This window comes from Zhihengliuella halotolerans (assembly GCF_004217565.1).
GTDB lineage: Bacteria > Actinomycetota > Actinomycetes > Actinomycetales > Micrococcaceae > Zhihengliuella > Zhihengliuella halotolerans.
Genome location: NZ_SHLA01000001.1, coordinates 3,412,902 through 3,583,060, shown reverse-complemented (window position 1 = coordinate 3,583,060; position 170,159 = coordinate 3,412,902). Strand labels below are relative to the sequence as shown.

The window sequence follows — 170,159 nt, the reverse complement described above, 5'->3', positions numbered from 1 at the left end:
CCGTGCTCATGCCGTGGCTCGACGACGTCGACGCCGTGCTCATCGCGGGCCTGCCCGGGCAGGAGGGCGGCCATGCGATCGCCGCCGTGCTGACCGGCGAGCTCGAGCCGACGGGCCGTCTCGTGACGACCTACCCCGCGGCCGACGGCGCCGCGCCGGCGTGGAACACCACTCCGGGCGAAGATCTCGGCCTCGAGTACGCCGACGGCGTCGCGATCGGCTACCGCGGCTACGACGCGTCGGCCGAGCTGGAGCCGCTGTTCTGGCTCGGCCACGGCCTCGGCTACGGCTCGTGGGAGTACGACGACGTCGCGCTGGCCGGTGCCGCGGGCTCCCTCGCGGTGGACGTGCGGGTGCGCAACACGTCGGCGCGGGACTCGCGCGAGACCGTACAGGTCTACTACAGGCCCGCCGACGCGACACAGCCGGTGCGCCTGGCCGGCTACCAGGGCGTGCAGGTCGCGGCCGGGGCGGACGCGACCGTGAGAGTTGAGTGCGACGCGCGCCTGTTCCGCCGCTGGGACGCGCAGGCGAACACGTGGGCTGAGCTGAACGGCGGCGAGCTCATCGTCGCGCGCGGCCTCGGTGACGTCCGGGGGCGCGTCGAACTCGGCTAGAGAAGGCCTGACGGCCGGGCATTGGCTAGGGTGGTCGCGGGGGTTCGTTCCCCCGCGACCACCTGCATTTCGAGAGGAACACGCCGTGACCCCGCCCCGCCCGCAACGAAAGAGCGGCCGTCCGCCCGGCGCCGACCCCGCGGCACGACGGGCCGAGATCCTCGATGCCGCCGAGAAGCTCTTCTCGACGGAGGGCTACCGCGGCGTCTCCATGAGCCTCGTCGCCCGCGAGTCCGGCATGAGCCAGACGGGGCTCGTGCACCACTTCCCCACGAAGGACGACCTGCTCAGCGCAGTACTCGACCGCCGTGACGAGCACGATATGGCACAGTTCGACCTCGGCCGGTCGCTGCGGGGATGGGAGGTCATCCGGAGTCTGATCGCGCTCGTCCGCCACAACGAGTCCCAGGAGACCATGGTGCGGCTGTACACGTCGGTCGCGGGCGAGGCCGTGACGGCGGGACACCCGGCCAACGAATGGCTGCAGAAGCACCACGGCGCCTCCCGCTCGATGATGGAACGCTCCGTCGCCGAGGCCGTCGAGCTCGGCCAGCTGCGGCCCGACGCGCCCGCCGAGACGATCTCCCGCCTGCTCATCGCCGCGATGGACGGGCTGCAGCTGCAGTGGCTCACCGATGCGGACTACCCCACGATGGTCGACGATTTCGAGGCCCTCGTCGACACCCTCTACGCGCGCTGGAAAGCCTGAACGCCGCTCCCGACGGCGCCCCGGAACAGGAACTGAATCACGGGTCCGCCCCATCCGGGGTACAGGCTGACCACAGGCGCGCTGCCTAGGCTCGAAAGCGTGCAACACGACGCCCAGCAGAGGATTCACGCCATGTTCCCCGTCCGCTCCGGCAAATGGTTCGGCTCCCGGCGCCTGCCGCGCCCCGAGGAAGACCTCGAGGATCAGGGCCTCGGCTTCGACGTCACCACGCTGTTGGAACGGCGGCGGGTGCTCTCCGTAATCGGGCTCGGCGCGGCCGCCGCCGGCCTCGCTGCGTGCGGGGCGGCCGCGCCGACGGGCGCGACGTCGTCGTCTGCGGCGCTCGAAGAGATCCCCGACGAGACTGCAGGTCCGTTCCCGGGCAACGGATCGAACGGCCCGGATGTGCTGCAGGAGTCGGGCATCCTGCGCAGCGACATCCGCTCGAGCTTCGGCACGGGCAGCGCGACCGCCGAAGGCGTCCCGATGACGCTCGAGCTGACGATTCTGAGCGTCGCGGACGGCACGCCGCTGGCCGGGGCGGCCGTCTATGTCTGGCACTGCGACCGCGACGGAAACTACTCCCTCTACTCCGACGGCGTCGAGAACGAGAACTACCTGCGCGGCGCGCAGGTCGCCGACGACGAGGGCCGGGTCCGCTTCACGAGCATCGTCCCCGCCTGCTATCCCGGCCGGTGGCCGCACGTGCACTTCGAGGTGTACCCGGACCAGGAGTCGATTACGGAGCCGACGAACGCGATCGCGGTCTCCCAGATGGCGCTGCCGCAGGACGTGTGCGAGGCCGCCTACGCGAGCCGGGGCTACGAGCGCTCGGTCAGGAACATGGCCATGCTGAGTCTGGAGACGGACATGGTCTTCGGGGACGACGGCGGCGCCAGTCAGCTCGCCGCCGTCACGGGAGACGCCGCCTCCGGCTACGTCGTCACGCTCACCGCCCCGGTGGATGCGAGGGCCGCCGACTCCGGGACCGGCAGCTGAGTCCGGGGCGACAGGTGGCCGCGACCTATGAGGCCTCGGCCACGACCAGGAGTTCCCGCGTCATGAAGACGCTGTTGGGGTCCAGCTCGTAGGCGCCGAAGGGCTCGCAGGCGGCGAAACCCTCGGATGCGTAGAACGCCCGGGCCGGGGCGAAGTAGTCCTCTGTCCCGGTCTCCAGCGAGAGGCGCCCGATCCCGCGCTCGCTCGCGTCGGCGACGAGGTGGTGCAGCATCCGGCGCGCGAGCCCGCGGCCCCGATACGCCGCGCGGGTGCGCATGCTCTTGAGTTCCTCGTGACCGAGCTCCACCGAGGCGAGGGCGCCCGTGGCGGCGAGGACGCCGTCGTCGTACAGGACCCACATGCGCACGGACGGGCGGTCGAGACCAGCGAGGTCGAGCGCGTGCACGCTCTCGGGCGGCGACGTCGCGAGCATGTCGGCGAGGTGCTCGCCGAGGAACTCCTCGAGGCGGGGGTCGGCGAAGTCGGCGCGGAGGATCTGCTGGTTCACGGATCACATCCTATGCGCGCCGGATGACGGCGGTGTTACGGCCCCGGCACGGCCGCGACCGCTCAGAGATCGCGCCCGGCGAGCCAGTCCTCCGCGATCGTCGCGGCCGGCAGCTGCTCGTCGACGCTGCGGCGATTCAGCTCGAGCAGCTCCTCGCCGGTCAGCGCGGCGCTCACGGCGTCGACGACGGCGGCCGCGTCCTCGCCGACCGCATCGCCGGCCAGCGGCACCACGTGCGAGGCCAGGAAGAGCCCCTCGGTGTCCTCGAGCGCGACCAGCCCGTTCTTGGCGATCGACGGATCCCCCGTGTAGATGATCGCCAGCTGGACGTCGTCATCGGTGAGCGCCTTGACCGTCAGGGGGCCGCCCCCGTCCTCGATGGGAGTGAACCCGACGTCGATGCCGTACGCCTCGGCGAGTCCACCGGGGCCGTTGGGCCGGGATTCGGCTTCCGAGTTCGCGCCGAGTGTCATGTCGACGTCCACCTTGGCGAGATCGCCGATGGTCTCGAGCCCCCACCGTTCGGCGAAGTCCTCCGTGACGACGTACGCGTCCTGGTCGGTGGCCGGGGCCTGTTCGAGCACGCGCAGTCCGTCCGGGGTAGAGGCCGCGAGCTCGGCGTAGACGTCGTCCGCCAGCCGCGCCTCGGTCTCCGGCTCCCAGTACTGCAGCAGCGGACCGGTGTACTCGGGGAAGAGATCGATCGCGCCCGACTCGATCTCGGGAAGGTACGCCTCGCGCTGGCCGATGCGGAACTGACGCTCCACCTCGAGGCCCGAGGACTCGAGCGCCTGCGCGTAGACCTCAGCAATGATCTCTGACGAGTAGTAGTCCTGCGAACCGATCACGAGCGGCGCACCGCCTTGTCCGGCGCCGCCGGTAGCGCCAGAGTCGGGGTCGTCGGCGAGCGGGTCAGCGTTGCCGCACGCGGTCAGGGCGAGCGCGGACGCCGCGACGACGGCGGTCAGGGAGAGCAGGCGTTTCATGACGGTCCTTTCGTTGGAACCATGGGCGTTGAGGGCTGAGAGCGTTCGGCCGCGGGGCGGGCCATGCGCTGGGCGCGGCGCTGGAGCAAGGCCAGCACGATTTCCAGCAGAAGGGCGAGCAGTGTCACCAGCAGGGCTCCAGCGAGCATCTGCGCGTAGTCCCGGGACTTCAGTCCGTTGAACAGGTAGCGCCCCAGGCCGGTGTTCGCCAGGTAAGCCGCGAGCGTCGCCGTGGCGATGACCTGCAGCGTCGCGGCGCGCACACCGCCGAGGATGACCGGGGCCGCAAGCGGCAATTCGACGCGGGTGACGATCTGCCACTCGCTCATGCCGAGGGCCCGGGCGGCCGACGTCGTCGTGTGGTCCACCGATTCGACCCCCGAGTAGGCCCCGGCGAGCAGCGATGGAATGGCCAGGACGATGAGCGCCAGCAGCGGTGCCCCGAGCCCGATCCCCAGCCACAGCCCGAGCAGCGTGAGCAGGCCGAGCGTCGGGATGGCGCGGGCGGCCCCGGCGAACGCGATGACGACGGACCGCCCCCGCCCGGTGTGTCCCACCCACACGCCCGCGGGGAGGGCGACCGCGGCGGCCGCGACGACGACGAGGAGGGTCACCCACAGGTGTTCGAGGATCCGCGTCGGCACCGATCCCGGGCCGGTCCACTGCGCCGGATCGGCCAGCCAGGCGGCGGCGTCGAGAAGAAGGTTCATGCGCCGACTCCCGCCTTCACCCGCCGCCACGGCGTCAGCGCCCGGCCCGCGAGGAGGCACAGCGCATCGAGCACGAGGGCGACGACGACGGTGGCGACGAGGCCGGTGACGACCTCGGCGACGATCCCGCGCTGGAATCCGTCCGTGAAGAGGGTGCCGAGGCTCGGGACACCGATGAGCGCACCGATCGTCACGAGCCCGACCGTGCTGACGGTGACCACGCGCAGGCCCGCCACGAGGACGGGCACCGCGAGCGGCAGGTCCACTTTCCAGAACAGTTCCCGGGGCGAATGCCCGACGGCGAGCGCGGCCTGCCGCACGTGGGGATCGACGGACGCGAACGCGTCGGCGGCCGTCCGGACCATGAGCGCGGCACCGTAGATCGTGAGCGCGATGACGATCGTCGCCGACGAGCGCAGGGGGACGCCGAAGATGGCGGGGACGATGATCAGCAGCGGCAGCGCCGGGATCGCGTAGAGGAGGCTCGCGCCCGAGAGCAGGGGCCCGCCCAGCCGGGGCCGCCGGAAGGCCAGCCTCCCGACCGGCACGGCGATCGCCGCACTGAGCAGGATGGCCGGCAGACTGAGCCACAGGTGCGCCCACGTCAGTTCAAGCACCCATCCCCACGCGTGCGAGAGCCAGGTCATGCCCCGGCCACCGGTTCCTCGCCCAGCAGGACGCCCACCGGCCGGCCCTCGTCGTCGACGAGGACGCGCCTCCCGCCGACGGTGGCGGGCCGGAGGCGGCGCTCGGCACGGTCTGCCCCGATGAAGGAGCGTACGAACTCGTCAGCGGGGTGGGCGAGGATCTGAGCGGGCGTGCCGGACTGCGCGGTGACTCCACGCTCCTTGAGCACGACGACCTCGTCCCCCACACCGAACGCCTCGTCGATGTCGTGGGTCACGAGCAGGATCGTCTTACCGAGTTCGCGCTGCAGCCGCCGCAGCTCGTCCTGGAGTTCGCGTCGGACGATGGGGTCGACGGCACCGAACGGCTCATCCATGAGCAGGATGTCCGGGTCGGCGGCGAGCGCCCGTGCGACCCCCACGCGCTGCTGCTGGCCGCCGGAGAGCTGGGCCGGGTATCGCGTGGCGAGCACCGGGTCGAGCCCGACCCGTTCCATCAGCGACGCGACGGCGGCGCGGGCCTGACGCCTTCCGACGCCGTTGAGCACGGGCACGGTCGCAACGTTGTCGGCGACCGTGCGGTGCGGCAGCAGCCCTCCGGCCTGAAGAACGTAGCCGATCGAGCGCCGGAGCCGAACCTTGTCCATGCTGGCAACGTCACGGCCGTCGACCAGCACGTGGCCCCTCGTGGGCTCGACCATCCGGTTCACGATGCGCAACAGCGTCGTCTTGCCCGACCCCGAGGAGCCGACGAGGACCACGAGGCTATTGGCCGCGACCGTGTAGCTGAAGGTCTCGACGGCCACGGTGCCGTCGTCGTACGTCTTGCCGACCCCGCGGAATTCGATCACGCCGTCCTCCTCATCTCGAGTTCCGTTCCAGCCTATCGATTCCGCCCAGACAGCAGGGCAGATGCCGTCGGATTCAACGATTTCCCGGCCGACACTCAGGATCACAGATTACGCTGAAATCCGGTGACCGGCGCCACATTTCCCCGCGCCGTCCCGCACCAGCTCGACGCAGGGAGACTTTCGATGCAGACGGCACAATTCGCACGATACACGGACGACCGACACGGCCCCGACGACGGCGAGGACCGGTGGTCCCAGCGCGATCGCGCCCAGGGCGCGCTCGTCGCCGCGGCAGCCGGTGACGCCCTCGGGGCCGGCTACGAGTTCGGCCCGCCGATGGGCGCGGGCGGATCAATCGCGATGATCGGCGGCGGCCCCTTCGGATACGCCCCGGGCGAGTGGACGGACGACACCTCCATGGCTGTCGCGATTGCGTGCGAGCTGGCGGCCGGGCACCGGCTTGAGGCCGAGGGGACGCTGGACCGGATCGTCGCCGCCTGGCACGAATGGCATCTGAGGGCCCCCTCGGTCGGCGCGCAGACCCGGCGCGTGCTGGGCGGCCTCAAGGAGGCGACCGCCCGCGAGGCCTGGGAGTCTTCCCACCGGCTGCACATCATCACCGGGCGCTCAGCCGGCAACGGCTCCCTCATGCGCACCGCGCCGCTGGCCCTCGCGTTCCTGGGGACCGGCCAAGAGGAGGCGCTGGCGACCGCGGCGAGGCAACTGTCCCAGATCACGCACTGGAGCGACGACGCCGGGGACGCGTGCGTCCTCTGGTGCCTGGCCATTCGCAAGGCGGTCCTGACCGGGCAGCTGAACCTCCGCGACCAGCTCTACTGGCTCCCCGCCGAGCGGCGCGACGTGTGGGCCAAACGCATCGGCGTGGCCGAGGCGAAGCAGCCGGAGGATTTCCCCCACAACACGTGGGTCGTCGAGGCCTTCCAGGGCGCCTGGTCGGCGATCCACCACGGGTTCTGCCTCGAGGACGTGCTGCAGCGGGCGGTGCGCGGCGGAAACGACACCGACACCGTGGCCGCGATCGCCGGCGCCCTCAGCGGTGCCGCGCACGGCGCGAGTGCTGTTCCCGCGGAGTGGCGGGAGGCCCTGCACGGCTGGCCGTCGCTGCGTGCAGCCGACCTCGCGGAGCTCGCGGTGCGGATCCTCGAAGGCCCTCCCCTGCCCCGGCAGCGGGTCGCCTCGGAGTGACCGCACGGCGGGCGACCATGGAGTTCAGCCGCGCGCGGAGACCGCTGCGTCGATGAACGCGATCGCATCTTCGATCACTTCGTCCCGGTTGGTCTCGTTGAAGATCTCGTGCCGGGCGCCGGGGTAACTCTTCCGCCGGCCCGCCTCGCCGATGAGGCGGGGCACGACGCGGCCGGCCGGTTCGAACGGGACGATCGGGTCGTCCTCCCCGTGCAGCCACAGGGTCGGCAGCCCGGCGAAATCCGGCCCGGCGGCGACGTCGTCGAGCGCGTCCCGGATCGCGAGCAGCGTCTCGCGGCGAAAGGACCCGTGATGAACGAGCGGGTCTTCGAGATACGCGCGCCCGGTGGCCGGGTCACGCGAGAGCCCTTCGGTGTCGATCGGGACGTCGGGAAGGGGATCGTGCTGGAGCAGGTCCACCAGCGGGCTGCCGCCGAGGAGCGGACCGCTGAGCACGAGGGCGCTCAAAGCGCCCGGGCCCGCGCGCTGGATGTATCGAGTGGAGATGGCGCCTCCCATCGAATGCCCGATCAGGACGACGGGCAGCCCCGGGTGCTGCTCGCGGGCGCGGTCGACGACGTTCTCCAGGTCGATGGCGTAGTCGTCAAACCGCTCGATCAGAACACGCTCGCCTTCGGAGCTGCCGTGACCGAAGTGATCGGGGGCAAAGACCTCGGCACCGACGGCGAGCAGGCGTTCCGCGACGTGGTCGTAGCGGCGGGCGTGCTCGCCGTACCCGTGCGCGATGACCGTGATGAAGCGTGGGGACTTCGCCGCCCAGCGCCACACGCTGATCCGGCCAAGGGTCCCGTCGACGGGGGTGCAATCTGGAGAAGTGGACAAGGTGTGCCTTTCGGTGCGTCCGCGGGGTTCAGGATTCGTTGGCCGCGAACTGCTGGTCGTGCCGCGCAGCGAGTTCGCGTTTGAGGATTTTGCCGCTCGGGCCCAGCGGGAACTCGGCCACGATCTCCACCCGGCGGGGGTACTTGTAGGCGGCGAGGCGCCCGGCGATCCATTCCTTGACCGCTGCAGCGTCGAGCCCTGCGGCCGCGTCGACCGTGATGGCCGCGGCCACCTCCTGACCGTGCTTCTCGTCCGGGACGCCGTAGACGGCGGCGTTGGTGATACCCGGGTGTTCGAGCAGCGCCTCCTCGACCTCACGCGGATAGACGTTGTATCCGTTACGCAGGATCATGTCCTTGGTGCGGTCGACGATGCGGACATAGTCGTCGTCGTCCTTGGTTCCCAGATCACCGGTCCTGAACCAGCCGTCCACGACCGCCTCCGCGGTGGCTTCCGGCCGGTTCAGATAGCCCGAAAACAGGTTGTGACCGCGGACGACGATCTCGCCGAGCTCTCCGCGGGGCAGCAGGTCGATCCGCCCGGTCTCCAGCGGATCGGCGATCTCGACCTGCACGCCCCAGATCGGGGTGCCGACCGTCCCGGGTCGCGGGTCGCGGCCGACCCGGTTGAAGCACGCCACCGGCGAGGTCTCCGTGAGCCCATAGCCCTCATAGACCTTCGCCCCGAACCGCTCCTCGAACGCCTCGAGCAATGCCACGGGTAGCGAGGCGCCGCCGGAGACGGCGTAGCGCAGCGCATCGGGCCGGCCCTCACCTGCGGCGGCGGCCTCGAGCAGCGCCACATACATCGTCGGCACCCCGAAGAAGACGTTCACCCCGTGCCCCAGCACCAGATCCAGGGCCTCCGGGCCCGTGAATCTGGGCAGCAGCAGGATCTCCGCCCCCGCGCGCAGACCGCAGTTGAGCACTGCGGTCTGACCGAACGTGTGGAAAAGCGGCAGCCCGCCGAAGAGCCGGTCACCGGGGCGCAGATCCAGGGTGTCGAGCAGCATCGCGTTGGTCTGCTCCACGAGCGCCAGGTGGGTGCCGAGGGCGCCTTTCGGTTTGCCGGTCGTGCCCGAGGTGTAGAGGATCGTGGCGATGTCCTCCGGGTGCCGTGGCAGGTAGTCGTCGATCGGGACGGCCGCGGCGGCGCGGTCTTCGAGCCGGTCGGTGCCGGCCTCCTCCGGGGCGAGCACCGAGTACGTCGGCACACCCGCCTGTTCGGCCCCGGCGGCACCCTCACCCAGCAGCGGGGCCGCGCAGATCATCAGGCCGGCGGCGGCATCCTCGAGCACGTAGGCGATCTCGTGGCGCTTGAGGAGCGCGTGGATCGGAACGACGACGGCGCCGAGGCTCAGGACGGCGTAGTAGACCCGCGCGAAGTCGGTGACGTTCGGGATGAGGACCGCCACCCGGTCGTTCTCGCCGATGCCGGCGTCGCGCAGGGCACCGGCGTAGGCCCGGGCCTGCTCCCACAGCTGCGCATAGGTGGTGCCCTGCCCGCCGACCGTGATCGCCGTGCGGTCCGCGTGCCGGGCGGCCGATTCGGCCAGCACGGCGGCTACGGACAGGGTCAGGTGGGAAACGGGTCCGGTCATGGTCGGGCTCCTCGGTCGAGGCGGGGGTTCATGATGTACGTCACACGGTCGACAATAGAGGGTTTGGGATTCAGTCTCAATACTTGACATCCAGTTCCACACAATGCACGCTCAGCCTGCGCGCCCCCGATCCGCCCGGCCGGCCGGCTACGGGCGCTGCCGCCCGCCCATGCCGCCCATCTGCCCGGCGGTGTACTCGCCGCCCGTGAGCACCGCGTACTCGGCGGCGCCGTCGAGCGAGCCCTCCGTCAGGCCCGCCCCGTCGGCCGCGCCTCCCGTGTAGACGGTGTACTCCGCGCCGTCGGTCATGCCCTCGGTCGAGAGCACGATGGACTGCGCCTCCTTGGCGGTGACGAACGTCGTCAGCAGCTCCTCGTCCGCATCCACGACCTGGATCACGGTGCCCGCCGGCAGGGCCGAGTCGGCCGTGAGCTGGATGCTCGACTGCTCCGACGCCGCGGACGGCGTCACCGCCATGCCCGCACTGCCGGCGGCCACGACCGTGCCACCGGAGACGTCCAACTCGCCGTCAACATCGAGGGCGCCGTTCCCGTTGGACTCCGGGCCGTTGATCACGACGGTTCCGCCGGAGATCGACGCGGTCCCGTTCGAGTCCAGGCCGTCGCCCTCGGCGTCGATGGTGACCTCGCCGCCGGAGATCTCCACGGTGTAGTCGCCCGAGCCCTGCCCGCCCATCCCACCTGCCGACGCCTCCGCCGAGGCGCCCGCGGCATTGATCCCGTCGTCGCTCGAAGTCACGTCCACGTCCCCCGACTCGATCAGCACGTGCGCGGCCTCGATCCCCTCGTAGGAGCCCGTCACGGTCACGGCGCCGCCGGCGACGCGCACGGTGTTGACGGCCTTGACGCCGTCGTCCCCCGCGTCGATCTCCAGCGCCCCTCCGCCGACGAGCACCCAGCCGCGGTCCGCATCCTCCTCGTCGTCAGATTTCAAGCCGTCGTCGGCCGCGCTGATCTGCCACGTCCCGCCGGTCACGGCCACGTAGTCCTTGCCGCGGATGCCGTCGTCGACGGCGGCGATGCTGACGTTCCCGCCCGCGAGGACGAGCCCGTCCTTGGTGTTGATGGCGTCGTTCGCGTTGCCGGTCAGCTCAAGGCTTCCGGGTCCGGCGATCGTCAGGTCCGTCGCCGCCGCGATCGTCGCGGTGGGCAAGTCGGTTTCCGCGTAGTCGACCGCGTCGACGAGCCGGTTCCCGCTGCCCTCGGCGAGGTACACGGTGACCTCGTCGGCCGTGGTCGCGGTCAGCGGCGAGCCGATGCCCGAGGCGATGTCAACCCCGTCGAGTATCAGCACGACGTCGTCCTCCTCCCCCGCGGCCACGTTCACCGTGCCGTCGACGAGGGTGCCGCTCAACCGGTAGACGCCGGCCGCGGTGATGGTGACCGCGTCGCCAACGACCTCGACGCCCTCGCCGCCGCTGCTGGCGCCGTCGGCGAGGCTCACGTCGACGACATCTGCCTCGTCCCATTCGAGGTCGGATTCGGAGAAGTGGGTGTCGGCGCCGAGGTCGTCGAGGGAGACGTCGGCCGCGTCCGTCTCGCTGCCGGTGGCGCCAGCGGAGGCGGTGCTGGCTCCGGCAGCGGTCTCAGCGGTGTCGCCGGAAGCGCTGGAACAGGCGGCGAGGGAGCCGGCCAGCACGACGGCGGTCAGGGTGGAGAGGGCGGCGGTGGCGGCGCGGGGGAGTTTCATGAGGTCACTTTCAGGTGGCGGGTTTCTGTTTCCCCTCCAGCCTGACGCCGCAGGCTATGCCCAGGTTGTGAGCACCTCCTGTACAGCTTGTGCGTTCTCGCGGGCCTCCTCCCGCACGGTCTATGCGGTGCGCCGGCGCTGCTGCCGGATCACGAGGTACATCAGGTACGGCGCCCCGATGACCGCCGTGGCGACGCCGGCGGGCAGCGCGACCTCGAACGTCCGCGCGGCCAGCAGATCGGCCAGCAGCAGGAAGAGCGCACCCACCAGAGCGGCCGCTGGCACCGGCGGGATCGTCCCGCGGGTCATCATGCGCGCGATCTGCGGGCTGGCCAGCGCCACGAACGCGACCGGGCCCGCCAGCACGGTCGCAGCCACGGCCAGCAGGGTCGCGAGCGAGAGGATCCACACGCGGGTGACGTTGATCCGCAGGCCGAGCGCGACGGCGGTATCCGGGTTCAGAGCGATCATGTTCAGCCCCCGCCGGGAGGCCAGTGCCGCGCACACACCGACGAGGATGATCGGCCAAAGCGGGGCGATCTGGTTCCAGTCGCGCCCGTTGATGGTCCCCGACATCCACGTCAGCGCCTTGCCTGCGTCCTGGACGCTGCCGAGCGTGAGCATCCACGTCGTCAGGGCGGCGGCGAGTCCACCGACGCCGAGGCCGACGATGATCACGCGATTCGACTCGAGCCCGCCCTTCCATGCGAGCAGGAAGACGAGCGCCGCGGCAGCGAAGCCGGTCACCGCGGCCGCGGCCGGCATCCCAAAGGCCGCCGCCGCCCCGGAGACGCCGCCGGCACTGCCGGCCAGCACGGTGACGCCGACCGCGCCGAACGCCGCGCCGTTGGTGATCCCGAGGACGTCGGGACTGGCCAACGGATTCCGAGCCACGGTCTGAGTCAGCGCCCCCGCCGTGCCCAGCGCGACACCGGCGAGGACGGCTGCGGCCGTGCGGGGCGCGCGAAATTCGAGGACCACGAGTTCGGTGCGCGCATCCGGCGCCATGCCGAGCAGGCTGGCCGCCACGTCGAGCATCGGGATCAGGGAGCCGCCCACGGCGATGTGCCATGCGGCGGCGGCGAACGTCGCGAGCCCCAGCGCCGCGGTGACGACGACGGCGTAACGGCGGCGCGCCGTCGTCGTGCCGTGCGCTCGCGCCGGAGAGGGCGCGGCCGTACCGGCCGCCAGGAGGACGCTGGCGGCGGCGCGGGGTTCGGCGATCCGGTCGTCCGGAAGGAGACGCTGGCTCATGCGGAGACCACCCGTTTCCGACGCGCGATGTAGACGAACACGGGGGCGCCGACGAGGGCGACCACGACGCCCACGGGAAGCTCGCCGGGGCGGGCGATGATCCGGCCGAGGGTATCGGAGAGCAGGACGATCGCGCTGCCGATGAGCGCTGACGCGGGCACGAGCCAGCGGTAGTCGGCGCCGATGGCCCACCGGGCGATGTGAGGCACGAGGAGGCCGACGAAGGCGATGGGGCCCGCGATCGTGACGGCCGCCCCGGCGAGGAGGACGAGGGCGGCGAGCCCGACGCCGCGGGCGCGTGCCGTGGTCACGCCCAGGCTCGTCGCCGCGGCCTCGCCGAGCGCGAGGGCGTTGAGCTGGGTCGCGTTCAGCCAGGCGAGGAGACCGCCGACGAGGAGGACGGGCCAGAGGAGCTCGAGCGCCCCGGACCGCCCGGCGACGGAGCCGACCTGCCAGAAGCGCAGGGTCTCCAGAGCGGCCTCGCTGAGCAGGACGATCGCCGAGACGAGGCCGAGGCACATCGACGTCACGGCGGCGCCGACGAGCACGAGCGTCGTGGGGGAACCGCCGCGGCGGTCCACGCTGCCGATGCCGAAGACGACGAGGGAGGCCACGAGGGCGCCGACGAAGGCCAGACCCGCCTGCGCTGGGAAGGCCAGCGGGCCGACGGCCGCCGTTGTCGCGACGATCGCAAGGGCCGCGCCGTGGTTGACGCCGAGCAGCCCGGGTTCGGCGATCGGGTTGCGGGTGTGCCCCTGGACGAGAGTGCCGGCGACGCCGAGCGCCGCACCGACGGCGAGCGCGGTGACGGTCCGGGGGACGCGGATGCCGCGGATCGTCAGATCCATGACGCTCCCGCTGTAGCTGACGAAGGCGTGCCAGAGATCAGCAGGCGTCGAGCGGGCGGAGCCGACGCCGATGCTCAGGACGACCCCGACGACGACGACCGCCGCGAGGACCGCCAGCGTCCGGGTGCGCGCGGCCGTCGTCCAGCGGGCGGCAGCCGGTTTCGGCGCGGCCGGCAGGGCCGGCGCGAGGGCAGAAATCTTCACATGTTCTCCAAGGTGTTTCCCCGATGGTACCGTTCTGACTCGACAACGAGGTAAGCCTCACCTAATGACCTTTAGTAACGGAAGAATGTCTAAATGACCATGACTCGCACACCGTCCCGTTTCCGGGCATTCGCCGGCGCCGCTTCCGCGACGCTCCTGCTCGCGCTGACCGCCTGCGGCGGCGGCGCAGACACGACCGAGGGACAGTACGGCAACGCCTCCGGCGAGTACCCGATGACCGTCGAACACTTCCGCGGATCCGCCGAGATTCCCGAGCAGCCGCTGCGCATCGCCGCCCTCGACCCGAGTTACATCGACGCCACGATGCTGCTGGGGGCCGAGCTCGTCGCCTACACCGAGTACCGCCCGGGCAAGAACCCGTTCCCCGAGTATCTGGGCGACATCACCGAGCTGACCGACGAAGCAGTCAACGTCGGCACCATCGCCGAACCCGACCTCGAGAAGATCGTCGAGGCCGAGCCGGATCTGATCATCTCGGCCGACGTCCGCCAGGGCGAGATGTACGACCAGCTGAACAAGATCGCCCCGACGATCTTCTCCGAGTCGACGGGACCGACGTGGAAGGAGAACGTCGTCCTCCTGGGCGAGGCGCTCGGAAAGAAAGACGAGGCCGAGGCCAAGGTCGCGGCCTACGAGGCGCGAGCCGCCGCCGTCGGCGCCGAAATCCTCGAAAAGGCCCCGGACACCACCTACTCCTTCCTGCGCTTCGTCGGCGAGGACACGCTCCGGCTGTACTCCTCGAACTCGTTCATCGGCGAGATCATGGCGGACACGGGCATCCCGCGCCCGGAGGGGCAGCCGGACACGGACGAGAGCATCCTCGTCGAGCTCTCGCAGGAGAACCTCCTCGACGGCGACGCCACCTTCATCATGGAATCCATGTGGGCCCCGGAGGGCGAGGAGGGCGACGCCGCCCGCGCCCAGCAGGAGAAGTTCCACAGTAACCCGCTCTGGGACGAGCTGACCGGCGAGATCGTCCAGGTCGACGACTCGATCTTCGCCTCGTCCGTCAGCATTCAGGGTGCCGACGCCGTCGTGACCGAGCTGGCCGAGCACTTCGGCGTGGATCCCCAGCTCGAGGGCTGATCGCCCCGCAACGCCGATGGCGCGCGCCCTCACTCGACGCGCGCCACTGGCGTCTCCGCGGTCGCTCTAGACTGACCTCATGGCGGCACCCCTCAAAGACCAGATCTTCAACCGCAGCAGCATCAAGCGGATCGCTTCCGACGTCGAACGGTCCAGCGCCGCGGCCGGGCACCTCTTCGACGCGGCGGCCTTCACAGACGAGTGTGTGGCCCGCTTCGCGGAACAGGAGCTGAAAGCGCGCATGGCGTGGATCACGGACCGCCTCCGCGCCCACCTGCCGACCCGCGGCGGAGACGACCCGGCCGGCGTCGCCGCGTCGGTCGCCATCCTGATCGACGCGCTCCCGCCTGAGCTGGATCCGACGCTCTCCGACGACGACTTCGGCGACTTCATCCACCAGCCTTTCGCCCAGTTCGTCGCCGAAACCTGCCGCACCTCCGAACTGCTCGGTCTCGGGCTCGATGCCCTGCACGAGATCACCCGCCGCTTCTCCGCCGAATACGCGATCCGCTTCTTCCTCGACGACTTCCCCGGCCCCACTCTCGCCCGGCTCGAGGCCTGGTCCCGCGATTCCAACTACCACGTCCGCCGCCTCTGCTCCGAGGGGACCCGCCCCCTGCTGCCCTGGGCTCCGCGCCTGACACTCGATCCAGAGGCGCCCCTGCCGCTGCTCGACACGCTCGCCGGGGACCCCACACGCTATGTGACCCGGTCGGTGGCCAACCACCTCAACGACATCGCCAAGCGGGACCCCGACCTGGTGGTCACGATCCTCTCGCGTTGGCGCGAGGAAGCCGCTGGCGGCCGGGTGATGCCAGACCTCGCGTTCATCACGCGCCACGCGACCCGCACGCTCGTCAAAACCGGCCATGCCGGCGCCCTCGCGCTCCTCGGGTACGACGCCGACGCGCACGTCACGCTCTCGGAGGTGTCGGTTCCCGATCTGGTCACCCTGGGTGGATCCCTCGACTTCTCTCTGGCGATCGAGACCACCGGCGCCGCTGTCCCCGTCGTCGTCGACTACGCAATTCAACCGGTCGGCACCGCCGTTGTGAAGTCGACGGGCCTGGCCCGCGGGCGCAAGGTCTTCAAGCTGAAGCAGTCCGTGGTCCCGGCCGACGGGCCTCTGCGACTGGCCAAGAGCCACCCCCTGCGCGCAGCCATGACGACGCGACGAGCGACGACGGGCCCGCACATCGTCGAATTCCTCGTGAACGGCCAGCCCCGCGGCCGGGCCGAATTCACGATCTCCCACGGTCGCTCACCCGATCACGATGGGGAGTCCTCCCCATCGCCAACCACGGGCAATGCCCTATAGCGTCGTCTTGCCGGGTGGCCCTCGACCATCACGCATGAAGACGACGAACGGAGAATCGGATGCGCTACCGCTTGGAGCAGCCAGCTTTCAATCAGCTCCTGCGCGACTGTGACGACGTCGTCCTGAATCTCCCGGAACACGTCGTCGGGCTCGAGGACGCGATCGCGGACCTCAAGATCGCCCTCGACGATACGGACTGCGCGGGCACCGTCGAGACGTGCGGCGCCAGCGTCCTCCTGCCGGACGCCCGGGCCACGGTGGTGCGCTGCGAGAACGTGATCGGTGCGGGCTGGGGCATCAGCGAGGCCATCTCGAACGGCGACGAACAGATGGCTGATGACGCGAGGACCAACGCGAAATGAGCATCTTCTCGATCAACACGTCCGGATTGGCGAACCTCCCGAAAAACACCGAGGGAATCCGTGCCGCCGCACGAGCACTCAAAAGCGCCGCCAAGAGCATCGAGGACGAGGTCACCGCGGCGAAGACCACGTGGAACGGCATGCGGCCGCTCTACGAGGGTCCGAGTGAACAGGCCCTCGCGACGTCCCTGGCCCCGGCCGTCCGCGACGCCGGCGAGCTCGAGGAAAGCACCGATTCGATCAAGAAGGCCGCCATCACGCTGGCGGATGCCATCGACGATCTCAACACCCGGGAAGGAACTTTCTGGGACAGCACCGTTCCGGCCCAGGAGACGAACTACAAGGACAACTACACCGGCGCCGCGGCGAGCCGCCAGTACCCGTACGCCAAGGCGACCCTGCAGCGGGAGCTCCAGGGCGACTTCAATGCGATCGTCGACGACTGGGTGGCGGCGCAGGAGGCTTTCAACACCACCGTCGGCGGCATCGAACGCATCAGCACGAATACTCGCGCCCACTTCGATTACGGAACGAATTCGACGCGCGTGAACACCGCGGCGCGCCTGTATCGCATCGCCATGGGCGAGGGCGCGACGGCCGAGGACGTCGAGGCGTACTACGCGTATCTGGGCAAGCTCTCACCTCAAGAGATCGAGGCGCTCGCATCGACGCATCCCGAGGCGCGGACCACGCCGCCGCCGGTATCGGCCGAGCCGCCCGCCGGGGACGGCTACCCCTCCGGCAGGCACGGGGCGGCCTGGTGGGACGGTCTCAGCACCGAGCAGCAGACCGCGCTCACGGCCATGCTCCCGGCTCTGGTGGGCAACACCAACGGCGTCCCGTATTCGGACCGCCACCGGGCGAACGTCACCACCCTGAATCTGGTCCGCAACGATCCCGCGTACACGGACAAGCAGCTCGAGGCGTTCGAATCGATCGCCGACGCCCTGGTGGAAAGCTCCGGAGGCAGCCTCGACGGGAACTCCGGCGAGCGCTTCTTGAATCACTTCATCCCCGTCGATCCGGTCTCCGAGCGCCCCCTCGCTTCCATCTCCATCGGCAATCTGGACACCGCTGACGACGTGACGGTTTCCGTGTCCGGCATGGGAAGCGGCACGCACAACATGGACGGCGAAGTCGGCAAGGCACAGACGCTCTACGACAAGATGCAGGGCAACCACGCCGTCGTCGCCTGGATCGGCTACGACTCGCCCGACCAACCGCTCGAGCTGGCCAAGGACAAGAACCTCCTCCCCCGCCCGTGGGAGGTCGTCGGAAACGAGCACGCAGAGAGGGGCGGCACCCAGCTGGCCATCTTCCTGGACGGGTTGCACGAGACGCGCGACGCGCGCGGGGACGTCCCGACGACGAACGTGACGGCGCACTCGTACGGGACGACGACGGCGGCCGTCGGCCTCACCCAGACAAGGCACGACGTCGACCGGTACGTCATGTACGGTTCGGCCGGTATCGACCCCGCGGTGGCCGATCACGCATCGGACTTCAACGTCAAGGCTGACAAGAACGGCAACCCGGCGGTCTACGCCACGATCGCGTACGACGACCCATGGGCGCCGCGCGGACAGATCCCGTCCGGGCGCATCTCCCCGACCGCGGAAGAATTCGGCGCCTACACGTTCTCGTCCGACGGCGAAGGAAACATCCCGGGTGAAGCGGGTACGGGCCACGGTCAGACCGAAGGGTCGAGCAGCGACACCCAATACGGGTACCTCGAGCGCGGCAGCCAATCGCTGAACTCGATGAGCGAGATCCTCAACGGGAATCCCGACGAAATCGACTACCTCGAGGAGAGCAGGTACGACTCCGATCCGAAGCTTGAGCACCAGGTGATGGAGAAGGGGCGCGACGCCTACGACGATGTCGTCGCCGGGGCCGAAGCAGCGTGGGACTGGGCCGGCGACCGCAAAGACGACGTCGTCGACGGAGCCGAAACAGCCTGGAACTGGGCCGGCGACCGCAAAGACGACGTCGTCGACGGAGCCGAAACAGCCTGGAACTGGGCCGGCGACCGCAAAGACGACGTCGTCGACGGAGCCGAAACAGCCTGGAACTGGGCCGGCGACCGCAAAGACGACGTCGTCGACGGAGCCGAAACAGCCTGGAACTGGGCCGGCGACCGCAAAGACGACGTCGTCGACGGAGCCGAAACAGCCTGGAACTGGGCCGGCGACCGCAAAGACGACGTCGTCGACGGAGCCGAAACAGCCTGGAACTGGGCCGGCGACCGCAAAGACGACGTCGTCGACGGAGCCGAAACAGCCTGGAACTGGGCCGGCGACCGCAAAGACGACGTCGTCGATTTCGCTGGCGACGCCAAGGACGAAGTCGCCGAGCGCGCCAACGACGTAAAAGACGCCGCTGGCGACGCCTGGGGCTGGGCCAAGGACAAGTTGCCCTGATGACCACTCCCGCAGCACGTAGGCTGAATTCATGAAACGCGCACTGCTGGCGGTCGCCGTCGGCCTCGTAGCAGCGACAGCCCTCGCGGGCTGTGCGCCGGCGACGACCCCCGCCACCACATCGACTTCGAAACCAGGAGCATCAGTGACGAAGGACAGCGAGCCCACCCTCGATGAACTACGAGACGACTCCAAAGCCGTGATCGCGGCCATCCACCCGATCATCCCGCAGGCCGGCGAACTCGATCAGCTGCTCTCCGCTGTCGATGCGATCACCCCTGCGCCCTGCCCCGAGGACGGTTTCTGGCGGCTGACGCCATCCTTCCAGGGTGCGGGGGTCGAGGACCCTGAGGCCTTCATCGTCGAGGCCGAAGACGTACTGGCCAGCTTGGGCCTCCCGTCCGATCCCTCGCGCCGGAACGGAGTCGTCGGCGGGACCGCCTATGTCAGCGCAAAGGACGACGGCGGCCGCCTGATCGCCGTTGAAGCCGGCGAAGAACGCACGCTGGTGCAGTACACGACAGCCTGCTCCTCGGACCAGAGCCTGCGCGATTCAGTGGACGAAGCCCGAGACGAAGCGCTGAGCGGCGGAGCCCCCGACACCGCGACGCTGAAGAAGTCCCGTTGGGGGATCCGCGGCTGACTCCCTTTCAGTCCTCCGCGGCGTCGTGGGCCGGGACCCACACCGGAAACGGGTCCGGGAAATTCGCCCACGTTTCGAATCCGGCGCAGAACTCTTCGTCCGTCAGCAGCGCCGATTCGAGAAGCCCCCGCAGCCGCGCCTCGTCGAGGTCGATTCCCGTCAGGACGATGTCCTGCCCCAGGCACAGCAGCTCCTCTTGATCGGCGTCGTCGCGCGTCAGCGGCACCAGATCGAACATCTGCCCCACGTGCTCCCACAGAGCGGTGACTTGCGGTCGCGTCGCCAGACGTGCAAAGCCCGCCGACCGGACCAGCTGCCCTGCACGACCTGAACCGACGTTCTCGAGCACGTCGCGCAGACGCCCCGGGTGGAAAGGCCGCACTGAGGAGAAGCGGACCGACGAGACGCGGGGATCGAGCATGCGGGGCTGCCAGCTCGGATGGTCGTTGAGCCGCTGGACCCACCCGGGGCGCTGGCCGACGCCGGCGATCGGGCTGCCTGCGGCTCTTCCGGTGCCGCGGTCCTCTAGCCACCGCCCGACGTCGAGGTCGAGGTGGGCGGTGGGGTTCAGGTGGCTCAAGAGTGAGAGCGTACTGGAGAGCTGCGGTGCGTCCAGCGCGGACCAGTTGGTCACGAGCACGACGGAAGCGTGCTCGATCTGATGGACCGCCAGCGTCGCCCGCGCGACAAAGCCGGGCAGGTAGTCCCCGTCGGCTAGATCCTTTCCCAGGTGCGTGGCGTCGACGATGCAGACGACGTCGGCGAGCACCGCCGCCTGCTCGCTGCCGACGAGCCCCACGGCGTCGGTGACTGGGACATCGAGCGGAATATCGGCAACAACGTCCTGGCCGGCGGATTGAATGGTGACGGCCATGTCGTCCAGGAAGTCCACCCGCTCGGCTGCGCTTCGCCCGAGCGACCGGGCCGGGTCCGTGCGGATCGCGACCGCGCCCGTCGCCTCGGCGATAACGCGGAGATGTTCGCGACGTTCGGGGACACATGTCCCGCATATCAGCGTGACGTTGGCCTGATTCATGCTCCTCCTCGGGCGTCGGCAGGCCTGTGCCGGGTTGCATTTGCCTGCGGCACCCCATCCAACCATATAATGAGAATCATTCGCAATTAACAGATCAGGAGAAATCATGAAAGTACGCAATTCGCTCAAGGCGCTCAAGAAGATTCCGGGCGCACAGATCGTGCGACGCCGCGGCCGGGTGTTCGTCATCAATAAGAAGAACCCGCGCATGAAGGCCCGGCAAGGCTGAAACGCGAAACGGTAAGGGACTCGCGTCGGGGGCGAGTCGTCGGATGTCGGCTGATGCCTTGACGTCGACCGGAACTCCCCTACCTCATGGCGGAAGTACAGCAACTGCACAGCTGATACACGGCCGATTCTAGGCGACATCGAGTGGCGCCGGGCGTTGAACCGGGTAAGACCACCGAGTCGGCCCCAGGAGGAATCATGCTGCTCACCCACTCTGCCCCCGCCACCGCCGCGCCCGCGGCGCCAGCCACGAAGCGCGACGCGGCCGGTGCCCGGCGTCGGGCCACCGTCGCGATCGTCGGCATCGACGGATCCGGCAAGACGACGGCGGCCTCCTACCTCGCGGCGGGCCTCTTCGACGCGGGAATGCCAGCACAGCTGCTGCGCAACCCGTCCGGCCGCAGCTGGCTGGGGCGCTGGAGCGCGCGCTCGGGCTACGCCGTGCCCGCCGCTCTGGCGGAGACCATCGAGACAGTCCTGCGTGGGGCCAACGTGGTTCGCTCCCACGCCCGCGCCCGGGCGTTCGACGGGCTGTCGGTCATGGACCGCCATCTGGTCTGCCAGGAAGTCACCCGCGAGACCCGCGGCCTCGACCCGAATGGTCTCTTGGCCCGCGGGCTGAGGGGCCTTCGGCGGTCGCTCAAGGAGCCGGACCTGACCGTTCTCCTCGACGTCTCCCCAGTGACGGCGCTGGGCCGCATCGACGAACGCGGCCTCGATACCGAATCACTCGCCTACCTCGAGGCGGCCCGCGACGCCTACCTCACCTGCGCCATCACCGAGGGCTGGGCGGTGATCGACGCCGAGGCCGACGCGTTCGCCGTGGTCACGAGTCTTCGCGACATCGTGAACGAGCACTTCGCCCGACCGGCCGGCGGTTAGTCCGCGTCTGACCTGCCCCCCCCCGAGCGACACGTGCGGGCGGTCCGCGCGAACAACCACGCGATCGCGACTCCCACGGCGGCACCGACCACGGCACCCGCCAGACGGTCGAGCAGAAGGGAAAAGGGCTCAGCCGGGCCGGTCAGATCGGTCATCAGCAAGACCAGAGGCGTGAAGAAGCCGAGTGCGAGTCCGTAGTTCCGGGCCATCAGCGCCTCCGTGGGGAACAGCAGCCACATCACCAGGATCGCCTGTGCCGTCGCCGAGAGCTCGGGGACGAGGACCATGCCGGCGAGGACGATCCCCAGGAGGGTTCCGACGACGCATTCGGCGCCTCTGAACGCCTGGGCGCGCAACGTCGACGCGGCGAGCGGGATCGTCGCGCCAGCCGCGGCCCAGCCGACGTGAGCGATGCCGAGCAGGAGCGCAATGGCCGACGCTGCCGCCACCGCGACCGCATAGCCGAGCGCACGCCGTCGTGCGGCCGCGGCGTCGACGCCCCGGGCGACCCCGGGCGCCGGCAAGATCCGGCGGGCGCCGAGAATGTTCACCCTGCTCAGCTGGCCGACGAGCAGGCACAGAGCGGCCGTCGCACCGTAGATGACGAGCGCGTATCGGACATCGGCCTCGCCCGGAGGCAGCGTCGCGAACGTCCCGAGCGCGAAGATCCCGAAGAAGGGTCCCGAGGGGCTCAACCCCACCCGCTCGGCGGCCCACGAGGCGAAGGCCGCGAACGCCACGGAACACAGGGCGATACCCCAGAGCGGCGCGCCGCCGGCATTGAGGGCGAGGCCGGTGGCGATCGCAAGACCGAGACGGAGGGCCGCCCAGCCCTGCTGCCGCAGTCGGACGGCCGGGGGTTGCCCCCGACCATACATTCCGACGAACGAACCGAAGACCGCGTAGACCAGCAGGTCTGGACGTTCCGCCGCGAGGAGAAGGACGCCCGGAACGGCGAGCCCGATCCCGACCCTGAGCGCCGGCCGGTGGTCCGCTTGGATGAGCGGCCCGAGCAGCTGGCTCCAGCGCTGTCCGGGCCGCCGCTGCGAATCGAGTGCGGGCGGCAGAGTGCGTTGGCCGATGATCGTCCTCCTGAGGTTGGGGCGAGAGTGGGCCTGCGTTCACCAGTGCCCCAAGCACTCTCCAGCCTCTCGAAGTCCGTTCCTTGCGTCCAAGACTTGTTTCCGATCGGTTGATAAGGGCCGTCAATCGATCTTCGCCATATAAGCGGTTCCCCTGTTTGATCCGCGGGGCGGCCGGTGGCGAATCAGTCGGAGGACTCTCGAAACCGGTCAACGGTGCCTGCTGCCTCGAACAGGGCGCGGGCCAGGACGGAAGCCGGTTCCGCGGCATGCGAGATAAGCGCCATGTGCGCGCCGATGGCCGGACCGTCCAGAGGCATCGTGCGCAGGTCCTGGGGCAGGGCGAGTCCCGGAAGCCACTGCTCCGGCACCACACTGGCCCACCGACCGGTCATCACGTGCGCGAGCAATGCGACGATCGAGTCCGCCTCGATCTGCGGCCTGACGGCGACGCCGCGATCGGCGAGCGCATGATCCAAGACCTCGCGTCCGCGCATCCCCCTCGGCAACAGGCACAACGGCAGATTCGCCGCGTCGGCCCATGTGGACGGCTCCCCCGCGTCGAGCAGCAGGCGTTCGGAAGCGATGAGGACCAGGCGCTCCCGGTACAGCGTTTGGACCCGCACCTGGTCCGCCGTGTCCTCATCGAGATAGACGATGCCCGCGTCGAGTTCGAAATCCTGCACGCGGTCGACGATATCGGCCGAGCGCAGGTTGGTCTCCAGCGAGAGCTCCACCCGGGGATGCGTTGTGCAGAACGCCGCAGAGATCACGGCGGCCGCGCTCGTAGCCGCCGGGTTGACGCCCACGCGCAGCGTTCCAGTCAGACCGGCGTGGAGTGCCGCGACCTCGTCGTGCAGGGCATCATGGTCGGCGAGGATTCGGCGCGCCCAGAGCAGGACGCGTTCGCCCTCGGGCGTCAGCCCCTGAAAACTGTGCCCGCGCCTGACCAGCGGGACCCCGAGTTCGCGTTCGAGCTTTCTGATCGCCTCGGAAAGCGCCGGTTGAGAGACGAAGCAGACCTCGGCCGCACGCGCGAAGTGGCGCTCCCGGGCGAGCGCCACGAAGTACTCGAGCTGACGGAACAACATCCTGCTATTGGACCACGGGGCACCACGCCGGCCTCAGCCCGCGCGCCGGCCGCCGGGCGAACGCCCGGCTACAGGTGCGGCGTCCCGTACAGCCCGACGAGAGTGTCGACCGCCTCGTGCACGGTCGAGGGCCCGTCGACGACCTCGACGATGTGCCGGGTCAGCCGGGGTTCGTGCAGGATTTCGAGGATGAAGGCGGCTACGTCGTCGCGCTGGATCTGACCGTACGGCACGGCGAGGCCCGAGCGCACGCGCCCGTTGCCGTCGTCGTCCGTGAGCCGACCCGGCCGGACGATCACCCAGTCCAGCCCGGAGCTCGCCAGTGTCTGGTCGGCTTCCTTCTTCACCGTCAGGTAGTGCTCGAACGACTCGGAGATCTCGCGGCCGCGGCCCGACTCCGGCATCGCGGAGATCAGAATCATCCGCGGAACCATGGCCGAGTCGGCGGCGACAATGGCCGATTCCACGCCCTTGCCGTCGATCAGCGAGGTCTGGTCCGCGCCCGTGCCGTGCGCACCGGCGGCGAAGACGACGGCGTCGTGTCCGCGCAGCGCGCTGGCCAGGACTTCCGGCCCGTCGGCGACGAGGTCGTAGCGCACGGGTTTCGCGCCGGAAGCGACGACGACTTCCTCCTGCTCGATCCGGCGGAAGAACCCGGTGACCTCGTCACCGTGGTCTGTAAGTTTGCGTGCCAGCCGGCGCCCCACTCCTCCAGCCGCTCCGACGATCCCGATTCTCATGACGACCTCCCTGGTTGCCTCCACTTTCAGATCACCACCTACCGGCCCGTAAGGCAAGAGTTATTGCGGGCGGATGGCGGCTCGGCGACGCCCTCGGGTCTCGTTGGTTGAGCCTCGCGGTACCGGCGTATCCTTTCGGAGTGAAAGAGCGCATCGCGGCGTCCCCGCTCCTGCCGATCCTGCTGGTGCTGGTCAGCATCCTCGGCCAGCAACTCGGTGCTTCCCTCGCCGGCACGCTGTTCCACCGGGTCGGCCCCCAGGGCATGGTGCTGATGCGGCTTCTCTTCTCGGCTGTCATCATGATCGCCATTCTGCGCCCTACGCTTTCGCGGCTCGGATGGACCGGCTGGCGGACCATCATCGGGCTCGGGGTCACCATGTCGGCGATGAACCTCATGATTTACGAGGCGTTCGACCGGATCCCGCAGGGGGTCGCCGTGACGTTCGAGGCGCTCGGTCCCCTGGCGCTTTCCGTGATCGCCGGGCGGCGCTGGATCGGCCTGCTCTGGGCGATGCTCGCGTTCGCGGGCATCGTGCTGCTGGGCCGGGACGGATTCGCCGCCGACGGCCTCGACCCGATCGGCGTCGGGTTCGCCTTGGGCGCGGCCGCGTGCTGGGCCGGGTTCATCTTGATGAACCGGGAGGCCGGCCGCCACTTCCCCGGAGTGGCGGGCCTCGCGCTGGCGATGTGCGCGGGAACCGTCGTCGCCGCCCCGTTCGGCATCGCGACCGGCGGCACGGAACTGCTCGACCCCTGGGTCCTCGCGATCGGCGTCGGCATCGCCTTGCTCTCCTCGGCCATCCCCTACGGCATCGAGACCCACGTTCTCCGCTTGCTCCCGGCGTCGACGTTCGGCATGCTCACGTGCCTGTCGCCGGTGATGGCGGCGCTGACCGCGTTCGTGGTGCTCGGCCAGCAGCTGGGACCTGTGGATCTCGCGGCGATCGGTTGTGTCATTCTCGCGTGCGTCGGCGCCGTCCGCACCCGGCCAGCCCTATGATGGTGAGCATGCCGGAGACACCAGGACCCACGCAGCCCCACGGCTTGGTTTGGGGCATCAGGAAGAGTTTCGTCGAGTACGTCGGTTCGCTCGACGACGGGACCATCACGGCGCGCAGCGGCGCCCTGACCACCGACGACGGCGCCTTCTCGTTCGCCGCGGGCGAGGTCGACCTCTCGCCGGACCTGTCGACCGGGAAAATGTCCTTCACCGGCGACGTGATCCTCTCGGGTCATGAGGGCATGATGCACGTGCGACTGCTCGATCCGGCGATCGAGTTGGTCGGCAGCCACACGGTGCTCTCGGTCGCTGCGGACACCGTCGAGGGCACGGCACCCGAGCAGGCGCGCATCGTCATCGCGCGCATGTACTCCGGCGGCTTCGCCGATCAGGGCGACACTCTCCAGTGGCGGGTCAACACGGTACTGCTCACCGACGAAGGCGCCGCCCTCTTCGGCAAGCAGTACCCGAGCGGCCAGATGATGGACGAGATCGTCGCCCACATCCCCAAGCCGGCGGCCTGACGAAACCTGGCGGCGGGAGCTGCAGTTACTCGCTCGCCGCGTCCTCCGGCGCCGACACGTCCCTTCCGACGATGACCGCTGGTCCACGCGCTGGGACCGTCGAGGCGGAACTCTTCGCCAAACACATCGGAGAAATCCCGCGCCCAGAGCCAGGCTATCGCGGCTCGCCGGCCACCCAGGCCGCGGCGACAAGGGCCTGGGCCTCGGCGAGGCTCAGCCCCCGGCCGCGAGCCGACCGCACGAGGTCGGAGGCCAGCGCGAAGGCGTCCGCGCCGTCGTCGTGCCCGGGGTTGACGCGCGTGCCCGCGGCGCGGGCCGCGCGCACCAGGCCCGCCTCCTCCAACTCCTTGTAGGCGCGGGCGACGGTGCCGGCGGCGACGCGCAGGTCGGCGGCCAGCTGGCGAACGCTCGGCAGGCGCTCGTCGGCGGCGAGCGCGCCGGAGCGGATGAGCGCCTCGAGCTGACCTCGGATCTGCTCGGCCGGCCCCAGCGGAGAGGCCGGGTCGACGGAGATCACACCGGCTCCCGCACGCCGAACGCCTGGGTCATGCGCCGGGAGCATGAGGCCAGCAGCATGACGCCGACCACCGTGAGCACGATCGCGATCACGACCATCGTGAGGGAGGCCGTGAGGAACTGGGGATCGAAGGTGATGTCGGCGGCGTCGATGGGCTCTCCGACGACGAACCGCGTGCGCTGGGCCGCCGAGAACTGCGCCGTCGCCGCCATGAGCCCGACGACGGCGCCTTGGAAGGCGAGGAAAGCCGTCGACAGGGTCGCCACCGTGTAGGCGACGGCGGCACGGACGCCGTTGTCGAGGCGGAAGAGCCGGAAGTCGCGCGGGCGGGCCCGGCGCGCGTTGCGTCCCAGGACGATGAGGGAGGCGATCGCTGCGAGGAACGCGACGACGAGGATGACGCCGCCGTAGTACCAGCCCGGATAGGGGCCAGAAGCTCCGACGCCTGAGAGCACCTCGGTGACTAGGCCGGACTCGTCGAGCTCGGCACCGCCCTGGAGCTCGTAGCCGAGCTGACGCAGGCGGCCGGACTCGTCCTCGACGGAGGTCAGGCCCGCCGCCGCGAGCCCGAAGACGAGCAGCGCCAGCAGTGCGCCCGGCAGCAGGAAGGACCACCGGGGCCCGAAGGTCGTCCAGCCCCGGCGGATGAGGTCGGCGTGGGTCGCGGCGCCTTCGACGTGGTCGGCGTCAGGCCGCGGGCCGTCGTCGTGCTCGCGAGGCCACGGCCACGCGGACCACGCGACCATGATCGCCAGCCAGACCATGACCGGGACCAGGACGACGGGCAGGCCGCCGAGCTGCGGCGCCACGAACTGCCAGGCCAGGCAGGAGATGCAGGCGAGAATTCCGATGACGATCATGCCGATGAAGCGACGTCGCAGGTGGCGCAGAATCTCCGGGCGGCTGCCGTGGGCCGCGCGCCAGCTCGGCTCGATGAGGTCGCTCAGGCGCGGCGTTTGGCGCGAGATCAGTCCGCGCAGGATCAACACCAGCAGCCACAGCAGCACGGCGCCGCCAGCGACGATGATAATTGGTGAGAACAACGGGACCCCCTCAGCGCCCATCAGGCCATTTGTGGCAACAGCCTGATACAAGATGTGCTGCCATCCTGCCGCGCACATCGTCTTGTGTCAAGTCGGCGATACAAGCGCGCCACGCTCAACCTACCTCGCGGTGGAACCACTCGATGTGCTCGCGCAGCAGCCCGGCCGCCTCGCCACCGCGGCCGCCGGCGACGGCGTCGAAAATCCCGCGGTGCTGCGCCTTCAGGGTGGCAACGACGTCGCCCCAGGCCGCCTCCGAGGTGATCGCCTCGGAGACGTAGTCGCGGATCGCCAGGCGCAACGACTCCATCATCGCCGTGATCACCGCGTTCCCGGAGAGCGAAGCCAGCACCACATGGAACCGGGCATCCAGGTCGTGGAACTCCTGCCGCCCCGTTTCGGGCCGCTCCATCTGCTCCAACAGGTCGCGCGCCTCGTCGAGCAACTCCTCGGCCCGCGCCTCGTCATCGTGCAGGCTCACCGCGCCGGCCGCCCAGGTCTCGAGGAGCACGCGCGTCTCGACGATCTCGCGCACCGTCAGCTGCGCGGAGGCGACGTGCATGCGCAGGGCGGTCGAGATGCCCGCCGCCGGCCGGGAGATGAGGACAGCGCCCGACGACGGCCCCGAGCCCGTCGAGGTTCGCACGACGCCCATGACGTCGAGGATCCGGATGGCGTCCCGGACCGAGGCCCTGGAGATCCCGTGGCGTTCGGCGAGCGCGCGCTCGCCCGGCAGCTGGTCGCCGAGCTTCAGGCGCCCCGCGCGCAGGTCGACCTCGACGGCATCGAGCACCGCCTCGTACGCTCTGGCTGGCTTGTCTGGATTGTTCACGACTCCACTGTAATGGGCAGCTGATGGACGCCCGGCGGCGGCCCAGCTACTATGGTCAGACCACACCGCTTTCCACTCACCTGGGGTCAGAATGAGAATCGCCCTCTTCGCCACGTGCATCGTCGACGCGATGTACCCGTCGACGGCGCGCGCCACCGTCAGGATCCTCGAGCGCCTCGGTCACGAGGTGGTTTTCCCGGCCGGCCAGGCCTGCTGCGGGCAGATGCACACCAACTCCGGCTACTTCGACGCCGCGCGCAAGGTCGCCGCGAACCACATCACGGCGTTCGAGTCCGTCGAGTACGACGTCGCCGTGGCACCCTCGGGCTCCTGCGTCGCCTCGGTCAAGCACCAGCACCCGATGCTCGCCGAGCGCGCCGGCGACACGGACCTCGCCGAGCGGGCCACCGCAGTCGGCGCGAAGACGTACGAGCTCACCCAGCTGCTGGTCGACGTCCTCGGCGTGACCGACGCCGCCGAGCAGCTCGGCAGCTACTTCCCGCACACCATCACCTACCACCCCTCCTGCCACGGCATGCGCCTGCTGCGCCTGGGCGACCGCCAGCTGGATCTACTGAAGACAGTCGGCGGGATCGACGTCGTCGAACTGCCCGAGGCGGACGCTTGCTGCGGCTTCGGCGGCACGTTCTCCATGAAGAACGCGCAGGTCTCCACCGCGATGCTCGAGGACAAGGCGGAGAACATCCGCTCCACCGGTGCCGGGCTCTGCGCCGGCGGCGACGCGTCCTGCCTACTGCACATCGGCGGCGGCCTCTCGCGCGCCGGCTCGGCCGCCGGAACGCTGCACCTGGCCGAGATCCTCGCCTCCACGCTCGAGGAACCGGCCGAAGTCCCCAGCACGACGACGGGGGCCACCCGATGAGTTCCACCTTTGTCGGCATGCCGACCCTGCCGAGCCAGCGCGGACACGGGAACCTGCACGCCGAGGAGCCGTTCCCGCAGGCCGCGACGCGCGAGCTCGGAAACAGCCAGCTGCGCGCCAACCTGCGCCACGCGACCCACACCATCCGCGACAAGCGGCTCAACGTCGTCGGCGAGCTGCCGGATTGGGAGGACCTGCGCCAGGCCGGGTCGGACACCAAGGACGCCGTCATGGCGGACCTGCCGGCCAAGCTGGACGAGTTCGAGAAGAACTTCACCGCCCGCGGCGGCGTCGTCCACTGGGCGCGCGATGCGGAGGAGGCCAACCGGATCGTCACGGATCTGGTGCGCGCAACGGGCTCGGAGGAGATCGTCAAGGTCAAGTCGATGGCCACCCAGGAGATCGGCCTCAACGAGCACCTCGAGGAGCAGGGCATCGCCGCCTTCGAGACGGATCTGGCGGAGCTGATCGTCCAGCTGGGGCACGACAAGCCGAGCCACATCTTGGTTCCCGCAATCCACAAGAACCGCACCGAGGTGCGCGATATCTTCCTCAACGAGATGCCCGAGGTAGACCCTGACCTGACAGACAACCCCGCCGAGCTGGCGATGGCGGCCCGCGCCCACCTCCGCCAGAAGTTCCTCAGCGCGAAGGTCGCGATCTCCGGGGCGAACTTCGCGCTGGCAGACACCGGAACACTCGGCGTCGTCGAGTCCGAGGGCAATGGGCGCATGTGCCTGACGCTGCCGGAAACCCTCATCACGGTCATGGGCATCGAGAAGGTGCTGCCGAGCGCGCAGGACCTCGAGGTGTTCATGCAGCTACTCCCCCGCTCCTCGACGGGTGAGCGCATGAACCCCTACACCTCCCTCTGGACCGGCGTTACCGAGGGCGACGGCCCGCAGAACGTGCACATCGTCCTGCTCGACAACGGCCGCACCAACGCGCTGGCCGACAAGTACGGCCGCACCGCGCTGAACTGCATCCGCTGCTCCGCCTGTATGAACGTGTGCCCGGTGTACGAGCGGACGGGCGGCCACGCCTACGGCTCGACCTACCCGGGTCCGATCGGCGCGATCCTCTCCCCGCTCATGACGGGCATCGAGGCCGAGGACAACGGCTCGCTGCCCTACGCCTCGAGCCTCTGCGGCGCCTGCTACGACGCCTGCCCGGTGAAGATCAACATCCCGGACATCCTCGTGCACCTGCGCGGCGAGGACGTGAAGGCCCAGCACGCCGCAAGTCGCGTGCCGACCGAGATGGACCTGCTCATGAAGGGCGCCGAAATCGCCCTCTCCTCCGGAAAGGTCCTGAACCTGATGGAGAAGGCCCTGCCGCTCGGGCGCCTCGCGGCCGGACGCGACAAGAAGATCAAGAAACTGCCGGGCAAGCTCGCGGGGGCCTGGACTTCTTCACGCGATATTCCCGCCCCGCCGGCCCAGTCGTTCCGCGACTGGTGGAAGAAGGAGGGACGCTCATGAGCGCCCGCGACGAGATCATGAGCCGCATCCGCACCGCGTTGAGCGACGCACCTGCCGCCCCCGAGGTGCAGCGCACCTACCGTCGGACCTCGGAGCTGACCCGCGAGCAGCTGATCGAGCAGCTCGTCGACCGTCTGGTCGACTACAAGGCGAGAGTCGACGTCGTGCCGGCGGCCGAGGCGGCGGCGGCGATCGCGGCGCGACTGGCCGCGGCGTCGTCGTACGTGGTGCCCGCCGGGCTCGACGAGGCGTGGCTGGCCGCGGTGCCGGCCGGCGCGCGACGCATCGTCGATTCACCCGAGCAGCCGACATCGGTCGCGGACCTCGACGCGATCGACGCCGTGGTCACGGCGTCGGCGGTCTCGGTCTCCGAGTCCGGCACGATCATCCTCGACGGATCCGCGGCGCAGGGGCGGCGGGCGATCTCGCTGGTGCCGGACACCCACGTGTGCGTGGTGGCGGCGTCGAGCATCGTGCAACTGCTGCCGGAGGCCCTGCCGCGCCTGGACATCTCCCGCCCGCAGACGTGGATCTCGGGTCCGAGCGCGACGAGCGACATCGAGCTCGAGCGCGTCGAGGGCGTGCACGGCCCGCGCAATCTGGCGGTGGTGATCCTCGCCGACGCGTAGCTGCGGACGCCGTGTCGCGCCCTACGCGCCCGTGTCCGGTGCGGCCGAAGGTGTGGAGCGGAGCGTGCGCACCGCGACGACGGCGGCCGTCGCCGCGAGCAGCGTCAGGACCGCGAAAACCGCGACCAGACCGCCCGTCAGAGTGCTCGCGACGGCGAGGACCGATCCGAGGAGCGCGAGGCCGAGCGCCGAGCTCAGCCCTTCGCCGAGCTGCAGGGCCGCGCCGAGTCGCCCGTGAGCACCGGCGCCCGCGAGCTGAAGGGTCGCCGAACTGATCCGGGGATAACACGTCCCCAGCCCCAGCCCCGCAATTGCCCACCCGATGACCGCCAGACCCACCGGCGCGTTGGTTGCGACGACGGCGAGGACCACGGCGGGACCGGCCAGCACCAAGCCGACTCCGGCGGCGATGAAAGCCGCGTCATCAGCCCGGCTTCCCACCCGTCGCCCCTGCCACCACGAGCCGGCCGCCCACGTGAGGGCGCTGACCGCCACGGACCACCCGGCCAGGGTCGGGCTCAGGCCGCGCGCCTCCTGCAGGTACAGCGTCAGGTAGACCTCGCACCCGGTCGCCGAGACCCCCACGAGGCCGCGCAGGGCGATCAGGCGCGGCGTTCCTGCGGCGGCCCGCAGGGTGCCGCGCGGCAGCAGGCGAGACGCCGCCACCACCACGACGACGGCTGCGACGGGCACCGTCAGCCGCCAGAGCCCCTGCTGTTGTCCGCCGACGTGCAGCACGGAAGCCGCCAGGGAGGCGGCGATCGCCCAGGCGAGCGTGCGTCGTCGTCCCCCTGCCGCCCCCGGCGTCCCCGCCCGGCCATGGCGCGCCGTGGCCAGCCACAGCAGGGCGGAGGCGGCAGCCGTCCCGACCAGGACGGCCGCGAAGAGCACGCGCCACGACCACAGCTCGGTGACGGCGCCGGCGACGACGGGCCCCAGCATCGCCGGCAGCAGCCAGGCCGCGGAGAGCAGCCCGAAGAAGCGTGGACGCAGCCCCTCCGCGATATGCCGACCGATCAGGGCGTAGATCACCACCGAGACGAGCCCGCCGCCGAAACCCTGCAGGAGGCGTCCGCCGATGAACCAGGCCATGTCGCCGGCCAGCACGCACATCCCCAGGCCGGCCGCGAAGAGGCTCGCGCCGGTGAGAAGGGGCCGGTTCGTGCCCGCGCGGTCCGCCCAGCCGCCGGCCAGTGCCGTCGCCACGAGCCCGGCGGTGAGCGTGCCGGCGAAGGCGAACGAGTACCACTGCTCGCCTCCCAGTTCGCGGGCGACGACGGGCAGCACGGTGGTGACCGCGAAGGACTCGAACGCGATCAGGGCGACGAGCGTCAGGGATGCCGCGATCAGGGGCCACGAGGCCGCCGTCCACAACCGGTCCTCGACTGTCGGGATGCGGGCGCTGTCGGGGGCCTCGCACTCGCGGCAGTCCGCGGTCGGTCCCGTGGGAGAAAGGGTCATAGGCAGCAGCTAAGAACATCAACAATAGTTGAGGTCAAGCCCGGGCAACCGAGGTGGTGAATCCCGGTGTTTGAAACGTCTCAAAACGGCGCTACCATGGTGCGTGACACGGAGGCCGGCGTCACACACCCCAGAGAGCAAGATCTCGGGCGGTACGCCGGTCCTCGAAATTGAATCGATTCATACCTAGTCAAGGAGGTCCTCATGGGTGAGGACACCACCGCAGGCGTCGCCGATCTCGTTCAGTTGGGCGAGGACGTGACGTCCACGCGCGCCGCCTTCCTGCTGCACGTCAAACCCGAGCGCCTCGCCGAGTACGTCGAAGCCCACCAGCGCGTCTGGCCGGAGATGCTCGAAGCCCTCAGCCGTCACGGCTGGCGCAACTACACGCTCTTCCTGCGCGAGGAGGACGGCCTGGTAGTCGGCTACTTCGAGGCTGACGACGTCGACGCAGCGCAGGCAGCCATGGGCGCCGACCCCGTCAACGCCACCTGGCAAGCCGAAATGGCCCAGTACTTCGTCGAGGGCAGCGTCCAGGAGGCGCTCCTGCCCTACTTCCGCCTCGCCTGACCGCTCCGCAGCCGCAGCGACGCGGCCGGAGCACGCACGAAATCTCTCCAAAGGAATCCTGATGTCCACCAAACCCAAGGTCACCGGCTGGAAGGCGACCATCGCCGTCGCCATGTCCAACTACATCGAAGCCGGCTCGATCATCGCCCTGGCCACCTCGCTGGCGTTCTGGCAGGAGTACTTCGGCTTCTCCAACCTGGTGATCGGGCTGGTCGCCGCGATCAGCGCCAACGCGTTCGGCGCCGCGATCGGCGCGCTGCTCGGCGGCTGGGCCGGCGACCGGTTCGGCCGCAAGTTCATCTACACCTACGACCTCGTCGTCTACATGGCGGGCACACTGCTGGTCGTGTTCGCGACGCATCCGGCGATGCTGCTGACCGGCGTCGTGCTGACCGGCATCGCCGTCGGCGCCGGCGTGCCCGTGGCCTGGACTTACATCGCCGAGGAGGCGCCAGCCGCCGATCGCGCCAAGCACGTGGGCTCGGCCCAGCTCGCCTGGTCCCTCGGGCCGGCGCTCGTCTTCCTCTTCGCCACACTCGTGGTGCCGCTGGGCCTGCTGGGCTCGCGCATCATCTTCGCGCATCTCTTCCTTGTCGCTCTGGTGACGTGGTGGGTCCGCCGCGGCCTCGGCGAGTCCGACACCTGGAAGAAGTCGAACGCGGAGCGCCTCGCTTCCGAGGCCTCGACCGGCATCAAGCGCCGGAACTACCGCGAGCTGCTGCTGAACAAGGGCAACGTCAAGGCCCTGCTGTTCCTCACGGGCGTCTACGCGCTGTGGAACCTGGTCGCCGGCCAGATGGGCATCTTCATGCCGCGCGTCTACGAGTCCGCGGGCGTCGAGTCGGCGACGAGCCAGAACCTGCTCCAGGTCCTGCTCTGGACGTGCACGGTGGCCGCCACCTACTTCGGCTTCATGAAGTACGGCGACCGGGTCGACCGCCGCAAGCTCTACCTGCTGGGCGCGATCCTCGGCATCGCCGCCTGGGTCCTGCTGGTCTTCGCGAACATCACGATGCCGATGCTCATCCTCTTCGCCGTCCTGTGGGGCGTCGCCGCCGGCATCGGCGCCCAGGCGTTCTACGCCTTGTGGGCCGCCGAGATGTTCGCGACCAAGTACCGCGCCAGCGCCCAGGGCCTGCTCTTCTTCGTCGCCCGCATCCTAGTCGGCGTGCTCAGCTACTGGTTCCCGACGATGCTGGCCGAACAGGGCGTCGCCTTCGTCGGCGTCATCATGATCGCCCTCCTCGTCGCGGCCATGATCATCGGCTGGATCGGCGCCCCGAACACCAGCGGCCGCACGCTGCAGGACATCGAGACCGAGCGCTACGGGGCCGCCCCGGGCGATCGCCTCGACGGCGAGAGCAACTCCAAGGCCACCGCCGGCATCAAGTAGCACGGCGGCACACAGCCCCGGCCCCGACCAGCATCCCTTTCCCCTCGGGGCTGGTCTGGGCCGGGGCTTCTCGTATCTCGGGGCACGGCGGCGGCGCGGCGGCCGGATCGCTCCGACGGCCGGCCTCAGCCGTGCACCTACTCGGACCTCTGGGAGCAGCCAGCAGTGACTGCGGGCCCGCGATTAGTCCTTGTCATCCTCAGTTTCCGGTCTCCCCTGAACGTTGTAGACGCTGAACCCGAGCAGACCGGCAACCACAGCGGCAATGATGGCCGGGCGGAGCAACGATTCGGAAGCCCCCACGATCCAGTCTCCTTGTGCGAGAACGAGGCCCGCGGCTTGCGCAAGCACCAGGATGAAGGCGAGCCCGAGGAACGCGATCATCGCCACGGCGTACAGGGTGGTGAAAGCTCTATTCAATGACTGACGCACATTTCCTCCTAGTTGATGGGAACAGGCACGATACCGAGGGCGATGAGGACGCCCAGCAGGGTAATCGGAAGGACGTAGTAGATGATGAGCGGAATGAAGGTGCTCTCCGGTTTGGCCTCCGTGATTCCGCACGCGACGAATATCGAGCCGGAGGCCGGAGGCGAGGAACCCTCCGTCGAAGCGAACACCAGCAGTGCGACGACGGCCAGCAGCGGGTCTATTCCAGCGCCGACCAAGGTGACCAGCGAAACCTGGCCGACTGCGGAGAGAGTCGCCGTTGACGACAGTGGACCGGCGACGACCACCACCATGAACCCCACAATGGCCACCAACATCCACGTCGGAATGCTGAGGCCCCCGATGACCTGATCGACGTCTGCCGCCAGTCCGAGCCGGTCCAATACCTGGCTGGCTGCAATGGCGAAGTAGAGCAAGACTCCGATCGTGAAGAAGTGGGGCACACTGTCACGGAAGAATTCCCACCAGCCTGACACCGTTCGTGGAAGCTCCCGCCAGGCGATGACGGCGCTGATGGCGATGATGAGAATCGGAATCCACACGATCAGCGAGATCTCGTCGAGCGATTCACCGTATCTGCCCGTCGCCGTGAGGGCGTCAGCCAGAGGTCCGACCGTGACGAAGATCGGGATCAGCGCACCGAAGAAGATCAGGGTAGAGGGCCACCCGGCGCGCAGTGCCTGTTTCACGGCGCCCGCGTGGTGGCCGGTCTCCGCCGGCACCCCATCCCGACGGACGAACCACAAGGTGAGAACGATGCGCCACAGAACTTGGTACAGACCCGCAACCAGCAGGGCGATATACACCTGACTGGTGGTGACCATGGTTCCGGCGAAACCGATCATGATGATCATCGACGCGCTCGGGGGCAGCGCGGCCCCCAGGCCGGCGTTGCCGGCGATAACCGTAGCCGCACGGGATCGCTTCCATCCAGTGCTGATCATCCAGGGGCCGGTGATGGATCCCGACGCGGCAGCGTTGCCGGTGTTCGAACCACCCGCCAAGGCGCCCATGACTCCGGAGGTCACCGTATCGACCAGTGCAGGGCCTCCCCTGAGCCGTCCCAGCGCGGCGGAGAGGATCTGCACGAGCTTGCCGATGACGCCGACACGTTCAACGAAATACGTCATGAACACGAACGCCGCCGCCGCGTAGAGAACTTCGGACTCGGTGGCTTCGACCATGGAGTCGACGGCGACGGATGGAGCTGCCGCGCCCGCGAAGAACAGTGTGGCGATGAATCCGAGAATCATCGCTTCGCCCATGTTGCGCTTGACGACGACGTTCCACACCACGATCACCGCAACGAATACGGCCAGGGCGATAAGCGCTGTAGGCATCAGGAATCACCCTCCTCGCGCCGGCGGAGGATCTCACTTCGGCGGAGGGCTTCATCGGCCAGTACCGCCCGGCCGCGGGACAACAGAGATTCGGCCGCCACGGACGGGATGACGATCACGCCATCGCCATCGGCCACGATGTAGTCACCGGGCGAGCACACGGCGCCACCAATGGAAACCGGGACGTCGACGCGCCCGGGGCCATCTTTGTAGGGACCAGCCGGCGAAACGCCCCCGGCCCACACGGGAAAGCCGATCTTCGCCAGTTCCTGCGCATCACGCACGGCGCCGTCGGTAATGAAGGCGCGGATTCCCTTGGAGACGGCGCGTTCACCGATCAGCTCTCCCATCAGTGCCCGTTCGACGTGACCACCGGCGGCCACGACCAACACGTCACCCGGACGCGCGATGTCCAGCGCCCGGTGCACAGCCGCATTGTCTCCAGGACGCGTCCAAACTGTCAACGCCCGGCCGGCCACCGCTGGAGCGTCCCACACCGGCTTAATCGACGAGTGCAACAACCCCATCCGGTCGCCGGCGTCGCCCAACGCGGCTGTGGGAATCGTGGCGAGGCTGCTCGACAGGTCCATCTCGGAGTGCGCGGCCCGCAAGTGGTACTCCCGCGCCCCGAACGTCACGGGCCATGATGACTCCGGCCCAGCCAGTCCGGCGAGACTGTCCGAGAGCTCTCGACCCCGCCGGGCCGCATGGAGAAGCGTCCCCGAGCGCAGCCGCTCCACCCCCGGATCACCATCGGCCAGAGCGCCCGCGATCTGTTCGCGCATCCACTCGGGTTCGCCGCCCAGTTCCGCAGCGTCCATCGACTCGCTGATGAGCGCCCCGAGACCTTTCATGAAGACGCTGCGCAGCAACTTGCGCTGGGAAGCGGCGCCGAGCACCTCGCTGATCGCCGTGGGGTTGCCACCCAGGACTGCCAGTCTCCGTGCGGCTTCCTCCGCGGCCGGGCCAGCCAACAGTACTTCAACCCCGATACCCACGCTTCGAACCGACCCGATGACCGCCCCGTCCACGACTTCGATGTCGCGTCCGAGCGTCGCGTCGCGAACCTCCGCCTTGAGCTGCGGCGATCCCGAATTCATGTCGATGTACACGGCCCCGCTCCGCGCAGAGAAGGCGGCCTCGCTCGCGGCCGAAACCGCGTGTGCGGCCGTCGTCAGGCTGAGTACGACGTCGGCGTCGCCCACCGCCTCTGCCACGGAACTTTTGCGTTCGACTGCGCTGTCGACGCTGACATCGGCAGGATCGAACCCTGCCACTGCGTGGCCATGCCGGGCGAACCCTTCCGCGAACACCCGACCGGCCTCCCCCAGACCCAACACTGCAACTCGCATAACGAAACTTCCTATCATTGCTTGAGTATTACTCTCACTCTGTGAGAGTTCGCACTCATCATAGTGGCACAGCCCACAGTGATGTCAACCACGTGAGATTTGAGAGAGTTGTGCGCCAGGTGGAAATTTCTTGCCACAATGGACCCAGACGCACACCAACCGAGAGGCACCTGATGGCAGACGGCAACAACCGCGGTCGCACGGTCGAGCGAGCGCTGGACATCGTCGACTACGTCAGCACGGTCCGCAGCCCTGTGAAGCTGAGCCAGATTTCACGCGAAACCGGCCTGCACCTGGCCACGACCCAGCGACTTGCGACGACTCTCGTTCAGCGCGGGTACCTGCGGGCTACGGACGTCGGCTATACCGTCGGGCCTTCTGTTTTGTCGCTGGCACGCGCGTTCACCCTCCAGGATCGACTCAGCGTCGTATCGTTTCCCGTGCTCCAGGGCCTGACCGATGCCACTGGCCTGACGTCGTCGATCTACGTCCGCACCGGCAACACTCGCGTGCTGACTTGCCGCGTCGAGGCGCCTCACCCCATGCGATATCAGCTGCCGATCGGTCACCGGCTCGAGCTGACCCGAGGCAGCGGCAAAGTATTACTCGCGTTCTTGCCAGCGGCGGACTACGAGGAAGCCCTTGCCGGGTTCAGCACCCAGACGTTGGCGGATGGTCGCGAGCAGACGCCCGCAGACCTCGAGCGTGAAGTCGAGTCCATCCGCAGGCAGGGTTTCTACTTGAGCGTTTCAGAACGCCACCACGGGGCGGTCAGCCTCGCAGCCCCGATCCGGACACCGGAAGGCGATGTGTCGGGCGCTGTCAATATCGTGGCGCACGACGACACGCTGAGCGGCGACGAGATGATGAAGCTTCGACCTCAGCTCATGAGCGCCGCACGCTCCATCAGTGAGCAGATGTAGTCCGTGATTCCTAGGATTCTCGTCGGACGGCGGCGGGGCTGGGGCTTTTCGCGCACACGACGACGGCGGGCGGGTTTCGTCACGGGGCAGGCAGAGTGAGCGCCACGATCGAGACGATCAAACCGATGAGAATCATGACGCCTGCTCCCCTGGCGACGATTCGCCCGCGTTGCTCCGGCCGCTTGTGGGCGAAGACTCCGGCGACGACGAGAACCGCGACAATCGGGACGGCTCCGGCGTAGGCGATTGCCGCCTGCAGCGCGTAGTCCGGAGTGGGGAGTGCCGGGTATACGAGTGGGACCGGGAAGCGATAAGACCCCACGAGGACGAGACCCAGCAGGACGAGCCCGGCGGCGACGGCGAGCGCCAACCAGGCCAGTGACCGCGACATTCGGGATCCTCTCCGTCAGGCGAGCTCCCGCCCGTTCCGTACTTGAACGCGGCCCCGCTCTACGTTCGTGCCGCCTGCCTGAACCCTAGGTATGAACGCCCCGGCCGGCAAGAGGCCGGGGCGTTCGGCAGCCGTGACTCAGCGCCGCGCGGGCTCCGCCGCAGGCGCAGCTTCGCCGGCCGCGGCGCGGCGGTGGTCGAAGATCGTCGCCCCGACCTCCTGCTCGGCCTGGTTGGACACGGACAAGTCGATGCCGCGGCGGTCCCGCAGCAGCGCGACGGCGACGACCGAGAGTCCCGTCATCGCCAGGAGGTAGAAGGAGACCGCGTCGGTGCTCCCCGTCGCGTTGACGAGCGCCTGGGCGATCGTCGGGGCGAACGCTCCGCCGATAATGGCGCCGAGCGCGTAGGAGATCGAGACACCGGAGAACCGGACGCTGGCCGGGAAGATCTCGCTGTACCACGCTGCCTGAGGGCCGTAGGAGAGCCCCAAGCCGATCGTGAACAGGCCGAGTGCAACATACAGCAGCACCAGGTCTCCCGTGTTGATGAGCCAGAACAACGGGAACACCATCAGGGCCTGGGAGGCGAAACCGATGAGGTACGTGCGCTTGCGCCCGATCACGTCGGAGAGGAAACCGGAGAGCAGAGTGAAGCAGAACCACAGGGCGGCGGCGAAGGTCACCGCGAGCAGCACGTCGGTGCGTTCCAGCCCCACCGCCGGGCCGCTTGCGTAGCTCGGGATGAAGCCGCCCGTCGCCATGTAGCCGGCGGCGTTGTTCCCGGCGAAGACCACAGCGGCCAGAATCACCAGAAGCCAGTGTTTACGGAAGAGCTCGACGACGGGGACCCTGGTCTGTTCCTTGCGCTGGGCGATCTCCTCGAAGACGGGGGACTCGTCGACGGCGCGGCGGATGAAGTATCCGACGCCGACAAGGACCACGCTGAGCAGGAACGGGACGCGCCAGCCCCACTCGAGGAAGGCGTCACCGGGCGCGATCCACCCGATCATCAGAGCAGTCACCCCGGCGGCCAGCAGCATGCCGAGCGGAACACCGAGCTGTGGCACGGCTCCGGCCCTGCCGCGACGGCCCGGCGACGCGTGCTCGACGGCCATGAGCACCGCCCCGCCCCACTCGCCACCTGCGGAGACGCCCTGCAGGATGCGCAGCATCAGGAGCATGATCGGCGCGATGACGCCGGCCGTCTCATAGGTCGGCAGGATGCCGATCAGCGTGGTCGCCGCGCCCATGAGCACCAGCGTGATGACCAGCATGGGGCGGCGTCCGATCTTGTCCCCGAAGTGCCCGGCCAGGAACGCGCCCAGCGGACGGAAGAGGAAGCTGATGCCGACCGAGGCGAACGCCAGCAGCAGGCCGATGGACTGTCCGGAAGGCTCGAAGAAGAGCTGCGCGAAGACCAGACCGGCGGCCGTCGCGTAGATGAAGAAGTCGTACCATTCGATCGTGGTTCCGATGAGCGTGGCGGCGGCGACTCGTCGTTGATTCGCCTTCTGCTGCGCAACCGGTGCGGGTGCGGACATGGTGTTCTCCTGCGGTGCTAGTGGGTGGAGGCAGTGCGGTTGGCGGCGTTTCGTGCGAACGCCTTGAGCGAGAATCCCGGGGCCGCGACGTCCTGAAGCGACGGCCCGTCCCCGGAGGAGAGCAGCTTGCGCGCGGCCAGGTGGTCGGCTGGCGAGTTCACGGACTCCACCGCGCTGAGGCGCCCATCGCGATGGCAGATCACGGAGAATCTGCCCGCGGCGGGGTCCCCCACCACGCTGGTGGCGTCCCCCGGCGCGGAGACGCCGGCGATCTGCAGCCGGATCGCGCCCTGGGTAGACCAGAACCACGGGACGTCGTCGTACCGCTCGGTGCCCTCCAGAATGATCCGGGAGGCGTGCCGGCCCTGATCGGTGGCGTTCTGCACCGATTCCAGCCGCAGCCGTGAGCCGCTGCGTGCGCTCGGGAAGTTCGCGCAGTCGCCCACCGCCAGGATCGCCGGGTCAGAGGTCGCGAGCGATTCGTCGACGACGATCCCGTTGTCGATCTCGAGGCCGGCGTCGGCGGCGAGCCCCGTGTTCGGGACGACGCCAATGCCCACCACCACAAGGTCCGCGCGGTAGCGGCGCCCCGTCGTCGACACGACGGCGACGGCCCGGCCGTCGTCTCCGGCCGCGATGGACCCAATCCCCTCGCCGAAGCGGAGGTCGACGCCGTTGCGCCGGTGGGCACCCGCGAACCAGTCGCCGGCGGCCGGAGTCAGGGCGCGGCCCATGGGCCGGTCTCCGAATTCGAGGACGGTGACGCGCACGCCCCGCTGACGAGCGGCGGCCGCGAACTCCAGGCCGATGAATCCGGCGCCGACCACGACGACATCGCCGACCGTCTCGAGCTCTCCGCGCAGAGCCTGCGCATCCTCGAGCGTGCGCAGCCCGCGGACCCCCGGCAGCTCCGCTCCGGGACAGGTCAGTACGCGGTTGCTGGCACCGGTGGCGAGGATCAGGTAGTCGTATTCGAGGTGCTCGCCGTCGGACAGGGCGACGCGGCGCCTCGTCCGGTCGATCGCGGTCGCCGCGACGCCGCGGCGCAGGTCGATGCGTCGATCGACGAAGAATCCGCCGGCCCGCAGCGGCAGCGGCTCCGGTGATGGCCCCTGCCCCAGGTAGTCCTTGGACAGCGGCGGGCGCTGGTACGGGAGCCCGTCCTCGTCCGCGATGACGGTCACCGGCGGCTCGTATCCGGCCGCACGCAGCGAGTCCGCGGCCTGGATTCCGGCCTGTCCCCCGCCGATCACGACGACGCCGGCGCCTGCCGTGGTTTCGTCCATGATCAGACCTGCCCGGATGGGACATCGACGACGATCCCGTCGTGTTCGAGACCGACCGCGATCTGGCAGCCGAGCCGGGAACGCTCCGTGCGTTCCGCGACGGTGCAGTCGAGCATCTCGTCCTCGTCTTCGGTGACCTCACTCAGGCCGTCTGCGTGCTCGGGCCGGACGTAGACGTGGCACGTGGCGCACATGGCCTGGCCGCCGCATTCGCCGACGATACCGTCGACGCCGTTGCTCACCGCCGCGCGCATGAGCGAGGTGCCCTCGGCGGCTTCGAGTTCGACAGCTTCACCGGTCGGCTGGACGAAGGTGATGTTGGGCATGGTTTTCCTCCTGAAAGTTGGTTGGGGCGGGCGAGGCCGCCGCGCGAGTGGTTCGGGTGCGGCCGGGTGTCAGTCCCAGGCGACGGGCATCTCGAGCATGCCGCGGAAGACCCAGCCGCCGGCGACCGCCGGGCTGGACTCGTCGAGCCGCAGGCCCGGAAGATCGTCGAAGATCCGCGGCATCGCGATCTGGGCCACCTGCGCCCGCGCGACCCACGTGCCGGCGCAGAAGTGCACGCCGCCGCCGAAGGCCAGGTGCGGCTTCTTCGGACGCATGATGTCGAAGGATTCCGGATCCTCGAATACCGCCGGGTCACGGTTGGCCGCCCCGATCGCCACGCCGACGCGGTCGCCGCGGCGGAGCCGGATGCCCTCGAGGACGGTGTCCCTGGCGACCTGCCGCGGATACATGCCGATCGGGGCGACCCAGCGCACCGACTCCTCGAACGCCGCGGTGTGCAGGGACGGGTCCGCAACCACCGCCTCCAGCTGCTCCGGCTCGCGCAGTAGGGCCCACACGGTGGTCGCCAGCACGTCGCGTGGCTCGTTGAGGCCGCCGCCGATCGTCATCTTCATGTTGGCGCGAATCGCCTCGAGCGGGATGGGCAGGCTCGCGAGTCCCGAGAGGAGGGAATGGTCGGGATGGTCCTTGAAGTACGGCAGCATCTCGTCGATGGCCGCATCCACCTCCGCGGAGGACCGTTCGCTCTTGGCCCAGATGTCGGGGTCGTCGGCGTAGTTTCCGGTCCCGTCGATCATCGTCTGGCTCCAGCGCTGCATGTCCGCTTCGGTGGCGTTCTGGAAGCCCATGACGAGCCGGAGGTTCTCCGCCGCGTACGGGGCCGCGAAATCCCAGACGAAGTCGGCGCCGGGGCCGGCCTTCTTGAGCCGTCGGAGGCAGTCAACGTAGTTCTGCTCGAAGATGCCGTTCCAGTGCTTCTTGATTGTGGCTGGTCGGAGCGTCTTCCCGTAGGAGTCGCGGTCCCGCTGATGCTCCGGGTTGTCCTTCCGCAGCATCGAGTGCCCCATAGCCCGTTTCATCAGCGATTCGCGCTCGTCGGCGGAGAATGTCGCCTCGTCCTGCTCGATTGCGTGACAAGCCGCGTAGGACGTCACCAGATAACGGTTGAGCGCCGGGATCCAGTGCACGGGTGCCTCCTCGCGGAGCCTTCGGTAGAGCGGGAACGGGTCCCGGTGCAGCGCGTCGAGCGTTACCCAGTCGGCGACGGGGGCTTCACGAGACTCGCCTGGGGCGGTTCCGCCAGAGACGGCGGCGCCTAGGCGCGAGGGTTCGGCGCCCTCATGAACGGGGCATCTCTGGACGGTGGTCTGGTGGAAGGTGGCTGACACGTCGGCTCCTGGTGCTCGAGGATCTTTCCTCCATGGTGAACCACATCACAACCACGATAAAGTGCAATAATTATTGATATATCCACACTTTTAGCGAGGAAACTGATGGCCCACTACACTCTCCGCCAGCTCGAGTGCTTCGTCGCCGTCGCCGACACCGGAAGCCTCAGCGCCGCGGCCAAGGCGCTGCATCTGTCCGATTCCGCTGTCTCGGGGGCGGTGACCGAGCTCGAGCGCAGCCTCGACGCCCGGCTGACCATCCGTCGCAAGGCCCACGGCGTCGTGCTGACTCCGTCGGGGCGCTACGTGCTGGAGCACGCCCGCGGCATCCTGCGCTCCTCCCGGGACCTCTCCCTGCACGCAGCCGACGCCGGCGCGGAGCTGCGGGGGACGCTGATGCTCGGCTCCTACGTCACGCTGGCCCCGACCGTGCTGGCCCGCCTGATCGACGGCTACGCGGCGCGGCACCCCGCCGTCGAATTGGACTTCCTGGATGGGGGCCAGATGCAGATGCACGATTACGCCGCCTCAGGGCGGGTCGACCTGGCCATCACCTACGACTTCGGACTCCCGAGCGGACTCGCGAGCCTGCCCCTCTACGAGGCGACGCCGTGCGCCGTCCTCTCCGCCGACCACCCGCTGGCCGGGCGGGAATCGCTGACCCTCACCGAGCTCGCAGCCGAGCCCATGATCCTCCTGGACGTCCACACCAGCCGGGAGAACACGCTGTCGATGTTCTCCGAAGCCGGCCTCGATCCGGCCATCCGGTTCCGCACGTCCAACTACGAGGTCACGCGGTCCCTGGTGGCGCGGGGCATGGGCTACGCCATCCTGGTGCAGCAGCCCGCCGGTTCCCGGAGCTACGAGGGGCGCGAACTCGTGGTCCTTCCCCTCGACCCGGTACCCCGGCCCGTCGGCGTTTCGCTCGTCTGGCCGCGGGACACGAAGCCCTCGCAGGCCGCGCAGGCCATGATCGATCTGGCCCGGGAGACCTACGGGGAGGGCGGCGCGAACTGACCTCCGGCGTCACCCGGCCGCTCGCCGGCCATGTCCAGCAACTGCCGCCCCAGCCGCTGCAGGTCCACGCCCGCGCCCACAGACTCCAGGATGCGCGCGGGCAAACCGAGCCGCGCGACGTGGAAGGCCACGAAGTCCGACGACGACGCCCCCGCCGTGAGCACGCAGGCGTCGGGACCGTCGGGTTCGATCGTCGCGGCCGCCGCGGGGACGCGCGCCCGCACGGTCTCGGCCGGCGCTTCGATCCGGATTTTCGTCACCGCCGGGTAGGGCCGCTGCGAGATCGCCTTGCCGACGAACTCGACGGGGTCCGGGGCCTCCCGGGCTGGGAACCGCCACCCCGTCCGGCGGACCGGACCCATGCGGTCCAGCCGGAACGTGCGCCAGTCCTCGCGGTCGACGTCGTACGCCATGAGGTACCAGCGCCGCCCTGCCGAGACGAGCCGGTACGGCTCCGCGCGCCGCTCCGCGAGGTCCGATTCTGCCCCGTACGCCTTGGCGTACGCGAACACGATCCGCTCGGGGGTCCGGATCGCCCGCGCGACGTCCACCAGCGTTTCCGCGGAGACCGTCTCCGCGACATCTCGGGAGCCGTCCAGCGACACCGTCGACTGCACCACGGCGTCGACGGAACCGCGAAGCCGCGAGGGAAGGACCTGGTCGAGCTTGGCCATCGCGCGCACTGCGGCCTCGCCCACACCTCCCACGCTGCCTCCCGTAGCCAGACGCAGGCCGACGGCGACCGCGATGGCCTCGTCGTCGTCGAGCAGCAACGGCGGCAGGGCCCGGCCGGCCGCGAGCAGGTAGCCGCCGCCTACGCCCTGCTCGGCACTGACCGGGTAGCCGAGGTCCCGCAGGCGCTGGACGTCGCGGCGAACGGACCGCGTGGTGACCCCCAGCTCCGCCGCGAGCTCGGTCCCGGTCCAGACAGGTCGTGACTGCAGGAGGTTCAGCAATCGCAGCACGCGCCGCAGTGTTTCGGCCATGTCCACAGCATGCCAGAAGTAGCGGACAGAAACGGTCCTATATTGCCGTCAGAGTGGAGGCATGACGACGCAGAGAGCACCTGAAGCAACCTCGCTGGCCGGCTGGAACGCCCGTATTCTCGACCAGCTCGACTTCCACTGGCGCACGGCGCTTCGACCCCGGATGGAGGGCATGACCGACCACGAGTACCGCTGGGAACCCGTTCCGGACTGCTGGAACGTCCGCCCGCGTGGCGAGGCGGGCCCCGCGGTCGAGGGCGCGGTCGCCGCCGGTGGCGGCGACTACACCATCGATTTCGCCTTTCCGGAACCAACGCCGCCACCCGTCACCACCATCGCGTGGCGGCTCGGCCACCTCATCGTCGGCGTTTTCGGAGCGCGCAACGCGAGCCACTTCGGCGGCGCGGAGATCGACTACGAGACCCACGTCTACGCGGGAACCGCCGCCGGCGCTCTGGACCAGCTCGATGCGGTCTACGAACAGTGGATCGCCGGGGTGCGCGGGCTCGGGGAGGACGGACTGGCCCGCCCGTGCGGGCCCGCCGAGGGGCCGTACGGGGAGAGCCCGCTGGCCGACCTGGTCCTGCACATCAACCGCGAAGCCATCCACCACGGCGCCGAAATCGCCCTCCTGCGCGACCTCTACGCCCACCGCACCAACTGAAACCTCCCGAAAGGATCTACCATGCCCGCCATGCCCGGCCCCGTCGCCGACGAGAAATCCTCCCTCCTGGCCTTCCTCGCCCAACAGCGCCAGAACTTCCGCACCATCGCCTTCGGGCTGAGCGACGCCCAAGCGCGTCTCGCCCCGAGCGCCTCGGACCTGACCGTCGGGGCGCTGATCAAGCACGTCACCGCGTGCGAGGCCGGCTGGGTCGAGCGGATCGCCGCTGCCCCCGAGTACCCGGCCTCCGATTCGATCCCGTTCGAAGAGGCAGCCGCCTCCTACGAGGACCAGTACCGGATGTCCGAGACAGACACCCTCGACGCGTTGCTGGAGCGCCTCGACGAACAGGAACGCGTCACCGCGGCCGTCGTCGCGGCGGCCGAGCTGGACGCGCCCGTGCCCGTTCCCCGCAACGCCCCGTGGTTCCCCCGCGACATCGAGGCCTGGTCGGTGCGCTGGGTCCTGGGGCACCTGATCGAGGAGCTGTCGCGGCATGCCGGGCACGCCGACATCATCCGCGAGAGCATCGACGGCGCGACGTGGTTCGAACTCATGGCCGCCGTCGACGGGATGGAGGAGACGCCCTGGCTCAAGCCGTGGCAACCGGCCTGAACGGGTAGCTCTGCGCTGGGCCACCCCCTGCGGCAGAAGCGCCCATCGACGAGTGACCCGTTTTCAACCGTCGTTCCAGCGGCATCGCGCGGTTCTCGCCGTCGCCGCAGTGAGCGAAACGGGTCACTCGTCCTCCACAACGACGTCCCCCAACGCGGCAATCCACATTCAGCGATCTTCAGCTGCGCGTTGCCCACGGTCTGGCCAAACTCAACGCATGGACCCTGCCACGTATTTGGCCTCCCGGGGAGTTCTCTACCGCCGGTCGTTTCTGGCCGCCGGCTTCACGGTCGCGCAGTACCGCCGCCTCGCTGCCGAGCACCTTCTGGTTCGCCGGGGAGTCGTCGTGCACCGCGAGGCGCCACCCGCGCTACGCACGGCGGCATCGCTCGGCGGTGCTTTGACGTGCGCCTCGGCCGCGGAGCCCTTCGGACTTTGGCTGAGAGACCCGCCGCCCGCACTGCATCTGTCTTTCACCGCGGGCCATTCCGGACGGTCGTCGTCGGGCCTCATCAGGCACCGCCGATTCGGTGACCGGCCACTGGCCGCCGATCCAGTGCTTCCACTGCCCGAGGTCTGCGCTCACGCGCTCAGTTGCCTTCCGCCGAACGATTCCGTGGCGCTGGTCGAATCCGCGGTCGTGCTGCACGGCCTGTCGTTGTCCGACGTCCGCCCCCTGCTCGGCCACCGCCACGGCGCTGGCGCACTGTCCGCACTAAATGACGTCCGCGGCGATGCGGGGTCGATCATCGAGGTCCACCTGCGCCGCGTGCTGGACAGCATGGGACTTCGCTACGAGACCCAGGTCCTCATCCCGGGCGTCGGCCGCGTCGACTTCTTGGTCGAAGGATTCCTCATCATCGAGACCGACGGGTGGCAGTGGCACGGCAACCGGGAGCAATGGCGGCGCGACATGGACCGAGACACGGCCAGCTTGGGCGACGGCTACGTCTCGCTGCGGTTCCGGGCCGAGCAGGTCTGGAGCGCTCCCGAGTACGTGAGGTCCAGCATTACCAGCGCCTTTGAGCGCTTCAAGTGGCTGCTGCGGAACAGCTAAGTCACCAACAACCCGTTTTCAGCGTGTTCACTGGGCTCAGGTCCGCATGCTGGTAAGGCCGTGACGCTTGAAAACGGGATGCTCGAACGGCCGTCCCGGTCCGGCTACTGCTGCGGCTCGTAACGGACGGGGTCCACGGCGATCGCAGCGCGCAGCTGGGTGAGACCGCCCTCGATCAGCCCCGCGGCGCGGGCTTGGACCAACAGGTTGCCCTGCGCGGTCGCCTCGACCGGACCTGCAATCACGGGCAGTCCGGTCGCGTTGGCAGTCAGCTGGCACAGCAGCGAATTCTGCGAACCGCCGCCCACGATGTGGACGACCGCTGGCCGTTTCCCCGCCAGCTCGGCGGCCGTCCTCAGCGACGCCGCGTAGCCAGCGGCGAGGCTGTCCATGATGCAGCGCACCGTGGCGGCTTGGTCGGCGTCCACGCCGGAACCCGGCTCGGCGGGCGCCGCGGGCAGGCTCCCGCCCGCGGCCTCCACAGCGGCGCGGATCCGGCCCGCCATGCCACCGGGCGCGATGAACTCGGAGGAGTTCGCATCCACCACCGGTCCCGCGGGCAGTGCGGCGGCCCCAGCGAGCAGGTGGGTCAGTTCGCGGCCCCGGCCCTGCCCGGCCCAGTCGCGCATGGATTCCTGAAGGAGCCACAGCCCGCCAACGTTCTGCAGGTAACGGATGGTTCCGTCGACGCCGCGCTCGTTGGTGAAGTTCGCCGCGCGGCTCGCCTGACTCAGTACGGGACCGTCCAGCTCGAGGCCCACCAGCGACCACGTCCCGGAGGACACGTACGCGAAGTCCTCATCGTCGGCAGGCACCGCGGCCACGGCCGAGGCCGTGTCGTGCGAGCCGACCGCGACCACCTCGACCGCCGGGTCGAGCCCGGTCGCGGCGGCCACCTCGGGCAGCAGCCTCCCGTAAGATTCCCCGGGCGCGATCAGCTCGGCGAAGAGCTGCGGCGCATCGATCGCGTCGAACACCTCCGGCGACCAGGCGACCGCCCGAGCGTCGAACAGGGCGGTGGTGGACGCGTTGGTCTCCTCCGTCCGCTCGACCCCGGTCAGCCAGTAGGCCAACAGATCCGGAATCATCAGCGCGCGCTTGCCCGCCAGGTCCACCTCGGCCGCCAGCTGGTACACGGTGTTGAACGGGAGGAACTGCATGCCGCCGATCGCGTAGAGCCGTTCGGGGCTGACCGTGGCGTGCACGCGCTCGATCACGGCGTCGGTGCGCGCGTCGCGGTACGCGTGCGGGGCCGCGATCAGCTCGCCCTCGGCATCCAGCAGGCCGTAGTCCACGGCCCACGTGTCGATCCCGATGGAGACCACGCGCTCGCCGTTCTCCCGCACGACGGCGCCGGCCGCTTCCAGCCCGGCCTGCACCTGCGCGAAGATCGCCTCGGCGTCCCAGTGCAATGAGCCGTCGATCTCCGTGACACCGTTCGGGAAGCGGTGCACAACCTCCATCTCGAGCGTGCCGGCCGCCTGCCCGCTCGCGGCGGGCAGGCGGCCGATGATGACGCGGCCGGAGGAGGCGCCGATGTCCACGGCGATCATCACGGGCGGTGACGCGGTCCCGGGCACGGGAGTCGGCGTCGTGGTGCTCACGCGCTCCCCCTTAGCGCAGGAACGCGGCAGCGACGCCGGCGTCGACGGGGATGTGCAGGCCGGTGGTGTGCGAGAGGTCCGCGCTGCAGAGCGCGAACACCGCGTTGGCCACGTTCTCCGGGAGCACCTCGCGCTTGAGCAGGGTGCGCTGCGCGTAGAACTTGCCCAGGTCCTCCTCCTCGACGCCGTACACGGCGGCGCGCTTGGCGCCCCAGCCACCGGCGAAGATGCCCGAGCCGCGGACGACGCCGTCCGGGTTAATGCCGTTGACCTTCACACCGTGCTCGCCAAGCTCGGCGGCCAGCAGGCGCACCTGGTGGGCCTGGTCGGCCTTGGTGGCCGAGTAAGCGATGTTGTTCGGGCCCGCGAAGACCGAATTCTTGGACGAGATGTAGACGACGTCGCCGCCCATCTCCTGGTCGATCAGGACGCGGGCTGCGGCGCGCGAGACCAGGAAGGAGCCCTTAGCCATCACGTTGTGCTGCAGGTCCCAGTCCTTGACGGTGGTCTCGAGCAGGGACTTCGAGAGGGACAGGCCGGCGTTGTTGACCACGAGGTCCAGGCCGCCGAAGGCCAAGACCGCCTCGTTAATGGCGGCCTCGACCTCGTCCTCGTTGGTGACATCGGCGCGGACGCCGACGGCCACGTCGGTCGAGCCGATCTCGGCGGCGACGGCCTGGGCCTTCTCTAGGTCCAGGTCGGCGATGACGACGCAGGCGCCCTCGGCGGCGAGGCGCTCGGCGATGGCCTTGCCGATGCCGGAGGCGGCGCCCGTGACCAGCGCGATGCGGGTGGCCAGCGGCTTCGGCTTCGGCATGCGGGCCAGCTTGGCTTCCTCCAGCGCCCAGTACTCGATGCGGAACTTCTCGCGCTCATCGATCGGGGCGTAGGTGGAGATCGCCTCGGCACCGCGCATCACGTTGATGGCGTTGACGTAGAACTCGCCGGCGACGCGGGCGGTCTGCTTGTCCTTACCGAAGCTGAACATGCCGACGCCCGGGACCAGGACGATCGCCGGGTCGGCGCCGCGCATGGCTGGCGATGCACCGTCGGCGTAGCGGTTGTAGTAGGCGGCGTAGTCCTCGCGGTAGGCGGCGTGCAGCTCACCCAGGCGGGCTTTGGCGTCCTCGATCGAGGCGTCGGCCGGCAGGTCCAGGACCATCGGCTTGACCTTGGTGCGCAGGAAGTGGTCCGGGCAGCTGGTTCCGAGGGCGGCGAGCTCGTCGAGGCGTTCGGAGCCCAGGAAGTCGAGGACCTCAGCCGAGTCGGTGAAGTGGCCGACCTGCGGCTTGTCAGCCGAGGCGAGGCCGCGGATGACCGGGGCCAGGGCGGCGGCCTTCGCGCGGCGCTCGCCCTCCCCCAGAGCGCCGAAGCCGGCCTTGGCTGCCCCGAACGGGTTCTCGCGTCCGTTGGCGGCGATGTACTCCTCTGCGGTGCGGATGATGTGCAGGGAGTTGGCTTCGGATTCCTCGGCGGTCTCGCCCCAGGAAGTGATGCCGTGACCGCCGAGGATGCAGCCGATGGCCTGCGGGTTCTGCTTCTTGATCTCGGCGATGTCCAGGCCCAGCTGGAATCCGGGGCGGCGCCACGGGACCCAGACAACCTTGTCGCCGAAGATGTCGGCGGTCAGCTTCTCGCCGTCGGCGGCGGTCGCGATGGCGATGCCCGAGTCGGGGTGCAGGTGGTCGACGTGCGCGGCGTCTACTAGCCCGTGCATGGCGGTGTCGATCGACGGCGCGGCACCGCCCTTGCCGTGCAGGCAGTAGTCGAACGCGGCGACCATCTCGTCCTCGCGGTCGAGACCCGGGTAGACGTCGACGAGGGCGCGCATGCGGTCGAGCCGGAGGACGGCGAGGCCCTTCTCGGCCAGCGTGCCGAGATCTCCGCCGGATCCCTTGACCCAGAGCAGCTCGACGTCCTCGCCGGTGACCGGATCCCGCTCGGTGCCCTTGGCGGAGGTGTTGCCCCCGGCGTAGTTGGTATTGCGCTTGTCGGCGCCCAGGCGGTTGGACCGGGCGATGAGTGATGCAACGGTTTCGTTGGTCATGGCTTCTCTCGTGTTCGTTCGGGTTCTCGTCGCGGGAGGGGCTCAGGCGCCCCAGCTGGCCTGCTGGCCGCCCTGGCGTTCGGCGTTGATCTTCTGCTGGTACCCGGAGGCGGCGTAGGCGGCCATCGGGTCCGCGGGCAGGCCGCGGGACTCGCGCCAGGCAGCAAGGGTCGGGCGGACGTCCGTGTAGAAGGCGTCCATGAAGACCTCGTTGGCCCCGAGGACATCGTTGGCGGTGCGTGCGGCGGCCAGCGCCTCCTGGTCGACGAGCAGCGCGCGGGCCGTCATCTCCTGAACATTGAGCACGGAGCGGATCTGACCCGGGATCTTCTCTTCGACGTTGTGGCACTGGTCCAGCATTAGGGACAAGTCGCTGCCCTCGTCGAGCCCGCCGCCGCGGACGACCTCGGTCATGATGCGGAAGAGCTGGAACGGGTCGGCCGCGCCCACGATCAGGTCGTCGTCTGCGTAGAACCGCGAGTTGAAGTCGAACGAGCCGAGCTTGCCGAGGCGCAGCAGCTGCATCACGATGAACTCGATGTTGGTGCCCGGGGCGTGGTGACCGGTGTCCAGGCAGACCTTGGCCTTGTCGCCGAGGGCCGCCACCTGGGCGTAGGAGGTGCCCCAGTCCGGAACGTCCGTGTGGTAGAAAGCCGGTTCGAAGAACTTGTACTCGAGCACCATGCGCTGGTCGTCCGCAAGCCCGGCGTAGATCTCGGCAAGCGACTCGGCCAGCGCGTCCTGGCGCTGGCGCATGTCCTGCTGGCCCGGGTAGTTGGTGCCGTCGGCGAGCCAGATCTTCAGGTCCTTGGAGCCGGTGGCGGTCATGATCTCGACGCATTCGAGGTGGTGCTCGACGGCGGCACGGCGGACGGCCGGATCGTGGTGCGTCAGGGACCCGAACTTGTAGGTGTCGGCCTGGAAGGTATTGGAGTTGACCGTGCCGATCTCCACCCCGGCGTCGGCGGCGAACCGGCGCAGCGCCGCGTAGTCGTCCACCTTGTCCCACGGGATGTGGAGTGCGACGGCGGGGGCCAGACCGGTGGTCTTGTTGACCTGGGCGGCGTCGGAGATTTTCTCCTCGACGGTGCGGGGCGTGCCCTCAGTGGCGAAGACCTTGAAGCGGGTGCCGGAGTTGCCGTAGGCCCACGACGGGACCTCGATGGCCAGGCGGTCCAGCTGCTTCTCGATGGCTGACAGGTCGGTCATGGCGTGCCTCCTGGTGCGAGCGCTGTCCGCGATGGGCGCCGCAAGATTGAATCGTTTCATTGCTACGATTCAAATGTAGGATGAGGGGCAGGTACTGTCAAGGGGAACCCACTTTAAGGAGTGCTGTGAAGGCAGCGAGCGTCAAGGACGTGGCCGACCGCGCCGGCGTCTCCGTGGGCACGGTCTCCAACGTGCTCAACAATCCGGACCGCGTCGCCGAGCGCACCCGCGAACGCGTCCAGTCGGCGATCGCCGACCTCGGCTTCGTCCGGAACGACGCCGCCCGGCAGTTGCGCGCCGGCCACAGCCGCACGATCGGACTCGTCGTCCTCGACGCGGCGAACCCGTTCTACGCGGCCCTGGCCCGCGGAGCCGAGGCCGAGGCCGCCCGCCACGAGTTCTCGCTGTTGCTGGCCAGCAGCCTTCAGGACGCGGACCGCGAGGCCCGCTACATCGACCTCTTCGAGGAGCAGCGCGCCCAGGGCCTGCTGCTGAGCCCCGTCGGGGAGACGTCGGCGCGAGTCGCCGACCTCGCCGCCCACGGCGTCAGCACGGTTCTCGTCGACCGCGACGCGGAGGCGGAGACGTACGGCTCCGTCTCCGTCGACGACGTGCATGGAGGTCGCGCCGCCGTCGAACACCTGCTGGCGAGCGGTCGGCGAAGGATCGCGTTCATGGCCGCCGAGACCGAGCTGCGGCAGGTCGCCGACCGCTGGCGCGGCGCCCAGGACGCGGTGGCCCGGGCCGCCGCGGCGGGGACGGCGGACGCGAGCATCGAACTCATCGAGGCGGAGTCGCTGACGACGCTCGGCGGACGCGCGGCGGCCCTCTCGCTGTTCGAGCGCGATCCCGGCGACATCCCCGACGCGGTCTTCTGCGCTAACGACCTTCTCGCCACGGGCGCGCTGCAGGCGTTCATCATCGACGGGCGCTACACGGTCCCGGACGACGTCGCGCTGGTCGGCTACGACGACATCGAGTTCGCCTCGAGCGCGATCGTGCCCCTGACGACCGTCCGCCGCCCGGCCGAAGAGCTCGGTCGGACGGCGGTACGGATGCTGCTCGGCGAGACGCCCAGCGCGCACACCGTGTTCCAGCCGGAACTTATCGCCCGCGCCAGCAGCGGCCACTAGGACCGCTCGACGCACTCCAGACCGGACGGCGACTCGTCCGGTTCATCGTTCATGCCGGGCTCCGCAGGTATCGGGCAGGTGGCGTGACTACTTCTTCACGCGCCCCGCCACGAGGTAGGCCAGCGGGCCGATGAAGTTGACGAAGCTGCCGGCGACCCACGCGGACTTCGGGCCGCGCACCTCGGACTCGTGGCGCTCGGAGAGGTCCTTGAGCACGACGAACTGCAACGCCAGCTGCGCGGTGCCGAGCACCAGCACGCGCCACTTGCCTCGACGGTTCAATTCGGACCATTTCTTCTTGCCGGCCATGGGCTCCATCTCCTCGTTCGTCGCGTCTCGGTCCACTCCAGCCTATGCCACTAGCACGACGGCGCCGCGCGGGCGACGCCGCGTGGCCGGGCCCGCGCGGATCGCTCACGCGAGCGACGCCGTCGTGCTGTTCAATTCCGCTCAGACCCGCTCCTTGACCGCAGCCTCCTTGACCGTGGCGGGAATCGGACGTTTGTCGGTCACGAGCGCGCCGATGGCCTGCTCGGCTTCATTGTTGATCGAGAGGTTGATGCCGCTGCGGTCGCGGATCAGGGAGACCGCGACGAGGGAGACGGCCGTGAGCGCCAGCAGGTAGAACGAGACCGACGTGGTGGTACCGGTCTGCTGCACGAGGTAGGCGGCGATCATGGGCGCGAACGCTCCGCCGACGATGGAACCGAGCGCGTAGGAGATCGAGACCCCGGAGAAGCGGATCGACGCCGGGAACATCTCCGAGTAGAGGGCCGCCTGCGCCCCGTAGGTGCCGCCGAGGCCGAGCGCGAAGAACGTCAGACCGACGTAGAACATGCTGATCTCGCCCGTGTTCAGGAGCCAGAAGAGCGGGAAGATCGTCACCGCCAGGACCACGTGCCCGATCTGGTAGACCCGGATGCGTCCGAACCGGTCCGACGCGATGGCGGTCAGATAGGTGGCAGCGGCCCAGATGACGGCTCCGTAGGTGACGGCGTTGAGCACGTCCGTGCGGTCGAGCCCGACGTTCGAGACCGCGTAGCTCTGGATGAAGCCGCCCGTGGCCATGTAGCCGGCGGCGTTGCAGGCGGCGAAGACGAGGGCCGCGATGACGACGAGGCGGGAGTGCTTGCGGAAGAGCTCCACCACCGGAACGGAGGACTGCTGCTTGTGCTCGGCGATCTCCTGGAAGACCGGGGACTCGTCGACGGCGCGGCGGATGATGTAGCCCAGGATGATCAGGACGAACGAGAACAGGAACGGGATGCGCCAGCCCCACTCGACGAACGCGTCACCGGGTGCGATCACGCCCGACATGAGCGCCATCATCGCCGAGGCCATGACGAGGCCCAGCGGGGCGCCCAGCTGCGGGAAAGCGCCAGCGCGGCCGCGGCGGTCCTTCGGGGCGTGCTCGACGGCCATCAGCACCGCGCCGCCCCATTCTCCGCCGGCGGAGAGGCCCTGCAGGATGCGCAGGCAGAGCAGGATGATCGGGGCGATGATGCCGGCGTCGTGATAGGTCGGCAGCAGGCCGACGGCGGTCGTGGCGCCGCCCATGACGACGAGGGTGAGGACCAGCATGGCGCGGCGGCCGATCCGGTCCCCGTAGTGCCCGGCGAGAAAGGCGCCGAGCGGGCGGAAGAGGAAGCTGATGCCGACGGAGGCGAAAGCGATCAGCAGACCGAGCTCCTGGCCGACCGGCTCGAAGAACGCGCTGGAGAAGACGAGGCCCGCAGCCATCGCGTAGATGAAGTAGTCATACCACTCGACGGTGGTACCCACGAGGGTGGCCATCGCCACGCGGCGCTGGTTGGACCTCCCGGAATGGCGGATTGCTTTTTTCACTGCTTGCTCCTCGGTGCCGGCCTCGCGGCCAGCCGTCGTCTTTGACGAATGAAGTGGTCGATGGTGGAAGGGCCCGGCTGCCCGGAACGCCATTCCCCTGCCCGTCGCACCCGAGTGTGGCACGGGTCACCACATCGGGTAAATTGGATAGATCCGGAATAATAATGAAGCTGAGCTGAAGAGGCAGGTGAGTGGTCATGCCCGCGCCCGACGACGACCGAACGGTCGGTAATGTCCGCGTCACGCTGCGCCAGCTCGAGATGTTCAGCGTGCTGCCCTCGCACTCGACGCTTTCCTCGGCGGCCACCGAGCTTCACATCTCGGAATCAGCCCTCTCGCAGGCGATCACACAAGTTGAAAGGGCCGCCGGCGAGCACTTGTGCGTCCGACGCAAGGGCCGCGGCCTCCAGCTGACCCCGGCGGGACGACACTTCGCCGCGCAGGCGTCGAAGATCGTTCGCGCTTCCGAGGAGCTGCTCCTCAACCCGTCCCAGGACCGTGCTCCCCTGCGCGGTCCCGTGCACCTCGGCTGCTTCGCATCGCTCGCGCCGCACCTGCTTCCGGCCATCCTGAGCGAGGTCCGCCAGCGCTTCCCCGACATCGATCTGCAGCTCATGGCCGGCACGCACGACGAGCTGCTGCCGCAGCTGGAGTCGGGATACCTCGACGCGATGCTCGCCTACGACCTGCACCTTCCGGGCGGATTCGCTAAGCGCCGCCTCTATTCGACTCAGCTCGAGGCCGTCCTGCCGCAGGACCACCCGCTGACCGCGCAGACGACGGTCTCGCTTGCCGACCTGGCCGGCGAGGACCTGCTGCTGTACGGGACGAATCCGAGCACCGCGACCGTGTACGCGGCCTTCGAGGCCGCCAGTCTGACGCCGAAAATCATCATGACAGTCCCGCAGATGATCCTCGCCCGCGAACTCGTGGCCCACGGCGTCGGCTACACCGTCCAGATGTCGCGCCCTCGCGAGCATCGGCTCAGCCTCGAGGGCCGCCCGTTCGCTATCCGCCCCATCGAGCCAACGGCCGGCCCGACCTCCGTCGTCGCCATGTGGCCACTGGGAATGGACTTGACTCCACGCGCAAGCGCCGTCCTCGACATCGCGGCCGAGACCTGCACCCCCTGAGTCCTTGCGACACCCCGCGCTCGCGCTCGACGTCGTAACGCTTCGATTCAGTTTTCTGCGATCTACGTCACAAAAACTCTTGACCATTGGTGAAGCGCTTCGATAGGTTTCGATTTCAACAGGTACACACCTGTTGTTCCGCCACTGCCACGTACTGGCGTGCGCCTAGACCAGCTGGCTCCCGGCGGTTCTCAACGCGACACCGAAGGAGTGCCTGTTGCGCCCTCGATTGAAGATCGCCCTGCCCTTGGCCGGCGCCATGACGTTAGTTGCCTGCCTTCCCGCCTCCGCTCTCGCAGCCCCGCCGGAGCGACCGCCCCATGCGAGGCCGGACCAGGCTGAACGAACAACCCCACCGGCTCATGCCGGACCTCCCCCGCACTCGAACGGGCGGGTTGTCCCGCCCGGACACGCGCGCGCCAAAGAACGCGGCCGGCCCCATCAAGGCAAAGACAACCAGAACAGCCAGGATTACACGTGGTCCAACGTAGAGATCGCTGGCGGAGGTTTTGTCCCGGGCATTATCTACAACCAATCCGAGCCGGGCCTCGTCTACGCCCGGACGGACATTGGAGGTGCTTACCGACTCGACCGCACAACAGACCGCTGGATACCGCTGAATGACGATCTGGGCTGGGATGAATGGAACCGGCTCGGCGTCCTCAGCTTGGCCACCGACCCCGTGGAACCCAACCGGGTGTACCTCGCCACCGGCATGTACACCAACGAATGGGACCCCTACAACGGGGCCATTCTGCGGTCCGACGACTACGGCGAAACCTGGGAGAGCACGGCGCTGCCTTTCAAAGTTGGCGGCAACATGCCGGGCCGCGGGATCGGCGAGCGACTGCAGATCGACCCGCAAGACAACAGCGTCCTGTACTACGGCGCTGAGGAAGGTGAAGGCCTGTGGCGCTCGACGGACTACGGCGCCACGTGGTCGCAGGTCCAGTCGTTCCCCAACGTCGGAGACTTCGTCCCCGAGCCCGACTCGGACAACTCCTACTTGCGGTCCAACCTGGGCGTCCTCTGGACCGCCTTCGCTGCAGACAGCAGCGCCAGCGGCCCGACGCAAACACTCTTCACCGCGGTAGCTGACACCGACAACATCCTCTACCGCTCCGATGACGCGGGCTCCACGTGGCAGCCAGTCGACGGCGCCCCCAAGGGGTTCCTCCCCCATCAAGGCCTGATCGACCCCGAGAATAACGATCTCTACCTCGCCACAAGTGACACGGCCGGCCCTTACGACGGCGCAGACGGCGAGGTCTGGCGGTATTCGATCAGCCACGGAACGTGGACGGAGATCACCCCGCAGGACCGTCCCACGGGCACCGACTTCGGCTTCGCCGGCCTCGCATTGGACCGCACCAACCCGGGCACCGTGATGGTCACCTCGCAAATCCACTGGTGGCCGGACAACCTGATCTTCCGCAGCACCGACCGCGGTGGCACGTGGGATCCGCTGTGGGACTTCAGAACCGACCCGCAGACGGGCGAGCAGACCATCAACACCCGGTACACGCAGTCCATCGATGGTGTCCCTTGGCTCACCTTCGGCAGTGAACCCACGGCCCCGGGCCCGGGTGTGCAACCCTCACCCAGGGTGGGCTGGATGATGGAATCGCTGCAGATCAACCCCTTCAACCCCGACGAGGCGATGTACGGCACGGGAGCAACCATCTTCCGCACCGAGAACCTTCTCGATTGGGACGACGGCGAACGTATCCACTTGGAATCGGCAGCTTTCGGCATCGAAGAAACGGCGATCCAGGACCTCGTCGCCCCAGCTGGCGACGTCGAACTGGTTTCAGCGATGCTCGACCTCGGCGGATTCGTGCACGACGACGTCTCTGTCGTCCCCCAGTCCTTCAGCGGGCCGTACTTCGGCGGCGGAACCAGCGTCGACGCAGCCGGGCTCGACCAAACCGTCTTGGTGCGCGCAGGAACAGACGGCAGCGGCCAGCAGCTCGCTGCGGTGTCACGCGACCAAGGCGACACGTGGCACTCCGGGGCCACGATCGCTGGCGCCCACGGCCCGGGGACGGTGACCGTCAACGCGGACGGCGACGTCGTCGTATGGGCTCCCGACGGTGCCACGCCGGTGCGCAGCGAGGACGACGGCGCCACGTGGCAGGCCGTCAACTCTCTGCCAGCGGGGTCTCGGGTGGAAAGCGACCGGATGGATGGTTCACTTCTCTACGCCTACGGTGACGGAGAGTTCTACTACTCCACCGACAGTGGCGAGACGTTCACCGCGGCCAACCGGAACGGCGTTCCGGCCGCGTCGCAACTGCCTTCGTCCGGCAACATCCGTTTCGGCGCGGTGCCGGGGGCAGCCGGCGAGCTCTGGTTCGCCGGTGGTAAAGCCGATGAGGACACCACGTACGGCCTGTGGCACTCGACGGACCACGGTCAAACATGGGCGCCGGCACCAGGCTTCGACGAAGCTGACGCCGTCGGCTACGGCAAAGCGGCGCCGGGCTCGAGCGAGCCGACGATCTTCGTGGTCGGCGAACACGACGGCGTGCGCGGGGTCTTCCGTTCAACCACCGGCGGATCCGCGTGGAACCGCATCAATGACGACCAGAACCAGTGGGGCTGGATCGGCGCTGCGGTTGAAGGCGACCCGGATGTCTTCGGCCGCGTCTACGTCGGCACTAACGGCCGCGGGATCATCATGGGTAATTCCGAATAGAGCCGAGCACACCAGCGGCGGCCGGGCCCTAGGCCCGGCCGCCGCTGTGCGGTGCATCGCCTCCCCTGCGCGTCAGCTCATGCGTCTGTCTCAGTGGGAGCTTCGAGTGCGGAGCGCTGACGGTGTGCTGAGATCGTCTGACGCAACCAGTGACCGCTGTCTTTGACGAGGCGTTCCTGCGTTTCGTAGTCCACCCGGACAATGCCGAAGCGCTTGGCGTAGCCGAAGCCCCACTCGAAATTGTCCAGCAGGGACCAGACCAGATATCCGCGGAGGTCGACTCCGCGCGCGATAGCTGCTTGAGCGGCGGCAAAGTGTCGGACCAAGTAGTCCACCCGCAGCTCGTCGTGCACGCACGGACCGTCCTCCCCCGTCGCGACGACGTCCGGGAAAGCAGCACCGTTCTCGGTGATCATGAGCGGCAGCTCCGGGTAGCGTTCGTGAAGGGAGACCAGCAGATCCTCGAGCCCGTCCGGTGCGATGTTCCAACCCATGTCCGTGAACGGACCCGGCTGGGCCAGGAATTCGACATGCTCGCTGCCGGGCCACGGAGTCCCGCCCATATCCTTGTGGCCGTCATTGCGGACGTGCTCCCCCTCGCCGTCCCACATCCGCACTGTGACGGTGGAATAGTAGTTCACACCCAGCAGGTCGATCGGCTGGTGGATGAGTTCCAGATCCCCCTCCTGCACAAATGACCAGTCCGTCACCTCGCGAGTGTCTTCGAGCAGATCCGCGTCGTATTCGCCGCGCAGCATGGGGCCCGTGAACGCACGGTTGGCCAGCGCATCTATTCGGCGGCACGCCTCCTGATCGTCGCCTCGGACCACATGGAAATTCAGCGTGGCGGAGACCGCGGGACGGTTACTGGAATGCCGCCGGAGTTGCGGGACCGCCAAGCCGTGCGCCAGATTCAAATGGTGCACGGCGCGAAGTGCTGCCGCGCCGTCAGCCAGCCCCGGCGCGTGGGCCCCGGAGCCGTAGCCGAGGTAAGCAGAGCACCACGGCTCGTTCAACGTGGTCCACGTGTGGACCCGATCGCCGAGTGCCTTGGCGATCTCAGCCGCGTACTCCGCAAACCGATACGCCGTCTCACGGTTCAACCATCCGCCAGCATCTTCCAAGTGCTGGGGCAGGTCCCAGTGGTACAACGTGGCGATCGGACGAATGCCGCGGCTGATCAGTCCGTCGACAAGACGCGAGTAGAAGTCGATGCCGGCGGGATTGGTCTGTCCGTCAGCGTCGACAATGCGTGGCCAAGCAATGGAGAACCGGTATGCCTGCAGCCCCAGGTCCGCCATCAAATCGAGATCCTGCTCGAAGCGGTGGTAGTGATCCACCGCAATATCCCCCGTGTCGCCGTTCCAGGTCTTGCCCGGGGTATGGCTGAACGTGTCCCAGATGGAGGGGATGCGCCCGTCCTCCTGCACGGCGCCTTCGATCTGGTACGACGCCGTCGCCGCACCGATGAGGAAACCCGCCGGGAACTCACTCGCCACTTCAGGTGCCTGACGCGGGGTCGCCGTGTGCTGCTTGCTCGACTCAGTCTTCACCGGGAAATCTCCACCTCTCCATGACGTGCAGCCACGGGGTCCGCCCCGGGCAGTTGGACCTTAAAACCGGTGCCGGTTCCCTGCCCGCCTCGAACCGCCACGCGGCCCGCTTCGATCGTCACCTCAAAGGTCTCCCGCTGGCCGTCGGGGCTCACCACGTCAACGGTGCGCCGCGCCGTCGTCGGGCCGGGGAAGATGCGCAAGGTGACGCCCGAAAGCCAGTCAGCATCCGCCCGGTCTGCACCCGGCGACGTGGCGATCACTGCCCCCGAGCGTGCGTAGAGCGGCAGCGAATCGAACTCGTGATGCTCTCGAACCCACGCCCCGCCTTCGCGCGTTTCTCCCGTGAGCAGGCTGGTCCACCGTCCAGCCGGCAGATAGAAATCCACCTCGCCGGACGGGTCCATGACCGGTGCAACCAACAGGTCCGGGCCCAGCATGTACTGCCGCTCGAGATAGGCCGTTGCGGGGTCCTCCGGGAACGCGACCTGCATGGGTCGCATCACCGGCAGTCCGGTCCGGTGCGCTTCTTCTCCGGCTGCAAACAAATACGGCATCAGTTCGAGTTTGAGCTGCGTGAAGCGGCGCAGGACCGACGTTGCGGACAACGGATCTGCTTCGTCGCGTCCTTCAGCGGCATCGAACAGCCAGGGGACGCGATAGTTTTCAGATCCGTGCAGCCGGCTGTGGCTGGAGAGCAGGCCGAACGCGACCCACCGCTTGAACACCCCGGCATCCGGCATGCCTTCGAAGCCGCCGATATCATGGCTCCAGAAGCCGAACCCGCTGAGGCCGAGAGAGAGCCCGCCGCGAAGCGTCTCCGCCATTGATTCGAACGTCGATGTGTTGTCACCTCCCCAGTGCACGGGCAGTCGCTGGCCACCAGTGGTAGCCGAACGCGCGAACAGCACCGCCTCGCCAGCACCACGAGCCTCCTCGAGGACCTCGAACACCGCTTCGTTGTAGCGCTGCGTGTAGAGATTGTGCATGCGTTCCGGGTCTGAGCCGTCGAAGTAGTCGACATCCACGGGGATGCGTTCGCCGAAATCGGTCTTGAACGAATCGACACCTTGGGCGACCAGACGTCGCAAATGATCCTGGTACCACGTGACGGCGGCCGGATTGGTGAAGTCGACCAGGGCCATTCCCGCTTGCCACATGTCCCATTGCCAGACGGAACCGTCAGTCCGGCGGACCAGGTAGCCGTTGGCTTTGGCTTCGTCGAACAGCGGTGATCGCTGGGCGATATACGGATTGATCCACACGCAGACACGCAGCCCCCGCTCGTGCAGACGCGCCAGCATCCCGGCCGGATCCGGAAACACACGGGGGTCCCACTCGAAGTCGCACCAGTTGAACTCGCGCATCCAGAAACAATCGAAATGGAAGACGCTCAGGGGGATCTCACGCTCGGCCATCCCCTCGATGAAACCCGTGACGGTCTCTTCGTCGTAGTCCGTCGTGAAACTGGTGGAGAGCCAGAGACCGTAGGACCAGGCGGGCACACGCGCCGGCCGGCCGGTGAGTTCGGTGTAGCGATCCAAGACACCGGCCGGCTGACCGCCGCCGATGACGAAGTACTCGAGCGATTCTCCCGCTACGGAGAACTGAACGCGTTCTACCGTTTCGGAGCCGACTTCGAACGAGACGTGCCCCGGATGATTGACCAGTACGCCGTAGCCTCGGTTGGTGAGGTAGAACGGGATGTTCTTGTAGGCCTGCTCACTCGAGGTGCCGGCATCCGCGTTCCACACCTCGATGCTCTGGCCGTTCTTGACGAGCGGGCCGAATCGCTCCCCCAGCCCGTAGACGAGTTCGCCAACGCCCAGAGCCAGCTGCTCGTGCAGGTAGGCGCCGCCGACGGAACCGTCGGTGCCGCTGACGAACGCCCCGTCCACGGGCGCGTTCGCCGCCACCTGAAGGTATCCGAGGGACTTGTCACCGCTGGACGTCAGGACTCGCCCCGTCTCGGTGTCCGTAAAGACGAGGGACCACGGCGCGCCACGGCTCACCGTGGCCGTGACATCTCCGCTCACCAGGCGCGCAGCGTCCTGGTCCATGGCGATCTGCACGTGTCCTGCCCCCGAGCTGTCGCGCGTGCCGGGCAGGTCGAACGCCACCTTGCGGTCGCCGCCGGTGTGATGCTCGATCCGCACGCCGACGACGCCGGGCATGGGCGAGTGCAGCACCACGGATAGAGCAGGCCGGTTGAGGGTGTCTCCCCTGGTCTCGACCACTTTGGTGGGCACGATGATATTCAGCGTGTCGCCTTCATGCTGCACATCGTAGGTCTGCCGACCGTAGAGCGCTTGTACACCCGGTCGGAGCTGCCAGAATCCGTCACTGAATTTCACTGCGTTACCTCTTCATCTCTGGAATTCTCTGCGGTTCCGGGCGCGCGGCCCGGAACCAGAACAAGTACGTCGTCGCGCCCCACCGCGATCTCTCCGTCCGCAGCGCTGACTTGCTGTCCGGTCAGGAGGCAATGCGCCACAGGGGGCGAGGTCTCGCCGCCGAGCGCGGCCAGGAGTTCGCCCGGCTCCACGCTCCGCCCGACGTCAGCGTGATTCAGGACGAAGAGCGCACGTCCACGGCGGACCACTTCGATTCCGTCGGGCAGGTCGAATCGACGCAGGTCGGCGTCCGCAGCCGCCCCCGCCAGGACGGCGTCCAGCGTGCGCTGGTCCGTCACCGCCGCGAGGTGCCAGGCCGCGCCATCTCCGACCGCGTTGCGTGTGAGGGCTGCTCCCGCGACTCCGCCGTCGGACGCATCGAACTCGGCGAGCACCTCGGCCCCGTCTGTGCGAAATCGCTCCGCGAAGACGACGGCGCGTGGCTGAGACCCGCGGTCAGCCTCCGCGAGGTGCAGGACCGGGTCGTACTCAGCGCGATACTGCGCACGTGTCCAGCGGATGCCGGCCCCGGACTCGGGCAGTGGAACGTATTCCTCACCGGACGCGCCGAGCAGCGCGGCCAAAGGGGCGGGGAATCGGCCGGCGTGAATCCGAGTCGACGCGTCGCACACGGCGGTGAAGGGCCCCGTCACCAGCACGCCGCCGCTGCCTACCCACGCTTGCAGCCGATCCGCGTCCGCCCCTTCGAGCGCCGTCAGCGCGGGTGCTATCAGGAGGCGGTACCCGGACAGGTCCGCGTCCGGGGCGACGACGTCGGTTGCGATTCCCCGCCGCCAGAGCGAGCGATGCCAACGGCGGGTCTGCTCAAGGGGGTCGAGCTGGTCCGTAGGCTGCGCGGGCAACGTCGCCGTCCACCACGACTGCCAATCCCAGAGGATTCCGGTGTGTGCGGCGCTGTGCTCGCCGGCGGTGCCTGCCAGCGACTTGAGGTCGGCACCCAGTTCACGAACGCCCGCGTGCACTTCCGTGTCCTCGCCGGCGTGCGGGAGCATCGACGAATGGAATCTCTCCGGCCCGGCGAGCGCCTGCCGCCACTGGAAGAAGCAGACCCCGTCCGCTCCTCGGGCCACGGCCTGAAGGGAGTCTCGCCGCATACGTGCCGGGCTCTTGACGAGGTTGTGTCCGCGCCACGACACCGCGCTGGCCGCCTGCTCCATCAGGATCCACGGTCCCGCACGCAAACTTCGCATGAGGTCCTGCGTCAGGGCGGTGCTGCTGGCCGCGTGCGGGTCCGCAGGATCCGGATACTCGTCATCAGCCACCACATCGACATGTGGCGCCCAGTCCCGGTAGTCGGCATGCGCGAAGAACTCCATGAAGTTCGTCGTGATCGGGCGCACCGGATCGATGTCGCGGATGAGATCTCGTTGCTCCCGGTAGCAGTCCAGCAGTTGATCCGAACAGAACCGGCGCCAGTCCAGCGCTTGCGCGGGGTTGCGATGATACGGCGCCGCTCGGGGGACGTTGATGGCTGACCAGGCAGAATACACCTGAGACCACACGGTCGTGTCCCATGCGCAATTCAGCTGGTCGAGGGTGCTGTAGCGGTCCCGAAGCCACTCTCGAAAGAGCTCCGCTTGACGGTCGCAGAAGCACATCTGACCGTACTCGTTGCCGACGTGCCACATCTCTACCGCCGGATGCTCTGCATAGCGTTCAGCCACGGCGGAGGCAATCGAACGGGCCGCAGCACGGTAGGCCGGATCTCCGGGGCAGAAGTGGTTGCGGGAGCCGACAGTGAGGGTTGCCCCTTCTTCGGTGACGGGGAGCGACGACGGGTGCTGCTCCGCCAGCCAGGGTGGCGGCGAGGCCGTGGGGGTCGCCAGATCGACGCCGATTCCGGCGGACCCCAGGCAGTCCAGGACCTCGTCGAGCCACGCGAAGTCGCGGACGCCCGGTGCGGGCTCGATCCGCGCCCATGAAAAAACCCCCACGGTGGCGAGGTTCACGCCCGCTTGGCGCATGAGCCGGGCATCCTGCGGCCACACGTCCGCAGGCCACTGCTCCGGGTTGTAGTCGGCCCCGTAGAGGAGACCCCGGCGTTGAATCAGGTTAGCGAAGCGGTTGATCTCAGTCATACGTCCCTCCTCGGGCACGGCCGTGCGTCCGCTGACTGCACGGCAGCCAGAAGAATCGTTGAAGCGTTTCGATTGAGGGGTATCCTGTCCGCATGGCAACCATCGAAGATGTGGCGAAAGCGGCGAACGTCTCCATGTCCACCGTGAGCTACGTGCTCTCCGGAAAACGGACCATCTCCGCCGACACCCGACTGCGCGTGGAGCAGGCAATCCGCAAGCTCGGCTACCGGCCGCACGCGGGAGCACGTGCGCTGGCCATGTCGAAGACGCACATCATCGGGCTGGTCGCTCCCCTGCGCGCCGGCGTCGATGTCAACGTCATCCTGCAGTTCGTCGCAGGAATCGCCACCCGCGCCCGCGAACGCGATCACGACGTCCTCCTGCTCACACAAGACGACGCCGACAGCATTGCCCGCGCTGCTCAAACCTCCATGGTGGACGCCCTGGTGGTGATGGACGTCGAATCCGATGACCCCCGCCTGGAGACCCTCGAATCCGTTCGCCAGCCCGTGGTATTGATCGGTCTCCCCCACGACCCCCGCGGCCTCTCCTGCATCGACCTGGACTTCGAGAAGGTCGGCCAACGTGCAGCGGAACACCTGATCGAGGGCGGCCACCGCCGTATCGCGCTGATTGGCGCCCCGGAGGAAGTCAGGAAGCGGCACACCTCTTATGCCGACCGGATGTTGCACGGGCTGAGCACGGCATGCCGCGCCGCCGACGCGGAATGGACCTACCAGCCGACGCCGAGTTCGGGTTCCGGTGCGGCAGCCTCGGTGGACGCGGTCCTGAAGCGCATGCCGGAGGTCACCGCGCTGATGGTTCACAATGAAGTCGCTCTCCCGCACGTCATCTCCCACCTGCAGACACTCGGTCTGAGGGTGCCCGAAGATATCTCGCTGATCGCGTTGGCGCCCGGCAGCGTTATCGATGCCTTGGCCAGGCCCGTGACCGGTATCGACCTTCCGGCCGAGCGCATCGGCCGACTCGCTGTAGATACAGTGCTGGGTGACGACGACGCCGAGGTGCGACTGTTGCAGCCTGTCCTGACCGACCGCGGAACCACCCGGCACCTGACGTGATGCTGCGGCCAGCCGACCCGGTGCCGGCTGGCCGCAGCGCGTGGTGAAACTTTCCACGTCAGCCCTTGATCGCGCCGAAGATGACGCCCTTCGTGAAGTGCCGCTGCACAAACGGGTAGACGGCCAGGATCGGCAGGATGGCGAGCACCATGATCGCCATCTTCACGGCCAGGTCGGCCGGCGCGCCACCAGCGACATCCCCGGGCACTGCGCCCCCGCCAGGCAGTTCAACGCCTTGGAGAACGTATGAACGCAATACCAGCTGCAGCGGCCAGAGTGAATTGTCGTTGATGTAGAGCATCGCGTTGAAGAACGCGTTGAAGTAGCCCACCGCGTAGAACATTGCGACGACGGCGATGGCCGCCTTGGACATGGGGACGACCAGGCTGAAGAGAATCCTCCAGTCGCTGGCGCCATCGATGCGCGCCGCCTCCAGAATCGACTGGTCGATCCCCATGAAGAACGCGCGCAGTACCAGCACGTTGAAGGCCGAAACGGCCGTGGGGAGGATGAGCGACCAGAGCGTGTTGATGAGCCCCAACGAGCTGACCAGCAGATATGTGGGGATCATGCCTGCACCGAAGAACATGGTGATCAGGAAGGTGAACAGGATCGGCCGGTGCCACAACGAGGCGGGACGGGAGAGACCGTAGGCGGCGAGAATCGAAACCAGCACCGACAATGACGTGCCGACAACGGTGACGAAAATGCTCACCATGGCGGCCTGTGTGACGACCCCGCCGGCCAGCACGGTCCGGTACGCGGCCAGCGTCAGCTCACCGGGGACCAGGACAAGCCCGCCGGCCTCGGTGATGGCCTCCTGCCCGGAGAAGGACGTCAGGACAACGGTGTAGAGGGGCAGCAGGACGGCCAAGAGGACCAGGACGGTGGCGATGCCTTTGAGGAGCAAGCCGAACGGGCCCTGTCGCTCCTGCCACGGCGGACGCTCGGCGGTGAAGGTACGTTTGAACCACGTCGGTTCAGTGGATTCGTGGACGGTAGTAGTACTCATGCTTTTTTGTAGACTCCCGCTTCTCCGAACAGGTGCGCCAACTTGTTGGCACCGAGGACCAGCAGCAGGGACACCAGCCCCTTGACGAGCCCGGCTGCTGCCGCGAACGCCCAGTCGCCGTTGACCACGCCCTGGTAGTAGACGTACGTGTCGATGACCTCCGCCACCTCGGCGCCGACAGCGCCGCGCTGCAGAATGAGCTGCTCGAATCCCACGGTCAACGAGTCGCCGAGTCGCAGGATGAGCAAGAGGATGATGGTGGGCCGGATCGCCGGCAGCGTGACATGCCACATGCGGCGCCAGCGTCCGGCACCGTCCAATGCGGCGGCCTCGTAGTGCTCGGGATTCACTGTGCTCAGCGCCGCGAGGAAGATGATCATCCCCCAACCGGCGTCTTTCCAGACGGCCTGGGACGTCACCAGGAGCAGGAAGGTATCCGGGTTGGTCATCATGTCGAACCCGCCGAGCCCGAGCTTGCCCAACTCCTGATTCAGCAGCCCGGCCCCGCCCAGAATCTGCTGGAAGATGGTCACCACCAGGACCCAGGAGAAGAAGTGGGGCAGGTAGACCACCGACTGGATGACATTGCGCAACCATGGCGTCATCAGTCCGTTGACAAAGAGGGCCAGCATGATGGGCACCGGAAAGAAGAAGACCAGCTGAAACGCGGTGATCGTCAAGGTGTTGACCACCGCGTCCAGGAACAGCGGATTGGTGAAAACGCGTTCGAAGTTGGCCCAGCCGACGAACTGGCTGTTGGCAATTCCGACGTACGGCGAGTAGTCCTGCCACGCGATGACGTTGCCCAGCATGGGCAAGTAGGCGAAGACCGCCAGCAGCCCCACGGCGGGAACACACATGATCAGCAGCGTGCGGTCCTGCCGCAGCCGGAGCCGCCACCCCTTGCGGCTTCTCGCGGGCGGCTCGTTTCGCGGCGCGGGACGGCTAGGGCGCGTCTCGCCCGGCCGCCCCGCATCGCGGACTTCGTCGATCTCTGTTGTCGAGCTCATCACTCGTCGACTTCCGCCGATTCGTCAGCAATCTCATCAGCCTCGCCGTCAAGAATCTCTTGATAGAGAGTTCTCAGTTCTTCGCCGCCGGATGTCCGCCAGGTCTCGATGGCGGAATCGAGGTCTTCCATGTTCTTCCTGCCGCGCGCGATGTCCTTCTCGAGGTCGGCGAACGGCTGGTCTAGGGACGCAAACTGGTTGGGCTCGGTGACACGCATGCCGTAGAACGGTTCTTCGACCTCGTGCAGAGTGGTCTCGTTCTGCCACTTGACCCGCGCTTCGACATAGTCCGGTTTTTCTGGATCAGCGACGATTTCCGGCGGTGCGACCAGGAACATGAAAGTCGGCTGCACCTCGGTCCGGCCCAGATCCGTCTTCACTGGCGCGTTGTTCTGATCCAGCTCGTAGTGGACACCCTCGACACCGTTGGTGATCGTCATGTTCTCCTCCGTGCCGAAGGGAGCGGCGAGAAAATTGGCAGCGTCGAGCAGCTCTTCGATCTGCGCATCGTCGTCCGTGGCCTTGAGATAGCTGCACATCGAGGCGGCATCCGACTTGTACAGCACCGGATCGCCTCCTGCGGCAGCAAAGTACGGGAGCGCGGCCATGTCCCACTCGGGGTCGGCAGGCCGCATCTTGCTCAGCGCCTCGTGCCACGCTCCGACTCCGTCTGCGGTGATGACGACGTCGCCCGATTCGAAGCGCTGCTTGCCGTCGGCGGCGTTGTCCGCCACGGCATCCGGGTGGACGGCGCCGGTGGCGTACAGATCGGCCATCCACTGGAGCGCGTCGCGGTATTCCTGGGTCTCGACCCGGTGAACCAGCTCGCCGTCAACCACCTTCCACTTGCTCGGCACGCCGAACATCGCAGTAGCGAAGATCCACAGGTCGTTGCTGCCCCAATGCCCGTCGGCATGGTTCTCTTCGACGAACTCCAGCATCTCCTCAGCCGTCGTCGGCAGCTCGGCATCGGGCAGCAGATCAGAACGGTAGAACGCCGCGTTGCGTTGGCCGGCGGCAGCCGGGAACGGGATGCCGTACACCTTCCCGTTCCAGGAACAACTGCGCCAGGCGTCCGTGGGGATGTTCGCAAGGTTGGGATAGGCCGCCACCGCGTCACCGGCCAGGAAGGGAGTGAGGTCCTCGAAGAGCGTGCCCACTGCCTGGCCGAAGCGCGGCGGGAAGTTCCACGTCGGAATCGACACCCAGTCGGGGATGTTCGACTGGTCGGCCAGGACGGCCGCAAGCTTGTCTCCGTAGGTGGTGCCGTCGGTGATCTGGAAGTCGATGGTGGTGCCCATGGCTTCATTCACGGACTCCAGGTACTGGTTGCCGTCGGTCTTCGGCACGGCCCCCCACAGCGGCGTCATGGCCGTGTAGGTACCACCTGAGCCCGGCGCCTCTGGGAACTGGCGTTCAAACTCCGCCGGCAGCTGGGTGTAGCCATCGGGCGCACCGTTGATCCCCGGGACGTCCGGCTCGGCGAACGTCAAGGGGACGTAGTTCGGCAGCGTGCCGTCGCCTTCTTCCGGGCCACCCGTGCCTGCGCCGGCGGATCCGCATCCAGCAAGGAGCGCCACCGCCAAGATCGATGCGGTGGACATAGCCAAGGGCCGCCGACGCGGCCGTTTCTCGGGTCCTCGAGCGTTCGTCGTCCTCATCAGAGTTCCTCCAGGCAATTCATGTGGTGGCAGCGACCCCGTTGTCGAAGCGCTTCACCAAAGGTAAGGTAGATCACATCCAATTGACAAGCATCTCGTTAAAAGAGCCGCCGCGAACGACGACGAACTAGCTCCCCTTCGACTGCCTGACAGACAAGGGATCGTTCATCGAATCGTTTCGACGGATTCGTCGACAGTCAGGAATCCACCACCGTGACATCCGGAACATCCATCAACGACCTGCTGACAGCCATGACGCGGGACGAGAAGCTCGCGATGCTCCACCAGCATTCGCCACCCATCGAGCGCCTGGGTCTCGGGCGGTTTCACACAGGCTGCGAGGCGCTTCACGGCGTAGCCTGGCTGGGCGAAGCAACCGTCTTCCCGCAGCCAGTGGGGCTCGCCGCCACGTGGGACCCGGAACTGCTGCGGCGCATCGGAGAGGCCGCGTCCATTGAGGTCCGGGCCAAGCGAGCCGTCGATCCGAGCGTCAGCCTCAACGTTTGGGCTCCGGTAGTCAACACCCTGCGCCATCCGCTCTGGGGCCGCAACGAAGAAGGCTACTCCGAAGATCCGGATCTCACGGCCGAGCTGGGGGCAGCGTACAGTCGCGGACTGCGGGGTGAGGATCCGCACGTCTGGCGGACCGTCCCCACCCTCAAGCACTTCCTGGCGTACAACAATGAAACGGACCGGTCCGTCACCAGTTCCCACCTGCCGCCGCAGACGCTGCGCGAATTCGAACTGCCCGCGCACTTCCACGCGGTTGCTTCCGGCTGGGTGGGGTCGGTCATGCCGTCGTACAACCTGGTCAACGGGCGCCCGGCCCACCTATGCGCCGAGCTCATGGATGAACTGCGCGACGCCGCCGCCGTCGAACTGGCGATCTGTTCCGACGCCGCCGCCCCGTCCTTCATGGTGGACCTCCAGCGTTTCTACGCCACTCATGCAGAATCACACGCTGCCGCCCTGACCGCTGGCGTTGATTCGTATACCGATCATGATTCCGACGCGAAACCCACCATCCAGGCCTTCACTGAAGCGCTCGATCAGGGGCTCATCTCAGAATTCGACATCGACCGGGCGGTCCGTCGAGTCCTTCTAATCCGCGAACGCAGCGGCGAATTCACCCCGGAAACCGATCCGTATCGGGATATCGGTCCGGCCGACATCGATACCCCCGAACATCGCGATCTGGCGCGCGAGGCAGCAGGCCGCGGCGTCGTCGTGCTGGAGAATCGCGAGTCCGCAGGAGCGCGTGCCCTGCCGCTCGTCTCCCGTGACGCCACAACTCCCGCAAGCATCGCGGTTATCGGCACCTTCGCCGACCACCTGGTCCACGACTGGTACTCGGGCACCCCGCCGTACCACGTCACGCTGGCGGCCGCGTTGCGCGAGCGATTCCCCGAAGCCCAGATCCGCGTGGCTGACGGCGCCGACCGCGTCGCCCTGCGCAGCGTCGATGCTGATCGCTACGTCGAAGCCACGGGTGCGGAGGCCAAACTCGCCGCAACGGCGACTACCGCCACTCCCGCGGCGCAGTTTGACGTCACCGACTGGGGACACGGGACAGTCACCCTCCGTTCAGTCAGCACGGGCAAACTCCTCTCCGGGGGTGACTGGATCGTCAGCGCGTCAGCAGGACGCGTCGGCGGATGGGTGGCTCAGGAAACGTTCCGGCTGGTGACCGGCGCCGACGGCACCAGCACCCTGCAGCACGTCGGCAGCGGCAAATGGGTCCGCATCCTCGACAACGGACTGCTGACCGTCGAAGCGGATCGGGAATCCGCTGCCCGATTCGTGCTGCGCGTCCTCCGTTCCGGAGCGGCCGCAGCTGCGGATGCCTGTGTGGGCGCGGAACGCGTCATCGTGGCCGTCGGGAACGACCCACACATCGACGGCCGGGAAACGCAGGACCGTCCCGATCTCGAGCTTCCCCAGCAGAGCCGCGAGCTCTGGAACACCGCGGTGGAATCCGGCGCTGCCCCCGTCCTCGTGATCGTCTCCAGCTACCCGTACAACATCGCGCCGCTGGTGCCGGACGCCTCAGCCGTCGTCTGGTCCTGCCACGCTGGCCAAGAGCTCGGGCACGGCCTCGTCGACGTACTTGCCGGGGACCGCGAACCGGAGGGCCGCCTGGCCCAGACGTGGTGGGAGAGTCCCGAAGATGCCGGGAACCTGCTCGACTACGACGTCGTCACCTCGAGCGCGACCTACCGCTACAGCAGCGCCGCCCCGATCTATCCGCTGGGGCACGGCCTGACTTATTCCCGCGTCGACTACGAGTCGATCGAACTCGACCGGCCCCGGCTGACCGCACCTGAACCCACAACAACACACGTTCCGGCGCGCCGCGCTCCGGACGACGACGCCGGGTCCCGGACCGTGGACCACGAGGCAACCACCGCTGCGGTCACCGTCCGCAACACCGGCGATCGGCCGGCGCACGAACTCGTCGCCGTCTGGGTGCGCGCTCCGCGGCTCACGGTCCGCGCCCCGGAGATCCGTCTGGCCGGTTACCGACGCGTGCAGCTCGCCCCCGGCGAGCGCCGGACCGTGACCGTTCCCGTCCACGCGGGGCTGCTTGCGGTGTGGGACGTCGCGGCGGACCCGGTGGACTTTCGCACTAGGCAGGCACCCGTGTCCACACGTGGCGCGTTCGTGGTCCAGGCGGGCACCTACCGTGTTGTCTCCGGCCCGGATGCCGGAACGCCGGTGGTCACCAGCAACGTGACCATCGACGGGCCGCAGCCCGGCGTTCGGCGTCCTGACATCCTCGAAGCGGCCGCCGCGCACGCTTTCGATTCGGTCGTGACCGGCGCCCTCTCGCGTGTGGCGGGCGAGTGTCTCGACGTGCAGCCGCACCGCCAGCGCGGGTGGGCTCGTTTCGACCGCGTTCAGCTCCACGGCCGGTCGCGGATCACGGCGGTTCTGGCGCGTTCAGGGCACGGGCGCTCCGCGGCGACGATTCGAGTGCGGCCCAGCGGAACGGATCAGGCCTGGACCGAGATCGCGCACCTGCAGCTTCCCAGCGCCGACCCCGATCCCTACGAGTGGCACGACGCCGGCGCGGACCTGACCCACGGGAACCTGCCGGCCGCGGCGACGCTGGACCTGCAGGTCGAACTGATCGCCGGCACGCGACTCGCCGCGCTCCGATTCGACTAATCTGCCGGCGTCGGACGGCCTCCGGTTGACGGAACGGGAGCCAGATCATTCGCGCTCAACTCCACCGGGCGGCCGGGCGGACACAGTACTCGTGCCCGCCCGGCCGTCGTCGTGCTGGTTCCGTCCGGGCCGGCAGGACCGGTCACGGGGGCGGTCAGTTCGATAAACACGGCACCTGATTCGTCAGCTGCCCCCGGTGCGGAACCGGTGGGCGTCGAGCGCCCTGCTGCCGCCGAACGCATCAATCGTGCGCGGACCAGAGCGCCGCCCTGCCAGTCGATATCCACGAGAATTCCAGGACGCGCGACCAGACCCCGCACCCGGCCGTCCGCCAGCTGTGGCGGCAGCGCCGGCAGGAGATCGATCTGCCGCACCAGGTCGGGTGTGCGGCGATGGCTCTGCAGGAGGGCTTCGGCGATAGCAGCCGGCATCCCCAGATTGCCGTCGATCTGAAACGGCGGATGAGCAGCGAACAGGTTGGGATAGAGCCCGGCGGCCCACTGGCCGGAGAGGCCCCGGGCATCGCGCAGAAACAGCCCTAACAACTCACCCACGTGCCGGCCTTCACGCAGCCGCGCCCAGAGCGCTGTTTTCCAGGCCAGCGACCAGCCTGACGACTCGTGTCCGCGCCGCTCCAGCGTCCTCCGCGCGGCCCGCTGGAAGGAACCGTCAGCCGGGAGATCGGCTTCGTCCCCGGGGAACAGGGGATACAGATGGCTGACGTGACGGTGCTGCGGATCAACCTCCTGGACGGGCCGGTCCCACTCCATCACGCCGTCCGCAGCCGCGCGCGTGCCCACCTCGGGCAAGCGCTGCAGGGCCTCGGCGGATCGCTGCACCAGCGGGTCCGCCTCCGGGCCCCACGCTGCGACCAGTCCGAAGAGCTCCCGGGCCAACGCGATATCCATGGTGCTGGAGACGCCGGTGTGCGCGGCCGACCCGTTGACGAGGTAGGTGTTCTCCGGGGAGGTCGACGGCGCGGTGCCCCACCGACCATCCGCCAGGGGAACCATCCGATCGAGCATCGATTCTGCTGCTGCGCGGGCAACGGGGCGCAGAACCGTGGACTCGAATCCATGCTCAGCAGCACCGAACGCCTGATGCTCAGCGAGGTGCCGGACCAGCCAGGGGGCGGCCATGGGCCAGAAGGCCCAAGACGGGTCGCCGCGCCCGGCGCCCACCGGGTGTGACGCGCCCCAGGCGTCCGTGTTGTGATGCGCAGCCCACCCGTTTGCACCCAACTCGGCGGACGCGGCACGACCCGTGACGGCGAGAACCCGAATCAGACGATGCAGAGGTTCAGCTGTTTCCGCCAGGTTCAGCACGTGGGCTGGCCAGTAGTTCATTTGGGTGTTGATGTTCAGCGTGAAGGCGCTGGACCACGGCGGCTGCATCTCGGCATTCCAGATTCCCTGCAGCGTGGCGGGCAGGCCGCCCGGCCGCGAAGCGGAGATGAGCAGATACCGGCCGTAGTCGAAGAGGACTCCGATGAGTTCTGGATCGTGAGCCACCGCGTCTGCTGACCGTCGCGCCGCGTCCAAGCGCGCTTCCACCGACGCACCCGCCGGGGATGCTTGCGCCTCAGGAGCCGCGCCGAGACGCAGTTCCACGCGGTCGTAGAGCCGGGCATGAGCTGCCGTGTGGTCAGCCAGCAAGCGCTCGTAGCCGGTGGCCAATGCGGCATTAGCGTCGGCGCGCGCTTCCGCCAGCACGACCTCCCACGGGCGGAAGTCAGCCGCCCCGGCTTCGATGGCCTCCAGTCCCGGGTAGGTGGTGCGCACGGCGCACACTACCGTGGCGCCCTGCGCGCCCGTGCCGCCGTCCTGCGACACCCAGCGCACCACAAGAGCGGCCTGGACAGTCCCGGCATCTGCTGGATCGGGCCAGGTCGCGGCTGGCAGACCAGGCTCGTGGCCGGGGGCGACGTCCCGTGGCGCCTCGACCCGCAGTTCGATCCGCGTGGCGGTTCTGTCTTCGCTCAGGACACGCAAAGGGGTCTCGAAGTCGACCGTGATCCGGGGACCGGCTGCATCAGCTTCGGCACCGCCGGTGGTCTGTCCCGGGCTGCTGGGGGCGATGTGGTGAACCAGGACGTCAGCGGTGCGCGAGACGAAAGTCTCGGTGGCCGGTTCGCCGCCGGGTGTCAGCGTGCTGTGCACGGCGCGGGCCAGGTCCAGACGCCGCACACCGTCGGGCCCACCCCCGGAGATCGTCAGCCGGCCCAGGGGTAGGAACGATTGCACGTATCCCGTCTGATTCGCGGCGATCAGCTCACGGACCCGTTCGACGTCGCCATCGAGCGCGGCGTGGCGGGCCGAGTCGTAACGACGTCGGACGGTGGCTTCCGCGTCCGGTCCCGCCCCTGGCCCGGCCCGCCACTGGTCGAACTGGCTGCCCGGGTGCCCGGACCAGATGGTCTCCTCATTCAGGTCGAAGACAGCTGGCTCGCCGCCGTGACACATCGCGCCGAGTCGCCCATTGCCTAGTGGAAGCGCTTCGAGCCAGTCCGCGGCGGGTCGCGGATAATCAAGCTGCGTCATATCAGACGCCCCCATGCGAAGTTGAGGAGACAGCCGGACCGCACAAGACGGAGTTGATCACCATACGGCCCAGTCTTCCTTACGCCGGTCGTTTCGCGGTGTAGTCGGCGCTTCGTCCGGCGTCGCTCTACAGCTCGAAGTCGCCAAACCCACCGCCGTCTCCCCCGAATCCGCCGAACTCTCCGCCGCCGCCGAAGAAGTCTCCCATGAAGCCTCCGGCCTGATCGGTCAGCCCCTCTCCTGCTGCAGAGATCTCTTCTCCAACTCCGGAGACGCCGTCGGTGAGGCCCTCGGCGGCACCTGCAAGTTCTTCTCCGACGCCCGAGAAACCGTCTAGGAGCGGCCCGGCGATCGCCGTGCCGATGAACGCACCTGCCACGCCGCCCAGCAGACCGGCGCCGAGACCGCCGGCCGCCCCGGCTGCCATGCCGCCCATGCCGGACCGGCCGGAACCACTGCGGCCGAGGATCTTCTCCATGAATCCCGGCCGGGATACCTCGGCCCGGGTCGCAGCCCGCGCCAGATCCTGCGGCCGATCCGAAGCGGGCCGCTCCGCAGCGGGGAGCTGCTCCGAAAGCTCCGTCTGCAGCAGCGCACGCTGCTGGGGCGTCAATCGCGAAAACGCCTCGGCATGCGCACGCTCCATGTCCTCTGGAGGCGCCGTCTTGAGCATGTAGTGGTATTTGGCGATCGCCGCCTGATCCTCCGGCGCGACTCCGCCCCGCCCGGCGGACATCGCATCGCGCCTGGGCTGCTGTCCACGACCGTCATCCCGAACTCCATTCCGCCGGCCCTCGTCGCCGCGCTGATTGAGCTGTTCCCGAACATATTCGCCCGCCATTTGCTTGCCCTTGCGGATCAACTTGTCGAACATCGCCACCGTGCGGCCTCCTGGTCCTTCGGGTACGGCACACCATGCACCGTGACTCTCGTCTGCTTAAACTCCCGAGCCCACCCTGACGTTCCCGTGAGCCGCCCATGGCCCCGTCCCCCTGCGGTGCCGGCGGTGCGCTTCTCGCCGCGGTCCTCGTCCTCTCGGCTGGCAGCGTCCTGGACCGCACCGAACGCACGGTGGCAGAGACACCGCTCGAACAGGCTCAGACCCTCACGCTCGGCGAGTAGCCCGGGCGGGAACCCCTCAGTCGGGGTGCGCCTCGAGGAAGCGGTAGACCTCGGTTTCGTCCACGCCCGGGAACGCACCCGAAGGCATCGCGGCGAGCAGGTGCGTGTTGGCGCGCGCGGCCGGCCAGGCCTGCCCCTCCCAGGCGGCAGCCAGGCCCGCCGGCGGGCGGCGGCAGCACGAGTCGTCAGGGCACTTGGACTGGCTGCGCTCCGTCGTGTCGCGACCACGGAACCACTTCACATGCTCGAACGGGACCCCGATGGAGAGCGAGAACAGCCCGGCGGAGTGACGCTCCGTGCGAGCCGTGCACCAAAACGTCCCGGCGACGGTGTCGGTGTACTGCTCGTAGGCGCGGAACTTGTCGGGCACGTCGAAGACCACGCGACTGGTCCAGGAGCGGCAGATCGTCTGGCCCTCGATGGCGCCGAGGTGGTCGGACGGGAAATTCACGCCGTCGTTCTCATAGGCCTTGTGGATGATGCCGGAGGCGTGCACCTTCTGGAAATGGGTCGTGAGCCCCAGGTGCTCAGTCGCCAAGTTAGTGAAGCGGTGCGCGGCCGACTCGTAGGAGACGGCGAACGCGTCGCGCAGGTCCTCGATCGCCAGCTCCTTCGCCGACTTGGCACGCTGGAGAAAGTCGACGGTCTGCCGCTGCGGCATGAGCAGGGCCGCGGCGAAATAGTTCGTGTAGACGCGCTGACGCAGGAACTCGGAGTAGTCCGCGGGGGTCTCATGGCCGAGCACGTAGTGGCCGAGGGCCTGCAGCAGCACCGAGCGCGGGTCGTGGTCGGTCTGGCCGCCGTGCGTGAGGAAGATCCGGCGGTTCTTCAGGTCCGTGAGCGATCGGGTCGAGTGCGGCAGGTTGTTGACGAAGCGCAGGCTGAAGCCCAGGTGGTCAGCCAGGTCCGCGGCCACGTGGTGCGACAGCGGGCCCGAGGTGTGCCCGACGGCGTCGAGCAGCTCCTGCGCCTGCCGCTCGAGCTCCGGGTAGTAGTTGTTGCACTTGCGCATCTCGGCCCGGATCTCCGTGTTGGCGCGGCGGGCCTCCTCAGGCGTCGCGGCCTGCTCCTCGAGCCGGCGTTCGAGCTCGCGCTGCAGGCCCACGAGAGACTCGAGCACATCGAGCGGCAGCCGCGTCGAGACGCGCACCCGGGGCAGACCGAGTGACTCGTAGAGCGGGCCGCGCTGGGCGCGCTCGAGCTCGATCTCGAGGGCCGCTCGCCGGTTCGGCGGCGCCGAGGCGAGCAGTTCGTCGACGGTCGTCCCGACGGCGGCCGCGAGCTGGCGCAGCAGGCTCAGCTTCGGCTCCCGCTTGCCGTTCTCGATGAGGCTCAGCTGGCTCGGTGCGGCCCCCACGAGCTCGCCGAGGCCGTCAAGCGTCAGGCCGCGGTTCTTGCGGGCGTGCCGCAGCCGGCGGCCGAGCGCGATGACGTCGACGGCGTCGTCGTCCGGCTGGCCTCCCGCCGGCGTCGTGCTGCGCGTCCAGTCTGAGGGGGTCATGCCTAGAGGGTACGCCAACGCCGGCGGACGACGCCGGCGTCCGCCCCGGCTGCGGGCGTACGGCCCGTGCCGCGGCGGCCCGTCACGACGGGACCTCGGCGCGATCGCTGGAGATCTGCTTGAGCAGCTCGGCGGCGACGCTGACGGCGATCGTGGCCGGCAGCTTGCCCGGCAGATCGGGCAGACCGATGGGACAGTCGATCCGATCGATCGCGGACTCCTCGTGCCCACTCTCGGCGAGGTTCTTGCGGAAGCGCGTCCACTTGGCACTGGAACCGATGAGCCCGATCGAGGCGAGCCCCGGGTGGCGCAGCGCGGCGTCGCACAAGTGGAAGTCCTCCGCGTGATCGTGCGTCATGATCAGCACGTGGGAGCCGGCGGGCAGCCGGCCGATCACCTCCTCGCCGACGACAGCCGGTTCCGGATGGATCCTGGCGACCGCCGGTTCGAGCACCCCGAGACCGTCGAGGTACTCCGGCCGGAAGTCGCTCAGGTGCAGATCGACGTCGTGCCGCGAGAGGATCCTCGCCAGCTCGAGCCCGACGTTGCCGATCCCGAAGATCGCGATCGTCGTGGGGACCGCCAGGGGTTCGAGCAAGACGGTCACCTCCCCTCCGCAGCACTGCCGCCCGTACTTGGCGGGGGCCTTGTCGTTGAGCCGCAGCGTCATCATCTCGGGCCCGGGAGCGGGCGCGGAGAGCAGCTCCCGCGCCCGAGTCACCGCGGTCATCTCGAGGTTGCCCCCGCCGATCGTCTCGAAGACCTCCTCGGCGGTCACGACCATTTTCGCCCCGGCCTCCCGCGGTGCGTGCCCGCGGACGGCGGCCACGGTCACGAGGACCGCCGGCCGCCGGTCGCGGCGGAGCTCGGAGACGACGTCCATCCAGGTCATGGCATCGACGCCGCGACCCCGCGCGCAGCGCCCTCGGAGGACTCGGCCGTATTCGCGCGTGCGCCGGCCCGCTCGCGCGCGGCCTCGACGGCCCAGAACACGGCCTCCGGAGTCGCTGGCGAGGCGAGGTCGACGGAATGCCCCGGAGCGCCGAAGGCCGCCACGGCCTGCCGGAGCGCCTCGCGGACGGAGAACGCCAGCATCAGCGGAGGCTCGCCGACGGCCTTGGAACCATAGACGGCGCCCTCCTCATGGGCCTTCTGCAGCAGCGCAACGTTGAAGACCTCCGGCATCTCGGAGAGGCTGGGGATCTTGTACGTGCTCGCCGCCTGGGTCGCGAGCCGGCCACGGGTGGGCTTCTCGCTCGTGTCCCAGCGCAGGTCCTCTAGCGTCATCCACCCGGCGCCCTGGACGAAACCGCCTTCGATCTGCCCCAGGTCGATGAGCGGCGAGAGCGAGTCGCCGACGTCGTGCACGATGTCGACCCGGCGCAGCGTGTAGGAGCCGTCGAAGCGGTCGACCTCGACCTCGCTCGCGGCGACGCCGTAGGAGAAGTACTTGAACGGCTCCCCGCGCATGCTGCTCAGGTCCCAGTGCAGCCCCTCCGTCCGGTAGAAACCGGCCGCCGAGAGCTGGATGCGCTGGAAGTACGCCGCCCGCACGAGTTCGTCCCAGTCGAGCGTCTCACTCGCGCTCAGCCCGCGGACGACGCCGCCCTCGAAGCGGATCTCGTGCGCGGGGACCCCGAGTTTGATGGCCGCGACCTGCGCGAGCCGGCCCTGGATCTGCTCGCACGCGTCCTTGACGGCCCCGCCGTTGAGATCGCTGCCGGAGCTGGCCGCGGTCGCCGACGTGTTGGGCACCTTGTCGGTGCGGGTCGGCGCCAGCCGCACGCGCGACAGGGGGACCCCCAGCGTCGTGGCCGCGACCTGCAGCATCTTCGTGTGCAGACCCTGTCCCATCTCGGTGCCGCCGTGGTTGATCAGCACCGAGCCGTCTTTGTAGACGAGGACCAGCGCTCCGGCCTGGTTGAATGCGGTCAGGTTGAAGGAGATGCCGAACTTCACCGGAGTGAGCGCCAGAGCTCGCTTCTTGTGCTCGCTGCGGGCGTTGAACTCGGCGATCTGCTCCTCGCGGTGGGCCACGTCGGCCGATTCGAGCACCTGCGACCAGGCGGCCTCGATCCGGTCGGGGTGGCGCACGGGCTGGTAGTAAGGCGTGTCCTGGCCCTCGACGTAGAAATTACGACGTCGCAGCTCGCGCGCGCTGATCCTGAGCGCCGGTGCCACGCGGCCGAGGATGTCCTCCATGACGAGCATGCCCTGCGGCCCGCCGAACCCGCGGAAAGCGGTCTGCGAGGTCTTGTGGCACTTGGCGACGCGGCCCTTCACCCGGATGTTCGGGACCCAGTAGGCGTTGTCGATGTGGCACATCGCCCGCGTGAGCACCGGCTCCGAGAGGTCCAGGCTCCAGCCGCCGTCGGCGGTGAGCGTCGCGTCGAGCGCGAGGATCCTCCCGTCGTCGTCGAAGGCGATCTTCCACGCCGAGTGGAAGCCGTGCCGCTTGCCCGTCATCGTGATGTCGAGCGTCCGGTTCAGGCGCACGCGCACGGGCCGGCCCGTCAGGGTGGCGCCGAGGGCGGCGAGCGCAGCGTACCCGTGGGGCTGCATCTCCTTGCCGCCGAACCCGCCGCCCATGCGCAGCACCTGCACGGTGACCTGGTGGGCGGGCACGTCGAGCACGTGGGAGACGATGTCCTGGGTCTCCGTGGGGTGCTGGGTGGAGCAGTTGATCATGATCTGCCCGCCCTCGTCCACGTAGGCCAGGGAGTTCTGGGTCTCGAGGTAGAAGTGCTCCTGGCCGGCGAACTCGAACTCGCCCTCGAAGACGTGCGGCGCCTCGGCGAAGGCGCCGTCGGGGTCGCCCTTGTCGATGACTGGGCTGATGCCGTGGTAGCTGCCGGCCTCGATCGCGTCGCGGATCGTCACGAGGGACGCGAGCGGTTCGCAGTCGAGCACGACGACGGCGGCGCCGGCCTTGGCCGCTTCGAGATCTTCGCCGAGCACCCACGCGACCGGCTGCCCGTAGAACATCACCTCGTCGACCGGCAGCATCGGCTCATCGTGCTTGGCGCCCTGGTCGTTCACGCCGGGGATGTCGGCGGCGGTGATGATCCGGACGACGCCGGGGACGGCCTCCGCAGGTGAGGTGTCCAGGTTGAGGATCCTCGCGTGGGCGTGCGTGGACTGCACGGGGTAGGCGTGCAGGAGCCCGACCATTCGGTGGCCGAGGTCGTCGGTGTAGAGGGCGGTGCCGGTGACGTGCTCGATCGCGGACTCGTGCGGGCGGGCCTCGCCGACGACGGCGCCGGCGGGGCGCTGGGACAGGTGGCTCATAGGTTCATTCCCCTCTTCCGTGGCCGGCAAGTGTCAGTTGTTCGGCGTAGAACCGCTCGAGGGAGGACGCGAGCATCGCGGTGCGGTACTTCGCACTGGCGCGGTGGTCGTCCATCGGGGTCCCTTCTCCCGCCATGACCTCCGCCGCCGCGCGGACGGTCTCGAGGCTCCACGGCCGGCCTTCGAGCGCGGCCTCCGTGGCCACGGCCCGCAGGGGCGTGGCGGCGACGCCGCCGAGCCCGATGCGCGCCCGGGTGATGACGCCGTCGTCGACCGCCACGGCGTAGCCGATCGCGACGGAGGAGATGTCGTCGAAGCGCCGCTTGGCGATCTTCTGGAAGGACGTCATCGGCGCGAGCGGCGTCGGGATCAGGATCGAGGTGATGAGCTCGCCGGGTGCGCGCACGGTCTGCCGGTAGCCCGTGAAGTACTCACCCAGCGGAACGGTCCTGCGCCCCTCAAGGGAGGTGAGGACGAGCTCCGCGTCGAGCGCGAGCAGCGCCGGCGGGGTGTCGCCGATGGGCGAGCTCGTGCCGAGGTTGCCGCCGATGGTCGCCCCGTTGCGGATGAGGCGGGACGCGAACTGGGGGAACAGTTTGCCGAGCAGCGGGACTCTGCCCGCGAGCTCGCGTTCGAGCTCGCTCAGCGTGCACGCGGCCCCGAGTTCGATGAAGCCGTCGGCGATCTCGATCCGGCGCAGTTCCGCGAGCCGGTCGATCGCGACGACCGAGCGGGCGCGGGCGCCCTTGATGTTGACCTCGACGCCCCAGTCGGTGCCGCCGGCGACGACGAGCGCTTCCGGCTCCTCGCCCAGGATCCGCAGGGCGTCGGCGAGGGATGCCGGCCGGCGGTAGCGGCCGGTCTCCCCCGTCGGCGTGTCGGCCCCGGCGAGGTCCGTGAACGCGGGCGCGGGGGCCGGCGCGGCGCGGCGGGCGGCGAGACCGTCGTCGGTGTCCGGGGTCCCGAGAGCGAAGGCCGCGTCGCGGATCGGCCGGTAGCCGGTGCACCGGCACAGGTTGCCCGAGAGCGAGTGCACATCGAACCCGTTGGGGCCGCAGTGGTGGTCGCCGTCGTCGTCCGTGTTCGCCGCGTGCGCGGCCTCGGCGCGCTCGGGCCGGTAGTACTCGGCGGCCATGCTGCAGACGAAGCCCGGGGTGCAGTAGCCGCACTGGGAACCCCCGAGACGGGCCATCTGGTCCTGGACAGGGTGCAGGTCGCCCGGTTCGCCCAGCCCCTCGGAGGTGACGATCTCTTGGCCGTCGAGCGCGGCGGCGGGCAGCAGGCACGCGTTGAGCGCCGTCCACCGGGTGCCGTCGCCGTCGGCGCGGGCGACGAGGATCGCGCACGCCCCGCACTCGCCTTCGGCGCACCCCTCCTTGGCGCCGATGAGGCCCTCACCGCGGAGGAAGTCCAGGGCGTTGGTGTGCGTCGGGCCGTCGAATTCGCGGGCGGTCCCGTTGACCGTGATCCGGCATCGGGATTCTTGAGTTGTCTGCGCGGTCATTCCGCTGACCTCCTGCGCCCCATGCCAGGGCGCATCGAGAATGGATGGAGTGGTTGCCGTGGCCCAGGCCACCGATCACGTCGCCGCGCTGGGCGCGTGGCGCGGCCGATACGGGCCAGGGCGCTGTCGGGCGCGCCCATGACCCGCAGGGGTCCGGAGCGCACCAGCATCGTCAATCGCCGTGAGCGATCTGGCCCTTCGACCAGGCAATACATCCACCCATGGTGGCCATCCTCCTCCAGGAGCCGCGTCAGGTCACCGGACGCGGTGGGAATGAAGCCGACGACGGCGTTCGCCGCCGTCGGACGCCACGGCGGCCCGAACGGGCCGCCGGAACAGGTCCGTCATCGATCTCTCGAATCATGGAAAAGTCTTTTCATTGGTCTGAAAAGTAAAGTCCATGCCCCCGCCGGTGTCAAGGGTCACACGCCCCGTGACGGTGCGGGCGGGGCGCCTACTCGAGGAAGACCGTGATGGGTCCGCGCGCGAAGTAGACCAGGAATCCGACGGCCACGACCCACATCAGCGGGTGGATCTTCTTGTAGCGGCCGGCAGCGGTGTTGATGACGACCCACGCGATGAAGCCGACGCCGATGCCGTTGGCGATCGAGTAGGTCAGCGGCATCGTCACCAGCGTCAGGAACGACGGCAGAGCTGTCGAGAACTTCTTGAAATTGATCTCGCGGATCTGCGTGCACATGAGTGTGCCGACCAGCACCAGAGCTGCGGCGGCGACCTCGATGGGGACCACCGAAGTCAGCGGCGTGAAGAACATCGAGACGAGGAACAACGCCCCGGTGACCACGGCGGCGAGCCCGGTGCGGGCGCCCTCGCCGATACCGGCGGCCGAATCCACGTAGACCGTGTTCGAGGACGAGGAGCCCATGCCGCCGGCGACGGCGCCGAGGCCCTCGACGACGAACGCCGCCTTCAGGCGCGGGAACGTGCCGTCCTTGTGGGCCAGCCCGGCGTTCTTCGCGAGGCCGGTCATCGTACCCATGGCGTCGAAGAAGTTGGTGAAGACCAGCGTGAAGACGAGCATCGTCGCGGCCAGCACGCCGATCCGCGAAAACGCGCCGAACAGGTCGAACTCGCCCGCCAGGCTCAGGTCAGGCACCGCGACGATCTGCCCCGAGAGCACCGGGGAGTTCAGGTGCCAGCCGTGGGGGTTGGCGTCGGAGGCCGGACCGATCTTGAACACGGCCTCGACGACCGCGGCGAGCGCGGTGGCGACGACGATGCCAATGAGGATCCCGCCCTGGACGCCGCGAGCCACGAGCGCGCCCATGATGAGCAGCCCGACGACGAAGATAATCGTCGGCACGGAGACGATGGAGCCGCCGTCGCCCAACTGGACGGGTGGACCGCCGGGCGTGCGGGTCACGAAGCCGGAATCGACGAACCCGATGAACGTGATGAACAGGCCGATGCCGACGGTGATGGCGGCCTTGAGGTCCTTGGGGATCGCCCGGAAGATCGCTGTCCGGATGCCCGTCAGCCCGAAAATGACGATCAGCACGCCGTTGATGACGACGAGGCCCATGGCCTCGGGCCAGGTGACGTCCTGGATCACGGAGACGGCCAGGAAGGAGTTGATGCCGAGGCCGGCGGCGAGGCCAAACGGCAGGTTCGCGACGAGGCCGAAGAGGATGGTCATCGCGCCGGCGGTCAGGCCCGTCATGGCCCCGACCTGCGCGGCCGGGAGCCAGCCGCCGGCCGCATCGACCGGGGCCGCGTCGGGGCCGAACCCGCCCAGGATGAGCGGGTTGAGGATCACGATGTAGGCCATCGTGAAGAACGTGACGATGCCGCCGCGGAATTCGCGCGACAGCGTGGATCCGCGCTCGGTGATGCGGAAGAACTTGTCGACAACGGCGCTCGCGGGCCCGCCACCGGGGGGCGGGGAACCGGCGTTGGCCCCGCGGCTCTTGCCGGTGTCCCGCGGCTGCGGCTGCGAGTGATCGGTGATAGCCATGGTTCAGCCCCGCCTCAGTAATCGATCCGGGTCTCGAGGTCACTCCAGGCACGGAAGGGCGCCAGATGCTCCTCCGGACCCGCCCTGCGACGCTCGACGGGCATGAGGCTCTGGTCGCCGTCGGGGTCGAAGTAGCCGTAGAAGACGGCGTCGTCGAAGCCGGCGCTGGCCGCATCGTGGCGGTCGGCGGCGAAGACGACCCTGTCGATCCGCGCCCAGAGCGAGGACGCGAGGCACATGGGGCACGGCTCGCAGCTGGAGTACAGCGTGCTGCCGCTCAGGTCGAAAGTGCCCAGAGCACTCGCGGCGGCGCGGATGGCCACCACTTCGGCGTGGGCGGTCGGGTCGTTGTTCGCGGTGACCCGGTTGACGCCGGAGAACGTGCGCCCGTCGGGGGCGACGACGACGGCGCCGAACGGACCGCCGTCGTTGTGGACGTTGGTCGTGGCGATGTCGATGGCCATCGACAGATAGTCGTGGCCGGTGGGGGTGTTGACGCTCATCGTGCGACTCCTCGAGTTCGCGACGTGCCGGTCAGAGGACCCCGAAGGCACCAGCGGCGACCCGAGCTCCGACACAGCCCGTCGGCTGAAAAGGATTGGTTTAGCGCCCGGTAGATAGCGACCCGAAACCGCGGGTGCCCGCCATAGACAAGTTGAGAGTAGCAGTCTGATGTGGGATACACCACAGTTTTTTGGAAGCAACTTCTTGCATCACGGAATCTTCAAGCCCCGGAAACGACTTCTTAATTTCTGCCGCTTTCCGCAAGAAACGCATTTCTTTACAGGAGAAAGCACTAGTTTTGGGGTTGCATCTGCAGAAAAGTGGCTTCTACGACGAGAACAGCGGAAGACAGCGAGGTCTTCCGAACTCGAAGCAAAGGAGCACACGATGAGTGAGAACACCGCCAGCAACCGCACCGAGCAGCTCAAGCTCGAGTGGGATGCGAATCCCCGCTGGAACTCCACGACCCGCGACTACACGGCCGAGGACGTCGTCAAGCTCCAGGGAACGGTCCGCGAAGAGCACACCCTGGCCCGCCGCGGCGCCGAGAAGCTGTGGAACCAGCTCACCACCGAGGCCCCGACCGGCGGCTACACCAACGCCCTCGGCGCCCTCACCGGCAACCAGGCCGTCCAGCAGGTCAAGGCCGGCCTCCGCGCCATCTACCTCTCCGGCTGGCAGGTCGCCGCCGACGCAAACCTCTCCGGCCACACGTACCCGGACCAGTCGCTCTACCCGGCGAACTCGGTGCCGCAGGTCGTCCGCCGCATCAACAACGCGCTGCTGCGGGCCGACCAGATCGAGCACGCCGAGGGCATCAGCACGGTCGAGGACTGGCTGGTCCCGATCGTCGCCGACGCCGAGGCCGGCTTCGGCGGTCCGCTCAACGCCTACGAGCTCATGAAGTCGATGATCGGCGCGGGCGCCTCCGGTGTTCACTGGGAGGACCAGCTCGCGAGCGAGAAGAAGTGCGGCCACCTCGGCGGCAAGGTGCTCATCCCGACCCAGCAGCACATCCGCACGCTGAATGCGGCCCGCCTCGCGGCCGACGTCGCGGAGACCCCGAGCGTCATCATCGCCCGGACCGACGCGGAGGCTGCCACCCTCATCACCTCCGACGTCGACGAGCGCGACCAGGAGTTCATCACCGGCGAGCGCACGGCCGAGGGCTTCTACAAGGTCCGCAACGGCATCGAACCGTGCATCGCCCGAGCCAAGGCCTACGCCCCCTACTCCGACCTGATCTGGATGGAGACGGGCACACCCGACCTGGACCTGGCGCGGCGCTTCGCCGAGGCCGTCAAGGCCGAGCACCCCGACCAGATGCTCGCCTACAACTGCTCGCCGAGCTTCAACTGGCGCAAGCACCTCGACGACGCGACGATCGCCAAGTTCCAGCGCGAGCTCGGCGCGATGGGCTTCACGTTCCAGTTCATCACCCTGGCCGGCTTCCACGCCCTCAACCACGAGATGTTCGACCTGGCCCACGGCTACGCCCGCGACGGCATGACCGCCTACGTCGACCTCCAGGAGCGCGAGTTCGCTTCCGAGGCCCGCGGCTACACCGCGACCAAGCACCAGCGCGAAGTCGGCACCGGCTACTTCGACGCCATCTCCACGGCGCTCAACCCCGAAGCGTCCACGCTCGCCCTGGTGGGATCCACCGAAGAGGGCCAGTTCCACTGATCTTTCTCTCCGAGCACGACGGCGGCGGCTCGCCCGCCGCCGTCGTCTCCCCCGACGTTTTCTAAGGACTCTCATCATGAACTCCCCCATCACCATCAACGGAATGACCCTGTCCGGCCCACCGGTGTGCGACCAGGAGCGCATCATGACCCCGGAAGCCATCGACTTCCTCCGGGAGCTGCACACCCGGTTCGACGGCCGGCGGCTGGAACTGCTGCGGGCCCGCGAGGAGCGCCGCCGGTCGATCTCCCGCGGTCGAGACCCGAAGTTCCTGCCCGAGACGCAGCACATCCGCGAGGACTCCTCGTGGCAGGTGGCGCCCATCGCGCCGGGCCTCGAGGACCGTCGCGTCGAGATCACCGGGCCGACCGACCGCAAGATGACGATCAACGCCCTGAATTCGGGCGCCAAGGTCTGGCTGGCGGACATGGAGGACTCGCTCACGCCAAACTGGCGCAACGTGATCAAGGGCCAAGTCAACCTGCAGCGCGTGCTCGACCGCCGCATCGACTTCACGACGGAGGAGGGCAAGGAGTACCGGCTCTCCGGTGAGCAACTGACCGACCTGCCGACGATCGTTGTCCGACCGCGCGGCTGGCACCTGCCCGAGAAGCACTTGACGATCGCCGACGCGCCCATGGCGGGCGCCCTCGTCGACTTCGGACTGCACTTCTTCCACAACGCCAAGCGGCTGATCGAGATGGGCCGCGGTCCGTACTTCTACCTGCCAAAGCTGGAGAGTCATCAGGAAGCGCGCCTCTGGAACGACGTGTTCGTGTTCGCCCAGGACTACATCGGCATCGAGCAGGGCACGATCCGGGCCACCGTGCTGATCGAGACGATCACCGCGGCGTTCGAGATGGAGGAGATCCTCTACGAGCTGCGCGAGCACGCGGCCGGCCTGAACGCCGGGCGCTGGGACTACATCTTCTCGGTCATCAAGAACTTCCGGGAGCGCGGCCCGCGGTTCGTGCTGCCGGACCGTTCCATGGTGACGATGACAGCCCCGTTCATGCGCGCCTACACCGAGCAGCTGGTGCGGGCCTGCCACCGCCGCGGCGCGATGGCGATCGGCGGCATGGCGGCGTTCATCCCGAACCGCCGGGACGAGGCGGCGAACGCCGTCGCCTTCGAGAAGGTGACCGCCGACAAGACCCGGGAGGCCAACGACGGCTTCGACGGCTCATGGGTGGCCCACCCGGACCTGGTGCCGGTGGCCCGCGAAGTGTTCGACGGGGTGCTCGGCTCGGCGCCGAACCAGGTGTCCCGCCTGCGCGAGGACGTGACCCCGGACGACGTGGCGCTGCTGGACGTGGCCAGCACACCGGGCCTGATCACGGAGCACGGCGTGCGCAGCAACGTGGAGATCGGCATCCGCTACATCGAGTCCTGGCTGCGCGGCAACGGCGCCGTGGCCCTGCAGAACCTGATGGAGGACGCCGCGACGGCGGAGATCTCGCGCTCCCAGCTGTGGCAGTGGATTCAGCAGGGGGCGGTGACGGACGACGGCGACGTCATCACCCGCGAGTACGTTCAGGAGCGGACCGAGGACGAGTTCGGGCGCATCGAACGGTTCGACGGTGATCGCTTCGACGAGGCCCGGGAGATCTTCGAGGCCTCCGCCCTGGCGGAGGACTTCCCGGACTTCCTGACCCTGCCCGCGTACAACAAGTACCTGTGCCGGTCGCGCAAGGAGCAGTTGCAGAACGCCTGACGCGCCCGCACGACACGAACGTGGCGGCGGATCCCCTCTTCTGGCAGAGCCGGGGGTCCGCCGCCATCAGTGTGTTCGGCGTCGTTCTGTTCAGTAGGTCTTGGCCGGGCCGCCGGTCGGCTCGAACTCAACGTCCACGTCGCCGGCGATGCTCGCGTCAAAGGCCACGGCGATCTGATCCGCGCTCCCGGGCGCGACGCCGACGACGATGCGCTCACCGACGGCGTCAATGGAGATCCGCCCGAGGGCCCCCGGCGCCCCGGGCTGCCCAGCGCTCCACGCCATGACGGAACGAGCGGCGTCCATGAGATCGGCCTCGCTGAAACGGACGAGGTGGGAGGTGGCGCCCGACTCCGTCACGATCGCGGCGGCATCCTCCGTGGTGACGGCCACGTGCAGCGTGCCGTCCTCGATCCAGCTCTGGCCGAAGGCCTCGACTCCGACGGACTCTTTGATCCGGCTGCTCAGCACGGTGAGCTCGCCGCTGCGCTTGTGTGGTTCCACGACAGCCTCCATGGGGATATCGGGCTGCACCTCAGCGCTCCGCCGGGGTTCCTCGCTCTCCATCCCGGCAACGGCAGAGCCGCCGCACCCGGACAGTGCTGCTGCGGTCAGGCCGAGGCCTGCCAGAGCAAGTGCTTTGGTGGTTTTCGAGCGTTTCACGGCTCTCTCCTCCTCGGCTGATATTCCGGGTGCGGCGGCTCGCCGCGCCCCGCCGCCGAAACGGCGGGGCTATTCAGTTAAGGGTACGCCTGTCAGTGACGGCGTGCCGGACGACGCAGCATCAGCAGCAGCGCACCGGCCGCGGCCATCGAACCGCCAAGTGCCGCGGCGACCTTCATGCCGTTCGATGCACCGGTATCGGGCAACCGGCCCCCGCCACCGCCGTCGTCGTCCTGGGTCGGCTTCGGCGCCGGAGCCGAGGTGGTCGGCTTCTCCGAAGGCTTCGCGGAGTCACTCGGGGTCGTGGACTCCGAAGGCTTCTCCGACGGTTCCGCCGATTCGCTCGGGTTCTCGGACGGCTTCGAGGACTCACTCGGCGACTCCGACGGTGGTGCGGACTCCGTCGGCTTCTCGGTAGGGGTCGGCTCGGCCTCGACGACGAGAACGGAGTGGCCAGTCACACCGGACGTGCTGAAACCGTTGCGCGCCTGCACGTTGAACCGGTAGGTGCCCGGTTCATCGGGTGCCGGGATGGCGAACGATCCGTCGCGCTTGACCGGATAGGCCGCCGGGGACTTGCCCGTGGAACGGACGACCACCTGGGTCCCGGACGCAGCGTCGGCGACGACACCGGAGATGGACTCACCGGCTTCGACCTCTTCCCCGTCGGAGACCGAGGTGATCTCCGGCGACTCGAGATGCAGTCGCACCGAGTAGTCGTCGGTGTAGCTGAGCCCGTCGACAAGGCCCGTGCCGAACGTCATCGAATCGCTGCCACCGCTGATCACGCCGATCGCGACGGTGCCGGAAATCATCGATCCGCCCGAGTCGCCCTCGGAGGCCTCCAGATCGTCCGAGCTGAAGCCCTGGACGGCCCGGATGTCGTTCTCGTCGTTCTCGTAGTCGTGGCCGGCGATGAAGAAGACGCCAATGCCTTCGATCGTCCCGCACGTCCAGCCGGTGGTGCGACCGGACTTGCATACTTCGGCTCCGATGACCGGCTCCGCGACGTCGGTCACGCTCGGCCCGGCCTCCGTGATGTCCGGTGCGGTCGACCAGTCGGAGACCGTCGCCTGCGGAACCAGTTCCGGGTTGATGTCGTCGATCACGGCGATGTCGGTGCCCACATTGTCGGGCTCCGGGTAGGTGGATGGGCTGTGGCCTGCGCCGCCGAACTGCGAGAATCCGAAGCTGCCCAAAACCTGTGCGGGACCGTTGAAGTTATCTGGTTCACCCTGCTGGTCCAGCAGATTCAGTGGTCCAACGACGTCGCCGTCGTTGCTGCAGTGACCGGCGGAGATGACGGCGTCGTTGCCAGCGGCATCGAACCCGGTGAAACCGGTCGAGCAGACGTCCCAATTGACGCCGTCCGCAGACTGGCCGAATGGCATGCCCCCGACGAGGTCGTTCTCACCGAACGGCTCGGCCGGGCCCGAGACGGCCTCCACGACGACGTTCGTGTACTGGTCGGCGAACTCTTCGGCGGACGCTCCCGCAGAATCGGAATTTTGATCCGCAACGTCCGCCGGACCGGTTTCCTCGAGGTCGCCCGTCCGGATCACGAAGCGGCCGCCGTCGGTCGTGATCGACTGCAGGTTCGCAAGCCCGAATTCGGCGGTGTATGCCGCGATCAAAGACTCTACGGAGCCGGCCGCGACGGCCCGCTTCTGCGCGGCAGACTTGTCCGAAGTCTGCTGCCCGCTATGAGACGGCACGGCCTCCGGAGCTGTGGTCTCGGCTTCGGCCTGCGCGTCGGCTTCCACGGCGTGTTCGGTGCTGCGGAGCTCGACGTCGACGTCGACGCCCTCCGTGAGGTCCTTCAAGGCAGCCTTGGCGGCGTCCAGCTGATCGGGGTCGGCCAACGCCAGTACGCGGTCTCCCTCGACGACGACCTCGATCGTCAGATCCTGGTCGGCGAGCTCGGCCTTGAGCTCCGCGGCGGCTTTGGCGACCTCCCCTGCGGCGAAGAATTCCTCGAGTGACGTCCCCAGGTCGCGTTCGACGGCCTCCTCGAGGCCCTCCGGATCCGGTAGTTCCGAGCTCTTCTCGCTCTTCGGCGAGATTTCCACCAGTTCGGGGGAGATGCCGGAGTTGTTTCCGGACGGTACCGCGGCAGTCGGGGCCGCGCCCGCCGGGGCGGCGACAAAGGCGGTCCCGAAGACGAGGGCCGTGGCGGCACAGGCAACGCTGGTGCGCTTCCAAAAATTGTGTGAGGCGTGCATCGGCACTGTCTCTTTCTGTGTCGTCTCGCGGCACAGCTGAAGGACCTGTGCGTGCGGGCCTGCGAGTGATGGTCGTCCCTGCGTTTTGAACACTATTGGATATAACGGTCGCGGAGCAACATGTTGAGCAAAGTTTTCGTGCCGTTGAAGATCGAAGCAATGCCTGATGAAGCCGTATTCGACCGCCACCCCCTGGCGAACTCGGTCGTGGCCTCACGTTATGCCGCAAGGGATACCAAGACACTCATTGTCCCGTTCATGTGGAATTCACTTCACCCTCCATTGGGGGTCGCCGAGCATCAGACCGCTGCCGCACCATTCCGACACCCGTGGGCTCGGGAATGTGCAGGGCCGATCCGAGGTTGAACACGGCATGACAGCAGAATCCCCGCGCCTGAAGGTCGACATCTGGAGCGACGTCGCCTGCCCGTGGTGCTACATCGGCAAGCGCCGCTTCGAATCCGCCCTCCGTTCCGTCCCGTTTGAGGATCAGATCGACATCGTGTGGCACAGCTACCAGCTGGACCCGGACCTTCCCGCGCACTATGCCGGGTCTGAGCTCGACTACCTCGCAGAGCGGAAGGGGATGCCCCGCGACCAGGTGGCGCAGATGTTTGAGCATGTCGCCGCACAGGCCGCAGCCGAGGGCCTGCACTACGACTTCTCCGCCCTCAAGGTCGCCAATTCGTTCAGCGCCCACCGCGTCCTGCACCTGGCCGCCGAATACGAGTTGGCCGACGAACTCAAGGAAGCCCTGCTCTCGGCGCACTTCGAGCACGGGCGCGACATCGGCGATCGCGACGAGCTGATCGCTCTGGCGACCGGTACCGGCATCGCCCTCGACGACGTCGTGCGGGTTCTCGACTCCGACGAGTTCACCGACGCGGTGCGCGAGGACGTCGCATCAGCCCGACGGCTGGGCATCACGGGCGTGCCGTTCTTCGTACTGGACGGCAAGTACGGGGTCTCCGGCGCGCAGCCGGCCGAGACCTTCGCTCGCGCCCTGGAGCAGGCCTACGGCGAGCTGACCCCGCTGACGATGGTCGGTGGCGCAACTTCGCCCGCCGATGGCCCGGCGTGTGGCCCGCAGGGCTGCGACTGACCGCTCAGGCTCAGACGACGGTGGCCGCCGTCCGCGTCGATACGCGGGCGGCGGCCACCTTTTTTGGGGCGGTGCGGGGCTACTTGTGCATGTCCTCGAGTTCCTTGCCCTTGGTCTCCTCGACGAAACGCCAGACGAAGAAGAAGGACAGAACGGCGAACGTCGCGTACAGGCCGTAGGCGAGCGTGAGGCCGACCTCCGCCAGAGACGGGAACGTCTGGCTGATCAGGAAGTTCGAGGCCCACTGGGCGGCAGCTGCGACAGACAGCGCCGCGGCGCGCATCTTGTTCGGGAACATCTCGCCGAGCAGGACCCACACGACGGGGCCCCACGAGATACCGAAAGACACGACGTAGAGGTTGGCGCTGATCAACGCGACCACGCCCCATGCTCCGGGCAGGCTGACGACAGCCTCGCCGCCCGGCTCTGCTGCCGGGGTCACGATGGACTGGCTGAAGGAGACGGCCATGAGGATCAGCGTGACGGCCATGCCCGCGGAGCCCATGAGCAGCAGCGGCTTGCGGCCGATCTTGTCGACGAGCAGGATCGCGACGATCGTCACGAGTACGTTGACGATCGAGGTGACCACCGAGATCGTGAAGGACGCGCTCTCGTCGAAGCCCACCGACTTCCACAGGGAGGTCGAGTAGTAGAAGATCACGTTGATGCCGACGAATTGCTGGAACACCGAGAGCAGAATGCCGACCCACACGATCGGCAGGAGCCAGCCGCGCCCGCCGGTCAGCGTGTGCAGGCCCTGCTTGGTCTCGATGTTGATGGTCGCCTTGATGTCGGCGATCTTCTGTTCGACTTCTTCCTTGGTCTGCAGGCCGACGACTTCCACGAGCGCCTTGCCCGCTCGGGCGTAATCACTGATCGCGACCAAGTAGCGGGGAGACTCCGGCAGCCGCAGCGCCAGAATGCCGTAGATGATGGCCGGAATGGTCTCGGCGAGGAACATCAGGCGCCAGGCGTCCATGCCGAACCAGCCCTCGTTCGCCGCTCCGCCGGCGCTGCCCGCGATGAACGCGTTGGAGAGGAAGGCGACGAAGATGCCGACGACGATGGCCATCTGCTGCAGCGAACCCAGTCGGCCGCGGCTGTGCGCCGGGGAGACCTCAGCGATGTAGGCCGGGGCGAGCACGGAGGCCATGCCGACGCCGATGCCGCCGAGGAAGCGCCACAGGATCAGATCCGTCACGCCGAAGGCGAAGCCGGAGCCGATCGCGGAGATCGTGAAGAGGATCGAAGCCAGGACCATCGCCTTGACTCGGCCTTTGCGGTCCGCGATGGGGCCGGCGATCCAAGCGCCGACCATCGCGCCGAGGAGCGCGCAGGAGACGGCGAACCCGATCAGACCCGCGCCGAGGCCGAACGTTCCCTGGACCGCGTCGACCGTGCCGTTGATCACCGCGCTGTCGAAGCCGAAGAGGAAACCGCCGATGGCGGCGGCGACCGCGACGCCGATCACCTTCTTGGGAGTTTTGTGGGGGTGCGATACCGGTGCGTCAGACATGGCCGTCATGTTATCCGGGTTTCGTGACGGTGAGAATGGCGTCACATCACGATTCGGCGTCGCATCCCGCCTCCCGCAAGGCATCGCGGGCGGCGGTCCGGATCAGGCGTGAGGCATGTCATGCCCGCGGATGTCGCGTCGACGACTCAGTCCGCGACGTCTGACGTCTACTCGCAGGCCAGGGGGCCGGGCTCGCGATCGAGGTCGGCCGCCTTCGTCACGCCGTCATACCCCTCCCCGACCAGCACGACGACGTGGCCGTCTCCGAGGCGGCCGTCGAACGCGTACGTGGACCCCGGCAGGTGCCGCTGCACGGTCAGTGCCTCGTCGCGACCGTCTGCGCCGCTGACGACGATCGCCGACACTGCGCCGCGGTTGCTCAGCTGCTGGTTGCCGACGCGGCCGGAGACGAAGCCGCGCTTCACCAGCCGGTCCCGCACATCGCCGGCCAGCCCGGCCTGCACCGACCCGTTGTACACATCGATCGTCACGTCGCCGTGGCTGAGGTACTCGAATTCGCCGGCGGGGCAGTCGTTGTCGTCCTGGGCCGCCACTGTCTCCTCGGGACCCATGGGCAGGAAGGGCAGCTCCACCTTGCGGGCGAGCACGAGGTAGGCCGTGATCCCCACTGCTACCACGAGGAGGAAAATGAACGTGAGGACGATCCCGTGCCACAGCCGGCGGCGGAAGTGTTCCGGGCTGTCGACGAGCTCGGGGTCGTGCGTCTCGGCCTTGATCTCCATCAGGTCGTCTTGCACGACGATGCGCTGGTCCTGCCACCGCCGTGGATCTTCGTTCTTCATTCACTCCCCTAGCGCTCTCATGCCACCGCGTACGACGACGTCGCGCGGCCGGCCGCTGCACCCGCCTACCGCTGAGCGTCAGTTTAGGGCGCACGAGTGGCGGAATCCGCAAACGTGACGTGACGCGCGCCACCGCGACCCCCGACGGGGCGTATGTTCTCGTAACGCACTCTCGTCAAGACCGTCGAAACCAGGCGTAACATCTGTCAATCCGGCGTCATACTCATGCAGGGCCGCGCAACAATCGGTCTTAACCTGACTTTTATGACAACGCCCCGTACCTCTGTCCCGGTGCTCGACCTCTCCTCCGCACGAGCCGCGGACGGCCGCTTCAACCCGGAATTCATCGACGCCCTGCGCGACGCCGCGCACCACGTAGGTTTCTTCCAGATCACCGGTTACGGCGCCCGCAACGGCCAGACTGCCGAGCTCCTCGACACGGTCGCGCGCTTCTTCGCGCTGCCCCTCGCGGACCGGCTCGCGCTCGACAACCGCAATTCCGCGCAGTTCCGCGGCTACACGCGGCTGGGCAAGGAAGTGACCCGGGGCCGGGCCGACTCCCGCGAGCAGATCGATTTCGGGCCGGAACGCCCCATCGTCGATCCGGTGCCGGAGGGGCGTTCTTTCTTCAAGCTCCAGGGCCCGAACCAGTGGCCCGCGTCGTTCCCCGACCTCGAGCGCGCCGCCACGGAGTGGGCCGGACTGATGAGCCGCGTCGGCGCGGAACTGCTCGCCGCGATCGCCGTCGCCCTCGGCCTCAACGAGGACCATTTCGACGAGCCGTTCGCCGACACTCCGGCCTGGATGGCCAAGCTCGTGCACTACGTGGGCGGTCAGGTCCCCGAGGCCGGAAACCAGGGTGTCGGCGCCCACGCGGACTACGGGTTCGTGACCCTGCTGCTGCAGGACACCGTGGGTGGGCTCGAGGTCCAGCCGTACGGTCAGGACGAGTGGATCACCGTCGAACCGATCGAGGGCGCGCTCGTGGTCAATCTCGGCGAAATGCTTGAGGTCGCGACGGACGGCTACCTGATGGCCACCATCCACCGCGTGACCGCCCCGCCGGCCGGCGTCGACCGCTACTCGGTCCCCTTCTTCTGGTCACCGCGCCTGGACGCCGTGATCGAGGAGGTCGAACTCCCGGCCGCGCTGGCGGCCGACGCCCGCGGGGTCTCCGACGACCCGGAGAACCCGATGCTCTCCTCCTACGGCGCCAACGTCCTCAAGGGTTTCCTGCGTGCGCATCCGGAGACCGCCGCCCGCCACTACCCCGAGCTCTCGGCCGGCTGACCGAGCCGGCGGGGCGGCAGACCTCGTCGTGCGGGCGCCCGCACGGTGCTGGACCGGCTCGGACGGGGACCGACGACCGTCGGCGAATTGGCGTCGCCGTTCGAGATGGCGCTGCCGTCCTTCATGAAGCACATCCGCCAGCTCGAGAAGTCCGGCTGGATCAGCACCCGCAAGACGGGCCGGGTGCGCATGTGCACACTCGAGCGGCAGCCGTTCGACGCCGTCGAATCCTGGCTCGACGAGCAGCGGAGGATCTGGGAGGAGCGTACCGACCGGCTCGAGCGCTTCGTGGCCACCCGAGACGACAAGGAGTCACCGGCATGAACAACACCTCAGCAGTCAGCAACGACCTGGACCTGACGGTCTCCCGCATCATCAAGGCCCCGCGCGTGGCCGTCTGGGACGCGTGGGCGAACCCGGCGAACCTCGCCCAGTGGTGAGTGCCCGAGCCCGAGGTCTGCCGCGTGCTCGACCTCGACCTGCACCCCGGTGGCTCCTTCCGCACCGAGCTCCGCCTCCCGGACGGCGGCTTCGGCCCGCACATCACGGGCTGCTTTCTCGCCGTCGACCCGCAGGAGCGGCTGGTCTTCACGGATGCGCTCGGCTTCCACGACGGCTGGGGCATGGTCGTCGCCCAGCTCGCGCGGTTCGTCGAGTCCCGGCGATCGGCCGAAGGCCGCGCTTGACCGCCCGGGCGCTTCGTCAGCGGGCCGCGAGCGAATAGTAGTAGTCGTGCAGCCGCCGCTCCCCGGTCGCCGCGCCGACGCCGTCGTGCTGAAGGCCCTCGGCGAAGAACCGGGCGAGCGACGCCGTGCGCGGCCCTGCCCGGTCCGCCGCCCAGACCCCGGCGCTCAGCACCGCCGGCGGAACCACGATCCACCGCGGTGTGGCCCCGAGCGCGTCGAAGGCCAGCTCGACGACCTCTCGGTAGGTGAACACATCGGGCCCGCCGACGTCCCACGCGCCCGTCTCACCCAGGCGGGCCACGCAGAACTCGGCGAGGTCGGCGCCGTGGATCGGCCGGATGCGGGTGTCCCCGGCGCCGACGCGCACGGCGATCCGGCGGCGGGCGAGATTGAGGATCGCGGTCAGGTCGGAGAAGTACGCGGAGGGGTTGACGATCTGGGGGTCAACGTCGCTCCGGGCCAGCGCCTGCGCGAACGCGGCCTTGGCCCGCATCAGGGCGGACGTGCCGCCCGCGGCGTTCATGACGCCGACGTAAAGGAACGAGGCGGTGCCGGCAGCCTCGGCGAGCTCCAGCAGGCGCAGGTTCGCGGCGTAGTCGATGTCCCACGGATCGGCCTTCTGCCGCGTCACGCCGAGCGCGGAGACCACGCGGTCCGCGCCCGCCATCGCCTCAGGCCCGAGGCGGGCCACGTCGCACTCCACCCACTCGTCCACGAGCCCGGCGAGCGCCGGCGCCCCGAACGCCCCGGGTGCCTCGGCGCGCGCGACGTCCCGGACGACCGCCCGCACGCGGTACCCGCCGGCGTGCAGCGCGGCCGCGAGGTGACGGCCGATGTAGCCGGTCGCGCCGGCAAGGAGGACCCTCTCCACTACGACGCCGGCGCCTCACCCGCGGCGGGTGCCTCGCCGTCGTCGTCCCGCGTGCGGCGGTCGACTTCGAAGAGAACCCAAGTGAGACCCGCGGCGCCGAGCGCCATGACGACGCGCGGGTGCCGTACTCCTCGGTTCGCGAGCGAGCGGTGGATGCCGGCGTCGATCTTCTCGCCGAGGAGCATCCAGCCGTAGGTCAGCACGCCCATGGCACCGCCGATACCGATGGCCGCGCCCGTGCCGGCGAGCTTCGAGTCCTCCGCACCGGAAGCCCCCGAGTCCCGCCCAGGTTCCGACGCGTCCTGATGCTGCACGCGTTCCGCCGACTCCGATGCCTGCGCGGCGTGCTCGGCCATCGCCTGGCGCATGCCGTGGTTCCACACCGCGCCGACCAGCACGCCCGTCGCCGCGGACAGAGCGCCACGCGCCACGCGGCGTGTGTCGGGCCGGAACGCGGACGGGTCGATGAGCGTGAGCGCCCCGGTGACCACCACCTGAATGGCGCCCGAGAGCGGTGAATAGGGGTCGAAGCGGGACGCCGCGGCAGGAGTATGTTTCATGCACTCCACGCTAGGGGACAAAAAACGCCGGGCGCGTCCCCCTGCGGGGTGAAACCGGGAGCCCCGAACCACGCCGGCCTCCTCCGGAGGGCGTACGCGGGACGGCATCTGTTCAGGCGGCGCGGAGTCGGACGTGGCCGTCGGAAACCTCGGCCTCGTACCGCGGCTGCCGGACGCTCGCTGGCCCGGCCAGCACCGCACCCGTGCGTAGATCGAACTCGCTGCCGTGCCACGGGCAGACGACGCAGCCGTCGCGCAGCTCGCCCTCGGCCAGCGGACCGCCGAGGTGGGTGCAGGTGTTGTGCAGCGCCAGGATCTCGTCGCCGTCCCGCAGGACCATGACCGGCTCACCGTCGACCTCCACCACGGTGGGCGCGCCGTCGTCGTAGTCGTCGAGGTGGCCGACGTCGACCCACTGCTCAGCCGGTTCCCGCCAGCCGGCGCGGCTGACACCCACCCCCTGGGCGTAGGACAGGTGCCCACCGAGGAAGCCGGCCGCGCTCACGAGCCCGAACCCGGCGAAGGAGAGGCAGCGACCCAGCCCGCGGTGACCCGCCCGCCGACTCACGAGCGACACGGCGTAGAGGAGCGTGGCCGCCGAGTTGGCGGCGGCGTGCACCAACCCGACGCGGCGCTCGGCGCCCATGGTGAAGGACCAGTCGTGCAGGCCGGCCGCCGCCGTGGGTACAGCGCCGAGAAGACCGGTGGCTACCGCGGCGTCCGCGGCGTCGTCGTACCCGCACACGTCCAGAACGGCGGCGGTGCCCCACGCCCCGATCGGGACGGCGACGAGAGCGGGATGAAGCGGGTGCCCGAGCGCTTTGCCGCTGAGGAGGTTGCGCACGCATTTCGGGGAGACCGCGGCCTCGACCTTCGCGGCCAGCGGGCCGGACAAGCGGTCGAGGTCTTTCCACTGCTCCAGCTTGGACAGGAGAGACTCGATGTGTGCCATGATCGTCATCCTTTCTCGCAGGCGCCTTTAGAAGGGGTGTCTCCTGTGAGTTTCTCGGCTGACGGCGTGGAAGGCAATGGTTCGGCGCGAACATCCGGCATTCACGCAGCAAGCAGGCCGGGCCGGGCCGGGCGTATCTTGTGGCCGCGAACCCTCCTCCCGGATTCGCGACGGAGAGGTTAAACAACAACGTCCCGGCCGCAGCGAACTGCGAACCGGGACGTCGTATCGGCGGAGGATAGGGGATTTGAACCCCTGAGGGCGTTAACCCAACACGCGTTCCAGGCGTGCGCCATAGGCCGCTAGGCGAATCCTCCAGGTTTGCTCAAAAATGAGCAGGTCCAACCATACCTGACAATCGGAGTATCCCCCAATCGCCACCACCTGCTGTGATGACCGCCACTCCCGGGGCGGTGGGGGCGCCTCGATTCTGGACGCTGGCCGGTTCTGGGCTACACTGATTTCTCGGCCCCTCATGTGGTGTCATCTCGCTGAACTCCCCCAGGACCGGAAGGTAGCAAGGGTAGGTGGGCTCTGGCAGGTGCATGAGGGGTCTTCTACTTTCCCGCCCCGTTTTCTTCGCGCAGGAGGGCCACCATGGGAGCAGGACGCTTCGCCCCGAGCCCCTCCGGCGAACTGCATCTGGGCAACCTCCGCACCGCAATCCTGTCCTGGCTCTTCGCCCGCTCAACCGGCCGTGACTTCCAGCTCCGCGTCGAGGATCTCGACCGCACCCGGGCCGGCGCCGAGGAAGTCCAACTGCGCGACCTGCGGGCGATCGGCCTGACGTGGGACGGCGTCGCCGAACGCCAGACGGATCGACTGGCCGGGTTCGACGGGGCCCTCGAGCGGCTGCGGTCCGCTGACCTGCTGTACGAGTGCTTCTGCACCCGCCGCGATGTCGCCGACGCGCCGCGCGCCCCGCATGCCGCCCCCGGGTCCTATCCGGGCACGTGCCGGGACCTCAGCGATACCGAGCGCGCCCGCCGTCGCGCCGAGCGCCCCGCCGCACTCCGCCTGCGGTCCGCGACGGAGACGTTCACCGTCGTCGACGCCCTCGTCGGCGAGTACGCGGGCGTCGTCGACGATTTCGTGGTCCGCCGCAACGACGGTGTGCCCGCCTACAACTTCGCCGTCGTCGTCGACGACCACCTGCAGGGGATCGACCAAGTCGTCCGGGGCGACGACCTGCTGCCGTCGACTCCGCGCCAGGCCTACCTGGCGACGCTGCTGGGCGCGCCCATCCCCGAGTACGCGCACGTCCCGCTCGTGCTGAACACAGACGGCCAGCGCCTCGCCAAGCGCGACGGCGCCGTCACCCTGGGTGACTTGTCCACCCCCTTCGAGGTCGACGGCGCCCGGTACGACGCCGTCGAGCCGGGTGAGGTGCGTGATGTCCTGTTGGCATCGCTCGGACTCCCGGCGGGCCCGCTCGAGCAGGCGCTCGACGCTTTCGACCCCGCGAACCTCCCCCGCGCGCCCTGGATTTTCGACTTTCCGTCCACCTTCGGGGATGCATCCACAGGCACCCCGCCCCGGCATGCATGAGCTTGGTCGCGTTGGGTAGGGTTGTCCCGTGAGTACAGCCCTTTATCGCCGATACCGGCCGGACAGCTTTGCGGACGTCATCGGGCAGGAGCATGTCACCACTCCCCTGATGGCCGCCCTCGAGAAGAACCGCGTCAACCACGCCTATCTCTTCTCCGGCCCGCGCGGCTGCGGCAAGACGACCAGCGCGCGCATCCTGGCCCGCTGCCTGAACTGCGAACAGGGCCCCACCCCGAACCCGTGCGGGACCTGCGCCAGCTGCGTGGACCTGGCGACGGGCGGCCCGGGATCGCTCGACGTGATCGAGATCGACGCGGCCAGCCACGGCGGCGTCGACGACGCGCGCGACCTGCGCGAACGCGCCACGTTCGCCCCCACTCGGGACCGCTACAAGATCTTCATCATCGACGAGGCCCACATGGTCACGTCGGCCGGCTTCAATGCGCTGCTCAAGATCGTCGAGGAGCCACCGGAGCACATCAAGTTCATCTTCGCGACAACGGAGCCGGACAAGGTCATCGGCACCATCCGCTCGCGCACGCACCACTACCCCTTCCGGCTCGTGCCGCCGGAGACGCTCATCGAGTACCTCGAGCGCCTCTGCCAGCAGGAGGGAGTCCCCGTCGCCCCGGGCGTCCTCTCGCTCGTGCTGCGCGCCGGCGGCGGCTCCGTCCGCGACACGCTCTCCGTTCTCGATCAGCTCATGGCGGGCGCCGGTGCGGAGGGGCTCAACTACGAACTCGCGGTTTCGCTGCTCGGATACACGCACGCGACCCTGCTGGACGACGTCGTCGACGCCCTCGCCGCGCAGGACGCCGCGACGGTCTTCGGCGTCGTCGACCGCGTCATCCAGACCGGCCACGATCCCCGCCGGTTCGTCGAAGACCTGCTCGAGCGGCTGCGCGACCTGATCATCGTCAAGGCCATGCCGGACAGCGCCGCGCAGATCATCCGCGGCCTGCCGGCCGACCAGCTCGCCCGGATGCAGCAGCAGGCCGCCCTCCTCGGGCAGGCCGAGCTCAGCCGTTCCGCCGACGTCGCCAACCAGGCTCTGACCGAGATGACGGGCGCCACGAGCCCGCGACTGCACCTCGAGCTGCTGTGCGCCCGCCTCCTGTTGCCAGCCTCCGACACGACGGAGCGCGGCATCGGCGCCCGGGTCGACCGCATCGAACGGCGTCTGACCTACGGCGGCGACGCCCCCCTGGCAGACGGTTCCTCCCCCGCACAGCACGACGCCGCCCCGGGTGGCGACCCCGCAGCCGACACCGGCGTGGGCGGATTCGACGCCAACGGCGCCTCCGGTGCCGCCGCGGTCCGCGAGGCTCTGCGCAAGGCCCGCCAGAGCGAGACCGACGCCCAGCCAGAGCCCGCCGGGCAGCAGGCCCAGCCGGCTGAGACCCAGCCGCAACCGCAGCCGGCCGAACCACAGCCGATCCAGCCGTCGCAGGCCGCTCCCGTCGACGAACCCGCACAGGCACCGGCGCCGCGAAGCGGACCCGGGACAGAGGTGCCTGCTCCCGAGTCAACGCAGGACGAGACTCCAGTGGCCCCCACGCAGGATTCGGCCGCCGAGAACGACGCCGCGGCCGAGCAGCCCGCCGCCAGCGCACCGAAGGACGGCCCCGCCTTCCCGAAGACGGCCGCTGAGCTCGCCGCGCGTCTCCCGGCTGCCGCGCCGAAGCCCGCGACGTCCCGTGAGGACGCGACGGCGGACTGGGGCGGTACGTTCACGGTGCCCGATCCCGACCGCTCCGGCACCGGGCAGCGGGGTGCCCCCGCAACGCCGCCGGCCGCCACTGCACCATCGGATCGCCCCGAGCAGGCGCAGGCACCCTCTGCCGGCCAGCCGACCGGACCCGCGGCTCCGACTCCCGCCCAAGCACCAGCCGCCGGCGAGAATCAGCCTTCGCCGGGCGCCGAGCCGACGACGCCGGCCGCCCCCCGGGATCAGTCGAACCAGGCGCAGCCGGCCGCACCACGGCCGACCGAACCGCAGCAGCAGCCTAGGTCTGCCCAGCCGCAGCCAACAGATCCGCAGCAGCAACCGCAACCCGCCCAAGAACAACCGACAGAACCGCAGCCACCTGCGTCCCAGCCGCAGCCTGCCGGTCCGAGCGCCGCTCCGGAGACTCGCGGCGGCGCCGGCTCGATCGAGATGTTCCGCCGCGCGTGGCCGGAGATCCTCGACGTGGTCAAGGGCGAGCGCAAGGCCGTCTGGATGAACCTCCAGCAGAACGCGACCCTCGCCGGATTCGACGGCAAGTCGCTCGCCGTCTCGTTCTCCAATCCCGGCGCGCGGACAAACTTCCTCAGCCGCCCGGACAACCCGGCATTGCTCCAGTGGGCGATCAACCAGATCCTCGGGATGCAGATCAACGTGGACATCGTCGCGGGAGGTTCCGCCCCGGCGGGTGGTTCCGGCCCAAAAGTTGACCGCCGGCCCGAGCCGGCGTCCGCAGGTCCCGCTCCCGTAGCCCCGCAGCAGGCTCCGGGGCCCTTCAACCCGGCGCCGCAACGACAAGAGCACTACGAGCGTCCCGCCGCGCCCGAGTGGACGGAGTTCCCGCCGGTCGACGCCGCTGGAACCAAGCCGGCCAAGCCGGTGGAGAAGCCCGCAGCGGCCCCGGCCCCGGCTCCTGCCAAGGTGGCGGCGCCCGAAGACGACGCCATGCCGGCAGAGGACTCGGCGCCGCAGGCCGTCTCGCCCGTCGCCGAACCGTCGACCGCGCCGGGATCTATCGCCCCAGCTCCTGCTCGTCCGGTCTTCACAGGTGACCGCGGTTCCGCGGTGTCCCCCGTCGAAGCTGCCGGGCCTCGCGGTCATTCCTCACGCTCCGCCGTCTCCGCCGCCTCGGCGCATTCCGCCCACTCAACTGCTTCTGCGTCTTCGGCTGCTTCTGCCCCGTCGGCCGACTCCGCCGCATCCCCGGCATCCGCGCCCTCGGCTGCCTCGGCCGCAGAAGCGGAGCCCACGGCCCCAGAACCCGCCCCGGCACCAGCCGGGGCCTCCGCACCGCCTCGCGCCTCCGAGTGGGGCGACCAGCACTGGGACGAGCCCGACGACGGCTGGATGCCTCCCGAGGAGGAGCCTCCGCCCTACGACGACCTCGGGCCCGAACCGGACCGCGAACCGGCGGCCAAGAACGGGCCGGCACCGCACAGCGACGCCCCAGCGCCCCGGCCCGCCCCGGCCATCCCGCCGGCGCCGGCCGGCCCGACTCCCCCGCCGCCGTCGTGGGCGGGGACCGGACTACCTGCGACCATGCGCCCGGACCCGGCCGCCGAGCGGCCGGCAGCACCCGCCCCGGAGCGCCGCGACCCGGCCAGGAAACTCAGCCGGTACCAGCAACTACTGGCCCAGGCGCAGGCCGACGGGACCGCGCCCGGGATGCCGCCGGGCGCGTCGGCGCCCACGCCGCACACGAATGCGGGCCCCGGGGCACCGGGGGCGGGAACACCGTCGTCGTACTCGCAGGGCGGTCCCGCGGCGGCGCAGAACCCTATACGCGGTGGGCAGCCCGTAAACTCTTCCTACGGCGCTACCCCGGACGCGGACTTCGTCCCGAGCGACGACGACATCGCGATCGAGGACTCGACCGTGATCGGCCGCGCGGCGATCGAGCGGATTCTGAACGGGCGCCTGATCGACGAACGCAACAACGACGGCACCCCCATCAGCTAGGGGCCGTCGCAACGGTGCCGGACGGCATCCGAATCGAGTGTGAGGTTTCGTGTACGAAGGCGCAGTTCAAGACCTGATCGACGAGTTCGGCCGGCTCCCCGGCATCGGCCCGAAGTCCGCCCAGCGCATCGCCTTCCACGTGCTGGAGGCGGACCGGGAGGACATGAACCGGCTCGCCGACGCCATCCGCGCGGTCAAGGACAAGGTGAAATTCTGCGAGGTGTGCTTCAACGTCACCGAGCAGGAGAAGTGCAACATCTGCCGGGACACCCGCCGCGACGCGACCGTGCTGTGCGTCGTCGAGGAATCCAAGGACGTCATGGCGGTGGAGCGCACGCGCTCCTTCCGCGGCCGCTACCACGTGCTCGGCGGCTCCATCAATCCGATCGGCGGCATCGGGCCCGAGCAATTGCACATCCGGGAGCTGCTCAACCGGCTGCACGATGACACGATCGAAGAAGTCATCATCGCCACGGACCCCAATCTCGAGGGCGAGGCGACCTCAACCTATCTGGCCCGGATGCTCAAGTCGCTCGGGATCAAGGTCACGCGCCTGGCGTCCGGCCTGCCGGTGGGCGGCGACCTCGAGTACGCCGACGAGGTCACCCTCGGCCGCGCCTTCGAGGGCCGCCGCAGCGCCATCGGCTAGGCGAACGCCTCGGCCGCAACCTGCACCCTGGCCCGGTACGCGTCCCACCACGCACGGTCATCGTCGGGCAAGTTGTCGTTGCCGTCGTACAGCCCGGCGAAGCCGTCGATCTGTTCGCGGACGATGTCCGCGTGCCCCGTATGCCGGGCCGTCTCCGCGATCATGTGCACGATCAGCCGCCGGACATCGGTGCGGCGGGTCTTCTCGCCCCACCAGGGAACCACCGCCTCCGCGTCGAGCCCCAATTCGGCGATCACCGCGTTCGTGTTCGCCCACGCCCGCCGGTACAGGTCCACCACCCACTCGCGGCTCTCGTCCACGGTCGCGTACATGTCGTCGTTGGGTTCGGCCGTCTCCGCCAGCCACGGCATGTCGACGGCGTTCGGGCGTCCGCACGCCTCGCCAAAATACCCGATCTCCATGCTGGCCACGTGCTTGACGAGGCCGAGGAGGTTTGTCCCCGTAGCGGTCATCGGCCGGCGCGCGTCGTATTCGCCGACCCCGTCCAGCTTCCAGAGCAGGGCCTCGCGCTGTTCTTGCAGGTACCGGGTGAGCATCTCGGATTCAGACATCATGTGCCTAACTCTAAGTCCGCGGTGGCTCGCGCGGAAGGACCGGAGGTTCGTCGTCCCCGACGCACCTCCGGTCCGTGGTCCCGGCCTCAGGCGATGCGGGTTCCCGCCGCGAGCTTGCCGGCCGGGGTAACCAGCCGCTGCCGCCCGCTGAAGACCAGGACACCGGCGAGCAGGGCCTGGACGCCGAGGCCGAGTGGCCACATCGGCGTCAGCTCGCGTGGGTCCTCCGTTGTTCCGGACTGGCGCACGCCGTCGATGCAGTCCACGTTGTCGAATCCGGCCTGGGCACCGCGAACGCCCATCTGGATGGCGCCGATGGGGCCGTCCGGGGAGTAGTAACTCCCGTCGTCGACTTCGTCAGCGGGATCCAGGGGCACCGTGTCCGCAACAACGGCAAACGGGTTCGCGGCGAGCAGCCAGGCTGTCCGCTCGGAGTGAAGGACCGTTCGCTCGTAGGAGCGCTCGGTGCAGATCTCGTCCTCCTCGCGGTAGACGTAGCCTTGGTTCTCGGACTCCAGCTTTTCGTAGAACTCGGCTTCCTCGACCGGGCTCATCGGCTCGCCGTCCTCGTCCAGCGTCATGCCCGTCTCGGGGTCGTGCTCGACCTGCGACCAGGGATCCTTCGGATTCACTACTTCGTAGTCGACGACCTGCTCTTCCGTGAACCTCAGGCTCAATCCGAACGCGATGAGGGTACCGAGCGTCAACAGGGCCACCACGAGGTAGGTGGAGACGACGGCGAACAGGGGCCGGCTGGCGCGGGCGGAGATGCCGACGCCGATGGCGCACGCGACGCCGAGCTCGACGGCGATCATCAGCAGGATGACCGGCACCGCTGGCAGGTAGACGTCGCCATAGGACATGGCCCACGCGATCATCGGGAGCGTAACTACCAGGAACGCCAGCGCCGCGATCCACGCGGCCAGCCATTTGCCCCAGAGGATCTGTCCGGGCGTGAGCAGCGTGTTCTGCAGGACGGCGAGCGTGCCGCCGGAGCGGTCGCCCGTGATCGAGTTGGCGCTGAGCGCGGGTACAACAAGCAAGCCGAAGAGCAGGACGAACCCGGCGACGAGTTCGAACATCAGCTGGCCGGTGTCCTCGCCGCCCATGCCGCCGTTGACCGAAGGGGACGCCGTGTAGGCAGCGAGGCCGGTGACGAGCGCGATGACGGCGAACCAGACAGCCAGCATGATGTACCAGCTCTTGGAACGCAGGCGCTGCTTCAGCTCGAGTTCGACAACAGTGCCGACACCCGCGAAGTATCCGAGTTTCACTTGCCTGCCTCCTTCGGTGCCGCAGCGGAATTGCCGCTTTCGTGTTCGTAGACGGTGCTCATGTAGGTCTCCTCGAGGGCGCCGACGGTCGGGGCGAACGCCGTGACGGCGACGCCGTGCTCGATGAGTCGGCGCAACACGTCGGCGGCCTGCGCCTCGGTGGCGACCTCGACGAGCGCCTCGGCCCGACGCTGACCGGCCGGCACGCTGTAGAGCACGCCCTGGGCGGTCAGCCCGCCGAGCAACGCCTCCTGATCGAGCGCGCGCACGCTGTATCCGCGCTTCTGCTCGTCGGCTTCCTTCACCGTCTGGTTGCGGACGGTGCGCCCGGCGGCAACGAAAACGGCGGCGTCGGCGACCTCGTCGAGTTCCGACAGGACGTGCGAGCTGACGACGACGGTGCGGCCCTCGCCGGCGAACTTGCGCAGCAGGTTGCGCAGATCGATGCGCGCCCCCGGGTCGAGACCGGAGGCCGGCTCGTCGAGGAGCAGGACCGAGGGGTCGTTCATCAGGGCCCGGGCGAGCGAGAGCCGCTGCTGCTGCCCGCGGGAGAGGACACGCGATGGATGAGCCGCCAGATCGGTCAGCTTGACGAGCTCGAGCAGGTCGTCGGCCCGGGCCTCCGAGGTGGCGCGGTCCATCCCGTAGAGCTTGCCGATCGACACGAGGATCTCGCGGGCCGTGAGCGCCTCCCAGACGCCGAGCGTGTCGGGCATCCAGCCGATCATGGGGCGGACCGCGCGCGGATCCGCAGCGACCTCCAGCCCGCCGATGTGAAGGGTGCCGGCGTCCGGCTTGAGCAGCGAGGCGAGCATGAGCAGCAGCGTGGTCTTGCCCGAACCGTTGGGGCCGATCAGGGCGGTCACCTCCCCCGGGCGGGCGGCGAAATCGATGTGCTTCACGGCCTGCACCGAGCCGAAGGCGCGGGCCAGGCCCGTGGCGACGATGCCGACGTCGTGCTGCACTGACGTCGGCTCGACTGAAGTGGGTGCGTCTGGCACGGCGGTCCTCCTGATGCTTCATGCGTTGCTGCGGGCAACGTCGGCCCCGCACTCTCAACTTTAGGCAACGAGCGTGCGTCCCCAGTACCTCCCACGGTATGAAATCCCACGCGGCGAATGTGACCTTTTGGGGTCATCGAACACGGCGGCGTCGACTCCTGCTCGCTAGACTGTTCGGCAGTGTCACGAGGCACGGCGCCGCAGTCCGGCGCAGGAAGACCAACCCCTGGGAGAGTGCTGCGGCATGAGCCTGATTGTGCAGAAATTCGGCGGATCGTCCGTGTCCGATGCCGAGGGCATCAAACGCGTCGCCCGCCGAATTATCGACACGAAGGCGACCGGGCACGACGTCGTCGCCGTGGTCTCGGCCATGGGCGACACCACGGACGACCTGCTCGACCTCGCCGGGCAGCTGACCACCGAGCCGCCGGCCCGCGAGATGGACATGCTGCTCTCCGCAGGCGAGCGCATCTCGATGGCCCTGCTGGCCATGACGATCGACGGGCTCGGCGCGAAGGCCGTGTCCTTCACCGGCAGCCAGGCCGGCATGATCACCGACGCCGTGCACGGCAAGGCGCGCGTCATCGACGTGTCCCCGCAGCGCGTGCGCCAGGCGGTGGACCGCGGCTACGTCGCGATCGTCGCCGGTTTCCAGGGCATGAGCCCGGACAGCAACGACGTCACCACGATGGGGCGCGGCGGCTCCGACACCACCGCGGTGGCCCTGGCCGCAGCACTGAACGCCGACGTGTGCGAGATCTACACGGACGTCGACGGCGTCTACACGGCGGACCCGCGCATCGTGGCGTCCGCGCAGAAGATCGACAAGATCTCCAGCGAGGAGATGCTCGAGCTGGCTGCCTCCGGCGCGAAGATCCTCCACCTGCGCTGCGTCGAGTACGCGCGCCGCTTCGGAGTTCCGCTGCACGTGCGGTCCTCCTTCAGCACGAACGAGGGCACATGGGTGCTGCCCAGCCCAGACGACAAGATCAAGATTCAAGAGGGAGAACCCTTGGAACAGCCCATCATCTCCGGCGTTGCACACGACCGCTCCGAGGCGAAGGTCACCGTGGTCGGCGTCCCCGACGTCCCCGGCAAGGCCGCTGAGATCTTCGGCGTGATCGCCGGCGCGCACTCCAACATCGACATGATCGTCCAGAACGTCTCCACCTCCGGCAAGGACAAGACGGACATCTCCTTCACCCTGCCGATCGTCGAGGGCAAGGACGCGCTGGACGCCCTGCGCGACGCCCAGGAGCGCGTCGGCTTCGAGGGCATCGAGTACGACGACCAGGTCGGCAAGCTGAGCTTGATCGGCGCCGGCATGCGCTCAAACCCGGGCGTCTCCTACAAGTTCTTCCACGCCCTGCACGAGGCCGGCGTGAACGTCGACATGATCTCCACCTCGGAGATCCGCATCTCCGTGATCACCCACGCGGACAAGCTCGACGACGCCGTCCGCGCCGTACACAACGCGTTCGGCCTGGACACCGACGTGGAGGCCACGGTCTACGGCGGCACCGGCCGCTGATCCCGGTGCCGGGACGGGCCCTCCTTGCGTCGCGCGGCCTACCGCTCGGGTGTCAGGATCCGGGTGAAGACCGTCTCCCCGAGCCCGTTGCGCAGGCTCACCGTAAAGGTGTCCGCCTCGTCGAGCGCGACGTGGCCGAAGAACTGGCTCTTCCCGTCGCGTGGGGACTGATTGGGCCGCTCGCCGGCCTTCGCGAAGACGACGTCCGGGCCGAACGTGCCGTCCATCTTGTTCGGACCGAAGGAGCCGGCGCTGATGGGACCCGCGACGAACTCCCAGAACGGGTCGAAGTCGGTGAAGGCCGCGCGCTCGGGTGAGTAGTGGTGGGCGGCGCAGTAGTGCACGTCGGCCGTCAGCCAGACGATGTTCTTCACGCCCGCCGCCTTGAACGCCTTCAGCAGCCGGGCCAGCTCGAGCTCGCGGCCCAGCGGCGCCCCGTGGTCGGCGTTAGAGATCGATTCCTGAGCGTCACCGTCGGGCACAATGATGCCCAGCGGCAGATCCGCGAGGATCACCTTCCACGTGGCTTTGGACTTCTTGACCCCCTTGATGAGCCATTGCAGCTGCTCCTCGCCGAGGATGCTCGTCGCATGCGATTCGAGCCCTGCAGTGTTCTCGCTCTTGAAGGTGCGCATGTCGAGGCAGAAGAGGTCCAGCTGTGCGCCGCGTTCAATCTTCCGGTAGATGCGCGCCGGCTCGAATCCGGTGCCGCGCGCCATGGCCCGCGGGTTCGCGATCGGCTGGTATTCCTGCCACGCGCGGCGGCCGCGGGCGGCGAGCGTGTCGACGTCGCGCACGGTATAGCGGTCGTCCTCGAGGATCTCGCCGTGCCACCAGTTGTTGGTCGTCTCGTGATCATCCCACTGGGCGATGACAGGGACCTCGGAGTAGAAGGCGCGCACGTTGGCGTCCATGAGGTTGTAGCGGTGGTTGCCGCGGAACTCGTCGAGGGTTTCGGCGACCTTGGAGACCTCCTCGGTCACCAGGTTGCGCCAGACTTGGCCGTCGGGCTCGACGACGGTCTCCTCCAGCGGGCCGTCGGCGTAGACGGTGTCGCCGGAGTGGACGAAGAAGTCCGGCTTCGTCGCCCGCATCGCCGAGTAGGCGAACATGCCGCCGATCTCCTCGTTGATGCCCCACCCCTGGCCGGCCGTGTCGCCCGTCCAGACGAAGCTCTGCCCGCGCGGCACGTCGCCCCCACGCGCCGGGGAGCGGCCCGCGGCGTTGGGTCCGGCCGCCGTCGTGAAGGTGCCGTCGGCGGCCTCGCCGAGCGTGCCGTGCTCGTCCTCGAACGCCATCGTGACGGCGAACCGGCTGCCCGACGGCAGGCGGTTGGCGGCAATCTTCGCCGTGAAGTCGGAGTCCTCGGTGGCCCAGGGGCCGCGCAGCGTGCGCTGGAAGGCGCCCTTGCCGCGGATCACGGCGCCCTGAGCGTCGACGGCGCGCAGCTTCGCGACGAGCCGCCCGGGACCCGAGGAGCGCGACCACAACACCGCGGAGTCGGTGCCGGCATCTCCGAACTGGATGCCGGAGGGCAGGCTCAGCCTCGATCGGACGAGCGAGGGCGCGGCCGGGCGCAGCAACCCGGAGGCTCCGGCCGGGGTTGCGGTGACGGCCGCGGCGAGGCCGGTTGCGCCGGCGGCGAGTGAACCGAGGACGAGGGAGCGACGGGAGATATGTGCCATGGCTCCACCCTGCCCTGCGCGGTCAACGGCCATGTGAACCCGCGGTGATCGTCGGTTGACGATCTTGAGCCGATCATCACTTGATCAGTGCACGCGGCTCCCCGGAGCCAAGCGCTGGATTCTCTCCTGCGCCTGTCGGACCAGGTCTCCAAGCACTGGATCGTGCCAGCCTTCGTCATGCGACCTCGTCAGAATGACGGGGAGAAGTCGTTCCGCCTCCGCCAGCACATTCAGCAAGGTCGATCGGGCGGCCGGAGTCCGCATTCCCCATTCACTTGCCTCCTCGAGAAGGTCGCCTCCGGACACCTCGTCGATCGAGATCTCGGTGCCGATACGCAACGCCAACTCTCGATCGTGCTCAGGCCAGACACTCGTCGGCACCACATCGTAGGCGGGCGACAGAGCTACTTTTCCACCATCGAGAACAACGCTGAGGTTCCTTGCGTGCATGTCACAGTCACCGAGAACAGCACCGAGAACGATGCGTTCGAAGAGGGCTGTGACATCCCTGATCGATGCTGTCCGCCGCAACAGACGACCGGCATCGACAAGCCGAGGCGGCGTCAAGCTGTCCGTCTGGTACTTCTGATTCGTCCCGAGGGCCTGCGCAAGATCTTCTTGGTGCACGCGGCGAAGTTCCTCGCCCGCGCCTTCGCGATCGAAGCGCTTTACGAGGATGGCTCTGCGACCTCCGATGCTGAGGACTCGACTCTCGGCGGCACTGCCTTTGAGGGATCGCTCTCCAGCGGCTCGAATGAGTTGCAGGCAGAAGTTTTCCCCGGCCGCGATGCCCGGCCATAGTTCCGTGCCGTCCTCGTTGATTCGCGCGGGTTTGAGAATATGTGTTGAGGGCTCGCCATCGAGCGGAACGCCGATACGACCGCCATCGACAACAACGGCGAGCTTGCCCTGCATACCACCAAGACTGGAGCGGACTCCAGGGTCGATGCCGATGCCCAGCGGTGCCGCTGGTAGACCCGATACCGCCTGGGCCAGCCCATCGTCACTCAGCCACAAAATACCGCCGGCCCGCGTCTGCGGCCCCTGGGCCGGCTCCGTGACCTGCACGGCTCCGGCACAGTCGAGGCCATAGGCTCTGAGGAGTCCATAGGTGTCCTCTGTCGCTAGTCTCGCCTTGTTCGCAAGAGCCGCCCGGACATGATCCTCGGGCAGGAGGCCGTCCAGAAAGTACTTGGCAGCCACACTGGGATACGCTTCTCGGCGCACGGGCAAGCGTAGCGACAGGAGAAGTGCTCCCTCGCCATGCTTCGCTATGGCCTCGTCCGTGTACCGGAGTGAGAGACCGTACCCGGGACCGGCATCTTCAAGACGGGCAACTGGCATTCCATCCAACCAAGCGACGAGAGTCATTGCCGGCTCCTAGCCACTCGGCGATTGCTTGCCGCCTCGACATCTTCAGCCCGGACCGACGCCGCTCGACGATCTTCGCGCGGGAGGGCGAATAGATCCATCCCGAGAGCATCGGCCACTTCCGCGAGGATTGCGCTCCTGCCAGGGACGCCGCGCTCGATCGCGCTGATCCGACTCCTGTCGATCCCCAGCTGCTCGCAGAATTCCACCTGCGACAATCCGAGCTCGATTCTCCTGGCACGCATCGAAGCGCCGACCCTTCGCAATTGCTCGCTCATCGCCCACCCCTCGTTAATGCAACGCTTTCAACCACTTTAGCACCCTCGACCTTTAATGTATGGTTTTTGACCACATTAAGGCCCGGGACGACTAACGCCGATTATTCCGCTACATTAAGCTGTCATTCGCGGGCCCCGTCGGAGCAGTCCAGCCCTGCGACGATAGGCTGTACTCGCCGATCGAGGAGACCTGTGACCTACCGACCACTCGCGGCCGCGCCCGAAGCCGACGTCGAGGTGCCCGAGCCCGTTGCCGAATACGCCGCCGGCCGCGGCGCCGATGGCGAGCGCCTCGTCCCCGTCTGGCTGAACCAGCTCGGCGGCCTGACGTTCCGGCTGCGCCTGCCGTCCGGCGGGGTCGAGTACGCCAAATGGTCGCCGGCCTCGGCCGGCGTCGATCTGGAGGACGAGGCCGAGCGCCTGGCCTGGGCCGCGCCGTTCACGCCGGTCCCACGCCCGCTCCACTCGGCCCGGCACGACGACGGGGCCCAGCTGCTCGTCACGGCCGCGGTTCCCGGTGAGGCAGCGGTGTCGCCCCGCTGGATCGCCCGTCCGGACCAGGCGGCGCGAGCCATCGGTGCCGGCCTGCGGGCCCTGCACGACGCACTGCCCGTGGAGGACTGCCCGTTCGACTGGTCGCTGGCCTCGCGCCTGACCGACGCGAAGGACCCGGCGCGCGGGCGGGAACTGGCCGGCGCGGCGCCCGGCGTCGACCGACTCGTCGTCTGCCACGGCGACGCGTGCGCGCCGAACACCCTCATCGGCGCGGACGGATACTGGAGCGCCCACGTGGACCTCGGCGCCCTGGGTATCGCCGATTTCTGGGCGGACCTCTCGATAGCGGCCTGGAGCACGGTCTGGAACTACGGCCCCGGCTTCGAGGGCCTCGTCTACGCCGGCTACGGCGTCGAACCCGACGCGGAGCGGATCGCGTTCTACCGTGAGGTCTGGGACGCGACCTGACCCCGGCTCTCCCGGCTCCTAGAATGGTGGGGATGCTCTCCCTCCCCGAATCCGAGTGGCTTCCGCGCGCCGCCGCCTACGAGGCACGCGTGGAGCGCTTCGCCGCGCCCTTTCTCGAGCGCCGGATGCGGCAGCAGAAGCACCCCGTGGAGGACTTCCTCTTCACCTACTACACCCAGAAGCCCGGTCAGTTGCAGCGCTGGCACCCGGGCGCCGGCGTCGTGCTGGAGGGCTCAGCCGCCGCGCAGCGGCTCGGCTGGAAGTTCTACACGGAGAACGACGGCGGCGTGGGCCTCGATCTGGAGGCGTTCGGCGCCGCTCGGGCCGAGGCGATCCGCTTCGCGCGCATCATCCTGGCGGGCACGGCGAGCCGGCCGGGGAACTTCGCGTGCTTCGGGCTGCACGAGTGGGCGATGGCGTACAAGTCGGAGAGCAACGGGATCCGGCACGAGTACCTGCCCCTGCGGCTCGGCGCCGCCGGGACGGACCGGGTGGTTCAGGAGCACCGGATCCGCTGCACGCACTTCGACGCGTTCCGGTTCTACACGCCGGAGGCCGTGCCCCTCAACGAACTCCAGCCGACGCGGGAGACCCAGCGCGACCTGGAACAGCCGGGCTGCCTGCACGCGAACATGGATCTCTACAAGTGGGCGTACAAGCTCACGCCGGCGGTTCCGAGCGAGCTGGTGATGGACTGCTTCGAGCTCGCGTGGGACATCCGCACCATGGACATGCGGGCTTCGCCCTACGACCTGACGGATTGGGGTTACGAGCCGATCCGGATCGAAACGCCGGAGGGCAAGGCCGAGTACGTGCGGCTGCAGAAAGAGTTCGCCGAGCGGTCCGATGCGCTGCGCGGTCGGCTGCTGACAGTCGCGAACGCGCTGCCGTCAGCCGTCTGATACGGCACTGGACGGGGAAGACCTGCCCCGCCCGGGGAGGCCGCGGATGCACTCGCGGTCTGCTCCCCCTCCGGCTGTCACGTGCATCCGGCTAGCGTCCCGGCAGCGAGCACCAATGCACCCGCGACGGCCGCGACCCGCTGCGACGAACGCAACCGTCCCGACTCCATCGTCCCCCTCCGAACTGCCACAAACACTATGTGCCATACCCTAGCGACACCGCGGGATATCCACCAGAGATCCGCGCAAATCCGTTTCGCACATGACATCGGCCGGCTGCCGTCCCCGCGCCCCGGACCGGCGCGTTCGCCGAACGAGGGCAACGAAGCGGCGGCGGGGCGCGGTTGACGACAAGTGGCCATGTCGGAACCGCCTCGGACCGCTCATGCGACCGCGATCTGTCCCGCTATGAGGCGGACACCGCCTGGTGACACGGCCGCATGCGCGGGCCGCGGGGAGCTTCCCGGGGCGGGCGCTGAGGCGCCGACGACGGCCCACCCCCGGTATTCCTCCACCGGCTGAAGCTTGCCACCACACGGCGCGTTCGTCCTGCCACTGACCGGCTAGGAGTCGGCGGGCAGGAAGACGACGGCCTGCTGCCAGTCCTCGCCGGTCTCCTCGAGCGTCAACTGCCACGACATATCGGTGCTCGTCTCGAGGCCCTCCGCGCTCACGCGGACGACCTGCGGGTCCTCGGTGCCAGGGCATTCGATGTCCGTCCGCTGGGAATTCGTCTCCAACACGGCCGCCGCTCCGACGGGCGTGCAGTACACGTGGACCTCGAATTCACTCGAATCAAGCGCGACCTGGTGATCCAATCTCGACTCTCTGACCCCCTCCTGATCGGAATTCGCCGTGCCGGCCAGAACCAGTTCGTCGTCGTACTTCTCGACGATCCACCACAGCGCGGGTTCTTCCCAGTCATCAGGGAACCCGTCGTCCCCTTCCGACGGGGCATCCGACGCGGGCGGTGCGGACGCGCTGCCGCCCGTCGGGCTCGCACTCGCGGTGGGCTCCTCCGCGTCCCCGGCGCAAGCGGCCAGGGCGAGCGCGGCGAGCATCACCATCCCCGCGACTGCAGCCCCCCGTCTCGGCGACTGTTTCCGTACCGGCCCCATGGTCTTCTCCCCGCTGTCGTCGCCGCTGTTGCCACCGCTGTTGCCACCACCTTAACGACACAACGTGACATGCAACAGGGGGACGCCAGCATCCCTCCATCGTCGGCAAGGCATCCCTACTCGAACCCCGCGCCCCTCATGTGAGCCACGGCACGGACGGCGTACGCTGGGAGGCAAGTCATCAGGTCACACCCCGGTCAGGGACCAGCTCCCGCGCCGCGGAGACCGAACCGCACCGCTCACACCGCTCAAAGAGGAGGCGCCGCCGTGAACTCCGTCGTTCTGGCACTGATAGGCATCGCGATGATCGTCGCGGGCTACTTGTTCTATTCCAAGTTCCTGGCCAAGAAGGTCTACGCGCTCGACCCGGATTTCAAGACACCGGCCCACGAGCTCGAAGACGGCATCGACTACGTCCCGACCAACAAGTACGTCCTGTGGGGCCACCACTTCACGTCCGTCGCCGGAGCGGCCCCGATCGTCGGACCGGCGATCGCGGTCATCTGGGGCTGGCTGCCGGCCCTGCTCTGGGTCACTCTCGGAACGATCTTCTTCGCCGGCATGCACGACCTCGGCGCGCTCTGGGCCTCCAACCGGCACAAGGGCCAGTCGATCGGCACGCTCGCCGGCCGCTACATCGGCCGCCACGGGCGCAACCTCTTCCTCGTGGTCATCTTCCTGGTCCTGCTCATGGTCAACGCGGCCTTCGCCGTCGTCATCTCCAACCTGCTGGTCACCACTCCGACGGCGGTCATCCCCGCGTGGGGCGCCGTCGTCGTCGCGGTCCTGATCGGGCAGGCGATCTACAAGCTCAAGTGGTCGCTGCCGGTCGTCTCGATCGTCGGCGTCGTCGCGCTCTACGCGCTCATGCTGCTCGGCGACGCGTTCCCGATCATCCTGCCGGACACGATCATGGGCCTGAGCGCCAACGCGTTCTGGATCGTCGTCCTCTTCCTCTACGCGGGCATCGCCTCGCTGCTGCCGGTCTGGATGCTCCTGCAGCCGCGCGACTACATCAACGGCCTGCAGCTGTTCATCGCGCTCGGCATCCTCTACGCGGCGATCATCATTTCCGGCCCGTCCATGATGGCGCCGGCGTTCAACACCAACGTGCCGGAGGGCACCCCCTCGATCGTGCCGCTGCTGTTCGTCACCATCGCGTGCGGAGCGATCTCCGGCTTCCACGGGATCGTCGCCTCCGGCACGACGGCGAAGCAGCTCAACAAGGAGACCGACGCCCGGTTCGTGGGCTACTTCGGCGCCGTCGGCGAGGGCCTGCTGGCGCTCGGCACGGTCATCGCCGTCTCCGCCGGCTTCCAGACGGTCGCCGCGTGGGAAGAGGTCTACTCGGCCTTCGGCGAAGGCGGCGTCGGCGCGTTCGTCACCGGCGGCGGGGCGATCGTGAACCAGGGCCTCGGCATCCCCGAGTCCCTCTCCGGCACGATCCTCGCGACCATGGCCGTGCTCTTCGCCGCGACCACGATGGACACCGGCATCCGCCTGCAGCGCTTCGTGGTCTCGGAGATGGGCCAGATCGCCGGCTTCCGCCTCAAGCCCCTGCCCGCGACGCTGATTGTCCTCGTCATCACCGTCGGCCTGACGTTCTCCGCCGGTGCCGACGGCTCCGGCGGCATGCTCATCTGGCCGCTCTTCGGCACCACCAACCAGATCCTCGCGGGTCTGACCCTCTCCATCGTCGCGGTCATGCTCATCCGCAAGCGCCGCCCGGTGCTGCCGGCCCTCATCCCGCTGACGTTCGTGCTCGTCATGAGCGTGATCGCGCTGTTCGTGCAGATGGGCCAGTTCTACGCGGCTGGCAACTGGCTGCTTCTCGTCCTCGACGTCATCATCCTGATCGCCGCGATCTGGGTCATCATCGAGGCCGTCACCGCGATGAACCGGGCCCGCCGCGCGGGGCCGCTCAGCGACCTCGACGAGGAACGGGAGAACATCGCCGCCGACGCCGACAAGCGCGGGTAGCCGGGCGCCGTCGTACGCTCGATCCGGCACGGAGAAGACGTCAGGAACAGAAATGGGACGCATGGCGGGGTTCGCCGCCGGGCTGCGCGAGTTCTACTACGCGCCGTACCGGCGGACCCTCGCGCGCGCCAAGCGCGACGAGGAGGACCTGTTCATGATGCTGGTGCTCTCCGAGTCGCTCGGCGTGCCCAACCCGGCCGGGTACTACACGCTCGAGCTGCTGCCCGTGGTCTTCGAGAATTTCCACGACTGGCACCGGCGGATGGGCATGGACCACTCCCCGCTCGACTCGATCTCCTGCTGCTGAAAGGACCGCATGCCCGCTGACCTGACCGCCCTCGCTGCCGGCGCGCGCGTCGTGTTCTTCTCCGGCAAGGGCGGCGTCGGCAAGACCACGCTCGCCGCCGCGACCGCGGTCGCGGAGGCCGACGCCGGGCGGCGCGTCCTGCTCGTCTCGACCGACCCCGCCCACAACCTGGGCCACCTCTTCGGCGCGCGGCTCACCGACGCTCCCACCGCCCTGATCCAGCACGACGACGGCGCCTGCGGCGCGGGCCGGCTCGACGCGCTCGAGCTCGACCCGGCGGCGGCCACAGAGAAGCACCTGCGGGAGGTCGGGGCGACGATCCGCGCGCTCATGCCCGAACACCTGCACCGCGAGGTGGACAAGTACCTGCGCCTCGCGTCCGAGGCGCCGGGCACCCACGAGGCCTCGGTGCTCGAGCGGATCGCGGAACTGACCGAGCAGGTCGCCGGCGAAGCGGACCCGGCCGGCCGCCAATCGACGGCGAGCGCGCAGCCGGAGGTGGGCTACGACGTCGTGATCTTCGATACCGCCCCGTCCGGCCACACCGCGCGGCTCATGGAGCTGCCGGAGATGATGACGGCCTGGACGGACGGGCTGCTCAAGCGCCGCGAAGCGAGCGAGAAGTTCGGGGCGGCGCTCGTCGGACTCGGCGGGAAGTCCGGGGCCGCCGAGACCCGCGATGCGCGGATCAGGTCCGTCCTGACCCGGCGGCGCACCCGATTCGCCAAGCTGCGGGAGCTGCTCTCGGATCCGGCCCGATGCGCTTTCGTGCTCGTCCTGGCGGCCGAGCGGCTGCCCGTGGCGGAAACGATCGAGTTCGCCGGGCAGCTGCGCGCCCAGGGCATCGGGGTGCGCTCGCTCGTGGTCAACAAGCGCTCCCCCGCCGACGCCGGGGAGTTCCTGGCCCGGCGGCGCGCCCAGGAGAAGCCGTTCGTCGCGGATCTGGCGTCCGCGCTACCAGGGGTCCCCGTCCTCAACCTCCGGCTGGCCGCGGAGGAGATCCGCGGTCTCGACGGCCTGCGCTCGGTGCCCGGGCTGGCCGAGGGGCCAGGTGCCGGATGAGGGACGCCGGGCGCGCTGCAATCATGCGCGGGCCCGCACCGCAGCCCCCATGCGAGTGAGGGCCTCCGTCAGGACAGCCCGCGAGGTCGCGTAGTTCAGCCGCACGTGCCCGGCGCCGCCCGTGCCGAAGACGTGGCCCGAGCTGAGGGCAACCCTGGCCTCGGCGAGGAAGAACCTCGCCGGACCCGCGAGCTCCGTGACCACGGCGGGTCCCGTCGAAGCGGCCTCCGCCTCCAGCCCCAGTCCGCGGCAGTCGAGCCAGGCCAGGTACGTCCCCTCCGGCGTGTGGTAGCGCACGCCGGGCAGATGCTCAGCGACGAGCTCGCCCAGCAGCGACCGGTTGGCATCGAGCCCGACGAGCAGGGCGTCGAGCCACGCGTCCCCGTGCTCGAACGCCGTCGTGTGCGACATGACGCCGAGGTACGACGCCCCGTGCCCGACCTCCTCGGGCATCCGGCGCAGATCGTCAGCGGCCTCCGGCCCCGCGATGGACAGGGCCGCCTTGAGACCCGCGAGGTTCCAGCCCTTGGTCGCCGACATCAGCGAGAACGCGTCCTCGCCGCCCGGCACGCTGAGGTAGGGCGTGAAAGAGGCCCCGGGGAGCACCAGTGGAGCGTGGATCTCGTCGGCCACGACGCGCACCCCGTACCGGCGTGCGAGCTCCGCGACCGCCGTCAGTTCGGCCGCCGTGTGCACGGTGCCGGTCGGATTGTGCGGATTGCTCATGAGGAAGGCGGCCTTGCCGCCTCCGGAGCGGGCCCGCCGGAACGCGTCCTCGAGCGTGCCGAGGTCGATCCGTAGGTCGGCCCCGAGGGGCGCCTCGAGAACCTGCCGGTCGTCGTGCGTGACGTAGGCATAGAACGGCGCGTACACGGGTGAGGTGACGACGACGGCGTCGCCCGGGTCCGTGACCAGGCGCAACACCTGGACGGCACCCGTCATGACGTCGGGAACGAGCCGGACCCGGCGCACGTCGATGCCGTCCCACCGCCAGCGCCGCCGCGCGAAGCCCTGCAGGGACTCTGCGAAGGCGTGCCCGGACGGGTAGCCGGTGTCGCCGCGGGCGATGGCCGCGTGCAGCATGTCGGCCACCGCGGGTGCCAGGCGCACGTCCATCTCGGCGATCCAGAGCGGCAGGACGTCGTCGGGGTGGGCCCGCCATTTCAGACTCTTGCGCTGCCTGAGCTGGGCGAGCGAGAGCTCCTCCAAGGGATTCATCGCCTTCACTCGGTCCTCACTTTCACTGCGTCGTCGCTGCTGAGAGGTCGTCCGTTAGTGCGCCGGCACCTCGGGCCGGGACGACTGGCGGAGCGTCACCGTGGCCAGCAAGAGACCGAGCAGGATCAGGGTGACCACCGCTCCGGCCAGGAGGTTGATGAGGAGGGCGTTGAGCGGCAGGACGACCGCCAGCAGGATCAGGGCGACGATGCGCGACTTCGGTGCGCGGCCGGTGTGCGCGGCGACGAAGACGATATTGCCCAGGAGGAAGAGCGCCGGGCCGGCGGACAGGGTGAGCGCGACCGGCCAGCCCTCGTTGTCCAGCGGATGCGCGACGACGAGCTCGATCGCGACGGCGGCCACGATGGCGCCCGCCACCATGAATGCATGCGCATACGCGTATGCCGCGCGAGCCACCTGCGACGCCTGGTCGAGATCCGGCGCCTCGTGGGCGGCGTTGCCGTGTCGCGCCGAGAAGTACAGCCACCACAGGATCACGATCGCGCAGAACCCCATGACAGCGGCCGTGACGACCGCCGCGGTCAGCTCCGCCTCCAGGAGGACGCCGCCGAGGATGAGGATCGACTCGCCGAGGGCGATGATGAAGACCAGCCGGCTGCGCTCGGCCAGGTGCGGCTCGTCAAGTGGCCACGTGCTCATGTCGCTCGTGCCGACGCCTGGCAGCCAGAATCCGACGAGCGGCCCCGCGTAGTCGACGACGACCGCGAGCGCCCAGATCGCCAGCCGGTACTCCTCCGGCGCGGCCGCCCCGGCGATCCAGACGACGCTCGCGATGCCGCTCCAAGACAGCAGTTGCGCGTAGTTCCGCCCCATCTGCTGGCCCCGGAAGGCGAGCACCATGAAGGTGCTGCGCACGATCTGGAACGTCACGTAGGCGCCGACGAACAGCCACGCGCGATCCCCGAACGACTCGGGAATCGCGATCGCCATCCCCAGGGCGCACAGCATGAGGAACGCCAGGAGCACCCGGACCGCCGCGTGCTGCGGGTCCAGCCAGTTCATCGCCCACGCGGTGTAGTTCCAGCCCCACCAGACAGCGGCGAAAAGGACAGCCGCCTCGGCGGCCCCCTGCCACGAGTGATGGTGCAACAGGAAGTGGGACAGCTGGATGATCGTGAAGACGTAGACGAGGTCGAAGAAGAGTTCCATGCCGCCCACGCCGTGCGTTCCGGGACGTTGGTTTCTCAGGACTCCGAGGGCTCCGCGCGATTCGAACATGGCAACATCCTACGGATGCCCGTAGGTTGTCGGTGAACACCACACGTCCAGGAGGCCAGATGAAGACCGCCCAGCCACCGCGCAGCCGACTGCACCGGTTCGTCGGGTCCGCCGCCGACCGGCTCATCGCACGGATCGGGCTGCGCGGTTCCCTCGCACTGATGCTCGCGTTCGCCGTCGTCCTGCAGTTCGGGTACCCGGCGACTCTCCACGGGGAACTCTGGACGGGCCTCTACATGGCGCTCTACGGCGGCATGCTGTTCTTCGCCCTCCTGATCGTGCACGAACAGGGCCGCGGGCTTCTTCCATTCGTCGTGCTCGGCGCCGTCTCGACGACGATCGGCATCGTCTACTCCTTTAATCAGCACAACGCGACGGTCACCGTGATCATGCTGTTCGCCGTAGCCCTCTTCATGGGGGCGATCATCGGCAAGCTCGGCGTCTTCCTGTTCCGCCGCCAGCGCGCCGACGGACTCTCCCTGATCCTGGCGGCGCTGACGATCTACGTGATCCTGGGCGGGTTCTTCGGCGCGGTGTACGCCGGCATCGAGCAGCTGGCGCCCGGCAGCTTCGTCGATCCGCTCACGCCGGACGCCTCCCCCGCGTGGCCACAGCTCGTCTACTTCAGCTACGTGACGATGTCCACCGTCGGCTACGGGGACATCCTCGCGACCACCGCCTGGTCGCGCTCGCTCGTCACGTTCCACGGGGTTGGTGCAACCCTCTACCTGACGATTGTAGTGGCCCGCCTGGTCGGCATCTGGTCCTCGTCCAACCACGACGAGCACACCCCCGCGCCCGGCCCTGCGGCGTCGAGCTGACCGCAAGCGACCCACCGTACGACGACGTCCGTCCGGCCCGTGTCTCCGGCTCGACTGCGACGTGCAATAGATTGAGCCCATGGACTTCCTGATCCTGCTCATCGGTCTCCTCTTCGGCACCGTGCTCGTCGTCGGGCTCGGCGAACGCATCCGGCTGCCCTACCCGGTGCTCATGCTGCTGTTCTCGGCCGGAGTCGCCTTCCTGCCGTTCATCCCGGAGATCCGGATCGACCCGGAGCTGATCCTGCCGCTGTTCCTGCCGCCGCTGCTCTTCGCGGCCGCGCAACGCAGCTCGTGGTCGGTCTTCCGGCTGCGATGGCGCAGCCTGATCCTGCTGGCCGTTCTCCTCATCGTGGCGACGGTCGCCGTCGTCGCCGGGCTCGCCTGGTGGATCGTCCCGGCCATCGGGTTGCCGGCCGCGATCGCCCTGGGTGCGATCGTGGCCCCACCGGACCCCGTAGCCGTCGAGGCCGTCGCCGGCAAAGTGAACATGCCCCGCCGCCTCGTCTCGACGCTGCAGACCGAGGGCCTCTTCAACGACGCGATGGCGATCGTCATCTTCCAGGCCGCCGTCGCCGCGGCCGTCAGCGGAGGCGAGGTCGGCTGGGGCGTGATCCCCGCGTTCCTGCTCGGTGCGGCCGGCGCCGGCATCCTGGGCCTGGGCATGGCCTGGCTCGTCGGTGCGCTGAACCGGTTCGTGCCGAACCTCGTCGCCCGCTCCGCGACGACGCTCGTCGCGCCGTATGCCGTGTACTTGCTGGCGGAGGAGCTGCACTGCTCGGGCGTCGTCGCCGTCGTCGTCACCGCCCTCGAGCTGGGGCGGCGGGCCCGCCCGCAGGACTCCGAGGAGCGGTTGACGCGCGCGTCGTTCTGGGAGGTTGTGGAGTTGCTGACGACCGGCGTCGCGTTCGGCCTGGTCGGGATCGAGATGCGCTACGTCATCGAGGACGAGGGCGCCGACCTGATCGGATTCATCCCCGGCATTCTGGTGGTCTGCGTGGCTGTGCTGCTCGTCCGCTTCGGGTGGATGTACGGGATCCTGCGGCTCGGCGGGACCGAGCGCCGAAACAAGGTGCCCGGCTCGCTCAAGGAGGTCCTGGTGCTCACGTGGTGCGGCATGCGCGGGCTGGCGACACTCGCGCTCGCGCTCGCCCTGCCCACGACGACGACAGCCGGCGAGCCACTAGAGGGCCGGAACTTCGTGATCGCGGCCGCGTGCGCCGTCCTGCTCGTGACCCTGGTGGTGCCGGGTCTGACGCTGCCCGCGCTCATGCGCCGGCTCAAGCTGCCCGACGATCGCGCGGACCTCGAGCGCCAGGAGCACCTGCTGGCCCGGCGGGCCCAGGCGGTCGCGCTCGACGCCGTGAAGAACTCCACGGCCGCGCAGAAGCTGTCGCCTGAACGCCGAGCGGTGCTGGCCAAACGGATGGAGTCGCTGCACACGCTGCTCGAGACGGACGCCGAATCCGACCCGAAGAAGATGCATCTGCTGCGCCAGACCCTCGCGGTCATGGATCAGGTCCAGCGCGAGGCCCTCGACGCAGCCCGACGCGAGGTCCTCGCCGCGCGGAAGGCGCCGGGCACGGACCCGGAGGCCGCCGACGTCGTGCTGCGCCGCCTGGATCTACGCACGGTCACCCTCGAGCGCTGAGCTGACAGCCGGCCACCCCCGGCGGGAGCGAGCACGGAGGCGGCGTGCACGCAGCGCGGTTCAGCGCACGTCGCCATCGATGTAGAGCCAGGGGCCGCCTTCGCGGCGGAACCTGCTGTGTTCGTGCATGCGGTGACGGGCCCCGTCGTCGTCGCGATAGAGGGCGACGAACTCGACGGTGGCGGTGTCATCGAACGGGCCGCCCGTGGTGCCGAGGATCTGCAGGCGAACCCACTCGGGGCCGGGCTCGCGCAACTCGGCAAGTGCGGGGCGGGTCGCGGGGTCCCACGTCTCGTGCAGGTACGCGCCGAAACGGTGCGGGTCGCGCGCCAGGAGCGCGTACGCGCAATATCGCGAGCGCATGAGGGCCTCGGCGGTCGGCGCGGCGGACCCGGCGTGGAAGCGGCCACAGCACTGCCCGTAGGTCTCGCCGGTCCCGCACGGGCAGCGCAGGCCGTTGTCGGTGTTCTGGGACATGCAACCAGCCTACGAGACCAGTTGATCAGCCGGATTCTCAACCAAAAAGACACCCGGGGATCCACCCCTTGTGCTAACGTCGGGACATGAGACCCGTCCACGGAATCGCACTGTCCTTGGCCGTTCCCGCGCTTCTTCTCACGAGTTGCTCTGCGTCCCCGTCGGCGCCCCTATCGAGTTCCCCGAGCGTCAGTGATTCCGAGAAACCGGAACCCACCGACGCGGCATCGTCCATCGAACTCGACGACGCCCTCCTCTCAGTCTCCGACATGCCGGGCGAAGGCTGGACGGAAGAGGGCACGGAGGCTTTGAACTTGGCTGACGGCCGACTCACGGACCCGGGGGACCTGGCCATCTGTGTAGGCGATCTGGCAGGCGTCATCACCGAGCCCGCGCCGGGTTCTTCGCGTATCTTCACGACCTCCGCTGGGGACTCCACCACCGTCGTCACGTCCTCCGTCTTCCGCACGGATCAGGATCGGGACCTCGTGCAGGTCTTCGACGCGAGAATCGATGAGTGCGAGCCCACCGAAGTACCCGAGTCGGGGCGGGAGCCCACGACCGTCACTCTCGAACGCCTTGAGCCCACAGTCGACGACACGGTAGCGACGATCACGCACATGCACGACGCGAACGAAAAGTCGCTCGTGCCCGAGAGGCGCGACTACGCGCGGATCACAGCCCTGGGCGGCTACCTTGTCGTGACCGGGTACACGCTCATGCCGCCCGTGGCAGAAATCTCCGATGCCCAGTTGGAGGAGCATTCCGCACTACACGAGCTCGCCGTCTCGCGGGCCGATGAAACGATCGCTGCCGCCGGGTAGCCACCTCGTGCGTCAGCCCCCAGGCAACGCGTCATTCTGAGGGCGGACGAGCTGAGGGCGGACGAGTTTCAGCCGACGATTCGCGTGCGGCGGCGAAGTCCGCGAGGTCGTGCACGATCGGCCGCGTGGCCGCGTAGAGCCGGGAGTAATTCGCATAGAGCTCGTCGTAGTCGGCACGGTGCCCCGGGTCCGGCGCGATGATCCGGTCGAGGCTGCACCAGTTCTCGTCCGCCCCCGCGAGCCCGACGGCCTGCGCGGCGAGGAGCGCATCGCCGTAGCTGGCGCCGATGACGGTGCGGGGCACGTGCTGTTCTACCCCGCAGACGTCCGAGACTATTTGCGGGCCCAGCCCACCCTGGGTCCCGCCGCCGACGGCCACGATCCGGGTCGGCGCGGCGCCAGCCTCGCCCAGCAGATTCAGAATCTGCCGGACGCCGAACGCGATGGACTCGTACCCCGCGCGGAAGAGGTGCCCCGGGCCGTGGCCGAGCGTCAGCCCCGCGATGACGCCGCGCGCCTTCGGGTCCGAGACCGGGGCCCGCTCGCCGGCGAAGTAGGGCAGCATCAGCAGGCCGTCTGACCCCGGCGGCACCGCGCGAGCCTGTTCGATGAGGTCCTCGTACGACTGCCCGCTGCAGAGGTCGCGGATCCACGACATGAGTGACCCGCTCGTCGACATCCCCGCGGCGAGGGTGTGCGATCCGGGCGTGATTCCCGTCGTCGCCCAGAGCCCCGGGTGGCTCCGGAAGCCCGCGAGTGAGGAGATCGCCAGGACCGTCGACCCGTACATGAGCATCGCGTCCCCGGGCGACGTCGTCCCGACCGAGTACGCCTCAGCCCAGGCGTCGATGGTTCCGGCCAGGACGGGCGTGCCGGCGACGAGCCCGGTCGACGCCGCCGAAGCGGCGCTGATCTCGCCGACGATCTCGCCGGGCCAGCGCAGCTGAGGCAGCTCGCACCCGGGCAGGAAGCGCCCGGCCCAGTCGTCAGCCCACGCACCCGTCCGCATGTCGTAGAACGGGTCGAACTGGCTCGCGGTCTGGTGGTCCAGGTAGTACGCCCCGGTGAGCCGCCACGTGACGAACGTATGAGACGAGAAGAACCGGTCCCCCGGTTCAAGGGCGCCGTGCTGGGCCAACCAGAGGAGCTTGGCGCCCGCGGCCTGCGAGGACAGCGCGGTCCCGCCCCGTTCCAGGATGCGGGCCGGGCCGAGGCCGCGGTTGAGCTGTTCGATCTGCTCGCCGGTTCGCGTGTCGACGCCGTAGAGGATCGCCGGGCCGCGGACGTGACCGGTCGCCGACTCCGCGACGACGGCGGGCCCGAGTCCGGAGACGCAGACGGCTTCGATCGTGCAGTCCAGGTCGGCTCCGGCCGTGGCGAGTTCACGCAGGCAGGCGACGGCGTCGCCCCACCAGTCTCGTTCGGCGTCCATCTCCGCCCACGCGGGGTGCGGCATCGACATCGCGTGGTGACGCACCGCCGTCGTCAGGATCTCGCCACCGGCGTCGGTCAGGACGGCCTTGGTCGACCCCGTGCCGATGTCCAGCCCGATCACGGCCCTTCGCGCCATCACGCCTCCTCGCGTCAATGCCTGACCTCGTGGTTCCGGTCGAGCGGCTCTCCTGATCAGCAGGCTATGGGAATCCGCCCCGGACCGCACGCTTTCACACTGAACACGGAAAGGCTCCGCGCCCGGTAGACTTGGGTCGCAAGCTCGCGGAGCGCCTGAGGCGTGAGACGGCGCCTGGACCCTCCGCGGACGATGACCCCCACCCCTCGCCCACAGGAGTAGCACCGGATGCCCCGGATTGTTGTTGATGTCATGCCCAAGCCCGAGATCCTGGACCCCCAGGGCAAGGCCATCGTGGGCGCGCTGCCCCGCCTCGGATTCGACGCCTTCTCCGGCGTCCGCCAGGGCAAGCGATTCGAGCTCAAGGTCGACGGCGAGGTGACCGAAACCATCTTGCAGCAGGCGCGCGAGGCCGCGGAGACGCTGCTCTCCAACCCGGTGATCGAGGACGTCGTCAACGTCCAGGTGGTCGAGGACTAGTCATGACGGACCTCCCCCTCATCGGCGACTACTCGGCGCCGACCACCGCGCTCTCCGGCGCCCGCATCGGCGTCGTGACCTTCCCCGGCACCCTGGACGACCGCGACGCCGCGCGCGCCGTGCGTCTGGCCGGCGGCGAGGCCGTGTCCCTGTGGCACGCCGACACCGAGCTGCCCGACGTCGACGCGATCGTCATCCCGGGCGGGTTCTCCTACGGCGACTACCTGCGTGCCGGCGCGATCTCCCGGTTCGCGCCGCTCATGGACAAGATCGTCGACGCCGCGAACTCGGACGCCAAGCTGCCCGTGCTGGGCATCTGCAACGGCTTCCAGGTGCTGACCGAGTCGCACCTGCTGCCGGGCTCGATGATCAAGAACGACCACCTGAAGTTCATCTGCCGCGACCAGGTGCTGCGCGTCGAGAACAACCAGACCGCGTGGACCAACCAGTACGAGTCCGGCCAGGAGATCACGATCGTCCTGAAGAACCAGGACGGCCAGTATGTCGCCGACGAGAAGACCCTCGACGAGCTCGAGGGTGAGGGCCGCGTGGCCTTCCGCTACGTCGGCTGGAACCCCAACGGCTCGCGCCGCGACATCGCCGGCATCACCAACGCGGCGGGCAACGTCGTCGGACTGATGCCGCACCCGGAGCACGCCGTGGAGGCGGGCTACGGACCCGACCACACCGGAACCGACGGCCTGGGCTTCTTCACCTCCGTCCTGACCACCCTTGTTGGAGGCGCCAAGTGACCACAGAGGCAACCGAGAAGGAATTCAACATCGACACCGTCGAGAACGCGGCGTCGAGCCCGGACGTCGACCTGCCGTGGGCCGAGCTGGGCCTGAAGCAGAACGAGTTCGACGAGATCGTGAAGATCCTCGGCCGCCGCCCGACGGCCGCCGAGCTCGCGATGTACTCCGTGATGTGGAGCGAGCACTGCTCCTACAAGTCCACCAAGAACCACCTGCGCCAGTTCGGGGCCAAGGTCACGGACGAGATGAAGAAGGACCTCATGGTCGGCATCGGCGAGAACGCCGGCGTCACCGACCTGGGCGACGGCTGGGCCGTGACCTTCAAGATCGAGTCCCACAACTCCCCGTCGTTCGTGGAGCCCTACCAGGGCGCGGCGACTGGCATCGGCGGCATCGTGCGCGACATCATCTCGATGGGCGCCCGCCCGATCGCCGTGATGGACCCGCTGCGCTTCGGCGCGATCGACCACCCGGACTCACAGCGCGTGGTGCACGGCGTCGTCTCCGGCATCGGCGGCTACGGCAACTCGCTCGGCCTGCCGAACATCGGCGGTGAGACCGTGTTCGACCCGATCTACCAGGGCAACCCGCTGGTCAACGCCCTGGCCGTCGGCAAGCTGCGCCACGAGGACTTGCGTCTCGCGAACGCCTCCGGCGTCGGCAACAAGGTCGTCCTCTTCGGGGCCCGCACGGGCGGCGACGGCATCGGCGGCGCCTCGGTGCTGGCCTCGGAGTCCTTCGACGACTCGAAGCCGTCCAAGCGCCCGGCCGTCCAGGTCGGCGATCCGTTCAGCGAGAAGGTGCTCATCGAGTGCTGCCTCGAGCTGTTCAAGGGCTCCCTCGTCGAGGGCATTCAGGACCTCGGCGCCGCGGGCATCTCCTGCGCAACGAGCGAGCTGGCGTCCAACGGCGACGGCGGCATGCGCGTCGAGCTGACCGACGTGCTGCTGCGCGACCCAACCCTGACTCCGGGCGAGATCCTGATGTCGGAGTCGCAGGAGCGCATGATGGCCGTCGTGACCCCGGAGAACGTCGAGGCGTTCGAGGCGACCATGGCCAAGTGGAACGTGGAGTACTCGTGGCTCGGCGAGGTTACCGACGACGACCGCCTGATCATCACGTGGAACGGCGAGGTCATCGTCGACGTCGACCCGAAGACCGTCGCCCACGACGGACCGGTCTACGACCGCCCGTTCGCCCGCCCGGAGTGGCAGGACGAGCTCCAGGCCAACACGTTCCGTGGCTCGGTCAACGCGGCGATCCTGCCGCAGACCGGCGACGAGCTCAAGGCCGCCGTGCTCGAGCTGATCGCCAGCCCGAACATGTGCGACAAGTCGTGGATCACCCGCCAGTACGACCGCTACGTTGGCGGCAACACCGCCCTCGCGATGCCGGACGACGCCGGTGTGGTGCGCGTGGACGAGGAGTCCGGCCTCGGCGTCGCGATCGCCACGGACGCCAACGGCCGCTACACCTACCTCGACCCGTACGTCGGCGCGCAGCTGGCCCTGGCCGAGTCGTACCGAAACGTCGCAACCTCCGGCGCCGTGCCCGCGGCCGTCTCCGACTGCCTCAACTACGGTTCCCCCGAGGATTCGGACGTGATGTGGCAGCTGGCCGAGGGCATTCGCGGCCTCTCGGACGCGTGCATGGAACTCGGCGTCCCGGTCACGGGCGGCAACGTCTCGCTCTACAACCAGACCGGCGACAAGGCGATCCACCCGACGCCGGTCGTCGCGACGCTCGGCAAGTTCGACGACGTCGCCCGCCGCACGCCGTCGGGCTGGCGCGCGGACGCCGACGGCCAGGCGATCTACCTCATGGGCACCACGGCCGACGAGCTGGACGGCTCCGAGTTCGCGAACCTGCGCGGCCATCTGGGCGGCACGCCGCCGAAGGTGGACCTGGCGAAGGAGCGCCTCCTGGGCGAGCTGCTGATCAACGCCTCCCGCGACGGCATGATCGACGCGGCGCACGACCTCTCCGAGGGCGGCCTCGCCGCAGCCCTGGCCGAGATGGTCCTGCGCCACGGTGTGGGCGCCCGCGTGGCGCTCGACGACGTGTGCGAGCGCGACGGGATCGACGCGTTCACCGCGCTCTTCTCCGAGTCGCAGGCCCGCGCTGTTGTCGCGGTGCCGCGGTCGGAAGAGGTCCGCTTCAACGACATGCTCTCGGCCCGCGGCTTCCCGGTCGCGCGACTGGGCGTCGTCGACGCGCAGTCCGGCGCACTCGAGGTGCAGGGCCAGTTCACGGCAAGCATCGACGAGCTCCGCGAGGCCCACGAGGGCACCATGGAGAAGTACTTCGGCTGATCGATGCCGCTCGGGACCTGACGGCCGTTGCACCACCCGGACTTTCCGGGGGCGCAACGGCCGTCGTCTCGTTAACCCCTGATGACGATCCGCGCGGGGATCCGCGTCGAGTCCGGCCCGCCAGGACCTGCCGCCCCATCGCCGGCTGCGACCGGCAGGGAGCGGCGGCCGCGCAACAGTGCGAAGGCCAGGACCGTCGCGCCCGCCAGGCCAAGGGCAGCGCCGGCGGCTGCGGAGGGCGCGTACAGCCCGAGGAGCTGGAGGAGCGCCGGGACCGTGCACGTGCCGAGTCCGCAGAAGATCGCGAACCAGCCGGTCGGACCCCGCAGCCAGGTACAGCCGAGGGCATCGAGGAGGAAGAAGAGGAACCAGAGTGCAGCCCACAGCCACCACATCGCGGCCGCGACCGGGTCCGACTGCAGAACGACGGCGGCCCCGCCGAACACGACGGCCGTGACCGCCACGTAGAGGCTGAACCAGCCGAAGCCCTCGGCGGGCAGGTCGAAGGCGCCGATGGCGCCGACCCAGAGGTAGGTGATGCCGAAGAGATACAGGCCGGAGGCCGCCAGGATCGCCGCCGGATCGCCGTCCGTGCCGGCGAGCAGAATCGTCGGGAAGACCACCTGCATGGCGCCGACGGTGAAGTTGAGGACGGTGGCGCCGCGCGGGCGGACGAGACCGATCTGAATCAGACCGTTGACGCAGAGCACGGCGCCGACGTAGAGAAGCCCGACACTGGACATGAAAACTCCCGGGGAAGCAGTGGAAGGGGCTCCGGCGCCGGGCGCGTTGTACCCCTGTGACGATCATAATCCCGTCACACCTCAGCCTCGGCAACGAGGCACGCATGAGACGGAACGGGGTCTCCGAGAACCGCTCGCGGTGCCGGAAATCCGACCGAGCCCAGCGTTTATCCACAGGCGTCCTCCAGTGCCTGCGAACCGTAGCTAGGGTGGAACGCGTGCCCCGCTGCAGCCGATCCGGGGAACCGAAGAGCATCGACGAAGGACAGCACCCATGACCCGTGACGCCCCCGCCGCCTCGCGCTTCCCCGAGTGGGATCGCGCCTTCGACTCGACCGGTACGCTGCATTTCCGCACTGGACGGCACGTGTCCGTGCTGGCATTGCTCGGCTGCCTCGTGTTCGTCGCCGCAGGCTTCTGGATGTTGGGTGTGGAGAGGCCGCTTGCTGCCATCGCCGGCGTACTGGCTCTTCTCTTCTTCGGCGTCATGGGCGTCCCGACGTGCGTCTACCTCTTCTTCAAGCCGCGGAGCCTGACGTTCACGGCCGATGGCGTCCTGATCACCCGCCGGCCGCTGATCCCGTGGGAGGCGGTGGCCGGCGCCGGGCACGTCACCCAGGGCCCGCAAACCCACGGCGTCCTGCGGCTGACACCGGAGGGAATGGCCGCCTACGAAGGGGCCCTCACCGGCAGGGCGGCTCGCGTTCACGCGTCGCAGAAGTCCTACACCGGCGGCGACGGTGCATTCTTCCCGCCGTACCTGCCCGCCTCGCCGCGCGACATCGCCGCCTGGGTGAACGCCAACCGCCACCGCCTCGCCACCAGCTAGAAGGCTCGGCAGCAGCCTTGGCGTCACGTGGAAACACAAGTGCGAGGATGGCCCGATGGCGTTCGACGGCTGCCATGCCGCTCTCGGGGACTGATCAAGTCGCCTAGCACTGGCGGAAGGAAGAGCCGGATCATGCTAGAGGTATAGTCCAAGTTGTGCTCAAGGTATAGTAAGAGCCCTGCTAGAGGTATAGTCTAGCTACCATGGACTACCGCGCTCGCACCCTTGATGGCCAACTGGACGAGCTCCTCCGCACGGCTCCCGCGATCGCCATCGAGGGCCCGAAAGGCGTGGGAAAGACGGCATCCGCTGCTCGTCGAGCCTCCTCGACGTGGATGCTCGACGACGGCGATCAACGTGCCGTCCTCGAGTCCGACCCGGGCCTGCTGACCAGAGGGGGCGCACCTGCACTCATCGACGAATGGCAGCGCCTCCCGCAGATCTGGGATTCCGTCCGCCGCCAAGTCGACGACGGGGCCGCCCCGGGCAGCTTCCTTCTGACCGGGAGCGCGACGCCGGCATCCGTCGAGGGGACCCACAGCGGCTCCGGTCGAATCCTGTCACTGCGCATGCGCCCCATGGCATTCCACGAGCGCGGTTTCGAACGTCCAACCGTCAGCCTTCTGGATGCCCTGAGCGGAGGGCTGAAAGACGTCTCAGGCACCACGAAAGTCGCCACCAGGGAGTACTTCGAGGCGATCGAGGCCAGTGGTTTCCCGGGCATGACGGAGCTGCCCCGCGAGTTCAGACAGGACATGCTGGACGCCTACCTGCAGCGAATCGTCGACCGCGACCTGCCCGAAACCGGGTTCCGCGCACGGCGCCCGGAGACGCTCCGCCGCTGGCTCGGCGCGTACGCGGCGGCATCGTCTACGACGGCCAAGTACTCGACTCTGCTCGATGCGACGACCCCCGGCGACGGGACCCAGCCGACGAAGGTGACGACCATCGCCTACCGGGAACACTTGGCGAAGCTGTGGCTCCTGGACCCGGTTCCGGGCTGGAGTCCGAGCCTCAGCCCGTTCGCACGCCTCCAGCAGGCGCCGAAGCACCAGTTGGCCGACCCGGCGCTCTCAGCACGCCTGCTCAACCTCACAGCGCGTTCGCTGGCGTCACCGCGAGGTGCGCACATGTCCGGCCCGCTCTTCGAATCCCTGGTCACACTAGGAGTGCGAGTGTCCGCTCAGGCCGCACGCGCCCGCGTCGGGCATCTGCGCTCCGGGAACGGGGATCGCGAAATCGACCTGATCGTCGAGGGACGGGAAGGCCAGGTTGTCGGTATCGAGGTGAAACTCGCCGCTACCGTCGAGGACAAGGACGTCCGCCACCTGCTCTGGCTCCGCGACAAGATGGGGGACGACGTGGCCGACCTCCTGCTGGTCACGACCGGACGCTACGCCTATCGGCGGCCGGACGGAGTCGCCGTCGTTCCCCTCGCACTCCTCGGCCCGTAGGTGCGGCCGCACTCGACCCATACGACGACGGGGCCGCCACCATCCAGCAAAAGGTGACGGCCCCGTCATCGTCGTGAGAAGTCCGGGCTACTCGGCCGGCTTCTCCGACGGGACGTCCGTGGCCTCCGGCTCGGCATCGACCTGAGACGCGACATTCGCGACGGTTTCGGAGCGATCTCTGCCGCTGAGCGCCGACTCGATGAGGGACTTGATGTCCAGGCCCGTGGCGGACTGCACCGATTCCATGGTGCGGGCCATGCCGGCCGAGACGTTCTGCGAGAGCTTGGATTCGCCGTCGGAGGAGACGATCGAGAGCGAGTCGATGTTGCTCATGGGAGCGGCGATCTCTCGGGCGATGCCGGGGAGCGCCTCGAGCACTTGGGAGAGCACGGCGGCCTCGTTGAACTGCTGGTAGGCCTCGGCGTTGGCCTGGATGCTCGCGGCGTCAGCCTCACCCTTGGCGCGGGTGGCGTCGGCTTCGGCCACACCACGCGCCCGGACCGATTCGGCCTCGTTCTGAGCTTCGATGAGCGCAGCCTTGGACTCCTGCTCGCGGGCGTAGCGCTCGGCGTCGGCCTGGCGTCCCGCCGCGTATTCCTGGGCGTCGGCCGGCTTGCGGATCTCGCGGACGAGCTCGCGTTCGCGCAGGTCGTTCTCCTGGTCGGCGATCTTCTGCTGTTCGTCCAGTACCTGCTGGCGCTGGCGGGAGCGGGCGAGCTCCTGGGCGGCCTCGGCCTCGGCGCGCTGCTCCGCCGTCTCCTTGGCGATGGTGGCGTTGCGCAGGTCCAGTTCCTTCTGCGATTCCGCGATCTTCTGGCTGTCGCGGTTCTCCGCTTCAGTCGATGTGCGGCGGGCCTCGGACTCGGCGATGCGCGCCTCCTGCTCCTTCTTCGAGGCCTCTGGGCGCCCGAGGTTGCGCAGGTAGTCGCCGTCGTCGGCCACAGAGATGATCTGGAGGGTGTCGATGACCAGACCCTGGTTGTTCATGGAGTCGACCGCATTCTCCTGGACCTTCAGTGCGAAGGTCGTGCGGTCCTGCAGAACCGCTGTGACGGTCAGGGTTCCGACGACGGCGCGCAGCGCGCCGGAGAGGATCTCCTGGCTGTAGGAGTCGATCTTGTCCTGCTGGTCGAGGAAACGCTGGGCGGCCTTGCGGATCTCCCCGACCTCTTCGCCGATCTTGACCTGCGCGACGGCCTGCAGGCGGAGGAAGATGCCGTCGACCGACTGACTCTCGACCTCGACGTTGATCTGGCGCGAGGACAGCGAGACCGAGTGGGCGCGGTCGAAGAGCGGGCGGACGAAGGCGCGGGACCCAACGACGATGCGCGTGCCGGACTCGAGGTCGATGTCGCCGCCCTTGACGCGTGCCGGTGCGCGGCCCGTGATCACCAGAGCCTCGTTGGGCGCGGCGACGCGGTACGCCCGCCGGAAGGTGATGTAGCCGATCAGCAGGACGATCAGCGCGGCGACGAGGCTGGCCCCGGCGAGGAAGGTGAGTTCCATGGGAACGGGCCTTTCTGTGGACTGTGTGACGAGCGTCCTATCGAGATTATCAAAACATTTGGCTCAAACGTTCTGTTATCCACAGAAATACCAGCCCAGAGATCAGCGACGGGTGGTACGCGGGTTTGAGGCCCGCAAGCTCCGCCTAGAACTCGCCGTCGTCGTGGCGCGTTTGCTAGCTTCTTCAGCGCCCGGCAGTGACCATGAAGAGAATCCTGAAAAGCAGCATGACGGCCACGGGGACCGCGCAAAGAACAATGAACGGCCACCAGTTCCCGAAACCTCTTGCCCGGCGATCAAGAAAGACGATGAGCGAAAAGAGGAAGAACGGCAAGTACATCATTGCGAAAATGAACAGGCTGGAGGCGAGTTCGCCTTCATAACAGCCTGATCCGATCGGTCGCGGGCCGCAGTCCATCCTCGTGTACCACTCGTTGATCCCCCACGACAGCATGAAAGCAGCGGGCACGGAAACGACGGCACCGACAAGACTCACGAACCGCCGCGACGATCTGCAGCAGTGTCCATCGTTGCCGGCTCTGCATCTCCATGCCACCGTTGCTCTGGCTCACGCTTATCCTCGATTCATCCTGTGCGACGCGTGGACCATACTGACCGGACGCACCTCAATGCGGCCCGGGACTCGAGATTCTAGCGAACCATCCGGGCATCCGTGATCTTGGGCGCAGCTGGATCGGCCTGCTCCACACCGTCGAACTCGAACCCGTTGCGCCGATAGAAACCGATGGCCCGGGGGTTCTCCCGGGCGACCCACAACATCGACGGATCGTCACCGAGCACGGCCTCCAACAGCTCCTGACCGGCACCGGAGCCGTGGAGATCGGATGCGAGATAGAGCGCGAACAACTGCAACTCGCGCGGCAACGCCGCTCCTCCGGCGCCGTAGCTCGGCCCGGCGAGGCCGAAGCCGACGATCCGACCGGCGGTCTCCGCGATCCACACGCGCAGCCCCTCCGGCCGCCGGGTGAGAATGTGGTTCCACATCCGCTGGCGGCCCGCCAGGTGCTCCTCATCGAAGAAGTCATCCGGGAGCAGGCGCCCGTAGGTCTCCCGCCACGTCGACACGTGCAATTCGGCGATCTCGGGCGCATCGGTCAGGTCGGGGACGCGAAGAACGTAGGTCACCCGTCGCAAGATACCAGCCGGCCACCCCCGGTTCCCCGCCCGCGCGCATGATTCAGCAGCCGCCCCTCCGGCTACGATCGGTCCATGGCCTCCACCAACGCATCGCCCCTGCCCGCGCCCGCCGTCCCGCTGACGTCGTCCGTCTCGATCCCGCAGCTCGGGTTCGGCCTCTACAAGGTGCCCGAAGACGAGGCCGAGACCATCGTCGGCCAGGCCCTCGCCGCCGGCTACCGGCACCTCGATTCGGCCGCGCTCTACGGCAACGAGGCCGGTGTCGGCCGCGCCCTGCGCACCGCGTTCGACGGCGGCCTGGCCCGCGAGGACCTGTTCGTCACCTCCAAGGTGTGGAACGACGACCAGGGCTACGACTCCACCTTGCGCGCCTTCGAGGCCACCCGCAACGACCTCGGCCTCGACTACCTGGACCTCTACCTCATCCACTGGCCGTGCGCCGCCCGCGGCCTCTACACAGAGACGTACCGCGCCCTCGAGAAACTGCACGACGACGGCCTGGTCCGCGCGATCGGCGTCTCCAACTTCCAGCCCGCGCACCTGCGGCACCTGCTCGAGAGCGCCGACGTCGTGCCGGCCGTGAACCAGGTGGAGCTGCACCCGTGGCTGCAGCAGCGGGAGCTGCGCGAGGTGCACGCCGAACTCGGCATCGCCACCGAGGCGTGGTCGCCGCTCGCGCGCGGCCGCCTGCTCGACGACCCCGAACTCACCGCCATCGCCGCCGCCCACGGCGTATCGGTCGCGCAGGTCGTGCTGCGCTGGCACCTGCAGGAAGGCACCATCGTGTTCCCCAAGGCGAGCACGCCGGAGCGCATGGCGCAGAACGCCGACGTCTTCGGGTTCACTCTGGAGAAGGAGACGATGCGCCACATCGCCGGGCTCGACCGCGGCTTCCGCAGCGGATCCCACCCCGACGACGTCGCCTGACGCGCGCCGGGCGACGCCTCCCGCGGGGAAGGCGGCCGCCCGGCGTCGTACCTCTAAAGCGGGGTGACGTACGCCCCGGCGATGCCGCCGTCGACCAGGAACTGGTTCGCCGTGATGAAGGACGAGTCGTCGGAGGCCAGGAACGCCACGGCCGCCGCCAGCTCGTCCGGCTCGGCGAAACGCCCCAGCGGAACGTGCACGAGCCGGCGCGCCGCCCGCTCCGGATCCTTCGCGAAGAGCTCCTTGAGCAGCGGCGTATTCACCGGCCCGGGGCACAGCGCGTTGACGCGGATCCCCTCGCGCGCGAACTCCACGCCGAGCTCCCGGCTCATCGACAGGACGCCGCCCTTGGAGGCCGAGTAGCTGATCTGGCTGGTCGCCGCGCCCATGACCGCCACGAAGGAGGCCGTGTTGATGATCGAGCCCCTCCCCTGCTCCTTCATGTACGGAATGACGTGCTTGCAGCAGTAGTACACGCTCGTCAGGTTGACCTCCTGCACCTTCCGCCACGCGTCGATGCCCGTGTCCAGGATCGAGGCGTCGTCCGCCGGCGAGATGCCGGCGTTGTTGAACGCGATGTCCACCGACCCGTACTTCTCCTTGGTGCTGGCGAACAGGTTGACGACGTCGTCCTCGCTCGTCACATCGGTGCGCACGAACAGCCCGCCGACCTCGGCTGCGGCCCGCTGACCGGTCTCCTCGTCGCAGATGTCCGCGATGACCACGCTGGCGCCCTCGTGGGCGAGGCGGCGGGCCGTGGCCAGCCCGATGCCGGACGCGCCGCCCGTGATCGTCGCCACGCGTCCGGCCAGCCGGTTCGTGACCAGGCCGCCGTAGGGTGCTTCCGCGGCGCCCGTCGTGTTGTTCTCGCTCATGCGTCTCTCCTTGCTGTCTGTGTCTGCTTGATCTCCGCCGGCGGACCGCTCTGCACGCGGCGCCGGCTCAGGACTGGGTGTCGATGAAAACGTTCTTGACCTCGGTGAACGCGTCCAGCGCGTCAGGGCCGAGCTCCCGGCCGATGCCGGACTTCTTGAAGCCGCCGAACGGCGTCGAGTAGCGGACCGAAGAGTGGGAGTTCACCGACAGGTTGCCGGCCTCCACTCCGCGGGCCACGCGCAGCGCGCGCCCGACGTCGCGGGTCCAGATGGACCCGGAGAGCCCGTACTCGGAGTCGTTCGCGATGCGGATCGCGTCCGCCTCGTCCTCGAAGGGCACGACGGCGACGACCGGTCCGAACACCTCGTCGTAGAGGATCCGGTCTCCCGGGTCCGCCGGCACGACGACGGTGGGCGGGAACCAGAACCCCTCGCCGTCGGGCGCCGTGCCCTGGAAGGCGACGTCCGAGCGCAGGTTGCCGGCGTCGTCGTACACGAACGCGGCGACTGCCTCCCGCTGCCGGGCGGAGACGAGCGGCCCCATGACCGTGTCCTCGAGCGCCGGATCGCCGACCCGCACCGCCTTGACCGCGGGCTCGAGCAGGGCCATGAACTCGTCGAAGACGCTGCGCTGGACGAGGATGCGCGAGCGGGCGCAGCAGTCCTGGCCGGCGTTATCGAAGACGCCGCCGGGGGCGCTGGCCGCGGCCTGGGCGAGGTCGGCGTCGTCGAACACGATGTTCGCGCTCTTGCCGCCGAGCTCCAGCGTGACCCGTTTGAGCTGCTCGGACGCCCCGGCCATGATGCGCTGGCCCACCTCGGTGGAGCCCGTGAAGACGACCTTGCGGACGTCCGGATGCGTCACGAACCGCTCGCCGACGACCGAGCCCTTGCCCGGGATGACTGTGAAGACGCCCTCCGGCAGCCCCGCCTCCAGCGCCAGGTCCGCGAGGCGCATGGCGGTCAGGGGCGTGAGCTCGGCCGGCTTGAGCACCACGGTGTTTCCGGCGGCGAGCGCCGGGCCGAAGCCCCACGCCGCGATCGGCATCGGGAAGTTCCACGGGACGATGATGCCGACGACGCCGAGGGGCTCGCGGAACGTGACGTTCACGCCGCCGTCGACCGGGATCTGCAGCCCGGAGTTCCGCTCCGGCGCGCCGGCGTAGTAGTTCAGCACGTCGCGGACGTTCCCGGCCTCCCAGCGCGCGTTGGAAATCGTGTGGCCGGAGTTTTCGACCTCGAGCCGGGCGAGGGACTCGATGTTCTCGTCCACCAGGTTCGCGAACCGGCGCAGCAGCCGCGCGCGCTCGGCCGGGGCCACCTCGCGCCAGGAGGGATAGGCGGCCGCAGCGCGGGCGATGACCGCGTCGGTCTCTGCGACATCGGCGAGCTGGACGTCGCGGATGCGCTGCCCGGTAGCCGGGTTGATGACGGTGCAGGTGTTCATGCTGGGGCGTCCTCCATGACGTCGGGGGTTCCGGTGCCGCGCGCCGGGGCGCGGCCGCGGCGTTCGGCATACGTTCGGGCGGCGTGTACGAAGCCGGTGAAGAGCCGCAGGTCCTCCGCGTTCTCCTCGGGGTGGAATTGGGTGCCGAGAACCCATCCCGCCGCGGACGGAATCTCGACCATCTCGACGGTGCCGTCCGCCGCGGTGGCGGTCACCGCGAGCGGATCGGCGACCCGGTCGAGGCTCTGGTGGTGATAGCAGGGCGAGCTCGCGGCCGGGCCGAGCAGCTGCGAGGAGAGCGTCCCGTCAGCGACGGCGAAGTCGACGGTGCCGAAGCGCCCCGGGGCCGGCTGGTAGCGCTGCTGCGCGTCCGGCACGATCTCGGGCAGGTGCTGGTGCAGCGATCCGCCGTAGGCGACGTTGAGCACCTGCATCCCGCGGCAGATCGCGAACAGCGGCAGCGCGGCGTCGATCGCGGCGCGCGTCAGCGCGACGTCGTGCAGGTCGCGCTCCGGTTGCGACGCCGTCGTCGGGTGCGGTTCCTGCCCGTATCCGGCCGGGTCCACGTCGACCCCGCCGATGACGATGAGCCCGTCGAGAAGGTCGACGACGGACGGGTCCGTGCCGAGCGGCGGCAGCAGCAGGGGCGTGCCCCCGGCCTCCACGACCCGGTGCACGTAGCTCGCCGGAACAATCGCGGCCGTGCCGTCCCACACGCCCCAGCTGGCGCGCTGGAAGTACGTGGTCAGTCCGATACGCGGGCGGTAGGCGCCGCCCGCCGCCGGTTCAGTGGCGTTCAAATCCCCTCCTGACTTCCCAGTCGGTCACGGCCGCGTTGTACTGCTCGAGCTCGATGTCGGCGTAGTGCGTGTAGTGCTTGACCACTTCCTCGCCGAACACCTCGCGGGCGATCTGCGAGTTCGCGAAGAGGTCGCGGGCCTCGGCCATCGTGTGCGGGACGTGTTCGGCGTCCGAGTCGTACGCGTTGCCCTGCATCATCGCCGGCAGCTCGAGCTCGTGCTCGATCCCGTAGAGGCCGCCGGCGAGCATCGCGGACATCGCCAGGTACGGGTTCGCGTCCGCGCCCGGGAGCCGATTCTCGATCCGCGCGCCGTATCCTTCCCCGACGAGGCGTCCCGCGCAGGTGCGGTTGTCCAGTCCCCAGGCCACCGCCGTCGGCGCGAACGAACCCTTGGCGAAGCGCTTGTAGGAGTTGATGTTTGGCGCGTAGAACAGCGTGAACTCGCGCATCGTCGCGAGGATGCCGGCGATGAAGTGGTTGTACAGCGCGGTGCGCTCCCCCTTCTCGGAGTCCCAGAACGCGAGCGAGCCGTCGAGCCCGCGCAGCGACATGTGGATGTGACAGCTCGAGCCCTCGCGCTGGTTGGGCTTGGCCATGAACGTGATCGACTGCCCGCGCTGGGAGGCCATGTGCTTGGCCGAGAGCTTGTAGAAGGTGTGGTTGTCGCCAGTGGTGACGACGTCGTCGTACTTGAAGGCGATCTCGTGCTGGCCGAGGTTGCACTCGCCCTTGGCCGACTCGACTGTCATGCCCGCCGCGTACATCGCGTTGCGGATGTCCCGCAGCAGCGGCTCCACGCGCATCGACCCAAGGATCGAGTAGTCGACGTTGTAGCGGTTCGCCGGGGTGAGACCCCGGTAGTCGCGCTCCGAGGCGGACTCGTACGAGTCCTCGTACATGACGAACTCGAGCTCCGTCCCGGCGAGGGCCTTGAGCCCGCGCCCGGCCGCTTTGTCTTGCTGCGCGCGCAGCAGGGACCGGGGCGAGACCGGGACAGGCCGGCCGTCGGTGGTCGCCAGATCCACCTGGATGATGGCGGTCTTCTCCAGGTACGGGACGCGGCGGATGGTCTGGTAGTCCAGCAGGAACTCCATGTCGCCGTAGCCGGTGTCCCAGCTGGTGAGCGAGTACCCGTCGACGGTGTTCATGTCGGTGTCGACGGCGAGCAGGTAGTTGCAGGCCTCCGTGCCGTCCCGGAGCACGGAATCGGCGAAGAACCCGCCGTGGATGACCTTGCCCTGCAGGCGGCCCTGCATGTCGGTGAAGGCGAGGATGACGGAGTCGATCTCGCCGTCGGTGATGTCGCGGGTCAGCTGCTCGACGGAGAGCATGCGCTCGTTGCGGGTCGGGCTGTCCGCGGCGGCGGTCTGCGCGGTCGTTGCGGTCGTGACGTGGTTCGGTGTCATGGTTTCCTTCACGGGGTCAGTTCAGGTTGCTTTCTTCACGTTCGATGAGCGCGAACTCCTCTTCCGGTGCCGAGGCGACGAGCCGGTGGCGGCTGTAGAACCAGAAGTAGGCGAGGGCCAGGAGGAAGACGACGGCGGTGATGCCCGCCGCGAAGACGTCGACGACGAAGGTGGCGGCGAGTGCCACGACGGCGAGGACGAGGGCGATGCCGGTCGTCACGACGCCGCCAGGGGTGCGGTAGCCGCGCTCGAGGTTCGGCTCCTTGAACCGCAGGACGATGTGGCTCAGATTCAGGAGCACGTAGGAGACCGCGGCGCCGAAGACGGCGATATTGATGAGCAGCCCGCCGTCGCCCGTCGCCGCCGCGAGGACGAAGCCGATGGTGCCGGGCACGAGGAGGGCCACCCAGGGGGTGCGTCGCTTGGAGGTCAGCGACAGGAAGCGTGGCAGGTAGCCGGCCCGGGAGAGGGCGAAGAGCTGGCGCGAGTACGCGTAGACGATCGAGAAGAAGCTCGCGATCAGCCCGGCGAGCCCTGCGTAGTTGACGAAGTCCGCGAGTGCGGAGTCCGGCCCGAGGGCCGCCCGCAGAGCCTCCGGCAGCGGCGAGTCGGAAGTGCTCATCGCCGCCGCTCCGGCTGCCCCGGGAACGAGCACGAGCATGAAGGCGCCGAAGACGAGCAGGATCATCATCGCCGTGATGATGCCGCGCGGCATGTCCTTCGCGGGGTTCGCCGACTCCTCGGCGGCCAGCGGGACGCCCTCGACAGCGAGGAAGAACCAGATGCCGAACACGAGGGCCGCCAGCACCCCGGAGATGCCGAACGGCAGGAACGCGCTGGAGCCCACAGAGCCGTCGGGCACGATGTCGAAGAGCCGGGTCGCGTCGAACTTCGGCAGCAGGCCGAAGACCGTGGCGGCGAGGGCGACGACGGCGATGGCCGTGATCCCGAACATCACCTTGAGTGCCTCGCCGACGCCGCGGAGGTGGATGCCGATGAAGACCAGATAGGTGATCAGGTAGACCGGCCACGAGTTGGTGATCCCGAAGAGGCCGAGCGCCTCGATGTATCCGCCGATAAACGTGGCGATCGCCGCGGGGGCCACGGCGTATTCGATGAGCACGGCCATGCCGGTGGCGAAGCCGCCGAGCGGCCCGAGCGCTCGGCGCGCGAACCCGTAGCCGGCGCCCGCAGTCGGCAGCGTCGACGAGAGCTCGGCGAGGCCGAGGACCATGCCCGTGTACATGATGCCCATGAGCACGAACGCGATGAGCAGGCCTCCCCAGCCGCCCACGCCCAGGCCCAGGTTCCAGCCGGAGAAGTCGCCGGAGATGACGTAGGCGACGCCGAGCCCGGCCAGCAGGATCCATCCTGCGGCGCCGCGCCTCAGTTGCCGGTGTTCGAGGTAGTGCTGATCGACGTCCTGGTAGTCGATGTGGGTTTTCCGCGCCATGATGCCTCGCTGTCGGTGAGCGAACGATGGTTATTGGACTGTTTTCAGTCCTTTGAACTCACCTATCGTGAACCGCGTCACAGCATGCTGTCAACAGGTTCAGAGGAATGCACATGTTAAAAGTATGTAATCAGGCCTTTGAGGTACCTCCGCACTGTGGAATGCTGAGGACATGACCGAAGAGCTGGAAACGCCGACGACCGCGGGCCCGCTGCGTCACCTCGGGCAGGTCCGGCGCGGCAACGTCTTCGAGGAGACCATGGAGCAGCTCCTGCGCGGGATGCGGCTCGGCGTCCTCGCGCCGGGGCGAAAACTGCCCGCCGAGCGCGAGCTGGCCGAGTCGCTCGGTGTCTCCCGGGCGACGCTGCGGGAGGCACTGGCGGAGCTTCAGGCCGCCGGCTTCATCACCATTCAGCGCGGCCGCTACGGCGGAGCCTTCGTCGCCGCGGAGCCGCCCGCTGAGACAGCTGAACTGCGCTCCGAGGACCAGGGGCGAGTTGAGGACGTGCTGGTCTACCGCGCCGTCGTCGAACCGGCCGCCGCGGAGCTCGCCGCACGGGCGGCACTGACGGCTGCCCAGCGCACGGAACTGAATGCCGCACTGGAGGCGCTGCGCGCAGCAGAGCCGGCGCACTACCGCCCCTTGGACGCCCGCTTCCACGTCACCATCGCCGAGCTCTCCGGGTCGTCGATGCTCGCCGCCTCGGTCGCGGAAGCGCGCGCGGCGACGAGCCAGCTGCTGGACCGCATCCCGTTCCTGGAGACGAACATCGCCCACTCCGACGAACAGCACACGCGGATCACCACGGCCATCCTCACGGGCGACTCGGCGCTGGCCCGCACGCTGATGCTCGAGCATCTCGAGGGCACCGCCGCACTCCTGCGGGGTTTCCTCGCCGACGGCTCAGCCTCCTAGCAACGGCTCATCCGGCGTGCAGGATCGCGCGGGCCGTCACCTCGTCCGTGACGAGGACGTTGAACCAGCCGGACCGCGCCGAAACGCGGATGCTCGGGACCTTGCGCGTGCCGACGGCGACCGCGATGCGCGTCGGGATGCGCGTCAGCGTGCTCCGCGGGATCCGAACCATGCGCTCACTGCCCGGGAACTCCACCTCGCACCCCTCCTCGTCGAAGAAGGCCAGGCACACGTCTCCCACCGAGCGCTCCAGATTCGGGTGCTCGCGCGGAACGGAACGGGAGATCGATTCACGGGAGAGGGCCGGCGCGCCGATGCCGACGATCGCGACCTTGGCGGTCTCCCAGTCCTGGACAATCTGCCGGTATCCCGGGTCGTCCTGCAAGGCCTCCAGCAGTGGCGCCGACGGCATCGACGGGGCGAAGAGGTAGTGCGGGTAGCCGCCGGAGGCCGCCGTGAAGGCCCGGACGACCTCGTTGGTCTGATGCCACGGGTCCGGCTCCGCCTGCCCGCCGACGGCCGGGGCCACGATGATCCCGCCGAAGTCACCCAGGTGCTGCTGAGCCAGCGAGTAGGTCGTCTCACCTGAGGCGACGAGCAGCACATCGCCCGCATTGAGAGCGACGTCGCGCAGGGCCTGCCGGGTCGCCGGCGCCAGCCCGGCACCGAGCCGGCCGGACTGGTCTCCGGGCGCAAGATGCACCTCGTCGAGCCCCAGGGCATCGCGTAGCTGCTCGGCGAGCGCATCCGTGCCCACCGCACTCGGCTTGTGCACGCGGATCTCCACGATCCCCAGACGCCGGGCCTCCCCGAGCATGCGACTGATCGACGGCCGCGAGACCTGCAGCTGCTCGGCGACCTGCGCTTGCGTGGCGCCCTGCTCGTAGTACATCTGCGCAGCCCGGTACAACCGATCGAGTTCGGCGTGGCCGATCTCGTCGGTTACCGCCCCCACTTCCGGTCGTTCTGCATTCTCCGTCACATTCGCCTCCGCCCTCATCGTACTGGAGCACTTCCACCGTATCGCGCCAAATCCTCCCTGTGAACATATGTGCTTGACGTTTGTTCGCGAGTCGCTCACTATGGGTTGTGACGCCACGCACATGGTCTGCGCCACACCTCGACAGGCCCGCCGCAGCGTCGACCTAACCGAGATGACCATGTGTCAAGGAGTGATCAGCGTGACTGAGGCAACCACCATCCCCGCCCCCAGCGGGACGAACCTGCCCGCGACGATGCGGGCCGTCGTCGTACACGGCCCAGAGGACTACCGACTCGAGGAGCGACCTGTGCCGACCCCGGGGCCGGGCGAGCTCCTCCTGCGCACCGACGCCGTCGGCGTCTGCGCCTCGGACCTGAAGTGCTACCAGGGCGCGGAGAAGTTCTGGGGCGGGGCGCACAAGCCGGCCTGGGCCGAGCGCGACCGCATCCCCGGGCACGAATTCGTCGGCACGGTCGTCGCCGCAGGCGACGGCGCGCTGGAGACCCGCGGCGTCGGCCTCGGCGACCGCCTCGCGTGCGAGCAGATCGTGCCGTGCACCGACTGCTTCTATTGCTCCCGCGGCATCTACTGGATGTGCGAGCCGCACGAGATGTTCGGGTTCAAGGGGCACGACGGCGCCATGGCCGAGTACGTGCTGGTCCCCACCCGGGCCCTCACGCACCGGGTCGCCGCCGACCTGCCCGGCCACTTCGCCGCCTTCTCGGAGCCGCTCTCCTGTGCCATGCACGCCGTCGAGCGCGCCTCCATCCAGTTCGAGGACACCGTGGTGGTCGCCGGCGCCGGCCCGATCGGCCTCTCCGCGATCGCCGGGGCGCGGCAGAAGAACCCGCTGCGCATCATCGCCCTCGACATGCTGGATGAGAAGCTCGAGCTCGCCACGGCGTGCGGCGCCGACGTCGTCATCAACATCGCACGGACCGACGCCGTCGCGGCCGTCAAGGAGCTCACGGGCGGCTACGGCGCGGACGTCTACATCGAGGCGACCGGGCACCCCTCCGCCGTCGGGCAGGGCCTGAACCTGCTGCGCAAGCTGGGGCGGTTCGTCGAGTACTCCGTCTTCAAGGACAAGCCGAGCGTCGACTGGTCGATCATCTCCGACGACAAGGAGCTCGACGTCCTCGGCGCGCACCTCGGCCCGCACTGCTGGCCGGCGGCGATCAAGCTCATCGAGAGCGGCACGCTGCCCATGGAGACGATCTGCACGCACCAGTTCCCGCTCGAGCGCTTCCAGGAGGCCCTCGACATGGTCGCCGACTCCGCCGGCGGCTCGGTCAAGGTCTCGATCCTCCCGAACGGGCCCGTCCCGTCCGGTTCGGCCGCGAACCTGCAGGGCGGTGAGACAGCATGAGCACCACCGGAACCGCCGCCCGCCCGCTGCCCGCAGGGCACCCCGACGAGACGCGCCTGGACCGGGCCGGCATGCCGCACATGCTGCGCTTCGGCTTCCTGGGCCTGCTCCTCGTCATGACGGCCGTCGGCCTCGAGTCCAACATCCTGACTCCGCACATGGTGGACGTCCTCGGCTCCCCCGAGGCCACGATCTCCTCCATCATCACCGGGCACTCCGTGGCCGTGCTCATCGCCTCCTACCTCGGCGGATCGCTCTCCGACCTGTTCGGCCCGCGCCGCGTGATGGCGATCGGCGCGGCGATTTTCCTCGTCTTCCAGGTCCTGTTCCTGATCTCCCTGTCCGCGGGCAGCCTCGAGATGGCCGCCGTGACATACTTCCTGCGCGGCTTCGGCTTCCCGATGTTCGCGTTCGCCTTCATCGTCTGGGTCAATATCACCGCCCCGCCGGAGCGCAACTCCACCGCCATCGGCTGGTTCTACGTGATGTACACGGGCGGCCTGCCGACCCTGGGCTCGCTCGTCGCCATCGGCGCGATCCCGACCTTCGGCGGCGGGCGCGCCGGCGAGACGGGGGCCATGTGGCTCGCCGCGGTGCTCGTCGCGGCCGGTTTCCTGATCTCCTGGTTCGGCATCAAGGACGCCCGGGGATCGCAGCGGATCGCCCCCGCCGGCGAGTCCGCGGCGCAGGTGTTGACCGCCGGGCTGCGCCTGACGTTCACGAACCGCAAGGTCGCCATGGGCTTCCTCATCCGCCTCATCAACACCGCCCCGCAGTTCGGCATGTTCATCATGCTCCCCGCCGTCATCTCCACGACGCTCGGCTGGGGCCAGTCCCGCTGGCTCGCCATGACCGTCGCCGTGTACGCGACGAACATCCTCGTCAACGCCGTCTTCGGCGCCATCGGCGACCGCTGGGGCTGGCGCCGCACCGTCAAGTGGTTCGGCATCGCCGGCTCCGCGATCGGCCTGCTGCTCTGGTGGTACGTCCCGCACATGGTGCCGGCGGGCTCGACGTGGGGCTACATCGCCTCCGTCGTGGCCGGCTGCATCTTCGGCTGCCTGCTCGCCGGATTCGTGCCGATGGGCGCGATCATGCCGGCCCTCGCTCCGAACCACCGCGGCGCGGCCATCGCGATGTATACGACGGCGGCCGGCGGCGCCACGTTCCTCGGTTCCGCCGTCGTCGCGATTGTCTTCAACATCGCCGCCGGCCTGGGCTGGGACGACTTCACGCGGAACTCCGTCGTCGTATGGACGTTCGTTGCCCTGTACGCCTGCGCCTTCGCGATGATCCGCCACCTCAAAGTGCCGGAGGACGAGGCCAAGGAGAAATACGGCCGGCTCTTCGGCCGCCGTGCCGCACCCGTGACCACGTCCCCCGCCGACGCCTGATCCACTCGTAAGGACTCCCGACTCATGACTACCCTGTTCAACGATCCCGCCCGCTTCATGGAGGACCAGCTCGCCGGCTTCCTTGACCTGTACTCCGACCGGTTGGTCGGCGTCGACGGCGGCGTCGTGTCCGCCTCCGCACCCGGCTCCGAGCAGGTCTCGGTCGTCGTCGGCGGCGGCTCCGGCCACTACCCGGCGTTCGCCGGGCTCGTCGGCCCGGGCTTCGCCGCCGGTGCCGTCGTCGGGAACATCTTCACCTCCCCGTCGGCGAACTGGGCGGCCAACGTCGCCCGGGCCGCCAGCCAGGGCCGCGGGGTGGTCTTCACCTACGGAAACTACGCCGGCGACAACATGAACTTCGGCCTCGCCCAGCAACGCCTGGCCGCCGAGGGGATCGACGCCCGCCTCGTCGTCGTCACCGATGACATCGCCTCGGCGGACGACCCAGCCAAGCGCCGCGGCATCGCCGGCGATTTCACGGTCTTCAAGGTCCTGGGCGCCGCGGCCGCCCAGGGGCTGGACCTCGACGCCGTCGAGGAGGCCGGCAACCGCGCAAACGACGCGACCCGCACGCTCGGCGTCGCGTTCTCCGGATGCACGATGCCCGGGGAGGCGACCCCGCTGTTTGAGGTCCCGGACGGCCACCTGGGCCTCGGGCTCGGCATCCACGGCGAGCCCGGGATCAAGGACATCCCGCTCATGTCCGCCGACGAGCTCGCGCAGCTTCTCGTCGACCGCGTCCTCGCCGAGGCCCCGGAGGGCGCCGGCCGCCGCGTCGCACCCGTGCTCAACGGGCTGGGCGACACCAAGTACGAGGAGCTGTTCCTGCTCTGGGGGCGGGTGTCGCGCCTTTTGGCCGAGCGCGGGTACGAGGTCGTGCAGCCGGAGGTCGGCGAGCTCGTGACGAGCCTCGACATGGGCGGCTGCTCGCTGACGCTGATGTGGCTCGATCCGGACCTCGAGCGCTGGTGGACGGCCGACGCGTACACCCCGGCGTTCCGGCGGGTCGGCGCGGCCGTCCCGGCGCGTGCCGCCGCCGCGGACCTCGTCCGCACGACGGCGGCCGCCGCGCCGCTCGTCGAGGCGTCCGCCACCGGCGTCGACCTCGCCGCATCGGTCCGCCGCGCGCTCGACTCCGTGCAGTCCCTGCTCGAGGAGAACAGCGCCGAGCTGGGCCGGATCGACGCCGTCGCCGGCGACGGCGACCACGGCCGCGGCATGGTGCGCGGCATCTCGGCCGCCGCCGCGGCGGGCCGGTCGGTGCCGGACCAGGCCGGGCCGCGGGCAGTGCTGCGCGCCGCCGGTCGCGCGTGGGCCGACGACGCCGGCGGCACCTCCGGCATCCTCTGGGGCGCAGCCCTCGAGGCCGCCGGCAACGAACTCGACGACACGGCCGAGCGGTACACCGCGCGCGACGCCGTCGCCGCCGTCCGGGCGTTTCGCGACTCGATAACCGGACTCGGCAAGGCCGAGGTGGGCGACAAGACGCTCATCGACGCGCTCGCGCCCTTCGCCGCGACGCTCGAGTCCGCGGTCGACGACGGCGAAGCGCTGCCCGCGGCCTGGTCCGCGGCCGCCGCCGTGGCCACCGCAGCGGCGGAGGCGACGGCGTCGCTGCGGCCCGCACTCGGGCGCGCCCGCCCCCTCGCTGAGAAGAGCGTCGGCACACCCGACGCCGGCGCCACGTCGCTGTCCCTGATCATCACCGCATTGGCCACCCACGTGCGCTGACAGCGCACCCCGAAGGAGACACCATGAGCACCCAGCAACTGCGCCTCGTCGTCGGCTGCGACGACGCCGGGTTCGACTACAAGGAGGCGATTCGGGCCGACCTCGAGGCCGACGCCCGCGTCGCGTCCGTGATCGACGTCGGGGTCGACGCCGACGGGCACACCCCCTACCCCCGCATCGCCGTCGAAGCGGCACAGCTTGTCGCGGACGGCCGCGCCGACCGTGCCCTCCTGATCTGCGGCACCGGCCTCGGAGTCGCCATCTCGGCCAACAAGGTGCCGGGGATCCGCGCCGTGACGGCCCACGACTCGTTCTCCGTGGAGCGCTCGGTCCTCTCCAACGACGCCCAGGTCCTCTGCCTGGGCCAGCGCGTGATCGGCCGCGAGCTGGCGCGGCGCCTGGCGTCCGAGTGGCTCGGCTACGCGTTCGACCCGGAGAGCCCCTCACAGGAGAAGGTCCGCTCCATCACCGCGTTCGAACAGACGGGGGCCTGCTGATGGGCGGCGGCTTCTTCGACCTGACCGGCCGCACGGCGATCGTCACCGGCGGCGCGTCCGGCCTGGGCAACGCGATCGCCCGCGCGCTCGCGGAACGAGGCGCCGTCGTCGTGCTGGCCGACCGCGACGCCGCCGCCCTGGGCGCCGCGGCGGATGCGCTTGCCGCCGACGGTCTGGAGGCGCGTACCCTCGCCGTCGACGTCACGGACCGCGATGCGCTCACGCGCGCCGTGGACGACCTCGCCAGCGCCCTGGGGCGGATCGACATCCTCGTGAACTCAGCGGGCATCGCCCTGCTGGCCCCGGTCACGGAGGTCCCCGACGAGCATTGGGACCGGGTGATCGGCGTCAACCTCACCGGGACGTTCGCCGCCTGCCGGGCCGTGGCGACGCACATGAAGCGCGCCGGGTACGGCCGCATCGTGAACATCGCCTCGCAGGCGGCGCACGTCGCGCTCGAGGACCACGCGGCCTACGCCGCGTCCAAGTCGGGGCTCTTCGGTCTTACGCGTTCACTCGCCCGGGAACTCGGCCCGCACGGGGTCACGGCCAACACGCTCTCGCCGACGGTCGTGCTCACCGACATGGGCCGCGAGGCCTGGGCGGGTCCGCGCGGCGAGGCGCACAAAGCCCAGATCCCCGCCCGGCGCTTCGCGGAGCCGCGGGAGGTCGCGGCGGCCGCGCTCTACCTCGTCTCGACGGAGGCGGCCATGGTCAACGGGGCGGACCTGCGCATCGACGGCGGCTTCACGATCGCGTGATCCCGGCCCCTACCCATCGTGGATCTCGCCGCGCCATTCGCCCTCGGCCCCTTCGGCCTCGACGAGCTTCTTGAACCGGCGCAGATCCCGCTTCACCTGAGCGTCGTCGAGGCCCAGCTTGTCGCCGAGCTTCTCGAGGAACGTCTCGTCGTCCCACGTGATCTCGACCTCGACGAGCGTGCCCGGTCGGCCCTTCGGCATGGCCGGCTCCTCGGGTTCCGGAGTGACGTGCAGGCCGCGCGTCGCCGCCGTCACCTCGAGCCCGGCCACAAACGGGCCTGAGCCCGCGACGTGCAGGTTGTCCGGGTCCGGTTCCGACTCGGCCACCTCGATCGACGTGAACGTCACGCGCCCGTTGTGGCCCTTGCCATCGATGGTCTCCCAGGCGATGACCTCGTCGGGCACCTGCTCGGTGATACGGGTCCGGAAGGTGCGTTCGACGCCCGCGACGGAGACCGTCCAGCGGTTGGTGGCGTCGTCGACCTGTGTGACGTCCTGGACAGCGTGCATGAACCGCGGGAAGGATTCGAACTGCGTCCACTCGTTGTAGGCGGTACTCACGGGGACGAGGACTTCGATGCGTTCGGAGACCGTTGCCATGATGCACTCCTTCGGGTCGGCGTTCGAGCGTCCGTTCAGGATCAGCTCGTCCGGCCCCGCAGGCGGGGTCCCTTCAACGGGACCGGTCTTTTCAGCGTAGAATCCGGCCCGCGGCCTGTGAACCCCGGCCCGCTAGGAATCTCCTGAAAATCAGTCGACGGCGGCCGGGACCTTGACCTCGTCCGGCGACTGCGCACCCTTCCGGCGCAGCAGCCTCGCTGCGGTGAGGATCGCGACCCCGGCGACAGTCAGCGTGATCGCCGCCGGCCAGGCCAGGCCGGCCATGATCAGCGCCGGCAGCAACGCGACGAAGGCGATGTCGCCGAAGCCGATGGGGATGTAGGCCAGGCCGTAGTAGTCGAGGGTCTTGGATCGCATCTGAGGGTCGACGACGCGCAGGAGGGCGATCCCCATCGCGACCGTTCCCGTGCCCCAGCCCCACGTGAAAACGGACTGCTCGACCTTGTGGTCGGTGAAGAAGCGCTTGGCGACGAAGAAGTAGAACCCCACCATCGCGACGATCCCGAAGACCATCAGCAGCGCGAGCGGTCCGGCGTAGGCGACGACAATGGCCGGGTCGATCGAGGCGATCCCGAACGCGACCAGCAGGTCGGTCGACGAACTCGAGGTGCGTTCGAAGAGCCGGGTGTCGAAGTGGCGCAGGGCGCCGGCCTTGGTCATCACGCCGAACACCAGGTACCCGACGATGAACGCGACGGAGAAGGTCGGGATGTTCAGGCCCTCCACCATGGACCCGGCCCAGTCGGAGATCACGTAGGAGAGACCGGCGATCGCGAAGAGGACTCCGGCGTGGTAGATCATCGGGTCGATCGACATCGAGGAGACGGGGCTTGAGGCGATCGATTCTCGCTTCTCTGGTTCGATCATGCCCGTGCGCAGGCTGCGCGGCAGGTCCTTGAAATGCGAGAGATAGACCGTGTTGCCGCGCATGGACTCGATCTTGATGAGGATGATGCCGCCCACGACGGAGACGATGATGCCCACGGTCGCGGCCGTCATGCCCAGGCTCGCCGCTTCGGGCCAGCGGTCGCCGAAGCTCTCGGCGATGGCGGCGGCCGTGCCGTGCCCACCCATGAATCCCGTGGCGATCATCAGCCCGAAACCGTCCGGAACCGAGGAGAAGAAGATGCTGACGACGCCGAGCGCGAAGAGCAGCCCCACACCCCATTGCAGGACCACCGCCGACTGCGACACCGCCCACATCGTCCCCACGGACCGCATTACGCCCTTGAGCGAGGCCACCTTGGAGGTGAACGGCAAGGCGGCGAAGACCACGGCGATCAAGACACCCGCGTAGCTGGAGATCTCCGAGGAGAAGGGAATGATCCCGAGCATCTTCGGGCCGAGCACGAGGCCCAGGACCCCCGCGATGAGACTCGACGGCAGGAAGATGCTCTGGATGAACGGCACCTTGGCGCGCAGGAAGGCGCCCACGAGCAGCAGGGCGCAGATCCAGCCAAGATCGGTAAACAGGGACCACGCGGTCATGTACACCTCTTTGTCGAACATGAGAAAGCCGAGGGCACTCCCCTCGGCAACTCATCAATGCTAGAGCAGGCACGTCCCACGTCGGCAACAGCGGTGTCTCGACGCGTCGACACCCCAGCCGGGCTGGCGGTCTGGCTCTATGCTTGTGCTCATGAAGGACCGCGGAGAATCCAGCACGTCGAAGCCGCTGCGCGCCGCCCGCTCCGCCGTCCACGACGACCGCTTCGCGGCGCTCGCCCGGTCGGGCTACGTCACCAGCGGCGTGCTGCACATGATTCTCGGCTGGCTGACGGCGATCGTCGCCCTCGGCGGCAGCGCGGACGCCGATCACACCGGCGCGTTGCAGGCCGTCGCCGCGCGGCCGTTCGGTGTCGCGGGCCTCGTGCTCGCCGGCGCCGCCTGCGCCCTGCTCGGGCTGTGGATGCTGGGCCGGGCGCTGTTCGGCCGTGAAAAGGTTACGGGTCGCCTCAAGAATGCCGGCACGACGGCGGTCTACCTCACCATCGCGGTGACGATCCTGCGCTACGCGCTCGGAGCGAGGAGCAGCTCCGCGGAGAGCACGCAGAGCCTCTCCGCCGAACTCATGAAGAACCCGGCCGGCTCGGCGCTGCTCATCGGCGTCGGGGTGGCGATCCTCGTCGTCGCCGGCTATCACATCTACAAGGGCCTCTCCCGCCGCTTCCCCAAGGACCTGCACACGCTGCCCAACAGCCCCATCCGCCTCGTCACCACGATCTTGGGCACGGCGGGGTACATCGCCAAGGGGCTCGTTCTGGCCTCCCTCGGCCTGTTGTTCGTCGTCGCCACCGTCCAGAACGACCCGAACGACTCCCGCGGGCTCGACGGCGCGCTGCAGTCCGTGCGGGACCAGCCGTACGGCCCATGGTGGCTGCTGGCCCTGGCCGCGGGGCTGGTGCTCTACGGCGCGTACCAGGTGCTCCGCGCCCGGTTCGACACCATGCGCTGACTCGGCCCCGGCCCTCGCGCGCACGGTGTTCGCGCACGGTGTTGAGGCGCAGAGCACTTCGACCAGCGCGTGTTCAGCACCGTGGCCTAGAATCGGATGCCCGGGCGCGAGCAGGCCCGGCACCAGGGCGGACGTCCGCCACTTGTTCGTCTCGAGAAAGCACCGCATGCGCCTCCCCCACCCCGCTGTCGCCACCTGGGCCGACCAGCTGGACTTTCGCGAATCCGCGGGGTGGAAGCTCCTCTCGGCCGCGCCCTGGGTCGCCGCCTTCCTGCGCGCCGAATTCACGTCCGCGGCGCCGCGCGTCGCGCTCGAGGCGTTCCACGCGAGCCTCGACACGTTCCTCAAGCAGCTGCGCGCCGACTCCCCCGAGGTCCCGCTCAACGACGCCTGGCGCGCCGCCCAGTACGCCGACTCGTGGGTCAAGGCGGGGTTCCTCGCGCGTCCGCTCGTCGACGGTTTCTTCGTCTACGAGCCGACGGCGCACACGGCCCGCGTCCTGCGCTTCCTCGACTCCGTCGCCGGCTCCGGCACCAACCTGAACTCCTCCCGCCTCTCCGCACTGCTCTCGAGCCTCGAATCCCTCGCCCACGAGACCGACCCGGACCCCGAGGCCCGCATCCGCCAGCTCGAGTCCGAGATCGCCGACCGCCGCGCCCGGCTCGACGCGCTGCGCAGCGGCGAGGCGCCGGCCATGCTCTCCGACGACGGCGCCGTCGCCGCCGCCCGTAGCATCCTCGACCTCGCCGCCAACCTGCCGGCCGACTTCAAGCGCATGCGCGACGGCGTGCAGGAGATGCTGCACGGGATCCGCCAGGAGATCATGGAGTCCTCCGTCTCCAAGGGCGTCGCGGTCGGCCAGGTGCTCGAGGGCGACCGCCAGCTCCGCTCGACGCCCGAGGGCGAGACGTTCCGCGGCTTCACCGACTTCCTCAACGACCCCGCCCAGCAGGCCCGCTTCCGCGAGGCCGTCACCGAGGTCCTCGCGCGCGGCTTCGTCGACGACCTCACCGCCGGCGAGCGCCACACGATCGCGAACATGTTGCGTGAGCTGCGGCGCCAGGCCACCGAGGTGCATGCGACCTACGGAAAGCTCTCCGAGTCCCTGCACGCCTACGTCCAGTCGGACGAGCTGCGCGAGTCCGAGCAGCTCCGCCGTGCCATCCGCGCCGCCGAGCTCGCCACGGCCGCCTCGCCAGCGCTGCGCCCGCGCACGCCCGTCGCGCCGCTGAGCCTCTACGAACCGCACTTCGCGACGCTCGCCGACCTCGGCATCTTCGACCCCGCCGAGCACGTCGCCCCGCCGAAGCTCGCCGACCCGCCGCCCCTCTCCGCCGCCGACATCCACCGCACCCCCATCACCCCCGGCGCCGACACGGGCGTGCTGCGCGCCGCCGTCGTGCACGCCCTGGAATCCCGCACGACGGCGGCGCCCGCCGGCGGCGGGCGTTCGGTGACGCTCGGGGAGGTCTTCGAGACGCTCGAGCCGCAGCACCGCCACCTGAACTCGGTCCGGTACCTGATCGAGCTCGCCCGGATCACCGACGCGGCCGCCCTGGACACGACCGACTTCCAAGCCGTCGACATCCGGCAGGTCGACGGCTCCGAGCGCACGGCCTACCTGCCGCGCGTGACGTACGCACCCGAATTCGCTGCCGCGCACGGCACCGCGGCCACGAGAACCGAGGAGACAGCATGAACGATCCCATCCCCGACGGGGCCCTGTTCGAGGGCGACGCCGGCCGGTTCGAGCTGCCCCTGCGCCAGGCGCTCGTGCGGCTGCTGCGCGGGCCGTACGTCGACGGGACCGGAGACGCGAAGCTGTGGCAGCGGATCCTGGACCGGCGCGAAGACATCTCCGCGTTCGTCTCCGAGCTGTTCCTGCACCTGGTCATCGACGAGGACCGCAAGATCGCGCTGCTGGCGCCGGTCGAGATGGACGAGCCGCACACGACGCCGATCGCCCCGCGCCGCCCCCTGCGCCGTGAGGAGACACTGCTCGCCCTGCGGCTGCGGCTGCTGCTCGAGCGGCACGCCGGCACCGGCACGGATCCGGTCATCTCGCGGGCGGGCGCCCGCGACATCCTCGAGGAGCACCGGCAGCCGGGCGCCGTCGACGACAAGCGGCTCGAGGAACTCACCGACTCCTCGCTGGCGCGCCTGCTGGCCCTGAAGCTCGTGGTGCCGACCGAGCTCGAGCACGAGTACCGGGTCTCCGCGGCGCTGGCGCTCGCGCTGCCGTTCACGACGATCGACGAGATCCCCGCCTACCTCGCGGCGATCGAACGCACCGACGCCGGATCGGTGCCGCTCGACGAGGCGCCGAGCGCCGCATCCGCCGTCGACGACGACCTGTTCGAGGCGACCGAGACGAAGGAGAACGCGTAGATGGGCATCGAGTACACCCTCCCGCTCGGCGAGTCCGTCAACCCGGGCCAGCACCGGCTGCGCGAGATCCAGGTCATCAACTGGGGCACGTTCCACGGCCGGCACAGCCTCTACGTCGACCGGCACGGCACGCTGCTCACGGGCCACCCCGGCGTCGGCAAGTCCACGCTGTTCGACGGCATCGGGCACATCTTCCATGCTCTCCCGCGTCTGAACGAGTCCGCCCACGAGGCCTCGACCCGACGCGACCGCCGCACCACCTACTCGTACATGCGCGGGCGGCAGTTCAAGACGGCCGACGGCGTCGTCGCGCAGCGCCCCGGCTCGACGTGGAGCGCCGTCGGACTCGTCTACGAGAACGGGCTTGGTTCCCAGACGTGCATCGCCGCGCTCTTCGACGTGCCCTCCGGCGGGCTCGAGGGCCAGGTCGGCAAGCACTACGTCATCGGCGACGGCCCCCTCGACACGGCCGCTCTCGAGGAGCAGCTCGCCCAGCCCGGTTCCCGCCGCTTCTCCGCGTCCACCCTGTCGAAGGCGCTGACCGGGTTCGAGGTCTACGACACCCACAAGACGTTCGCCGAGCGCTTCCGCCGCCGCCTCGGCATCGACCACGACAAGGCGTTCAGCCTGCTGCGCACCCTGCAGAACGGCAAGGGCCTGGACCGCGGCGTGAACCTCTTCTTCCGCCAGGAGGTGCTCGAGGCCCCGGCCACGCTCGCGGCCGCCGACGGGGCCGTCGAGGACTTCGCCCACCTGCGCGGGATCCACCGCCAACTCGAGACCGCCCGCGCCCAGCGCGATGCCCTCGAGCTGGTGCCCGAGCGCTACGGCCGCTATCTCGAGCTGCTCGCCGAGCGCTCCGCCGCCAAGCGCTGGTACGACGACGTGCTGCCGCACGTGCGGGCCGCACGCACCGCCGAGGTGCACGGCGCCGAGGCGGCCCGCTTGGAGGCCGAGCTGGGTGAGCACCGGGCGCAGATCGCTGCGGCCGCGCGGCAGAAGAGCGGGCTGGACGCCCGGGTCACGTCCCTGCAGGAGCAGCACGACGCCCACGGCGGGCAGGCGCTGCGCACCCTAGAACGCGAGCTCGAGACCGCGCGCTCCGCTCTCGCCGAACGCGAGAAAACGGCCGCGAAGCTGGTCGCGGAAGCCGGGCGCGCCGGCGTCGAACTGGATTTCACCGCCGAAGGCCTGGCCGCGATGCGGACCGAGGCGGCCGCGACCGCGCGGCGGCTCTCCTCGATCGAGCAGGACACCCGCACGCTCGAGTACGAAGCGATGGCCCAGGTCATGGCCACCCGCGAGAAGCTGCGGCAGTTGCGGGCCGACATCGACTCGTACCGGCGCCGCGGGTCCAACATCGATGACCGCTCGGCGACCGCGCGGCGCGCGATCTGCTCGGTGACCGGGATCGATCCGGAGTCGCTGCCGTTCGGCGGCGAGCTCGTGGACCTGGCCCCGGACGCGGGCGCGTGGCGTCCCGCCGCGGAGAAGGCGCTCCGCCGCCTGGCGACGACGCTGCTCGTGCCCGGCGAGCACCTGGAGGCGGTGACGCGCGCGATCGACTCCGGCGTCGCGGACGGGGTCGGCTCGCGGCTGCGCTGGGTCGATCTCGCGCAGGCGCCCCGGCCGGCGACCCCCGGGGCGACCGACCTGGTGACCAGGCTCGAGTTCAAGGACAACGCGGCGGGTGCGTGGCTCCGCGCGAAGATCACCGCCGACTACCCGCTGGCCTGCGTCGAGACGGACGCCGGGCTGCACGAGCACGAGCGGGCGATCTCGCTGGCCGGAACCCTGAAGACCGGGCGCGGATCGTTCGAGCGGGACACCCGGCCCATCGCGGCCTCGGACTACCTCCTGGGCTTCACGAACGAGGCCAAGATCGCCGAACTCGAGGAGTCGGCCGCAGCGCTCGCGGCCGAGCGCGACGCAGCCGAGGCGGCCGCCGACGAGCGCAGCGCCTCGACCCGGGACCTCGCCGGACGGATGCGCGCGCTGGCCGCTCTGGCCGATGACGCCCGCGAGTTCGCGCGCCTCGACACGACTCCTGCCGCCGCGGCCGTCGCCGACCTCGAGTCGCGGCTGCAGGCCGTCATGAACGACGACGCCTCGCTTGCGGAGGTGCGCTCCGCCCTGGAGGAAGCGCAGGCCGAGCGGGAGGGGACCGTGGGCCGGCTCGCGGTGCTGCGCAGCGAGGCCGCGCGGCTCGAGTCCGCTCTGAGCGCGGCCGAGCGGCGGCTCGCCGCGGCGCCCCTCCCCGCGGCCGCATCCGGTGCGGGAACCGGGTCCGCCCCGGACGACGCCGCGGCCACCGACCCCGCGACCGAGGACGAGTGCGCCGAACTGCTCACCCGCTTCCCCGACCTCGCGGGTGCGGCGAGCGGCGCGGAGGTGGAGGCCGCGGCGTCGTCCGCGGCGTTGAAGCTGCAGGGAGCGGAGGCGCAGGCGCGGCAGGCCATCTTCGCCGCCGAGGCCGACCTGACGGAGACGTTCCGCGAGTTCGCGCGAACCTTCGGGCCCGGGGCCTCGGCATCGTACGGCACGGGTGTCGACGCGGCACCGGACTACGTGCGGCTGTACGAATCAATCGTCGCCGAGGGGCTGCCCCAGCGCGAAGAGGAGTTCCGCGAGTACTTCTCCAACCGCTCCTACGAGCGGTTCTCCGACCTGCTGCAGCTGCTCGAGGAGGAACGGCGGGCGATCGGCGAACGCATCGAGCCACTCAACCAGATCCTCTCCGACGTGCCGTTCGAGAAGGGGCCCGACGGGACGAGCTCGCGGCTGCGGCTCGAGCTGACAACGGCCGTTCCGGAGGAGGCGCGGGCCTTCAAGGCGGAGCTGAAAGAGGCGCTCGGGCACGCGTACGGCGCGGCCGCGGACGATCTGTCAGCGCAGTACGAGCGGCTCGAGCGGCTCGTCGACGCCCTCGACGACACCGGGCGCGCCGCGTGGCGGGACACCGTGCTGGACGTCCGCCGCCACGTGGTGATCAGCTGCAACGAACACAAGGGCAACGGCGAGATCGAGGCCGGGCTCGAGCCGGGCACGCTTTCCGGCGGCGAGGGCCAGCGCTTCACGTCGTTCATCATGGGCGCCGCGCTCGCGTACCAGCTCGGCCTAGCGACGCAGGGCTTCACGACCTACGGGACCGTGATGATCGACGAGGCATTCATCCAGGCCAACGCGGAGTACGCGGGCGCCGGCATCAACGCGCTGCAGGAGTTTGGGTTCCAGCTGCTGCTGGCCGCTCCCGAGGACAAGGTGGACCTGGCGAAGCACCTGGGCTCGATCACGGACATCGTCAAGCACCCGGGATCCAACGTCTCCGGCTTCGTGGCGACTGGCCTCTCGCCGGCGGTCGCGACGGACATCGTGCTCCGCTGAGCGCGATCGGTGAACCCGGGCGGCTTCAGGTCGCGACCGGAACTTTGCGCGACCGGTGCGCCCAGATCAGCACCGGGATGAGCAGCAGAGCCAGGAAGCCGCCGGCCGTCGACAGGAAGGCGTAGCTGGTGGCGGCCATGACCATGCCCGACATCATCCCGCCGCCGGCTCCGGCGAGCGCGATGCCGACGTCGATAGTGCCCTGCGTGCGGGCGCGGTTGGCCGGGACCGTCGCGTCGACCACGAGGGCGGTCCCGGAAATGAGCCCGAAGTTCCAGCCCAACCCGAGAAGCACGAGGGCGAGGATGAGCAGCCCGAGCGAATCCCCGGGCGCGAACGCCGCAACGCCGCCCGCGGCGAGTAGCGTGACCCCCGCGGCGACCGCCACGGGGATGCGGCCCAGCCGGTCGACGAGCAGGCCCGTGACCAGCGACGGCAGGAACATGGCCGCGACGTGCAGCCCGATGACGAGGCCCACGGCGCCGAGCCCGTGGTGGTGGGCGCGCATGTGCACGGGCGTCATCGTCATGATCGCGACCATGGCGATCTGCGTGAGCACCATGACCGCCGCTCCGACGTACGCGCCCGTGCCCGGGCGCGGCGCCGGGCCGTCGGTCTCCGGGCTCGCCGCCCGTTCCGCGGCCTCGATGCTCCGCGCCAGCAGGAACGGATCCGGCCGGAGCATCGCCAGCAGCGCCGCGCCGGCCGCCAGATAGGCGGCCCCGGCCAGCAGGAACGGCCCGGCGAGCGCGGGAATCCCCAGGCCCGTCGCGAGGTGCCCGAGCGGCTCCACGAGGTTCGGCCCGGCGACGGCGCCCAGCGTGGTCGAGACCAACGCGATGCTCACGGCGGTGCCGCGCTTCTCGGGCGCGGCCAAATCCGTGCCGGCGTAGCGCGCCTGCAGGTTGGTCGCGGTGCCCGCCCCGTAGACGAACAGGGAGGCGAAGAGCAGCACGACGTCGCCGGTCACCGCCGCTGCGACGACGCCGAACGCGCCGAGTCCTCCGGCACCGAATCCGAGGCCGAGGCCGATCCGGCGGCCCCAGCGTTGGGTGAGGCGCCCGACGAGGAACGCGGCGAGCGCGGAGCCGAGGGTGAACAGGGCCGTGGGGACGCCGGCGAGTCCCTCCGAGCCGAGCATGTCCTGCGCGAGCAGTGCGCCCACGGTGATCCCGGCAGCCAGTCCGGCACCACCGAGGACCTGACTGGTCACGACCACGCCGAGGGTGCGTCGCTGGACGCGCGCAATCTCGGCGGCGTCCGGCGCTGCGGACGCGGCCGGCTCCACCTCACGCGACGGCAAGACGCACCTCCCGGGAGGCGCGCCATTCGACGACGCCGCCGACCATCGCCGCCGCGTCGACGCCGCGCTCGCGCAGCCAGGCGGCGGCCTCGCGGGCCATGCGGCACAGCTCGCCGCGGCAATAGACGACGACACGCACCCCGTCGGGGATCTCTCCGTAGCGATCCTCGAGCTCGGCGAGCGGGATCGAGACCGCCGAGACGAAGTGGCCCGCGTCGTACTCCTCGCGCGGGCGCACGTCGAGCACGAACATCTCTGCGGTCACGGCGGCCGGGTCCACGGCGGCCGGCTGCGCTGGCCCTAGGTAGGACTCGAGCGCCTCGCGGAGTCGCGGCGAGCGCGCCAACGCGACGCGCTTGGCCGCGGTGTAGAGCTCAGCGACATCGTCACCCGCGAGCCGGTAGCGGATGCTGTTGCCCTCCCGGCGCGTGGCGACGAGCCCGGCGCGTTTGAGCGTCTGCAAGTGCGCCGACGTCGTCGTGACCGCGGCACCCGTGGCCCGGGCGAGCTCCTCCACGGCGTGCTCGCCCTGGGCCATGAGCTCGAGAAGCTCCAGCCGGCGGCCGTTCGCGACGGCCTTGACGATCTCGGCGAAGGAGTCGAAGACGTCCGTCTTTTCCGCCGTTCCACTATTCCAAGCATTCATGGAATAGGACTCTAGCACCGGGTCCGTGTCGCCGGAACTCCGCGGGCGCGATCCTGCCCCGGACGACTCATGCCCCGGCGACCGGCCCGTCGATGAGGTCCCCCTCGAAGCCGTTCGCCCTCCGGATGACGTTGGCGGCGAGCGGGATCTGGTGGGACGCACTCTCGATGATGTGCATGAGGTAGCCGCCCGTATTGGGGAACGCGACCACGTCGTCGCGCCGCACGCCGGCCGGGAAGCTCAGGCGCCGGCGCAGGATGAGTTCGTCCTCGATGCAGTACGCGCCGACGAGGTACGCCTCGACGGGGTCGGCGCCGGCCGCGTCGGGCGGACGCACCAGGAGCGGATCCATGAGCACGTCGAGCGAAGTCGAGCGCATCTGCGTGCGATTCATGTGCAGGCCGACGAGCGGGACGCCGTCGGCGCGCTTCTTGCGGAAGGCGACCGACGCCAGCGTCAGCCCGCAGCCGTCGAGGAGCGCGCGGCCGGGCTCGCAGCGCAGTTGCAGCCCCCGCTCGCGCAGGGCCGTCGCGACGCTCGTACCGCCGACGCGGCCGGTCAGCACCTCCTCGAGCCACGGGCCGCGGGTGGCCTCCTGCCAGAACGGATAGACGCCGCCGGACCCGTCGAGCCCCAGCGGGTCGTCGTTCCAGGTCAGCTCTCCGGTCAGCGCTCCACCGGCGGCCAGGTCCGCACGCCGCGCGCGCATCGCGGCCCAGAACTCATCCCACTGGGTCCGGTCGTCGAGGTACGTCATCGGGATGCCGCCGCCGATGTCGACGAACCGCACGTCGTGCCCGTGCCCGCGCAGCCGGTCGACGAACGCGAGCGCCTCGCCCAGCACCGCGATCCGGTCCGCGGCCGCGTACCCGTGCAGGTGGAAATGCACGCCGGCCACCCGCACCCGGTCGCCCGCGACGCCGAGCGCCTCGATCCATTCCGCCGGCGCCAGTCCGAATCGCGTGGGCCGGACGCCGGCGGTCTGCGCGGCGATGCGCAGCGCGACGTCGGCCCCGCCGGCCCCGGCCTCGGCGAGCAGGTCGTCGAGCTCGTCGCGGTTGTCGAGGCTCACGACGACGCCTGCGTCCAGGGCGCGGCGCAGGGTCGCCGGCGGTTTCACGGCGGAGGTGAGGATGATCTTCTCCGGCTCGACCCCTCGGTCCAGCACCTGGGCGAGCTCGTCGTCGCTCGCCACGTCGACGCCGGCCCCGGCCGCGCGCGCCGCGTCGACGACCGCCAGCGCCTTGTTCGCCTTGCGGGCCACGTACACCTCGAAGTCGACGCCGTGCGCCGCGGCGGCCGCCCGCAGCTCGCCGATGTTCCGCGCCAGCGGAGCGGTGTCGATGACGTTCACGGGCGAACCGTGCTCTGCGATCAGCGCACGGCAGACCTCGTGGTCGGCCAGCAGGTCGCGCATCCACGGCTCGAGCCGCGCCGTCAGCGGCTGCGGCCCGGCGCAGAGGCTCCTGTCCACGGGGGCCCTTGTCGGTGTGGTGTTCATGCGCGTGCGTGTTCCTTCCGTGGGTTGCGGCGCGGGTCCTGCGGGCGGGCGAGTCGTTCGACGACGGCGGCCGCCCACCGCCGGCCGTCGGCGTGCAGGGTGCGGTCAAGCGTGTCGTGGCCGAGCACGGGATCCTCCGTGGGCCGGCCCAGGCACGCGAGCCACTCCGTCCGCCGGCCGTCAGGTCTCAGGCAGGCGGCGTCGGTGTCCGTCAGGAGCCCTCGCTCGCCGGGCCGCACGCTGATGAGGCCGCGGGCGTGCAAGTCCGCGTAGAGCGGGTCGTGGAAGTCGGTCACGGAGACCTGCAGTGCGGGGGCGGGCGTTCGGGCGGGCTCGGGCGCCGTCGGCACCGGCTGGCGCAGCACGCCGGGGCCGGTCGTCACCGCATCCACGAACTCCCCCGCCGGCATCCCGGCTCGGATCTCCACGATCCCGGCGCCGACCAGGGCAAGCAGCTTGCGCACGGTCTCCGCCGGCGGGCCGAAGGCGGTGCGTTCCTGGCAGGCCGCCGCGGCGCGAAAGCGCCTCTGGTCGCGCGCGGTGCGCGGCACGCGGTCCAGTGCGCGCACCATCTCGCGGTAGAGGCCCTGCCAGAGCCGACCGAGGATCCACGCCTCGTCGGGGCGGCGCAGCCCGGCGTCGATCTCGAGCCGCTGACGCAGGAACTCGGCCTGCCGGCGCCCGGCCCACACCTCGGCGTCACGTTCGGGGCGCCCGGTGAGCAGCGTCCGCCAGAGCCGCAGGCCGGTGGTCTCGACGCCGAAGACGGCGGCTGCTTCGGCGGCCGCGCCGAGGAGCACTCGCCACAGCGGATCCAGCGACACCGGTGACGCCGGCCGCACCGCACCGGCCGGCGTCCCGCGCATGGCTGTCGCCCAGGCCCTGATCCGCTCGGTGGCCGCGTCGATGACCGGCCCCAGCTCCGGGTGCCTGCGCTCGGGTTTGGGCGACAGGACGGCCCCCGTGCGCGAAACGAGGCGGATGCGCGCGGGCTCGGCGCCGGAGGGTTCGTACGCGAGCAAGCCGAGTCGGTCGCCGGGGATCCGGCTCCAGCGCCCGCCGCGTCCTTCGGTCAACAGCAGCACCGCATCGAGCCCGGTCAGCGCTGCCCCGCGCACGTCCACACACCCGCCCGCTTCCGCCGCCGCGACGGCCTCCGGGAGCCGCGCACCGGGCCCCGCGTGCCCGGTGCACAGCAGCACCTCGTCGAACCCGTCGGCGTCGAGCAGCCCCGGCCCGGTACCGAGCCCGTGGATCCGGCGCCGATGGTGGCGCAGGTCGAGCCGCGGGCTCCGCGCCAGCCGGTCGAAGGCCAGGCCCAGGTACTCGCCCACGATCCGGCGCGGCGGGAACGACTCCCCTGCGTGCGCCGGGTGCGTGCGCGCGATCCACTCGCTCAGGGTCTCGCCGAAGCCGGAGAAGCGCGCGTCGACCATCGCCGCCGGCGCGTTCAGGCGCAGCACTGCCGGCAACTCCGGATCCCAGACGGCACCGCCGGGTGGCGCCGGATCGAAAACGTCGACACTCGCCCGGGCGTCGGAGGGCAGTCGCTCGTGCAGTTCCTGCAGCGCGAACAGCGCCTTCGGCCCGGCGCCGACGACGGCGACGCGCACTTCAGGTGCGTTCACGGCGCCGCGTTTTCTGCGTACGACGGCGGCAGCGGCCCGTCCAGCGCGCCCGCGCCGAGCAGCCCCTCGGCGACGTGCGGGTACGCGGAGGCGACCCAGTCGTCGTCGTACACGGTGTCCAGATACGGCACGCCGGAATCGTGCACGAGGACCCCGACGCGCGCGCCGAGCGCGCCCTCGTCCGCGGCGAGGCTCCGCGCCAGGGCGGCGACGATCGCTCCGGTGGAGGCGCCCGCGAGCAGGCCCTCGGTGCGGGCGAGGCGGCGGCAGCCCCAGATCATGTCGGGTTCCGGGACGCGGACGATGGCGTCCGGGGCGGCGTGATCGTGCAGCGCTGGCAGGACACCGGCGCCGAGGCCGGGCAAGCGGCGCGGCGCGGGATCGCCGCCGAAGAGGACGGAACCGGCGGCGTCGACGGCGACGAGGCGCGTGCCCAGCCCGTGCTCGCGCACGTAGCGGTGGCAGCCGACGAGCGTGCCGGTGGTGCTGGTGGCGACGAAGAGGGTGTCCAAGGTGCCGGCCGCGGCGAGGAACTCCGGCATGGTGGACGTCTCGTGGGCGCGCGGGTTGTGGCGCGAACCGTACTGATCTGTGGTGACGGCGCCCTCGATCTCGGCCAACAGCTCGCGCACGCGGAGCCGGCGAGCGGCGAGCAGGTTGCCGTCCTCCGGGTCGACGCGGTCCACGCGTGCGCCGAACGCCTCCATCATGCGCACGGCGGCAGAGTTGGCGTTTTCATCGACGACGGCGACGAAGCGGTAGCCGCGCAGGGCGCAGTGCCGGGCGAGGGCGATGCCGAGGTTGCCCGAACTCGATTCGACGACGGTGCCGCCGGGGAGCAGGAGCCCGTCGGCCTCAGCGCCGTCCAACAGTGAGGCCGCGGTGCGCTCCTTGGTGCTGCCGGCGACCTGCAACTGGTCGAGCTTCGCGAAGATCCTCGCCTGCGCGTCCGGGAACAGCCGGTCCAGTTCGACGACCGGTGTCTGCAGCCAGTTTCCACCATCCGGGGTAATCATGGAGCCCTCCTCGTCACGAGTCTGCAACGGCCGGCACGAGATGCGCAGCCTGCTCACATCATGACCCACTGTGCCATCGCGGCGGCGCCTGCGGCGCGCCGTGCCGCGGATTCACGGCCAGTATTCAGGTTCCCCGCCGGCGTCGGGCGACAAGCAGGGAATGTGACCCTTGACACGTGTTAGTGAAGCGCGTTACCTTTGATCCATGCGCTGGTAACGCGAGTTACTAGCAACCGAAACACCTACACGAGGAGCATCGATGGAGACCACACCGGGACGGGCCGTCACCATGGCCGACGTCGCGCGCACGGCCGGCGTCAGCCGGACCACGGTCTCCTTCGTGCTCAACGACCGCTCGGGGGCCAACATCCCGGCCTCCACCCGGGCGCGCATCGCCGAGGCCGCGGAACGGCTCGGCTACCGACGCAACGCCGCAGCCCGGGCGCTGGCCAGCCAGCGGTCCGGGCTCTTCGGGCTGGTCACCGAAATCGTGACGAGCCCCTTCGCCGCCGATGTCATCAAGGGCGCGCAATGGCAGTCGTGGGAGGACAACCGCTTCCTCCTCATCGCCCCCAGCGAGAACGAGCAGGACATGGAGTCGGCGGCGATCGAGAAGCTGCTCGAGCAGCGCATCGAAGGCCTGATCATCGCGGCCTCGTGGCACCAGGCCGTCCGGGTTCCGGAGAACGCCCACCAAATCCCGACCGTGTTGGTGCACTGCTTTGACGAGTCGGGTCGGCTGCCGAGCATCGTGCCGGACGAAGAGGCCGGGGGCAGGGCTGCCGCGCGGGAGCTGTTGGCGTCCGGCCACCGCGAGATCGCCCACATCACCCTGCCCCCGGGCATCCCCGCGCAGGTGGGACGCCTCCGAGGCTTCGGGGGTGAGCTCTCCGCCGCGGGCGTCGCGCTCCCGGACAAGCGGGTCGTCGCCGGCGACGGCACCGCGGAGAGCGGCTACCGGGGTGCGGCGGAACTTCTCGACGGACCGAACCCGCCGACGGCGCTCTTCTGCGGAAACGACCGCATGGCCATGGGCGCCTACGACGCCGTCAAGGAACGGGGTCTGCGGATCCCCCACGAAATCTCGATCATCGGCTTCGATGATCAGCAGGCACTGGCCGACAGTCTTCGGCCGGGCCTGACGACCGTCGCCCTCCCCTTCGAGGAGATGGGCGCCGCCGGGGTCAGGAAACTGGCCGAACTGACAACGGGCAGCCGGGAGACGAGTTCGCACCTCGCCCTCGACTGCCCGCTGCGACAGCGTTCTTCAGTTGGAATCGCACTCCGCTGAAGAACTCACCCTCCCGCACCACCATTTGATCCGGAAGAGGTCACTTCATGATATCCACATCCATCCGGCGCGCCCTGTTCAGGGCCGGCGCCGTCACCGCGATAGGGGCCCTGGCCCTGACCGGCTGCACGGCGACGCCCGACGACGGCGCCGCCGAGTCCGGCCCCATGCTCACCGTCCCCCGTGAAGACATGGGCACGTTCTCCCAAAACTTCAACCCGTTCTCCCCCAACGCCGCACCCATGACCACGCAGTCGGTCTACGAATCGCTGCTGATCTACAACCCCGCCGGCGGCGACACCGTCCCGTGGCTCGCCGAGTCGTGGGAGGCCGCCGACGACGGCCTGTCGCAGACCTTCCACCTGCGCGAAGGCGTCAAGTGGTCCGACGGGGCGGACTTCGTCGCCGCCGACATCGTCACGACCTTCGAGCTGCAGCGCGAGCTGCTCGGCGGCTTCGACTACCTCGACACCGTCAAGGCCATCGACGAGAAGACCGTGCAGTTCACGTTCAACCGGAAGTTCTCCCCGGCGCTCTTCGAGGTCGGACAGCAGGTCATCGTGCCCGATCACATCTGGTCCGAGTTCGAGGACCCGGGCAACGAGGAGAATCCGACGCCGGTCGGCACGGGCCCCTACACCGAGGTCTCGAACTTCCAGACCCAGTCCTTCGACCTGCTGCCCAATCCGAACTACTGGCAGCCGGAGAAGCAGAAGATCCCGGGCGTGCGGATGCTCGCGTTCGCCGGCAACGACGGCGCCAACCTCGCCGCGGTCAACGGCGACGTCGACTGGGCGCCGCAGTACATGCCCGACATCCAGTCCACGTTCGTGGACAAGGACCCGGAAAACCGGGCCTACTGGTTCCCGCCGACCGGCGCCGAGATCAACTGGCAGCTGAACACGACGCTCGACATGTTCGCCGACCCCGACGTCCGCAAGGCGCTGAGCATGGCGATCGATCGCGAACAGATCGTGAAGGTCGGGATGTCCGACTACACGATTCCCGCGGACTGCACGGGCCTCTCGGGCAACTACGACGAGTGGCGCGACGCTGACGTCGTCGCCGACTGCGACTGGACCGGGTACGACGCCGACGCGGCCGCCGAGTTGCTCGACGACGCCGGCTTCACCGCCGGTGCCGACGGGCAGCGCACGACGCCGGACGGCGAGCCGTTCGCGTTCGACATCTCCGTCGGCTCGACCTCCTCCGACTGGCTCTCGGTCGCGAACATCATCGCGCAGAACCTCCAGGACATCGGCGTGAAGGCCACGGTCGATTCACCCGACTGGGCCGCCGTCGTCGCCGGTTACGAGACCGGCGAGTTCGAGACGGGGATCGTCTGGAGCGCCAACGCGCCCACCCCGTACCAGTACTACCGGAACATCATGTCCACCGAGTCGGTCAAGGACGTCGGAGAGCAGACGTTCGACAACTACCACCGGCTCGGCGACGAGCGCGCCGACGAGTTGCTCGCCGACTTCGCCGCGACCTCCGACGAGGCCGAGCAGGCCGACATCATGAGCGAGCTGCAGCGGATCTACTCCGAGCTCGCGCCCGTCGTGCCGCTCTTCCCCGGCCCGGAGTGGGGCGCCTACACGACCGACAACTTCGTCGGCTGGCCCACCGAGGAGGACCCGTACGCCACGCTGGCTACCCGGGCCCCGACGACGGTCCTCGTGCTGACCTCGCTCGAGCCGGCCGAGTAGGCCCCGGCGCCACCCGGCGCATCCACATCCGCCCGGATCCAACGGGCGCAGCACCCGCGCACCCGGCGCGGCGGCGAGACCGCCGCGCCGGCTCCGCCACCCCCTTCGGAAGGACAGTCATGGGCTTCATCCTGCGCAGGCTCGGTTTCTACCTCGTCGCGTTCTGGGCCTCCATCACCCTTAATTTCATGCTCCCCCGGCTCATGCCGGGCGACCCCGTCACCCGCATGCTCTCCCGCTCACAGCAGCGACTCGACCCGCAGCAGGTCGAATCCCTGCAGCGACTCCTCGGCGTCGAGGGCGGCCCCTGGTGGCAGGAGTACTTCGCCTAC

The 170,159-nt window shown here is 69.1% G+C and carries 147 protein-coding genes, 1 tRNA gene and 1 other RNA gene (1 of these 149 only partly in view); 68 read left to right on the top strand and 81 right to left on the bottom strand.

Annotation, left to right across the window (positions count from 1 at the left end; genetic code table 11):
• From EV380_RS16505 to EV380_RS16495, 3 genes are all read left to right on the top strand, one after another.
• The coding region (locus EV380_RS16505) for a glycoside hydrolase family 3 C-terminal domain-containing protein (RefSeq protein WP_207219463.1) at positions 1-617 on the top strand (617 nt) is incomplete at its 5' end.
• A gap of 85 nt (positions 618-702) precedes the next feature.
• On the top strand, positions 703-1,326 hold the full coding sequence (locus EV380_RS16500; RefSeq protein ID WP_165391993.1) for a TetR/AcrR family transcriptional regulator: 624 nt from the start codon (positions 703-705) through the stop codon (positions 1,324-1,326).
• Between the two features lie 99 nt (positions 1,327-1,425).
• Positions 1,426-2,325, top strand: coding sequence for an intradiol ring-cleavage dioxygenase (locus EV380_RS16495; RefSeq protein WP_341272781.1), 900 nt, complete (start codon positions 1,426-1,428; stop codon positions 2,323-2,325).
• A gap of 25 nt (positions 2,326-2,350) precedes the next feature.
• Here EV380_RS16495 and EV380_RS16490 read toward each other — a convergent pair whose 3' ends face one another.
• The 5 genes from EV380_RS16490 to EV380_RS16470 form a co-directional block, all read right to left on the bottom strand.
• The gene (locus tag EV380_RS16490) at positions 2,351-2,833 is read right to left on the bottom strand and encodes a GNAT family N-acetyltransferase (RefSeq protein ID WP_242607676.1); all 483 of its coding nucleotides are present in this window, start codon (positions 2,831-2,833) and stop codon (positions 2,351-2,353) included.
• A 62-nt stretch (positions 2,834-2,895) separates the two neighbouring features.
• Entirely contained in the window at positions 2,896-3,819 is a 924-nt protein-coding gene (locus EV380_RS16485) for an ABC transporter substrate-binding protein (RefSeq protein WP_130452028.1), read from the bottom strand.
• Positions 3,816-4,529: an ABC transporter permease gene (locus EV380_RS16480; RefSeq protein ID WP_130452027.1), complete on the bottom strand. Its 714-nt coding sequence runs from the start codon at positions 4,527-4,529 to the stop codon at positions 3,816-3,818. The genes EV380_RS16485 and EV380_RS16480 overlap by 4 nt, the downstream gene beginning before the upstream one ends.
• A complete protein-coding gene (locus EV380_RS16475) occupies positions 4,526-5,176 on the bottom strand; it encodes an ABC transporter permease (RefSeq protein WP_130452026.1) in 651 nt (216 codons plus the stop codon). The genes EV380_RS16480 and EV380_RS16475 overlap by 4 nt, the downstream gene beginning before the upstream one ends.
• Positions 5,173-6,006, bottom strand: coding sequence for an ABC transporter ATP-binding protein (locus EV380_RS16470; protein WP_130452025.1), 834 nt, complete (start codon positions 6,004-6,006; stop codon positions 5,173-5,175). The genes EV380_RS16475 and EV380_RS16470 overlap by 4 nt, the downstream gene beginning before the upstream one ends.
• A gap of 183 nt (positions 6,007-6,189) precedes the next feature.
• On the opposite strand from EV380_RS16470, the gene EV380_RS16465 reads away from it, so the two are divergent.
• On the top strand, positions 6,190-7,212 hold the full coding sequence (locus EV380_RS16465; protein WP_130452024.1) for an ADP-ribosylglycohydrolase family protein: 1,023 nt from the start codon (positions 6,190-6,192) through the stop codon (positions 7,210-7,212).
• Positions 7,213-7,236: 24 nt separating this feature from the next.
• Here the strand turns inward: EV380_RS16465 and EV380_RS16460 are convergent, their stop codons facing one another.
• From EV380_RS16460 to EV380_RS16440, 5 genes are all read right to left on the bottom strand, one after another.
• Positions 7,237-8,055: an alpha/beta hydrolase gene (locus tag EV380_RS16460; RefSeq protein ID WP_130452023.1), complete on the bottom strand. Its 819-nt coding sequence runs from the start codon at positions 8,053-8,055 to the stop codon at positions 7,237-7,239.
• Between the two features lie 28 nt (positions 8,056-8,083).
• A complete protein-coding gene (locus EV380_RS16455) occupies positions 8,084-9,655 on the bottom strand; it encodes a long-chain-fatty-acid--CoA ligase (protein ID WP_130452022.1) in 1,572 nt (523 codons plus the stop codon).
• Between the two features lie 147 nt (positions 9,656-9,802).
• On the bottom strand, positions 9,803-11,365 hold the full coding sequence (locus EV380_RS16450; RefSeq protein ID WP_130452021.1) for a carbohydrate-binding domain-containing protein: 1,563 nt from the start codon (positions 11,363-11,365) through the stop codon (positions 9,803-9,805).
• Positions 11,366-11,485: 120 nt separating this feature from the next.
• Entirely contained in the window at positions 11,486-12,619 is a 1,134-nt protein-coding gene (locus EV380_RS16445) for a FecCD family ABC transporter permease (protein ID WP_130452020.1), read from the bottom strand.
• A complete protein-coding gene (locus tag EV380_RS16440) occupies positions 12,616-13,671 on the bottom strand; it encodes a FecCD family ABC transporter permease (RefSeq protein WP_242607675.1) in 1,056 nt (351 codons plus the stop codon). The genes EV380_RS16445 and EV380_RS16440 overlap by 4 nt, the downstream gene beginning before the upstream one ends.
• A 93-nt stretch (positions 13,672-13,764) precedes the next feature.
• On the opposite strand from EV380_RS16440, the gene EV380_RS16435 reads away from it, so the two are divergent.
• From EV380_RS16435 to EV380_RS16415, 5 genes are all read left to right on the top strand, one after another.
• A complete protein-coding gene (locus EV380_RS16435; RefSeq protein WP_242607674.1) occupies positions 13,765-14,778 on the top strand; it encodes an ABC transporter substrate-binding protein in 1,014 nt (337 codons plus the stop codon).
• Between the two features lie 79 nt (positions 14,779-14,857).
• Positions 14,858-16,096 carry a DNA alkylation repair protein gene (locus EV380_RS16430; RefSeq protein WP_130452019.1) on the top strand — a complete coding sequence of 413 codons (1,239 nt, stop codon included), beginning with the start codon at positions 14,858-14,860 and terminating at the stop codon, positions 16,094-16,096.
• Positions 16,097-16,155: 59 nt separating this feature from the next.
• Positions 16,156-16,458: a hypothetical protein gene (locus tag EV380_RS16425; RefSeq protein WP_130452018.1), complete on the top strand. Its 303-nt coding sequence runs from the start codon at positions 16,156-16,158 to the stop codon at positions 16,456-16,458.
• Positions 16,455-18,878, top strand: coding sequence for an alpha/beta hydrolase (locus EV380_RS16420; protein WP_130452017.1), 2,424 nt, complete (start codon positions 16,455-16,457; stop codon positions 18,876-18,878). The genes EV380_RS16425 and EV380_RS16420 overlap by 4 nt, the downstream gene beginning before the upstream one ends.
• A gap of 31 nt (positions 18,879-18,909) precedes the next feature.
• Complete coding sequence (locus EV380_RS16415) at positions 18,910-19,521, top strand: hypothetical protein (RefSeq protein WP_130452016.1); 612 nt, start codon at positions 18,910-18,912, stop codon at positions 19,519-19,521.
• A 7-nt stretch (positions 19,522-19,528) separates the two neighbouring features.
• Here the strand turns inward: EV380_RS16415 and EV380_RS16410 are convergent, their stop codons facing one another.
• A complete protein-coding gene (locus tag EV380_RS16410) occupies positions 19,529-20,557 on the bottom strand; it encodes a GTP-binding protein (RefSeq protein WP_165391992.1) in 1,029 nt (342 codons plus the stop codon).
• Between the two features lie 106 nt (positions 20,558-20,663).
• Between EV380_RS16410 and ykgO the strand changes: the two genes are divergently transcribed.
• Complete coding sequence (ykgO, locus tag EV380_RS16405) at positions 20,664-20,786, top strand: type B 50S ribosomal protein L36 (RefSeq protein ID WP_102158427.1); 123 nt, start codon at positions 20,664-20,666, stop codon at positions 20,784-20,786.
• Between the two features lie 197 nt (positions 20,787-20,983).
• Positions 20,984-21,667 carry a dTMP kinase gene (locus EV380_RS16400; RefSeq protein WP_130452014.1) on the top strand — a complete coding sequence of 228 codons (684 nt, stop codon included), beginning with the start codon at positions 20,984-20,986 and terminating at the stop codon, positions 21,665-21,667.
• Here EV380_RS16400 and EV380_RS16395 read toward each other — a convergent pair.
• From EV380_RS16395 to EV380_RS16385, 3 genes are all read right to left on the bottom strand, one after another.
• Positions 21,664-22,545 carry an FUSC family protein gene (locus EV380_RS16395; RefSeq protein ID WP_130452013.1) on the bottom strand — a complete coding sequence of 294 codons (882 nt, stop codon included), beginning with the start codon at positions 22,543-22,545 and terminating at the stop codon, positions 21,664-21,666. The two genes, EV380_RS16400 and EV380_RS16395, sit on opposite strands and share 4 nt — an antisense overlap.
• Positions 22,546-22,934: 389 nt before the next feature.
• On the bottom strand, positions 22,935-23,840 hold the full coding sequence (locus tag EV380_RS16390; RefSeq protein ID WP_130452012.1) for a LysR family transcriptional regulator: 906 nt from the start codon (positions 23,838-23,840) through the stop codon (positions 22,935-22,937).
• Between the two features lie 68 nt (positions 23,841-23,908).
• On the bottom strand, positions 23,909-24,580 hold the full coding sequence (locus EV380_RS16385) for an NAD(P)H-binding protein (protein ID WP_130452011.1): 672 nt from the start codon (positions 24,578-24,580) through the stop codon (positions 23,909-23,911).
• A gap of 140 nt (positions 24,581-24,720) precedes the next feature.
• Between EV380_RS16385 and EV380_RS16380 the strand changes: the two genes are divergently transcribed.
• Together EV380_RS16380 and EV380_RS16375 are read left to right on the top strand one after the other, a co-directional pair.
• Complete coding sequence (locus EV380_RS16380; RefSeq protein WP_242607673.1) at positions 24,721-25,581, top strand: EamA family transporter; 861 nt, start codon at positions 24,721-24,723, stop codon at positions 25,579-25,581.
• 8 nt (positions 25,582-25,589) lie between these two features.
• Positions 25,590-26,105, top strand: a complete 516-nt coding sequence (locus EV380_RS16375) for an HtaA domain-containing protein (RefSeq protein ID WP_165391991.1) — start codon at positions 25,590-25,592, stop codon at positions 26,103-26,105.
• Between the two features lie 154 nt (positions 26,106-26,259).
• Here EV380_RS16375 and EV380_RS16370 read toward each other — a convergent pair whose 3' ends face one another.
• The 3 genes from EV380_RS16370 to EV380_RS16360 form a co-directional block, all read right to left on the bottom strand.
• Positions 26,260-26,622, bottom strand: a complete 363-nt coding sequence (locus tag EV380_RS16370; RefSeq protein ID WP_180967297.1) for a GntR family transcriptional regulator — start codon at positions 26,620-26,622, stop codon at positions 26,260-26,262.
• Positions 26,619-27,665, bottom strand: coding sequence for a hypothetical protein (locus EV380_RS16365; protein ID WP_130452008.1), 1,047 nt, complete (start codon positions 27,663-27,665; stop codon positions 26,619-26,621). Before EV380_RS16365 ends, EV380_RS16370 begins: the two co-directional genes overlap by 4 nt.
• A gap of 115 nt (positions 27,666-27,780) precedes the next feature.
• Complete coding sequence (locus EV380_RS16360; protein ID WP_242607672.1) at positions 27,781-28,497, bottom strand: FadR/GntR family transcriptional regulator; 717 nt, start codon at positions 28,495-28,497, stop codon at positions 27,781-27,783.
• 91 nt (positions 28,498-28,588) lie between these two features.
• On the opposite strand from EV380_RS16360, the gene EV380_RS16355 reads away from it, so the two are divergent.
• The 3 genes from EV380_RS16355 to EV380_RS16345 are packed head-to-tail and all read left to right on the top strand — an operon-like array spanning position 28,589 to position 31,490.
• Positions 28,589-29,380, top strand: a complete 792-nt coding sequence (locus tag EV380_RS16355) for a (Fe-S)-binding protein (protein WP_102158440.1) — start codon at positions 28,589-28,591, stop codon at positions 29,378-29,380.
• Positions 29,377-30,861: a LutB/LldF family L-lactate oxidation iron-sulfur protein gene (locus tag EV380_RS16350; RefSeq protein WP_130452007.1), complete on the top strand. Its 1,485-nt coding sequence runs from the start codon at positions 29,377-29,379 to the stop codon at positions 30,859-30,861. Before EV380_RS16355 ends, EV380_RS16350 begins: the two co-directional genes overlap by 4 nt.
• A complete protein-coding gene (locus tag EV380_RS16345) occupies positions 30,858-31,490 on the top strand; it encodes a LutC/YkgG family protein (RefSeq protein ID WP_130452006.1) in 633 nt (210 codons plus the stop codon). Before EV380_RS16350 ends, EV380_RS16345 begins: the two co-directional genes overlap by 4 nt.
• 21 nt (positions 31,491-31,511) lie before the next feature.
• Here the strand turns inward: EV380_RS16345 and EV380_RS16340 are convergent, their stop codons facing one another.
• Positions 31,512-32,951 (bottom strand): MFS transporter, encoded by a 1,440-nt coding sequence (locus tag EV380_RS16340; protein WP_130452005.1) that lies wholly within the window; start codon positions 32,949-32,951, stop codon positions 31,512-31,514.
• A 204-nt stretch (positions 32,952-33,155) separates the two neighbouring features.
• Here EV380_RS16340 and EV380_RS16335 point away from each other — a divergent pair, with 204 nt between their 5' ends.
• Positions 33,156-33,521, top strand: coding sequence for an L-rhamnose mutarotase (locus EV380_RS16335; RefSeq protein WP_130452004.1), 366 nt, complete (start codon positions 33,156-33,158; stop codon positions 33,519-33,521).
• A 61-nt stretch (positions 33,522-33,582) separates the two neighbouring features.
• Positions 33,583-34,914, top strand: a complete 1,332-nt coding sequence (locus EV380_RS16330) for an MFS transporter (RefSeq protein WP_130452003.1) — start codon at positions 33,583-33,585, stop codon at positions 34,912-34,914.
• A gap of 183 nt (positions 34,915-35,097) precedes the next feature.
• Here EV380_RS16330 and EV380_RS16325 read toward each other — a convergent pair whose 3' ends face one another.
• From EV380_RS16325 to EV380_RS16315, 3 genes are read right to left on the bottom strand one after another with little or no spacing between them, the layout of a single operon-like run.
• Positions 35,098-35,346: a hypothetical protein gene (locus EV380_RS16325; protein WP_130452002.1), complete on the bottom strand. Its 249-nt coding sequence runs from the start codon at positions 35,344-35,346 to the stop codon at positions 35,098-35,100.
• An 8-nt stretch (positions 35,347-35,354) separates the two neighbouring features.
• Complete coding sequence (locus tag EV380_RS16320) at positions 35,355-36,704, bottom strand: TRAP transporter large permease subunit (protein ID WP_130452001.1); 1,350 nt, start codon at positions 36,702-36,704, stop codon at positions 35,355-35,357.
• Positions 36,704-38,056: an RraA family protein gene (locus tag EV380_RS16315; RefSeq protein ID WP_130452000.1), complete on the bottom strand. Its 1,353-nt coding sequence runs from the start codon at positions 38,054-38,056 to the stop codon at positions 36,704-36,706. Before EV380_RS16315 ends, EV380_RS16320 begins: the two co-directional genes overlap by 1 nt.
• Before the next feature lie 173 nt (positions 38,057-38,229).
• On the opposite strand from EV380_RS16315, the gene EV380_RS16310 reads away from it, so the two are divergent.
• Positions 38,230-38,979, top strand: a complete 750-nt coding sequence (locus tag EV380_RS16310; RefSeq protein WP_130451999.1) for an IclR family transcriptional regulator — start codon at positions 38,230-38,232, stop codon at positions 38,977-38,979.
• Positions 38,980-39,058: 79 nt separating this feature from the next.
• Here EV380_RS16310 and EV380_RS16305 read toward each other — a convergent pair whose 3' ends face one another.
• The 5 genes from EV380_RS16305 to EV380_RS16285 form a co-directional block, all read right to left on the bottom strand.
• Positions 39,059-39,370 carry a hypothetical protein gene (locus tag EV380_RS16305; protein ID WP_130451998.1) on the bottom strand — a complete coding sequence of 104 codons (312 nt, stop codon included), beginning with the start codon at positions 39,368-39,370 and terminating at the stop codon, positions 39,059-39,061.
• A gap of 138 nt (positions 39,371-39,508) precedes the next feature.
• The gene (locus EV380_RS16300) at positions 39,509-40,912 is read right to left on the bottom strand and encodes an MFS transporter (protein WP_130451997.1); all 1,404 of its coding nucleotides are present in this window, start codon (positions 40,910-40,912) and stop codon (positions 39,509-39,511) included.
• A gap of 17 nt (positions 40,913-40,929) precedes the next feature.
• Positions 40,930-42,198: an NAD(P)/FAD-dependent oxidoreductase gene (locus EV380_RS16295; protein ID WP_130451996.1), complete on the bottom strand. Its 1,269-nt coding sequence runs from the start codon at positions 42,196-42,198 to the stop codon at positions 40,930-40,932.
• A gap of 2 nt (positions 42,199-42,200) precedes the next feature.
• Complete coding sequence (locus EV380_RS16290) at positions 42,201-42,524, bottom strand: 2Fe-2S iron-sulfur cluster-binding protein (protein WP_130451995.1); 324 nt, start codon at positions 42,522-42,524, stop codon at positions 42,201-42,203.
• 69 nt (positions 42,525-42,593) lie between these two features.
• Positions 42,594-43,874, bottom strand: coding sequence for a cytochrome P450 (locus EV380_RS16285; RefSeq protein WP_130451994.1), 1,281 nt, complete (start codon positions 43,872-43,874; stop codon positions 42,594-42,596).
• 105 nt (positions 43,875-43,979) lie between these two features.
• Between EV380_RS16285 and EV380_RS16280 the strand changes: the two genes are divergently transcribed.
• Positions 43,980-44,891 (top strand): LysR substrate-binding domain-containing protein, encoded by a 912-nt coding sequence (locus EV380_RS16280; protein WP_130451993.1) that lies wholly within the window; start codon positions 43,980-43,982, stop codon positions 44,889-44,891.
• Here the strand turns inward: EV380_RS16280 and EV380_RS16275 are convergent.
• Complete coding sequence (locus EV380_RS16275) at positions 44,867-45,877, bottom strand: helix-turn-helix transcriptional regulator (protein ID WP_130451992.1); 1,011 nt, start codon at positions 45,875-45,877, stop codon at positions 44,867-44,869. The genes EV380_RS16280 and EV380_RS16275 overlap by 25 nt on opposite strands.
• A gap of 61 nt (positions 45,878-45,938) precedes the next feature.
• Between EV380_RS16275 and EV380_RS16270 the strand changes: the two genes are divergently transcribed.
• The 3 genes from EV380_RS16270 to EV380_RS16260 all read left to right on the top strand — a co-directional run bounded on the left by EV380_RS16270 (position 45,939) and on the right by EV380_RS16260 (position 48,213).
• Positions 45,939-46,541, top strand: a complete 603-nt coding sequence (locus EV380_RS16270) for a DinB family protein (RefSeq protein WP_130451991.1) — start codon at positions 45,939-45,941, stop codon at positions 46,539-46,541.
• Between the two features lie 21 nt (positions 46,542-46,562).
• Entirely contained in the window at positions 46,563-47,156 is a 594-nt protein-coding gene (locus EV380_RS16265) for a DinB family protein (protein WP_130451990.1), read from the top strand.
• 217 nt (positions 47,157-47,373) lie between these two features.
• Positions 47,374-48,213, top strand: coding sequence for an endonuclease domain-containing protein (locus EV380_RS16260; protein ID WP_165391990.1), 840 nt, complete (start codon positions 47,374-47,376; stop codon positions 48,211-48,213).
• 104 nt (positions 48,214-48,317) lie between these two features.
• Here EV380_RS16260 and EV380_RS16255 read toward each other — a convergent pair whose 3' ends face one another.
• The 3 genes from EV380_RS16255 to rhaI form a co-directional block, all read right to left on the bottom strand.
• The gene (locus tag EV380_RS16255) at positions 48,318-49,766 is read right to left on the bottom strand and encodes a rhamnulokinase (RefSeq protein ID WP_130452285.1); all 1,449 of its coding nucleotides are present in this window, start codon (positions 49,764-49,766) and stop codon (positions 48,318-48,320) included.
• A gap of 61 nt (positions 49,767-49,827) precedes the next feature.
• The gene (locus EV380_RS16250) at positions 49,828-51,864 is read right to left on the bottom strand and encodes a bifunctional aldolase/short-chain dehydrogenase (protein WP_130451988.1); all 2,037 of its coding nucleotides are present in this window, start codon (positions 51,862-51,864) and stop codon (positions 49,828-49,830) included.
• A 42-nt stretch (positions 51,865-51,906) separates the two neighbouring features.
• Entirely contained in the window at positions 51,907-53,073 is a 1,167-nt protein-coding gene (gene rhaI / locus EV380_RS16245; RefSeq protein ID WP_130451987.1) for an L-rhamnose isomerase, read from the bottom strand.
• A gap of 125 nt (positions 53,074-53,198) precedes the next feature.
• On the opposite strand from rhaI, the gene EV380_RS16240 reads away from it, so the two are divergent.
• Positions 53,199-54,206, top strand: a complete 1,008-nt coding sequence (locus EV380_RS16240) for a LacI family DNA-binding transcriptional regulator (RefSeq protein ID WP_207219461.1) — start codon at positions 53,199-53,201, stop codon at positions 54,204-54,206.
• 87 nt (positions 54,207-54,293) lie between these two features.
• On the opposite strand, the gene EV380_RS16235 is transcribed toward EV380_RS16240, so the two are convergent.
• Both EV380_RS16235 and EV380_RS16230 read right to left on the bottom strand, forming a co-directional pair.
• Positions 54,294-54,515 carry a PLDc N-terminal domain-containing protein gene (locus EV380_RS16235; protein ID WP_102158458.1) on the bottom strand — a complete coding sequence of 74 codons (222 nt, stop codon included), beginning with the start codon at positions 54,513-54,515 and terminating at the stop codon, positions 54,294-54,296.
• A gap of 141 nt (positions 54,516-54,656) precedes the next feature.
• Positions 54,657-56,000: an MFS transporter gene (locus EV380_RS16230; protein ID WP_242607748.1), complete on the bottom strand. Its 1,344-nt coding sequence runs from the start codon at positions 55,998-56,000 to the stop codon at positions 54,657-54,659.
• Between the two features lie 248 nt (positions 56,001-56,248).
• On the opposite strand from EV380_RS16230, the gene EV380_RS16225 reads away from it, so the two are divergent.
• The gene (locus tag EV380_RS16225; protein ID WP_130451984.1) at positions 56,249-57,184 is read left to right on the top strand and encodes a LysR family transcriptional regulator; all 936 of its coding nucleotides are present in this window, start codon (positions 56,249-56,251) and stop codon (positions 57,182-57,184) included.
• Between the two features lie 667 nt (positions 57,185-57,851).
• Positions 57,852-59,882, top strand: a complete 2,031-nt coding sequence (locus tag EV380_RS16220; RefSeq protein ID WP_165391989.1) for a DUF6242 domain-containing protein — start codon at positions 57,852-57,854, stop codon at positions 59,880-59,882.
• A gap of 77 nt (positions 59,883-59,959) precedes the next feature.
• Here EV380_RS16220 and EV380_RS16215 read toward each other — a convergent pair whose 3' ends face one another.
• The 3 genes from EV380_RS16215 to EV380_RS16205 are packed head-to-tail and all read right to left on the bottom strand — an operon-like array spanning position 59,960 to position 65,927.
• Positions 59,960-61,381, bottom strand: coding sequence for a GH1 family beta-glucosidase (locus EV380_RS16215; protein ID WP_130452284.1), 1,422 nt, complete (start codon positions 61,379-61,381; stop codon positions 59,960-59,962).
• A gap of 50 nt (positions 61,382-61,431) precedes the next feature.
• A complete protein-coding gene (yicI, locus tag EV380_RS16210; RefSeq protein ID WP_130451982.1) occupies positions 61,432-63,789 on the bottom strand; it encodes an alpha-xylosidase in 2,358 nt (785 codons plus the stop codon).
• Positions 63,786-65,927, bottom strand: coding sequence for a beta-galactosidase (locus EV380_RS16205; protein ID WP_130451981.1), 2,142 nt, complete (start codon positions 65,925-65,927; stop codon positions 63,786-63,788). Before EV380_RS16205 ends, yicI begins: the two co-directional genes overlap by 4 nt.
• A gap of 92 nt (positions 65,928-66,019) precedes the next feature.
• On the opposite strand from EV380_RS16205, the gene EV380_RS16200 reads away from it, so the two are divergent.
• On the top strand, positions 66,020-67,009 hold the full coding sequence (locus tag EV380_RS16200) for a LacI family DNA-binding transcriptional regulator (protein WP_130451980.1): 990 nt from the start codon (positions 66,020-66,022) through the stop codon (positions 67,007-67,009).
• A 58-nt stretch (positions 67,010-67,067) separates the two neighbouring features.
• Here the strand turns inward: EV380_RS16200 and EV380_RS16195 are convergent, their stop codons facing one another.
• Genes EV380_RS16195 through EV380_RS16185 form a run of 3 tightly spaced genes read right to left on the bottom strand, consistent with a single transcriptional unit; the run spans position 67,068 to position 70,635 of the window.
• Entirely contained in the window at positions 67,068-68,021 is a 954-nt protein-coding gene (locus EV380_RS16195; RefSeq protein WP_130451979.1) for a carbohydrate ABC transporter permease, read from the bottom strand.
• On the bottom strand, positions 68,018-69,031 hold the full coding sequence (locus EV380_RS16190; RefSeq protein WP_130451978.1) for an ABC transporter permease: 1,014 nt from the start codon (positions 69,029-69,031) through the stop codon (positions 68,018-68,020). Before EV380_RS16190 ends, EV380_RS16195 begins: the two co-directional genes overlap by 4 nt.
• Positions 69,031-70,635, bottom strand: coding sequence for a type 2 periplasmic-binding domain-containing protein (locus EV380_RS16185; RefSeq protein WP_242607670.1), 1,605 nt, complete (start codon positions 70,633-70,635; stop codon positions 69,031-69,033). Before EV380_RS16185 ends, EV380_RS16190 begins: the two co-directional genes overlap by 1 nt.
• A gap of 270 nt (positions 70,636-70,905) precedes the next feature.
• Here EV380_RS16185 and EV380_RS16180 point away from each other — a divergent pair, with 270 nt between their 5' ends.
• Positions 70,906-73,860, top strand: coding sequence for a glycoside hydrolase family 3 N-terminal domain-containing protein (locus tag EV380_RS16180; protein ID WP_242607669.1), 2,955 nt, complete (start codon positions 70,906-70,908; stop codon positions 73,858-73,860).
• Here EV380_RS16180 and EV380_RS16175 read toward each other — a convergent pair.
• Both EV380_RS16175 and EV380_RS16170 read right to left on the bottom strand, forming a co-directional pair.
• The gene (locus tag EV380_RS16175; RefSeq protein ID WP_165391988.1) at positions 73,857-76,400 is read right to left on the bottom strand and encodes a glycosyl hydrolase family 95 catalytic domain-containing protein; all 2,544 of its coding nucleotides are present in this window, start codon (positions 76,398-76,400) and stop codon (positions 73,857-73,859) included. The two genes, EV380_RS16180 and EV380_RS16175, sit on opposite strands and share 4 nt — an antisense overlap.
• A 127-nt stretch (positions 76,401-76,527) precedes the next feature.
• Positions 76,528-77,274, bottom strand: a complete 747-nt coding sequence (locus tag EV380_RS16170) for a hypothetical protein (protein ID WP_130452282.1) — start codon at positions 77,272-77,274, stop codon at positions 76,528-76,530.
• A 104-nt stretch (positions 77,275-77,378) separates the two neighbouring features.
• Here EV380_RS16170 and EV380_RS16695 point away from each other — a divergent pair, with 104 nt between their 5' ends.
• Complete coding sequence (locus EV380_RS16695; protein ID WP_165391987.1) at positions 77,379-77,522, top strand: hypothetical protein; 144 nt, start codon at positions 77,379-77,381, stop codon at positions 77,520-77,522.
• 16 nt (positions 77,523-77,538) lie between these two features.
• On the opposite strand, the gene EV380_RS16165 is transcribed toward EV380_RS16695, so the two are convergent.
• From EV380_RS16165 to EV380_RS16140, 6 genes are all read right to left on the bottom strand, one after another.
• Positions 77,539-79,023: a helix-turn-helix transcriptional regulator gene (locus EV380_RS16165; protein WP_130451975.1), complete on the bottom strand. Its 1,485-nt coding sequence runs from the start codon at positions 79,021-79,023 to the stop codon at positions 77,539-77,541.
• An 82-nt stretch (positions 79,024-79,105) separates the two neighbouring features.
• Positions 79,106-79,915: a xanthine dehydrogenase accessory protein XdhC gene (xdhC, locus tag EV380_RS16160; RefSeq protein WP_130451974.1), complete on the bottom strand. Its 810-nt coding sequence runs from the start codon at positions 79,913-79,915 to the stop codon at positions 79,106-79,108.
• Complete coding sequence (gene xdhB / locus EV380_RS16155) at positions 79,912-82,311, bottom strand: xanthine dehydrogenase molybdopterin binding subunit (protein ID WP_130451973.1); 2,400 nt, start codon at positions 82,309-82,311, stop codon at positions 79,912-79,914. The genes xdhC and xdhB overlap by 4 nt, the downstream gene beginning before the upstream one ends.
• A gap of 4 nt (positions 82,312-82,315) precedes the next feature.
• Positions 82,316-83,815 carry a xanthine dehydrogenase small subunit gene (locus EV380_RS16150; RefSeq protein ID WP_130451972.1) on the bottom strand — a complete coding sequence of 500 codons (1,500 nt, stop codon included), beginning with the start codon at positions 83,813-83,815 and terminating at the stop codon, positions 82,316-82,318.
• Between the two features lie 454 nt (positions 83,816-84,269).
• Positions 84,270-85,790, bottom strand: coding sequence for an NCS2 family permease (locus EV380_RS16145; protein ID WP_130451971.1), 1,521 nt, complete (start codon positions 85,788-85,790; stop codon positions 84,270-84,272).
• A gap of 14 nt (positions 85,791-85,804) precedes the next feature.
• Positions 85,805-86,293 (bottom strand): nucleoside deaminase, encoded by a 489-nt coding sequence (locus EV380_RS16140; RefSeq protein ID WP_130451970.1) that lies wholly within the window; start codon positions 86,291-86,293, stop codon positions 85,805-85,807.
• A 388-nt stretch (positions 86,294-86,681) separates the two neighbouring features.
• Here EV380_RS16140 and aceA point away from each other — a divergent pair, with 388 nt between their 5' ends.
• Both aceA and aceB read left to right on the top strand, forming a co-directional pair.
• Positions 86,682-87,980, top strand: coding sequence for an isocitrate lyase (gene aceA / locus EV380_RS16135; RefSeq protein WP_102158466.1), 1,299 nt, complete (start codon positions 86,682-86,684; stop codon positions 87,978-87,980).
• Between the two features lie 76 nt (positions 87,981-88,056).
• Positions 88,057-89,694, top strand: coding sequence for a malate synthase A (aceB, locus tag EV380_RS16130; RefSeq protein WP_130451969.1), 1,638 nt, complete (start codon positions 88,057-88,059; stop codon positions 89,692-89,694).
• 90 nt (positions 89,695-89,784) lie between these two features.
• Here the strand turns inward: aceB and EV380_RS16125 are convergent, their stop codons facing one another.
• Positions 89,785-90,357 carry a hypothetical protein gene (locus tag EV380_RS16125; RefSeq protein ID WP_130451968.1) on the bottom strand — a complete coding sequence of 191 codons (573 nt, stop codon included), beginning with the start codon at positions 90,355-90,357 and terminating at the stop codon, positions 89,785-89,787.
• 92 nt (positions 90,358-90,449) lie between these two features.
• Positions 90,450-92,579, bottom strand: a complete 2,130-nt coding sequence (locus EV380_RS16120; RefSeq protein WP_130451967.1) for a S1 family peptidase — start codon at positions 92,577-92,579, stop codon at positions 90,450-90,452.
• Between the two features lie 373 nt (positions 92,580-92,952).
• On the opposite strand from EV380_RS16120, the gene EV380_RS16115 reads away from it, so the two are divergent.
• Positions 92,953-93,681 (top strand): DsbA family oxidoreductase, encoded by a 729-nt coding sequence (locus tag EV380_RS16115; protein WP_242607668.1) that lies wholly within the window; start codon positions 92,953-92,955, stop codon positions 93,679-93,681.
• Positions 93,682-93,760: 79 nt separating this feature from the next.
• Here EV380_RS16115 and EV380_RS16110 read toward each other — a convergent pair whose 3' ends face one another.
• Positions 93,761-95,197, bottom strand: coding sequence for a sugar porter family MFS transporter (locus EV380_RS16110; RefSeq protein WP_102158517.1), 1,437 nt, complete (start codon positions 95,195-95,197; stop codon positions 93,761-93,763).
• 167 nt (positions 95,198-95,364) lie between these two features.
• A complete protein-coding gene (locus EV380_RS16105; protein ID WP_130451966.1) occupies positions 95,365-96,000 on the bottom strand; it encodes a LytR C-terminal domain-containing protein in 636 nt (211 codons plus the stop codon).
• A 264-nt stretch (positions 96,001-96,264) separates the two neighbouring features.
• Here EV380_RS16105 and EV380_RS16100 point away from each other — a divergent pair, with 264 nt between their 5' ends.
• The 3 genes from EV380_RS16100 to EV380_RS16090 all read left to right on the top strand — a co-directional run bounded on the left by EV380_RS16100 (position 96,265) and on the right by EV380_RS16090 (position 97,976).
• The gene (locus tag EV380_RS16100; protein ID WP_130451965.1) at positions 96,265-97,290 is read left to right on the top strand and encodes an isopenicillin N synthase family dioxygenase; all 1,026 of its coding nucleotides are present in this window, start codon (positions 96,265-96,267) and stop codon (positions 97,288-97,290) included.
• A 45-nt stretch (positions 97,291-97,335) separates the two neighbouring features.
• Complete coding sequence (locus tag EV380_RS16095; RefSeq protein WP_130451964.1) at positions 97,336-97,614, top strand: ArsR/SmtB family transcription factor; 279 nt, start codon at positions 97,336-97,338, stop codon at positions 97,612-97,614.
• 116 nt (positions 97,615-97,730) lie between these two features.
• Complete coding sequence (locus EV380_RS16090) at positions 97,731-97,976, top strand: SRPBCC domain-containing protein (RefSeq protein ID WP_242607666.1); 246 nt, start codon at positions 97,731-97,733, stop codon at positions 97,974-97,976.
• 16 nt (positions 97,977-97,992) lie between these two features.
• Here EV380_RS16090 and EV380_RS16085 read toward each other — a convergent pair whose 3' ends face one another.
• The 4 genes from EV380_RS16085 to EV380_RS16070 form a co-directional block, all read right to left on the bottom strand.
• Positions 97,993-98,847: an SDR family oxidoreductase gene (locus EV380_RS16085; protein WP_130451963.1), complete on the bottom strand. Its 855-nt coding sequence runs from the start codon at positions 98,845-98,847 to the stop codon at positions 97,993-97,995.
• A complete protein-coding gene (locus EV380_RS16080) occupies positions 98,847-99,407 on the bottom strand; it encodes a hypothetical protein (protein ID WP_130451962.1) in 561 nt (186 codons plus the stop codon). The genes EV380_RS16085 and EV380_RS16080 overlap by 1 nt, the downstream gene beginning before the upstream one ends.
• Before the next feature lie 112 nt (positions 99,408-99,519).
• Positions 99,520-100,359, bottom strand: a complete 840-nt coding sequence (locus tag EV380_RS16075; protein ID WP_102158473.1) for a Rieske (2Fe-2S) protein — start codon at positions 100,357-100,359, stop codon at positions 99,520-99,522.
• Between the two features lie 232 nt (positions 100,360-100,591).
• A tRNA-Ser gene (locus tag EV380_RS16070) sits at positions 100,592-100,676 on the bottom strand.
• 147 nt (positions 100,677-100,823) lie between these two features.
• Between EV380_RS16070 and ffs the strand changes: the two genes are divergently transcribed.
• From ffs to recR, 4 genes are all read left to right on the top strand, one after another.
• An RNA gene (ffs, locus tag EV380_RS16065) (signal recognition particle sRNA small type) lies at positions 100,824-100,920 on the top strand.
• Between the two features lie 36 nt (positions 100,921-100,956).
• On the top strand, positions 100,957-101,907 hold the full coding sequence (gluQRS, locus tag EV380_RS16060; RefSeq protein WP_130451961.1) for a tRNA glutamyl-Q(34) synthetase GluQRS: 951 nt from the start codon (positions 100,957-100,959) through the stop codon (positions 101,905-101,907).
• A gap of 28 nt (positions 101,908-101,935) precedes the next feature.
• Positions 101,936-105,592, top strand: coding sequence for a DNA polymerase III subunit gamma and tau (locus EV380_RS16055; RefSeq protein WP_130451960.1), 3,657 nt, complete (start codon positions 101,936-101,938; stop codon positions 105,590-105,592).
• 49 nt (positions 105,593-105,641) lie between these two features.
• Positions 105,642-106,241, top strand: a complete 600-nt coding sequence (gene recR, locus EV380_RS16050; protein WP_102158476.1) for a recombination mediator RecR — start codon at positions 105,642-105,644, stop codon at positions 106,239-106,241.
• Here the strand turns inward: recR and EV380_RS16045 are convergent.
• From EV380_RS16045 to EV380_RS16035, 3 genes are all read right to left on the bottom strand, one after another.
• On the bottom strand, positions 106,238-106,816 hold the full coding sequence (locus EV380_RS16045) for a DinB family protein (RefSeq protein ID WP_242607665.1): 579 nt from the start codon (positions 106,814-106,816) through the stop codon (positions 106,238-106,240). The genes recR and EV380_RS16045 overlap by 4 nt on opposite strands.
• Positions 106,817-106,902: 86 nt before the next feature.
• Positions 106,903-108,090 carry an ABC transporter permease gene (locus EV380_RS16040; protein WP_130451959.1) on the bottom strand — a complete coding sequence of 396 codons (1,188 nt, stop codon included), beginning with the start codon at positions 108,088-108,090 and terminating at the stop codon, positions 106,903-106,905.
• The gene (locus EV380_RS16035; RefSeq protein ID WP_242607664.1) at positions 108,087-109,091 is read right to left on the bottom strand and encodes an ABC transporter ATP-binding protein; all 1,005 of its coding nucleotides are present in this window, start codon (positions 109,089-109,091) and stop codon (positions 108,087-108,089) included. Before EV380_RS16035 ends, EV380_RS16040 begins: the two co-directional genes overlap by 4 nt.
• A 244-nt stretch (positions 109,092-109,335) precedes the next feature.
• Between EV380_RS16035 and EV380_RS16030 the strand changes: the two genes are divergently transcribed.
• Positions 109,336-110,622, top strand: coding sequence for an aspartate kinase (locus tag EV380_RS16030; protein ID WP_130451958.1), 1,287 nt, complete (start codon positions 109,336-109,338; stop codon positions 110,620-110,622).
• A 38-nt stretch (positions 110,623-110,660) separates the two neighbouring features.
• Here EV380_RS16030 and EV380_RS16025 read toward each other — a convergent pair whose 3' ends face one another.
• From EV380_RS16025 to EV380_RS16015, 3 genes are all read right to left on the bottom strand, one after another.
• On the bottom strand, positions 110,661-112,307 hold the full coding sequence (locus EV380_RS16025; RefSeq protein WP_130451957.1) for an alkaline phosphatase D family protein: 1,647 nt from the start codon (positions 112,305-112,307) through the stop codon (positions 110,661-110,663).
• Between the two features lie 84 nt (positions 112,308-112,391).
• Complete coding sequence (locus EV380_RS16020; RefSeq protein WP_130451956.1) at positions 112,392-113,678, bottom strand: HipA domain-containing protein; 1,287 nt, start codon at positions 113,676-113,678, stop codon at positions 112,392-112,394.
• The gene (locus tag EV380_RS16015; RefSeq protein WP_102158482.1) at positions 113,675-113,956 is read right to left on the bottom strand and encodes a helix-turn-helix domain-containing protein; all 282 of its coding nucleotides are present in this window, start codon (positions 113,954-113,956) and stop codon (positions 113,675-113,677) included. The genes EV380_RS16020 and EV380_RS16015 overlap by 4 nt, the downstream gene beginning before the upstream one ends.
• A gap of 192 nt (positions 113,957-114,148) precedes the next feature.
• On the opposite strand from EV380_RS16015, the gene EV380_RS16010 reads away from it, so the two are divergent.
• On the top strand, positions 114,149-114,919 hold the full coding sequence (locus EV380_RS16010; RefSeq protein WP_130451955.1) for an aminoglycoside 3'-phosphotransferase: 771 nt from the start codon (positions 114,149-114,151) through the stop codon (positions 114,917-114,919).
• Positions 114,920-114,951: 32 nt separating this feature from the next.
• Positions 114,952-115,821: a 3-methyladenine DNA glycosylase gene (locus tag EV380_RS16005; RefSeq protein WP_242607663.1), complete on the top strand. Its 870-nt coding sequence runs from the start codon at positions 114,952-114,954 to the stop codon at positions 115,819-115,821.
• 563 nt (positions 115,822-116,384) lie between these two features.
• Here the strand turns inward: EV380_RS16005 and EV380_RS16000 are convergent.
• On the bottom strand, positions 116,385-116,888 hold the full coding sequence (locus EV380_RS16000) for a hypothetical protein (protein WP_130451953.1): 504 nt from the start codon (positions 116,886-116,888) through the stop codon (positions 116,385-116,387).
• A 318-nt stretch (positions 116,889-117,206) separates the two neighbouring features.
• On the opposite strand from EV380_RS16000, the gene EV380_RS15995 reads away from it, so the two are divergent.
• Genes EV380_RS15995 through EV380_RS15985 form a run of 3 tightly spaced genes read left to right on the top strand, consistent with a single transcriptional unit; the run spans position 117,207 to position 120,288 of the window.
• The gene (locus tag EV380_RS15995) at positions 117,207-118,919 is read left to right on the top strand and encodes a carbon starvation CstA family protein (protein WP_130451952.1); all 1,713 of its coding nucleotides are present in this window, start codon (positions 117,207-117,209) and stop codon (positions 118,917-118,919) included.
• 52 nt (positions 118,920-118,971) lie between these two features.
• Positions 118,972-119,226 (top strand): cory-CC-star protein, encoded by a 255-nt coding sequence (locus EV380_RS15990; RefSeq protein WP_130451951.1) that lies wholly within the window; start codon positions 118,972-118,974, stop codon positions 119,224-119,226.
• Positions 119,227-119,235: 9 nt separating this feature from the next.
• Entirely contained in the window at positions 119,236-120,288 is a 1,053-nt protein-coding gene (locus tag EV380_RS15985) for an ArsA family ATPase (RefSeq protein WP_130451950.1), read from the top strand.
• 21 nt (positions 120,289-120,309) lie between these two features.
• Here the strand turns inward: EV380_RS15985 and EV380_RS15980 are convergent, their stop codons facing one another.
• A complete protein-coding gene (locus tag EV380_RS15980) occupies positions 120,310-121,506 on the bottom strand; it encodes a MalY/PatB family protein (RefSeq protein ID WP_130451949.1) in 1,197 nt (398 codons plus the stop codon).
• A 54-nt stretch (positions 121,507-121,560) separates the two neighbouring features.
• Complete coding sequence (locus EV380_RS15975; protein WP_130451948.1) at positions 121,561-122,745, bottom strand: low temperature requirement protein A; 1,185 nt, start codon at positions 122,743-122,745, stop codon at positions 121,561-121,563.
• Between the two features lie 59 nt (positions 122,746-122,804).
• Between EV380_RS15975 and EV380_RS15970 the strand changes: the two genes are divergently transcribed.
• Together EV380_RS15970 and EV380_RS15965 are read left to right on the top strand one after the other, a co-directional pair.
• The gene (locus EV380_RS15970; protein WP_130451947.1) at positions 122,805-123,566 is read left to right on the top strand and encodes an ion channel; all 762 of its coding nucleotides are present in this window, start codon (positions 122,805-122,807) and stop codon (positions 123,564-123,566) included.
• A gap of 79 nt (positions 123,567-123,645) precedes the next feature.
• Positions 123,646-125,217, top strand: a complete 1,572-nt coding sequence (locus EV380_RS15965; protein ID WP_130451946.1) for a Na+/H+ antiporter — start codon at positions 123,646-123,648, stop codon at positions 125,215-125,217.
• Positions 125,218-125,277: 60 nt separating this feature from the next.
• On the opposite strand, the gene EV380_RS15960 is transcribed toward EV380_RS15965, so the two are convergent.
• A complete protein-coding gene (locus EV380_RS15960) occupies positions 125,278-125,694 on the bottom strand; it encodes a YchJ family protein (RefSeq protein WP_130451945.1) in 417 nt (138 codons plus the stop codon).
• A gap of 314 nt (positions 125,695-126,008) precedes the next feature.
• Between EV380_RS15960 and EV380_RS15955 the strand changes: the two genes are divergently transcribed.
• Positions 126,009-126,518: a hypothetical protein gene (locus EV380_RS15955; RefSeq protein ID WP_130451944.1), complete on the top strand. Its 510-nt coding sequence runs from the start codon at positions 126,009-126,011 to the stop codon at positions 126,516-126,518.
• A gap of 31 nt (positions 126,519-126,549) precedes the next feature.
• Here the strand turns inward: EV380_RS15955 and EV380_RS15950 are convergent, their stop codons facing one another.
• Complete coding sequence (locus EV380_RS15950) at positions 126,550-128,088, bottom strand: FGGY-family carbohydrate kinase (RefSeq protein WP_130451943.1); 1,539 nt, start codon at positions 128,086-128,088, stop codon at positions 126,550-126,552.
• A 228-nt stretch (positions 128,089-128,316) separates the two neighbouring features.
• On the opposite strand from EV380_RS15950, the gene purS reads away from it, so the two are divergent.
• Genes purS through purL form a run of 3 tightly spaced genes read left to right on the top strand, consistent with a single transcriptional unit; the run spans position 128,317 to position 131,635 of the window.
• Positions 128,317-128,568: a phosphoribosylformylglycinamidine synthase subunit PurS gene (gene purS, locus EV380_RS15945; RefSeq protein WP_102158495.1), complete on the top strand. Its 252-nt coding sequence runs from the start codon at positions 128,317-128,319 to the stop codon at positions 128,566-128,568.
• Positions 128,569-128,570: 2 nt separating this feature from the next.
• Positions 128,571-129,320: a phosphoribosylformylglycinamidine synthase subunit PurQ gene (purQ, locus tag EV380_RS15940; protein WP_130451942.1), complete on the top strand. Its 750-nt coding sequence runs from the start codon at positions 128,571-128,573 to the stop codon at positions 129,318-129,320.
• Positions 129,317-131,635 (top strand): phosphoribosylformylglycinamidine synthase subunit PurL, encoded by a 2,319-nt coding sequence (purL, locus tag EV380_RS15935; RefSeq protein WP_130451941.1) that lies wholly within the window; start codon positions 129,317-129,319, stop codon positions 131,633-131,635. Before purQ ends, purL begins: the two co-directional genes overlap by 4 nt.
• Positions 131,636-131,706: 71 nt before the next feature.
• On the opposite strand, the gene EV380_RS15930 is transcribed toward purL, so the two are convergent.
• Complete coding sequence (locus tag EV380_RS15930) at positions 131,707-132,378, bottom strand: AmiS/UreI family transporter (RefSeq protein ID WP_130451940.1); 672 nt, start codon at positions 132,376-132,378, stop codon at positions 131,707-131,709.
• Between the two features lie 274 nt (positions 132,379-132,652).
• Here EV380_RS15930 and EV380_RS15925 point away from each other — a divergent pair, with 274 nt between their 5' ends.
• Positions 132,653-133,207, top strand: coding sequence for a hypothetical protein (locus tag EV380_RS15925; protein WP_130451939.1), 555 nt, complete (start codon positions 132,653-132,655; stop codon positions 133,205-133,207).
• Between the two features lie 203 nt (positions 133,208-133,410).
• On the top strand, positions 133,411-134,661 hold the full coding sequence (locus EV380_RS15920) for an ATP-binding protein (RefSeq protein ID WP_130451938.1): 1,251 nt from the start codon (positions 133,411-133,413) through the stop codon (positions 134,659-134,661).
• Positions 134,662-134,748: 87 nt separating this feature from the next.
• Here the strand turns inward: EV380_RS15920 and EV380_RS15915 are convergent, their stop codons facing one another.
• On the bottom strand, positions 134,749-136,167 hold the full coding sequence (locus tag EV380_RS15915; protein ID WP_130451937.1) for a flotillin family protein: 1,419 nt from the start codon (positions 136,165-136,167) through the stop codon (positions 134,749-134,751).
• Here EV380_RS15915 and EV380_RS15910 point away from each other — a divergent pair.
• Positions 136,166-136,558 (top strand): hypothetical protein, encoded by a 393-nt coding sequence (locus EV380_RS15910; protein WP_130451936.1) that lies wholly within the window; start codon positions 136,166-136,168, stop codon positions 136,556-136,558. The two genes, EV380_RS15915 and EV380_RS15910, sit on opposite strands and share 2 nt — an antisense overlap.
• Before the next feature lie 260 nt (positions 136,559-136,818).
• Here the strand turns inward: EV380_RS15910 and EV380_RS15905 are convergent, their stop codons facing one another.
• Positions 136,819-137,313, bottom strand: coding sequence for a GNAT family N-acetyltransferase (locus EV380_RS15905; RefSeq protein ID WP_242607662.1), 495 nt, complete (start codon positions 137,311-137,313; stop codon positions 136,819-136,821).
• Positions 137,314-137,397: 84 nt separating this feature from the next.
• Here EV380_RS15905 and EV380_RS15900 point away from each other — a divergent pair, with 84 nt between their 5' ends.
• Positions 137,398-138,252 carry an aldo/keto reductase gene (locus EV380_RS15900; RefSeq protein WP_130451935.1) on the top strand — a complete coding sequence of 285 codons (855 nt, stop codon included), beginning with the start codon at positions 137,398-137,400 and terminating at the stop codon, positions 138,250-138,252.
• A 53-nt stretch (positions 138,253-138,305) separates the two neighbouring features.
• Here EV380_RS15900 and EV380_RS15895 read toward each other — a convergent pair whose 3' ends face one another.
• The 5 genes from EV380_RS15895 to eat form a co-directional block, all read right to left on the bottom strand.
• Positions 138,306-139,127, bottom strand: a complete 822-nt coding sequence (locus tag EV380_RS15895; protein WP_130451934.1) for a 3-oxoacyl-ACP reductase — start codon at positions 139,125-139,127, stop codon at positions 138,306-138,308.
• 67 nt (positions 139,128-139,194) lie between these two features.
• Entirely contained in the window at positions 139,195-140,574 is a 1,380-nt protein-coding gene (locus EV380_RS15890; RefSeq protein WP_130451933.1) for an aldehyde dehydrogenase family protein, read from the bottom strand.
• Entirely contained in the window at positions 140,571-141,374 is an 804-nt protein-coding gene (locus EV380_RS15885; RefSeq protein ID WP_242607661.1) for a gamma-glutamyl-gamma-aminobutyrate hydrolase family protein, read from the bottom strand. Before EV380_RS15885 ends, EV380_RS15890 begins: the two co-directional genes overlap by 4 nt.
• The gene (locus EV380_RS15880) at positions 141,361-142,707 is read right to left on the bottom strand and encodes a glutamine synthetase family protein (protein ID WP_207219506.1); all 1,347 of its coding nucleotides are present in this window, start codon (positions 142,705-142,707) and stop codon (positions 141,361-141,363) included. Before EV380_RS15880 ends, EV380_RS15885 begins: the two co-directional genes overlap by 14 nt.
• A gap of 91 nt (positions 142,708-142,798) precedes the next feature.
• A complete protein-coding gene (gene eat, locus EV380_RS15875; RefSeq protein WP_130451931.1) occupies positions 142,799-144,235 on the bottom strand; it encodes an ethanolamine permease in 1,437 nt (478 codons plus the stop codon).
• A 172-nt stretch (positions 144,236-144,407) separates the two neighbouring features.
• Between eat and EV380_RS15870 the strand changes: the two genes are divergently transcribed.
• On the top strand, positions 144,408-145,151 hold the full coding sequence (locus tag EV380_RS15870; protein ID WP_130451930.1) for a FadR/GntR family transcriptional regulator: 744 nt from the start codon (positions 144,408-144,410) through the stop codon (positions 145,149-145,151).
• A 7-nt stretch (positions 145,152-145,158) separates the two neighbouring features.
• Here EV380_RS15870 and EV380_RS15865 read toward each other — a convergent pair whose 3' ends face one another.
• Positions 145,159-146,133, bottom strand: coding sequence for a sugar-binding transcriptional regulator (locus EV380_RS15865; protein WP_242607660.1), 975 nt, complete (start codon positions 146,131-146,133; stop codon positions 145,159-145,161).
• 199 nt (positions 146,134-146,332) lie between these two features.
• Between EV380_RS15865 and EV380_RS15860 the strand changes: the two genes are divergently transcribed.
• Genes EV380_RS15860 through EV380_RS15840 form a run of 5 tightly spaced genes read left to right on the top strand, consistent with a single transcriptional unit; the run spans position 146,333 to position 151,885 of the window.
• Positions 146,333-147,502 carry a zinc-binding dehydrogenase gene (locus EV380_RS15860; protein ID WP_341272779.1) on the top strand — a complete coding sequence of 390 codons (1,170 nt, stop codon included), beginning with the start codon at positions 146,333-146,335 and terminating at the stop codon, positions 147,500-147,502.
• Positions 147,499-148,896 carry an RbtT/DalT/CsbX family MFS transporter gene (locus EV380_RS15855; protein ID WP_130451928.1) on the top strand — a complete coding sequence of 466 codons (1,398 nt, stop codon included), beginning with the start codon at positions 147,499-147,501 and terminating at the stop codon, positions 148,894-148,896. Before EV380_RS15860 ends, EV380_RS15855 begins: the two co-directional genes overlap by 4 nt.
• A 24-nt stretch (positions 148,897-148,920) precedes the next feature.
• Complete coding sequence (locus tag EV380_RS15850; RefSeq protein ID WP_130451927.1) at positions 148,921-150,627, top strand: dihydroxyacetone kinase family protein; 1,707 nt, start codon at positions 148,921-148,923, stop codon at positions 150,625-150,627.
• A gap of 23 nt (positions 150,628-150,650) precedes the next feature.
• On the top strand, positions 150,651-151,124 hold the full coding sequence (locus EV380_RS15845; RefSeq protein WP_130451926.1) for a ribose-5-phosphate isomerase: 474 nt from the start codon (positions 150,651-150,653) through the stop codon (positions 151,122-151,124).
• On the top strand, positions 151,124-151,885 hold the full coding sequence (locus EV380_RS15840; protein ID WP_130451925.1) for a GolD/DthD family dehydrogenase: 762 nt from the start codon (positions 151,124-151,126) through the stop codon (positions 151,883-151,885). Before EV380_RS15845 ends, EV380_RS15840 begins: the two co-directional genes overlap by 1 nt.
• 9 nt (positions 151,886-151,894) lie before the next feature.
• On the opposite strand, the gene EV380_RS16945 is transcribed toward EV380_RS15840, so the two are convergent.
• Together EV380_RS16945 and EV380_RS15830 are read right to left on the bottom strand one after the other, a co-directional pair.
• A complete protein-coding gene (locus tag EV380_RS16945; protein ID WP_242607659.1) occupies positions 151,895-152,485 on the bottom strand; it encodes an SRPBCC family protein in 591 nt (196 codons plus the stop codon).
• Between the two features lie 150 nt (positions 152,486-152,635).
• Complete coding sequence (locus EV380_RS15830) at positions 152,636-153,994, bottom strand: sodium/glutamate symporter (RefSeq protein WP_165391986.1); 1,359 nt, start codon at positions 153,992-153,994, stop codon at positions 152,636-152,638.
• A 151-nt stretch (positions 153,995-154,145) separates the two neighbouring features.
• Between EV380_RS15830 and EV380_RS15825 the strand changes: the two genes are divergently transcribed.
• The 4 genes from EV380_RS15825 (at position 154,146) to EV380_RS15810 (ending at position 160,733) form a co-directional block, all read left to right on the top strand.
• Entirely contained in the window at positions 154,146-154,961 is an 816-nt protein-coding gene (locus EV380_RS15825; RefSeq protein WP_165391985.1) for a DUF1206 domain-containing protein, read from the top strand.
• 166 nt (positions 154,962-155,127) lie between these two features.
• Positions 155,128-156,660, top strand: a complete 1,533-nt coding sequence (locus EV380_RS15820) for a DUF3375 domain-containing protein (protein WP_130451922.1) — start codon at positions 155,128-155,130, stop codon at positions 156,658-156,660.
• Entirely contained in the window at positions 156,657-157,349 is a 693-nt protein-coding gene (locus tag EV380_RS15815; RefSeq protein WP_130451921.1) for a DUF4194 domain-containing protein, read from the top strand. The genes EV380_RS15820 and EV380_RS15815 overlap by 4 nt, the downstream gene beginning before the upstream one ends.
• The gene (locus EV380_RS15810) at positions 157,350-160,733 is read left to right on the top strand and encodes an ATP-binding protein (protein ID WP_130451920.1); all 3,384 of its coding nucleotides are present in this window, start codon (positions 157,350-157,352) and stop codon (positions 160,731-160,733) included.
• A 25-nt stretch (positions 160,734-160,758) separates the two neighbouring features.
• Here the strand turns inward: EV380_RS15810 and EV380_RS15805 are convergent, their stop codons facing one another.
• From EV380_RS15805 to EV380_RS15785, 5 genes are all read right to left on the bottom strand, one after another.
• The gene (locus EV380_RS15805) at positions 160,759-162,036 is read right to left on the bottom strand and encodes an MFS transporter (RefSeq protein WP_130451919.1); all 1,278 of its coding nucleotides are present in this window, start codon (positions 162,034-162,036) and stop codon (positions 160,759-160,761) included.
• Complete coding sequence (locus tag EV380_RS15800) at positions 162,023-162,682, bottom strand: ArsR/SmtB family transcription factor (RefSeq protein ID WP_130451918.1); 660 nt, start codon at positions 162,680-162,682, stop codon at positions 162,023-162,025. The genes EV380_RS15805 and EV380_RS15800 overlap by 14 nt, the downstream gene beginning before the upstream one ends.
• A gap of 67 nt (positions 162,683-162,749) precedes the next feature.
• Positions 162,750-164,183: an alanine racemase gene (locus EV380_RS15795; RefSeq protein ID WP_130451917.1), complete on the bottom strand. Its 1,434-nt coding sequence runs from the start codon at positions 164,181-164,183 to the stop codon at positions 162,750-162,752.
• Complete coding sequence (locus tag EV380_RS15790) at positions 164,180-165,811, bottom strand: FAD/NAD(P)-binding protein (RefSeq protein ID WP_165391984.1); 1,632 nt, start codon at positions 165,809-165,811, stop codon at positions 164,180-164,182. The genes EV380_RS15795 and EV380_RS15790 overlap by 4 nt, the downstream gene beginning before the upstream one ends.
• Positions 165,808-166,827, bottom strand: a complete 1,020-nt coding sequence (locus EV380_RS15785) for a pyridoxal-phosphate dependent enzyme (protein ID WP_130451915.1) — start codon at positions 166,825-166,827, stop codon at positions 165,808-165,810. The genes EV380_RS15790 and EV380_RS15785 overlap by 4 nt, the downstream gene beginning before the upstream one ends.
• A 259-nt stretch (positions 166,828-167,086) precedes the next feature.
• Between EV380_RS15785 and EV380_RS15780 the strand changes: the two genes are divergently transcribed.
• The 3 genes from EV380_RS15780 to EV380_RS15770 all read left to right on the top strand — a co-directional run.
• Positions 167,087-168,118, top strand: coding sequence for a LacI family DNA-binding transcriptional regulator (locus EV380_RS15780; protein WP_130451914.1), 1,032 nt, complete (start codon positions 167,087-167,089; stop codon positions 168,116-168,118).
• 47 nt (positions 168,119-168,165) lie between these two features.
• A complete protein-coding gene (locus EV380_RS15775; RefSeq protein WP_130451913.1) occupies positions 168,166-169,827 on the top strand; it encodes an ABC transporter substrate-binding protein in 1,662 nt (553 codons plus the stop codon).
• A gap of 119 nt (positions 169,828-169,946) precedes the next feature.
• Positions 169,947-170,159, top strand: the beginning of a protein-coding gene (locus EV380_RS15770) for an ABC transporter permease (RefSeq protein WP_102160385.1). It continues 765 nt past the right edge of the window; the window shows 213 of its 978 coding nt (coding positions 1-213); it begins with the start codon at positions 169,947-169,949; its stop codon lies beyond the right edge, outside the window.

Coding starts and splice junctions, on each gene's coding strand:
- EV380_RS16485 (WP_130452028.1), bottom strand. CDS start 3,819: ATGAAACGCCTGCTCTCCCTGACCGCCGTCGTCGCGGCGTCCGCGCTC.
- EV380_RS16480 (WP_130452027.1), bottom strand. CDS start 4,529: ATGAACCTTCTTCTCGACGCCGCCGCCTGGCTGGCCGATCCGGCGCAG.
- EV380_RS16475 (WP_130452026.1), bottom strand. CDS start 5,176: ATGACCTGGCTCTCGCACGCGTGGGGATGGGTGCTTGAACTGACGTGG.
- EV380_RS16465 (WP_130452024.1), top strand. CDS start 6,190: ATGCAGACGGCACAATTCGCACGATACACGGACGACCGACACGGCCCC.
- EV380_RS16455 (WP_130452022.1), bottom strand. CDS start 9,655: ATGACCGGACCCGTTTCCCACCTGACCCTGTCCGTAGCCGCCGTGCTG.
- EV380_RS16450 (WP_130452021.1), bottom strand. CDS start 11,365: ATGAAACTCCCCCGCGCCGCCACCGCCGCCCTCTCCACCCTGACCGCC.
- EV380_RS16445 (WP_130452020.1), bottom strand. CDS start 12,619: ATGAGCCAGCGTCTCCTTCCGGACGACCGGATCGCCGAACCCCGCGCC.
- EV380_RS16435 (WP_242607674.1), top strand. CDS start 13,765: ATGACCATGACTCGCACACCGTCCCGTTTCCGGGCATTCGCCGGCGCC.
- EV380_RS16430 (WP_130452019.1), top strand. CDS start 14,858: ATGGCGGCACCCCTCAAAGACCAGATCTTCAACCGCAGCAGCATCAAG.
- EV380_RS16425 (WP_130452018.1), top strand. CDS start 16,156: ATGCGCTACCGCTTGGAGCAGCCAGCTTTCAATCAGCTCCTGCGCGAC.
- EV380_RS16420 (WP_130452017.1), top strand. CDS start 16,455: ATGAGCATCTTCTCGATCAACACGTCCGGATTGGCGAACCTCCCGAAA.
- EV380_RS16415 (WP_130452016.1), top strand. CDS start 18,910: ATGAAACGCGCACTGCTGGCGGTCGCCGTCGGCCTCGTAGCAGCGACA.
- EV380_RS16410 (WP_165391992.1), bottom strand. CDS start 20,557: ATGAATCAGGCCAACGTCACGCTGATATGCGGGACATGTGTCCCCGAA.
- ykgO (WP_102158427.1), top strand. CDS start 20,664: ATGAAAGTACGCAATTCGCTCAAGGCGCTCAAGAAGATTCCGGGCGCA.
- EV380_RS16400 (WP_130452014.1), top strand. CDS start 20,984: ATGCTGCTCACCCACTCTGCCCCCGCCACCGCCGCGCCCGCGGCGCCA.
- EV380_RS16395 (WP_130452013.1), bottom strand. CDS start 22,545: ATGTATGGTCGGGGGCAACCCCCGGCCGTCCGACTGCGGCAGCAGGGC.
- EV380_RS16390 (WP_130452012.1), bottom strand. CDS start 23,840: ATGTTGTTCCGTCAGCTCGAGTACTTCGTGGCGCTCGCCCGGGAGCGC.
- EV380_RS16385 (WP_130452011.1), bottom strand. CDS start 24,580: ATGAGAATCGGGATCGTCGGAGCGGCTGGAGGAGTGGGGCGCCGGCTG.
- EV380_RS16375 (WP_165391991.1), top strand. CDS start 25,590: ATGCCGGAGACACCAGGACCCACGCAGCCCCACGGCTTGGTTTGGGGC.
- EV380_RS16355 (WP_102158440.1), top strand. CDS start 28,589: ATGAGAATCGCCCTCTTCGCCACGTGCATCGTCGACGCGATGTACCCG.
- EV380_RS16350 (WP_130452007.1), top strand. CDS start 29,377: ATGAGTTCCACCTTTGTCGGCATGCCGACCCTGCCGAGCCAGCGCGGA.
- EV380_RS16345 (WP_130452006.1), top strand. CDS start 30,858: ATGAGCGCCCGCGACGAGATCATGAGCCGCATCCGCACCGCGTTGAGC.
- EV380_RS16340 (WP_130452005.1), bottom strand. CDS start 32,951: ATGACCCTTTCTCCCACGGGACCGACCGCGGACTGCCGCGAGTGCGAG.
- EV380_RS16335 (WP_130452004.1), top strand. CDS start 33,156: ATGGGTGAGGACACCACCGCAGGCGTCGCCGATCTCGTTCAGTTGGGC.
- EV380_RS16330 (WP_130452003.1), top strand. CDS start 33,583: ATGTCCACCAAACCCAAGGTCACCGGCTGGAAGGCGACCATCGCCGTC.
- EV380_RS16320 (WP_130452001.1), bottom strand. CDS start 36,704: ATGCCTACAGCGCTTATCGCCCTGGCCGTATTCGTTGCGGTGATCGTG.
- EV380_RS16315 (WP_130452000.1), bottom strand. CDS start 38,056: ATGCGAGTTGCAGTGTTGGGTCTGGGGGAGGCCGGTCGGGTGTTCGCG.
- EV380_RS16310 (WP_130451999.1), top strand. CDS start 38,230: ATGGCAGACGGCAACAACCGCGGTCGCACGGTCGAGCGAGCGCTGGAC.
- EV380_RS16305 (WP_130451998.1), bottom strand. CDS start 39,370: ATGTCGCGGTCACTGGCCTGGTTGGCGCTCGCCGTCGCCGCCGGGCTC.
- EV380_RS16300 (WP_130451997.1), bottom strand. CDS start 40,912: ATGTCCGCACCCGCACCGGTTGCGCAGCAGAAGGCGAATCAACGACGA.
- EV380_RS16295 (WP_130451996.1), bottom strand. CDS start 42,198: ATGGACGAAACCACGGCAGGCGCCGGCGTCGTCGTGATCGGCGGGGGA.
- EV380_RS16290 (WP_130451995.1), bottom strand. CDS start 42,524: ATGCCCAACATCACCTTCGTCCAGCCGACCGGTGAAGCTGTCGAACTC.
- EV380_RS16280 (WP_130451993.1), top strand. CDS start 43,980: ATGGCCCACTACACTCTCCGCCAGCTCGAGTGCTTCGTCGCCGTCGCC.
- EV380_RS16275 (WP_130451992.1), bottom strand. CDS start 45,877: ATGGCCGAAACACTGCGGCGCGTGCTGCGATTGCTGAACCTCCTGCAG.
- EV380_RS16270 (WP_130451991.1), top strand. CDS start 45,939: ATGACGACGCAGAGAGCACCTGAAGCAACCTCGCTGGCCGGCTGGAAC.
- EV380_RS16265 (WP_130451990.1), top strand. CDS start 46,563: ATGCCCGCCATGCCCGGCCCCGTCGCCGACGAGAAATCCTCCCTCCTG.
- EV380_RS16260 (WP_165391990.1), top strand. CDS start 47,374: ATGGACCCTGCCACGTATTTGGCCTCCCGGGGAGTTCTCTACCGCCGG.
- EV380_RS16255 (WP_130452285.1), bottom strand. CDS start 49,766: ATGATCGCCGTGGACATCGGCGCCTCCTCCGGCCGCGTCATCATCGGC.
- EV380_RS16250 (WP_130451988.1), bottom strand. CDS start 51,864: ATGACCAACGAAACCGTTGCATCACTCATCGCCCGGTCCAACCGCCTG.
- rhaI (WP_130451987.1), bottom strand. CDS start 53,073: ATGACCGACCTGTCAGCCATCGAGAAGCAGCTGGACCGCCTGGCCATC.
- EV380_RS16235 (WP_102158458.1), bottom strand. CDS start 54,515: ATGGCCGGCAAGAAGAAATGGTCCGAATTGAACCGTCGAGGCAAGTGG.
- EV380_RS16230 (WP_242607748.1), bottom strand. CDS start 56,000: ATGGCCACCCTCGTGGGTACCACCGTCGAGTGGTATGACTACTTCATC.
- EV380_RS16225 (WP_130451984.1), top strand. CDS start 56,249: ATGCCCGCGCCCGACGACGACCGAACGGTCGGTAATGTCCGCGTCACG.
- EV380_RS16205 (WP_130451981.1), bottom strand. CDS start 65,927: ATGACTGAGATCAACCGCTTCGCTAACCTGATTCAACGCCGGGGTCTC.
- EV380_RS16200 (WP_130451980.1), top strand. CDS start 66,020: ATGGCAACCATCGAAGATGTGGCGAAAGCGGCGAACGTCTCCATGTCC.
- EV380_RS16195 (WP_130451979.1), bottom strand. CDS start 68,021: ATGAGTACTACTACCGTCCACGAATCCACTGAACCGACGTGGTTCAAA.
- EV380_RS16190 (WP_130451978.1), bottom strand. CDS start 69,031: ATGAGCTCGACAACAGAGATCGACGAAGTCCGCGATGCGGGGCGGCCG.
- EV380_RS16185 (WP_242607670.1), bottom strand. CDS start 70,635: ATGTCCACCGCATCGATCTTGGCGGTGGCGCTCCTTGCTGGATGCGGA.
- EV380_RS16175 (WP_165391988.1), bottom strand. CDS start 76,400: ATGACGCAGCTTGATTATCCGCGACCCGCCGCGGACTGGCTCGAAGCG.
- EV380_RS16170 (WP_130452282.1), bottom strand. CDS start 77,274: ATGTTCGACAAGTTGATCCGCAAGGGCAAGCAAATGGCGGGCGAATAT.
- EV380_RS16695 (WP_165391987.1), top strand. CDS start 77,379: ATGGCCCCGTCCCCCTGCGGTGCCGGCGGTGCGCTTCTCGCCGCGGTC.
- EV380_RS16165 (WP_130451975.1), bottom strand. CDS start 79,023: ATGACCCCCTCAGACTGGACGCGCAGCACGACGCCGGCGGGAGGCCAG.
- xdhC (WP_130451974.1), bottom strand. CDS start 79,915: ATGACCTGGATGGACGTCGTCTCCGAGCTCCGCCGCGACCGGCGGCCG.
- xdhB (WP_130451973.1), bottom strand. CDS start 82,311: ATGAGCCACCTGTCCCAGCGCCCCGCCGGCGCCGTCGTCGGCGAGGCC.
- EV380_RS16150 (WP_130451972.1), bottom strand. CDS start 83,815: ATGACCGCGCAGACAACTCAAGAATCCCGATGCCGGATCACGGTCAAC.
- EV380_RS16145 (WP_130451971.1), bottom strand. CDS start 85,790: ATGGCTATCACCGATCACTCGCAGCCGCAGCCGCGGGACACCGGCAAG.
- EV380_RS16140 (WP_130451970.1), bottom strand. CDS start 86,293: ATGAGCGTCAACACCCCCACCGGCCACGACTATCTGTCGATGGCCATC.
- aceA (WP_102158466.1), top strand. CDS start 86,682: ATGAGTGAGAACACCGCCAGCAACCGCACCGAGCAGCTCAAGCTCGAG.
- aceB (WP_130451969.1), top strand. CDS start 88,057: ATGAACTCCCCCATCACCATCAACGGAATGACCCTGTCCGGCCCACCG.
- EV380_RS16120 (WP_130451967.1), bottom strand. CDS start 92,579: ATGCACGCCTCACACAATTTTTGGAAGCGCACCAGCGTTGCCTGTGCC.
- EV380_RS16115 (WP_242607668.1), top strand. CDS start 92,953: ATGACAGCAGAATCCCCGCGCCTGAAGGTCGACATCTGGAGCGACGTC.
- EV380_RS16110 (WP_102158517.1), bottom strand. CDS start 95,197: ATGTCTGACGCACCGGTATCGCACCCCCACAAAACTCCCAAGAAGGTG.
- EV380_RS16105 (WP_130451966.1), bottom strand. CDS start 96,000: ATGAAGAACGAAGATCCACGGCGGTGGCAGGACCAGCGCATCGTCGTG.
- EV380_RS16100 (WP_130451965.1), top strand. CDS start 96,265: ATGACAACGCCCCGTACCTCTGTCCCGGTGCTCGACCTCTCCTCCGCA.
- EV380_RS16080 (WP_130451962.1), bottom strand. CDS start 99,407: ATGAAACATACTCCTGCCGCGGCGTCCCGCTTCGACCCCTATTCACCG.
- EV380_RS16075 (WP_102158473.1), bottom strand. CDS start 100,359: ATGGCACACATCGAGTCTCTCCTGTCCAAGCTGGAGCAGTGGAAAGAC.
- gluQRS (WP_130451961.1), top strand. CDS start 100,957: ATGGGAGCAGGACGCTTCGCCCCGAGCCCCTCCGGCGAACTGCATCTG.
- EV380_RS16045 (WP_242607665.1), bottom strand. CDS start 106,816: ATGATGTCTGAATCCGAGATGCTCACCCGGTACCTGCAAGAACAGCGC.
- EV380_RS16030 (WP_130451958.1), top strand. CDS start 109,336: ATGAGCCTGATTGTGCAGAAATTCGGCGGATCGTCCGTGTCCGATGCC.
- EV380_RS16025 (WP_130451957.1), bottom strand. CDS start 112,307: ATGGCACATATCTCCCGTCGCTCCCTCGTCCTCGGTTCACTCGCCGCC.
- EV380_RS16020 (WP_130451956.1), bottom strand. CDS start 113,678: ATGACTCTCGTCGCTTGGTTGGATGGAATGCCAGTTGCCCGTCTTGAA.
- EV380_RS16015 (WP_102158482.1), bottom strand. CDS start 113,956: ATGAGCGAGCAATTGCGAAGGGTCGGCGCTTCGATGCGTGCCAGGAGA.
- EV380_RS16005 (WP_242607663.1), top strand. CDS start 114,952: ATGCTCTCCCTCCCCGAATCCGAGTGGCTTCCGCGCGCCGCCGCCTAC.
- EV380_RS16000 (WP_130451953.1), bottom strand. CDS start 116,888: ATGGTGATGCTCGCCGCGCTCGCCCTGGCCGCTTGCGCCGGGGACGCG.
- EV380_RS15990 (WP_130451951.1), top strand. CDS start 118,972: ATGGGACGCATGGCGGGGTTCGCCGCCGGGCTGCGCGAGTTCTACTAC.
- EV380_RS15985 (WP_130451950.1), top strand. CDS start 119,236: ATGCCCGCTGACCTGACCGCCCTCGCTGCCGGCGCGCGCGTCGTGTTC.
- EV380_RS15980 (WP_130451949.1), bottom strand. CDS start 121,506: ATGAATCCCTTGGAGGAGCTCTCGCTCGCCCAGCTCAGGCAGCGCAAG.
- EV380_RS15975 (WP_130451948.1), bottom strand. CDS start 122,745: ATGTTCGAATCGCGCGGAGCCCTCGGAGTCCTGAGAAACCAACGTCCC.
- EV380_RS15970 (WP_130451947.1), top strand. CDS start 122,805: ATGAAGACCGCCCAGCCACCGCGCAGCCGACTGCACCGGTTCGTCGGG.
- EV380_RS15965 (WP_130451946.1), top strand. CDS start 123,646: ATGGACTTCCTGATCCTGCTCATCGGTCTCCTCTTCGGCACCGTGCTC.
- EV380_RS15960 (WP_130451945.1), bottom strand. CDS start 125,694: ATGTCCCAGAACACCGACAACGGCCTGCGCTGCCCGTGCGGGACCGGC.
- EV380_RS15950 (WP_130451943.1), bottom strand. CDS start 128,088: ATGGCGCGAAGGGCCGTGATCGGGCTGGACATCGGCACGGGGTCGACC.
- purS (WP_102158495.1), top strand. CDS start 128,317: ATGCCCCGGATTGTTGTTGATGTCATGCCCAAGCCCGAGATCCTGGAC.
- purQ (WP_130451942.1), top strand. CDS start 128,571: ATGACGGACCTCCCCCTCATCGGCGACTACTCGGCGCCGACCACCGCG.
- EV380_RS15930 (WP_130451940.1), bottom strand. CDS start 132,378: ATGTCCAGTGTCGGGCTTCTCTACGTCGGCGCCGTGCTCTGCGTCAAC.
- EV380_RS15925 (WP_130451939.1), top strand. CDS start 132,653: ATGACCCGTGACGCCCCCGCCGCCTCGCGCTTCCCCGAGTGGGATCGC.
- EV380_RS15920 (WP_130451938.1), top strand. CDS start 133,411: ATGGACTACCGCGCTCGCACCCTTGATGGCCAACTGGACGAGCTCCTC.
- EV380_RS15910 (WP_130451936.1), top strand. CDS start 136,166: ATGGGAACGGGCCTTTCTGTGGACTGTGTGACGAGCGTCCTATCGAGA.
- EV380_RS15915 (WP_130451937.1), bottom strand. CDS start 136,167: ATGGAACTCACCTTCCTCGCCGGGGCCAGCCTCGTCGCCGCGCTGATC.
- EV380_RS15900 (WP_130451935.1), top strand. CDS start 137,398: ATGGCCTCCACCAACGCATCGCCCCTGCCCGCGCCCGCCGTCCCGCTG.
- EV380_RS15895 (WP_130451934.1), bottom strand. CDS start 139,127: ATGAGCGAGAACAACACGACGGGCGCCGCGGAAGCACCCTACGGCGGC.
- EV380_RS15890 (WP_130451933.1), bottom strand. CDS start 140,574: ATGAACACCTGCACCGTCATCAACCCGGCTACCGGGCAGCGCATCCGC.
- EV380_RS15880 (WP_207219506.1), bottom strand. CDS start 142,707: ATGCTCTCCGTCGAGCAGCTGACCCGCGACATCACCGACGGCGAGATC.
- eat (WP_130451931.1), bottom strand. CDS start 144,235: ATGGCGCGGAAAACCCACATCGACTACCAGGACGTCGATCAGCACTAC.
- EV380_RS15870 (WP_130451930.1), top strand. CDS start 144,408: ATGACCGAAGAGCTGGAAACGCCGACGACCGCGGGCCCGCTGCGTCAC.
- EV380_RS15855 (WP_130451928.1), top strand. CDS start 147,499: ATGAGCACCACCGGAACCGCCGCCCGCCCGCTGCCCGCAGGGCACCCC.
- EV380_RS15850 (WP_130451927.1), top strand. CDS start 148,921: ATGACTACCCTGTTCAACGATCCCGCCCGCTTCATGGAGGACCAGCTC.
- EV380_RS15845 (WP_130451926.1), top strand. CDS start 150,651: ATGAGCACCCAGCAACTGCGCCTCGTCGTCGGCTGCGACGACGCCGGG.
- EV380_RS15840 (WP_130451925.1), top strand. CDS start 151,124: ATGGGCGGCGGCTTCTTCGACCTGACCGGCCGCACGGCGATCGTCACC.
- EV380_RS16945 (WP_242607659.1), bottom strand. CDS start 152,485: ATGGCAACGGTCTCCGAACGCATCGAAGTCCTCGTCCCCGTGAGTACC.
- EV380_RS15830 (WP_165391986.1), bottom strand. CDS start 153,994: ATGACCGCGTGGTCCCTGTTTACCGATCTTGGCTGGATCTGCGCCCTG.
- EV380_RS15825 (WP_165391985.1), top strand. CDS start 154,146: ATGAAGGACCGCGGAGAATCCAGCACGTCGAAGCCGCTGCGCGCCGCC.
- EV380_RS15820 (WP_130451922.1), top strand. CDS start 155,128: ATGCGCCTCCCCCACCCCGCTGTCGCCACCTGGGCCGACCAGCTGGAC.
- EV380_RS15815 (WP_130451921.1), top strand. CDS start 156,657: ATGAACGATCCCATCCCCGACGGGGCCCTGTTCGAGGGCGACGCCGGC.
- EV380_RS15810 (WP_130451920.1), top strand. CDS start 157,350: ATGGGCATCGAGTACACCCTCCCGCTCGGCGAGTCCGTCAACCCGGGC.
- EV380_RS15800 (WP_130451918.1), bottom strand. CDS start 162,682: ATGAATGCTTGGAATAGTGGAACGGCGGAAAAGACGGACGTCTTCGAC.
- EV380_RS15795 (WP_130451917.1), bottom strand. CDS start 164,183: ATGAACACCACACCGACAAGGGCCCCCGTGGACAGGAGCCTCTGCGCC.
- EV380_RS15785 (WP_130451915.1), bottom strand. CDS start 166,827: ATGATTACCCCGGATGGTGGAAACTGGCTGCAGACACCGGTCGTCGAA.
- EV380_RS15780 (WP_130451914.1), top strand. CDS start 167,087: ATGGAGACCACACCGGGACGGGCCGTCACCATGGCCGACGTCGCGCGC.
- EV380_RS15775 (WP_130451913.1), top strand. CDS start 168,166: ATGATATCCACATCCATCCGGCGCGCCCTGTTCAGGGCCGGCGCCGTC.